The organism is Streptomyces mirabilis (assembly GCF_039503195.1).
Lineage (GTDB): Bacteria > Actinomycetota > Actinomycetes > Streptomycetales > Streptomycetaceae > Streptomyces > Streptomyces mirabilis_D.
In genome coordinates this window covers 1763380-1990646 of record NZ_JBCJKP010000001.1, presented here as the reverse complement: position 1 = coordinate 1990646, position 227267 = coordinate 1763380, and the positions used below count along the sequence as shown (strand labels likewise).

At 70.8% G+C, this 227267-nt stretch carries 201 protein-coding genes, 13 pseudogenes and 1 riboswitch (2 of these 215 only partly in view); of the genes and pseudogenes, 97 read left to right on the top strand and 117 right to left on the bottom strand.

Annotated features, from left to right (window positions below; translation table 11 throughout):
* Both AAFF41_RS09630 and AAFF41_RS09625 read right to left on the bottom strand, forming a co-directional pair.
* A pseudogene (locus tag AAFF41_RS09630) lies at positions 1-460 on the bottom strand (inorganic phosphate transporter) (its annotated part extends 43 nt beyond the left edge of the window); the annotation flags it as partial.
* Positions 461-605: 145 nt separating this feature from the next.
* Positions 606-1022, bottom strand: coding sequence for a Fur family transcriptional regulator (locus tag AAFF41_RS09625; protein WP_319751451.1), 417 nt, complete (start codon positions 1020-1022; stop codon positions 606-608).
* A gap of 379 nt (positions 1023-1401) precedes the next feature.
* Here AAFF41_RS09625 and katG point away from each other — a divergent pair, with 379 nt between their 5' ends.
* Positions 1402-3618, top strand: a complete 2217-nt coding sequence (katG, locus tag AAFF41_RS09620) for a catalase/peroxidase HPI (RefSeq protein WP_343323839.1) — start codon at positions 1402-1404, stop codon at positions 3616-3618.
* Positions 3619-3744: 126 nt separating this feature from the next.
* Entirely contained in the window at positions 3745-4593 is an 849-nt protein-coding gene (locus AAFF41_RS09615) for an alpha/beta fold hydrolase (protein ID WP_343323838.1), read from the top strand.
* 42 nt (positions 4594-4635) lie between these two features.
* Here AAFF41_RS09615 and AAFF41_RS09610 read toward each other — a convergent pair whose 3' ends face one another.
* Both AAFF41_RS09610 and AAFF41_RS09605 read right to left on the bottom strand, forming a co-directional pair.
* Entirely contained in the window at positions 4636-5076 is a 441-nt protein-coding gene (locus tag AAFF41_RS09610; RefSeq protein ID WP_319751345.1) for a GNAT family N-acetyltransferase, read from the bottom strand.
* A gap of 74 nt (positions 5077-5150) precedes the next feature.
* A complete protein-coding gene (locus tag AAFF41_RS09605; protein WP_319751344.1) occupies positions 5151-5558 on the bottom strand; it encodes a CoA-binding protein in 408 nt (135 codons plus the stop codon).
* Positions 5559-5847: 289 nt separating this feature from the next.
* Here AAFF41_RS09605 and AAFF41_RS09600 point away from each other — a divergent pair, with 289 nt between their 5' ends.
* Together AAFF41_RS09600 and AAFF41_RS09595 are read left to right on the top strand one after the other, a co-directional pair.
* A complete protein-coding gene (locus AAFF41_RS09600; protein WP_319751343.1) occupies positions 5848-6513 on the top strand; it encodes an SDR family NAD(P)-dependent oxidoreductase in 666 nt (221 codons plus the stop codon).
* Positions 6514-6597: 84 nt separating this feature from the next.
* Positions 6598-7116 (top strand): MarR family winged helix-turn-helix transcriptional regulator, encoded by a 519-nt coding sequence (locus AAFF41_RS09595; protein WP_343323837.1) that lies wholly within the window; start codon positions 6598-6600, stop codon positions 7114-7116.
* A 213-nt stretch (positions 7117-7329) separates the two neighbouring features.
* Here AAFF41_RS09595 and AAFF41_RS51535 read toward each other — a convergent pair whose 3' ends face one another.
* Both AAFF41_RS51535 and AAFF41_RS09580 read right to left on the bottom strand, forming a co-directional pair.
* Positions 7330-7800, bottom strand: a complete 471-nt coding sequence (locus tag AAFF41_RS51535) for an acyl-CoA dehydrogenase family protein (protein ID WP_425526239.1) — start codon at positions 7798-7800, stop codon at positions 7330-7332.
* Positions 7801-7855: 55 nt separating this feature from the next.
* Positions 7856-7981 (bottom strand): annotated as a pseudogene (locus AAFF41_RS09580) (DNA-binding response regulator); the annotation flags it as partial.
* A 262-nt stretch (positions 7982-8243) separates the two neighbouring features.
* Between AAFF41_RS09580 and AAFF41_RS09575 the strand changes: the two are divergent.
* On the top strand, positions 8244-8924 hold the full coding sequence (locus AAFF41_RS09575) for a hypothetical protein (protein WP_319751341.1): 681 nt from the start codon (positions 8244-8246) through the stop codon (positions 8922-8924).
* Positions 8921-9466: a SixA phosphatase family protein gene (locus AAFF41_RS09570; RefSeq protein WP_319751339.1), complete on the top strand. Its 546-nt coding sequence runs from the start codon at positions 8921-8923 to the stop codon at positions 9464-9466. The genes AAFF41_RS09575 and AAFF41_RS09570 overlap by 4 nt, the downstream gene beginning before the upstream one ends.
* A 10-nt stretch (positions 9467-9476) precedes the next feature.
* Here AAFF41_RS09570 and AAFF41_RS09565 read toward each other — a convergent pair whose 3' ends face one another.
* On the bottom strand, positions 9477-11468 hold the full coding sequence (locus tag AAFF41_RS09565) for an APC family permease (protein ID WP_266645459.1): 1992 nt from the start codon (positions 11466-11468) through the stop codon (positions 9477-9479).
* A 654-nt stretch (positions 11469-12122) separates the two neighbouring features.
* Between AAFF41_RS09565 and AAFF41_RS09560 the strand changes: the two genes are divergently transcribed.
* From AAFF41_RS09560 to AAFF41_RS09550, 3 genes are all read left to right on the top strand, one after another.
* On the top strand, positions 12123-12749 hold the full coding sequence (locus tag AAFF41_RS09560) for a YigZ family protein (protein ID WP_319750726.1): 627 nt from the start codon (positions 12123-12125) through the stop codon (positions 12747-12749).
* 69 nt (positions 12750-12818) lie between these two features.
* Entirely contained in the window at positions 12819-13982 is a 1164-nt protein-coding gene (locus AAFF41_RS09555; RefSeq protein WP_319750725.1) for an exonuclease SbcCD subunit D, read from the top strand.
* A 49-nt stretch (positions 13983-14031) separates the two neighbouring features.
* Positions 14032-17034, top strand: coding sequence for an SMC family ATPase (locus tag AAFF41_RS09550; protein ID WP_319750724.1), 3003 nt, complete (start codon positions 14032-14034; stop codon positions 17032-17034).
* Positions 17035-17054: 20 nt separating this feature from the next.
* On the opposite strand, the gene AAFF41_RS09545 is transcribed toward AAFF41_RS09550, so the two are convergent.
* A complete protein-coding gene (locus AAFF41_RS09545; RefSeq protein WP_054229027.1) occupies positions 17055-17501 on the bottom strand; it encodes an Lrp/AsnC family transcriptional regulator in 447 nt (148 codons plus the stop codon).
* Positions 17502-17663: 162 nt separating this feature from the next.
* Between AAFF41_RS09545 and AAFF41_RS09540 the strand changes: the two genes are divergently transcribed.
* Positions 17664-18170, top strand: a complete 507-nt coding sequence (locus AAFF41_RS09540) for a rhodanese-like domain-containing protein (RefSeq protein ID WP_319750723.1) — start codon at positions 17664-17666, stop codon at positions 18168-18170.
* A 6-nt stretch (positions 18171-18176) separates the two neighbouring features.
* On the opposite strand, the gene AAFF41_RS09535 is transcribed toward AAFF41_RS09540, so the two are convergent.
* Positions 18177-19046 carry a LysR family transcriptional regulator gene (locus AAFF41_RS09535; protein ID WP_343326274.1) on the bottom strand — a complete coding sequence of 290 codons (870 nt, stop codon included), beginning with the start codon at positions 19044-19046 and terminating at the stop codon, positions 18177-18179.
* A gap of 147 nt (positions 19047-19193) precedes the next feature.
* Between AAFF41_RS09535 and AAFF41_RS09530 the strand changes: the two genes are divergently transcribed.
* Positions 19194-20117 (top strand): MBL fold metallo-hydrolase, encoded by a 924-nt coding sequence (locus AAFF41_RS09530; RefSeq protein ID WP_319750722.1) that lies wholly within the window; start codon positions 19194-19196, stop codon positions 20115-20117.
* Between the two features lie 119 nt (positions 20118-20236).
* On the opposite strand, the gene AAFF41_RS09525 is transcribed toward AAFF41_RS09530, so the two are convergent.
* Together AAFF41_RS09525 and AAFF41_RS09520 are read right to left on the bottom strand one after the other, a co-directional pair.
* The gene (locus AAFF41_RS09525) at positions 20237-21928 is read right to left on the bottom strand and encodes a DUF885 domain-containing protein (RefSeq protein ID WP_319750721.1); all 1692 of its coding nucleotides are present in this window, start codon (positions 21926-21928) and stop codon (positions 20237-20239) included.
* A gap of 63 nt (positions 21929-21991) precedes the next feature.
* Positions 21992-22516 (bottom strand): Lrp/AsnC family transcriptional regulator, encoded by a 525-nt coding sequence (locus tag AAFF41_RS09520; protein ID WP_319750720.1) that lies wholly within the window; start codon positions 22514-22516, stop codon positions 21992-21994.
* Between the two features lie 60 nt (positions 22517-22576).
* On the opposite strand from AAFF41_RS09520, the gene AAFF41_RS09515 reads away from it, so the two are divergent.
* Positions 22577-23809 carry a trans-sulfuration enzyme family protein gene (locus tag AAFF41_RS09515; RefSeq protein WP_388403573.1) on the top strand — a complete coding sequence of 411 codons (1233 nt, stop codon included), beginning with the start codon at positions 22577-22579 and terminating at the stop codon, positions 23807-23809.
* 48 nt (positions 23810-23857) lie between these two features.
* On the opposite strand, the gene AAFF41_RS09510 is transcribed toward AAFF41_RS09515, so the two are convergent.
* The 3 genes from AAFF41_RS09510 to pdxR all read right to left on the bottom strand — a co-directional run bounded on the left by AAFF41_RS09510 (position 23858) and on the right by pdxR (position 28692).
* Complete coding sequence (locus AAFF41_RS09510) at positions 23858-25276, bottom strand: GNAT family N-acetyltransferase (protein ID WP_319750719.1); 1419 nt, start codon at positions 25274-25276, stop codon at positions 23858-23860.
* Positions 25277-25500: 224 nt separating this feature from the next.
* On the bottom strand, positions 25501-27099 hold the full coding sequence (locus tag AAFF41_RS09505; protein ID WP_319750718.1) for an alkaline phosphatase D family protein: 1599 nt from the start codon (positions 27097-27099) through the stop codon (positions 25501-25503).
* A gap of 192 nt (positions 27100-27291) precedes the next feature.
* The gene (gene pdxR / locus AAFF41_RS09500) at positions 27292-28692 is read right to left on the bottom strand and encodes a MocR-like pyridoxine biosynthesis transcription factor PdxR (RefSeq protein ID WP_343323836.1); all 1401 of its coding nucleotides are present in this window, start codon (positions 28690-28692) and stop codon (positions 27292-27294) included.
* Positions 28693-28759: 67 nt separating this feature from the next.
* On the opposite strand from pdxR, the pseudogene AAFF41_RS52165 reads away from it, so the two are divergent.
* A pseudogene (locus tag AAFF41_RS52165) lies at positions 28760-29116 on the top strand (EamA family transporter); the annotation flags it as partial.
* A gap of 534 nt (positions 29117-29650) precedes the next feature.
* Here the strand turns inward: AAFF41_RS52165 and AAFF41_RS09490 are convergent.
* A complete protein-coding gene (locus AAFF41_RS09490) occupies positions 29651-30481 on the bottom strand; it encodes an alpha/beta fold hydrolase (protein WP_319750716.1) in 831 nt (276 codons plus the stop codon).
* A gap of 155 nt (positions 30482-30636) precedes the next feature.
* Here AAFF41_RS09490 and AAFF41_RS09485 point away from each other — a divergent pair, with 155 nt between their 5' ends.
* Both AAFF41_RS09485 and AAFF41_RS09480 read left to right on the top strand, forming a co-directional pair.
* The gene (locus AAFF41_RS09485; protein WP_319750715.1) at positions 30637-31521 is read left to right on the top strand and encodes an RNA polymerase sigma-70 factor; all 885 of its coding nucleotides are present in this window, start codon (positions 30637-30639) and stop codon (positions 31519-31521) included.
* 255 nt (positions 31522-31776) lie between these two features.
* Positions 31777-32538 (top strand): GntR family transcriptional regulator, encoded by a 762-nt coding sequence (locus AAFF41_RS09480; RefSeq protein ID WP_319750714.1) that lies wholly within the window; start codon positions 31777-31779, stop codon positions 32536-32538.
* A 77-nt stretch (positions 32539-32615) separates the two neighbouring features.
* Here the strand turns inward: AAFF41_RS09480 and AAFF41_RS09475 are convergent, their stop codons facing one another.
* From AAFF41_RS09475 to AAFF41_RS09465, 3 genes are all read right to left on the bottom strand, one after another.
* Entirely contained in the window at positions 32616-33773 is a 1158-nt protein-coding gene (locus tag AAFF41_RS09475) for an ROK family transcriptional regulator (protein ID WP_054229016.1), read from the bottom strand.
* Positions 33774-33895: 122 nt separating this feature from the next.
* The gene (locus AAFF41_RS09470) at positions 33896-34558 is read right to left on the bottom strand and encodes a response regulator transcription factor (protein WP_060900466.1); all 663 of its coding nucleotides are present in this window, start codon (positions 34556-34558) and stop codon (positions 33896-33898) included.
* Between the two features lie 14 nt (positions 34559-34572).
* Entirely contained in the window at positions 34573-35742 is a 1170-nt protein-coding gene (locus tag AAFF41_RS09465; RefSeq protein ID WP_343323835.1) for a sensor histidine kinase, read from the bottom strand.
* 106 nt (positions 35743-35848) lie between these two features.
* Between AAFF41_RS09465 and AAFF41_RS09460 the strand changes: the two genes are divergently transcribed.
* The 3 genes from AAFF41_RS09460 to AAFF41_RS09450 are packed head-to-tail and all read left to right on the top strand — an operon-like array spanning position 35849 to position 37991.
* Positions 35849-36790 carry an ABC transporter ATP-binding protein gene (locus tag AAFF41_RS09460; RefSeq protein WP_343323834.1) on the top strand — a complete coding sequence of 314 codons (942 nt, stop codon included), beginning with the start codon at positions 35849-35851 and terminating at the stop codon, positions 36788-36790.
* The gene (locus tag AAFF41_RS09455; RefSeq protein ID WP_343323833.1) at positions 36787-37512 is read left to right on the top strand and encodes an ABC transporter permease subunit; all 726 of its coding nucleotides are present in this window, start codon (positions 36787-36789) and stop codon (positions 37510-37512) included. Before AAFF41_RS09460 ends, AAFF41_RS09455 begins: the two co-directional genes overlap by 4 nt.
* 41 nt (positions 37513-37553) lie before the next feature.
* A complete protein-coding gene (locus AAFF41_RS09450; protein WP_319750708.1) occupies positions 37554-37991 on the top strand; it encodes a hypothetical protein in 438 nt (145 codons plus the stop codon).
* Between the two features lie 9 nt (positions 37992-38000).
* On the opposite strand, the gene mug is transcribed toward AAFF41_RS09450, so the two are convergent.
* The 8 genes from mug to AAFF41_RS09410 form a co-directional block, all read right to left on the bottom strand.
* The gene (gene mug, locus AAFF41_RS09445; RefSeq protein WP_319750707.1) at positions 38001-38501 is read right to left on the bottom strand and encodes a G/U mismatch-specific DNA glycosylase; all 501 of its coding nucleotides are present in this window, start codon (positions 38499-38501) and stop codon (positions 38001-38003) included.
* A gap of 44 nt (positions 38502-38545) precedes the next feature.
* A complete protein-coding gene (purB, locus tag AAFF41_RS09440) occupies positions 38546-39988 on the bottom strand; it encodes an adenylosuccinate lyase (RefSeq protein ID WP_343323832.1) in 1443 nt (480 codons plus the stop codon).
* Between the two features lie 92 nt (positions 39989-40080).
* A complete protein-coding gene (locus tag AAFF41_RS09435) occupies positions 40081-41319 on the bottom strand; it encodes a cytochrome P450 (protein ID WP_319750705.1) in 1239 nt (412 codons plus the stop codon).
* A 24-nt stretch (positions 41320-41343) separates the two neighbouring features.
* A complete protein-coding gene (locus AAFF41_RS09430; RefSeq protein WP_343323831.1) occupies positions 41344-42738 on the bottom strand; it encodes an NAD(P)/FAD-dependent oxidoreductase in 1395 nt (464 codons plus the stop codon).
* Positions 42735-42956, bottom strand: a complete 222-nt coding sequence (locus AAFF41_RS09425) for a ferredoxin (RefSeq protein WP_319750703.1) — start codon at positions 42954-42956, stop codon at positions 42735-42737. The genes AAFF41_RS09430 and AAFF41_RS09425 overlap by 4 nt, the downstream gene beginning before the upstream one ends.
* Before the next feature lie 64 nt (positions 42957-43020).
* Positions 43021-43635, bottom strand: coding sequence for a hypothetical protein (locus tag AAFF41_RS09420; RefSeq protein WP_319750702.1), 615 nt, complete (start codon positions 43633-43635; stop codon positions 43021-43023).
* A gap of 135 nt (positions 43636-43770) precedes the next feature.
* Positions 43771-44109 carry a DUF4326 domain-containing protein gene (locus AAFF41_RS09415; RefSeq protein ID WP_054229004.1) on the bottom strand — a complete coding sequence of 113 codons (339 nt, stop codon included), beginning with the start codon at positions 44107-44109 and terminating at the stop codon, positions 43771-43773.
* A gap of 36 nt (positions 44110-44145) precedes the next feature.
* Positions 44146-44334 (bottom strand): hypothetical protein, encoded by a 189-nt coding sequence (locus AAFF41_RS09410; protein ID WP_319750701.1) that lies wholly within the window; start codon positions 44332-44334, stop codon positions 44146-44148.
* Positions 44335-44793: 459 nt separating this feature from the next.
* On the opposite strand from AAFF41_RS09410, the gene AAFF41_RS09405 reads away from it, so the two are divergent.
* The 3 genes from AAFF41_RS09405 (at position 44794) to AAFF41_RS09395 (ending at position 46935) form a co-directional block, all read left to right on the top strand.
* Positions 44794-45402, top strand: a complete 609-nt coding sequence (locus tag AAFF41_RS09405) for a hypothetical protein (protein ID WP_319750700.1) — start codon at positions 44794-44796, stop codon at positions 45400-45402.
* Complete coding sequence (locus tag AAFF41_RS09400; RefSeq protein ID WP_343323830.1) at positions 45402-46094, top strand: hypothetical protein; 693 nt, start codon at positions 45402-45404, stop codon at positions 46092-46094. The genes AAFF41_RS09405 and AAFF41_RS09400 overlap by 1 nt, the downstream gene beginning before the upstream one ends.
* A gap of 406 nt (positions 46095-46500) precedes the next feature.
* The gene (locus AAFF41_RS09395) at positions 46501-46935 is read left to right on the top strand and encodes a VOC family protein (RefSeq protein ID WP_319750698.1); all 435 of its coding nucleotides are present in this window, start codon (positions 46501-46503) and stop codon (positions 46933-46935) included.
* Between the two features lie 69 nt (positions 46936-47004).
* On the opposite strand, the pseudogene AAFF41_RS09390 reads toward AAFF41_RS09395, so the two are convergent.
* Positions 47005-47352 (bottom strand): annotated as a pseudogene (locus AAFF41_RS09390) (transposase); the annotation flags it as partial.
* A 321-nt stretch (positions 47353-47673) separates the two neighbouring features.
* Between AAFF41_RS09390 and AAFF41_RS09385 the strand changes: the two are divergent.
* The 5 genes from AAFF41_RS09385 to AAFF41_RS09365 all read left to right on the top strand — a co-directional run bounded on the left by AAFF41_RS09385 (position 47674) and on the right by AAFF41_RS09365 (position 54936).
* The gene (locus tag AAFF41_RS09385) at positions 47674-48432 is read left to right on the top strand and encodes a hypothetical protein (protein ID WP_343323829.1); all 759 of its coding nucleotides are present in this window, start codon (positions 47674-47676) and stop codon (positions 48430-48432) included.
* Positions 48433-48446: 14 nt separating this feature from the next.
* On the top strand, positions 48447-50855 hold the full coding sequence (locus AAFF41_RS09380; RefSeq protein ID WP_343323828.1) for a bifunctional polysaccharide deacetylase/glycosyltransferase family 2 protein: 2409 nt from the start codon (positions 48447-48449) through the stop codon (positions 50853-50855).
* Between the two features lie 722 nt (positions 50856-51577).
* Positions 51578-52798: a S53 family peptidase gene (locus AAFF41_RS09375; RefSeq protein WP_425526116.1), complete on the top strand. Its 1221-nt coding sequence runs from the start codon at positions 51578-51580 to the stop codon at positions 52796-52798.
* A gap of 697 nt (positions 52799-53495) precedes the next feature.
* On the top strand, positions 53496-53738 hold the full coding sequence (locus tag AAFF41_RS09370; protein ID WP_343323827.1) for a hypothetical protein: 243 nt from the start codon (positions 53496-53498) through the stop codon (positions 53736-53738).
* A 217-nt stretch (positions 53739-53955) separates the two neighbouring features.
* The gene (locus tag AAFF41_RS09365) at positions 53956-54936 is read left to right on the top strand and encodes a phage baseplate protein (protein ID WP_343323826.1); all 981 of its coding nucleotides are present in this window, start codon (positions 53956-53958) and stop codon (positions 54934-54936) included.
* Between the two features lie 37 nt (positions 54937-54973).
* Here the strand turns inward: AAFF41_RS09365 and AAFF41_RS09360 are convergent, their stop codons facing one another.
* From AAFF41_RS09360 to AAFF41_RS09330, 7 genes are all read right to left on the bottom strand, one after another.
* The gene (locus AAFF41_RS09360; RefSeq protein ID WP_319750692.1) at positions 54974-55813 is read right to left on the bottom strand and encodes an SGNH/GDSL hydrolase family protein; all 840 of its coding nucleotides are present in this window, start codon (positions 55811-55813) and stop codon (positions 54974-54976) included.
* Between the two features lie 73 nt (positions 55814-55886).
* Positions 55887-56900: a hemolysin family protein gene (locus AAFF41_RS09355; protein WP_319750691.1), complete on the bottom strand. Its 1014-nt coding sequence runs from the start codon at positions 56898-56900 to the stop codon at positions 55887-55889.
* Entirely contained in the window at positions 56897-58240 is a 1344-nt protein-coding gene (locus AAFF41_RS09350) for a hemolysin family protein (RefSeq protein ID WP_319750690.1), read from the bottom strand. The genes AAFF41_RS09355 and AAFF41_RS09350 overlap by 4 nt, the downstream gene beginning before the upstream one ends.
* Before the next feature lie 160 nt (positions 58241-58400).
* Positions 58401-58826 carry a GNAT family N-acetyltransferase gene (locus AAFF41_RS09345; protein ID WP_319750689.1) on the bottom strand — a complete coding sequence of 142 codons (426 nt, stop codon included), beginning with the start codon at positions 58824-58826 and terminating at the stop codon, positions 58401-58403.
* 57 nt (positions 58827-58883) lie between these two features.
* A complete protein-coding gene (locus tag AAFF41_RS09340; protein WP_319750688.1) occupies positions 58884-59783 on the bottom strand; it encodes an LLM class F420-dependent oxidoreductase in 900 nt (299 codons plus the stop codon).
* A 145-nt stretch (positions 59784-59928) separates the two neighbouring features.
* The gene (locus AAFF41_RS09335; RefSeq protein ID WP_319750687.1) at positions 59929-62493 is read right to left on the bottom strand and encodes an ABC transporter permease; all 2565 of its coding nucleotides are present in this window, start codon (positions 62491-62493) and stop codon (positions 59929-59931) included.
* A 10-nt stretch (positions 62494-62503) separates the two neighbouring features.
* Positions 62504-63400 carry an ABC transporter ATP-binding protein gene (locus AAFF41_RS09330; RefSeq protein ID WP_319750686.1) on the bottom strand — a complete coding sequence of 299 codons (897 nt, stop codon included), beginning with the start codon at positions 63398-63400 and terminating at the stop codon, positions 62504-62506.
* Positions 63401-63546: 146 nt separating this feature from the next.
* Here AAFF41_RS09330 and AAFF41_RS09325 point away from each other — a divergent pair, with 146 nt between their 5' ends.
* Complete coding sequence (locus AAFF41_RS09325) at positions 63547-63810, top strand: hypothetical protein (RefSeq protein WP_054228994.1); 264 nt, start codon at positions 63547-63549, stop codon at positions 63808-63810.
* Between the two features lie 4 nt (positions 63811-63814).
* Positions 63815-64189 carry a fic family toxin-antitoxin system, toxin component gene (locus AAFF41_RS09320; RefSeq protein WP_319750685.1) on the top strand — a complete coding sequence of 125 codons (375 nt, stop codon included), beginning with the start codon at positions 63815-63817 and terminating at the stop codon, positions 64187-64189.
* On the opposite strand, the gene AAFF41_RS09315 is transcribed toward AAFF41_RS09320, so the two are convergent.
* Together AAFF41_RS09315 and AAFF41_RS09310 are read right to left on the bottom strand one after the other, a co-directional pair.
* Positions 64190-64876 carry a class I SAM-dependent methyltransferase gene (locus AAFF41_RS09315; protein ID WP_319750684.1) on the bottom strand — a complete coding sequence of 229 codons (687 nt, stop codon included), beginning with the start codon at positions 64874-64876 and terminating at the stop codon, positions 64190-64192.
* 74 nt (positions 64877-64950) lie between these two features.
* Positions 64951-65100: pseudogene (locus AAFF41_RS09310) on the bottom strand (lipase); the annotation flags it as partial.
* A 114-nt stretch (positions 65101-65214) separates the two neighbouring features.
* Here AAFF41_RS09310 and AAFF41_RS09305 point away from each other — a divergent pair.
* A pseudogene (locus AAFF41_RS09305) lies at positions 65215-67087 on the top strand (helix-turn-helix transcriptional regulator).
* A 78-nt stretch (positions 67088-67165) separates the two neighbouring features.
* Here AAFF41_RS09305 and bioD read toward each other — a convergent pair.
* Genes bioD through bioB form a run of 3 tightly spaced genes read right to left on the bottom strand, consistent with a single transcriptional unit; the run spans position 67166 to position 70386 of the window.
* Positions 67166-67882 carry a dethiobiotin synthase gene (bioD, locus tag AAFF41_RS09300; RefSeq protein WP_343323825.1) on the bottom strand — a complete coding sequence of 239 codons (717 nt, stop codon included), beginning with the start codon at positions 67880-67882 and terminating at the stop codon, positions 67166-67168.
* 1 nt (position 67883) lies between these two features.
* Positions 67884-69182 (bottom strand): adenosylmethionine--8-amino-7-oxononanoate transaminase, encoded by a 1299-nt coding sequence (locus tag AAFF41_RS09295; protein WP_143600940.1) that lies wholly within the window; start codon positions 69180-69182, stop codon positions 67884-67886.
* Entirely contained in the window at positions 69175-70386 is a 1212-nt protein-coding gene (gene bioB / locus AAFF41_RS09290; protein ID WP_097283750.1) for a biotin synthase BioB, read from the bottom strand. The genes AAFF41_RS09295 and bioB overlap by 8 nt, the downstream gene beginning before the upstream one ends.
* A 186-nt stretch (positions 70387-70572) precedes the next feature.
* Here bioB and AAFF41_RS09285 point away from each other — a divergent pair, with 186 nt between their 5' ends.
* Positions 70573-71733 (top strand): 8-amino-7-oxononanoate synthase, encoded by a 1161-nt coding sequence (locus AAFF41_RS09285; RefSeq protein ID WP_319750682.1) that lies wholly within the window; start codon positions 70573-70575, stop codon positions 71731-71733.
* Here the strand turns inward: AAFF41_RS09285 and AAFF41_RS09280 are convergent.
* On the bottom strand, positions 71690-71914 hold the full coding sequence (locus AAFF41_RS09280; protein WP_075025332.1) for a DUF397 domain-containing protein: 225 nt from the start codon (positions 71912-71914) through the stop codon (positions 71690-71692). The two genes, AAFF41_RS09285 and AAFF41_RS09280, sit on opposite strands and share 44 nt — an antisense overlap.
* Positions 71915-71927: 13 nt before the next feature.
* The gene (locus tag AAFF41_RS09275; RefSeq protein ID WP_319750681.1) at positions 71928-72785 is read right to left on the bottom strand and encodes a helix-turn-helix domain-containing protein; all 858 of its coding nucleotides are present in this window, start codon (positions 72783-72785) and stop codon (positions 71928-71930) included.
* Positions 72786-72997: 212 nt separating this feature from the next.
* Between AAFF41_RS09275 and AAFF41_RS09270 the strand changes: the two genes are divergently transcribed.
* Positions 72998-73456, top strand: coding sequence for an ATP-binding protein (locus AAFF41_RS09270; RefSeq protein ID WP_054228985.1), 459 nt, complete (start codon positions 72998-73000; stop codon positions 73454-73456).
* 339 nt (positions 73457-73795) lie between these two features.
* On the opposite strand, the gene AAFF41_RS09265 is transcribed toward AAFF41_RS09270, so the two are convergent.
* The 4 genes from AAFF41_RS09265 to AAFF41_RS09250 form a co-directional block, all read right to left on the bottom strand.
* Positions 73796-74317 carry a DUF6328 family protein gene (locus AAFF41_RS09265; protein ID WP_319750680.1) on the bottom strand — a complete coding sequence of 174 codons (522 nt, stop codon included), beginning with the start codon at positions 74315-74317 and terminating at the stop codon, positions 73796-73798.
* Positions 74318-74404: 87 nt separating this feature from the next.
* On the bottom strand, positions 74405-74878 hold the full coding sequence (locus AAFF41_RS09260; protein ID WP_319750679.1) for a C40 family peptidase: 474 nt from the start codon (positions 74876-74878) through the stop codon (positions 74405-74407).
* Positions 74879-74881: 3 nt separating this feature from the next.
* Positions 74882-75036, bottom strand: a riboswitch (cyclic di-AMP (ydaO/yuaA leader).
* Positions 75037-75413: 377 nt separating this feature from the next.
* Positions 75414-75719, bottom strand: coding sequence for a hypothetical protein (locus tag AAFF41_RS09255; RefSeq protein WP_054228981.1), 306 nt, complete (start codon positions 75717-75719; stop codon positions 75414-75416).
* A 7-nt stretch (positions 75720-75726) separates the two neighbouring features.
* Entirely contained in the window at positions 75727-76383 is a 657-nt protein-coding gene (locus AAFF41_RS09250; RefSeq protein ID WP_060902455.1) for an ATP-dependent Clp protease proteolytic subunit, read from the bottom strand.
* A 202-nt stretch (positions 76384-76585) separates the two neighbouring features.
* On the opposite strand from AAFF41_RS09250, the gene AAFF41_RS09245 reads away from it, so the two are divergent.
* The 8 genes from AAFF41_RS09245 (at position 76586) to AAFF41_RS09210 (ending at position 83481) form a co-directional block, all read left to right on the top strand.
* Positions 76586-76864 carry a type II toxin-antitoxin system Phd/YefM family antitoxin gene (locus AAFF41_RS09245; RefSeq protein WP_060902456.1) on the top strand — a complete coding sequence of 93 codons (279 nt, stop codon included), beginning with the start codon at positions 76586-76588 and terminating at the stop codon, positions 76862-76864.
* 269 nt (positions 76865-77133) lie between these two features.
* A complete protein-coding gene (locus AAFF41_RS09240) occupies positions 77134-77436 on the top strand; it encodes an urease subunit gamma (protein ID WP_054229180.1) in 303 nt (100 codons plus the stop codon).
* A gap of 15 nt (positions 77437-77451) precedes the next feature.
* A complete protein-coding gene (locus AAFF41_RS09235; RefSeq protein WP_319750678.1) occupies positions 77452-77763 on the top strand; it encodes an urease subunit beta in 312 nt (103 codons plus the stop codon).
* Entirely contained in the window at positions 77756-79477 is a 1722-nt protein-coding gene (locus AAFF41_RS09230) for an urease subunit alpha (protein WP_319750677.1), read from the top strand. Before AAFF41_RS09235 ends, AAFF41_RS09230 begins: the two co-directional genes overlap by 8 nt.
* On the top strand, positions 79477-80151 hold the full coding sequence (locus AAFF41_RS09225; RefSeq protein ID WP_319750676.1) for an urease accessory protein UreF: 675 nt from the start codon (positions 79477-79479) through the stop codon (positions 80149-80151). Before AAFF41_RS09230 ends, AAFF41_RS09225 begins: the two co-directional genes overlap by 1 nt.
* Before the next feature lie 148 nt (positions 80152-80299).
* On the top strand, positions 80300-80983 hold the full coding sequence (ureG, locus tag AAFF41_RS09220; RefSeq protein ID WP_343323824.1) for an urease accessory protein UreG: 684 nt from the start codon (positions 80300-80302) through the stop codon (positions 80981-80983).
* The gene (locus tag AAFF41_RS09215; protein WP_319750673.1) at positions 80980-81741 is read left to right on the top strand and encodes an urease accessory protein UreD; all 762 of its coding nucleotides are present in this window, start codon (positions 80980-80982) and stop codon (positions 81739-81741) included. The genes ureG and AAFF41_RS09215 overlap by 4 nt, the downstream gene beginning before the upstream one ends.
* A gap of 141 nt (positions 81742-81882) precedes the next feature.
* Complete coding sequence (locus AAFF41_RS09210) at positions 81883-83481, top strand: alpha/beta hydrolase (protein ID WP_319750672.1); 1599 nt, start codon at positions 81883-81885, stop codon at positions 83479-83481.
* Between the two features lie 61 nt (positions 83482-83542).
* Here AAFF41_RS09210 and AAFF41_RS09205 read toward each other — a convergent pair whose 3' ends face one another.
* Both AAFF41_RS09205 and AAFF41_RS09200 read right to left on the bottom strand, forming a co-directional pair.
* Entirely contained in the window at positions 83543-84268 is a 726-nt protein-coding gene (locus AAFF41_RS09205; protein ID WP_343323823.1) for a lysophospholipid acyltransferase family protein, read from the bottom strand.
* A 110-nt stretch (positions 84269-84378) separates the two neighbouring features.
* Complete coding sequence (locus AAFF41_RS09200) at positions 84379-84897, bottom strand: CGNR zinc finger domain-containing protein (protein ID WP_319750670.1); 519 nt, start codon at positions 84895-84897, stop codon at positions 84379-84381.
* A gap of 26 nt (positions 84898-84923) precedes the next feature.
* Here AAFF41_RS09200 and AAFF41_RS09195 point away from each other — a divergent pair, with 26 nt between their 5' ends.
* Complete coding sequence (locus AAFF41_RS09195) at positions 84924-85433, top strand: GNAT family N-acetyltransferase (RefSeq protein WP_319750669.1); 510 nt, start codon at positions 84924-84926, stop codon at positions 85431-85433.
* A gap of 94 nt (positions 85434-85527) precedes the next feature.
* Here the strand turns inward: AAFF41_RS09195 and AAFF41_RS09190 are convergent.
* From AAFF41_RS09190 to AAFF41_RS09175, 4 genes and pseudogenes are all read right to left on the bottom strand, one after another.
* A pseudogene (locus AAFF41_RS09190) lies at positions 85528-85677 on the bottom strand (hypothetical protein); the annotation flags it as partial.
* Between the two features lie 39 nt (positions 85678-85716).
* Complete coding sequence (gene rocD / locus AAFF41_RS09185; protein ID WP_075025345.1) at positions 85717-86967, bottom strand: ornithine--oxo-acid transaminase; 1251 nt, start codon at positions 86965-86967, stop codon at positions 85717-85719.
* The gene (gene ddaH / locus AAFF41_RS09180; protein ID WP_343323822.1) at positions 86964-87785 is read right to left on the bottom strand and encodes a dimethylargininase; all 822 of its coding nucleotides are present in this window, start codon (positions 87783-87785) and stop codon (positions 86964-86966) included. The genes rocD and ddaH overlap by 4 nt, the downstream gene beginning before the upstream one ends.
* Before the next feature lie 123 nt (positions 87786-87908).
* Entirely contained in the window at positions 87909-88421 is a 513-nt protein-coding gene (locus tag AAFF41_RS09175; protein ID WP_319750667.1) for an Lrp/AsnC family transcriptional regulator, read from the bottom strand.
* Between the two features lie 119 nt (positions 88422-88540).
* Here AAFF41_RS09175 and AAFF41_RS09170 point away from each other — a divergent pair, with 119 nt between their 5' ends.
* The 4 genes from AAFF41_RS09170 (at position 88541) to AAFF41_RS09155 (ending at position 92799) form a co-directional block, all read left to right on the top strand.
* Complete coding sequence (locus AAFF41_RS09170; RefSeq protein WP_343323821.1) at positions 88541-89296, top strand: LytR/AlgR family response regulator transcription factor; 756 nt, start codon at positions 88541-88543, stop codon at positions 89294-89296.
* A gap of 13 nt (positions 89297-89309) precedes the next feature.
* On the top strand, positions 89310-89669 hold the full coding sequence (locus tag AAFF41_RS09165; protein ID WP_054228962.1) for a hypothetical protein: 360 nt from the start codon (positions 89310-89312) through the stop codon (positions 89667-89669).
* A gap of 150 nt (positions 89670-89819) precedes the next feature.
* The gene (locus tag AAFF41_RS09160; RefSeq protein WP_319750665.1) at positions 89820-91565 is read left to right on the top strand and encodes a sodium/solute symporter; all 1746 of its coding nucleotides are present in this window, start codon (positions 89820-89822) and stop codon (positions 91563-91565) included.
* A gap of 28 nt (positions 91566-91593) precedes the next feature.
* Positions 91594-92799: a sensor histidine kinase gene (locus AAFF41_RS09155; RefSeq protein WP_319750664.1), complete on the top strand. Its 1206-nt coding sequence runs from the start codon at positions 91594-91596 to the stop codon at positions 92797-92799.
* A gap of 19 nt (positions 92800-92818) precedes the next feature.
* Here AAFF41_RS09155 and AAFF41_RS09150 read toward each other — a convergent pair whose 3' ends face one another.
* From AAFF41_RS09150 to AAFF41_RS09120, 7 genes are all read right to left on the bottom strand, one after another.
* A complete protein-coding gene (locus AAFF41_RS09150) occupies positions 92819-92977 on the bottom strand; it encodes a hypothetical protein (protein WP_168489788.1) in 159 nt (52 codons plus the stop codon).
* 95 nt (positions 92978-93072) lie between these two features.
* Entirely contained in the window at positions 93073-95199 is a 2127-nt protein-coding gene (locus AAFF41_RS09145; RefSeq protein ID WP_343323820.1) for a serine/threonine-protein kinase, read from the bottom strand.
* A 36-nt stretch (positions 95200-95235) separates the two neighbouring features.
* The gene (locus AAFF41_RS09140) at positions 95236-96750 is read right to left on the bottom strand and encodes a DUF6777 domain-containing protein (RefSeq protein WP_319750662.1); all 1515 of its coding nucleotides are present in this window, start codon (positions 96748-96750) and stop codon (positions 95236-95238) included.
* Between the two features lie 211 nt (positions 96751-96961).
* On the bottom strand, positions 96962-97915 hold the full coding sequence (locus AAFF41_RS09135) for a cytochrome c oxidase assembly protein (RefSeq protein ID WP_054228957.1): 954 nt from the start codon (positions 97913-97915) through the stop codon (positions 96962-96964).
* A gap of 156 nt (positions 97916-98071) precedes the next feature.
* Positions 98072-99097, bottom strand: coding sequence for a 6-phosphofructokinase (locus tag AAFF41_RS09130; RefSeq protein ID WP_054228956.1), 1026 nt, complete (start codon positions 99095-99097; stop codon positions 98072-98074).
* A 259-nt stretch (positions 99098-99356) separates the two neighbouring features.
* On the bottom strand, positions 99357-100085 hold the full coding sequence (locus tag AAFF41_RS09125; RefSeq protein WP_054228955.1) for a type 1 glutamine amidotransferase: 729 nt from the start codon (positions 100083-100085) through the stop codon (positions 99357-99359).
* A gap of 22 nt (positions 100086-100107) precedes the next feature.
* Entirely contained in the window at positions 100108-101346 is a 1239-nt protein-coding gene (locus AAFF41_RS09120) for a MurT ligase domain-containing protein (RefSeq protein WP_054228954.1), read from the bottom strand.
* A gap of 154 nt (positions 101347-101500) precedes the next feature.
* On the opposite strand from AAFF41_RS09120, the gene def reads away from it, so the two are divergent.
* Entirely contained in the window at positions 101501-102040 is a 540-nt protein-coding gene (gene def, locus AAFF41_RS09115) for a peptide deformylase (protein ID WP_319750661.1), read from the top strand.
* 141 nt (positions 102041-102181) lie between these two features.
* On the opposite strand, the gene AAFF41_RS09110 is transcribed toward def, so the two are convergent.
* Positions 102182-102826, bottom strand: a complete 645-nt coding sequence (locus AAFF41_RS09110) for a TetR/AcrR family transcriptional regulator (protein ID WP_054228952.1) — start codon at positions 102824-102826, stop codon at positions 102182-102184.
* Between the two features lie 169 nt (positions 102827-102995).
* Between AAFF41_RS09110 and AAFF41_RS09105 the strand changes: the two genes are divergently transcribed.
* A complete protein-coding gene (locus AAFF41_RS09105) occupies positions 102996-104225 on the top strand; it encodes an acyl-CoA dehydrogenase family protein (protein WP_319750660.1) in 1230 nt (409 codons plus the stop codon).
* On the opposite strand, the gene AAFF41_RS09100 is transcribed toward AAFF41_RS09105, so the two are convergent.
* From AAFF41_RS09100 to AAFF41_RS09090, 3 genes are read right to left on the bottom strand one after another with little or no spacing between them, the layout of a single operon-like run.
* Entirely contained in the window at positions 104226-104747 is a 522-nt protein-coding gene (locus AAFF41_RS09100) for a cupin domain-containing protein (protein WP_319750659.1), read from the bottom strand.
* On the bottom strand, positions 104744-105970 hold the full coding sequence (locus tag AAFF41_RS09095; RefSeq protein WP_319750658.1) for a cytochrome P450: 1227 nt from the start codon (positions 105968-105970) through the stop codon (positions 104744-104746). The genes AAFF41_RS09100 and AAFF41_RS09095 overlap by 4 nt, the downstream gene beginning before the upstream one ends.
* Positions 105971-105975: 5 nt before the next feature.
* Positions 105976-107040 carry a type III polyketide synthase gene (locus AAFF41_RS09090; RefSeq protein ID WP_319750657.1) on the bottom strand — a complete coding sequence of 355 codons (1065 nt, stop codon included), beginning with the start codon at positions 107038-107040 and terminating at the stop codon, positions 105976-105978.
* Positions 107041-107253: 213 nt separating this feature from the next.
* Here AAFF41_RS09090 and AAFF41_RS09085 point away from each other — a divergent pair, with 213 nt between their 5' ends.
* Positions 107254-107928, top strand: coding sequence for a transcriptional regulator (locus tag AAFF41_RS09085; RefSeq protein ID WP_343323819.1), 675 nt, complete (start codon positions 107254-107256; stop codon positions 107926-107928).
* Between the two features lie 42 nt (positions 107929-107970).
* Here the strand turns inward: AAFF41_RS09085 and AAFF41_RS09080 are convergent, their stop codons facing one another.
* From AAFF41_RS09080 to AAFF41_RS09060, 5 genes are all read right to left on the bottom strand, one after another.
* Positions 107971-108210: a DUF6213 family protein gene (locus AAFF41_RS09080; RefSeq protein WP_054228947.1), complete on the bottom strand. Its 240-nt coding sequence runs from the start codon at positions 108208-108210 to the stop codon at positions 107971-107973.
* 24 nt (positions 108211-108234) lie between these two features.
* Positions 108235-109629, bottom strand: a complete 1395-nt coding sequence (locus tag AAFF41_RS09075) for an NADP-dependent succinic semialdehyde dehydrogenase (protein WP_343323818.1) — start codon at positions 109627-109629, stop codon at positions 108235-108237.
* An 86-nt stretch (positions 109630-109715) separates the two neighbouring features.
* Positions 109716-110180, bottom strand: coding sequence for an NUDIX hydrolase (locus AAFF41_RS09070; protein ID WP_343323817.1), 465 nt, complete (start codon positions 110178-110180; stop codon positions 109716-109718).
* On the bottom strand, positions 110177-111715 hold the full coding sequence (locus AAFF41_RS09065) for an ATP-dependent DNA ligase (protein WP_319750653.1): 1539 nt from the start codon (positions 111713-111715) through the stop codon (positions 110177-110179). The genes AAFF41_RS09070 and AAFF41_RS09065 overlap by 4 nt, the downstream gene beginning before the upstream one ends.
* 56 nt (positions 111716-111771) lie before the next feature.
* Complete coding sequence (locus tag AAFF41_RS09060; protein ID WP_343326272.1) at positions 111772-112710, bottom strand: NAD(P)/FAD-dependent oxidoreductase; 939 nt, start codon at positions 112708-112710, stop codon at positions 111772-111774.
* Between the two features lie 87 nt (positions 112711-112797).
* On the opposite strand from AAFF41_RS09060, the gene AAFF41_RS09055 reads away from it, so the two are divergent.
* From AAFF41_RS09055 to AAFF41_RS09030, 6 genes are all read left to right on the top strand, one after another.
* The gene (locus AAFF41_RS09055) at positions 112798-113394 is read left to right on the top strand and encodes a helix-turn-helix domain-containing protein (protein ID WP_343323816.1); all 597 of its coding nucleotides are present in this window, start codon (positions 112798-112800) and stop codon (positions 113392-113394) included.
* A 94-nt stretch (positions 113395-113488) separates the two neighbouring features.
* Positions 113489-114466 (top strand): NADPH:quinone oxidoreductase family protein, encoded by a 978-nt coding sequence (locus AAFF41_RS09050; protein WP_343323815.1) that lies wholly within the window; start codon positions 113489-113491, stop codon positions 114464-114466.
* Positions 114463-115644, top strand: a complete 1182-nt coding sequence (locus AAFF41_RS09045) for an acyl-CoA dehydrogenase family protein (RefSeq protein ID WP_319750651.1) — start codon at positions 114463-114465, stop codon at positions 115642-115644. Before AAFF41_RS09050 ends, AAFF41_RS09045 begins: the two co-directional genes overlap by 4 nt.
* Complete coding sequence (locus AAFF41_RS09040) at positions 115641-116744, top strand: acyl-CoA dehydrogenase family protein (RefSeq protein WP_319750650.1); 1104 nt, start codon at positions 115641-115643, stop codon at positions 116742-116744. Before AAFF41_RS09045 ends, AAFF41_RS09040 begins: the two co-directional genes overlap by 4 nt.
* Before the next feature lie 175 nt (positions 116745-116919).
* On the top strand, positions 116920-117777 hold the full coding sequence (locus AAFF41_RS09035; RefSeq protein WP_343323814.1) for a phosphatidylinositol-specific phospholipase C/glycerophosphodiester phosphodiesterase family protein: 858 nt from the start codon (positions 116920-116922) through the stop codon (positions 117775-117777).
* 162 nt (positions 117778-117939) lie between these two features.
* Entirely contained in the window at positions 117940-118134 is a 195-nt protein-coding gene (locus tag AAFF41_RS09030) for a hypothetical protein (RefSeq protein ID WP_054228939.1), read from the top strand.
* A 31-nt stretch (positions 118135-118165) separates the two neighbouring features.
* On the opposite strand, the gene AAFF41_RS09025 is transcribed toward AAFF41_RS09030, so the two are convergent.
* From AAFF41_RS09025 to AAFF41_RS09000, 6 genes are all read right to left on the bottom strand, one after another.
* The gene (locus tag AAFF41_RS09025) at positions 118166-119440 is read right to left on the bottom strand and encodes a phosphodiester glycosidase family protein (RefSeq protein ID WP_319750648.1); all 1275 of its coding nucleotides are present in this window, start codon (positions 119438-119440) and stop codon (positions 118166-118168) included.
* Between the two features lie 75 nt (positions 119441-119515).
* Positions 119516-119890: a DUF779 domain-containing protein gene (locus AAFF41_RS09020; protein ID WP_343323813.1), complete on the bottom strand. Its 375-nt coding sequence runs from the start codon at positions 119888-119890 to the stop codon at positions 119516-119518.
* 176 nt (positions 119891-120066) lie between these two features.
* On the bottom strand, positions 120067-121620 hold the full coding sequence (locus tag AAFF41_RS09015) for a protein kinase domain-containing protein (RefSeq protein ID WP_319750646.1): 1554 nt from the start codon (positions 121618-121620) through the stop codon (positions 120067-120069).
* A 241-nt stretch (positions 121621-121861) separates the two neighbouring features.
* Positions 121862-123280, bottom strand: a complete 1419-nt coding sequence (locus AAFF41_RS09010) for a DHA2 family efflux MFS transporter permease subunit (protein ID WP_343323812.1) — start codon at positions 123278-123280, stop codon at positions 121862-121864.
* 20 nt (positions 123281-123300) lie between these two features.
* Complete coding sequence (locus tag AAFF41_RS09005) at positions 123301-124110, bottom strand: alpha/beta fold hydrolase (RefSeq protein ID WP_319750644.1); 810 nt, start codon at positions 124108-124110, stop codon at positions 123301-123303.
* Between the two features lie 46 nt (positions 124111-124156).
* Positions 124157-124615, bottom strand: a complete 459-nt coding sequence (locus AAFF41_RS09000; protein ID WP_060895022.1) for a cupin domain-containing protein — start codon at positions 124613-124615, stop codon at positions 124157-124159.
* Between the two features lie 124 nt (positions 124616-124739).
* Between AAFF41_RS09000 and AAFF41_RS08995 the strand changes: the two genes are divergently transcribed.
* The 3 genes from AAFF41_RS08995 (at position 124740) to AAFF41_RS08985 (ending at position 127617) form a co-directional block, all read left to right on the top strand.
* Entirely contained in the window at positions 124740-125345 is a 606-nt protein-coding gene (locus tag AAFF41_RS08995) for a TetR/AcrR family transcriptional regulator (RefSeq protein ID WP_319750642.1), read from the top strand.
* Between the two features lie 990 nt (positions 125346-126335).
* On the top strand, positions 126336-126908 hold the full coding sequence (locus AAFF41_RS08990; RefSeq protein ID WP_343323811.1) for a DUF6529 family protein: 573 nt from the start codon (positions 126336-126338) through the stop codon (positions 126906-126908).
* A 154-nt stretch (positions 126909-127062) separates the two neighbouring features.
* On the top strand, positions 127063-127617 hold the full coding sequence (locus AAFF41_RS08985; protein WP_343323810.1) for a GNAT family N-acetyltransferase: 555 nt from the start codon (positions 127063-127065) through the stop codon (positions 127615-127617).
* Positions 127618-127713: 96 nt separating this feature from the next.
* On the opposite strand, the gene AAFF41_RS08980 is transcribed toward AAFF41_RS08985, so the two are convergent.
* Complete coding sequence (locus AAFF41_RS08980; protein WP_343326271.1) at positions 127714-128526, bottom strand: cytochrome P450; 813 nt, start codon at positions 128524-128526, stop codon at positions 127714-127716.
* A 2372-nt stretch (positions 128527-130898) separates the two neighbouring features.
* Positions 130899-131165 carry a hypothetical protein gene (locus AAFF41_RS08975; RefSeq protein WP_121417350.1) on the bottom strand — a complete coding sequence of 89 codons (267 nt, stop codon included), beginning with the start codon at positions 131163-131165 and terminating at the stop codon, positions 130899-130901.
* Between the two features lie 45 nt (positions 131166-131210).
* Between AAFF41_RS08975 and AAFF41_RS08970 the strand changes: the two genes are divergently transcribed.
* On the top strand, positions 131211-132731 hold the full coding sequence (locus AAFF41_RS08970) for a TnsA endonuclease N-terminal domain-containing protein (RefSeq protein WP_319750638.1): 1521 nt from the start codon (positions 131211-131213) through the stop codon (positions 132729-132731).
* 144 nt (positions 132732-132875) lie between these two features.
* The gene (locus tag AAFF41_RS08965) at positions 132876-133145 is read left to right on the top strand and encodes an HNH endonuclease (RefSeq protein WP_319750637.1); all 270 of its coding nucleotides are present in this window, start codon (positions 132876-132878) and stop codon (positions 133143-133145) included.
* 12 nt (positions 133146-133157) lie between these two features.
* Here the strand turns inward: AAFF41_RS08965 and AAFF41_RS08960 are convergent, their stop codons facing one another.
* Together AAFF41_RS08960 and AAFF41_RS08955 are read right to left on the bottom strand one after the other, a co-directional pair.
* Positions 133158-133436, bottom strand: a complete 279-nt coding sequence (locus AAFF41_RS08960; protein ID WP_319750636.1) for a transposase — start codon at positions 133434-133436, stop codon at positions 133158-133160.
* 797 nt (positions 133437-134233) lie between these two features.
* Positions 134234-134533: pseudogene (locus AAFF41_RS08955) on the bottom strand (transposase); the annotation flags it as partial.
* 461 nt (positions 134534-134994) lie between these two features.
* Here AAFF41_RS08955 and AAFF41_RS08950 point away from each other — a divergent pair.
* Both AAFF41_RS08950 and AAFF41_RS08945 read left to right on the top strand, forming a co-directional pair.
* Positions 134995-135456 (top strand): hypothetical protein, encoded by a 462-nt coding sequence (locus AAFF41_RS08950; RefSeq protein WP_343323809.1) that lies wholly within the window; start codon positions 134995-134997, stop codon positions 135454-135456.
* Positions 135457-135975: 519 nt separating this feature from the next.
* The gene (locus AAFF41_RS08945; protein ID WP_121417354.1) at positions 135976-136401 is read left to right on the top strand and encodes a contact-dependent growth inhibition system immunity protein; all 426 of its coding nucleotides are present in this window, start codon (positions 135976-135978) and stop codon (positions 136399-136401) included.
* A 343-nt stretch (positions 136402-136744) separates the two neighbouring features.
* Here the strand turns inward: AAFF41_RS08945 and AAFF41_RS08940 are convergent, their stop codons facing one another.
* Positions 136745-137773 (bottom strand): terpene synthase family protein, encoded by a 1029-nt coding sequence (locus AAFF41_RS08940; RefSeq protein ID WP_319750633.1) that lies wholly within the window; start codon positions 137771-137773, stop codon positions 136745-136747.
* A gap of 541 nt (positions 137774-138314) precedes the next feature.
* Here AAFF41_RS08940 and AAFF41_RS08935 point away from each other — a divergent pair.
* Both AAFF41_RS08935 and AAFF41_RS08930 read left to right on the top strand, forming a co-directional pair.
* Positions 138315-139910, top strand: coding sequence for a SpoIIE family protein phosphatase (locus AAFF41_RS08935; RefSeq protein ID WP_343323808.1), 1596 nt, complete (start codon positions 138315-138317; stop codon positions 139908-139910).
* Positions 139911-139920: 10 nt separating this feature from the next.
* Positions 139921-140318: pseudogene (locus AAFF41_RS08930) on the top strand (chorismate-binding protein); the annotation flags it as partial.
* Between the two features lie 6 nt (positions 140319-140324).
* Here the strand turns inward: AAFF41_RS08930 and AAFF41_RS08925 are convergent.
* The 3 genes from AAFF41_RS08925 to AAFF41_RS08910 all read right to left on the bottom strand — a co-directional run bounded on the left by AAFF41_RS08925 (position 140325) and on the right by AAFF41_RS08910 (position 143606).
* On the bottom strand, positions 140325-141584 hold the full coding sequence (locus AAFF41_RS08925; protein WP_343323807.1) for a S53 family peptidase: 1260 nt from the start codon (positions 141582-141584) through the stop codon (positions 140325-140327).
* Between the two features lie 1000 nt (positions 141585-142584).
* Positions 142585-142707: a hypothetical protein gene (locus AAFF41_RS08915; protein WP_319750629.1), complete on the bottom strand. Its 123-nt coding sequence runs from the start codon at positions 142705-142707 to the stop codon at positions 142585-142587.
* 23 nt (positions 142708-142730) lie between these two features.
* The gene (locus AAFF41_RS08910; RefSeq protein ID WP_343323806.1) at positions 142731-143606 is read right to left on the bottom strand and encodes a hypothetical protein; all 876 of its coding nucleotides are present in this window, start codon (positions 143604-143606) and stop codon (positions 142731-142733) included.
* A gap of 675 nt (positions 143607-144281) precedes the next feature.
* Between AAFF41_RS08910 and AAFF41_RS08905 the strand changes: the two genes are divergently transcribed.
* Positions 144282-146657: an ATP-binding SpoIIE family protein phosphatase gene (locus AAFF41_RS08905; protein ID WP_319750626.1), complete on the top strand. Its 2376-nt coding sequence runs from the start codon at positions 144282-144284 to the stop codon at positions 146655-146657.
* A 70-nt stretch (positions 146658-146727) separates the two neighbouring features.
* The gene (locus AAFF41_RS08900) at positions 146728-146904 is read left to right on the top strand and encodes a hypothetical protein (RefSeq protein WP_183127850.1); all 177 of its coding nucleotides are present in this window, start codon (positions 146728-146730) and stop codon (positions 146902-146904) included.
* Between the two features lie 162 nt (positions 146905-147066).
* On the opposite strand, the gene exaC is transcribed toward AAFF41_RS08900, so the two are convergent.
* The 7 genes from exaC to xylB all read right to left on the bottom strand — a co-directional run bounded on the left by exaC (position 147067) and on the right by xylB (position 156243).
* A complete protein-coding gene (gene exaC / locus AAFF41_RS08895) occupies positions 147067-148590 on the bottom strand; it encodes an acetaldehyde dehydrogenase ExaC (RefSeq protein ID WP_054228929.1) in 1524 nt (507 codons plus the stop codon).
* A 56-nt stretch (positions 148591-148646) separates the two neighbouring features.
* Complete coding sequence (locus AAFF41_RS08890; protein ID WP_319750728.1) at positions 148647-149999, bottom strand: GAF domain-containing protein; 1353 nt, start codon at positions 149997-149999, stop codon at positions 148647-148649.
* Between the two features lie 133 nt (positions 150000-150132).
* Entirely contained in the window at positions 150133-150735 is a 603-nt protein-coding gene (locus AAFF41_RS08885) for an N-acetylmuramoyl-L-alanine amidase (RefSeq protein WP_319750625.1), read from the bottom strand.
* A gap of 41 nt (positions 150736-150776) precedes the next feature.
* Positions 150777-151790 carry an acetamidase/formamidase family protein gene (locus AAFF41_RS08880; protein ID WP_319750624.1) on the bottom strand — a complete coding sequence of 338 codons (1014 nt, stop codon included), beginning with the start codon at positions 151788-151790 and terminating at the stop codon, positions 150777-150779.
* Positions 151787-153280 (bottom strand): APC family permease, encoded by a 1494-nt coding sequence (locus tag AAFF41_RS08875; RefSeq protein ID WP_343323805.1) that lies wholly within the window; start codon positions 153278-153280, stop codon positions 151787-151789. Before AAFF41_RS08875 ends, AAFF41_RS08880 begins: the two co-directional genes overlap by 4 nt.
* 239 nt (positions 153281-153519) lie before the next feature.
* Positions 153520-154728 (bottom strand): ROK family protein, encoded by a 1209-nt coding sequence (locus tag AAFF41_RS08870; RefSeq protein ID WP_343323804.1) that lies wholly within the window; start codon positions 154726-154728, stop codon positions 153520-153522.
* A 69-nt stretch (positions 154729-154797) separates the two neighbouring features.
* The gene (gene xylB, locus AAFF41_RS08865) at positions 154798-156243 is read right to left on the bottom strand and encodes a xylulokinase (RefSeq protein ID WP_319750621.1); all 1446 of its coding nucleotides are present in this window, start codon (positions 156241-156243) and stop codon (positions 154798-154800) included.
* 163 nt (positions 156244-156406) lie between these two features.
* On the opposite strand from xylB, the gene xylA reads away from it, so the two are divergent.
* Positions 156407-157573, top strand: coding sequence for a xylose isomerase (gene xylA, locus AAFF41_RS08860; protein ID WP_054228923.1), 1167 nt, complete (start codon positions 156407-156409; stop codon positions 157571-157573).
* Positions 157574-157991: 418 nt separating this feature from the next.
* Entirely contained in the window at positions 157992-158243 is a 252-nt protein-coding gene (locus tag AAFF41_RS08855) for a hypothetical protein (protein WP_225900227.1), read from the top strand.
* 100 nt (positions 158244-158343) lie between these two features.
* Here the strand turns inward: AAFF41_RS08855 and AAFF41_RS08850 are convergent, their stop codons facing one another.
* The 3 genes from AAFF41_RS08850 to AAFF41_RS08840 all read right to left on the bottom strand — a co-directional run bounded on the left by AAFF41_RS08850 (position 158344) and on the right by AAFF41_RS08840 (position 163905).
* The gene (locus AAFF41_RS08850) at positions 158344-159687 is read right to left on the bottom strand and encodes an esterase-like activity of phytase family protein (RefSeq protein ID WP_343323803.1); all 1344 of its coding nucleotides are present in this window, start codon (positions 159685-159687) and stop codon (positions 158344-158346) included.
* Positions 159688-159775: 88 nt separating this feature from the next.
* A complete protein-coding gene (locus tag AAFF41_RS08845) occupies positions 159776-161056 on the bottom strand; it encodes an SWF or SNF family helicase (protein WP_319750527.1) in 1281 nt (426 codons plus the stop codon).
* Complete coding sequence (locus AAFF41_RS08840) at positions 161053-163905, bottom strand: DEAD/DEAH box helicase (protein WP_343323802.1); 2853 nt, start codon at positions 163903-163905, stop codon at positions 161053-161055. Before AAFF41_RS08840 ends, AAFF41_RS08845 begins: the two co-directional genes overlap by 4 nt.
* Positions 163906-164152: 247 nt before the next feature.
* Between AAFF41_RS08840 and AAFF41_RS08835 the strand changes: the two are divergent.
* Positions 164153-165234 (top strand): annotated as a pseudogene (locus AAFF41_RS08835) (fatty acid desaturase family protein).
* A gap of 129 nt (positions 165235-165363) precedes the next feature.
* Entirely contained in the window at positions 165364-165546 is a 183-nt protein-coding gene (locus tag AAFF41_RS08830) for a hypothetical protein (protein ID WP_067372573.1), read from the top strand.
* Positions 165547-165685: 139 nt separating this feature from the next.
* Here the strand turns inward: AAFF41_RS08830 and AAFF41_RS08825 are convergent, their stop codons facing one another.
* The 3 genes from AAFF41_RS08825 to AAFF41_RS08815 all read right to left on the bottom strand — a co-directional run bounded on the left by AAFF41_RS08825 (position 165686) and on the right by AAFF41_RS08815 (position 167761).
* The gene (locus AAFF41_RS08825; RefSeq protein ID WP_343323801.1) at positions 165686-166552 is read right to left on the bottom strand and encodes a hypothetical protein; all 867 of its coding nucleotides are present in this window, start codon (positions 166550-166552) and stop codon (positions 165686-165688) included.
* Between the two features lie 135 nt (positions 166553-166687).
* Positions 166688-167002 (bottom strand): hypothetical protein, encoded by a 315-nt coding sequence (locus tag AAFF41_RS08820; RefSeq protein ID WP_371649122.1) that lies wholly within the window; start codon positions 167000-167002, stop codon positions 166688-166690.
* A gap of 159 nt (positions 167003-167161) precedes the next feature.
* Positions 167162-167761, bottom strand: a complete 600-nt coding sequence (locus AAFF41_RS08815; RefSeq protein WP_099925843.1) for a class I SAM-dependent methyltransferase — start codon at positions 167759-167761, stop codon at positions 167162-167164.
* Positions 167762-167913: 152 nt separating this feature from the next.
* Here AAFF41_RS08815 and AAFF41_RS08810 point away from each other — a divergent pair, with 152 nt between their 5' ends.
* From AAFF41_RS08810 to AAFF41_RS08790, 5 genes are all read left to right on the top strand, one after another.
* The gene (locus AAFF41_RS08810; RefSeq protein ID WP_319750523.1) at positions 167914-168687 is read left to right on the top strand and encodes an MHYT domain-containing protein; all 774 of its coding nucleotides are present in this window, start codon (positions 167914-167916) and stop codon (positions 168685-168687) included.
* A gap of 66 nt (positions 168688-168753) precedes the next feature.
* Positions 168754-171336, top strand: coding sequence for a sensor histidine kinase (locus AAFF41_RS08805; protein ID WP_319750522.1), 2583 nt, complete (start codon positions 168754-168756; stop codon positions 171334-171336).
* Positions 171333-171770, top strand: coding sequence for a roadblock/LC7 domain-containing protein (locus AAFF41_RS08800; RefSeq protein WP_054228912.1), 438 nt, complete (start codon positions 171333-171335; stop codon positions 171768-171770). Before AAFF41_RS08805 ends, AAFF41_RS08800 begins: the two co-directional genes overlap by 4 nt.
* Positions 171771-171789: 19 nt before the next feature.
* The gene (locus AAFF41_RS08795) at positions 171790-172185 is read left to right on the top strand and encodes a DUF742 domain-containing protein (protein WP_054228911.1); all 396 of its coding nucleotides are present in this window, start codon (positions 171790-171792) and stop codon (positions 172183-172185) included.
* 156 nt (positions 172186-172341) lie between these two features.
* Positions 172342-172947 (top strand): GTP-binding protein, encoded by a 606-nt coding sequence (locus AAFF41_RS08790; protein ID WP_060902484.1) that lies wholly within the window; start codon positions 172342-172344, stop codon positions 172945-172947.
* A 39-nt stretch (positions 172948-172986) separates the two neighbouring features.
* Here the strand turns inward: AAFF41_RS08790 and AAFF41_RS08785 are convergent, their stop codons facing one another.
* Positions 172987-173415: a PPOX class F420-dependent oxidoreductase gene (locus AAFF41_RS08785; protein ID WP_319750521.1), complete on the bottom strand. Its 429-nt coding sequence runs from the start codon at positions 173413-173415 to the stop codon at positions 172987-172989.
* A 93-nt stretch (positions 173416-173508) separates the two neighbouring features.
* Between AAFF41_RS08785 and AAFF41_RS08780 the strand changes: the two genes are divergently transcribed.
* Positions 173509-173922 (top strand): roadblock/LC7 domain-containing protein, encoded by a 414-nt coding sequence (locus AAFF41_RS08780; protein WP_054228908.1) that lies wholly within the window; start codon positions 173509-173511, stop codon positions 173920-173922.
* 87 nt (positions 173923-174009) lie between these two features.
* Here AAFF41_RS08780 and AAFF41_RS08775 read toward each other — a convergent pair whose 3' ends face one another.
* Positions 174010-175254: an IS110 family RNA-guided transposase gene (locus AAFF41_RS08775; protein WP_343323800.1), complete on the bottom strand. Its 1245-nt coding sequence runs from the start codon at positions 175252-175254 to the stop codon at positions 174010-174012.
* A gap of 425 nt (positions 175255-175679) precedes the next feature.
* Here AAFF41_RS08775 and AAFF41_RS08770 point away from each other — a divergent pair, with 425 nt between their 5' ends.
* A complete protein-coding gene (locus tag AAFF41_RS08770) occupies positions 175680-176657 on the top strand; it encodes a DUF6397 family protein (protein WP_343323799.1) in 978 nt (325 codons plus the stop codon).
* A 16-nt stretch (positions 176658-176673) separates the two neighbouring features.
* Here AAFF41_RS08770 and AAFF41_RS08765 read toward each other — a convergent pair whose 3' ends face one another.
* Positions 176674-177540, bottom strand: coding sequence for an acyl-CoA thioesterase (locus tag AAFF41_RS08765; RefSeq protein WP_319745327.1), 867 nt, complete (start codon positions 177538-177540; stop codon positions 176674-176676).
* 19 nt (positions 177541-177559) lie between these two features.
* Positions 177560-180073, bottom strand: a complete 2514-nt coding sequence (locus tag AAFF41_RS08760) for a DEAD/DEAH box helicase (RefSeq protein ID WP_319745329.1) — start codon at positions 180071-180073, stop codon at positions 177560-177562.
* A 145-nt stretch (positions 180074-180218) separates the two neighbouring features.
* On the opposite strand from AAFF41_RS08760, the gene AAFF41_RS08755 reads away from it, so the two are divergent.
* Positions 180219-181013 carry a metal-dependent hydrolase gene (locus AAFF41_RS08755; protein ID WP_319745331.1) on the top strand — a complete coding sequence of 265 codons (795 nt, stop codon included), beginning with the start codon at positions 180219-180221 and terminating at the stop codon, positions 181011-181013.
* 122 nt (positions 181014-181135) lie between these two features.
* Here the strand turns inward: AAFF41_RS08755 and AAFF41_RS08750 are convergent, their stop codons facing one another.
* From AAFF41_RS08750 to AAFF41_RS08735, 4 genes are all read right to left on the bottom strand, one after another.
* Complete coding sequence (locus tag AAFF41_RS08750; protein WP_054228904.1) at positions 181136-181411, bottom strand: type B 50S ribosomal protein L31; 276 nt, start codon at positions 181409-181411, stop codon at positions 181136-181138.
* Between the two features lie 33 nt (positions 181412-181444).
* Positions 181445-181915 carry a DUF5709 domain-containing protein gene (locus AAFF41_RS08745; protein ID WP_319745333.1) on the bottom strand — a complete coding sequence of 157 codons (471 nt, stop codon included), beginning with the start codon at positions 181913-181915 and terminating at the stop codon, positions 181445-181447.
* Positions 181916-182206: 291 nt separating this feature from the next.
* Entirely contained in the window at positions 182207-183988 is a 1782-nt protein-coding gene (locus tag AAFF41_RS08740) for an ABC transporter ATP-binding protein (RefSeq protein ID WP_319745335.1), read from the bottom strand.
* Positions 183985-185838, bottom strand: a complete 1854-nt coding sequence (locus AAFF41_RS08735) for an ABC transporter ATP-binding protein (RefSeq protein ID WP_319745337.1) — start codon at positions 185836-185838, stop codon at positions 183985-183987. Before AAFF41_RS08735 ends, AAFF41_RS08740 begins: the two co-directional genes overlap by 4 nt.
* A gap of 333 nt (positions 185839-186171) precedes the next feature.
* Between AAFF41_RS08735 and AAFF41_RS08730 the strand changes: the two genes are divergently transcribed.
* The 3 genes from AAFF41_RS08730 (at position 186172) to AAFF41_RS08720 (ending at position 190361) form a co-directional block, all read left to right on the top strand.
* Positions 186172-186918 carry a hypothetical protein gene (locus AAFF41_RS08730; RefSeq protein ID WP_343323798.1) on the top strand — a complete coding sequence of 249 codons (747 nt, stop codon included), beginning with the start codon at positions 186172-186174 and terminating at the stop codon, positions 186916-186918.
* Between the two features lie 87 nt (positions 186919-187005).
* Positions 187006-188751 (top strand): peptide-N4-asparagine amidase, encoded by a 1746-nt coding sequence (locus AAFF41_RS08725; protein ID WP_425526115.1) that lies wholly within the window; start codon positions 187006-187008, stop codon positions 188749-188751.
* Between the two features lie 143 nt (positions 188752-188894).
* A complete protein-coding gene (locus AAFF41_RS08720) occupies positions 188895-190361 on the top strand; it encodes a cation:dicarboxylate symporter family transporter (RefSeq protein WP_343323797.1) in 1467 nt (488 codons plus the stop codon).
* Between the two features lie 130 nt (positions 190362-190491).
* Here AAFF41_RS08720 and AAFF41_RS08715 read toward each other — a convergent pair whose 3' ends face one another.
* Positions 190492-190947, bottom strand: coding sequence for a MarR family winged helix-turn-helix transcriptional regulator (locus AAFF41_RS08715; RefSeq protein ID WP_060895164.1), 456 nt, complete (start codon positions 190945-190947; stop codon positions 190492-190494).
* A gap of 115 nt (positions 190948-191062) precedes the next feature.
* On the opposite strand from AAFF41_RS08715, the gene AAFF41_RS08710 reads away from it, so the two are divergent.
* Both AAFF41_RS08710 and mltG read left to right on the top strand, forming a co-directional pair.
* On the top strand, positions 191063-192862 hold the full coding sequence (locus AAFF41_RS08710) for an ABC transporter ATP-binding protein (protein WP_319745343.1): 1800 nt from the start codon (positions 191063-191065) through the stop codon (positions 192860-192862).
* 43 nt (positions 192863-192905) lie between these two features.
* Positions 192906-193814, top strand: coding sequence for an endolytic transglycosylase MltG (gene mltG / locus AAFF41_RS08705; RefSeq protein WP_319745345.1), 909 nt, complete (start codon positions 192906-192908; stop codon positions 193812-193814).
* A 55-nt stretch (positions 193815-193869) separates the two neighbouring features.
* Here mltG and AAFF41_RS08700 read toward each other — a convergent pair whose 3' ends face one another.
* From AAFF41_RS08700 to AAFF41_RS51530, 5 genes and pseudogenes are all read right to left on the bottom strand, one after another.
* Complete coding sequence (locus AAFF41_RS08700; protein ID WP_343323796.1) at positions 193870-194967, bottom strand: NAD(P)-binding domain-containing protein; 1098 nt, start codon at positions 194965-194967, stop codon at positions 193870-193872.
* Positions 194968-195068: 101 nt separating this feature from the next.
* Positions 195069-196096, bottom strand: a pseudogene (locus AAFF41_RS08695) (ABC transporter substrate-binding protein).
* Positions 196097-196205: 109 nt separating this feature from the next.
* The gene (locus AAFF41_RS08690; protein WP_343323795.1) at positions 196206-196997 is read right to left on the bottom strand and encodes an ABC transporter ATP-binding protein; all 792 of its coding nucleotides are present in this window, start codon (positions 196995-196997) and stop codon (positions 196206-196208) included.
* Entirely contained in the window at positions 196970-197857 is an 888-nt protein-coding gene (locus tag AAFF41_RS08685) for an ABC transporter permease (protein ID WP_343323794.1), read from the bottom strand. Before AAFF41_RS08685 ends, AAFF41_RS08690 begins: the two co-directional genes overlap by 28 nt.
* Positions 197858-197990: 133 nt before the next feature.
* Positions 197991-198074: a putative leader peptide gene (locus tag AAFF41_RS51530; protein WP_351695690.1), complete on the bottom strand. Its 84-nt coding sequence runs from the start codon at positions 198072-198074 to the stop codon at positions 197991-197993.
* A gap of 165 nt (positions 198075-198239) precedes the next feature.
* On the opposite strand from AAFF41_RS51530, the gene AAFF41_RS08680 reads away from it, so the two are divergent.
* From AAFF41_RS08680 to AAFF41_RS08665, 4 genes and pseudogenes are all read left to right on the top strand, one after another.
* Positions 198240-198665 (top strand): YjbQ family protein, encoded by a 426-nt coding sequence (locus AAFF41_RS08680; protein ID WP_054228891.1) that lies wholly within the window; start codon positions 198240-198242, stop codon positions 198663-198665.
* Positions 198666-198980: 315 nt separating this feature from the next.
* Positions 198981-200156, top strand: a complete 1176-nt coding sequence (locus AAFF41_RS08675; protein ID WP_343323793.1) for a N(5)-(carboxyethyl)ornithine synthase — start codon at positions 198981-198983, stop codon at positions 200154-200156.
* Between the two features lie 296 nt (positions 200157-200452).
* Positions 200453-201942 (top strand): annotated as a pseudogene (locus AAFF41_RS08670) (DEAD/DEAH box helicase).
* A gap of 536 nt (positions 201943-202478) precedes the next feature.
* Positions 202479-203108: a hypothetical protein gene (locus tag AAFF41_RS08665; protein WP_319745361.1), complete on the top strand. Its 630-nt coding sequence runs from the start codon at positions 202479-202481 to the stop codon at positions 203106-203108.
* Between the two features lie 15 nt (positions 203109-203123).
* Here AAFF41_RS08665 and AAFF41_RS08660 read toward each other — a convergent pair whose 3' ends face one another.
* Positions 203124-203372, bottom strand: coding sequence for a hypothetical protein (locus tag AAFF41_RS08660; RefSeq protein ID WP_319745363.1), 249 nt, complete (start codon positions 203370-203372; stop codon positions 203124-203126).
* Between the two features lie 518 nt (positions 203373-203890).
* Between AAFF41_RS08660 and AAFF41_RS08655 the strand changes: the two genes are divergently transcribed.
* The gene (locus AAFF41_RS08655) at positions 203891-204652 is read left to right on the top strand and encodes a hypothetical protein (RefSeq protein WP_343326270.1); all 762 of its coding nucleotides are present in this window, start codon (positions 203891-203893) and stop codon (positions 204650-204652) included.
* A gap of 49 nt (positions 204653-204701) precedes the next feature.
* Here AAFF41_RS08655 and AAFF41_RS08650 read toward each other — a convergent pair whose 3' ends face one another.
* Positions 204702-205466, bottom strand: a complete 765-nt coding sequence (locus tag AAFF41_RS08650; protein ID WP_343323792.1) for a dienelactone hydrolase family protein — start codon at positions 205464-205466, stop codon at positions 204702-204704.
* 285 nt (positions 205467-205751) lie between these two features.
* Here AAFF41_RS08650 and AAFF41_RS08645 point away from each other — a divergent pair, with 285 nt between their 5' ends.
* The 6 genes from AAFF41_RS08645 (at position 205752) to AAFF41_RS08620 (ending at position 212526) form a co-directional block, all read left to right on the top strand.
* Positions 205752-206459: an SDR family NAD(P)-dependent oxidoreductase gene (locus tag AAFF41_RS08645; protein ID WP_343323791.1), complete on the top strand. Its 708-nt coding sequence runs from the start codon at positions 205752-205754 to the stop codon at positions 206457-206459.
* A gap of 106 nt (positions 206460-206565) precedes the next feature.
* Positions 206566-207435 (top strand): aldo/keto reductase family oxidoreductase, encoded by an 870-nt coding sequence (locus AAFF41_RS08640; protein WP_343323790.1) that lies wholly within the window; start codon positions 206566-206568, stop codon positions 207433-207435.
* A 127-nt stretch (positions 207436-207562) separates the two neighbouring features.
* Positions 207563-208270, top strand: coding sequence for a TetR/AcrR family transcriptional regulator (locus AAFF41_RS08635; protein ID WP_319745372.1), 708 nt, complete (start codon positions 207563-207565; stop codon positions 208268-208270).
* A 445-nt stretch (positions 208271-208715) separates the two neighbouring features.
* Positions 208716-209852: a hypothetical protein gene (locus tag AAFF41_RS08630; RefSeq protein WP_319746054.1), complete on the top strand. Its 1137-nt coding sequence runs from the start codon at positions 208716-208718 to the stop codon at positions 209850-209852.
* A 196-nt stretch (positions 209853-210048) separates the two neighbouring features.
* On the top strand, positions 210049-210945 hold the full coding sequence (locus AAFF41_RS08625) for a serine hydrolase (RefSeq protein ID WP_319746057.1): 897 nt from the start codon (positions 210049-210051) through the stop codon (positions 210943-210945).
* Between the two features lie 240 nt (positions 210946-211185).
* The gene (locus AAFF41_RS08620; protein WP_319745374.1) at positions 211186-212526 is read left to right on the top strand and encodes an MFS transporter; all 1341 of its coding nucleotides are present in this window, start codon (positions 211186-211188) and stop codon (positions 212524-212526) included.
* 13 nt (positions 212527-212539) lie between these two features.
* On the opposite strand, the pseudogene AAFF41_RS08615 reads toward AAFF41_RS08620, so the two are convergent.
* The 5 genes and pseudogenes from AAFF41_RS08615 to AAFF41_RS08595 form a co-directional block, all read right to left on the bottom strand.
* Positions 212540-212731 (bottom strand): annotated as a pseudogene (locus AAFF41_RS08615) (winged helix-turn-helix transcriptional regulator); the annotation flags it as partial.
* A gap of 13 nt (positions 212732-212744) precedes the next feature.
* A complete protein-coding gene (locus AAFF41_RS08610) occupies positions 212745-213515 on the bottom strand; it encodes an SDR family NAD(P)-dependent oxidoreductase (RefSeq protein ID WP_319745378.1) in 771 nt (256 codons plus the stop codon).
* Between the two features lie 28 nt (positions 213516-213543).
* Complete coding sequence (locus AAFF41_RS08605; RefSeq protein WP_319745381.1) at positions 213544-214770, bottom strand: amino acid deaminase/aldolase; 1227 nt, start codon at positions 214768-214770, stop codon at positions 213544-213546.
* Complete coding sequence (locus AAFF41_RS08600; protein ID WP_319745385.1) at positions 214767-215597, bottom strand: SDR family NAD(P)-dependent oxidoreductase; 831 nt, start codon at positions 215595-215597, stop codon at positions 214767-214769. The genes AAFF41_RS08605 and AAFF41_RS08600 overlap by 4 nt, the downstream gene beginning before the upstream one ends.
* A 206-nt stretch (positions 215598-215803) precedes the next feature.
* Positions 215804-216778: an SMP-30/gluconolactonase/LRE family protein gene (locus AAFF41_RS08595; protein ID WP_319745388.1), complete on the bottom strand. Its 975-nt coding sequence runs from the start codon at positions 216776-216778 to the stop codon at positions 215804-215806.
* A 194-nt stretch (positions 216779-216972) separates the two neighbouring features.
* Here AAFF41_RS08595 and AAFF41_RS08590 point away from each other — a divergent pair, with 194 nt between their 5' ends.
* The gene (locus AAFF41_RS08590; RefSeq protein ID WP_319746059.1) at positions 216973-217566 is read left to right on the top strand and encodes a TetR/AcrR family transcriptional regulator; all 594 of its coding nucleotides are present in this window, start codon (positions 216973-216975) and stop codon (positions 217564-217566) included.
* A 206-nt stretch (positions 217567-217772) separates the two neighbouring features.
* On the opposite strand, the gene AAFF41_RS08585 is transcribed toward AAFF41_RS08590, so the two are convergent.
* Positions 217773-218366, bottom strand: coding sequence for a TetR/AcrR family transcriptional regulator (locus AAFF41_RS08585; protein ID WP_319745391.1), 594 nt, complete (start codon positions 218364-218366; stop codon positions 217773-217775).
* A gap of 309 nt (positions 218367-218675) precedes the next feature.
* Positions 218676-222584, bottom strand: coding sequence for a type I polyketide synthase (locus AAFF41_RS08580; RefSeq protein WP_343323789.1), 3909 nt, complete (start codon positions 222582-222584; stop codon positions 218676-218678).
* Between the two features lie 286 nt (positions 222585-222870).
* Between AAFF41_RS08580 and AAFF41_RS08575 the strand changes: the two genes are divergently transcribed.
* The 4 genes from AAFF41_RS08575 to AAFF41_RS08560 form a co-directional block, all read left to right on the top strand.
* A complete protein-coding gene (locus AAFF41_RS08575; RefSeq protein WP_319745396.1) occupies positions 222871-223863 on the top strand; it encodes an aldo/keto reductase in 993 nt (330 codons plus the stop codon).
* 100 nt (positions 223864-223963) lie between these two features.
* Positions 223964-225640, top strand: coding sequence for a GH3 family acyl-acid amido synthetase (locus AAFF41_RS08570; RefSeq protein ID WP_343323788.1), 1677 nt, complete (start codon positions 223964-223966; stop codon positions 225638-225640).
* Between the two features lie 15 nt (positions 225641-225655).
* Entirely contained in the window at positions 225656-226537 is an 882-nt protein-coding gene (locus tag AAFF41_RS08565) for an alpha/beta hydrolase (RefSeq protein WP_319745402.1), read from the top strand.
* Positions 226530-227267, top strand: partial view of a mandelate racemase/muconate lactonizing enzyme family protein gene (locus AAFF41_RS08560; protein ID WP_319745404.1) — the 5' portion only. It continues 465 nt past the right edge of the window; the window shows 738 of its 1203 coding nt (coding positions 1-738); its start codon is at positions 226530-226532; its stop codon lies off the right edge, out of view. Before AAFF41_RS08565 ends, AAFF41_RS08560 begins: the two co-directional genes overlap by 8 nt.

Sequence of the window (227267 nt, the reverse complement as noted above, 5' to 3'; positions counted from 1 at the left end):
AGGTAGGTGGCCAGCATCGCCGCCACGCCCGCCACGATCGGCGAGGCCACGGCCGCACCTTCTCGACCACCTTGTCGAAGTGCACGCCGTGCTCGCCCGCGCCGACTCGGACCGCCCCGACCAGTCCGCCGAACAGGGCGTGCGAGGAGTTGGAGGGCAGCCCGAGCGGCCAGGTCAGCGGATTCCAGAGAATCGCCCCGACCAGGCCCGCGAAGATCATCCCCGGGGTGACCAGGGTGTCGTCCACGATGCCGCCCGAGATGGTCTTGGCGACCTCGGTGGAAAGGAACGCTCCGCCGATGTTCAGGACGCCGCTGAAGAGGACCGCTGTTCTCGGCTTCAGTGCCCCGGTGGCGATGGACGTGGCCCTCGCGTTCGCGGTGTCGTGGAATCCGTTGGTGAAATCGAAGGCCGGCGCCGTGACGATGACGACCGCCACCAGGAACGTGACGTGGTCCATCCGCTCATGGAAGCGAGCGCAGGCGTACGCCCGGCGAACCGGAGGCGAAGACGGTGTGAGCCGGAGTGAAGGCGACGGGACGGGGGATCGGGCCTCGACGCGGTTCGCTCAAGGGCCGGTCGGTGCGCGGTGGCTGAAAATCGTCCTATGCGCGGCCACAGTCGGGGCACAGGCCCCGGTAGGTCACCTCGACATCGGAGACGGTGAAGCCGAACCGCTCGGAGGCGGGCAGATCGGACAAGGGGTCGCCCTTGGGGTGGACGTCCCGGACGGCGCCGCAGCCCGAGCACACCAGGTGCTGGTGGGGGTGGTGGGCGTTCGGGTCATAGCGCTTGGCGCGGCCGTCGGTGGCCACCTCGATCACCTCGCCGAGCGAAACGAGCTCGCCGAGGGTGTTGTAGACGGTCGCGCGGGAGATCTCCGGCAACCGGACGGTGGCGCGTGCGAGCACCTCGTCCGCGGTGAGGTGTACGTGCTCGCCGTCGAGTACCTCGGCGACCACCCGGCGCTGGGCGGTCATCCGCCAGCCGCGTCCGCGAAGTCGTTCGAGCAGGTCACTCATGCTCACCAGCCTCATCATGCATCGTCCGACGAATGAATCCGTACGGGTCTGGTTCTCGTATTGACTTGGACTGAGTCCATCGTAGGATCGGTTCCGGCGACAGCCAAGGGACCGGACAACAGCAGGGAAAGGCACGTGACGTTCAGAAGACGGGTGGAGCTCGCCCACTTCAGTCGCGAGCGCATCCCGGAGCCGGGCGGCCCGACCCGGTTCGAGCGACGCGTCGGCGACTGCCACCACTACGTCATGCGCCGGTCGTACGGTGTCGTCGACGACGTCCCCAGGGGTCGGTGCCCCGGCTGTTTCGACTGTTTCGACCGACTGTTCCACCGCCCGCAGTTCCTGAGCACAGTGATCCGCCCCGTCCGGAAGGATTCCCATGTCCGAGAACCATGATGCAATCGTCACCGATGCGAAGTCGGAGGGCGCAGGCGGCTGCCCCGTCGCGCACGGGCGTGCCGCGCATCCGACCCAGGGCGGCGGAAACCGCCAGTGGTGGCCGGAGCGGCTCAACCTGAAGATCCTGGCCAAGAACCCCGCCGTGGCGAACCCGCTCGGTGAGGAGTTCGACTACGCCGCGGCGTTCAAGACCCTCGACCTGGCGGCCGTGAAGCGGGACATCGCCGAGGTGCTGACCACCTCGCAGGACTGGTGGCCGGCCGACTTCGGCAACTACGGCCCGTTCATGATCCGGATGGCCTGGCACAGCGCGGGCACCTACCGCATCAGCGACGGCCGCGGCGGCGCCGGCGCCGGCCAGCAGCGCTTCGCCCCCCTCAACAGCTGGCCCGACAACGGCAACCTCGACAAGGCCCGCCGTCTGCTGTGGCCGGTCAAGAAGAAGTACGGCCAGAGCCTCTCCTGGGCCGACCTCATGATCCTCACCGGCAACGTCGCCCTGGAGCAGATGGGCTTCGAGACCTTCGGCTTCGCCGGCGGCCGTGCGGACGTCTGGGAGTCCGAGGAGGACGTGTACTGGGGCCCCGAGACCACCTGGCTCGACGACCAGCGCTACACCGGTGACCGCGAGCTGGAGAGCCCGCTCGGCGCGGTCCAGATGGGCCTCATCTACGTCAACCCCGAGGGCCCCAACGGCAACCCGGACCCGATCGCCGCGGCCCGCGACATCCGTGAGACGTTCCGCCGCATGGCGATGAACGACGAGGAGACGGTCGCCCTCATCGCGGGCGGTCACACCTTCGGCAAGACCCACGGCGCGGGCCCGGCGGAGAGCGTCGGCGCCGACCCCGAGGCCGCCCCGATCGAGGCACAGGGCCTGGGCTGGAAGAGCACGTACGGCACCGGCAAGGGCGCGGACGCCATCACCTCCGGCCTGGAGGTCACCTGGACCACCACGCCCACCCAGTGGAGCAACGGCTTCTTCGACAACCTCTTCGGCTACGAGTGGGAGCTGACCCAGAGCCCCGCCGGCGCCAACCAGTGGGTGGCGAAGGACGCCGAGGCGACCGTCCCCGACGCGCACGACCCGTCGAAGAAGCGTCTGCCCACGATGCTCACCACCGACCTCTCGCTGCGCGTCGACCCGATCTACGAGCCGATCTCCCGCCGCTTCCACGAGAACCCCGCGGAGTTCGCGGACGCCTTCGCCCGCGCCTGGTACAAACTGACCCACCGTGACATGGGCCCGAAGTCGCTCTACCTCGGCCCGGAGGTCCCGGAGGAGACCCTGCTGTGGCAGGACCCGCTGCCGGAGGCGGAGGGCGAGGCCATCGGCGCCGACGACGTCACCGCCCTCAAGGCGAAGATCCTCGACTCGGGTCTGACCGTCCCGCAGCTGGTCTCCACCGCCTGGGCGTCGGCCTCGACGTTCCGCGGCAGCGACAAGCGCGGCGGCGCCAACGGCGCGCGCATCCGCCTGGAGCCGCAGCGCGGCTGGGAGGCCAACGACCCCGACCAGCTCGCGGCGGTGCTGCGCACGCTGGAGGGCATCCAGCGGGAGTTCAACACCGGTGCCAAGAAGGTCTCCCTGGCCGACCTGATCGTGCTCGGCGGCAGCGCCGCGGTCGAGAAGGCCGCCAAGGACGCCGGTCACGACGTCGAGGTGCCCTTCACCCCGGGCCGCGTCGACGCGACGGAGCAGCACACCGACGTGGAGTCCTTCGCCGCGCTGGAGCCGACCGCCGACGGGTTCCGCAACTACCTCGGCAAGGGCAACCGCCTCCCGGCCGAGTACCTGCTGCTGGACCGCGCGAACCTGCTGACCCTGAGCGCTCCCGAGCTGACGGTCCTCGTCGGTGGCCTGCGCGTCCTGGGCGCCAACCACCAGCAGTCGGCCCACGGTGTCCTCACCGCGACCCCCGGAACGCTGACCAACGACTTCTTCGTCAACCTGCTCGACCTGGGCACGACGTGGACGCCGACGTCCGAGGACGCGACCACCTTCGAGGCTCGCGACGACGCCACGGGCGAGATCAAGTGGACCGGCACCCGTGCCGACCTCGTCTTCGGCTCGAACTCCGAGCTGCGCGCGCTCGCCGAGGTCTACGCGGGCGACGACGCCAAGGCGAAGTTCGTGAAGGACTTCGTCGCGGCGTGGGACAAGGTCATGAACCTCGACCGGTTCGACCTCGTCTGATCATCCACGCCAGGACGTCCAGGTCGGCCCGTACGGCCGGCCTGGACGTCCTTCGGTCCGGGGACCTCCCTCAGCGCCGCGTAAAAACGCTTGCCCCGAGCGTCCCGTCGTCATGAGGATGACGGAATGCCGATCTTCTCCGCCCCCGACGGGACCGAACTGGCCTACCACGTCACGGGCCGGGGGGAGCCGCTGCTCTGTCTGCCCGGTGGGCCCATGCGTGCCTCCGCCTATCTCGGCGATCTCGGCGGGCTGTCGCGGCATCGTCGACTGTTCCTGCTGGATCTGCGGGGGACCGGTGACTCCGCCGTCCCGGCCGACCCGGCGACGTACCGCTGCGACCGGCAGGTGGGCGACGTCGAGGCCTTCCGGGCGCACCTCGGGCTGGAGCGGGTGGATCTCCTCGCCCACTCGGCGGCCGGTGACCTCGCGCTCCTCTACGCGGCCCGGTATCCGGACCGCGTCCGCACCCTCACCTCGGTCACCGGGCGCGCCCGGGCCCTCGGTGTCGACTTCACCGAGGAGCACCGCCGGGAGGCGGCCGCGCGGCGCGCGGCCGAGCCGTGGTTCGCGGCGGCGCACGACGCCTACGAACGGATCTGGGCCGGCTCGGCGGCCGATGCCGACTGGGACTCGGCCGCCCCGTTCTTCTACGGCCGCTGGGACGCGGTCGCGCAGGCGCACGCCGAGACCGAGGTCGAACAGACCAACGAGGAGGCCGCGGACCTGTACGCGTCCACCGGTGCCTTCGAACCCGCCGTGGCCCGCGCCGCCGTCGCCACGCTGGACGCCCGGGTCCTGCTGCTCGCGGGCGAACTCGACAGTGGCCCACTGCCGCGCGTGGCCGCCGCCGTGGCGGAGCTGTTCCCCGAGGGGGAGCTGATCGTCCAGCCGGGGGCCGGCCACCACCCGTGGCTCGACGACCCCCGGCGCTTCACGGAAACGGTGACGGCGTTCCTCGACCGGGCGCGGTGACCGGACGCGGTGACCGGACGCGATGACCGGGGCCGGCCGGGCTCAGGCCAGCCGCAGGTCGACCCACTCGGCCGTTTCGCCCGGCAGCACATACCGCTCGATCTCGACGAACCCGCGCTGCACGGCGAACCGCAGCCCGTCCTCGTTGGACGCCAGGACGACCGTCTCGATCACGTCCGCGCCCAGCGCCCGCGCCTGCTTCAGCCCGCGCTCGTAGAGCTCCTCACCGAACCCCTGCCGACGGTGTCCGGACAGGACCCGGGCGATCACCGTGGCCGTCGAGCCGCCGTCCTTGGGCGGACGCACGGTCGAGCAGCCCACCAGGACGTCGCCGAGGTACACGACCTCCAGGTGGTTGCGCCCGGACCGCTCACGGACCTCGTCGAGCGACATGGCGGCGGGTGGCACGATGACATTGTGGACGTACTGCCAGTCCTTGAGACCGGCCTCGTCGTCCGCCTGCTGAAAGGTGAGTGTGGACACCGGAGCAGCAAACCGATCCCCACCACCGGCCGTCAACCAGGTTTGCCCGAACCGGCTTGCCGTGCGGACGCCGCTCAGCCGAGGCGCGGGATCTCGATGGCGGGGCAGCGGTCCATGACCATGTCGAGTCCGGCGGCGCGGGTACGGCCGTACGCGCCCTCGTCGACGACTCCGAGCTGGAACCAGACGGCCTTGGCACCGACGGCGGCGGCTTCGTCGGCCACGGTCCCCGCGAGGTCGCTGTTGACGAAGACGTCGACGACATCGACGTCGAACGGGATCGCGTCCAGCGACGGGTAGCCCTTCTCGCCGTGAACGGTCTCCGCCTTCGGGTGCACGGGGACGATCCGCTTGCCGTAACGCTGGAGAACGTCGGCGACTCCGTACGCCGCGCGCCGCTCGTTGGACGAGAGGCCCACGATCGCCCAGGTGTCGCCGAGTTCGGTGAGGATCTTGCGGATCGTTGCCGGGTCGCCGTACACGGTCGGCCTCCTGGGTCTGGTGTCAAGGACTGTCACGGGCCCGCGCGACCTGTCATGCGCGCTCAGCCGCAGAACAGCATGAGGCACACGGTGATTCCCCGCGGCGTGGGGGCCGTCCGCCACGCGACGTCCGTCGTCGGCGGGCCGGGGTCACCCCGGCGCAGGTGGCACTCGCGTGGCTGATCGCGCAGGGGCGGTACGTCGTCGCGCCGTGAACGACGAGCAGCGGAGGCCCACTGGGGGCATGCTGCCCCTCGTAGGCTGCTCCCCCGAGGCCCCAAGGAAGACCATGACCACCATCGCCATCATCGGAGCCGGACCCGGCCTCGGAGTCGCCGTCGCACGGCGGTTCGGCCGCGAGGGGTTCGACGTCGCCCTCATCACCCACACCACGGAGCGGGCGCAGACCCTCTCCGCCGAGCTGGCGGGCGAGGGCCTGACGGTGCGGGGTTTCGCGGCCGACGTACGCGACCCGAAGGCCCTCGAAGCGGCGCTGGACGCGGCGACCGCGACGCTGGGGCCCATCGAGGTCATGCAGTACAGCCCGGTCCCGCAACGGGAGTTCATGCGGCCGGTCCTGGAAACCACCCCCGCCGACCTCGTGGGCCCGATCGAGTTCTCGGTGTACGGCCCCGTCGCCGCCGTGCACCAGGTGCTGCCCGGCATGCGTGCCCTCGGCCGCGGCACCATCCTCTTCGTCAACGGCGGCACCGCCGCGGTACCCCACCCCGACCGGGCCGGCACCTCCCTCGCCTTCGCCGCCGAGAGCGCCTACGGACACCTGTTGCACGGCGCGCTCGCCGACGAGGGCATCCACGTCGCGCAACTCGTCATCCCCGGCGCGATCAGCCCCGGACACCCCAGGAAGGACCCCGCCGTGCTCGCGGAGACCATCTGGAACATCCACCAGGACCGGCACGGCTACCGGCACTTCGCCGACGACCTCGACTCCTGAGGGGCGGGGCCCGAGCAGCCCGCACGACGTTCCGGCCCCACTCGATATTGCTTAACTTATGCAAGTAGAGGTTAGAGTCGTCCCATGTCGACACCACCGCCCACAGGAGCCGATCCCGCGTTGACGGACGTGGCCGAGATCGAGCGTGCGCTCACCCGTATCTCGTATCTGACCAGCAGGGTTCGTCAGCATGAGCGCCTCATGGCGATGGCCGGGCTGCCGCTGGACCGGGCCGCCGTGGCGCTGCTGCGGCAGGTCGCCGACTCCGGCTCGCTGCGGCCCAGTGAGCTGGCGAATCTGCTGTCCGTCGAGGCGTCCCACGTGACCCGGCAGGTGCAGCAGCTGGAGAAGACCGGCTATCTGACGCGCGTCCCGGACCCGAACGACCGCCGGGCCCAGCGCATCGAGCTCACGCCGGCCGGCCGGGACGCGGTCGACCGCGTGCGGGAGGCGAGCTGCCGAGGCATGTCGGTGGCGTTGGCGGACTGGTCACCGCAAGACCTGGAGCAGCTCGCCACGCTGTGCCATCGGCTGGTCGACGACTTCTTCGAACACGCCGACGACGAGATCGACCTGACGCCCGAGGTTCCTCGCAAGGTCTGACGCCAGGGGTGCGGGCCTACAGGGGGGGCGTGCTCGACGGACGGACGCGCGGGCAGTTTCTGGCCACGACGCTCGTGCGGCCCTCGGGCCCGGGACCGGTTCCGCGCTCCTGGGTCCGACGTCTCGGCGCCGAGGCCCGCTCGAGCCTCGGCGCCGCCGGTCAGGGGTGCCTGCCGTACGACGATTCCCACCGCCCCGCAGGACCCCGTCCCGTCAGCGGTTCCTGGGCAACCCGAGGTGGCGCTCCGCGATCATCTCCCGGAGGATCTCGCTGGTCCCGCCGTAGATGGTGCCGACCACCGCCGCCCGGAAGCCCTGATCGGTGCGGGCCAGCACGAACACATGGCTGCACAGCTGGGCGGTGCTGGTGAACATCTTCTGGCCGTTGATGACCCACTCGTCGCCGTCCCGGACCGCGGTGGTCTTCGCCGCGGCGACGTCCGAGCCGGAGTCCGGCTCGCTGTACCCCAGGGCGATCAGCCTGTCGCCGCGGAGCGCGGCCGGGATGTACGCGCGCTTCTGCTCCTCGGTTCCCACGTGCTCGATGGTGCGCAGCACCATGGAGGTCATGGACCAGCCGTCGGAGGCGAGCCCCCTGCGGCCGAGTTCGTCGAACACGGCCCGTGCGAAGCCGGGATCGACCCCGCTCCCACCGTATTCGGGCGCCCAGTCGGCCGCGAGGATCCCGTCGCGCGCGAGCGTCGACTACGTGATGCAACGCAAGGCCTTCGGCGTGCTCATCGGCACGTTCCCGGCCGTCGGCGGCCTCGTCGACCACTTCCATGTCGGAGCAGGAGTCGATCAGGATGCGGAACGTCGCCCGCAGCAGGGCTTGGTCGTCGGCGAGCAGGACACGGATGGTCATGGGGATGAGGTCCACTTCCGGGCCGAAGGAGCGTGCGGAGGGGGGATCTCCGAGGTCGACGGGCTGTCGTCCGCCGGGATCAACCCTTTCGTCCCCCGGCCGCGCCCACGAGAGAGCGATCTCCCGAACCCCTGGTGCAGTGGGCTACACCCCCGGGGTGGAACCACCCACCTCCCGTACGCGGGACGGCCCGGGAAGCCCGCGTGTCCGGAATGGGTCCGACCTCCCTGCGCCGGGGCTCCCGCCCGCCTACGCTCGCTCCGTGCTGCGTATCACCGACGCCCGAACGGGCGAGCCCATCGATGCCGTCCCTGCCCGCCGGAGCCTGACCCGCGTCGAGGCGCACGTGGAGCGGGACGATCTGTCCGCCCTACGGGTGCTGCTGGTCGCCGACGTGCTCGCCAGGACCCTGGAACTCGGTGGGACCCCCGTCGTCACGGTGGCCGACCCGCCCCCGGAGCTCCGGGCGCGCGCCGACGCGCTCGGCATCCGCCGGGCCGAGGGCGACCGGAGCGGTGCGGGCCCGGCCCTGCACGTGCTCGCGCCCGACGCCACCAGCGTGGAGGGCATCCGCATCGAGGTCGCCCCGGTGCTCGGCACGGCCGACCCGGCGCTGCTGAGGATGGTCCTGCTCGCGGCCCCGCGCCGGCAGCCCGTCGACCTCGCCACCGCCGACCTCGACGGCGCCCGCGAGACGCTCGCGCGCTGGCGCAAGTCCGTCGCGACCTGGGCCACCCGGCCGTCCAAGCCCGTCCCCGAGCGCGTACGCCAGGAACTGCGCGCCGCGTGGGAGGACGACCTCGACGTACCCGCCGTCCTCGAGGTGCTTCGGCGCGTCGAGCACGCGGACGACGTGCCGGACGGCGCCCGATTCGAGACGTACGCCTACGCGGACCGTCTCCTCGGGCTCGAACTCACGCGTGACATCGGGGCGCAGCGGTGATCGCACGCGCCGGAGCGGGCCCGCTGCGCAGACTCGTCGTCCTGCGGCACGCGAAGTCGGCGTGGCCCACGGGTGTCGCCGACCACGAGCGGCCCCTCGCCCCGCGCGGCCGCCGCGACGCCCCGGCCGCCGGACGCGCCCTCGCCGAGTCGGACTGTCTGCCGGACCTCGCCCTGTGCTCCACCGCCGTACGCGCCCGCCAGACCTGGGAGTTGGCGTCTCGGCAGTGGGGCACCCCGCCGCCCGTACGGTTCGAGCGGCGGCTGTACGGCGCCGGGGTACCGGAGTTGCTTGCGGCCCTGCACGAAGTCCCGGACCAGATCAGGACGTTGCTGCTGATCGGGCACAACCCCGGGTTGGAGGAACTCGTGCTCGAACTGGCTGGGGACAGCCTCGACGACGCGCTGGACGACGTACGGACGAAGTTCCCGACCTCCGCCACGGCGGTCCTCGCCTGGCACGGGGACTCCTGGGACGCGCTCGCCCCGGGCACGGCGCTGCTGACGGGCATGACCGTGCCGCGGGGCAAGAAGAAGGGCTGAGGAGGAAGAGCTAGCCCACGTGGATCCGGGGCCTGCGCTCGGGGTCCGGCTCGGCGCGGCGGAGCACTTCGCGGGTGACCGGGGCGACCTCGCCGTCGCCGAAGACGAGGAAGCGGACCAGGTGGCTGAGGGGGTTGCCCTCGGTCCAGTTGAAGTAGGCGTGCGGGACCTGGCCGGTGCGGTCGCGCAGCCGCATCATGACGGCCGCGATGGTGTTGGGCACGGTCGCGCCCTCGACGCGCAGCCTGCGCACCCCGTGCTTCTCGTCGCCGTGCACGGTCAGGTCGGCGGTGAAGTCCGAGGAGTCGGTCACGAACACCTCCAGGAACAGCACGGGACGGCCGTCCGGGATGTGTGTCTGCTCGCGCTGGCTGTACTCCTTGGCGCGGTACTCCCGGGTGCTGTGCTCGTGCGGCTCGTTCGCGATCAGCCGCAGCGGTCCGCTCGCCGCGGCCTCGTCGACGAAACGGGCCGCGGCCTCGTCGAACGTGACCTCGGCGGCGCGCAGTTCGAAGGCCCGGCGTACCCGGGAGGCGAACGAGGTGATCAGGATCGCCAGGATGAAGATCAGCGCGATCTTGATGCCGTCGGGGCGTTCGATGACGTTGGTGACCAGGGTGTAGCCGAAGACGGCGGTGATCGCGCCGAAGCCGATCGCGGCGGCGCGGTGGCCCCGCTGGTGCACGGCGACCGCCGAGGCGAAGGACGCCGAGAGCATCAGGACCAGCACACCGGTCGCGTACGCGCCGCTCTGGTCGTCGACGTTCGCGTTGAACCACAGCGTGATGAGGACCGCGGCCGCCATGAAGACGAGCACGAGGGGGCGGACGGCGCGCGTCCACTCGGGGGCCATGCCGTAGCGCGGCAGATAGCGCGGGACGAGGTTGAGGAGACCGGCGAGCGCGGAGGCACCGGCGAACCAGAGGATCGCGATGGTCGAGAGGTCGTAGACCGTGCCGAACGCCTCGCCCAGGTGCTGGTGGGCCAGGTAGGCGAGGGCACGGCCGTTCGCCGCGCCGCCGCTCTTGAACTCGTCCTGCGGGATCAGGATCGTCGTCGCCAGGCTGGACAGCAGCAGGAAGCAGCTCATGATCACGGCGGCCGTGGTGAGCAGCCTGCGGGTCTCGCGGATCCGGCCCGTCGGCTTCTCGTACGTGTCCGTCGGGTCGCCCTCGACCTGCGGCATCACCGCCACGCCCGTCTCGAAGCCGGACATGCCGAGCGCCAGCTTCGGAAAGACGAGGAGCGCCACGCCGATCATGGCGAGCGGCGAGGAGTGTTCGGCCGTCATCGCGTCGGTCCAGTCGCCGATCTTGACCGGGTGGCTGAGCACCTGCCAGGCGGAGACGGCCAGAACGACGACGTTGAGGGTGAGATAGGTGGCCACGAGCGCCACCGCGATCCCGATGGCCTCCTTGAAGCCCTTCAGGAAGACCGCGCCCAGCGCGGCTATGAGGAGGAGGGTGATCCAGGTGTTCCCGCCGTGCATCCAGTGCGGAGCGAAAGGATTCTCCACGACGTGTGCGGAGGCGTCCGCTCCGGACAGGGTGATCGTGATCAGGAAGTCGGTGGCCGCGAAGCCGAGCAGCACGAGGACGAAGATCTTCCCGGCCCACCAGGGCAGCAGCCGCTCCAGCATCGCGATCGAACCCTCGCCGTGGGGGCTCTCCTTGGCGACGCGACGGTAGACCGGCAGTGCGCCGAGCAGGGTGAGCCCGATCAGGACGAGGGTCGCGAGCGGGGAGAGCAGTCCGGCGGCGAGGGCCGCGATACCCGGCTGGTAGCCCAGCGTGGAGAAGTAGTCGACGCCGGTGAGGCACATCACCCGCCACCACTTGTGGCCCTGGTGCTCGGCGTCCGGGGTGGCGTGCGGGCCGGGGTGCTTGGCGGACTGCTCGCTGAGTCCCTCCAGAAGCCACGCCCGCCAGCGCGGTGCGGCTGTGGAGGGTTCCCGTTCGAGGGGCTCGGCGGAGTCCGAACTGTCCACCTGGGTGCCGGTCATGCTGCGATCTCCCTGCGATCGGTCGGGCCGGCGATCCGGCTTCGGGCAACGAGGAGCGAGTATCCACCACCCCGCCCCGCGCGCCCGAGCCGGGTCCGCACGTCCGGAGGGACCCCGCCGAGCGCGGGGCGGCGACAGGGGTCGGCCGCGGGGTGACGACGAGGGTTGGCCGCGAGGCGACCGGGGCCGTCGTGCTGTCGCCGGGGCGATGGCGCGGGGCTCGGGGCGCCTCCGCGGGGGTCCTTGGGCGCGGGGGGCCGTGGTGCCCACGCCGGAGGCGATCATGGGCGGACCCGCCGCCGCGGTCGGGCGCGGTGCGCGGCGGAGTCGGTGGCCGTGAGTCGGCCCGTCGCTGCCGGCGCCCAGCGGGCTATCTCGGGCCGTCGGGCGCGCGGCCGCCGAGGCCGCCTGCGTCGGGAGGGGCCCGCGCCGGGAGGGGTCCGCGCCGGGGCGGGCCCTGCCGGGGCGGGCCCTGCCGGGACGCGCCCCGTCGAGGCCGCCTGCGCCGAGGACGCCTGCGCCGGGTCGCGCGTGCCGCGACCGCCGCGCGGACGATCCGCGCTCTCTCGCCGCGCCGACGAGATCTCCGGGTCGTACGCGCGCCTGCGACCCGGGTCGTGCCGCACGCGCGCGGGAAGCGCATACGCTGGCGTGATGCAGGACGAGTACCGCACAGTGGCCCACGCGGGCGTGCACGAGACCGAGGTCAACCGCTCCCGCTTCCTGTGCGCCCTCGCCCCGGCGGCCACCGAGCAGGAGGCCCAGGAGTTCATCGCGGGCGTCCGCAAGGAGCACGCCGACGCCACGCACAACTGCTACGCGTACGTCATCGGAGCCGACGCCGCCGTCCAGAGGGCGAGCGACGACGGCGAACCCGGCGGCACCGCGGGCGTGCCCATGCTCCAGATGCTGCTGCGCCGCGACATGCGGTACGTCGTCGCCGTCGTCACCCGCTACTACGGCGGGGTCAAGCTCGGCGCGGGCGGACTGATCAGGGCGTACGGCGGCTCGGTCGGCGAGGCGCTCGACTCCCTCGGCACACTCACGCGCAAACGCTTCCGGCTGGCCACGGTCACGGTCGACCACCAGCGGGCCGGCAAGATACAGAACGACCTGCGGTCCACCGGGCGCGAGGTCCGTGACGTCCGGTACGGCGAGGCCGTCACGATCGAGATCGGGCTGCCGGACACCGACGTCGAGCCCTTCCGGGTGTGGCTCGCCGACGCGACGGCCGGGACGGCCGGGTTCGAACTGGGTGGAGAGGCGTACGGGGACGCATAGGCGGGCGGCGCGGACCGATACGGGAGTAGCCGCCCGTGATGTCCGACCCGCCCGTTAGTCTCGGGGATCATGAGGATTCTGCACACGTCCGACTGGCATCTCGGCCGGGCCTTCCACCGGGTGAACATGCTCGACGCCCAGGCCGGGTTCATCGGTCACCTCGTCGCGACCGTGCGCGAGTACGACGTCGACGCGGTGGTCGTGTCCGGGGACGTGTACGACCGGGCGGTGCCGCCGCTGGCCGCCGTCGAGCTCTTCGACGACGCGCTGCACCGGCTCGCCGACCTCGCAGTACCCACGGTGATGATCTCCGGGAACCACGACTCGGCGCGCCGGCTCGGCGTCGGCGCCGGGCTCATCGGCCGCGCGGGCATCCATCTGCGGACCGAGCCCTCCGCGTGCGGCACGCCGGTGCTGCTCGCCGACGACCACGGCGACGTGGCCTTCTACGGACTGCCCTATCTCGAACCGGCCCTGGTCAGAACCGAGTTCGGTGTCGAGAAGGCGGGGCACGAGGCCGTCCTCGCCGCCGCCATGGACCGGGTGCGCGCCGACCTCGCCACGCGCGCGCCGGGCACCCGCTCCGTGGTCCTCGCCCACGCCTTCGTCACCGGCGGGGCGGCCAGCGACAGCGAGCGGGACATCACCGTGGGCGGGGTGGCCGCCGTACCCGCCGGGGTCTTCGACGGCGTCGACTACACCGCGCTGGGCCATCTGCACGGCAGCCAGACCATCACCGAGCGCGTGCGCTACTCCGGCTCCCCGCTGCCGTACTCCTTCTCGGAGGTCGACCACCGCAAGAGCATGTGGCTGGTGGACCTGGGGCCGGAGGGCTTCGTGGGCGCGGAGCGCGTCGACTGTCCCGTTCCCCGGAAGCTCGCCCGTGTCCGGGGGCACCTGGAAGACCTGCTCGCCGATCCGCGGCTGGCGCGCCACGAGGAGGCGTGGGTCGAGGCGACCCTCACCGACCCGGTCCGCCCCACCGAGCCCATGGCCCGGTTGACCGAGCGTTTCCCGCACACGCTCAGCCTCGTCTTCGAACCGGAGCGGGCCCCCGAGGACCCGGACGTCTCCTACGCCCGGCGGCTCGCGGGCCGCAGCGAGCAGGAGATCGCGGAGGACTTCGTGGCCCATGTGCGCGGCGCGGGTCCCGACGCCGATGAACAGGCCGTCCTGAGGGACGCGTTCGACGACGTCCACGCCGACGAGGCCGTTCGGGAGGTTGCCCGATGACGCCACGAACGCACGACGCGCGAGACGCGCTGGACCCGAAGGAGGCCCGATGAGGCTGCACCGCCTGGACATCACGGCCTTCGGGCCGTTCGGCGGCACCCAGAGCGTCGATTTCGACGAGCTGTCGGCCGCGGGGCTCTTCCTGCTGCACGGCCCGACGGGCGCGGGCAAGACGTCCGTCCTCGACGCCGTCTGCTACGCGCTGTACGGGGCGGTCCCGGGCGCCCGCCAGAGCGGCCAGGGCCTGACCCTGCGCAGCGACCACGCGGCACCCACGACGCGCACCGAGATCACTCTCGAACTCACCGTCGCGGGGCGCCGGTTGGAGGTCACCCGGCAGCCGCCCTGGGCCCGCCCCAAGAAGCGCGGCACGGGCACGACCACCGAAAAGGCGCAGAGCTGGCTGCGCGAGTACGAGGCGTCGGCGGCCACCTGGAAGGACCTCAGCCGATCCCACCAGGAGATCGGCGAGGAGATCACCCAACTGCTCGGCATGAGCCGTGAGCAGTTCTGCCAGGTCGTGCTGCTGCCCCAGGGCGACTTCGCCCGCTTCCTGCGGGCCGACGCCGAGGCCCGCGGCAAGCTGCTCGGCCGGCTCTTCGACACCCACCGCTTCGCCGAGGTCGAGAAGCGGCTCGCCGAGCGGCGCCGCGCCACGGAGGCCGAAGTACGCGAGGGTGACGCCGCGTTGCTCGCCGACGCGCACCGTATGCAGCAGGCCGCCGGGGACATCGTCGAGGTGCCGCCGCCCGCTCTCGCGCCCGGTGAGCCCGGCCTCGCCGACGCCGTCCTGACCTGGGCCGCGGTGGCCCGCAGTACGGCCCGCGAGCGGCTGACCCTCGCGCGCACCGCGCGTACGGCGGCCGAGTCCGCACAGGCCGCCGCCGACCGCGTACTCGGCGACGTACGCGAAGTGGCCCGGCTGCAGCGCAGGTTCACCGAGGCGCGGGAGCGCGCCGTGCGACTGGAGGAGCGCGCCGACGCCCATCGGGAGGCACGGGCGCGGATGGAGCGGGCGCGCAAGGCCGAGACGGTCGCCCCCGCGCTCGATCTGCGTGACACCGCCGAGGCCGAACACCGCAGCGCGGCCACGGCCGAGGCACGCGCGCGTCTCGCCCTGCCGGACACCTACGCCGGAGCCGGTGCGTCCGGGCTCGCGGCGGCGGCGCGCAAGGCGGCCGAGGAGCTCGGCGGACTGGAGTCGGCCCGCAGGGCGGAGCTCCGGCTCGGCGAACTCACCCGGGAGCGCGCCTCCCTGGACCGTCAGGAGCGCGAGGACGAGGACGTCCGCCAGGACGCCGAGAGCTGGCTCGCCACCTGGGAGGCGACCCGCGCGGAGCTCCAGGCGCGCGTCGAGTCCGCGCAGGAGGCCACCACACGCGCGGAACAGTTCGCCGAGCGGCGCGATCCCGCCCAGGCGCGGCTCAGGGCCGCCCGGCAGCGCGACCAGTTCGCCCGGGACACGGACGCCGCCCACGCCCGGGCGCTCGCCGCCCGTGAACGCGCGACGGACGCCCGGGTCCACTGGCTCGATCTGAAGGAACAGCGTCTTCAGGGCATCGCCGCGGAACTCGCCGCCGGTCTCGTCGACGGCGAGCCCTGCGCCGTGTGCGGCAGCTCCGCGCACCCCGCACCCGCGCGCAAGGACGCCGGACACGTCGACCGGGAGGCCGAGGAGCGCGCCCTCGCCGCGTACCAGCGCGCCGACGAACAGGCCACCGAGGACGAGCGCGGGCTCGGCCTCGTACGCGAGGCGCTGGCGGCCGCGACCGCCGAGGCGGGTGACACGCCGACCGGGCAACTCGCCGAGCAGGCCGAGGAGTTGGAGCTGCGGTACGCCGAGGCGCGGGCTGCGGGATCCGGGCTGCACGCCGCGCGGGAGCGGCTCGCGCAGGCGGGACTCGAGCACGAGCGGCGGGTCGCGGCCCAGCAGGAGATCGCGCTGCGATCCGCCGCCCGGGTCTCCCACCGTGACCGGAACGACGACGAAAGGGCCTCCCTGGAGGAGGAGTTGGCGCAGGCGCGGGGCGCCGCCGAGAGCGTCGCCGCGCGCGCCGCGCAGCTGGAGCGGCGGGCCGCCCTGCTCGCGGAGGCCGCCGAGGCCGTGCGCGTGGCCGAGGACACCGCGCAGCGTCTGAAGGACGCCGACGCCCGCCTGTCCGACGCGGCCTTCCGTGCCGGTTTCGACACCCCTCAGGCCGCGGCCGCCGCGCTCCTCGACAGCGCGGCCCACCGGGACCTCCAACGACGCCTCGACGCATGGCAGTTGGAGGACGGTGCGGTGCGCGCCGTGCTCGCCGAGGCCGACACGGCGGCCGCCGCCGAGCGGCCGGCCGCCGACCTTGCCGCCGCTGAACGGGCAGCCGAGTCCGCCGCCCGACGGCTGCGGGAGACCGCCTCCGCCCAGGACGAGGCCGCCCGACGCTGCACGGAACTGGACCGGCTGTCGACGCGCGCGGGCACGTCCGTACGCCGGCTCGCGCCGCTGCGTGAGGAGTTCGACCGGGTGGCACGCCTGGCCGGGCTGGCCGCGGGCACCTCGGCGGAGAACGAGCGCAGGATGCGCCTGGAGTCGTACGTCCTCGCCGCCCGCCTGGAACAGGTGGCCGCCGCCGCGACCGTACGACTTCAGCGCATGTCCTCCGGGCGCTACACCCTCGTCCACTCCGACGACCGCGCCGGCCGTGGCCGCAGCGGGCTCGGACTGCATGTCGTGGACGCCTGGACCGGCCGGGAGCGCGACACGGCGACACTCTCCGGGGGCGAGACGTTCTTCGCGTCGCTCGCGCTGGCCCTCGGTCTCGCGGACGTCGTCACGGACGAGGCCGGCGGGGTGCGGCTGGACACGCTGTTCATCGACGAGGGTTTCGGCAGCCTCGACGACCAGACCCTGGACGAGGTCCTCGACGTGCTCGACTCCCTGCGGGAGCGTGATCGCAGCGTGGGCATCGTCAGCCATGTCGCCGACCTGCGGCGGCGCATCCACGCCCAGCTTGAGGTCGTGAAGGGCAGGACGGGATCGGTCGTACGGCAGCGGGGCGTCCAGGACTGAGTCGGCGGATCGCCGGGGGATCAGTGACCCAGGGGGCGCCGGGGGAGCGGTGAGGAGTACACGACACTCGTGGTCACCGAGCCCAGGGTGCCGATCCGGCCGGAGATCTTCTCCAGATGGTTCATCGAGCGCGCCGCGACCTTGATGACGAAGCAGTCGTCGCCCGTGACGTGGTGCGCCTCCAGGATCTCGGGCGTCGCCTCGACGAGATCGTGGAACGGCTTGTAGTTGCCGTTCGGATAGCGCAGCCGGACGAAGGCCAGGATCGGCAGACCGAGGCTCTCCGGGTCGACGACGGCCGCGTACCCCTGGATGACGCCCGCCTCCTCCAGGCGGCGCACCCGCTCGGTGACCGCGCTCGCGGACATCGAGACGGCACGGGCCAGCTCCGCGAAGCTGGCCCTGCCCTCGCGCTGGAGGACGTCGAGGATACGCCAGTCGGTGGCGTCCGGGGAATACGCGGTCATGAGCGATGGATAGCAGGGAAAACCCCGGCCGATCAAGAGCGATGCCGTGGATCCCCACTTCAGGAAGAGGATCACCGGCCGTAGATTCCTGGCCATGAGATCCCCGTGGGGCCGGTGCCGCGAAGGTGCCGGTCAGCCGGGGCAGGGAGGGAAGGCCGGACCATGACTGTGACCGCCGACACCACTGTGACCAGCGCCGCGACCAGGACGAACCCCGTGCTGCGGGTCGCCCCGGCGTCCCCGGCCGAGGCCGTCGCCCACTTCGGCGCGAGCCTCGCCTTCCACGCCGATGTCTCCGACGTCGCCTCCGCGCTCGCGGCGGGTGGCGACCCCGGCTTCGTGGTCCTCGACTCCCGCTCCACCGCGGCCTGGGACCAGGGGCACGTGCCCGGTGCGATCCATCTGCCCACCGCGCTCATCCCCGAGCAGGCGGAGCAGCTCCTCGACAGGTCGGTGCCCGTCGTCACCTACTGCTGGGGACCCGGCTGCAACGGCGCGACCCGTGCCGCCCTCGCCCTCGCCGAACTCGGCTTCCCCGTCAAGGAGATGCTCGGGGGCTTCGAGTACTGGGTGCGCGAAGGCTTCGCGTACGAGACCTGGGAGGGAGACGAGCGGCGCGCGGCGGACCCGCTGACGGCTCCGGTGGACGCGGCGGACTGTGGCTGCTGACCGCTCCTAGGAGCGTGTGAGGGTCGTCGCGAGGCTGACGAACGAGCGGATGAGCGGGGTGGTGTGGGCGCTGTTCCACGCGATGACCAGGTCACTGGGCGGCGCATCCGCCAAGGGGATCACCGTGAGGCCCTCGGGCAGGGCCTGGGAGTGCGCGAGGGGCATCAGTCCGACGGTGTCGTTCCACAGGACCGACTGGAGGCATTCGTGGGCGGTGCGGATGACGGGACCGTCATGGCGCCCGTCGGCGCCGGGCGGGCCCGTCCAGAAGGCCTGCCACACCGGGTCCGTGCCCTCCGGAAACCGGAACCAGCGGCGGTCGGCGAGTTCGTCCAGGCGCAGCCGGTCGCGGTCGGTCAGCGGGTCGTCGGCGCGCAGGACCACACCGATCGGGTCCGACCGCAGCACGCGGGTGCTGATGCCGGTGCCGTCGAACGGCGCCCGCGTCAGGGCCACGTCGACGAGGCCGGCCCGCAGTCCGATGGTCGGGTCGGTCAGGTCGGCCTCGCGGATCCGGATGCGCACGGCGGGGTGTTGGTGCCGGTAGGCGACGGCCAGCCGGGTGCCGACCTGCTCGGCGCTGTCGGCGAGGGTGCCGATGGTCAGGGAGGCTGTGCCGGCCGCGGCGGCCACCCGGGCCCGGGCCTGGTCGGCCCGCGCCAGCAGGGTGCACGCCTCGTCGTGGAGGAGGGCTCCGGCCGGGGTGAGGGTGACGCCCGTGGGTGAGCGGCGCAGCAGTTCGCAGCCGAGGTCGGTCTCCAGCTGCTTGACGGCCCGGCTCAGCGGGGGCTGGGTCATGTGCAGTCGCGCGGCGGCCCGGCCGAAGTGGAGTTCTTCGGCGACCGCCACGAAGTAGCGCAGGGTCCGCAGCTCCATCATCGCTCCATCGCCGTCCCGAGCCGCTCTCTCGACTTCGCTCAACTGCGACGATACCCGTGCGGTATCGGGGCTGCGAGATCGGTGTTGGACGCCGCGGACGTCCCGCGCTGGACTGGTGGCTCAGCGCAACACCGAGGAGTCGCAGTGTCTGAGGAAGCGGTGACGACGGATCCCGTCGTGCACGTCGAGGGTGCTCAGGAGCTGGCCCGTGACCTGGTGGTCATCCCCGACCGGCGGGTGCAGCTCGTGCCCAACATCGGCGTGATCGGCGGTCATGGTGCCGTGCTCGTCGTCGAGACCGGCATGGGCCCGAGCAACGCCGAAAAGGTGCTGGAGTTCGCGGCCGACTATGCCGAGGGACGTCGGATCTACCTGACGACGACGCATTTTCACCCGGAGCACGCCTTCGGGGCGCAGGTCTTCGCCGGGGAAGCGACGTTCCTGCTCAACCGGGACCAGGCCGAGGACCTGAAGGTGAAGGGGCCGGGTTACCTGGAGATGTTCAAGGGGCTCGGCGAGCCGGTCGAGCGCCGGCTCCAGGGCGTCGAACCGGCGCGGCCCGATGTCGTCTACGACCAGGCGTACGACCTGGACCTGGGCGGGCGGGTGGTGCAGCTGCGGGCCACCGGCCGGGCCCACAGCAGGGGCGACCAGGTGGTCAGGGTGCCGGACGCGGACGTCCTGTTCACGGGAGACCTCGTGGAAGCCGGGCAGTTCGCCATCTTCCCCTGGTTCCCGCCGTACGACACCGACGTGTCCGGAACCCGCTGGATCGCGGTGATGGAGCGGCTGGCGGCGGAGGCTCCCCGGATCGTGGTGCCCGGCCACGGCGAGGTCGGCGGTGCGCGGCTGCTGGCAGACGTGCGCGACTACCTGCGGCTGCTGCGGGACGAGACGTGGGCCCGCCGCGACTCCGCCGTGGACGAGCGGACGATCGTCGAGGAGGTCTCGGCGCTGATGCTCGAACGGCACCCGGAGTGGGTCGGCCGGGAGTGGATCGAGAAGGGCGTCGGCTGCCTGTGCTCCGAGCATGCCGAGCACACCGAACACGCCGAGCACGCCCGGTAGTTCCGGTACTCCCCGTACTTGATACCCCGCGTGCCTGATACCCCGCGTACACGCGACGTACCGGATACGCGACGGCCGGGCTCAGTCGTCACGGTGAGCCCGGCCGTCGTCGGAGTCCGTCAGAGCCGGGACAGTTCGTCCACCAGGTCGTCCAGGCCCAGCGAACCCTGGGACAGGGCCGCCATGTGCCAGGCCTTGGCGTCGAAGGCTGCGCCGTGCCGCTTCTTCGCGTTCTCGCGGCCCAGCAGCCAGGCCCGCTCACCGAGCTTGTAGCCGATGGCCTGACCCGGGATGGAGAGGTAGCGGGTGAGTTCGCTCTCCACGAAGTCGGCCGGACGGCTGCTGTGCGCGCCGAAGAACTCCTGCGCCAGCTCCGGGGTCCAGCGCTCGCCCGGGTGGAAGGGGGAGTCCGCCGGAATCTCCAGTTCGAGGTGCATGCCGATGTCGACGATGACCCGGGCCGCGCGCATCATCTGCGCGTCCAGGTAGCCGAGCCGCTGCTCCGCGTCCTCCAGGAAGCCGAGCTCGTCCATCAGCCGCTCCGCGTACAGCGCCCAGCCCTCGGCGTTGGCGCTGACGAGACCGACGGTGGCCTGGTAGCGCGAGAGGTCGTCGACCACGTACACCCACTGGGCGAGCTGGAGGTGATGGCCCGGGACGCCCTCGTGGTACCAGGTCGAGACGAGGTCGTACACGGGAAAGCGGGTCTGCCCCATGGTGGGCAGCCAGGTGCGGCCGGGCCGCGAGAAGTCCGCGGACGGCGCGGTGTAGTACGGGGCTGCCGCGCCGCCGGGCGGCGCGATGCGCGACTCCACCTTTCGTACGGGCTCGGCGAGTTCGAAGTGGGTGCCGTCCAGGGCGTCGATCGCCCGGTCCATCACTCCCTGGAGCCACGTCTGGACCTCGTCGACGCCCTCGATGTGCCTGCCGTGCTCGTCGAGGTGCGCGAGCGCCACCCAGGGGGTCTCGGCGCCCGGCAGGATCTTCTCGGCCTCGGACTTCATCTCCGCGAGGAGCCGGTGGTACTCGGACCAGCCGTACGCGTACGCCTCGTCGAGGTCGAGATCCGTACCGTTGAAGTAGCGCGCCCAGCGCGCGTACCGCTCGCGGCCCACCGTGTTCGGCGCGCCCTCGATCGTGGGCGCGTAGACGTCACGCATCCAGTCGCGCAGCTCCACCAGGGCCCGTGTGGCCGTCCGGGCGGCCGTGTCCAGCTCGTCCCGCAGGGCGTCGGGCCCCGCGGACACGAAGTCCTCGAACCAGCCACGGCCCTGCCCGTCCGGGTCCGACCACTCGGTGAGCTGCTCGATGAAGGTCGCGGTGGGGCGCGGGCCCGCGTACAGCTTGCGCTCCAGGCCGAGGGCGAGGGACTCGCGGTACCCCGTAAGGGCGGTCGGCACCGCGCGCAGTCGCTCGGCGATCGCGGCCCAGTCCTCGTCCGTCTCCGTGGGCGCGATGGTGAACACCTGGCGCACGGAGTGCGCGGCCGTCTGCATGTTGCCGACGGCCCGCAGGCCCTCGTCGGCGTCGTGGACGGCCAGTTCGGCGGTGAGCCGCTCACGCAGCAGCCGGGCGCAGCGGCGCTCGATGTCGCTGTCCGCCCCCGGCTGCCGCTCCGCCTCGTCGAGCCGGGCGAGCGTCGTCCGCGCCAGCGCCGCGACGGCCTCCTGCCCCGCGGGCGAGGTGTCGGGGAGCTTGTCGGCACTCTCCTTCACACCGAGGTAGGTACCGAGGACCGGATCGAGGGTGATGAGATCGTCGACATACGCGTCGGCGACCTCGCGGGGCAGCGGGCTCTTCGTCTCTGACATGCCGACATCCTCATACGAGGACGGGTGCCGCGTCAGCCCGGTCGACCGGGCATGGGGCGGCCATCAGCCTGATTTTGTCGGGGTCGGGGCCGGAAACGAGGAGGAGGGCGACGGCGGGGAGGGCGGGAGCAGTGGGCCGCAGTCCCACTGCTGGAAGATCAACCGGGTCTCCACCCGGGCCACCTCGCGCCGGGACGTGAACTCGTCGAGGACCAGCCGTTGCAGGTCGGCCATGTCCGCGACGGCGACCAGGACGAGGTAGTCGTCGGGCCCGGTGAGATGGAAGACGGTCCGGGACTCCGGCAGCGCCCTGATCCGCTCCACGAACGGCCCGACCAACTCGCGGCTGTGCGGTCTGACCTGCACGGACAGCAGGGCTTCCAGACCCCGCCCGAGCTTCGCCGGATCGAGGCGCAGCTGATGGCCGAGAATCACCCCCGCACGGCGCAGCCTCGTCACCCGGTCCAGGCAGGTCGAGGGCGCGACTCCGACCTGCGCGGCGAGATCGCGGTACGTCGTCCGTGCGTCGTTCTGGAGCAGCCGCAGCAGATGAAGATCCACCGGATCGAGTACGACAGATTCGGCCATGGCCCGAACGTAACACGGAGTGTGCGTCCGGGGTCCCGGCCGGTGTTCAGTCTGCTGTGCATGGAATCCGTGGTGCACGACGCATACGAAGCTCAGGACGGCTCCTGCGACACTCGGGGCGACTCCTATGACGGTCGGGACGACCTCTACGACGTGCAGGGCACCCGTGCCCTCGCGCCGCGCGCCCTCGCCACCGAGGCCGTGCACGCAGGGCGGGAGGACCTCGCCCGGCTGGGGCTGCACGCCGCGCCGATCGACCTGTCCACGACCTACCCCTCGTACGACAGCCGCGGCGAAGCCGCTCGCATCGACGCGTTCGCGGCCGACGGTGCCGAGCCGGAGGGCCCGCCCGTCTACGGGCGCCTCGGCAACCCGACCGTCGCCCGTTTCGAGACCGCCCTCGCCCGCCTCGAAGGAACCGAGAGCGCGGTCGCCTTCGCGAGCGGCATGGCCGCGCTGAGCGCCGTACTGCTCGTGCGCAACGCGCTCGGCCTGCGCCACGTCGTCGCCGTACGGCCCCTGTACGGCTGCAGCGACCACCTGCTCACCGCCGGGCTGCTGGGCTCCGAGGTCACCTGGGTCGACCCGGCGGGCATCGCGGACGCCCTGCGCCCCGACACCGGCCTCGTCATGGTCGAGTCCCCGGCCAATCCGACGCTCGCCGAACTCGACCTGCGCGCCGTCGCGCACGCCTGCGGGTCCGTTCCGCTGCTCGCCGACAACACCTTCGCCACACCCGTGCTGCAACGCCCCGCGGAGCAGGGGGCCCGTCTGGTCCTGCACAGCGCCACCAAGTACCTGGGCGGACACGGGGACGTCATGGCCGGAGTGGTGGCCTGCGACGAGGAGTTCGCCCGGGGGCTGCGCCAGGTGCGGTTCGCGACCGGGGGCGTGCTGCATCCGCTGGCCGGATATCTGCTGCTGCGCGGCCTGTCGACCCTGCCCGTACGGGTCCGGGCGGCGTCCGCCAACGCCGCCGAACTCGCCCGCCGGCTCGCCGCCGATCCGCGCGTCGACCGCGTCCACTATCCGCGGATCGGCGGTGCCATGATCGCCTTCGAGGTCCACGGCGACCCGCACGAGGTCATCGCCGGGGTCCGTCTGATCACCCCGGCGGTGAGCCTCGGCAGTGTCGACAGTCTGATCCAGCATCCGGCGTCCATCAGCCACCGCATCGTGGCCGCCGACGACCGCCGCGAGTCCGGGGTCGGTGACCGGCTGCTGCGCCTGTCGGTGGGGCTGGAGGACGTGGAGGACCTGTGGGCCGATCTGGACGGCGCGTTGGGGCGGTGACCGGGGAGAGGCCCCGGGCAAGGTGCCCGGGGCCTCCCGGTGTCCGTCCTACTTCTTCTGCCCCTGCTCCTGGTCGTACGGCAGTCGGGAGGTCACCGGAGTGGCGTCCAGGCGAGCCGTGATGACGAGGGTGCCCTCCTCGATCTGGTAGTCGAGGGGCAGGTCCAGGCCGCGCATGGCGGCGACCATGCCGGTGTTGGAGGCCTGCGTGACGGCGTAGACGCTCTCGCAGCCCGCCTCGACGGCCATCGTCACGAGCCGGCCGAGCAGTTCGGCGCCGATCCCGCGCCGCTGCCAGTCGTCCTCGACGAGCAGCGCGATCTCCGTCTCGTCGCCGTCCCAGAGGAGATGGCCGAGCCCGACGACGCGTCCCGAGGCCGTCTGCACGGCGAGGGTGCGTCCGAAGCGCGGGCTGAGCAGGTGGTTCAGATAGCGGTCCGCGTCACCGACCGGCCCGTGGTAGCGCATGCTCAACGTGCGCGGGGAGCAGCGCTCGTGCATCGCCTTCGCCGCGGCGACGTCGGAGACGTCGGCGCGACGCACGGTGATCGCGTTGCCCTCCGGAAGTGTCAGCATGTCCTGGTGGAGCGGGATGCGCGGACCCAGCCGCGCGTCCAGCTCCACCAACGCCCGCGCCCGAGCGAACTCGGTCGGCGTGAACGGCAGATACGGCCGTTCCACCGTGATCACCCCACCCTCCGGTGCGCGCAACCGCATCACCGTGTCTTCCAGCACTCCTTCGACCGGCGCACCCTCTTCCGCCCGACCCGACCCGGGGGAGCGGGCGGGCAGCGAACGAATGGTGCACCTACCGAGCAACTGCCGGAGGGCGAGCGGAAGTTCCGCGGCGTCCAAAGCCGTGCGCGTGGCGAGTCCCAGGACGCGTGTCGGAGCGTCCACCAGGTCGTGGGCGTCGGCCCGTTCGATCCAGGTCCCGGTGCCGCCCGCCTGCGAGACGGCGCGGGTGATCTCGGACGCGTTCAGTTCGACGGGCGCGCGCAGCAGGAACTCGTCGACCGTGCCCTCGGCGAGCGGGTGCGTCTGCAGGCTCAGGATGTCGACCCGCTGGTGGGCCAGGGCCATGCACAGCGCGGCCAGCGAACCGGGCTCGTCCTTCACCGTCGTCCGCATCCGCCACAGGACGGTCTCTCCGGTGATGGTCTCCGGCGCCGCCGTGGCCCGGTCGGCCCGCCCGGACCGTCGCCCCACGGCGAGGGTCCGGGCACCGGTATCGCCCGAGGGCGGGGCGTGACCGTGGCGGCGTGCCCACCATGTGTGGAATCCGGCCGTGGCCACCAGGACCACGGACGAGATCACCAGCAGGGCCGGGCCGTCGGGGCCGTGTCCGATCAGGTTGGCGACGGCGTCGGCGACCGCGACGGCCGTGAACAGCGCGGCGAGCTCGACCACGTCGCGTCGCCAGTGGTGGACGGGGCGTCCGTGCTTCGCCCGGGTCACATCAGACATGTCTGGAGTCATGCAACCACTGTGAAGGAATGGTGTTGCGTGATCACGAACGGTCTGTGACTGATCGGTAAAGTGTCGTTCTATCCTTTTTGCGGTTCTTTTTGCCCTTGTTTTGCCTGCCTCGGATCACCTGGCTTACGTGCCGGGTCACGAGAGCGGCCGCGCACCGGGGGATGACTCCGGTGCGCGGCCCGACCCTTCGAGGGTACGGGAGTTGGGCGCCGTTACTGACCCACACGCCCCGGCTGCAACACCTGTGTGAACAGCACCGTGCCGTCCAGGTCACGCAGCCGCACCGTCAGCTCCCCGCTGTCGCCGTCGATGTCGACCTCGCCGAAGAACTGGTAACCGTCCGCCGGCGAGACGTTGGCGGTGGCGGGAGCCTTGACGAAGACCCGGTCGGGGCCGAAGGTGCCGTCCAGGGCGTTCGCCTGGAAGGCACCCGCGTTGAGCGGTCCGGAGACGAACTCCCAGAACGGCTCGAAGTCCTTGAAAGCGGCCCGCGAGGGGTCGTAGTGCTGTGCCGAGGTGTGGTGGACGTCGGCCGTCAGCCACACGGTCCCGGTGATCCGCCGGTGCTTGATGAACCGCAGCAGCTCGGCGATCTGCAGCTCGCGGCCGAGCGGCGCGCCCGGGTCGCCCTGGGCGACGGCCTCGATGTTCGGCTTGCCCTCGACCGGGTCGGGCACGACCAGGCCGAGCGGCATGTCGGCGGCGATGACCTTCCACACCGCGCTCGACGCGGCCAGCTCGCGCTTGAGCCACTCCAGCTGTTCGCGGCCGAGGATGCCCTGCGGGTCGGTCGTCTGGTCGTCGGGCGAGTTGGCGTTCCGGTAGGTCCGCATGTCCAGGACGAACACGTCCAGGAGCGGGCCGTGGTGGACGGTCCGGTAGATCCGTCCGTCCGGGCGTCCGCTGACGGTGGAGATCGGGAAGTACTCCGAGAACGCACGCCGGGCACGGGCGGCCAGGTCGTCGAGTTTCGTGCCGGCCGGATAGGGGGTGCCGGACCCGATGACCTCGCCCGGGTACCAGTTGTTGCGGACCTCGTGGTCGTCCCACTGGATGATGTTCGCAACCCGGGCGTTGAACCGGCGCAGCGCCGAGTCCAGCAGGTTGTAGCGGAAGTTGCCCCGGTAGTCGGCCAGGGTGACCGCGACGTGCGACTTCTCCTCGCTGGTGATGCTTCGGTACAGGCTGCCGTCCGGAAGCGCCGCCGTGGCGGAGATCGGGCCGTCGGCGTAGATGTTGTCGCCGCTGCACAGGAAGAAGTCCGGGTCCACCTTCGCCATGGCGTCGAAGATCCGGTAACCGCCGATGGACTCGTTGATGCCCCAGCCCTGTCCGGCCAGGTCACCGGACCAGACGAACCGGACGCCGTGGCGCCGCTTCGCGGGCGGGGTACGGAAGGTGCCGGTCACCGGCTCGCCCGTACGGCGCGGATCGTCGGGGTCGGCCAGCAGCACGCGGTAGTGGATCTGCTCGCCGGAGGGCAGTCCGTGCAGCCGTGTCGTACCGGTGAAGTCGGAGTCCGCGCCGAGCAGCGGACCGTGCCATCTGCGCGGGTTGCGGAAGGACTCGGTCGCGGACGTCTCGACGATCATCCGGGCGGGGCGGTCCGAGCGGACCCACACCAGGCCGGAGTGCGCGCTCACGTCTCCGGCCTGGACACCCCACCCCGCCTCGGGCCGTCCGGACAGCGCGAACGCCGGGGCCGAGCCGAGTGCGGTGGGCAGGGCCAGGGCCGCGGAGGCGGCGAGGGATCCGCGCAGGACGCCGCGGCGACCGGGGAGGGGGAGAGGGCTTTGCGGGCGGTGTGACATGAATGCGCCTCCAGGGACGGAGTCGAAGGAGTCGGGCGATGTGCCCAGCCACAACTACGGGTGCGCCGCAGCGCACACGGAAACCACAAGTGAACAACTGGCCCCGTCGACAGGGGCAGCGACGTCCGCCCCCGAGCGCGCACGTCCCACGGATGCCCCGGTTTCCCACTCACCCGGACGCTTCTTCAGTGGTCAGGCGCGCAGCGCCTGCGCCATCAGACGTACGCCGTCGCGGATCCGCGCGGGGGACTGGTGGGCGTAACCGAGCACCAGACGTACGTCGGCGCGCTCGACCGTCCGTCCGTAGTCCGTCAGTGGGCGCACGGCCACCCCCGCCGCCGCGGTTCGCTCCAGGAAGTACTCCGGCGGCCCGTACCTCCCGGGCAGCACGGCGATGACATGCAGTCCCGCCGCGATCCCGGACACCTCGGTACCGGGAAAGTGCTCCTCCAGCGCGGACACGAGGGTGTCGCGCCGTTCCCGGTAGGCGCGCTGGCAGCGGCGCAGCTGCCGGTCGTAGTCGCCCCGTTCCACGAAGCGGGCCAGGAGCGCCTGGTCCACGACGGGGTTCCCCAGGTCCATGGTGCGCTTGCGCTCGACGACCTCCTCGGCGAGCGCCGCCGGTACCAGCAGCCAGCCGAGCCGCAGCCCGGGCGCGAGAGACTTGCTGACCGACCCCGTGTAGGCGACGCGCTCGGGATCGAGCCCTTGAAGCGCCCCCACGGGAGCACGGTCGTAGCGGAAGTCCCCGTCGTAGTCGTCCTCGACCACCAGACCGTCCACCGAGCGCGCCCAGTCGAGGAGTTCCGTGCGGCGCCGCGCCGAGTAGGCGATCCCCGACGGGAACTGGTGGGCGGGCGTGGTCACCACCGCCCGTACGCCCGACTCCTTCAGCGGCCCGGTGGCCAGCCCTTCGCCGTCCAGCGGCAGCGCCACGGCGTCGAGGCCGGCCGAGGCGTAGAGAGCGCCGTGCTCCGGGCTTCCGGGGTCCTCGACGCCGATCGCGCGCACCCCGCGCGCGTGGAGCACGAATCCGAGCAGGGTCGTCGCCTGCGCGACCCCGGAGACCACGATGACGCGCTCGGGGTCCGCGACCACGCCGCGGCGCCGTGCGAGCAGTTCGGCGAGGGCGGTGCGCAGCCGGGGCAGACCGCGCGGATCCGGGTAACCGAGCGCTTGGTGGGGCAGTTCGGCGAGGACCCCGCGCTGGGCGGCCGCCCAGGCGGCGCGCGGGAACAGCGACAGATCCGGTGTCCCGGGAAGGAAGTCGGCGCGGGCCCCGGCGGGGCGCGGTGCGAGGTCACGCGCGCGCGGGTGGGCCGCCCGGGCGGCGCCGCCGACCCAGGTCCCCGCGCCCCGGTCGCTGCGCAGGTACCCCTCCGCGGTCAACTGCTCGTACGCCTCCGTGACCAGCCCCCGCGACACCCCGAGGTCGGCGGCGAGCTCGCGGCTGGACGGCAGCCGGGTGCCCGGCGCGAGCCGCCCCGTGCGGACCGCCTCGCGCAGCGCGGCCTGCAAACCGCGCCCACGCGCGCGTGCCGGTGCCGAAGCGGCCGGCACGAGCAGCTCCCAGGCGGCCCCCGACGGCGTCATGTGGTCCCCGATGGCGTCATGAAAGTGGACCTTAAACCGGACCGCCGTGCTTCGTAGCGTCACCGTCATGAACACCACCCCCCTCCGCGGGTCGCTGCTCGCCGCCCTCGCCTGCGTCCTCGTCGGAGGCTCCTTCACCGCCAACAGCGTCCTGGGCCACTACCCGTACGCGGGGGGTCAGTTCCTTCGCTACGGTCTCGCCTGCGTGCTGCTCCTGCCGCTGGTCGGACGGGGTGGCACGGCACCGCTGCGGCGGCTCGCGGTACGCGGGTGGGGGCGCCTCGCGCTGCTCGCGGCCGTCGGCATGGTCGGCTTCAACCTCGCCGTGATCGCCGCCGAACGCACCGCGGAACCAGCCGTTCCGGGCGTTTTCGTGGGCTGCGCCCCGGTGGTCGTGGCCGTTGTCGTCCCCCTCCTTGAGGGCCGCCGGCCCCAGCCCCCGGTCCTGTACGGGGCGTCGCTCGTCGCGGTGGGCGCCTTCACGGTCCAGGGCTGGGGCCGCGCCGACGGCACGGGGATCGCGTACTCCGTGTGCGCGCTCGCGGGCGAGGTGGGCTTCGCGGTGCTCGCCGTACCCGTGCTGCGCCCGCTCGGCCCCCGGCTGCTGTCGGCCACCGTCTGCGGGATCGCCGCGGTCGAGTCGGCGGTGGCCGGGATCCTCACCGCGCGCCTCACCGGCGGCGCGTGGCTGCGGATACCGGACGCCACCGAGGCCGCCGCGCTGTTGTGGCAGGCGGCGGTCGTCACGGTCGTCGGCTTCGTGTGCTGGTACATGGGCATGCAGCGCATCGGCGCGGAGCGCGCCACGCTCTTCTCCGGGCTCATCCCCGTCGCCGCGGCCTGCACGGCGCCGCTGGTCGGCACCGGCGCGTACGGCGCCGCACAGGCCGCGGGCAGCGCCCTGGTCGGCGCGGGCGTCGTCCTGGGCTCCGGCGCGTGGCGCCCCAGCCGGCGTCGGTCAGCGGCTGCCGTCGAGAATCACACGGGCGACGAGCGCCGGGTCGTCGTTCATCGGGACGTGACCGCAGCCCGGCAGCCGCACCAGCCGGGCCCGGGGAATGATGTGCTTGGCCCGGATTCCCTGGCGGCGCACCAGCAGCCGGTCCCGGGTGCCCCAGGCCACGGTGACGGGCAGCCCCGGGATGTCGTCCGTGAACTGGACGGTGGTGCCGGCCCGGAGGGTGTCGGCGAAGCCCTCGGCGCGGGCCAGCGCGAGGGTCTCGGCGACCACGGCCTCGGGTGAACGGCGGCCGGGCCGGGCGTAGATGGTGCTGGTCAGGGCGGCCCGCCCGGCCGCCGAGCGGGAGAGCCGCTCGATCACCGGGAGCGGCAGGCGCCGCGCGCCCTGCCGCATCGCGAGCAGCACGCCGAAGGCGTAACGCCGCTCGGCCGGCGACCAGAACCCGGCGGGCGAGATCGCGGTGACGGACCGTACGAGCTTCTCGCGGCCCAACTCCAGGGCCAGCAGGCCGCCCAGGGAGTTGCCCGCCACGTGCGGACGCTCGATCTCCAGCGCCTCGCACAGCGCGCCGAGCGTGGGCACCACCGTCCCGAGGTCGTGCCTGAGCCCGTCGGGCAGCGCCGGGGACTCGCCGAACCCGGGCAGGTCGACGGCTATCACCTCGCGTTCGGCGGCCAGGATGTGCACGACCGGGTCCCAGGCCTGCCGGTGGTGGCCGATGCCGTGCAGCAGGAGCAGCGGTTCGCCGGTGCCCACGCGCGCGTAGGACAGGGTCACGGTCCGCGGACCGTGCGCGGAGGGAAGGCTGAAGGAGACCGTGGCGGACATGATGCTGCTCCTCGTCTGGTGGCACGTTGACGAACCGTCTTCGTAGACAGCTTGTCAGCAACTGCTACCGACGGGTAGCCCCCGGTGGTCACGAGACCGACGCGTTCACCGGCGCCGCCTGGACACGGCGGGATGCGCCGGGATGGGATGGGGCCGTGACCATCGACACCGCGACCGAGGTCTTCGAAGAGCACCGCCCCGTCCTGATGGGCGTCGCCTACCGCATGCTGGGACGGGTGGCCGACGCCGAGGACGTCGTCCAGGAGGCCTGGCTGCGCTGGTCCGGCGCCGACCGCACCGAGGTGCGCGAACCACGCGCCTACCTGGTGCGCATCGCCACCCGGCTCGCCGTCGACCGACTGCGCCAGGTGCGGTCGCGCAACGAGGCGTACGTGGGACCGTGGCTTCCCGAGCCGTACGTCACCGACTTCGGAGGCACCGCCCCCGACACCGCCGAGCGGGCCGTGCTCGCGGACTCCGTCTCGCTCGCCGTCCTCGTCGTCCTGGAGTCCCTGTCGCCCCTGGAACGCGCGGTGTTCGTCCTCAGAGAGGCGTTCGGCTACCCGTACGCGGACATCGCCGCCGTCCTCGACCGGGGCGAGCCCGCCGTGCGCCAACTCGCCGGGCGGGCGCGCAAACACGTCGAGGAGCGACGCCCGCGCTACGAGGTCGACCCGGCCGAACGCCGCGACCTGACCGAGCGGTTCCTCGCGGCGGCGGCCGGAGGAGACCTGGAGGGGCTCATGGCCCTGCTGGCCCCGGACGTCCGCCTGATCGGCGACAGCGGCGGACTGTCGAAGGCGCCGCTGCGGGTCATCGAAACCGCCGACAAGGTGGGCCGCTTCCTGTACGCCGTCGCCCAGCAGGGTGTTCCCGACCCGTCGTACCGCTCCCTGGAGCTCAACGGAGGCGCCGCGCTCCTCGTCCTCTCCGGCGGCAAGCCCGACAGCACCGTCCAACTGGACGTCGTGGACGGCCGGATCCAGTGCATCTACATCGTGCGCAATCCCGAGAAGCTGGTGTCCCTGGGCAACCAGTAGCCACTGCGCTCCCCTCATGCCCCTCGAAAGCCCCCGTCTTCTGGACGGGGGCTTTCGACGTTGTGTCACGAACATCGCCCCGCGCGAACGCCCTGTGAACGCTGTGCGGCAAGACGCCTCCGCAATCCGTAAGGGATCGAGGATTGGTCTTGACCAAGGGTGGGGGCGGCCCTATGGTCGCAGGGATAGTGCAAGAACCTTTAATAAACAAGGGCGCTAAAACGCCGCCGGGCCACGGCGATTGCGGAGGACAGGGTGGGGACCACGCAGCTGGAAACGGTGCCGGAGCCGAAGTACTGGCATCTCAAGACGGTGCTCACCGAGGCATTGGACTCCGAGTTCTCCGTGGGCGAGATCCTGCCCAACGAACGCGACCTCGCGGCCAGGTTCGGCGTCGCCCGCGCCACGCTGCGCCAGGCGCTGGAGCAGCTGGAACTCGAAGGGCGACTGCAGCGCCGCCGCGGGGTGGGCACGACCGTCGCCCCGCCGCGCGTGGGCGTGGCCGTCGGAACCGAGCAGCATGTGTGGCCCGGCGCGGTCGGCGACGCCTGGCGGCCCGTGGACTGCGCGGTGGCGGTTCCGCCCGCCGCGGTGGCCGAGGTCCTGGAGACGGGCCCCGACGACCAGGTGCACACGATCCGCCGCTCCCGTGTGACGCACGGCCAGCCGGTCGCCGCCGAGCTGCTCTACATCCCGGCGTCCTCGGTGCCCGGCCTGCCCGCGATCGACGCCCCGTCGGGGGCGACCCTCGCCCGTGCCGTGCTGCGCGAACTGCAGCACCTCGACCTGGAGGGCCAGGACCGCGCCGTGGAGCTCGGCTCGGCCCGCGCGGACGACGCCAAGGAGCTGGACCGGCTGCCCGGGGCGCCCGTCCTCGTCGTCACGACCCGTTACTTCGCCGAGGGGCGCACCGCCGCGGTCTCCGTGGCCACGTACCGCGCCGACACCTGCCGGCTGACCTTCGGCGACTCAGGCGGCGTGGAGATCCACCACGACCCCGAGCGCCGGGCCTCCTGAGCCGCGGCCGAGGTCTCACGTCATGCCCCGGAACACTCCGGGGCATGTCGGCTTTCCCGTACCCGTGAGACCGCTGGTCAGCGGCGTGCGGTCACGGTCCCCTCGACCGCGAACAGCTGCTCCTCCACATGATCGAGGGCCAGCCGAAGGGCGCCCGTCGCGACGGCCGCCTCGCCCAGCAGGGAGAGCGCCACCTTGGGCGGGCGCAGACAGTAGCGCGCCAGCTCGCGCCGCAGCGGTTCCAGTACGCCGTCCAGACCCGCCGCCCAGCCGCCGACGACGACCAGTTCCGGGTCGAGGGCGAGGACGAGGGCCGCCACGTCGTGCACGAGGCGCTGGATGAAGCGGTCGACCGCGGCGCGAGCCCGCTGGTCACCGCCCTTGGCCAGCGCGAAGACCTCGGCGACGGCCTGCTCGTCGAGCGGGTGCAGGGGCTCGTCCGTGGTCGACAGCAGCGTCTCGGGAGTGGCTCCGCGGCCGAGCAGATGGAGCGCCCCGATCTCCCCGGCGGCACCCCCGTATCCCCGGTGCAGCCGCCCGCCGATCAGCGAACCGGCCCCCGGGCTCAGCCCGGCCAGCACGAACACCACATCGTCCGACTCCGTCGCCGAGCCCTTCCAGTGCTCGGCGACCGCCGCCGCGTTGGCGTCGTTCTCGACGAGCACCGGGCATTTGAAGGAGCGGTTCAGCCGGTCGCCCAGGCGCAGCCCCGTCCACTCCGGCAGCGCCGTACCCAGGCGCACGGTGCCGTCCGCCTCGACGATCCCCGGGCTGCCCACGCCGACCGCACGCAGGGAACTGCGCGCGACACCCGCCCGGCGCAGCAGATCCGCGACCGCCGTGCGCAGCCGTTCCAGCCGCTCGTCCGCCGACGCGGTCTCGTCCACCTCCTTGGACATGGCGCCCAGCACCCGGCCGTCCAGATCGGCGAGGAGCCCGGCGACACGATGGGGACCGATCTCCAGGCCCAGCAGATGGCCCGCCTCGGCCCGGAACCGAAACCTCCGCGCGGGACGGCCCTGGCGCCGTGCCGCGCCCTCCTCGGCCGCCTGCTCGACCACGAGCCCGGCCTCGATCAGCCCTTCCACGACACCTTCGACCGTGGGCCGGGACAACCCGGTCACCCGGGTGATCTCGGTCAGCGTCGCGCAGTCCGTGGCACGCAACGCGTGCAGCACCACCGCGGAATTGATCCTTCGCAGCAGAGAGGGGTCCCCGCCGGTCAACCGCCCCAACGTCCGTCCTCCCAGCTCGTGCGCGTGTTGGCCGGATCGTACTCGGCGCGGCGCGCCCCGGCGAGAGCCGGGGACCTCCTTTGCTACCGACCGGTCGCTTCGGCCACCGACGGACCGCCGTTTCAGCCGGGGGCCACGAACCCCGACTCGTACGCCGCGATGACCGCCTGGGTACGGTCCCGGGCTCCCAGCTTCGCCAGTACGGCGCTGACGTGCGACTTGACCGTCTCGGTTCCGACGATCAGCCGCCCGGCGATCTCCGCGTTCGACAGCCCCCGGGCCATCAGCCGCAGCACCTCCGCCTCCCGCTCGGTCAGCGCGGCGCGCTCCATGGCCGCCCGCGCCGCCGGATTCCCGCCACCGTCCCCGTACTCGGCCGCCAACTGTCGTACGGACGCCGGGAACAGCAGCGACTCGCCCTCCGCGACGAGCCGCACCGCGTGCACGATCTCGGCGGGCCTGGCCCGCTTCAGCAGAAAACCGTCGGCACCCGCGCGCAGCGCCTCGTAGACGTACTCGTCGTTCTCGAACGTGGTCACGACGAGGATCTTCGGGGGATCGCTCACGGTCCGCAGGAGCGCGCGCGTGGCCTCGATGCCGTCCATGAGCGGCATGCGGACGTCCATGGCGACGACGTCCGGCCGCAGCTGCCGCACGAGCGGGATCACCGCGGCGCCGTCGGCCGCCTCTCCCACGACCTCGATGTCGGGCTGCGCCGCCAGGACGGCCCGCAGACCCGCGCGGACGAGCGGTTCGTCGTCGACGAGGAGAACGGTGACCGGCATCCGGCCAGCGTAGATCAGCGCAACGGCAGCTCGACCCGTACCTGCCAGTCACCCCCGTCCGGCCCGGTCCGCGCCCGCCCGCCGAGCAGTGCCGCCCGCTCCCGTATGCCCCGCAGGCCACTGCCGCGGCCCGGCCCCGACATCCCGGCCGTCAGCGGATTGCGGACCTCCAGGCCCAGAGTGCCGTCGTCGACCGCGATACGGACCCGCACCGGCACGCTCCCCGCGTGCCGCAGCACGTTGGTCAGACTCTCCTGGAGGATGCGGTAGCCCTCGCGGGAGACCGGTCCCGGCACGGTCTCCAACGCACCCGTCACCTCGGCGTCCACCTTCGCACCCGAGCCGCGCGCCGACTCCAGGAGCCGGTCCGCCTCGCTCAGCGTGGGTCGGCCGCTCGCGGGGCGCCCCGCCTCGCGCAGCACGCCGAGCACGCGTTCCAGGTCCTCCAGGGCGGCCCGGCCGGTGTCCTCGATGGCGAGCAGCGCCCGGTCGGTGAACGCGGGGTCGCCGGCCGCCCGTGCCGCGCCTGCCTGCACCACCGCCACCGTCAGCGCGTGCCCGATCGAGTCGTGCAGCTCACGGGCGATGCGCGTGCGTTCCAGGAGCTGTTCGGTGCGTTCCTCCAGGGCGGCGAGGCGCTCGGCGGGGGAGGGGCCCAGCAGACGGTGGGCGATGGCCGTGACCAGCTCGCCGAGGCCGACGACCGCGCCGTACAGCGCGAGCAGCGGCACGGGTACGAGCAGGGCGCAGGCCCACGGCGGGGGCGACACCGGCAGCAGTGTGATGTCGACGGGGCGACCGCAGGCGGCCCCGGCCAGCTCGATGGCGGTCACCGGCAACCAGACGGTGACCCCCGTCGTCACCGCCCCGAGGCCCATCCGTACTTCGAGCCACAGCACGGTCCGCAGCCGGTCCCGCCAGGTCGCCGACGGCGCGACCGAGATCACCGCGTCCCGGCCGCCCCGCTCCCGCGGCGCGTCCGGCGCCAGCATGTACCGCGCCTGCACGCCCTCGCCCCGCCGCACGGCCGGGACCAGCCCCAGCGGGATCAACAGCACCGCGGGCACCCACGGTCTCGACATGTCGATGAACAGCCACACGCTGACGCACAGCATCGGCACCCACAGATGCAGCAGGCGCGTGTAGGTGGTCCCCAGGAACAACGGGCGCAGAAAGCGGGCCATCGCGCCATCGTCCCAGCCGGCCCCGCGGGCCGGCTTCCCCGAGCGGGGGAGACGATCTCCACCCGCGGGGGAGTACCGACCGCGCAAAGGCCGCCAGGCTGGGGCCATGACCAGCATCGACGTCCAGAACCTGACCAAGGAGTACGGCAGTCTGCGCGCCGTGGACGACCTCACCTTCAGCGTGCTTCCCGGCCGTGTCACCGGCTTCCTCGGACCCAACGGCGCCGGAAAGTCCACCACCATGCGGCTCGTCCTGGGTCTTGACCGGCCCACGTCCGGCACCGCCACCGTCGGCGGCCGGCCCTACGCCTCGTTCGACGAACCCCTGCGCCAAGTCGGAGCACTGCTCGACGCAGGGGCCGCGCACGGCTCGCGCACCGCGCGCGACCATCTGCGGGCACTCGCCGCGAGCAACCGCATCTCCGAACGCCGGGTGGACAACGTATTGGAGGAGTCGGGGCTCGCGTCCGTGGCGCGGCGCAGGGTGAAGACGTACTCCCTGGGCATGCGACAGCGCCTGGGGATCGCGGCCGCGCTCCTCGGTGACCCGCCCGTGGTGCTGCTCGACGAACCGTCGAACGGGCTCGACCCCGAAGGGATCGTCTGGATCCGCGAGGTGCTGCGCCGACTGGCCCGTGAAGGCCGCACGGTGCTCGTCTCCAGCCATCTCATGAACGAGACCGCGTCCTTCGCCGACCACCTCGTCGTCCTCGGCCGGGGCCGGCTCCTCGCCGACACCCCCCTGCCGGAGTTCATCCACGCGCGCGTGCGGCCCCGGGTACGGGTGCGCACCACGGACGGCGCCGCTCTCGGCGCGCTGCTCGCGCGCCACGGTCACGAGGCCGTCGAGGGTGCGGACGGAGCGTGGACCGTCCCGCACGCACGTGTGGAGGACATCGGGCTCCTCGCCTCCGGCGCGGGCCTGCCGATCCTCGAACTCGCGGCGGAGGAGGGCACGTTGGAGGAGGCGTACCTCGATCTGACCGCCGCCGAGGCCGAGTTCACCGCCGTACCGTCGCCCACCCGGCCCCAGGAGGCCCGCTCATGACCTTCGCACCCGTACTCCACGCGGAGTGGATCAAAATCCGTACGCTGCGGTCCCTCGTCGCGGGACTGCTCGCGGTGCTCCTGGCGACGGCGGCGTTCTCCGCGCTCGCCGGTCTCGACGACTCCGGTGACCAGGACTTCGACCCGCTGTTCTCGGTGTTCTTCGGCGTGAGCTTCGGGCAGATCGCGGCGATCACGTTCGGCGCTCAGGCCGTCGCGGCCGAGTTCCGGGGCGGTGCGCTGCGGGTGTCGCTGGCGGCGGTGCCCCGGCGGGGACGGTGGTTCGCGGCCAAGGTGGTGGCGATCGGGGTGCCCGCGCTGGCCGTCGGCCTGGTGTCAGGGCTCGTGAGCCTGCTCGTGGGCAAGGCGGTCCTCGGAACCAGGGCGAGCGGGCTGACGTGGGGCGAAGGGGTACGCGGGGCCGTGGGCTGCGGCCTCTACCTGGCGCTGATGGCGCTGTTCGCCGCCGGGCTCACGGCCCTACTGCGCAGCGCGGTCGCCACGTTGGGCATCCTGGTGCCGTTCCTCCTGATCGTCTCCTTCGTGATCGGCGGAGTGTCGGGCGGCGCGGCCGACTTCCTGCCCGACCGGGCGGGCCAAGTGGTGCTCCACGAGACGTGGGACGGCGCCCTCGGCCCCTGGACCGGGCTCATGGTGACCGCGGCCTGGACGGCGGCGGCCCTCGCGGCGGGCGCGTGGAGCGTACGCCGCAGGGACGCCTGACGGCACGCCAATTGTCAGAGGCAGCGGCTTTACTGGACCTCATGACCATCGCACGGCATCTGGCCACGATCGACCGGCTGTGCTCCCAGGACTTCCCCCTGGAGCACGGCGGGTCGTCCGGCAGTCCCGGGGGACCCGGTTTCCACCTCGTCGAGTTAGAGCGGAGCGCCGGCTCCGGGGAGGGCGACGACGGGGAGCGGGAGGAGCAGGTCGAGGCGTGGCGGGAGGGCCTCGCGCAGCGGCTCGCCGACCGGTGGGGGGAACAGGGGCACATGAGCCTGGACGGCGTCTTCCTGCGCGCTCAGCAGGGCGACGAGCACATACCGGAGCCGTGGGCCTCGCTCGGTGCGCACGTGCGGAACGTGTACGTGTGGCAGGCGCACGGTCATGGCCGCTGGGTCGCCCTCGGCATCTCCCGGCCGGGCGTCGACCAGGAGTTCAGCCTGCTCGCCCTGGTCACCGAGATCGATCCGCCCTGACCTGATCCGCTACCCCTCGGCGGCAGCCACCCGCAGCCGTCCGAACTCCTCGGCCATCGTCGCCGCCGTCCAGTGCGCGTTGAGCCCACTCGGGTTGGGCAGCACCCAGACCCGGGTGTCCCCGATCGTCCGCTCCTGCGGGCCGACCACCGCCTTCCGGTCTTCGAAGGCCGCCCTGTAGGCGGTCACCCCCACCACCGCCAGCCACCCCGGCCGCAGTCGCGCCACCTTCGCGCTCAGCAGCCGTCCGCCCTCGCGGTACTCCTCCGCGGACAACTCGTCGGCCCGGGCGGTCGCGCGCGCCACCACGTTCGTGATGCCGAGCCCGTACGACGGCAACTCGCCCTGCTCCGACGGCTTCATCAGCCGGGGCGTGAACCCCGACAGATGCAGCACGGGCCAGAAGCGGTTGCCGGGACGGGCGAAGTGGTGGCCCGTGGCGGCGGTCATCAACCCCGGATTGATGCCGCAGAAAAGCACCTTGAGGCCGTCCCCGACGACATCCGGCACCAGCCGGTCGCGGGCGGCCTCGAGGTCCGCGGGAGTGAGCCGCGTCAGAGGATCGCCCCCGGCGTGTAACCTGCGGCTTCCGGGTGCTGCTTCACGATCTCCTCGATGCGGCCGACGACGGCGGCGACCTGGTCGGCAGCGGCACCGGTGAACGACAGCTTGTCGGCCATCAGCTCGTCCAGCTGCGCGCGGTCGAGCGGAATGCGTTCGTCGGCGGCGAGCTTGTCGAGGAGTTCGTTGCGCTCGGCGCCCTGTTCGCGCATGGCGAGCGCGGAGGCGACGGCGTTCTCCTTGATCGCCTCGTGCGCGACCTCACGGCCGACGCCCGCGCGCACCGCGCCCATCAGGACCTTGGTCGTCGCGAGGAAGGGCAGATAGCGGTCCAGCTCGCGCGCGACGACGGCCGGGAAGGCGCCGAACTCGTCGAGGACGGTGAGGAAGGTCTCCAGCAGACCGTCCAGCGCGAAGAACGCGTCGGGCAGCGCGACCCGGCGGACCACCGAGCAGGACACGTCGCCCTCGTTCCACTGGTCGCCCGCCAGCTCGCCGGTCATCGAGGCATAGCCGCGCAGGATGACCATGAGGCCGTTGACACGCTCGCAGGAGCGGGTGTTCATCTTGTGCGGCATCGCCGAGGAGCCGACCTGGCCCGGCTTGAAGCCCTCGGTCACCAGCTCGTGCCCGGCCATCAGCCGGATCGTCTTGGCCGTCGAGGACGGCGCGGCCGCCAGCTGCACCAACGCGGTCACGACCTCGTAGTCCAGCGAGCGCGGGTAGACCTGGCCGACGGAGGTGAAGGCCTGCGAGAAGCCGAGGTGCCCGGCGATCCGCTGCTCCAGCTCGGCGAGCTTCGCCGCGTCCCCGCCCAGCAGGTCGAGCATGTCCTGCGCGGTGCCGACCGGGCCCTTGATGCCGCGCAGCGGGTAGCGGGCGAGCAGCTCCTCGACACGGCCGTACGCGACGAGCAGCTCGTCGGCCGCGGTCGCGAAGCGCTTGCCGAGGGTGGTGGCCTGGGCGGCCACGTTGTGCGAGCGGCCGGCCATGACCAGTTCGGCGTACTCGCCCGCCAGCTTGCCGAGCCGCGCCAGGACGGCCACCGTGCGGTCGCGCATCAGCTCCAGCGAGAGCCGGATCTGCAGCTGCTCGACGTTCTCGGTGAGGTCACGGGACGTCATGCCCTTGTGTACGTGCTCATGCCCGGCGAGGTCGTTGAACTCCTCGATCCGCGCCTTCACGTCGTGCCGCGTGACCTTCTCGCGCTCGGCGATGGAGGCCAGGTCGACCTGGTCGAGGACGCGCTCGTAGTCGGCGATGGGGGCGTCCGGGACCTCGATGCCGAGGTCCTTCTGCGCCCGCAGCACGGCGAGCCAGAGCTGACGCTCCAACTTCACCTTCTGCTCGGGGGACCAGAGCGTGGCGAGCTCGGCGGAGGCGTAGCGTCCGGCGAGGACGTTGGGGATACGGGGCTTTGCAGGCGCGGCAGTCACGTGGACGGAGTTTACCCGCCGTCGGGCCGGGCTCCGGAACGTCCGCACGCTCCGGAGCCCAGGTCAGCGGTAGTGGCCCTGGCCGGGCGGCCCTAGGGGCGGATGCCGTCACAGGCGATCGGTAGATGGCGTGGGCCACGCAGGACAGCGTTCTGCCGGTAGGGCGGCGGGTCCTCCAGCAGGCGGGGGTTCTCCAGTCTGCGGGCCAGCTCGCTCAGCGCGAGCTGTGCCTCCAGGCGGGCGAGCGGGGCGCCGAAGCAGCTGTGGATGCCGCTGCCGAAGCCGAGGTGCTGGATGTCCCCGCGGTCCGGGTCGAACCGGTCCGGATCCTCGAAGCGGTCGGGGTCGCGGTTCCCCGCCGCCAGCACCAGCCACAGTGACGCGCCCTTGGGGATGGTGACCCCGCGGACCTCGATGTCGGCGAGGGTGGTGCGCTGCGGCACCAGCTGTACCGGCGGCTCGAACCGCAGCAGCTCCTCGACGACGGGGACGGCGAAATTCGGGTCCTTGCGCAGCCGCTCGAGCACATCGGGGTTGCGCAGCAGGGTCAGCATGCCGTTGGTGATGAGGTTGACCGTGGTCTCGTGGCCGGCGATCAGCAGGAGCGCCGCGGTACTCAGGACCTCCATCGTCGTCATGACCCCGTCCGGCCCTCCCGCCGTGGACAGCTGGGACAGCATGTCGTCCCCGGGCTTCTTGCGGCGTTCCTCGATGAGCCCGGCCAGATACATGCCCAGCTCGGTGCGGGCGTTGTGGGAGACCTTGGCGCGCTCGTCGGTGTCGGCGCCCGGGACGGGGTCCAGGCTGGCGGCGATCGTGTCCGCCCAGGAGTGGAAGCGCGCCTCGTCCTCGCGCGGCACCCCCAGCAGCCGGCAGATCACGGTCACGGGGAAGGGATAGGAGAACTGGTCGACCAGATCGATCCGGTCCGGGTTGTCGATGCCGTCGATGAGCCCGGAGACGATGTCCTTCAGCTCGCCGCGCATCTCGTGGACACGCCGCGGGGAGTGCGGCGGCCCGAACGGCCGGTTCGTCATGCGCCGCAGCCGGTCGTGCTCCGGCGGGTCGAGCCGCAGGAAGCTCGGCGGAAGGGCCGTCTCCTCGTCCGCTTCGGCGGCCAGCGGGTTCGCGGTCGCCGGCGTCTTCAGATTGCGGGCGTCGGAGCTGATGCGCGGATCGTGGAGCAGGCTCTGGATGTCGTAGTACCTGCTGAGGACGAACGGTCCGTCCGCGTCGTGGTACACCGGCGTCTGACGCAGCTCCGCGTACAGCGGATACGGATCGGCGCGGTGGGCGTAGTCGATGATCTGCCGCAGGATGGCTTCGGTCATGGGTGCGTCCTAGGGAACGTCGGATCAGTGCCGAGCGGGGGTGAACGTCAGCCGTCGGTCGTCCGGCGCGTATCCGCTGAGGGTGACGGTCGGGCCGTGGGTGGGCACGGACGGGTCGGGGAAGTCCGCGGGCATCGGCTGCTGCCCCTCGGGGCGGCGGTCCACGGTGGGGGAGGCCGGCGGGAACGGCGCCGTGGTCTCGATGAGCTGTTGGTAGAACTGCAGCCACTTCGTCTGGTCGAAGGTGACGGCGCCGATGACGCGGTCCTGGTACCCGTAGACGCCGGTGAACCTGTGCTCGCTGCGGGAGCCCTGGGCGATGAGGATCTCGGTACCCATCGACGGCACCCCGACGGACTTGATGTTCACGCCGAACTGGGAGGACCAGAAGGCGGGCACCCAGATGTGGGGGCGGCGGTCCGCACTGTCGCTCAGCATGTTGTGCGCGGCGGTCTCGGCCTGGGCGACGGCGTTGCCCCAGTGCTCCAGGGACAGGAACTGGTATCCGAACAGCGGGTGCGGGGACCGTGCGACATCGCCGGCCACATAGATGTCGTCGGTGACGATGCCCCGGATGTCGAAGGCCCGGCACCCGGCGTCACAGGCGATCCCGCGGGGACCCGCGCCGAGTCCTGACCCGGCGAGCCATTCGGTGTTGCGCTGGGCACCGAGGGAGACGACCACCACGTCGGCCTCGATGGTGTTCCCGTCGGAGAAATGCGCGGCGCGGACGCGTCCCGCGGAGTCGCCCTCCAGGCCGGTCACCATGACGCCGCAGCGCAGGTCGACGCCGTGTTTGCGGTGCAGCTCGGCGGCTACCCGGCCGACGACTCCGCCGAGCGCTCCGACCAGCGGCGCGTCCGCCCGCTCGGCCACGGTCACCGCGATCCCGCGTTCCCGGCAGGCGGAGGCGATCTCGGAGCCGGTGAACCCGGCGCCGATGACGAGCACGCGGCGGGGGCCCTGCGCGAGCGAGCGCTCCAGCGCCTCGGCGTCGTCGCGGGTCCGCAGCACGAACACCCCGTCGAGCTCCGCCTCGTCCTCCTGGGGCCAGGGCCTGGCTCGTATACCGGTGGCGATGAGCAGCCGGTCGTACTCCACCTCGTCGCCGTCGGCCAGCCGTACCCGCCGGGCCGCCATGTCGAGGCCGGTGGCCGGAACCCCGAGGCGCCACCGCGCGTCGATGGCGCGGTGCCGGGGGAGGCCGGTGCGGTCCGCCGTCGCCCTGCCCAGCAGAACCTGCTTGGACAACGGCGGTCGGTCGTACGGCTCGTAGGGCTCGTCCCCGATCATCGTGAGGGAACCGTCGAACCCCTTCTCCCGCAAGGTCTCCGCGGCCCGAAGCCCCGCAAGCGAGGCGCCGACGACGACGATGCGACCTTCACGTTTGAGCCGGTCCAGCGATCCGTCGACGCTCACCGGTCGGTTCCGGAGTTCGTGTCGGGGAAGTTCGCGTCCACCACGATGGCCTGGACGGGACACGCGGCGACGGCTCGCGCCAAGTCCTCGCGCCGATCCTCCTCGACCTCGGGGCTGTAGAGCAGGGACTCGTCCCCGTGCATGACGAAAACATCGGGAGCCAGGAACGCGCACTGCGCGTATCCCTGGCAGCGGTTGAGATCGACGACAAGCCTCACCGAGGATCAGCCTTTCCGTGGCCCGTTCTCGTCCCCCTGCCCCTCAGCATGCGTGAGAGGGTGCTCAGCCGCTCGCCGGGGCGTGCAGACCGACACGGAGGATGTGAAGACTGACGACCAGTGCCCAGAACGGGAAGACCAGCTCCGACCAGGGCAGTGAGGATCCCGCGACGAGCAGGACAAGCCCCGCGAGATAGCCGAACACGGCGAGCGAACGGGGGAGGACGCGGAGACGGTGACCGATGGTCGAGGTCGTGAAGACGAACACGGCGGCCATGCGGAGCGCGTACGTCGTCATCAGCGTGTAGGCGAAGTGGCGGCCGAAGCCTGAGGGTTGGCTCAGTACAGTGCCCGCCGCGGCGCCGGCCGCGAACATGGTGGCCACGTAGACCAGTCCGCTGCCCATGAAGACGGTGGCGATGAACCTGTCCTCGGCATCGCCGACCCGTGCGCGCAGGGCGCCCATGAACCACAGGAAGAAGATCCCCGCGAACGGGAGGATCTCCAAAGCCGTACGCACTTCCCATCGTTGGTCCGGCGCGACCGTCGCCGTTTCGGCGTCCCCCGCCGGGATCGCGATCCGCACCAGCACGATCGCCGCCGCCAGCAGGAGGGCGAACACCGTCCCCGCCAGGCCGGCGGCGCGCGGCGTCCGCAGCCGTTCTTCCCTCGGCTCCATCGGCGCTCGCTCTCCTCCCGAGACCCCGTTCCCCTCTCGGTCCAGCAAGCAGGCACCGGTGCGCCCACGCCACCGGGGACACCCGTGGGGGTGATGCCCCGCTCAGCCGGGGGCCGGTTGCGGGAATCGGCCGCGCTACGAGGCGTCGGCCAGCTCCGCCAGGATGTCGCCGTGGCACAGCTCGGGTGCGCACCAGCAGGCCAGCGTCTTGCCACGCAGGGCGGGCACCTGGTCGAGGAGGTCGGGGCGTTCGAGGAGATACGCCCGGTACTTCTCCATGATCTCGGCGCGGGTGCCGTCGCGCTTCTTGGTGGGGGTGTCGTAGGCGAAGGGGTTGTAGAGCGGGTGCTGCGGGAGGTCCCAGTGGCCCATGGTCCAGCGGCGGCCGATGTAGACGAGGTCCGCGGGGGCGTGTTCGAGCCGGGGGCCGAACTCGTGGATATGACCCTTGAGGTTGATCACGGTGGTGGGCATGGGATTCCCTTCGGCCGTCCGTCTCCCCACCGGTGTCTACCCCATGGACCCCTCGTACGGCAGCAGCTGCGGCCGTTTGGCCAGGCGTCCGTCACCGGATGGCGCGACAGCGAACCGGCGAACTTCGTCGACCAGGACGAGCAGGTCGCCCTGCTCACCCGATGCGTCAGCGACACCGACCTGCCCGCCGACGTGCGGGCGGACGACGCACTCGTCCTGCTCCACGGCGCCAAGATCACCCGCATCTCCACCCTCAAGACGGACGACGTCCACCGCACCGCGAAGGGAGTACTGGACACACCTGGCCGGCCGCAACAGGAGCACCTACCTCGAAACACGCGCTCAAACACTCCAGTGCGAGTAAAGCTCCACCGCCCCAGAGGAATACGTCACCTCCGCATACGTGCGCTCCACCGTTTAGGTCATTCGGCTCGCTCCCTGCGGACCGGGTTGTCGCGCCAGTCGGGGTAGGCGCCTCCTTCGTGAGGGGCCAGAACTGCTCACCGCAGGAGCAGAAGTGGACCGCCGCACGCTCGCCGGGCCAGAACATCTCCTCAGGCCAGGGCCGGTGCCCGGTGCGCCAGGCATGCCACATCGCTCGGATCACAGGTGCTCATCGAGAGCGCGACTGTAGTGGCGGACCCCGTTCTTCAGCCTGACGCCCCCGTTCGTCACACTGACGCCGTGCCTCGAATAGTCACCGCCACCTCGTCCCGGCAGGTCCGCCGCCTCACCACGATGGCGTTTTTCGGTCCGCCGGTGATCGTCGGGCTGTCGTTGCTGGCCGCCAATCCGGACTGGAGCGGGCTCGGACTGGTGCTCGGGACCTTCACGCTGATCGCGACTCTCTCGCTGCTGATCACCGCGGCTCCGAACGGGTGGTTGATCGTCGGCGGGGTGATCGTGGGGATCGCCGCGCTGTCCGGGCCGGGGCCGGTGCTGCAGGCGGAGGTGATGGCGCACCAAGGGCAGCGGGTGGAGGTGCGGGTCACCTCGGTGAAGACGTACCAGGGCAAGCACGGGCCGGAGTACACCTGCCTTCTGGGGCGGGTGGACGGCAAGCCGCTCAAACACGCCGAGCTGGGCAACGACTCCTGCGACGGCCCGATGGAAGTCGGGCAGACCGAGGACGTGCTCGTCGACCCGCACGGTTGGACGGCGCCGGAGCTGGCCGAGACGGACTACAGCGGGATCGACATCGCCGCGTGGGCCCTGCCGGTGGTACTGGTGCTCTTCGAGCTGCTGGTCTGGCTGTCCCGGCGGGTCGGGCTGCGCCGGTTCGAGGGCCGCTGATGGCGCCCGGGTCCCGGAAGAAGGTGGCCTGGCCCCCGCACGTGGTGCGGCGGCTCGCCCGCATAGCCGCGCTCGTCCCCCTGCTGATGGTGGGCATCGGCGTGCTCGGCACCAGCCCGGACTGGTTTCCGGCGGCGCTGATCCTCGGTGTGCTGACCGTGGCCCTCGCGATCGCGGTGCTGATGGCGACCGCGACCAAGGGGTGGGTGTTCTTCGCCGGGCTGATCACTGGACTGGCCGTCGCGCTCGGCTCCGGGCTGGTCTTCCAGGCCGCGCTGATGCAGAGCCAGGGGCGGCGCACCGAGGTGCGGATCACCTCGGTGTACACCACCAAGGGCAAGACCGGCTCGATCTACCACTGCAGGCTGAAGCGGACCGACGGCAGGCCGATGGACCACGCCGACATCGTCGGCATGGGCTGCCACGGCAGGGAGGACGCGGGCACCACCGAGGACCTGCTGGTGGACCCCAGCGGCTGGCTGGCCCCGCAGGCCGCCGATGCCGACTTCAGCTCCCTCCCCGTCGGCGTCGTGGGCGTCGGCGTCGCGATCGGGTTGTGGGAGCTGACTGTCTGGCAGACTCGCCGGATCGGCCTGCGCGAGGCCGCGGCGAACCCGACGCCGCCCGGCCGGCCGAGCGGTGCCAAGCCGAGCGCCGACAACCGGAACAAGAAGAAGCGCAAGCGGCGTTAGCCAGTGCCCCACAGAGTGGTCGGCCCCTCTCCGTGATGCCTCTCGGTCGCAGTAGTAGCGTGCGCCCTCAAGCCCGATTGAGCTGTGAGGGCCTGCTCCCGTCGGGCCGGATGGTCCGGTCCGATGAGGGCGACGGAGATGGACAGCTCCTGTGGCTCAGTGACGGGCCGGCCACGGTTGTGCTGTGGACGCGGATGCGCGCCGAACACACACGCTTTGGCCTGTGGCCGCTGCTGCTCGACTCGCTGGATACGAACGACGGCGAATTCCGCCCAGGGGGATCCGGGGAGGTCTTCCCCGAGCAGATGTCCTCCCCGGCAAGCCGCGACCCTGCCAGCGGGGGACGGGCGGATCCGCCTGGGGAAATGAGCGGCAGGGTCCGCCTGGTACGCGGTACGGTGCGCCGATGCCAGCGATCAAGAAGTTCCAAGTCACCTTTGACTGCGCAGAACCTGAGCGCCTTGCTCGCTTCTGGTGTGAAGTGTTGGGGTACGTCATACCGCCGCCACCGGAGGGGTTCAGCACCTGGGACGATTTCAACCGCACCCTGCCTCCTGAGGAGCAGGGATCATGGTTCGCCTGCAGTGATCCCTCAGGCGTGGGCCCGCGCCTGTACTTCCAGCGCGTCCCCGAAGGGAAAATCGTCAAGAATCGGGTGCATCTCGACGTTCGGGCCGGCACCGGGCTCGTGGGGGACGAGCGCCTCGCCACGCTCGAAGCCGAGTGCGCACGACTGGTCGCCCTCGGTGCGACCCACGTGCGAACGCTGTACGCCGATGAGGAGAACGAGTCGTGCATCCCGATGCTGGACATCGAGGGCAACGAGTTCTGTATCGACTGAACATTCTGCGAGCGGGGGAGGTGGGGAGCCACCTCCCTCGGGCCTCTCTGGTCTCGTAGGGGGCGGGAGTCACCCCGCGACGGCGAGGTTGTGCAGCCGGGCGATGCCGAGCACGGCAGTGTGAACGCCGTCGCCTTTCAGACGGCGGTCACGAAGGCTCTTCCATGCCTCCGTCCGCGCGAAGACGTGCTCGACGCGGGCCCGGACCTTGCGGTGGGAGGTGTTGTGCTCTTCTTTCCGATCCGGCAGTTCCGTCTGGCCGCGTTCACGGCGGTGCGGAATGGGCAGGCCGGTGCCCCGATAGCCGCCGTCCGCGATGACCGTGGCCCGTCCGACGGCGGCCTTCGCACCGGAAAGTTCCCACGCCTTGCAATCGTTGCGGTTGCCCGTGACCGGTCGGCCGACGGCGACGACGACCGCTCCTGGTGCTGACGGCGGCCCAGGCCCGCCACGTGGCCGGGTTCCTCGCGACGGCCGACTTCGAGGCGCCGTGGTGCCGCCCGGGACGAACTGCTGCCGCGCTACGGCGGCGTGATCGCGGAGCCCGAGACATGGGGCGCCTTCGCTGCGGCGCACCGGGAACTGAGGGCGTTCCACGTGCAAACGGCCGAGTGCGGAGACGCGGTGGTGAAGTGGCTGCCGAGGCATGAGTTGTGGGGGAGGTGTAACAGTTTCGGCCCGCCGCGCTCTGTCCATGCGGGCGGCCGCGTCGGCCGGCCGGGACAGGGGACACGACTCGTGCAGTGGACGAACGGCAGCGGTGAAGCGTACGGCGAGGATCCGTACGGTGGCGCTGGGCACGCGTATGCCTACGGTCACGACGGGTACGGCCATGAGGGGTACAACGGCGACACGGCCGCGCTGACCCGGGACCCGGTGCAGCTCGCGCAGTGGACGCAGCCCCACCCGACGGCGTGGGACGCCGCCCACGGCGACGTCCTCACCGTGGCGGCCCCGGAGACCGACACGCAGCCCGTCCCCTTCGTGCCGGTGCCGGCGCTCGAATCCGAGCCGGACCCGGACACGCCGGGGAACGGACCGATGCGGCCGGTCTTCGTGGACTCCTCCGAGCGACGCCAGCGCCTCGTGCTGCGAGTCGCCCGGCTGCTGGTGATCCCCGCCGGGGGCTATGTCGCCCTGCTGATCAGCACCATGCTGGGCGGCCCCGGCATCAGCGCTCCGTTCGTCCCGCAGCCGGACACCACACACCGGGCCGCGCCCCGTGCGACCGCCTCCGACTCCCCGTCCGGCACCGGCCACTCGGCGGGGAGCACGAGCTCCACCGCGGCGCACGACAAGTCCGGTCCCACGGCGCAGCGGACCTCCTCGCCGGTGCGGCCGACAGCCTCGACCGCCCCCGTGGCCACGTCCGGGCCCACCGCGGCGCCCACCAGGACCACTTCTGCGACGGCCACCGCCAGCCCGACCCCGACCCCGGCCCCGGCCCCCTCCTCCCAGGGGCGCGCCCTCGGGACGTCCCACAAGCCCGTGAAGTGATCCAAGGCCCTGACGTGACCGATCGCCGCCGCACCGCTCCTCACCGCCGCAGCCGTACCCGCCGGATCACCCCTCGCGCCCATTGGCTGCTGCTGTGTGTGCTCGTGGTGACCCTGTCGGCCGCCCTGCTGCTGCAGGGCTACACCCACCACATGTTCGGGATCACCTCGGACAACGTGACCGGCCCCCGGGGTCGCGCCGAGGCGGTGCCCGGCCGGGTGACCCACGGCGGCCCCGTGATCGCGGACGCCGCCGGCGCCCCGCACACCGCCCGCCCGAAGGCCGGCACCATCGCCCTCACCTTCGACGACGGCCCCGACCCCGTCTGGACGCCGCGCATCCTCGACGTGCTGCGCCGCAACCATGTGCAGGCGACCTTCTTCGTCGTCGGCACCGAGGTCGTGGACCACCCCGAACTGGTCCGCCGGATCGTCGCCGACGGCCACGAGATCGGCATCCACACCTTCACCCATCCCGACCTGTCCCGCCTCGCCCCGTGGCAGCGCTCGCTGGAGCTGCGCGAGACCCAGCTCGCGGTGGCCGGCGCGGCCGGGGTCACCACCGCGCTGCTGAGGCCGCCGTACTCCTCGGAGAACGACGCGCTGAACGACGCCGACTGGTCGGTCCTGAAGCAGGCTGGCGCGGCGGGCTACGTCACGGTGCTCTCCACCCAGGACGCCGAGGACTGGCAGCGCCCCGGCACGGACCGCATCGTCGCGAACGCGACCCCGCACGGTCGCGCCGGACAGATCCTGCTGATGCACGACGGCGGCGGCGACCGCTCCCAGACCGTCGCCGCGCTGAACACCCTGATCCCCCGGCTCAAGGCCCGGGGCTTCCAGTTCGCGACGGTCGGCGCCGCCGTCGGCATGGCCGGCCCCGTCCAGCCTGCCGGACTGGGCGAGCACCTCCAGGGCATGGCCCTCGTCACGGTGTTGCAGGCCGGCGACTGGGCCGTGCGGCTGCTGGGTGTGCTGATGTTCGCGGCCGGAGTGATCAGTGTGCTGCGTGCGGTGGTCACGGTGCTCGCGGCCCGCCGGCACCGGCGGCTGCGCAAGGGGCGCCGGGGCAGGTCGTGGGGGCCGCCGGTGACCGAACGGGTCAGCGTCATCGTCCCGGCGTACAACGAGAGCGCCGGAATCGAGGCGGCCGTACGCTCCCTGGTCGCCTCGGACCATCCGGTCGAGATCATTGTGGTGGACGACGGCTCCACCGACGGCACCGCCGACCTGGTGGAGTCCCTCCGCCTGCCCGGGGTGCGGGTGATCCGGCAGGAGAACGCGGGCAAGCCGGCCGCGCTCAACACCGGGCTCGCCGCGGCCTCCTGCGACCTGGTGGTCATGGTCGACGGCGACACGGTCTTCGAACCCGAAACCGTCCGCACGATCGTGCAGCCCTTCGCCGACCCGCGCGTGGGTGCCGTCTCGGGCAACGCCAAGGTCGTCAACCGCGGTGGCCTGCTGGGCCGTTGGCAGCACATCGAGTACGTGGTCGGCTTCAACCTCGACCGCCGCCTGTTCGACCTCGCCGAGTGCATGCCGACCGTGCCCGGCGCGGTCGGCGCCTTCCGCCGCCGGGCGCTGCTCGCCCTCGGCGGCGTCAGTGACGTCACCCTCGCCGAGGACACCGACCTCACCATGGCACTGTGCCGGGCCGGCTGGCGCGTGGTGTACGAGGAGCACGCGGTGGCCTGGACCGAGGCACCCGCCTCCCTGAACGCCCTGTGGCGCCAGCGGTACCGCTGGTGCTACGGCACCCTGCAGGCGATGTGGAAGCACCGCGGCGCCCTGATCCAGCGCGGCGCCGCCGGCAAGCTGGGCCGCCGGGGCCTGGTCTACCTCCTCCTCTTCCAGGTCCTGCTGCCCCTGCTCGCCCCGGTCGTCGATGTCTTCGGCGTCTACGGCCTGGTCTTCCTCGACCCACTCCGGATCACCGCCCTGTGGCTGGCCTTCCTTCTCCTGCAACTCGGCATGGGCCTGTACGCGTTCCGCCTGGACGGCGAGCGGCCCGGCCCGCTGTGGAGCCTGCCACTGCAGCAGTTCGTCTACCGTCAGCTGATGTACCTGGTGGTCATCCAGTCCGTCTTCACCGCCGTGTCGGGCTCACGACTGCGCTGGCAGCGCATGGAGCGCTACGGCAGCCTGAGGGCACCGGCGGGAGCGGAGCCCTCCGGGGACAACCGCACTGCCGCCCCTGAGCAGTCGGAACCGTACGAGGCCGCTCAGCAGCCGCAACCGTACGAGGCGGTCACCCATTCCGGACCGTACGCAGCCGTCCCGGGGCCCGGACCGTACGCGTCTCAGCCGGACCCTGAGCTGTACCCCTCCCACCCGGCCCCCTGGCCGCACGAAGCTCACCCACAGCCATGGCCGTACGTGACGCCTCCCCGGCCCGCGCCCCACGACACCACCCACGAGTACTGACAGTTCTGCCTCGTGAGGGGTTCGGCAGGTCGCTGAGCGAGGATCCGCCGGTGGCGATCGTTCGGTACGTGGGCGGGGAGAAGAAGGCGTGAACCGGCGCGGAGGAGGCCGCGGCGGAAGAGCTGGTGCTCGCGGTGGGAGTGGCCGAGGCCGAGCTGTCGTCGGCGTAGGCCACGGTGGCCATCGTCGACGCGGCGGGGGCGACAGCGGCGGTCGTTGCGACCGCCACAAGGGCACGGCGAAGCTTCATGAGAGGGCACGCGGTGCGGCGGGCGCTGATACCAAGGCTGCTCGAAGCGAACGCACAGGCCCTGTCGGCGGATGGTTCCGGCCACACCCGGGCCGGTGAGCGCAGACCGGAACGAAAGGCGCAGTTGTTCTCGGCCCCGCGATTTCTCCGCGAAGTAGCCCGCGTCCACCCCGGGTCTGAGTATGCGGCTCAAGAGGTTCGCTTCGGAACGGGGTTGCCGACTGAATCCGGCCGAACCGCCGCCCGGGTCGATCAAGCCATGGACAGGTCGACTCCAGGTCATGACTGACCCATGAACGACACAGGAATTTCTCAGAAAAGGCAAAGGAGCGTTCCCGGTTCAACATCCACCTTGTTGACGTGGCCTCGACATTTGCACGTTCTGCGCGGCCCCGGCGCACACCACGCGCCGAGGCCGTACCGCGCACCCCCACAGCCCTTCCCGGTACACCCACCATGTGGAGGACGTACGTTGCGCAGAACCGTTTCCCTCACCGCCGTGGCCACGCTCGCCACGGCCGCCCTCGCCCTGGCCTCACCCATCGGCCAGGCGGCCCAGGCCACCGCCTCCGCGTCCCACGGCGTCTCTGTCGCCCGTGCCTGCGCAGCGTCGACGGAGAAGGACGTGATGGCCTGCAACGCCCTTCAGGTCACCGCGGGCAGCCCCGTCTCGGCGCACGCCGAGAGCGTCCTGACAGCGGCCGCCGTTCCCTCCGGCTACGGCCCCGCCTCGCTGCAGTCGGCATACAACCTGCCGTCCGCGAGCGGCGGTTCGGGTCAGACGGTGGCAATCGTCGACGCCTATGACGGCCCGAGCGCCGAGGCCGACCTCGCCGTCTACCGCTCCCAGTACGGCCTGTCCGCCTGCACCACGGCCAACGGCTGCTTCAAGAAGACCGACCAGAACGGCGGTACCAAGTACCCGCGCGGCAACTCCGGCTGGGCCGAGGAGATCTCCCTCGACCTCGACATGGTCAGCGCGGCGTGTCCCAACTGCAAGATCCTGCTGGTGGAGGCCGGCTCGGCCAGCATGACCAATCTGGGCACGGCCGTGAACACCGCCGTCAGGCTGGGTGCGAGGTTCGTCTCCAACAGCTACGGCGGCTCCGAGTCGTCGAGCGACGCAACATACGACTCCAGCTACTTCAACCACCCGGGCGTCGCGATCACCGTCTCCTCGGGTGACGGCGGCTACAGCGTGGAGTACCCGGCGGCGTCCAAGTACGTGACGGCGGTGGGTGGTACATCTCTGAAGACCGCCTCTACCGCACGCGGCTGGACCGACACGGTGTGGAGCGGTGCGGGCTCCGGCTGCTCCGCGTACGACGCCAAGCCCAGTTGGCAGAAGGACTCCGGCTGCGCGAACCGTACGGTCGCGGACGTCTCGGCGGTCGCCGACCCGAACACCGGTGTCGCGGTGTACGACACCTACGGCCAGGGCAACGGCTGGATGGTCTTCGGCGGTACCAGCGCCTCCTCCCCGCTGATCGCGGCGGTCTACGCGCTGGCCGGTGCCCCGTCCTCCGGTTCCTACCCGGCATCCTTCCCGTATGCCCACACCTCGGCGCTGTACGACGTCACCAGCGGCTCCAACGGCAGTTGCGGCGGGTCGTACCTGTGCACCGGCACCACCGGCTACGACGGCCCGTCCGGGCTCGGCACACCGAACGGCGCGGCGGCCTTCACCGGCTGAACCTCCCCATGGGGTAAGCCGGTCGCCAGCGTGCACCACGCGGAGGACCGCCGGGCGCCGTGCCGCGGCTCTCCCGGTCCTCCGCCACCGGGCCCGGCCCCTTCGCTTCACCACGCCGCCACCTGAGAAGACGGCGAGACCGAGGTAGTTGATGGCGGGGGTGAGCCAGTCGTTGGCGGAGAGGCCGGGCAGGCCGTCGTCCTTGAGCTGGGGCATGGTGGCCGAGTCCCGCCCACCGTTGTCGGCGATCGTGGGTCGCCTTCACACGGAACCAGTCGACCGTGTGCAGGGACGGCACGACAGCGTACGGCGGTCGTGCTGAGGCGTCGAGCCCCTGGACCGGCAAGAGGACCTGGACCGCGGAAAGACGCATCGTGCCGATCCACTCTGTCGTGTCCGCGGCGCAGCGCAGGAACGGCTGTGTGGGGGGCCGGTCGTCCGCCACCCTGCTGGCCTCGACCTGGAACCACGAGATCAGGTTCGGCTCGGGGCCGGCGAGTTGATGGCTCCAACCGGCGTCGTTCATGGCCCACAGTCCCGGCGCGTTGAGTGTGCGCCTCTCGGACGTATCCCTTCCACTGTGCTCGCCTGATCATCGAGCCAGCCCACGGCAAGCGATCGCTGGTACGGGACTTTCCTTGCGGTAAGGGCGGGTCTGACAACTGAGATCCGCATCGACAGCGGCCACGATCCGTCCATGTCCTCGGCCGCTCCGCAGCTCGCCCGCAGCCTCGGCCACTTGGGCCAGAGCGCCTTCGCGCTCGCCGCAGACGAACTCGCCGACACGAGCAGCGCCCCGGCGCCGCTTTTTGACGATCCGGCGCGGCTCGCGCGCCCATGGCCTGCTCGTCCATCTGTACGGCCCGGCAAGCGCGACGAGCACACCGGCCCCCACCTCGTCGGCAGTTGGGACGGCTTCGCCCCCGACCCCCGGCCCTGACACCAGTCCACCGGGTCGCCCCCGCGAGCACCTCGAGGCGCCCGCACACGCCCCGCGCGGCGCGAGTTCCAGCCCGGGACCGTAGACCCCGTCAGCGACTGCGAGCACGTCGGCAGGCCGACCGGTGCGGGCACCCGGGGCAAGCCCTCCCGTGCGTCTTCGCATAAGCTCATGCCTTCATGATCAACTCTTCGCTGCCGCCACAGGAGGACAGAAGATGACACACACGTCGCCCATGAGCTTCAGCCGACGCGGGCTGCTGCGCGCGGGTACCGGCCTCGGCCTCGCCGCGCTGGGCGTCGGATACGGCGCGGGCGCCGCGAGCGCCGCCATACCGACGTCCCCGCGTTTCGACCTGACACAGCCCTCGTACGACCTCTACCGCGGGCAGTCCCTTCACGACGTGACCGTCCAGCAGGGCTTCGCCTTCGACAACGTCAACCGGCGGCTGTTCGTGGCGCAGCGGCGCGACGGCTCCTCGGACACCGCCGGCGACCTGTGCATCACGCAGCTCGACTTCGCGGGCAACTACGTCGGCTACATGCACCTGACGGGCTTCGGGCACGGTGTCGCCTTCGGCGCGCAGGGCGTGGGCTCGTCGACGTACCTGTGGACGGAGGTCGACGCCAACGCGAACGGCTACGGCGCACGTCTCGCCCGCTTCAAGTTCACCAGCGGGACGGCGCTGTCAAACACGTCGTCGGCGCTGACGAAGTACACGCCCGTGGCCACCGCGACCGAGCACACCTGCTCGATCGACCCGGTCAACAACCGCCTGATCGTCCGGTACAACGTCAGCGACGGCAAGCACATCGCGGTCTACGACCTCGCAGACGCCACGAACGGCGACTTCTCCTCGTCGCTCGCCGACTTCAAGCAGCCGAGCCTGCCGACGCTGTCGCCGACGTTCCAGGGCTACACGGCCTACGGCCAGTACCTGTACCTGCTCACGGGGACGTCCTACGACGCCAGTGGCGGTGTGGTGAATTCGGAGATCACCTGCGTCGACATGAACACCGGCACGATCGTGCAGGGCCCGGTCCTCACCAAGGCGGGCGAGACTCTCGACTTCCGTGAGCCGGAAGGCCTCGCCATCTATCAGACGGTCGCCGGTGAGGTCCGGCTGTTCCTCGGCTTCGCCTCGGGCGCCGCCGGAGACCGCCGCTCGAACCTGTTCTACAAGAACGCACTCGTCTGAGTAGGGTCGGGTACTGGCAGCCGGGCTGGGCTCTGGGTTAGGGCTCCGCCCGTCGCCAGTCCGCCACAGGACCGGGGTTCGTGTGGTCCGCAGGGGTGACCCAGAAGGCTTTGCCCAGCTCAGGGCTGAACTGCGCGCCTGCCCGGCCGTCCCCCGATGAGCGTCCCGTCAGGCGTCGTCCTATCCACGGCAGCAGGTGCTGCCTGGCGAAGCTGGCGTCGGCGGCGCGGCGGGCGACCCAGCCGGGCGGCGCCGTCGGCGGCATCGGCGTACGCCACTCCTTGTCCTCGGGTTCGTACCCGAGCGTCTGCCAGACGGCCTCCGCGACCCGCCGGTGCCCCTCGGCCGTCAGATGCAGTCGGTCCACGTCCCACATCCGGGGGTCGGCGAGTGAGGGCGCCCCATAGAGGTCGACCACCAGCGCGCCGTGCCGATCCGCGAGCTGGTCGACGACGGAGAAGAGCTCCTCCATACGCGGCCGGAACCGTTCGAGCACCGGACCGTTGCGGCCCGGGCTGCGCATCAGGACGAGCCGCTCGCAGGCGGGGGCGAGCCGCTCCACGGCCTCCTCCAGGAGAGCGCGGACGCGTCCCATGTCGACCTTGGGGCGCAGTGTGTCGTTGAGTCCGCCGACGAGGGTGATCACGTCGGGCCGCATCGCGACCGCGACGTCCACCTGTTCCTCGACGATCTGTCCGATCAGCTTGCCGCGCACCGCGAGGTTGGCGTACTTGAAACCGGGCGTCCGCGTGGCCATCCGGCCGGCGAGGAGATCGGCCCAGCCGCGGTAGGAGCCGTCGGGCAGCCGGTCCGACATGCCCTCGGTGAAGGAGTCGCCGACCGCGACAAGACTGGTGTAGGTGGCATTCGTCTGCATGGCGGACAAGATGTTAACCCGCACGCATACTCGCCGGTCGGTCGGGCCTCCGCCGGGCCCGGCCCGGCCGCCCTCACACCGTCTGTCCGAACAGCTCCCTCAGCACGTCCTCCATCGTCACCAGCCCCGTCATCCGTCCGTCGCTGCCCATGACGGCCGCGAGATGCGTACGACTGCGGCGCATCGCCGTGAGCACGTCGTCCAGCGGGGTGCTCTCCCGCACCCGCGCGATGGGCCGCATGTCCTCCACCCGGAACGGCACCTCGCGCGGCATCGCGTCCAGCGCGTCCTTGACGTGCAGATAGCCCACGATGCGGCGCCCCTCGTCCACGACCGGGAAGCGCGAGAAGCCGGACTCGGCGGACAGCCGTTCCAGCTCGTCCGGAGTGACGCCCACGCGCGCGTAGACGACACCTTCCAGTGGCAGCACCACGTCCCGTACGGGCCGGCGGCCGAGCTCCAGCGCGTCGTGCAACCGTTCCAGAGCGCGGTCGTCGATGAGCCCCGCCTCGCCGGAGTCCTTGATCAGCCTGGCCAGCTCGTCGTCGGAGAAGGTGGCGACGACCTCGTCCTTCGTCTCGACCCGCAGCAGCTTCAGCAGGCCGTTCGCGAAGGCGTTGACCGTGAAGATCACCGGGCGCAGCGCCCGGGAGAGCGCCACCAGCGGCGGTCCGAGCAGCAGCGCGGTGCGCACCGGCTCCGCGAGCGCGATGTTCTTCGGCACCATTTCGCCGAGCAGCATGTGCAGATAGGTCGCCAGGGCGAGCGCGATCACGAACGAGATCGCGTGGCCCGCGCTCTGCGAGACGCCCACCGCGTGGAACGCCGGTTCCAGCAGGTGCGCGATCGCGGGCTCGGCCACGATGCCGAGGACCAGCGTGCACAGGGTGATGCCCAGCTGCGCGGCCGCCAGCAGCGCGGACAGGTGCTCCAGGCCCCACAGGACGCTGCGTGCCCGCCGGTCGCCCTCCTCGGCGTGCGGCTCGATCTGGCTGCGGCGCACCGAGATCAGCGCGAACTCGCCGCCCACGAAGAAGGCGTTCACGACCAGCGTCGCCAGCCCGATCAGCAGTTGTACGGCGGTCATCGCGGCCCCCTCTCCTCGTCGTACCGCTGCTCCCCGTCGCGCGGCGCGTGCAGCAGCACCCGCGCGGCCCGCCGCCCGGAGGCGTCCACCACGTCGAGCCGCCACCCGGCGACCTCGACGGCGTCCCCGACGGCGGGGATGCGCCCGAGCTCGGTCGCGAGGAAGCCGGCCAGGGTCTCGTAGGGCCCCTCGGGCACCCGCAGCCCGACGCGGGCCAGCTGGTCGGTGCGGGCGGACCCGTCGGCCGAGTACAGCGCCCGCCCCTCCTGGTCCGCGCCGGCCGGGGCCAGGTCGGGCGTCTCGTGCGGGTCGTGCTCGTCGCGGACCTCGCCGACGACCTCCTCGACGATGTCCTCCAGGGTGGCGACGCCCGCCGTGCCGCCGTACTCGTCGATGACGACGGCCATGGTGCGCCCACCGGACAGCCGGTCGAGCAGCCGATCGACGGTGAGTGACTCCGGTACGAACAGGGGTGCGCGCATGATCTGGGAGACGGGGGTGCGGGGCCGTGACTCGGCTGGTACCGCCACCACGTCCTTGATGTGTGCCACGCCCACGACCGAGTCGAGGTTGCCGTGGTAGACGGGGAAGCGGGACAGACCCGTCGCCCGGGTCGCGTTCGCCACGTCCTCGCAGGTCGCCTGGACGTCCAGCGCGATGACCTGGACGCGCGGGGTCATCACGTTCTCCGCGGTCAGGTCGGCGAGGTTCAGGGTGCGCACGAACAGCTCGGCGGTGTCCGCCTCCAGGGCGCCCTCCTTGGCGGAGTGCCGGGCCAGGGCGACCAGTTCCTGGGGCCCGCGCGCGGAGGCCAGCTCCTCGGCCGGTTCGAGTCCGAAGACCCGTACGACACGGTTGGCCGTGTTGTTGAGATGCGTGATGAACGGGCGGAACGCGGCGCTGAACCAGCGCTGCGGCGTCGCCACCCGCTTGGCCACGGCGAGCGGAGAGGAGATCGCCCAGTTCTTGGGGACCAGCTCGCCGACGACCATCAGGAAGACCGTCGACAGGGCCGTACCGATGACCAGCGCCACCGAACGGGACGCGGAGGACGAGACGCCGAGCGACTCCAGCGGACCCGCGATCAGCTTGGCGATCGACGACTCGGAGAGCATGCCGACGACCAGGTTGGTGACGGTGATGCCGAGCTGGGCGCCGGACAGCTGGAACGTCAGGTTCCGTGCAGCCTTGAGGGCGCCCGACGCGCCGCGCTCGCCGCGCTCGACGGCCCGCTCCAGCTCGCTGCGCTCGACCGTGGTCAGCGAGAACTCCGCCGCGACGAAGGCGCCACAGGCCAGCGAGAGCAGCACCGCCACCAGGAGGAGGAGCACTTCGGTCATCGGGTCACCTCCGTCCCATGATCGGCCAGGGGCGGGGGGATCGCGCGATGTGAGGTATAGGGAGTCTCGCCCATCGGCGGACGCTCACACCTTTCATGGAAGGACCGGATGATCCTCCCATGGTAAAGGATCGGCAAAATGCCCTCTTGGGTGCTGGACGCTAGTCGGTGAGCGGCTTCGCCCAGCGGCGCCACTGCTCCTGGAGCTCGTACCCGGCGGCCCGCCACGCATGCTGCCCGGTCTCGTTGCGCCGCAGCACCATCGCGTCCGAGCGGCGCCCCCCGAGCCGTACGAACCGCTCCTCGGCGGCGGCGAGCAGCGCGGAGCCGATCCCGCGGCGGCGCCGCCCGGGATGCACCGCGAGCCGGTACAGATGGCAGCGCCAGCCGTCGAAGCCCGCGATCACCGTGCCCACCAGCTCGCCGTCGTCCTCGGCCAGGATCAGCGCCTCCGGATCGTGGGCGACCAGCAGCTCCACGCCGTCCCGGTCGTCACTGATGCTCGTGCCCTCGGCCGCCACCTTCCAGAAGGCCAGCACGGTGCCGAGGTCCTCGGGCGTCGCGGCCCGTATGCGCATGTCGGTCATGGCGCCGATCCCATCACGCGTCCCGTGGGGCGGCACCGAATTCCACGATCCGGACGGTCACTCGTCCCGCAGCGCCTCGACGACGGGGGCGAACGCCTCCATGTTCGGCTCCAGGACCGTCAGATACGAGAAGCCATACCGTTCCCGCTGCGCCCGCACCTGCGTGACGATCTGCTCCAGTGTTCCCACCAGCACGATCGGCAGCTCCAGCACCTGGTCCTCGGTCAGACTCGGGATGCGGGGCAGCCAGGGCCGGATCGCGGCGCCGCGGTCCTCGGTGACGGCGAGGACCTGGATCAGCAGATTGAGCTCGGCGGGCTCCTTGCGCCCCTCCGCGGCCTCCCGGTACAGGGCGACGCGTTCGTCCAGTGCGGCGGCCGTGATCGGCTCCAGCGTGCCGCCCGGGCTGGTGCGCGCCCCGGTGAACGCCGCGATGTCCGCGTGCTCGGCGGTGAGCCGCAGCATCCGGTCGCCGTTGGCGCCGATCAGCAGCGGCACGCGGGGGCGCTGCACCGCTCCCGGCTGGTGCTCGTCCGAACCGAGGAGGCGCTCCAACTCCTCGACGGTGCGCCGGAGACGGTCGACCCGCTCGCGCGGTGAGCCCCAGGGGAGGCCCGCCGTGTCGTGCTCCGCCCGGATGTAGCCGGTGCCGAGCCCGAGTTCGAGGCGACCGCCCGTGAGCGTGTCCGTGGTGGCGACCTCGCGGGCCAGCAGCGTGGGATTCCAGAAGCCCGCGTTGAGCACGAAGGTGCCGAGGCGGGGCCGCTCGGTTGCCTCCGCCGCTGCCACCAGCGAGGGGAAGGGCGCGGGCATGCCCAGGTGGTCGGGGACCAGGATCACGTCGTAACCGAGTTCCTCGGCGCGTCGGCACTTGGCGCGCCACTCGTCGAGGGGTGCGGGGGCGAGCAGATTGACGCCGAACCGGAACGGGCGGGAGGAGCCCAGGGACTGCGGCATGAACTCTCCTCATTCACAGGCCACTTGTGCGCAAGGCGAACGGAGTGGGTCGGACGCGAGTGCATCGGTGGACAGGACACATCCATCGGTGGACAGGACACGTACACCGGTGGACAGGACGCGTCCATCAACAGGAACGCCCACATCACTCGTGCGCGATGGCCGCCAGAACGTTCATGCGCGAGGCGCGCAGCGCCGGCAGCAGCGCCGCCACGATGCCCACGACCGCCGAACCCACGACCACGGCGACGATGGTGGTCCAGGGGATGGCGAGCGACTTCATGCCCTGGAGCGCGAGGACCCGCTGCACACAGACGCCCCAGACCAGCCCGAGCGCGAGGCCGAGGACGGCGCCGAACACGGCGATCACCACCGACTCCAGCCTGATCATCCGGCGCAGTTGGCGCCGGGCGAGCCCGACGGCGCGCAGCAGCCCGATCTCGCGGGTGCGTTCGACCACCGACAGGGCGAGGGTGTTGACCACGCCGAGCACCGCGATCACGATCGCGAGTCCGAGCAGCGCGTACACGAGGTAGAGCAGCACGGCGATCTGGTCGTGCACGAGTTTCTTGTAGTCGGCCTGGTCACGGACCTGCACCTGCGGATACGGCTTGAGCGTCCGCTCCAGGTGCGCGCGCAGCCGGTCGGGGCTCGTGCCGGGAGCCGCGTTCACGTACAGGGCCGAGTCCTGCCCGCCGGGCACGTACTTCTCGACCGTGCCGAAGCCGAAGGCCAGCCCGCCCTGCATCCCGAAACCCCCGGAGCCGCCCTGGTCGGTGAGCGCCCCCACGGTCAGCTCGGTCTTCCGCCCGGCGGGGAACTCGACGGGGATCACACTGCCGACGCGCACGCCGTGCTCCCGCGCGAACTTCGCGTCCATCGACAGGTGCCCGGCACCGAGCGCCGCCGCCGTGTTTCCCTGCGTGTACGTGACGTGGGCGACGTCGTCGAGCCGCGGATCGTAGCCCGCCGCGGTCGTCTCCACCCGCTTGCCGTCCGGCAGTCGCACCGCGACCGGCGTGAACCGCTGGCGGACCACGAGCCCGGCACCCTGGGTGGCGCGCACCTTGTCCGTGATCTCCCTGGTGAACGGCACGAAGTTGCTGTTCTGGATCACGAAGTCGGAACCCAGTGTCTTGTCGATCTGGTGGTCGAAGGACTTGCTCATGGACGCGCTCGCCACGGACATCCCGCCGACCAGCGCGAGGCCCACCATCAGCGCGGCCGCCGTGGCACCGGTGCGTCGCGGATTGCGCAGCGCGTTGCGCTGGCTCATCCGGCCGACCGGGCCGAACAGGGCGGGGAAGGCACCGCCCAGGACCCGGATCACCGGCCGCACAAGGAGCGGTCCCGCGATCACCGTCGCGATGAGGGTGAGTACGACACCGAGGCCCAGCAGGGAGGCGGACGTCGCGGTCTTCGACGCCGTGGCGCAGCCGGTCAGCGCGGCGGCTCCGGCCACGCCCACGACCGATCCCACCAGGGCGCGCGTCCGCAGCGGCCGTCCCACTCCGGCGACCTCGGCGTCCGAGAGGGCCGCCATCGGGGAGACACCGGCCGCGCGCCGGGCCGGGAGATACGCCGCCACGAAGGTGACGCCGACCCCGACGACGTACGACGTGACGGGGGTCGGCCACCCGATCACCATCTCGGTGGACTTGAGGTTCATCCCGAACGCGCTCATGAGCCGGATCAGCCCGAGGGCGAGACCGATCCCCGCGGCGAGTCCGAGCGTCGAGCCGACCAGACCGAGCAGCAGCGCCTCGGTGAGCACGGACCGCCGCACCTGCCGCCGGTCGGCGCCGAGCGCGCGCAACAGGCCCAACTCACGGGTGCGTTGGGCGATGAGCATCGAGAAGGTGTTGACGATCAGGAAGACGCCGACCAGTACGGCGATGCCGGCGAAGCCGAGCATCACGTACTTGATGACGTCCAGGAATCCGCCGAGCTGCGCGGTGGCGTCCTTGGCCTGCTCGTCGGCGGTCTTCACGTCGTACGTCGTGGTGCCCACCTGTGCCGCGATCCGCTGTTTGAGCGGAGCGTCGGCGACACCGGGCGCCGCGTCCACCGCGATGCTCGTGGCGGCGTCCGGGCTGCCGAGCAGGTTCGTCTGCGCGGTGGGGGTGTCGAGGAACAGCAGCGCGGCACCGGGGTTGGTGGTGGTGAAGGTGGCGATGCCGACGACCCTCACCGGGAAGGTGCGCTCCGCCTGCACCGTCAGGGTGTCGCCGATCGCCACGTGCTTGTGTTGGGCGGTGTCCGCGTCGAGCAGCGCCTCGTCGGCGCCGTGCGGGGCGTGGCCGGAGGTCAGCTTCACCGGGCTGCGCTTGGTGACCTGCCAGTTGGTGGCGATGGTCGGCGCGCCCGAGGTGGGTCCGATCGACTTGTTGTCGCGGTCGACGATGGTGAGGTTCTCGACGCTCACGTCCACATGGGTGGCCGCCACGCCGTCGACCTTCGCGAGCCGGTCCGCGAGCGAGGCGGGCAGCGTCGGCGTGGCGCCGGTCGCCACCCGCGACTTGAGGTCGTTCTTCGGCGACACGGTCACATCGGCGGCGGTGGACGCGAAGAGCCGGTCGAACGTACGGGTGACCGTGTCCGAGAAGATCAGGCTGCCCGCCACGAACGCCACGGACAGCACGACGGCCAGCGCCGAGAGCAGCAGTCGTCCCTTGTGGGCGAGGAAGCTCCGCAGAGTCGCCTTGAGCACGGCCGCCGCCTCAGTCCTTGTCGAAGGTGTCGAGGGTGTCGAGAGATGCGTCCACAGACGCGTCGAGAGGTACGTCGTCGGAGTCGGCGGCCAGGACCACGTCCACGCCGTCGGAGGCGCCCCCGGCGGCCGGGCGGCCCCCGGAGAAGTGCCGCATGCGCTCCAGCACCGCCTCCGCCGTCGGCCGCTCCATCTCGTCCACGATCCGCCCGTCCCCGAGGAACAGCACCACATCGGAGTGGGCCGCCGCGCCCGGATCGTGCGTGACCATGACGACGCTCTGGCCGAGGTCGTCGACCGCCTCGCGCAGGAAGCCGAGGACCTCGAGCCCCGCACGGGAGTCGAGGTTGCCGGTCGGCTCGTCCGCGAAGATCAGCTCGGGGCGGGAGGCGAGCGCCCGCGCACAGGCGACGCGCTGCTGTTGTCCGCCGGACAGCTGTGCGGGCCGGTGCTTCAGCCGGTCCCGCAGCCCGAGCGTGTCGATGACCTGGTCCAGCCACTTCTGGTCCGGCTTTTGACCCGCGATGTCCATCGGAAGCGTGATGTTCTCGGCCGCGTTCAGCGTGGGGATCAGATTGAAGGACTGGAACATGAACCCGATCCGGTCCCGGCGCAGGCGGGTCAGCTCACGGTCCTTGAGCCCCGTGATCTCGGTGTCGCCGAGCCACACCTGTCCGGCCGAGACGGTGTCGAGTCCCGCGAGGCAGTGCATCAGCGTCGACTTCCCGGAACCCGAGGGGCCCATGACCGCGGTGAAGCGGCCGCGCGCGATGTCCACGTCGACCGAGTCGAGGGCGAGGACGGTGGTCTCGCCGGATCCGTACGCCTTCGTCAGGCCGCGGGCGCGGGCGGCGACCCCGTCGGCGTCCCGTCGTCCGACGGCGTGCTCCGCAGCAGGTGTGGACAAGGCCGCCTCCTCCGTGATGGACGTCCTGACTCCCTGGTCCCGGCCGAGCGTAGTGTGACCCCGCCCACGGCCGGTATCCCCCGAGGTACCGGCTCCGGCGAGTCGCCCCCTTGCGGGTGCTAGCACTTCGGCGCTAGCTTCGAGGTATGGCGAAGACTCAGCTGAACGTGCGGGTGGACGAGGGCACCGCCAGGGCGGCCCGGGAGCGGGCCCTGGAACGCGGCATGAGCGTGAACCGCTACATCGAAGAACTGGTCAGACAGGACACCGGGGAGGTCGGCCACACCTTCGTCGACGCCGCCTCCGACTTCATGAAGCAGTACGCGAACGTCTTCGCCGAGGAGTTCGGCGCGGACCGGGAGGGCTCACGGGACGCGTTCCGGGACGGCTCGCGCGAAGGTCGTCGTTGATCCCTTGAGCAGTCTCAGAGTCGACCTCGCCTGGCTCCTCATGGTCGCCGAACAGAAGACGCCCGGAGATCCCCAGGTCACCGACTGGGGAGCCCTCGTCGCCGCCGTCAGTCGGCACGAGGCGGAGATATTCGGCATTCCCGTCTACGACAGCCCGCACGCCCGCGCCGCCGCGCTGCTCCAGTTGCTGCTGCACGTCCCGGCGCTCGAACGGTCCAACGCGATGTTCGCCTCGGCCGTCGCGTACGCCTATCTCGTCGCCAGCGGCCTCAAGGTCGTCACCTCGCCCGAGCAGGTGCGCGAACTCGCCCGCCTGGTGAAGGGCGGCGACGCGACCGTGCACGAGATCGCACAGGAGCTGCGGCAGTGGAGTCTGTGACTACTCCCTGACCGGCGGGCGCCTCGCGCTGCCCAGCACGCAGTACGACGTGGGCAGCCGCGGTCCCTTCTCGGGCATCAACAGCCGCCGGTACGGGCCCAGTTCGAATCCGGCCTCGCGCAGCGCGGCGATCGGGTCGCGGGCCAGATGGCAGCCGCCGTTCAGTCGCGGCCACACCGTCCGGTCCAGGCCGCGCTGGGCGGACGCCATCACGCGCCCGCCGCCCTTTCCGTGCTCGAAGAACCGCACGGTGCCACCGGGCCGCAGCACGCGCCGCAACTCGCCCAGGGCCCGCGGCACATCGCGCACGCTGCACAGCACCAGCGACATCACCGCCCCGTCGAACGCCTCGCTCTTGACCGGCAGCGCCTCCGCCGCGCCCGGCACCACGTCCACGGGCACCTCGGAGCGCAGCGCGGCCTCCACGGCCAACTGCCGCAGCAGCCGCTCGGGTTCGAGCGCCACCACCTCGGAGACGGCGCTCGGGTAGTGCGCGAAGTTCAGCCCGTTGCCGGCGCCGATCTCGATGACCCGCCCCGAAAGTCCGGTGAGCAGCCGGTCGCGTACCCCGCCCATGCCCATCCGGGTCTCGGCCATCACGCTGACACGGGCGTAGTAGCGGGCGAACAGTGGATGGTGCACGGCGTCGTGCGACAGCTTGGCGGAGCCGGCTGGCCTGAAGGGCATGACGGACCTCCCGGGAGGACGGGGTCTTACCGGGATTGTCCCCCCAGGACGTCCGCCGCACGCTCTGCGACGCTCGTGCTCGCCGAACTGCTGAGACCGTGCACGAAGATGACGGGGTTGTGGGTCGCGGCCCGGGCGGGCACGGCGGACAGGGAGAGTGACACGAGGAGCGCCGCGACCACGGCGGAGAAGGACGTGGCGATGCGACGCGAGCGGCGTTGCATGGTGCCTCCAGACAAGGGTGGGGTGCCTGGAGTGTCGGCCGGGGTCTACGCGCGCCGCATCGGTGAAATCGCCGGTCTTTACTTGCCAGTTAACTCACCGGTAACGTCCTTCGGGTGGTGACTTCGGTGAACCCCGTACGCGGCCCCGCACAACCCGAACTCGGCCCCTCGCTTCCCGAAGGCGTACGGGTACGGATCCTGCGCACCGCGCACGGCGACCGCCGCGCCGCCGCGAAACTCGCCTCCGCATTGACCGAACGTCAGCTGACCGGCCTCGACCCGCTGCCTGCACAGCCTCCCGTACTCCTGCGCGCGTACCGCCAGGAGGTCCGCGCCCTGCCCGACACCACCCGGCGCCCCCTGCTCCTCGCGGCGGCCGACCCCGGTCGACACCCACGCCTTCCTGCGGGCCGTCACCGCGGCCCGGCTCGACGCCCGGCCCCTGGTCACCGCCGAGGTGGCCGGAGTCGCCCACGCCACGGCGGGCGGGATCGTCTTCCGCGATCCGTGGACCCGGACAGCGGCCTACGAGACCGCCTCCGTGACGGACCGGCGCGCCGTCCACCTCCTGCTCGCCCGGGTCCTGCGCGGCGAGGGCGAGTCACCCCGGCGGTCCTGGCACCGGGGCGCCGCCGCACTCGGTCCCAGCCGACGCCTCGCCGCCGAACTCCGGGCGGCCGCCCACACCGCGCGCACCGCGGGCGACCACGCCCTGGCCTGCGCCCTCGTCGAACGCGCCGCCGCGCTGTCCCCCGAGCCGAGCGAGCGGGCCCGGCTGCTCGCCCGCGCGGCCGCCGACGCCTGGCGGGCGGGCTGGCCGCCGCGATCGAGGGCCGGTACGACGACGCGCGGGACCTGCTGAAGGCGGCGGCCGGGCGCTGCGGTCCCGGGGGCGATCCCACCCTGCTGATCCACGCCGGGATCGCCGCGCTCATGCTCGGCGACCACACCGCGGCCGCCACCGCCACCGTCCGGGCCGCCGCCACCGCCCGGGCCGGGGGAGACGGGGTCACCGTTCCCCAGGCCATGGAGTTCCGGGCCTACGCCGACTCCTGGACCGGTCGACCGAGGGCCGCCGAGGCCGCCACACTGGAGGCCCTCCGCCAGGCGTACACCAGCGGCCAGGACAACGGGGCCTGTCATCTGCAGCGGCCCTCGCGATGTTCGCCGCGGTCACCGGCGACGAGGACGTCTGCCGGGAGCGCGCCGAGGCCGCCCGCTCCTACGCCCTCGCCCGCGGGCTCGGCCGGCCCGCCGCGCTGGCCCTGTTCGCGCTCGCCTTCCTCGACCTGAGCACCGGCCGCTTCGCCGCCTCGGCGGCCCGGCTGCGCGCCCTCGCCGGATTCGGCCCCGGGCACGGGCACCGCGCCATCCGTCACATCGCCACCCCGCACTACGTCGAGGCCGCCGTCCGCACCGGCTACACACGGGTCGCCCGGGTCGCCCACGCCGACTACGACCACTGGGCGCGTACCGTGCGCAGCCCCGACGACCTGGCCCTCAGCGCCCGCTGCCGGGCCCTGCTCGCCTCCGGCGCGGAGGCCGTCGAGCACTACCGCACCGCCCTCGACCTGCACGCCTCGGGCACCCGTGACTTCGAAACTTCGAACGCGCCCGCACGGAGCTGCTGTTCGGCGGTGCGCTACGGCGGCTGCGGCACCGGACGGAGGCCCGTGACCGGCTGCACAGCGCCCTCGAGGCGTTCGAGCACTTCGGTTCGCCGCAGTGTGCGGCGGCGGCGCGGACCGAACTCCGCGTCCTGGGGGAGCCCGCCTCCCCGGTGCGGGGCGCCGACGATCTCGTCGCCCGCCTCACCGCGCAGCAGTTGATGGTCGCGCGCATGGCGGCCGACGGGGCGACCAATCGGGAGATCGCGGCGCGGTTGTTGCTCAGTCCGCGGACCATTGATCATCATCTGCGGGGGGTGTTCGCGCGGTTGGGGATTCGGTCGCGGATCGAGTTGGTGCGGTTGTTGGGTGAGCGGTGAGGGGGCGGTTGGTGTCGTTGGCCGGCTGCGGGTCGGTCGTGGCCGGGCGCGCAGTCCCCCGCGCCTCTGACGAGGCGCTCAGACCCCCTGCGCCGAAATGAAGGCGTGGGCGTCCCAGGTGCCGCCCAGCCGAGAGGCCAGCCACCCAGGCGCCTGCGCGCAGAAGTCGGCGACCGGGTGAGCCCCCGCCCCCGCGGGCAGCGCTCCCAGCAGCGGAGCTTCCGCCACGACCGGCAGGTCCGCGAGGTTGCAACGCGACGCCAGGTCGGGGGAGTCGGGCCAGCTGCCGATGACGAATCCCGCCAAGTCCAGCCCACGGCGCCGCAGTTCACGAGCCGTCAGTTCGGAGGTGTTCAGGGTGCCGAGGCCCGCTGACGCCACCACCAGCACCGGCGCGTCCAGCAGGCTCGCCGCGTCCGCCAGCGTGCCGCCCTCGTCGTCGAAACGGACGAGGAGACCGCCCGCTCCCTCGACCAGCACGAGGTCGTGCTCGGTGGCCAGTTCGGCCGCCGCCTTCGCCACCGCGACCGGGCTCACCGGGGGCAGGGAGGCCCGCCGCGCGGCCGTCGCGGGAGCCAACGGCTCGGGATAGCGGGCGAGTTCGAGCGTGGTCACGGCGCCCGCGAGCCGGGCCACCTCGTCGGCGTCCCCGCGCTCGTCCGGGCGTACACCCGTCTGCGCCGGCTTGAGTACGGCCACGGAGCGTCCGGCCGCGAGGGCCGTGGCGGCGACGGCGGCCGTCGTGACCGTCTTGCCGACCTCCGTGCCCGTCCCCGTGATCACCAGAACCGCCATGTCATCCCTCCCGTGCCGCCGCGCACACCGCGCGCGCGATCCGTGCCACGTCCACGTCACCCGTGACGTACGGCGGCATCGTGTACACGAGGTCGCGGAACGGGCGCAGCCACACGCCCTCGCGCACGGCCGCCGCCGTGGCCGCCTTCATGTCGACCTCGTGGTCGAGCTGGACGACGCCGATCGCGCCCAGGACACGTACGTCCCGGACACCCGGCAGCGAGGACGCCTCCGCCAGGCCGTCCCGCAGACCCGCCTCGATCCGCTTCACCTCGGTCTGCCAGTCCTGTCCGAGCAGCAGGTCGATCGAGGCGCAGGCCACCGCGGCGGCGAGCGGATTGCCCATGAAGGTCGGGCCGTGAGCCAGCACCGGGACCTCACCGCGTGAGATGCCCTCGGCCACCCGCGCCGTGCAGAGCGTCGCCGCCATCGTCATATAGCCGCCGGTCAGCGCCTTGCCGACGCACATCACGTCCGGCGTGATACCGGCGTGCTCCGCCGCGAAGAGAGCGCCCGTTCGGCCGAAGCCGGTCGCGATCTCGTCGAGGACGAGGAGCACGTCGTGGGCGTCGCACGCCTCCCGCAGCACCCGCAGATACGCGGGGGAGTGGAACCGCATCCCGCCCGCGCCCTGTACCACCGGCTCCACGATCACCGCGGCGAGTTCGTCGGCGTGCCGCCCGATCAGCTCGCGCAGCCGGTCGGCGTACGACTCCTCGTACGCGACCGGCGGGGCGTCGGCGAACACCTGGCGCTGGAGCACGCCCTGCCACAGCTCGTGCATCCCGCCCTCGGGGTCGCACACCGACATCGGCTGCCAGGTGTCCCCGTGGTAGCCGCCGCGCCAGGTCAGCAGCCGCTGCTTGCCCGGGCGGCCGAGCGAGCGCCAGTGCTGGAGGCACATCTTGACGGCGACCTCGACCGACACCGATCCGGAGTCGGCGAGGAAGACGTGTTCCAGGCCCTCGGGCGTGATGTCGACAAGTCGCTTCGCCAGCCGTACGGCGGGCTCGTGCGTGAGCCCGCCGAACATGACATGGCTCATGCGCTCCAGTTGGTCGCGCGCAGCGTCGTTGAGGACCGGGTGGTTGTAGCCGTGGATGGCCGACCACCAGGACGACATGCCGTCGACCAGCTCGCCCGAGCCGTCCGCCAGCCGCAGGCGTACCCCGCTCGCCGACTCCACGACGAGCGGTTCCTGGCGGCCGGGCATGGGGCCGTACGGGTGCCAGACATGCCGCCGGTCCAACTCCAGCAGTTCCCGCACGGGCAGCGTGGACGGCTCGGACGGGTCAGGCATTGGGGGCGAGGTCCGTTCCGGCACCCCGGCGGCGTACGGCGACGAGATCCGTACGCGCTTCGGCGGGCTGCTCCTGCTCGGCCTGCACCTTCACGGAACCGCACACGCCACCGCCCTCGTGCGAGCCGCACCCGGCGTCCGCGTCCGCGTGCGCACCGCATCCGGCCTCGGCGTGCGCACCGCAGCCCGCGCCCGCCGTCACGCGGTGCTCGGGCAGGGTCACCTCGCCCGCGCCCTCCACCTCGAACCCGGCGTCCGCGATCATCTCCAGGTCGGCCTTGCCCGCCTGGCCCTCGCTGGTGAGGTAGTCGCCGAGGAAGATCGAGTTGGCCAGGTTCAGGGCGAGCGGCTGCATCGTCCGCAGGTGGACCTCGCGACCGCCCGCGATGCGGACCTCCACGTCCGGGCAGACGAAACGGACCATGGCCAGGATGCGCAGGCACCGCTGCGGGGTGAGGTTCCACTCCTTGGCGAGCGGGGTGCCCTCGAAGGGGATCAGGAAGTTCACCGGAACGGAGTCCGGGTCGAGCTCGCGCAGCGAGTAGACGACGTCGACGAGGTCCTCGTCCGACTCGCCCATGCCCGCGATCAGACCCGAGCAGGCCGACAGACCGGCCGCGTGCGCCTTCTGGACCGTGTCCACCCGGTCGGCGTACGTGTGCGTGGTCGTGATGTCCCCGTACGTCCCCTCGGACGTGTTCAGGTTGTGGTTGTAGGCGTCCGCTCCCGCCTCGCGCAACCGCTCGGCCTGGCCGTCGGAGAGCAGGCCCAGGCAGGCGCACACCTCGACGTCCTCGTTCTGGTCCTTGATCGCCTTGATGGTGTCGGAGACCCGGTCCACGTCACGGTCCGTCGGACCGCGGCCGCTGGCCACCAGGCAGACCCGCTTGGCGCCCCCGGCGAGCCCGGCCGCCGCGGCCTGCGAGGCCTGGTCCGGCTTGAGCCAGGTGTACTTGAGGATGTCGGCCTTGGAGCCGAGGCGCTGCGAGCAGTACGAGCAGTCCTCGGGGCACAGACCGGACTTCAGATTGACCAGATAGTTGAGTTTCACTCGACGGCCGAACCAGTGCCGGCGGACTTTTCCGGCCGCGGCCACCACGTCGAGCACGTCGTCGTCGGACGTGGCCAGCACGGCCAGCGCCTCGTCACGGGTCGGCAGCTCGCGCCGAAGCCCCTTGTCCACCAGCGTGTTCAGCAGGTCCATGAGATCCGATCCTGACGTATGCGAGCCGCTGCGGCCAAGGAGAGTTTGCACAACAGAGACGCTTCGACGTGTGGGTATTGCCACATCATGGGCGCCGCGTCGCCCCGCTAGGGTCTGTGCACTGCCTACAAAACGACCACCTTCATGACCCCCTCACGACCACTCCCAGGGCCCGGAGGCACCAGCATGGCCGGATCGCCGTTCGCGTGGATCGACGAGCAGGCGCACCAGCGCCTACAGGCCGGACTCGTCCGCACCCTGCGCCCTCGCGCCGCCGACTCACCCCTTCTCGATCTGGCGAGCAACGACTACCTCGGGCTGGCCCACCACCCCGAGATCACGGCGGCCGCCGCTCAGGCCGCGCGCCGCTGGGGCGCCGGTGCGACCGGCTCGCGGCTCGTCTCCGGCACGACCGAACTTCATGGGGAACTCGAACGCGAGCTCGCGGACTTCTGCGGCTTCGAGTCCGCGCTCGTCTTCTCCTCCGGCTACGCGGCCAATCTCGCAGCCGTGACCACGCTCGCGCCGCACGGCTCGCTGGTCGTCTCGGACGCGGGCAACCACGCCTCCCTCATCGACGGCTGCCGGCTCGCCCGGGGCGCGACCCAGGTTGTGGCGCACGCCGACCCCGACGCCGTGCGCAAGGCGCTGGGCACGCACGAGGGTCCCGCCGTCGCCGTGTCCGACACGGTCTTCTCGGTGGACGGCGACGCGGCCCCGCTGGCCGAACTCGCCGACGCCTGTCGCGAGCACGGCGCGGCGCTGCTCGTCGACGACGCGCACGGGCTGGGCGTCCTGGGCGACGGCGGCCGGGGCGCCCCGCAGGCCGCGGGGCTCGCGGGCGCCCCGGACGTGGTCGTGACCGCCACGCTCTCCAAGTCGTTCGGCAGCCAGGGCGGAGCCGTCCTCGGCCCGGCCCCGGTCATCGACCACCTGGTCAACGCGGCGCGCACCTTCATCTTCGACACGGGTCTCGCGCCCGCGGCGGCGGGCGCGGCTCTCGCGGCGCTCAGGCTGTTGCGCCGTGAGCCGGAGCGCGCCGCCCGGGCCCGTGAGGTGGCGACGGCGCTGCACACCCGGCTGACCGCCGAGGGCCTGGAAGCCGTACGGCCTGACGCCGCCGTGGTCTCCGTGCGCGCGCCGTCCCCCGAACAGGCCGTGCGATGGGCCGCCGACTGCCGTGAGGCGGGACTCGCCGTCGGCTGTTTCCGCCCGCCGTCCGTGCCGGACGGCATCTCACGGCTGCGGCTGACCGCCCGCGCGGACCTCACCGACGCGCAGATCGAGCACGCCGTCGGCGTGATCAGTTCAGTCCGGCGACAAAGCCCTCCCAACTGGCGGGAGTGAAGAGCAGGGCGGGGCCCGCCTTGTTCTTGGAATCGCGCACGGCGACCAGTCCGGCCCAGGGCCCTGGGCCGGGTCGGGCCGTCTCGACGCAGTTGTTCATTCCCGTACTGCGGCTGCTGCGCAGCCATCGCACGTCGCGCAGTGAAGTACTGGAAGGTATGTACCGAGGCAGTGCGGTCATGGGGGGTGCCTCCTTACGCGCCGTCACCTATCCCGGCGATGTAGTCCAACGAGTCCTCGGGCGAAAGGGCGTGGAACTGAAGGGCGTTGAAGGCCTCGGTGTAGGCCTGAAGGTCTTCTTTCCGTTCGAGATAGAGGCTACTCGTCAAGTGGTCGAGAACAACCACATCCAGATCAGTTGTGTTCGGAAATGAGAAGATAACGAAAGGCCCGGTGACGCCGATATGGGCTCCCGCGGCGAACGGCAGGACCTGAAGCCGCACTTGAGGCAGGGCGGCGGCCTCCCGCAGACGCTCCAGTTGCCGAGCCATCACCTCCGGGCCGCCGACCTCGCGTCTTAACACGGCCTCGTCCAGGACCGCGGTCAGTTCCAGCGGCGGATTCGACCGCAGGACGTCCTGCCGGGCGAGGCGCACCTCGACGAGCGCGTCGAGCTTGCCGTCCTCCAGGCCGCCGACGGCGACCCGGGTCACCTCCCGTGCGTACTCGGGTGTCTGGAGCAGTCCGGGTACCACCGAGGTCTCCAGCGTGCGCATGCCGCTGGCCTGGGACTCCAGACTGATGAAGTCGCGGTACGTGGGCGGCAGAACCCCGCGGTAGGCGTGCCACCAGTGATGGCGACCGTTGCCCTCGGAGCCCGCGAGGCCCACCAGGAGCTCCCGTAACTCGGGTTCCGCGACGGCGTAGGCGTCCAACAGGCGCTCCACGTCGGCCGGTTTCACCCCACTGATACCGGTCTCGATCCGGCTCACCTTCGACTGGTGCCAGCCGACGAGACGGGCCGCCTCACCACTGGTGAGACCCGCATCGGCGCGCAGCGCGCGCAGTTCGGCACCGAGCTTGCGGCGGCGCACCGCGGGACCGTGCTGCATGGCCGTACTCCTTACTCCTTCCGAGCCGCCCAAATACGCCCCGCCGTCGCAGAGTTCACCGCATCGAGCGACAGATATATGCATATCTCGGTGGATCGCACCCGTGACCCGCCCAGTGATGGCAGTCTGGCGCGAAGCACCAGTCCGGGACCGTACTCGAACCATCCGCTCCGTGTCGGACTCCGGTCCCGTGGGAAAGGGACGACGTCGCCATGGCAGATCACCAGGAAGCATCCGTCACTCTGCCGAGCGATCCCGCCTCGGTCTCCGCGGCCCGGAATTTCGTCGCCGATGTGTTGGCCGAATGGGGCCTGCCGTGCGACGCCGAAGTCGCGGACACCGTACGCCTGATCGTGTCAGAACTAGCCACCAACGCCGTCCAACACACTTTCGGGCAGTCGCCCACGTTCACGGTGGACGTCCGCCTCGACCGAGACGAACACCTGCGGATCGGCGTCACCGACAGCCATCCGCGCTTTCCCAAACGTCTACCCGCCGCCGTCCAGCAGGACAACGGGCGCGGCATGGTGATCATCCGCTGGCTGACCGCCGAATGCGGCGGCAGACTCGTCGTCCGGCCCACCCGCGAGGGCGGCAAGACGGTCGCCATCGAGCTGCCCTGGACGGTGCCGGCCCAGCCGGTGACGGCCGGCGGCCCACAAGAGCCCTGAGGAGCTGCTCAGTTGTCGTGTCTGCCCCGTCCGGCGCCTCGCGGTGGGGCCCCGGAAGGCCTCGGCCGTCGGCGCCGACCGGCCCCCGGTCCGGACGACGGAGATCGTACGGCGCGGATCTCCCGGTCACAGTGACCGCGCCCCCACCGGAGCCGCCGCCGTCCCGCCCACCCTCTCCGCTACGACCGCGCTGTCCGGCCGGTCGGCCGGCGTCAGCCGGGACGAACCGCTCGCCGCGGCAGGGGTCCCTCACCCACGTGGTCGACCCGAAGGCGCCGATCACCTTCCCCAGCCGACTGCCGCGGTTCGTGCCCGCGGGCAGTCAGGCGATGAGCGCGCTCACGGTTCTCGGTCCGGTGCTTCTCTCGGAGCCGTCGCTCCGCTGACGACGGCACGGTGCACCAGGCCGGGCAGGAGGCCCCACAGCGCCACACAGACGAGCAGGGTGCCCGCGCCCGAGGCGATCCCGGCGGCGCGTCCCAGCGCCACGTCCACGACGAGCAGCACCGATCCCGTCAGCGCCAGCATGAGCACGCCCATCCCGACCGTGGCCAGGACGGAGGAGACCCGCACGATGGCCGGCTTCGCGCCCTGCCGGAAGAGTGACCTGTGCAGCGCGGCCGGCGCCGTGAAGAGCGCGGCGGCCACCACGGCCAGCAGGAGGGTGGTGACGTACGTGGCGCGCTGCATCGTGTCGAGGGACGGGAAGCGCGGGGTGAATGCCAGCGTCAGCAGGAACGCGAAGAGGATCTGCACACCGGTCTGCGTGACGCGCAGCTCCTGGAGCAGTTCGCCGAAGTTGCGATCGGCGCGCTCGAGGGGCGTCTCGTTCCGCTCCTTGGAGGAAGGTCGCTCAGCCATGCTGAACGATTAACCGGTTCGCCCGCTTTTCACGCCCGGGCGTGGAACCCCGAGGGGGTGCCGGCCGGCGGCACCCCCTCGGGCAGGTCAGCTGACCCGGCCGTACCAGACGCTCTTCGTCCAGATCTTCTGCAACTTCACGACCTCCCCTGTCTTCGGGGAGTGCCAGATCTTTCCCTTCCCGGCGTAGATGCCGACGTGGTACACGTTCCGGCCCGAGTGGAAGAACACCAGGTCTCCGGCCTTGCGGTGGGACGCGGAGATGTGGTGCGTCTTGTTGTACTGCGCCGCGGCCGTACGAGGCAGCGTCTTGCCCGCCTTCTTGTACGAGTAGAGCGTGAGCCCGGAGCAGTCGAAGCGGCGTGGCCCGGCGGCGCCGTACTGGTACGGGGAGCCCTTCTTGGAAGCCGCGACCTGAAGTGCCTTCGTCGCCAACGTGGCCGCTTCGGCGTCGGATGCGGCGCCAGGAACCACGAGGCTGCCGCCCACGGCGGCGATGGTGAGCACCGAGGCCGTACCGGCCCGGGTCCACAGCGACGGGACACGATTGAGCGCAGTCATGCGCAACCCTTCGTCAGCCGCCTGTGAAGGATGACCTGTCGGATTCGGGCTGGCGAAGTAGCCCGGCCGCTTGCGCGGCTTCACCCCAAGGACCGCCCGGATCTCTCCGGCGACCCGTCTTGCTGGGTCCTCCACTCCTGCCGATGCACTTCTGTCGACCGGTCATCCGGGCAGCGGCAGGACTCGGCGTCCGCCCGGACCGCCCCGCCGCTGTGGCGGGGGCTTGTCGTCGGAAGGGATCTTCACGCATAGCGGTCGGAAAATCCGAGCGGAACCGGCGATTTGTGGGGTTACTCACCACTCACCCGTTCGGGTGGACCACCCTCTGTTCGGGCGATGTTGGGGACACCGACGACGCGCCCACCAGCACTGGAGCGTCTCATTCCGCCTCTGGGTTACGCGCGTTGCGCAACTTTTTCGGTTCCCCGAAGGGGCCTGCGACTACTCCATCAGGGGGTACGCCATCTGGTCCGTTTGAACCCCGGGCCGGACGCCTCGCCGACTCGGCGCGCACGGCGACCCGGGCGTGGATGTGTCAATTGTCGGCGTCGGGCGGCAGGGTGACGCGGGCCGCCCGCCGCTCACCGTCGAGGACGCGCAAGGCCTGCGCCAGCGTCGGCGCGTGCACCTCGCTCTCGCCGCGCTGGTGCATCAGCGCGAGGGCGTCCCGCAGCTCGGTGGCCTTGGCGACCAGCGCCTGGGCGGCCCGCAGCCCACGGTAGGTGTCTCCGGGCCTGGCCGGGTTGATACGGCCCAACAGGTCGACCACGTCGAGGTAACGGTCGATCAGCTCGGCCTCGGCTCGTGTCAGCGCGGGCAGCGGGGGCAGTTCGGGCACCATCGGCGGATCACCTCGCGTCGGGTGTGGCGTTCCTCGCACCGGGCGCGGTGCGCGAGGTCTTGCGGCTGGGGATGATCCCGTCCACCAGTCCGTACGCCAACGCGGCCTGAGCGTCCAGGATCTTGTCCCGCTCGATGTCGGCGGCGACCTGTTCAGGACTCTGCCCCGTGTGCCGTACGAGCATGTCCTCCAGCAGCCTCCGAGTGCGCATCAACTCCTCGGCCTGGAGGGCCAGATCGCTCGCCTGTCCCTGTACCGGCTCGGGAAGTGACGGCTGATGGATCAGCACCCGGGCCCCCGGCAGCGCGAACCGCTTGCCCGGCGCGCCGCCGGCCAGCAGCACGGCGGCGGCCGACGCGGCCTGCCCCAGGCAGGTGGTCTCCACGTCGCAGCTGACGAACTGCATCGTGTCGTAGATCGCCGTCATCGCGCTGAACGAGCCGCCGGGGGAGTTGATGTACAGCGCGATGTCCTGGTCCGGCGCCAGGTATTCGAGGTGCATGAACTGCGCCATCACGTCGTTCGCCGAGGTGTCGTCGATCGGCGTCCCGAGGAACACGATCCGCTCGTCGAGCAGCTTCGAGTACGGATCCAGGGTCCGGTGCCCCATGCTCGTCCGCTCGGTGAACTCGGGCAGGACATGACGGGCGGACGGTTCATTCATGGCACGCGCCTCCTGTGAAGGGTTCTGTAAAAAATGTACAGGACGTACAGAGCGACGGAAGGGTGCTCGGCTGACAGCGAAAATCCCCGTGCGCCGCCGGTGGAGAGGGTCGCCTGATCGTGCGAACGGATCGTTTTCGGTGGAGCTGAACGAGATCGTCCGCTCTGTGGGGGTGTCGGGGGCCCGGTCTAAGCTGGTGGGCATGGCCTACGAGATTCCGGTGACGCAAGCCAGGGCTGAGCTCGCCGATCTGATCAACCGGGTGGTGTACGGGGGCGAGCGCGTCGTTGTGACACGGCACGGCAAGCCCCTCGTCGCCCTGGTCTCCGCCGCCGACCTGGAGCGGCTCGAGGAACTCCCGGAGTCCGCCGACGAGCAGGTGGTCAGCTCCCTCTCCAGCGTCCGCGAGGTCGCGTCCGCCCCGCGTGAGCGCCAGCGCTTCGGCATCGCGGCGGAGCACCGGGGGCACGGCGCCTCTTAGGGCCCCCTCGGTGGTGACGGCGACGGTGACGGCCGCGTCGAAGGCGGGCGGCCATCGCGCCGTATACGGTCCGGCCCCTGGCCTCGTCCCGGGCGGCGGCCTCGACGACGGCCCGGGAGCCGCCACGTCGGTCAGGCGTGGATCACAGCCCGGTTAACGTCCTCGAAACGACGGCCAACTAGCGTGCCCATCCACGCCACCAGGGGTTTTGGTGGCTGCGGCCACCGGACCCCGCACGGTCCGGAGCGAGGACTGTGAGGTGGGACGCCGTGCAACTGACCCCGCACGAGCAAGAGAGGCTGCTGATCCATGTGGCCGCCGACGTGGCCGAGAAGCGACGGGCCCGCGGGCTCAAACTGAACCACCCCGAGGCGGTCGCCCTCATCACGTCGCACATCCTCGAAGGCGCGCGCGACGGTCGTACGGTCGCCGAGCTGATGTCCTCCGGACGCAAGATCCTCACCCGGGACGACGTCATGGAGGGCATCCCCGAGATGATCCACGACGTTCAGGTCGAGGCGACCTTCCCGGACGGCACCAAGCTCGTCACCGTCCACGACCCGATCGTCTGAGGGGGAGCGAGAGCCATGATTCCCGGAGAGTTCCTGTTCGCCGACGGACCCGTCGCCTTCAACGAGGGCCGCGAGATCACCCGGCTGACCGTTCTCAACGCCGCCGACCGGCCCGTCCAGGTCGGCTCCCACTACCACTTCGCCGAGGCCAATCCCGGTCTGGACTTCGACCGCGCCGCCGCGCGCGGCAAGCGGCTCAACGTCGCCGCCGGCACCGCCGTGCGCTTCGAGCCCGGGATCCCCGTCGACGTCGAACTCGTTCCGCTCACCGGCGCCCGTGTCGTGCCCGGCCTGCGCGGGGAGACCGGAGGTGCCCTCGATGCCTGAGCTTTCCCGCGCCGCGTACGCCGACCTGTTCGGCCCCACCACCGGCGACCGCATCCGACTCGCCGACACCGACCTGCTGATCGAGATCGAGGAGGACCGTTCCGGCGGCCCCGGGCTCGCCGGTGACGAGGCCGTCTTCGGCGGCGGCAAGGTCATCCGCGAATCCATGGGCCAGTCGCGCGCCACGCGCGCGGAAGGCACTCCGGACACGGTCGTCACGGGTGTCGTGATCGTCGACCACTGGGGGATCGTCAAGGCCGACGTCGGCATCCGCGACGGCCGGATCACCGGCATCGGCAAGGCCGGAAACCCGGACACCATGGACGGGGTCCACCCCGACCTCGTCATCGGCCCCGAGACCGAGATCATCGCGGGCAACGGACGGATCGTCACCGCGGGTGCCATCGACGCGCACGTCCACCTGATCTGTCCGCAGATCGCCGACGAGGCGCTCGCCTCCGGCATCACCACGCTGGTCGGCGGCGGCACCGGTCCCGCCGAGGGCTCGAAGGCGACGACGGTCACTCCCGGCCCCTGGCACCTCGCCCGGATGCTGGAGGCGATGGAGCAGTACCCGCTCAACTTCGGTCTGCTCGGCAAGGGCAACACCGTCTCGCGCGACGCGATGCTGTCGCAGATCCGGGGCGGGGCGCTCGGTCTCAAGCTGCACGAGGACTGGGGCTCCACGCCCGCCGTCATCGACGCCGCGCTGACCGTCGCCGACCGCACCGGTATCCAGGTCGCCATCCACACGGACACCCTGAACGAGGCCGGGTTCGTCGGCGACACGCTCGCCGCGATCGCCGGCCGCGGCATCCACGCCTACCACACCGAGGGTGCGGGCGGCGGGCACGCCCCGGACATCATGACCGTGGTCTCCGAGCCGCACGTACTGCCCAGCTCCACCAACCCGACCCGGCCGTACACCGTCAACACCGCCGAGGAACACCTCGACATGCTGATGGTCTGCCACCACCTCAACGCGGCCGTCCCGGAGGACCTGGCCTTCGCCGAGTCCCGCATCCGGCCCTCCACCATCGGGGCCGAGGACGTCCTGCACGACCTGGGCGCCATCTCGATCATCTCGTCCGACGCGCAGGCGATGGGCCGGGTCGGCGAGGTCATCATGCGGACCTGGCAGACGGCCCACGTGATGAAGCGGCGGCGCGGCGCCCTCCCCGGTGACGGGCGCGCGGACAACCACCGCGTACGTCGCTATGTCGCCAAGTACACGATCAACCCGGCGCTCGCACAGGGCCTCGCCCGCGAGATCGGCTCCGTCGAGACCGGCAAGCTGGCCGACCTCGTGCTGTGGGAGCCCGCGTTCTTCGGGGTCAAGCCGCAGCTCGTCATCAAGGGCGGGCAGATCGCGTACGCGCAGATGGGCGACGCCAACGCGTCCATCCCGACACCGCAGCCGATCCTGCCCCGGCCGATGTTCGGGGCGATCGGACGGGCACCCGCCTCGAACTCGTTCAACTTCGTGGCGCCGCTCGCCATCGAGGACGGACTGCCGGAGCGGCTCTCGCTGGGGAAGCGGTTCGTGGCGATCGAGTCGACGCGTGGGGTGACCAAGGCCGACATGCGGGAGAACGACGCCCGGCCGCGGGTACGGGTCGATCCCGACAGCTTCGCCGTGCACATCGACGGGGAGCTGGTGGAGGCCACCCCGGCCTCCGAACTGCCCATGGCCCAGCGTTACTTCCTCTTCTGATGTCCCGCGCGGCACTACTCGTCCTGGCCGACGGCCGCTTCCCCGCCGGAGGGCACGCCCACTCCGGCGGGGCCGAGGCGGCGGTCAAGGCCGGGCGGATCAGCGGGGCGTCGAGCCTGGAGGACTTCTGCCGGGGGCGCCTCAACACGGCGGGGCTGGTATCGGCCGCCCTGGCCGCGGCGGCCGCGCTCGGGGTCGATCCGGCGCTGCTGGACTCGGCCGCGGACGCACGCACGCCATCGCCCGCTCTGCGGGTCGCCGCGCGGCGGCTCGGACGGCAGCTGATGCGGGCGGCTCGGGCGACCTGGCCGTCCGGGGAACTGGACGCGCTGGCACGGGCCTTTCCCAAGGGAGCGCATCAGCCGGTCGTTCTGGGGCTGACGGCGCGGGCCGCCGGGCTCGGGCCCGAGGACGCCGCGTACTGCTCCGCGTACGAGAGCGTCAGTGGTCCGGCGACCGCGACCGTGCGGTTGCTGAGCCTTGATCCGTTCGATGCCACCGGGGTGCTGGCCCGGCTCGCGCCGGAGCTGGACGTCGTGGCGCGTGCGGCGGCCGATGCGGCGCGGAACGTGGCCGACGGTGGGGTCGACGCGTTGCCCTCGGCGTCGGCGCCGTTGCTGGAGATCAGTGCGCAGGCGCATGCCGCTTGGGCTGTACGGCTCTTCGCGTCGTAGGTGGATCCCCCCCGCCACCCCTACCCGTTCCCCTCCCTGGGGGCTCCGCCCCCAGACCCCCGGTACCGGCCCGAACGGCCTCGTCCTCAAACGCCGGACGGGCTGGATGGTGCCGGCCCGGGCCGAAGAAGAATGTGGAGCCGCCATCATGCATCTCGACCACGATCACTCCCACGACCGGGCCTTGGCCGTCAGTGCCGACGCTCGGCGGCCCGACGGCTCGCGGCGCGCTCTGCGCATCGGGCTCGGCGGGCCCGTCGGGTCCGGGAAGACGGCGACCGTCGCCGCGCTCTGCCGGGCGCTGCGGGACGAGCTGTCGCTCGCGGTCGTCACGAACGACATCTACACACGGGAGGACGCCGAGTTCCTGCTGCGGGAGGCCGTGCTCCCCCCGGAGCGGATCACCGCCGTGGAGACGGGGGCGTGCCCGCACACCGCGATCCGGGACGACATCTCCGCGAACCTCGAAGCGGTGGAGGACCTGGAGGACGAGGTGGGCCCCCTGGACCTCATCCTCGTCGAGTCAGGGGGTGACAACCTCACCGCGACGTTCTCCAAGGGACTCGTGGACGCGCAGGTCTTCGTCATCGACGTGGCGGGCGGGGACGACATTCCGCGCAAGGGCGGGCCCGGTGTCACCACCGCCGACCTGCTCGTTGTCAACAAGACCGACCTCGCACCGTACGTGGGGTCCGACCTGGGGCGGATGGCCGCCGACGCCAAGGCGCAGCGCGATGAGCTGCCCGTCGTCCTCCAGTCGCTGCGGACCGAGGCCGGGGTGACGGCCGTCGCCGACTGGGTGCGGGAACGGCTGGCCGCGTGGACGGCATGACCACAGCGGGAGTGCGGGCCACCGCACGGATCGGGGCACGGGCCGACGGGCGCGGCGGTACCGCGCTGCCCGTGCTGGAGGGAGAGGGGCCGCTCGCCCTGCGGCGCACCCGGGCGAGCGGGGACGAGGCACGTGTCATGCTCGTCGGGGCGATGAGCGGGCCGCTCGGCGGTGACCGCTTCGCCGTGGAGGCGGAGGTGGGGGAGGGGGCCCGACTGCACGTCGGATCGGCCGCCGCGACCATCGCCCTGCCGGGACAGGCCAAGGGCGAGGCCCGTTACGACGTGCGGCTCGACGTGTCCGGTGGGGGTGAACTGCGCTGGCTGCCCGAGCAGTTGATCTCCGCCCAGGGGAGTGACCTGTACGTGTCCTCGCGCGTCGAGCTCCGGTCGGGCGCTCGGCTCGTCTTCCGGGAGGAGCAGGTGCTCGGGCGCGTCGGCGAGCAACCCGGACGGCTCACCAGTCGTCTTACCCTACGGCTCGACGGACGGCCGCTGCTGGACCAGGAGCTGTCGTGCGGCCCCGGGGCACCCGGCGGCTGGGACGGTCCCGCGGGGCTCGGCGGGCATCGGGCGCTGGGTCAGCTCGTCGTCGTACGACCGGAGTTCGAGAGCGAGCCGCCGCAGGCGCGGCTGTTGGAGGAGTACGCGGCCGTCATGCCGCTTGCCGGACCCGCGGTCCTGGTGAGCGCCCTGGCGCCGGACGCGCTGCGACTGCGGCGGGTACTGGACGAGGCATTGCGCACACTCGACCGATAAGTCGACAAGTACTCTCCGCTCAACGGGACTTGGTACTCCGGTTATCGGAATGGTAAAGAAGGCCGGTCACCCCTGTTCTCAGGGACCTCACAGCAGAAAGGATCCCCGTACCAATCGCAACGATGTACGGGGAGGTCCCACTTGAGGGCTAAGAGACCGACGAGACGCCTGACCGCGTTCGCTTCGGCCGGAGCACTCGTCACGGCGACCCTGATAGCCGGAGCCGTCGCGGCGCCGTCGGCCACCGCCGACTCGCGTCACGGTCAGGACCGCGAGGCCCGCGGCGCGGCGATCGCCGCCGCCCGAGCCGCGAAGGCCGGGATCAACTGGCAGGACTGCCCTGCGGACTGGGGCTTCGAGAAGCCGATCCAGTGCGGCTGGGTCTCCGTCCCGCTCGACTACGCCCACCCCTACGGCAAGCAGATCAAGCTCGCCGTCGACCGCATCGGGAACACCGGGACCAAGGCGGAGCGCCAGGGCGCGCTCGTCTACAACCCGGGTGGCCCCGGCGGTTCGGGCATGCGCTTCCCGCGCCGCGTCACCACCAAGGCGCCTCTGTGGGTGAACACCTCGAAGGCGTACGACTTCGTGGGCTTCGACCCGCGCGGTGTCGGCCACTCCGCCCCGATCTCCTGCATTGACCCTCAGGAGTTCGTCAAGGCGCCCAAGGCCGACCCGGTCCCGGACTCCGAGGCCGACAAGCGCGTCCAGCGCAAGCTCGCCGCCGCCTACGCGGACGGCTGTGCCAAGCGCAGCGGCAAGGCGATGCTGGCGCAGATGACCACGCCCAACACCGCCCGCGACCTGGATGTCATCCGGGCCGGACTCGGTGAGAAGAAGCTCAACTACCTGGGCGTCTCCTACGGCACCTACCTCGGCGCCGTCTACGGCACCCTGTTCCCGGGCCACGTCCGCCGCATGGTCGTCGACAGTGTCGTCAACCCGGCGAAGGAGAACATCTGGTACCAGGCCAACCTGGAGCAGGACATCGCCTTCGAGGGCCGCTGGAAGGACTGGGAGGACTGGGTCGCCAAGAACGACGCCGCCTTCCACCTCGGCGACACCCGCGCCAAGGTCCAGGACCAGTGGCTGAAGCTGCGGGCCACCGCGAAGAAGAGCCCGCTCGGTGGCGTCGTCGGACCCGCCGAACTGATCTCCTTCTTCCAGAGCGCCCCGTACTACGACTCGTCGTGGGTGCCGGTCGCGACGGCGTTCAGCAAGTACGTCGCCGGTGACACCCAGGCACTCGTCGACGCCGCGGCCCCCGACATGTCCGACACCGCGGGCAACATCGCCTCGGAGAACGGCAACGCCGTCTACACGGCCGTCGAGTGCACCGACGCCAAGTGGCCCACCAGCTGGTCGAAGTGGGACAAGGACAACACGAAGCTCCACAAGAGCTACCCGTTCATGACGTGGGCCAACGCGTGGATGAACCTGCCCTGCGCGACCTGGCCGGTCAAGCAGCAGACCCCGGTGAACGTCAAGACCGGCAAGGGCCTGCCCGCCGTCCTGATCGTGCAGTCCACGCGTGACGCCGCCACTCCGTACCCCGGCGCCGTCGAACTGCACAAGCGCTTCAAGGGCTCCCGCCTGATCACCGAGAACGGTGCGGGCTCGCACGGTGTGACCGGCCTGGTCAACCCGTGCATCAACACCCGGGTGGACTCCTACTTGCTCACGGGCAGGACGGACGCGGCCGATGTGACGTGCACCCCGCACGCCACGCCGACCCCGTAGCACCCCACGCACAGAGGGGCGGCCGGATCCCCGGCCGCCCCTTTTGCCTGTCGCGCGTCTGTCAACTCAGCGGTATCCGGGGGAATTTGCGGGCCTGGGCCGAGACCTCGGCCGCCTCCTCCGCCTTGACGACGGCCGCGTACCGGTCGACGTACTCCTGCTCGGAGAGGGTGAGGATGGCGTACATGATCTCGTCGGTGACGGCGCGCAGGATGGCCTTCTCGTTCTGCATCCCGGCGTAACGGGAGAAGTCGAGGGGCTTCCCGAAGCGGATCACCACGGGGCGGAGGCTCGGGATCTTCTGGCCCGGCGGCTGCGCCTCGAAGGTGCCGATCATGGCGCAGGGGATGACCGGAACCCCGGCCTTCAGCGCCATGACCGCGACGCCGACCTTGCCCTTGTAGAGGCGCCCGTCGTGCGAACGCGTCCCCTCCGGGTAGATGCCGAGCAGTTCGCCCCTGCGCAGCACGCCCAGTCCCTCGCGGATCGCGGCCTGGCCCGCGTCCTTGCCGGAGCGGTCCACCGGGATCTGCCCGGCGCTGCGGAAGAACGCGGCCGTCAGCCGTCCCTTGATACCGGGCCCCGTGAAGTACTCGGCCTTCGCCAGGAAGGTGATCCGCCGCTTCAGGATCGCGGGCATCAGGAAGTGGTCCGAGAACGAGAGATGGTTGCCGGCCACGATGGCGGGACCCGACGCCGGTATGTGCTCAAGGCCTTCGATCCGAGGCCGGAACGCCAGCCTCAACAGTGGACCCAGAAGCACGTATTTGAGCACGTAGTAAAACACGGTGTCTCTCCAACTCTACCGAATCGGCTCTGGGGCCGCGTTCTTCCGGACTTCATCCCTGAGGATGCTCTACTGGCCACGTGGGGGATAGGGGCGGCTCGTGACGCTCGTCAAACGCCGCGTGCCCGGTGGCGGCGGACCGCGTCGCGGTTGGCGCAGCGTGAGGAGCAGTACCGCCGGCGTCCGGTGCGGGAGGTGTCGGCGAAGATCGTGGTGCACTCGCTCACGGCGCAGCGTCGGAGGCGGTGCATGCCCCGTCCGGTCAGGTGCAGTGCGGTGCCCACGGCGATGAGTGAGAACAGTACGGAGCCGAGTGTCTGCCGGTCGTCGCGGAAGTGCAGGTGCCAGCCGCTGCCGGCGTGGTTGGTCATCCGGGGGTGGGCGGCGGCCGCCGCCAGCATCCGGTTGAGCAGCTCGGCGCGTTCGTGTTCGTCGGTGGCATCGACGACCTTCTCCCACGCCTCCAGTGCGTCCTGGGTGCGGGCGAGGTCCTGGGGAGTGGCCGGGCTCTCCAGCACCAACCCGGCGGCGCGGCAGCGGTCCGCGAGCTCCTCGGCGCCGGCCGGGCGTCGGTTGGCCAGATCGGCGGCCAGGTTCACGGCATCCTCGCCGTAAGGGTTGAGGTGCATAAGACCATTACATCAGTCTGGTCGGCATGGGACAACGCAAAGGAAACGGGCCGGCCGTGCGGCAGGCGGTGGAGTACGACCTGGTGGAGCTCGTGCGTCTGCGGGCCCTGCTGTTCGAGAACCTCGGCGGTCCCTTCTTCAGCCCCGCGTCGGCGGACGACGACTGGCTGGACGCCCTGGCCGTGGTGGTGAAGGAACAGCTGACCGCGGATGCCGTGCGCATCCTCGTGGTGGACGGTGACGGCGACAGCGACGGCGACCGTGGCCTGGCCGCCTGTGGGATCGCCACCATCGAGCAGCGGTTGCCCGGCCCGCATCTGCGCAACGGCCGGATCGGGCATGTGATCGGCGTGGTCACCGACCCGTCGTACCGGCGCCGCGGTCACAGCCGCTCGATCATGCGGAGCCTGCTCGACTGGTTCGAGGAACGTGAGGTCGCCCGAGTGGACCTGTACGCCTCCGCCGAGGGCGAACCGCTGTACCGCGAACTCGGATTCACCAACCACCCCGACCCCGCGCTGTACTGGCGCCCGTGAGCCACCGGCCTCCGTGCCGGCGCGAGGCTGGTGGTGCGGTGGGTCGCCGGCGGCCCGGGAAAGTGGTGGGCGTGCTCTCCCGGGCCGTCCGGGCTCAGGACGCGGACAGCTCCGTGCGGACCGTCCGGGCCGCGGTGACCAGGTTCTCCAGCGAGGCCCGGGTCTCGGGCCAGGCGCGGGTCTTCGGGCCGCAGTCGGGGTTGACCCACAGTCGTTCCGCGGGGAGGGCCTCAAGGAGAGCGCGGCGTGCCCACCAAGGCGCCGGCGGCCGCCGGCGCCGGTGTCAGACCCCCTGTGACAGCACCTTCTCCAAGGCACCCAGGGCGGAGTGGAGTTCCTCACCGGTGATGGTCAACGGCGGAGCCAGTCGGATCGTCGATCCGTGGGTGTCCTTGACCAGGACTCCCTCACGCATCAGGCCCTCGCTGATCTCGCGCCCGGTTCCGATGGCCGGGTCGATGTCGACGCCCGCCCACAGCCCGCGAGAGCGGAAGCCCTCCACGCCCCGGCCCACGAGCGCCGTCAGGCCACTGCGCAGGACCACGCCCAACTCGGCCGCCCTGCTCTGGTATTCACCGGTCTCCAGGAGTCCGACGACCGCGGAGCCGACCGCCGCGGCCAGCGGATTGCCGCCGAAGGTCGAGCCGTGCTCACCGGGTCGCAGCACCCCGAGCACGTCCCGGCGGCCGACCACCGCCGACACCGGCACGATGCCTCCGCCGAGCGCCTTGCCCAGGAGGAGCAGGTCGGGGACGACATCCTCGTGTTCCACGGCGAGTGTGGTGCCGGTGCGGCCCAGGCCGGACTGGATCTCGTCCGCGATGAACAGACAGCCGGCGCGCCGGGTCAGCTCCCGGACACCCGTCAGGTAGCCGTCGTCCGGGATGACGACGCCCGCCTCGCCCTGGATGGGCTCGATCAGCACGGCCGCGGTGGTCTCGTCGACGGCCGCTTCCAGCGCGGCGAGGTCGTTGTACGGGACGACGCGGAAGCCCGGGGTGAAGGGGCCGAAGCCGGCGCGCGCCGTCTCGTCCGTGGAGAAGCTCACGATCGTCGTCGTACGGCCGTGGAAGTTGTCCGCGGCCACCACGATCGTCGCCCGGTCCGGCGCGACGCCCTTCACCTCGTACGCCCACTTGCGGGCCACCTTGATGGCGCTCTCCACCGCCTCCGCGCCCGTGTTCATCGGCAGGACCATGTCCAGGCCGGTCAACTCGGCCAGCGACTCGGCGAACTGGGCCAGCCGGTCGTTGTGGAAGGCGCGCGAGGTGAGCGTCAGCCGGTCCAGCTGACGATGGGCCGCGTCGATCAGCACCGGGTTGCGGTGGCCGAAGTTGAGGGCCGAGTAGCCCGCCAGCATGTCGAGGTAGCGTCGGCCCTCGACGTCCTCGACCCAGGTGCCCTCGGCGTGGGCGACGACCACGGGAAGCGGGTGGTAGTTGTGTGCGAGGACGGGCTCCTCGGCGCGGATCAGGTCGGCGGAGGAGCGCGGACCGGCGGCGGAGGACGCGAGCGTACGGGCGGGAGCGGTCATGAGCGGATCTCCTGGGTGCAGCACTTGATGCCACCGCCGGCCTTGTGGAACTCGGAGAGGTCGACGGGGACGGGGACGTAGCCGTGGCGGGCGAGCCGGTCGGCGAGGGCCTCGGCGCGCGGCGCGATGAACACGTGGCGGCCGTCGGAGACGGAGTTCAGGCCGAAGGTGAACGCGTCCTCACGGGTCGCGAGCACCGCGTCCGGGAAGAGCCGGGCCAGGACCTCGCGACTGCCGGGCGAGAACGCCTCCGGGTAGTACGCGACGTTCGCCTCGGGCCCGTCGTCCAGGACGAAGAGCGCCGTGTCCAGATGGTAGAAACGCGGGTCCACCAGTTGGAGGCCGACCACCGGGACACCGAAGAACTCCTGCACCTCGCGGTGCGCCTCGGGGGTCGTCCGGAATCCGGTGCCGGCCAGTACGTACCGGCCCACCGGGACGAGGTCTCCCTCGCCCTCGCAGACGGATTCGGGACGGTAGACGTCGAAACCGGCCGCCTTGAACCAGGTCTCGTACGCGGTGGACTCGGGGCGGCGCTGCGGCGCGTGGAAGTACGAGCCGAAGACCCGGCCCGCCAGGACCAGCGCGGAGTTCGCCGCGAACACCATGTCCGGGAGATCCGCCACGGGCTCCACCGTGTCCACGGTGTGGCCGTGGGCCCGGTAGGCGCCGATCAGCGCCGCCCACTGGTCACGGGCCAGATCGACGTCCACGTGGGCGTCGGGATGCATCCAGGGATTGATCGCGTACTGCACGGCGAAGTGTCTGGGTTCACAGACGAGAAAGCGCCGAGGGCGCGGCACACGGCTGTCAGGCACAGAGAGGTTCCTCCGCTTCCTGCGGTGTCGACTGGGGGTGCCTCCAAGGTAGGAAACGGGGGATACGGGCGACAAGAGACGAGAGCTGCGTGTGTGCGCAGCATCGCTGCGTAATGGCTCAGGTCAACGCAGGTTTGATGCGTCCAGCGCATCCTGTGGGGCCGCGTGGGTGGCGCCCGCCTCCGGGGCCTCCGGCAGCAGGTGCGACAGCACCATGTAGCTGATCGTCTTCCGGATGAAGGGCTCGGTGCGGATCCGCTCCAGCACCTCCTCGAAGTGGTCCACATCCGTGGCCCGCACATGGAGCAGCGCGTCCGCGCCGCCCGTCACCGTCATGGCCGCGGTGATCTCCGGATGGTTGCGGACCACCTCCGCGAGCCGCCGAGGCGGCGCCGCGCCCTCGCAGTACACCTCGACGTACGCCTCCGTGCGCCAGCCGAGCGCCGTCGGCTTCACCGTGGCCGTGAACCCGGTGATCACACCGGTCTCGCGGAGCCGGTCGACACGGCGCTTGACCGCGGTGGCCGACAGTCCGATCGCCGTGCCGATCTCGGCGAAGCTCGTCCGGGCGTTGGCCACCAGAGCCGTGATGATCTTGCGGTCGAGTTCGTCGAACATCGCGGGCTTGCTGTTCATGGCGGCACTGTATCCAGCGACAACGTCCACGCAACCAGCGACGACGTCCGCATGTCCAGCGACGACGTCCACGTCCCGCACATGTCCAGGCACGCCGATCGCTCCTACACTCCACTGTCATGCTGCGCGCGCTCGCCGTCGACGACGAACAACCGTCCCTCGAGGAACTCCTCTACCTCCTGAACGCCGATCCCCGGATCTCCAGCGCCGAGGGCGCGAGCGACGCGACCGAGGCGCTGCGCCGGATCAACCGGGCCCTGGAGTCCGGACCCGGCGGGCCCGAAGCCATCGACGTCGTCTTCCTCGACATCCACATGCCCGGACTCGACGGACTCGACCTCGCCCGGCTGCTCACCGGCTTCGCCGTACCGCCGCTCGTCGTGTTCGTCACCGCCCACGAGGGCTTCGCCGTCCAGGCCTTCGACCTCAAGGCCGTCGACTACGTCCTCAAGCCGGTACGGCGGGAGCGGCTGGCCGAAGCCGTCCGGCGGGCCGCCCAACTCCAGGACACCGCACCGCGGATACCCGTCCACGAGCCCGACCCGGACCACATATCCGTCGAACTCGGCGGCGTCACCCGCTTCGTGGCCGTCGAGGACATCACCCACGTCGAGGCACACGGCGACTACGCACGTCTGCACACCGCCCAGGGCAGCCATCTCGTCCGCATCCCGCTCTCCACCCTGGAGGAACGCTGGCGCTCACGCGGCTTCGTCCGCATCCACCGACGCCATCTCGTCGCCCTGCGCCACATCGGCGAACTCCGCCTGGACGCGGGCGCCGTGAGCGTCCTCGTCGACTCCGTCGAACTCCAGGTCAGCCGCCGGCACACCCGCGAACTGCGCGATCTGCTGATGCGCCGGACCACGAGCTGAGAGGGGAAGCGGCGTGCCGCAGGACCCGACCGAACGCCGGGTGGTCGTCACCGGGGTGCCCCGGCGCACCCGCCGCACCTCCGGCTACTACCGGCCCAGGACCGAGATCGACGAACAGACCACGCTCGGCCACACCTACGTGCGCTCCCTGATGCGCAGTCAACTCCGCGCGGCGTTGGTCGTGTTCGCCGTGCTGGTCCTGCTGGTCGGGCCACTGCCCCTGGTCTTCGCCGCGATGCCGGACGGCGCGAGCCTGGAGTGGGCCGTGCTCGGCTTCTGCGTCTACCCGCCCCTGGTCCTGCTCGCCCGCTGGTACGTGCGGCGCGCGGAGCGCAACGAGAAGGACTTCGTGCGCCTGGTCGAGGACCGCTGAGCCGTGAACGAGGACCGCCGCGCCATGGTCGAGGACCGCTGAGCCGTGAACGAGGACCGCCGCGCCATGGTCGAGGACCGCTGAGCCGTGAACGAGGACCGCCGCGTCATGGTCGAGGACCGCTGAGCCGTGAATGAGGACCGCTGAGCCGTGAATCAGAACTACGCCGTCCCCGCCGTCGCCCTCGTCGTCGTGGCGACCGTCCTGGTCGGCGCGTTCGGCCTGCGCATCTCCCGGACCACCTCCGACTTCTACGTCGCCTCACGCACCGTGGGCCCCCGGCTCAACGCGGCCGCGATCAGCGGCGAGTACCTCTCCGCCGCCTCCTTCCTCGGCATCGCGGGCCTCGTCCTCGTCCAGGGCCCCGACATGCTCTGGTACCCCGTCGGCTACACGGCCGGCTATCTCGTTCTGCTCCTGTTCGTCGCGGCCCCGCTGCGCCGCTCCGGCGCGTACACCCTGCCCGACTTCGCGGAGGCGCGCCTCGGCTCACCGGCCGTGCGACGCCTCGCCGGTGCCTTCGTGGTCGGGGTCGGCTGGCTGTATCTGCTGCCCCAACTACAGGGTGCCGGGCTGACGTTGGCCGTCCTGACCGAAGCGCCCGACTGGTTCGGCGGGGTGCTCGTCGCGGTCGTCGTGGTCGCCACCGTCGCCGCCGGAGGCATGCGCAGCATCACCTTCGTACAGGCCTTCCAGTACTGGCTCAAGCTCACCGCCCTATTGGTCCCCGCACTCTTCCTGGTCCTCGCCTGGCAGGCCGACGGCGCCCCGCGCCAGGCCTTCGCCGAACCCGCGACCTTCCGCGAGCAGCGCGTCGTCCGTATCGACGACAGCCTCGACCTGAGGCTCTCGGCCCCGCTGGGCGTCACGGCCACCGGCCAGGTCGACGGCCACCGCTACGACGGCGAGCGGCTCCGACTCCGCGCGGGCGTCCACCACATCGAGCGCGGCACCCGGCTCACCTTCGCCAAGGGCGACCCCGTCCCGGCCGCCGAGCGGGGCAGCAGCGGCGGCATGTCGACCTCGCTGGCGGCGGGCCGCGAGGAACGCCCGCTGTACGCCACGTACGGACTGATCCTCGCGACCTTCCTCGGCACGATGGGACTGCCGCACGTCGTCGTCCGCTTCTACACCAGCCCGCACGGTGTCGCGGCCCGCCGCACCACGGTCGCCGTCCTCGGCCTCATCGGCGCGTTCTACCTGCTGCCGCCCGTCTACGGGGCGCTCGGTCGCCTGTACGCCCCCGAACTGAGCCTCACCGGGAACGCCGACGCCGCCGTCCTGCTGCTGCCCGACCGCGTGATCGGCGGGCTCGGCGCGGATCTCCTGGGCGCGCTGGTGGCGGGCGGGGCCTTCGCGGCGTTCCTGTCGACCGCGTCCGGACTCACCATGGCGGTGGCCGGGGTGCTCACCCAGGACGTGCTGCCCGCGCGCGGCGTACGCCACTTCCGGCTGGGCACCGTGCTCGCCATGGCGGTACCCCTCGCGGCGAGCGTGATCGTCGGCGGACTGCCCGTCGCCGACGCCGTCGGACTCGCCTTCGCCGTGTCCGCTTCCTCCTTCTGCCCGCTGCTCGTCCTCGGCATCTGGTGGCGGCGGCTGACCCCACCCGGCGCGGCCGCCGGAATGCTCGGCGGCGGCGGCGCCGCCTTCGTCGCCGTCGCCGCGACCATGGCGGGCTACCCGGGCTCGGGCGCGCTGCACGCCCTGCTCGCCTGGCCCGCGCTCTGGTCGGTGCCGCTCGGGTTCCTCACCATGGTCCTGGTGTCGCTGGCCACGGCCGGACGGGTGCCGACCGGAACGGCGGCGATCCTGGCCCGGTTCCACCTGCCGGAAGAACTGGCCGGAGGAGACAGGCGCGCGGACGCCGACGCACGCGGGGAGGCCAAGGCGTGAGTGGATCGTCGAGCGAGGCGGTGACGGCGTGAGCGGATTCCTGGCGGGCCTGTGCGTCGCCGTGCTCCCGCTGCTCGCCGCCGGGTTCTGGCTCGGCAGGCGCACCGCGCGGCCCGAGAACCTCGGCGGCCTCGGCACCCCCGTCGAACACGCCACCTTCGAGACCCTGCACACCGCCTCGCTGGCCGCGCCCCCACTGCGCGCGGGCCTCACCGGCGAGACCGCCCGCAAGTCCGCGCGACGACTGCGCACCCTGCTCGGCACGGACGCCCTGTGTCTCACCGACCAGGACACCGTCCTCGCCTGGGACGGTCTGGGGGAGCACCACCGCACCGAGATCATGGAACGGCTCGGCAGCCCGCTGGAGACCGGCCGCGGCGAGGCCTTCCGGCTGAACTGCGACGAGCCCGACTGCTCCCTGCGCTGGGCCGTCGTCGCACCGCTCACCGTCGACGACCGCGTCCACGGAGCGCTGGTCGCCTGCGCGCCCCGCGAGTCCGCCGTCCTCGTCCGGGCCGCGGGTGAGGTCGCCCGCTGGGTCTCCGTGCAATTGGAGCTCGCCGACCTCGACCAGTCCCGCACCCGTCTGATCGAGGCCGAGATCAAGGCCCTGCGCGCCCAGATCTCCCCGCACTTCATCTTCAACTCGCTGGCGGTGATCGCCTCGTTCGTCCGCACCGACCCCGAGCGAGCCCGCGAACTGCTCCTGGAATTCGCCGACTTCACGCGCTACTCGTTCCGCAGGCACGGCGACTTCACCACCCTCGCCGACGAACTGCACGCCATCGACCACTACTTGGCGCTGGTCAGAGCCCGCTTCGGCGACCGCCTCTCGGTCACCCTGCAGATAGCCCCCGAGGTGCTGCCGGTCGCGCTGCCCTTCCTCTGCCTCCAGCCCCTCGTGGAGAACGCCGTCAAACACGGACTGGAGGGCAAGACCGACAAGAGCCACATCAGCATCACCGCCCAGGACGCGGGCGCCGAAGCCCTGGTCGTGATCGAGGACAACGGCACCGGAATGGATCCCGACCGGCTGCGCCGGATCCTCGCCGGGGAGGTGAGCCCCTCCGGCGGCATCGGACTGTCCAACGTCGACGACCGGCTCCGCCAGGTGTACGGGGACGCGTACGGCCTCGTCATCGAGACCGCGGTGGGAGCGGGCATGAAGATCACCGCCCGGCTGCCGAAGTACCAGCCGGGGGTGCATTCGGCGGGACCGCTGCCCAGGGAGTGACAGTGACCGGTGCGCGCGGTCAGGCGTTGCGCGAGGCAACCATGCCGATGGTGAGCAGACCGAGCACCACCCAGCCGAACCACAGCCAGCCGTTGCTGCCGAGCGCCACCGTGTAGGCCGTCACCATGACGAGTCCGCCGACGGTGAGCACCCCCATCGCCTTCGTCGAACCGGGCATCGCAGTACACCCTTCTCCCGGCGGGGTCCGCGACGCGGGCCGTGGCCTGCGCCCATTTTCACCCGAAGGGACGTAGTTCGCCAGGGCCGGGTGTGCTACTCGCCTCCGTGCATGAGGGACTTGTCCAGACGCTCGATGCTGCAGACCACCAGGTAGTACCCCTTCCTCCACAGTCCTGTGCTGCGCAGGCCATGACTCACATAGGTGTCGGCGGGATAGTCGCGTTGCTGCGGCGGGGCGTCGGCCGCGCATTGTGCGTCCGCCTCGGCATCGGGCTTCTTGCCCGGTGTGAGGGTGGTGAGGTGCGTGATCCGGAAGACCCGGCCCACATGGTCCTGGTCGCAGGAGACGAGTTCGTAGTGGGTGTATTCGCTCGCGTCGCCGCGGGCATGGCCGAGGCAGTCGCCCTGCTGCATCTGGGTCGCGTCCTCGAACGCCATCCCGTACGGGCGGAGGGCGCCGAGCCTGCCGTACACCGGACCGTGCTTCCCGACCAGCAGGCATGCGACGTTCCCGCCGGTGGCGTCGAAGCCCTCGCGGGTGGGCACCACGGCCAGGCTCTGGACGTGCCAGGCGAGTTTGTCGGCGGTCGCCTTCGTCCGCTCCGCGCACTGGTCCGGTCCGTCGCTGCCGGCCTCCTCGAAGGAGCGGGCCTTGTACAGCTCCATCACCTGCCCGTCGGGGCGCAGCGCTCCGCAGCTCGGATCCAGTTGCAGACGCGGGGTACCCGAGGACGGCGCGGGGGACGGGTCGCTCAGTACGCAGTCGCCCTTCTTGAGCGGTGCGGAGAGCCCGACCTGGGCGCCGTACGGGGCTACGGGCGTCCGCGTCCCGTCGTACCGGGCCATACCCCAGATCACTCCCGCCGTCAGCGACAGAGCGAGGAGCAGTGCGGCGGTCACCTGCAGAGGCAGTGTCCGCTTGTGACGCCCCCCGCCGGGACCCGGGGCGGGTGCGGCGGGCCCGACGAAACTGGGCGGACCGAAGCCGGCACCGGGCTGCGGGGGGAGCGGGGTCGGCGGACCGAAGCCCTGGCCCGGTCGAGGGGCGTACGCGGCCGGGGCACCGGCTGCCTGCGCCATGGGTGCGTACGTCGCGTGCTGCGTCGGCGCGGGAGAGGCCTGGGCCGTGGGGACGTACGAACCCGGTGCCGCGAAACCCCGTTCCCGGGCCAGTCCCTGGTCCCGGGCGGGGGACGGGCTCTGGTCGTGTGCGGGCGGCGCGTAGTCGTGGTCCCTGGACGGGCCGCCCGGGGGCCGGCCCGGTGGCGCAGGACCGCCGGGCCCGTCGGAGGTGACGAGCCCCGCCCACGCGGGCTGCGAGCCGGTGTCGACCTGGGTCGGCGGATGGGGTTCGGGCAGGATGATCCGGGCCAGGGCCGCCGCCGTCCGTTCCGCGGAGATCCGCAGGGCGGGGTCCTTGACCAGCAGCGCGTCGATGATCGGCCCCAGCGCACCGGCCCGCCGGGACGGCGGCGCCTCCTCCGAGACCACCGCGGCGAGCGCCCCCAGGTGGCTGTCGCGGTCGAAGGGGCCGTGGCCCTCCACACCGAAGTACAGAGTGCAGCCCAGCGAGAACAGGTCGGAGGCCGCGGTCGGCTGCGCGCCCTGCGCCCGCTCCGGTGCCAGATAGCCCGCCGTGCCGACCAGGACGGAGGTACGGGTCCAGCGGGTCTCGGGGGAGTCCGGCTGGACCGAGACGCCGTAGTCGGTGAGGAGGATGCGCGCGCCGGGGGTGCCCGCGCGGTCCGGGGCGAGCAGGATGTTGGCCGGTTTGACGTCCCGGTGCATGATGCCGCGCTCGTGCCCGGCGGTCAGCGCGTCCAGCACCGCGAGGCCGACGCGGGCGCACTCGTCGGGTGCCAGCGGGCCGCGCCGGGCGAGCCAGGCCCGCAGGTCCTCGGCGCCCGCCACGTACTCCATCACGATCCATGGCAGGCCGTCGTGCTCCAGGACGTCGTGGACCGTCACCACGTGCGGGTGGCCGCGCAGCACCGCCGCGTGCCGGGCCTCGGCGCGGGCGCGCGCGATCCGGGACTCGTGCTCCTCACTCCCCTCCCGCACATCGCGGAACCTGATCTCCTTGAGCGCCACGTCGCAGTCGAGCCGCTGGTCGTGGGCGAGCCAGACGTGGCCCATCCCGCCGGAGCCGACCTGCTTCAGAAGCAGATACCGGCCGTCGATGATCCGGCCCACTCCCGACTGCGCTGATCCTGCTGTCATCCGGTTGCCCCCGGGTTCTGCGTTGTCGTACGCCGGTCAGGCCGCGCTCTCGGTGGGCCCACCGGGCGCGGAGTCGCTCGTACCCGGGTCGACCGGGGCGGGCGGTGTGCTCGACACGGGCTCACTCGGCGGCGGCGCGCTGCTGACGGTGGGCTTGGTCGAGGTCGGTTCGTGCGAGGTCGGTGCGTGTGACGTCGGTTCGGCCGTCGGCGCGGTGGGGGCAGTGGCCGAGGGGGTGGTCGGGACACTGCTCGCAGGTGAGCCGGTCGGAGAGGTGTGCGACGGGTCCGACGTCGTTCCGCCGCCCGTTCCGCCGCTCGTGTCCGTGGGAGCGGCGGGCTTCGTGGGGGTGGGGGTGCCCGTATCCGTAGGGACACTCGACCCGGTGCCGCCGTCGGACGGCGAGGCGCTGCCCGACGACGCGCCGCCGGACGAGGGGCCGGAAGAGGGGCCGGACGATCCCCCGGACGGAGTGGGCGGGGTCGTCCCGGGATCCGAGCGCGCCCCGTTCGTGCCGCCGGTGCTCGTGCCGCCCGCTCCGTTCGTGCCGCCCGTGCTCGTGCCGGAATCCGACGGCGTGGCGGGACCACCGCCGCTCTCCGGCGGGCTGTCGGACGGCGCCGACAGGACGACCGACGTGCCCCAGGCGACCTGGCTGCCCTCGGCCGGCCGGGACGCCGTCACCTGGGCGTCGTCGGCCGGCAGGGTGTCACCGGCGTACGACATTCCCAGCCCCGCGTCGGTCAGCCGCCGGGTCGCCTCGGCGAAGGTCATGCCGGTGACCGGCGGTACGGCGTGCTTCTGCTGGGTGTCGAAGGACCGGTCCTGGCTGCCGTCGCTGCCCACCGGGCGGGCGATCCCCCGGTCGGGGTTGTGCACGTCGACGAGCTGGAGCTTGTGGATCTCCTGTGCCCCGGGCGGCGGCTCGACCACCACGGCGCGGTCCTGCCGGTAGTCGGCCCACTGATGGTTGCCGTTCTTGAACCGCACATCGGTCTTCGAGGCCTTTCCCTCGAAGGGGAGCAGCGGATTGCCGCAGGAGCACTTCACCGCGGGCAGTCCCTGTTGGTCGACCAGAATGGCGATTCCGGCCTGCAGCAGCGCGGCGTACGAAACCGCCTTGCCGTTCTTGTAGTCGTGATTCGTCACGAGAGTGTCGTGACGCAGTACGACGGGTGTGAGTTGATCGATATAACTCGGGATCTGATCCGTGCTTATATGCAGGACCCGCGCCCATTCCTGGGCCTTCGCCGAGTTCTTGGGGTCGGTGAGGAATTTCTTCAACTTCGCCACGGCGCAGGTGCCGGGTTTCGTGGTGCCGCCCCACACGCCGGTGCCAGGGCCGGTGCCGGTGCCGGGTGCGGTACCGGGTTCGGGCGCCGGTGCCGGTGAACCGCTTCCGTCGCTGCCGTCAGGGGCCCCGCCGTACAGCCCGGGACTGTTACTGGCCTGCACGCCACCGCTGGGCCGGGCCTCGGGCAGATGGATGTCCGTGCCGAGCTGTCGGTCCTCCTTGAAGAAGGGGGAGACCGAGGAAACCCCCACCGCCACGGCCCGCACCACGAACAACTGATCGGATTTACTGCACCCGCTGACTATCAGTGCCGAAACCAGCAGTAGAGCGAGCCGTCGGGCGGCGGAAATCCCCGCCCTTTGCATGGACGCACGAATTGACATGACCGCTCCCCCTGCGGTTTCCCCCGTTGTCCCCCATGCTACTGAACCGAAAAGCCCTTCACGCAAGGTGAATTGCAAAGTTAATTCAGCGGCCGCGTGCGTTGAGTGAGGCCAGATAGGCGTTGTACGCCTCGAGTTCCTTGTCACCGTCGCGGTCGGCGGCCCGGTCCGTGCGGCGGGCCTGCCGCTTCTCGGAGGCGTACCACTGGAAGAGCAGCGCGATCAGCACGAGGACGGAGGGGATCTCGCTGAACGCCCAGGCGATGCCGCCCGCGGCGCTCTGGTCGGAGAGCGCGTCGATGCCGAGCGAGGCGGGCGGGTTCTTGTACGTCTCCACCATCGGCGCGGACGCCATCATCAGCGCGATACCGAAGAACGCGTGGAACGGCATGCCCGCGAACAGCTCCAGCATCCGCATCAGATAGCCCGGCCGGTGCGGTCCGGGGTCGACGCCCATGATCGGCCAGAAGAAGACCAGGCCGACGGCGAGGAAGTGGCACATCATCGCGATGTGCCCGGTCTTGGAGCCCATCAGGAAGTCGAAGATGGGGGAGAAGTACAGCGCGTACAGGCTCGCGATGAACAGCGGGATCGTGAACGCCGGATGCGTGATGATCCGCATGTAGCGGCTGTGCAGGAACATCAGGAGGAGTTCGCGCGGCCCCTTGTTGCCTCGCGTGGCGGCCACCGGCAGCGCGCGCAGCGCCAGTGTGATCGGCGCTCCGAGCAGGATCAGGATCGGCGAGAGCATGCTGATCACCATGTGCTGCACCATGTGCACGCTGAACATGACCATGCCGTAGTCGTTCAGCTTGGTGCACATCACGAGCATCACGGTCAGCACGCCGAGCACGAAGGCGATGGTCCGCCCGACCGACCACTTGTCACCGCGCCGCGCGAGCCGCACAACCCCCCAGCCGTACAGGCCGAGTCCCACCAGGCAGGCGACGAGGAAGAACGGGTCCGCGGACCACTCGAGCCCCCGCCCCAGCGTGAACGGCGGCAGATCCATGGTCATGCCGTGCCCGCTGTGATCCATCCGCCGGCTCCTGATTCGTACGTTGTGCGCTGTCTGTCCGAACCAGAGTAGGACTGACCCCGGCCACACCTGTGACCGGGGTCAGTGCAGCGCCCCGTCAGGGGCGCGGGGAACTGCGCGACAAGCCACGATGCTGCCGCAGCCGAGAACGAACCCTCAGAGCACGCACTCCGCTTCCGCGTAGCGCTCCTCAGGAACCGTCTTCAGGCTCTCCACCGCCTCCGCGAGCGACACCATGACGATGTCGGTCCCCCGCAGCGCGGTCATCTTCCCGAAGTCGCCGCGATGCGCGGCCTCCACCGCGTGCCAGCCGAACCGCGTGGCGAGCACGCGGTCGTACGCCGTCGGGGTCCCCCCGCGCTGGACGTGCCCGAGGATCACCGGCCGGGCCTCCTTGCCGAGGCGCTCCTCCAGCTCCAGGGAGAGCTGCCGGGCGATGCCGGCGAAGCGCTCGTGCCCGTAGACGTCCTTGCCGCCCTCGTCGAACTCCATGGTGCCCGGGCGAGGCTTCGCCCCCTCCGCGGCGACGACGATCGCGAACCGCTTGCCCGCCTCGAAACGCTCGCCGACCCGCGCGGCCAACTCCTCGATGTCGAAGGGGCGTTCGGGGACGACGATGGCGTGCGCACCCGCCGCCATGCCGGAGTGCAGGGCGATCCAGCCCGTGTGGCGGCCCATGACCTCCACGATCAGCACCCGCTGGTGGGACTCGGCGGTGGTCTTCAGCCGGTCCAGAGCCTCGGTCGCGACGCCGACGGCCGTGTCGAAGCCGAAGGTCACGTCCGTCACGGCGATGTCGTTGTCGATGGTCTTCGGCACGCCGACGATGGGCAGGCCGTTGTCCGAGAGCAGCCGGGCCGCCTTCAGCGTGCCCTCGCCGCCGATCGGGATGATCGCGTCGAGGCCGAGCTCCTCGACATGGCCCTTGGCCCGCTCCACGCCGTCACGCAGCTGCGCGGGCTGGACCCGGGAGGAACCGAGGATCGTGCCGCCGCGAGCCAGGATGCCGCTCACCGCGTCGAGGTCGAGCTTCAGGTAGTCGCACTCCAGAAGCCCCTTCCAGCCGTCCCGGAAGCCGATGACCTCGTCGCCGTGGTCGACGACGGCGCGGTGCACGACGGACCGGATGACGGCGTTCAGGCCGGGGCAGTCGCCGCCGGACGTGAGGACACCAATGCGCATAGCCCGAAATACCTTCTCAACGTGGGCCGGGTACCGGACCACGCTGTCCGGCTGGAATCCCGGTCACCCTACCGGCGGGACGGGGTGGTGCCGTAGCCGGCGTCCGCCTGGTGGACGTGGCCGCACAAGTGAGCGGACATGCGGTCAGGCGGGCCCGACCTGGGTACACCGTGCCGGATACGCCTAGGGCGCGCTTGAGGTATCCCTCGAGCGCGCCCTGTGGACATCCCGTACCGTTTGTCCGTTGTTGGCCGACCGTTCAGGCGGGCTGCTGCGCCGCGGAGATGCGCTCGCCCCGGAGCGCCTCGTACCAGCGGTCGTCGATCGGCGGCAGCGCGTTCACGTCGAGCGCCAGCTTCAGCAGCAGGTCCGCGATCTGCGGGTTGCGGGCGAGCACGGGCCCGTGCATGTACGTGCCGAAGACCGTGTCGTTGTACGCGCCCTCGGTGCCGTCGCCGGTGCCGTTGCCCTTGCCGAGCCGCACCTGCGCGAACGGACGCGCGGTGGGGCCGAGGTGGGTGACGCCCTGGTGGTTCTCGAACCCGGTCAGCTGCGGCAGGCCGAGGCGCGGGTCGATGTCTCCGAGTACGTCACCGACGCACCGCTCGCCCTCGCCGCGTACCGAGACCACGTCGAGCAGGCCGAGGCCGGGCTCGCGCTGCCCGAGGTCGTTGATGAACTCGTGGCCGAGGATCTGGTAGCCGGCGCAGACCGAGAAGACGATCGCGCCGTTGCCCACCGCGCGGTGCAGACCGCCGTCGCGGCGCAGACGCTCCGCGGCGAGCCGCTGCGGCCGGTCCTCGCCGCCACCGATCAGATAGATGTCGCCGGAGGTCGGGATCGGCTGGTCGCTGCGTACGTCGAGACGGGCGACGTCGAGACCGCGCTGGCGGGCCCGGCGCTCCACGACGAGGGCGTTGCCCTGGTCGCCGTAGGTGCTCAGCAGGTCCGGGTAGATCCACACCAGGCGCAGGCTGTTGTCACTCATTCTCTTGGTCCTCCGTGGCTGCTCAGTTGCCGACACGACGCCTCAAATCCTGGAATGCGGTGTAGTTCGCGATGACCTCGATGCGACCGGGCGGGGCGAGCTGCACCGCCTGGTCGAGGTTCTCGCAGACCTGGAAGGACTGGTTGGCGACCTCGAGACGCACGGCGAGGTCGAGCTTGCGGTCGCCGAGCACGAAGATGGGGTGCCCGGTCAGTCGGGTGTAGTCGACGTCCCACAGCCAGGAGGTGTCGGTACCGTCGGCGCCCCGCGCGTTCACGGACAGGATGACCGGGGTCGGCGGCGGGTCGATCAGGGAGAACGTCTCGAGCCAGCCCGCCGGGTTCTTGGCGAGCAGCAGACGCAGGTCGCGCTGCATGAACTGCACCACGTCGTAGCGTCCGGCGACCGCCTGCACCTGGTACATGCGCTCCAGGGCGACCTGCGGGGGCACCCCGAAGACCGCGGCGACGGCGGCCGACGAGGCGGCGTTCGCCTTGTTGGCCCGGCCGGGCAGCTGGAGGTGGATCGGCCACGCGGAGCCGTGCGGGTCGAGGACGTGGTCCCCGGACAGCGCCCAGGTCGGCGTCGGACGGCGGAAGCCGCAGTCGCCGCAGAACCAGTCGTCTCCGGGGCGCTGCATCACACCGCCGCAGGACGGGCAGGACCAGGCGTCGTCCTTCCACATCTGACCGGCCGCCACCCACATGACGTTCGGCGAGGAGGAAGCGGCCCACACGACGAGCGGGTCGTCGGCGTTGGCGACCACGACGGCCTTGGAACCGGCCAGGCCCTCGCGCCAGTGCTCGGCCATCATCCGGGTCTCGGCGGCCCGGTCGAGCTGGTCGCGGGAGAGATTGAGCAGGGCGATGCACTTCGGGTCGGTGTCGCGGGCGACACCCGCGAGGTACTTCTCGTCGACCTCGATGACCGCGAACTTCGCGTCCGAACCCCCGGCGAGGGCCGAGGTGATACCGGCCGGCATGTTGGCGCCCAGCGCGTTGGACACGACCGGGCCCGCGGCGCGCAGCGCCTCCGCGATCAGCCGGGTGGTCGTGGTCTTGCCGTTGGTCGCCGACACCAGGATCACGTCCAGGTGGGTGGCGAGCCTGGCCAGCAGATCGGGGTCGAGCTTGAGTGCCACCCGGCCGCCGATCACCGATCCGCTGCCGCGTCCGGCGGCCCGCGAGACGGCCGCCGCCGCCTTGCCCGCCGTCACGGCCAGCTTGGCCCGCGGCGTCAGCGGGTCCGAGTTGCCTGACATCGTTTCTCGATCCTCCTTGCGTACGCGCCGCGCCTCTGCCCCCGGCACCGTGTGGGCCTCAGCCTATCGAGATCCACTCACGTGCCCGAATCGCGGCACCTCCACGGTGCCCGCGCGACATTCGCGCGCCCATGAGGACCGTACCCTTGCCGCCATGCGACACGGCTCCATCCCCGGCACCCGAGGGCGCGTCCGGCCGGTGACTCTGCTCGGCGACCCCGTTCTGCACACACCGTGTGAAGACGTCACGGACTTCGGTCCCGAACTCGCGCAACTCGTCGAGGACATGTTCGCGACGATGTACGCCGCCCAGGGCGTCGGCCTCGCCGCGAACCAGGTCGGCGTCGCGTCGCGGGTCTTCGTGTACGACTGCCCGGACGACGAGGATGTCCGCCATCTGGGACACGTGGTGAACCCCCGTCTCGTCGAGGCGGACGGAGTGGTGCTGCGCGGGCCGGAGGGCTGTCTCTCGCTGCCCGGCCTGGAAGCGGGGACGGAGCGGTACGACCACGCCGTTGTCGAGGGTTTCAGGGTGGACGGGGAGCCGGTGTCGGTGCGGGGCACGGGGTGGTTCGCCCGGTGTCTGCAGCACGAGTACGACCATCTGGAGGGTGGTCTGTACGTGGACCGGTTGAGCGGTTGGCGCCGGCGCCGGGTGATGAGGCAGGCGGCGCGGGCGTCTTGGGGGCGCTGAGCTTCGCGGGCCGGCTGCGGGTTGTTTTCGGCTGAGCGCGCGGTTACCCGCGCCCCTGGAGGGGCGCCGACCTGCGCGCCCCGCTCTGAGGGCTGCGGAGAACCGCGCGACCAGCCACGAACCCGCAGCAGACACCCGACCTCAGAACCCGGGACCCCCGACACGATCGCCGGCCGCGGCCAGCCGGCCCCACAGCAGGTCGGCCAGACTCCGTACCAACTCGGCCCGGGAGCACGGCTGCTCACCGAGCCACCAGTCCCCGGCGGCATGCATCATGCCGACGATCCCGTGCCCCCACACCCGCGCCAACTGCTGACTGCCCGGTCCGAGATCCACCCGTTCCTCGATGACCTCGGCCAACTCCTCGCCCATGCGGCGCAGCAGCGGCGCGGAGTGCTTGCCCAGGTCGAAGCCCTGGTCGGCGGACGAGGCGCCCTCCGTGGGGTGCATCAGGAAGCGGTAGACCTGAGGGTGCGCCTCGATGGCCGCGAGATACGTGTCGAGCGTGGCCTCCACCCGCTCCCGGCGCTCCGCGGGGGCGTCCAGCGCGGCCCGCAGCGCTCCGAGGAGGGCGTCGGTGTGCCGCTTGGCCAGGGCCGCGTACAGTCCACCCTTGTCGCCGAAGTGGCGGTACAGGATCGGCTTGGTGATGCCCGCTTCGGCGGCGATGGCGTTCATCGAGGCCCCGGGGCCGTCGCGGAGCACCACTCTGTCGGCGGCCTCCAGCAGCTCGCGCCGGCGGCGGTCGGCGGACCTCTGCTGGTCGGTTCGCTGTGTGGTGTCCATGATTTCTCCCCACCCGTGGTGATTCGGCGACGCCTGCGCAAAGTAACACTCATCGGCCCATGCGTATCGAACGGGCTGCCGAGCGGAACGTGGGAGTTGACTTTTACTACTGATCAGTAACAGACTCCAGTTACCGCAAGTAACACTTTAGTGCAGTGCTGGAGGGGTCATGGCCGAGTTCACCATGGAGCTCAACGACGAACAGAGGGAGGTCCGCGACTGGCTCCACGGGTTCGCCGCCGAGGTGATCCGCCCCGCGGCCGCCGAGTGGGACGAGCGCGAGGAGACTCCCTGGCCGGTCATCCAGGAAGCCGCGAAGGTCGGCATCTACTCCCTGGACTTCTACGCCCAGCAGTACTTCGACCCGACCGGTCTCGGCATACCCATGGCCATGGAGGAGCTGTTCTGGGGCGACGCGGGCATCGCCCTGTCGATCGTCGGCACCGGCCTGGCCGCCGTGGGCGTCCTCGCCAACGGCACCGAGGAGCAGATCGGCACCTGGATCCCGCAGATGTACGGCGACGCCAACGATGTCAAGGTCGCTGCCTTCTGCTCCTCCGAGCCCGACGCCGGCTCCGACGTCGCCTCGATGCGCACGCGTGCCGTCTATGACGAGGCCAAGGACGAGTGGGTGCTCAACGGCACCAAGACCTGGGCGACCAACGGTGGCATCGCCAATGTCCATGTCGTCGTCGCGGTCGTCGACCCGGACCTCGGCTCCAAGGGGCACGCCTCCTTCATCGTGCCGCCGAGCACGCCGGGCCTCTCCCAGGGCCAGAAGTTCAAGAAGCACGGCATTCGTGCCTCGCACACCGCGGAGGTCGTCCTCGACGACGTCCGCGTCCCCGGGTCCTGCCTGCTCGGCGGCAAGGCGAAGCTGGACGAGCGCCTGGCCCGCGCCCGGGAGCGCGCCAAGGCGGGCGGCGGCGAGCGGGTGAAGAACGCCGCGATGGCCACGTTCGAGGCGTCGCGTCCGGCGGTCGGGGCCATGGCGGTGGGCACGGCCCGCGCCGCGTACGAGGTCGCCCTCGACTATGCGATGACGCGTGAGCAGTTCGGGCGTCCGATCGTCGACAACCAGGGTGTCGCGTTCCAGCTCGCCGACATGCGTACGTCGATCGATGCCGCGCGTCTGCTGGTCTGGCGGGCTTCGTGGATGGCGGTCAACGGGAAGCCGTTCACCGCGGCCGAGGGGTCGATGTCCAAGTTGTTCGCCAGTGAGACGGCGAAGAAGGTCACCGGTCAGGCGATCCAGATCCTGGGTGGAAATGGCTACACCCGCGAGTATCCGGTGGAGCGGATGCACCGGGATGCGGCCATTTACACCATTTTTGAGGGTACGAGTGAGATTCAGCGGCTGGTGATCGCTCGGACGCTTTCCGGGATGCCGATTCGGTAGTCACCGGAGCTTCAGAGGGGTGAGCTGCTCGATGTCGTATCGCGCCCTCAGTTCCTCGATGGCCGCGTGGTCGGGTGGGCCGCCAGAACCGAGGATCTCCAGCAGCTCCTCGAAGTAGCGCTCGTGGTCCGGGGGCGGGGAGGCCTGGAAGAACATCTTCGCCCGGGTCTCGGTGGGGTTGGAGAAGGCGTGGGGACAGCCCGGGGGCACGACGATGACCGTGCCCGGGGTTGCCCGTACCACCCGGCTGCCCGAACTCGACTCCCACTTCTGCCAGTTGTCGGGGGTCCGGATCCGGGGCTCGAAGGCGAGCACGTCCAGCTCGCCTTCGAGCACGTAGAACAGCTCCTCGCTGCGCGTGTGCACGTGGGCGCCCACGTCGAACCCGGGCGGTACCAGTACCTCGAAGGTGGACGCGGTGCGCGAGTGTGAGCCGGTCACCTTGAACGTCACGTGCTGGGCGGGGGTTTGCACGATCCGGCCGTGACCCGGTGGTACGAGGAGTCCTTCGGTCATGGTCATCGGGTCGCTCTCCACGTCACGGGCAGAGCTTCGGGGCCACGGATCAACGCGCCTTTCTTGAACCGGACCTGACGTGGGGGAACGGCGAGCCGCAGCCCCGGCAGCCGGTCCACCAGCGCGTCGACCAGGAGTTCCGACTCCAGCCTGGCCAGCATCCCGCCCGGGCAGTAGTGCGGGCCGAAGCCGAACGCCACGTGCGGATTGGGGCTGCGCTCGAAGTCGATGTGCTCCGGGTCCGGGAAGACCTCCGGGTCGCGGTTGGCGGCCAGGTACGAGACGTAGATCGGATCGCCGGCCCGGATCCGTACGCCCCTGATCTCGACGTCCTCCCTCGCGATCCGCGACAGGCCGACCATGTTGCGGTGCGGGATGTAGCGCAGCAGCTCGTCGATGGCCTGGGCGCGGATCCGAGGGTCGGAGCGCAGCCGGTCGGCCAGCGCCGGGCGGGTCATGAGCAGGTAGAACATCTGCCCGCTGTTGTTCGTGACCGCCTCGCCGCCGATCTGGAGGAGGACGGCGAGTCCGACGGCCTCCTCCATACCGATCTCGTCCCGGCCCACGGCGGCGCCCAGCAGCGAGGTGACGTCCTCGTCCCTGCTGTCGTTCCGGGCGCCGATGAGCTTCCTGAAGTAGGCGCCCATCTCGTCCTTGGCCCTCTCGCTGACCTCGGCGCCGTGCGCGGAGGACAGGATCAGCTGCGTCCAGGTGTGCATGCCCTGCCGGTCGTCGGCAGGGACGCCCATCAGCTCGCAGATGACCGCGATGGGGAAGGGGGTGAGGACCGCCTCGGTGAGATCGGCGGGCGGTCCGACCCGCAGCAGCTCGTCGACCATCTCGTCGAGCGTGCGCCGGGCCTTGTCGCGGACCCGCTCCACCCCGCGTGCCGTGAAGGCCGCGGCCACCGAGCGGCGCAGCCGGGTGTGGTCGGGCGGGTCCAGGAAGCCCACCGCGCCGCGGACCGGGATGAAGTGCGGGGCGAGCCGGGTGACCGGCTGGTCCATGACCGCCTCGCGGCTGAACCGTGGGTCGTTGGTGACCATGCGCACATCGTCGTGGCGGGTCACCAGCCAGGCCCAGCCCTCGCCGTTGGGCAGCTGGATCCGGGTGACCGGTCCCTCGTGCATCAGCTCGGTCAGGACCGGGTCGAATTCCACGCCCTTCAGGTCGAGGGCGGGCCAGTGCCGGACAGGCGGCAGTGGCCCGGTGATCGTCTTCTCGGTCATTGCGTTCACACCGTCTCGTCGTTGGTGTCGCGCCAGCGGCCCAGGGCCATTTCCGCGGTGATGCCGGGGCCGAAGCCCGCGAGCAGTCCGCGTGCGGAGTGCTCGGCACCGCCCTCGTCGAACAGCCGGCGCAGCGCGTCCAGGACGACGGCGCTGGCGATGTTCCCGTACTCGGTGAGGGTCGCCCGGCTGAACCGGAAGGCCTCCGGCGGGACCTCGAGGAACTTGCTGAGGTCGTCGAGGATCCTGGGGCCGCCCGCGTGGATGATGTAGAAGTCCAGGTCGGAGGCGTCCCAGTCGTGCTGTCGCGCGAGGGCGTGGAGGGCGGGGGCGAGCGGTTCCATCGTCCCGGGAACCCGCTTGTCCAGCAGGAAGTGGAAGCCCGTGGCGCGGACGTCGTACATGATCCAGTCCTCGGTCTTGGGGACCAGGTAGGAGCCGTTGCGCTCCAGGTGGACGCCGGTGCCGCCGTTGCCGCGGACGACGGCGGCGGCGATGCCGTCCCCGAACAGGCCGTTGCAGAGCAGCGAGCCGACGCTGAGATCGGTCGGCTGGTAGCAGAGCGAGCAGAACTCGCAGGCCACGATGAGCGCGTTGGCGTCGGGGTACGCCGTGCAGAAATCGTGGGCCCGGTTGATCGCGGCGCCGCCCGCCGCGCAGCCCAGCTGGGCTATGGGTATTTGTCGGGTGTCGCTGCTGAAGTCCATCGTGTTGATCAGCCAGGCCGTGAGCGAGGGCATCATGAACCCGGTGCACGAGACGTAGATGATCATGTCGATGTCGGAGGTGAGCAGCTCGGCGTCATCCAGCGCCCGCTGTATGACGGCGGGGACGCGGGCCTTGGCCTCACTCTCGTAGACCTTGTTGCGTTCTTCGAAGCCCGGGTGTTTCAGCGTCTCCGCGATGGGCTGCACGATGTGCCGGGTTTGGACACCGGTGTTCTCGATCAGTCGGAGTGCCAACGGCAGTTGCGGGTGGTCCTCGTGACGGGAGCGAGCCAGCTCCAGCGTCTCCTCCATCGTGATCACGTATTCCGGCACGGAGACCGAAGGTCTGCACAAAGTCGCCATGACGCGCGCCTTCTTTCGCCTTCCGGGGAACTCTCGTCCCCCGGCGGAAGAGTGGTTCACCCACGGGGGCGGTTCACCCACCGGGGTGGTCCACCCACGATCACCCGGAAGCGTGGGGATCTCGCGTCGGGCTACTCCATTCCGGGGATTTTTGGGAGGACGCGGGAGTGCGAGGGAAGAGGCCCCGGGACGGCCGAACCGAAGGAGTACGCCATGGTGCGCACGGCCAGGGAACTGCTGGAGGACACCACGGGGAAGCTCGCCCCGGACCCCCACGCCAACCGGCTGTTGCCCCTCATCGCCCGGGGCGCGGCCCAGCGTTCCACGCTCGCCGCCCTCGCCCTGGAACAGCGCCATGTGATCGCCGCGGACCGCCGTGCGTTCCTGCATCTGGCCGAGCGTCCGGACGTCGAGCCGCAGAGCGCCGCCTTCTTCACCCTGCTCGCGGAGGGTGAGGCTCTGGCCCAGGACAGGCTGGAAGCGTTCGCCGCCGCCTGCGGGGTGGACCAGGCGCGGGCGGCGGCCTACGAGCCGATCGCGGACTGCCAGGCCTATCCCGCGTACGTCGCCTGGCTGGCCCTGAACGGCTCACCGGCCGACGTGGTGCTCGCCCTGAGCGGCAACTTCACGACGTGGGGCGGCTATTGCGCGGCGATCGCCGAGGCCCTGCGCCGCCACTACGGCTTCGGCGGCGAGGTGTGCGGCTTCTTCGACTTCTTCGCGGCACCCGCCCCGGAGCTGGAGCGGAAGGCGCTCGCGGCTGTACAGGCGGCGCTGGACGCGGGGCGGATCGGGGAGACCGAGGTCCTCCGGTACGGGCGGCTGCTGCAGAGCTACGAGGCGAAGTTCTGGCACGCCCTGTGGGAACTCGACCAGCGGCCGACCTGAGGGCGCGTCGGTCCGGCGCGCGGACCGGGCGAACGCGCGCCGTCAGTCGGACGTCGTCCCGCTGCTGTGCGCGATGCAGGCCACGTCGATGCGGTCGGCGAGCTTGGCGAGTTCGATGGTCAGTGTCGCCACCGTGTCCTCGTCGAGTCCGTCCTGGCCGGCCTCCACCAGGTGCAGCCATCGGCCGCCCACCGTGCGCAGCAGTTTGCTGACGTCGGCGGCCGCCACCTGCAACGTGCCGCGGTCGTCGACGATCAGAGGCAGGGTCACTTCGCGGTTCACAGGGGGATCGTAGCTGCGGAACGCTTACGCTCCGTGCCATACGGTGGTGATGTTGCAGAACTCGCGGATTCCGTGTCCCGACAGTTCACGCCCGTAGCCCGAGCGCTTGACCCCGCCGAACGGGAACGCCGGGTGGGAGGCGGTCATCCCGTTGAAGAACACGCCGCCCGCCTCCAGGTCGCGCACGAACCGATCCACTTCGGCCTCGTCGTTCGTCCAGACGTTCGAACTCAGCCCGAACGGCGTGTCGTTCGCGAGCGCCACCGCCTCGTCCAGATCGGCGGCGCGGTAGAGCGTGGCGACCGGCCCGAAGGTCTCCTCCTGGTGGACCCGCATCTCGGGGGTGATGTCGGTGAGGATCGTCGGCGCGTAGTACCAGCCGTGCTCCGTGAAGCCTTCGGGACGCTCGCCGCCGCAGAGCACGGTCGCGCCGTTCTCCACCGCGTCGTCGACGAGTTCCTCCAGGTCACCGCGGCCCTGCTCGGTGGAGAGCGGGCCGATGTCGGTGGCCTCGTCGAGCGGATCGCCGACCTTCAGCGCCTTCATGCCCGCCGTGAAGCGCTCGGCGAAGGCGTCGAACACGTCCGTGTGCACGATGAACCGCTTGGCGGCGATGCACGACTGCCCGTTGTTCTGCACCCGGGCCGTCACCGCGGTCCTCGCCGCCCGGTCCACGTCGGCGGACGGCATGACGACGAACGGGTCGCTGCCGCCCAGCTCCAGCACCGTCTTCTTGACCTCGTCCCCGGCGACCGAGGCCACCGAGCGCCCCGCCGGCTCACTCCCGGTCAGCGTCGCCGCCTTGACCCGGGGATCGCGCAGGATGCCCTCCACGGCGCCCGAGCCGATCAGCAGCGTCTGGAAACAGCCCTCGGGGAAGCCCGCCCGGCGGAACAGGTCCTCCAGATAGAGGGCGGTCTGCGGCACGTTCGAGGCGTGCTTGAGCAGGCCGACGTTGCCCGCCATCAGGGCGGGCGCGGCGAATCGGACCACCTGCCAGAGCGGGAAGTTCCACGGCATGACGGCCAGCACCGGGCCCAGCGGCCGGTAGCGCACCAGGACGCGGGAGGCGCCGGAGTCCTTGACGTCGGAGTCGGCGGGCTCCTCGTCGGCGAGCAGCTCCTCGGCGTGGTCGGCGTACCAGCGCATCGACTTCGCGCACTTGGCGGCCTCCGCGCGGGCCTGCTTGACGGGCTTGCCCATCTCCGTGGTCATCACCCGGCCGATGTCGTCCCGCTCCTCGTCGAGGAGGTCGGCCGCCCTGTGCAGCAGCCGTGCACGCTCGGCGAAGGACGTGGTGCGATAGTCGCGGAACGTGGTCTCGGCCGTGGCGAGCCTGCGCTCGATCTCCTCGGCGCCGAGCGCGTCGTACGTTTTGAGCGTCTCGCCGTTCGCCGGGTTCACCGTCGCGATGGGCATGGCCGACCTCCTGAAGCGGGCTGTTCCTCGAGCCTGTTTTCCGACCCTCCCGCGCGGCGCGGTGCGGCGCAACGCGGAGGGCGTTCTCAGTCCGAGTGCTCCGCCAGCCGCTCGAGAAACGCCGCCTGCGCCGGCACGATCAGCTCCCCGGCCCGGTCCAGGCCGAACCACTCCACCTGGTCCAGCTCGGGAAACTCCTGGCGCCGCCCCGACTTCGGCGGCCACTCCCTCTCGAAGGTGCCCGGGACCACGAGCGCCGGGTCGAGGTCCGCCTCGATCGCCCAGGCCGTGACGACCTTGCCGTTCTTCTGCGTGACCTCGCCGAGCGGGACGGCCTCGCCGTCGGGCGGCGGCAGCCCCAGTTCCTCCTGGAACTCCCGGCGCGCCGCGTCCCAGGCGGTCTCGTCGGGCTCGTACTCGCCCTTGGGCACGGTCCACGCCCCGGCGTCCCGCCGGGCGAAGAAGGGGCCGCCCATATGGCCGAGCAGCACCTCCGGGCCGTCGTCGGTGCGCCGGTACAGCAGCAGTCCCGCACTGCGCTTCCCCGTCACGGGGCCACCTCCGGGTGTGCGGCGAGCAGGGCCTCGACCGTGTCGGCGCCCGCGGGCGTCTTGTCCTCGCGGTAGCGCACCACGCGGGCGAAGCGCAGCGTGACCCCGGCCGGGTAGCGGGTGGACCTCTGCAGACCGTCGTAGGCGATCTCCACGACGAGTTCGGGCCGTACGGTGACCACGTGGCCGCTGTCCTCGACGGCCAGCTCCTGGAGGCGCTCGGTCTGCCAGGTCAGCATCGCGTCCGTCATGCCCTTGAAGGTCTTGCCGAGCATCGCGAAGGAACCGTCCGCGGCGCGGGCCCCGAGGTGCAGGTTGGAGAGTTTGCCGGTGCGCCGTCCGTGGCCCCACTCGGCCGCCAGGACCACCAGGTCGAGGGTGTGCACGGGCTTGACCTTCAGCCACGACGCCCCGCGCCGGCCCGCGCTGTAGGGGGCGTCCAGGGCCTTCACCACCACGCCTTCGTGACCGCGCTCCAGCGTCTCGGCGAGGAATCGTCGTGCCGGGGAGATGTCCTCGGGCCCGTGGGCGAGGGCGCGCCGCACCCGCATCGGCTCGGGCACCAGCCGCGCCAGCTCCGCGTGCCGTTCGGTGAACGGCAGATCCAGCAGATCCCGCCCGTCGACCGACAGCGCGTCGAAGAAGACGGGGGAGACCGGCACGCTCCTCGCGGCCGTGGCCACGTCCACCCGCGAGCCCACCCGCCCGGCCGTCTCCTGGAAGGAGCGTGGCCGCCCGTCCTCGTCCAGCGCGATCACCTCGCCGTCGAGGATGAACCGGGTGCCCTTCAACTCCATCGCGGCGGAGGTGAGTTCGGGCAGCCGGTCGGTGATGTCGTCGAGGGTGCGGGTGTAGATCCGTACGTCGTCGCCGTCGCGGTGCAGCTGTACGCGGATGCCGTCGAGCTTCTCCTCGACGGCACACGCGCCCAGCTTCTCCACGGCTTCGGACACGGACGTGGCGCTGTGGGCGAGCATGGGCAGCACCGGGCGGCCCACCGTGAGCCGGAAGTCGTCCAGGGCCCCCGGGCCGTCCGCCAGCAGCGCCCGCGCCACCGTCTGCAGCGATCCGGCGAGCATCACCGCCCGCCGTACGCCCGCGGCGGGCGCGCCGGTCGCCTCGGCGAGCCCCTCGACCGCGACCGCGTCCAGCGCGCCCTGCCGCACCTCACCGGTGAGCAGCCCGAACAGGAACCGCTGCTCGTCCTCGGTGGCCGCCGCCCGCAGCTCGTCCAACAGCCGCCTGCGCTCCGCCTGCGAGCCGGCGCCCGTGACCGTGCCGACCTCCGTGAGCCGGGCGTCCACGTCCCGCACCGTGAGCGAGGGCTCGGGCGCGGGTGGCACAGGCCCGCTCAGCAGCTTCCAGCCGATGCCGAGCCGCCCCTGGGGGAGACGGCCCGCCAGATACGGGATCACGATCGGCACGTCGTCCGCGTCGGCGTCCCGGAACAGCTCGGCGAGCAGGGCGGTCTTCCGGGACCGCGCCGAGGTGGCGGCGACCTCCCGGGACACATGGGCGAGCCGGGCGAGCAGCATGGAGCCATGGTGCTACGGAGGGGCGCCGTCCACACCCGGGCGGTTCAGCTCCGGGGTCAGGACCTGTCCTGGGCGGCGTCGAGGTCGGCGAAGAGCAGCTCGCCGTTGAGCGTGGCCGCCGCCCGGTAGCCCGCGCCCGCGGCGTTCACGACCTGCTCGGCGAAGCCCACCGCGTTGCCCGCCGCCCAGACGCCGGGCACGGTCGTCAGGCCCGTCTCGTCGACCACCGGGTACGTGCCGAACGGGGTCTCGCGCAGCTCGGCGCCCAGCCGCTCGAACAGGTCGTTGCGGGGGACCGCGCGCGGCGCCACGAAGAGCGTCGAGCGGTCATGGACGGTGCCGTCCGTGAGCCGGACCCCCGTGAGCCGGTCGCCCTCGACGACGAGCCCCGCGACCTCACCGGGCTCCACGACGACCCCGGCGGTGGCGAGCCGTCGCGTGTCGTCGGCCGTCAGCTCCGCCTCGGTGACCGTGTGCAGGAACAGCGTGACGTCCTTCGACCACTGGGAGACCATCAGCGCCTGGTGGACGCTCATCGGCGTGGTGGCCAGCACCCCGAAGGACGTGTCGCGGACCTCCCAGCCGTGGCAGTAGGGGCAGTGCAGCACGTCCCGCCCGAAGCGCTCGGCGATCCCTGTGACCGCCGGGAGCTCGTCGGCCAGCCCGGTGGCGAGGACCAGCCGCCGCGCGTGCACGGTCCGTCCGGCCGCGAGCGTCACGCGGAACTCGCCGTTGTCCTGGCGGGACACGTCCACCGCCCGGTCCCGGACCAGCTCGACGCCGTACCGCGCGATCTCCTCGCGCCCCGCGGCGAGGAATTCCGCGGGCGGCATGCCGTCCCGGGTCAGATAGCCCTGCAGATGCGCGGCGGGCGCGTTGCGCGGCTCGCCCGCGTCGACGACGAGCGTGCGGCGCCTGGCCCGGCCGAGGACCAGTGCGGCGGACAGGCCGGCCGCGCCGCCTCCGACGACGACGGCCTCGTACCTCTCGGTCATGTCGGTCATGGTGACCACCTCCACCGCAGACGGTCGCCCGACCGGTGCCGTATTGACAAATGTCTTTGCCGAATCTGCAATATGGGCATGAGCAAGGGTATGGATGACGACGCACGGACGGACGAGGTGCTGGCCGAGGTCGGGCCGAGGCTACGGCGCGTCCGCAAGGAGCGGGGCGCGACACTCGCCGGCCTGTCCGAGGCGACCGGTATCTCCGTGAGCACGCTGTCGCGGCTGGAGTCGGGGCTGCGCAAGCCCAGTCTGGAGCTCCTGCTGCCGATCGCCCGGGCCCACGAGGTGCCGCTGGACGAGCTGGTCGGCGCGCCCCCGGTGCGCGACCCGCGGGTACGCGCCCAGCCCATCGTGCGCGGCGGTCGCACCCACTGGCCGCTCACCCGGCAGCCCGGCGGACTCCAGGCGTACAAGGTGCTCGAACCGCAGCGCAAGCTCGAGCCGGAACCCCGGACCCACGAGGGCTATGAGTGGCTGTACGTGATGTCGGGGCGACTGAGGCTCGTGCTGGCCGATCATGATGTGGTGCTCGGTCCGGGGGAGGCCGCCGAATTCGACACGCGGGTGCCGCACTGGTTCGGGTCCACGGGGGAGGGGCCCGTGGAGTTCCTGAGCCTGTTCGGGCCGCAGGGGGAACGGATGCATGTGAGGGCGCGTCCGGCCCGCTCGTGAGGGCGTGACGCACATGACTGTTCCCTGATCGGCAAGCGACCGCTTAGTATGCGGTCGAGCCCGGTCAGACAGAGCAGTCCCGTGGAGGCCCCGCATGCAGGCATGGCAAGTACACCAGCTCGGCGAACCGAGCCAGGTGATGGAGCTCCAGGACGTGGAGCGACCGGTGCCCGGTGAGGGGCAGGTCCTGCTCAAGGTGCGCGCGGCGAACATCAACTTCCCGGACGTGCTGATGTGCCGCGGGCACTACCAGGTCAGGCCGCCACTGCCGTTCACGCCCGGTGTCGAGATCTGCGGCGAGACCGAGGACGGACGCCGCGTGCTGGCCAACCCCGCGCTGCCGCATGGCGGTTTCGCCGAGTACGCCGTCGCGGACGCCGCCGCCCTGCTGCCCGCGCCCGACACCCTCGACGACGCCGAGGCGGCCGCCCTGCACATCGGCTACCAGACGGGGTGGTTCGGCCTGCACCGCCGGGCCCGTCTCGAAGCCGGTGAGACGCTGCTCGTCCACGCCGCCGCCGGAGGGGTCGGCAGCGCGGCCGTGCAGCTGGGGAAGGCGGCGGGCGCCACCGTCATCGGCGTGGTCGGCGGGGGCGACAAGGTGGCCGTGGCGCGCGAGCTGGGCTGCGACGTCGTCATCGACCGGCGTACCCAGGACGTCATCGCCGCCGTGAAGGAAGCCACCGGCGGCCGGGGCGCCGACGTGATCTACGACCCCGTGGGCGGCGAGGCGTACACCCAGTCCACCAAGGTTGTCGCCTTCGAGGGCCGGATCGTTGTCGTGGGCTTCGCCAGCGGCTCGATCCCCAGCCCGGCGCTCAACCACGCCCTGGTGAAGAACTACGCGATCCTCGGCCTGCACTGGGGTCTGTACGGCGCCAAGAGCCCCAAGCTCATCCAGCACTGCCACGAGCAGCTCACCGAGCTGGCCGCGCGCGGTGCCATCAAGCCGCTGGTCAGCGAGCGCGTGCCGCTGGGCGGCGGCGCGGCCGCCGTGCAGCGGGTCGGCGACGGTGTCACCACCGGCCGGGTCGTCGTGGTGCCCTCTCTCGAGAACGGAGCAGCCGCATGACCGACGCAGCCGAACTGCGCACCCGTACGAAGGAGTTGCTGGCGGCGCACCCGCCCGCGACCACGGACCGCCTCGACTTCCTCAAGGCCCGCTTCGACGCCGGACTCGCCTGGGTGCACTACCCCGAGGGCCTCGGCGGACTCGGCGCCCCACGCACCCTCCAGGCCGTCGTGGACGCCGAACTGGAGGCCGCCGGCGCACCCGACAACGACCCGCGGCGCATCGGCATCGGCCTCGGCATGGCCGCGCCGACCATCCTCGGCTTCGGCACGGAGGAGCAGAAGCGGGACTTCCTCAGGCCGTTGTGGGTCGGCGAGGAGGTCTGGTGCCAGCTCTTCAGCGAGCCCGGCGCCGGGTCCGACCTGGCCGCGCTCGGTACGCGCGCCGTCCGGGAGGGAGACAACTGGGTGGTCAACGGGCAGAAGGTGTGGACCTCCAGCGCCCACGTCGCCCGCTGGGCCATCCTCATCGCCCGCACCGACCCGGACGTGCCCAAGCACCGCGGCATCACGTACTTCATCTGCGACATGACCGATCCGGGCGTCGAGGTGCGGCCGCTGCGCCAGATCACCGGCGAGGCCGAGTTCAACGAGGTCTTCCTCACCGACGTCCGCATTCCCGACGCGCACCGGTTGGGCGAGGTCGGGGACGGTTGGCGGGTCGCGCAGACCACGCTCATGAACGAGCGCGTCTCCATCGGCGGTATGCGCATCCCGCGCGAGGGCGGCATGATCGGCCCGGTCTCCAGGACCTGGCGCGAGCGTCCCGAACTGCGCACCCACGATCTGCACCAGCGGCTGCTGAGGCTGTGGGTGGAGGCCGAGGTCGCCCGGCTCTCCGGCGAACGGCTGCGCCAGCAGCTCGTCGCGGGCCAGCCCGGCCACGAGGGCTCCGGGATGAAGCTCGGATTCGCCCGCCTCAACCAGGAGATCAGCGGCCTTGAGGTCGAACTCCTCGGCGAGGAGGGCCTGCTGTACGACGACTGGACGATGCGCCGACCGGAACTGGTCGACTTCACCGGCCGCGACGCCGGTTACCGCTATCTGCGCTCCAAGGGCAACAGTATCGAGGGCGGGACCAGCGAGGTCCTGCTGAACATCGTCGCCGAACGCGTGCTGGGCCTGCCGTCCGAGCCGCGCACCGACAAGGACGTCGCGTGGAAGGACCTCGCCCGATGACAACACGGAGCACCCAGCCCGATCTGCTGTACTCGGAGGAGGAAGAGGCGCTGCGTGCCGCCGTCCGCGACCTCCTCTCCGACCACTGCGACGCGGCGGGCGTCATCGCCCGCACCGAGACCGACACCCCGCACGACCCCGAGCTGTGGAAGGCGCTCTCGGACGGGATGGGCCTGGCCGGCCTGCTCGTGCCCGAGGCGCTGGGCGGCCAGGGCGCCACCCACCGCGAAGTCGCCGTGGTGCTGGAGGAGCTGGGGCGTGCGGTCGCGCCGGTGCCGTATCTGACCAGTGCCGTCGTCGCCACCGAGGCGCTGCTGGCCTGCGAGGGCGAGGAGGCCGCCGGGCTGCTGACGGCGCTGGCGTCGGGCCGGACGATCGGCGCGCTCGCCGTCGCGCTGTCCGTGGCACCCGGCGGCGCCCACCAGGCCGTGCGGAACGAGGACGGCTTCCTGTACGGGGAGCTGACGGGGATCGCGGACGCGGCGGTGGCCGACGTGCTGCTGGTTCCGGCGGACGACGGCGGGCTGTACGCGGTGGACGGGGACGCCGTGACGGTCACCCCGCAGGTGTCCCTCGACCTCACCCGGCCGCTCGCCACGGTCACCTTCGACGGGGTGCGGGCACGTCGCCTCGGCGCCGCCGACCCCGCCGTACGACGAGCTCTGCGCAGCGGCGCGGGGCTGCTCGCCTCCGAGCAACTCGGCCTCGCCGACTGGTGCTTGACCGAGACCGTCCGCTACCTCAAGGAACGCAAGCAGTTCAACCGGCCCGTCGGCGGATTCCAGGCGCTCAAGCACCGGCTCGCGCAGCTGTGGCTGGAGGTCGTCAACACGCGTGCCGCCGCCCGCGCCGCCGCCGACGCGCTCGCCACCGGCAGCGCGGACACCGACGTGTCGGTCGCCGTCGCCCAGGCGTACGCGGCGTCCGTCGCCGTCCACACCGCCGAGGAGGCCCTCCAGCTGCATGGGGGCATCGGGATGACCTGGGAGCACCCGGTTCACCTCTATCTGAAGCGGGCCAAGGCGGACTCGATCGCGTACGGCACGGCGGGAGCCCACCGCGCGACGCTGGCCGAACTGGTGGACCTGCAAGCCCCCTGACGTACCTCGGCCAGAGGCCCGCCCCACCAGGGGCGGGCCTCTCGGTGTGCGCACCGCGGGTGAAGTGAACGGACAGCGGCAGTCCGGCCAACTCCCCCCACAGCAGGGTTTGTCGGACCTCGGAGGACCGCATACTCGCTGAGGTCCGTAGCGCACCCCTCAAGGGAGGCAGAGCATGGCCCTCACCACCCGTCGCAGAGCCCTCACCAGCCTCGGCGCCGCCCTGGCGGGCTCGGTCGCCCTGCCCGCCGCCCGGGCACTGGCGGGGGAGGAGAAGCACCCCACGCGCCCCCTGTGGCGTGCCCACGCCCATAACGACTACGCGCACCCGCGACCCCTGTTCGACGCCCTCGACCACCGCTTCGGCAGCGTCGAGGCCGACATCTACCTGGTCGGCGACCAACTCCTCGTCGCCCACGACCCGGTCGACCTCGACCCGACCCGCACCCTCGAATCCCTCTACCTCGCCCCGCTCGCCGCCCGCGTGAAGGCCAACCACGGCTCGGTCTACCGGGGATACCGGCGACCCCTGCAACTCCTCATCGACATCAAGACCGAGGGCTCGTCGACGTACCTCGAACTCGACCGCCATCTGAGCCGCTACCCGCACCTGTTCACCACCTACGCGCACGGCCGGGTGCGCACGGGGCCGATCACCGCGGTGATCTCCGGCGACCGCGCCGCCGGTACGCCCATGGAGGCGCAGAGCGTGCGGCGCGCCTTCTACGACGGCAGGCTCACCGACCTCGGCAGCGCGGCCCCCGCCTCCTTCATCCCGCTGATCTCGGACAACTGGACGCTCAACTTCACCTGGTTGGGCGACGGCCCTTTCCCCGACGCCGAGCGTGCGAAGCTGCGCGGCATCATCGCGGCGGCGCACCGACGCCACCAGAAGGTACGGTTCTGGGCCACCCCCGACCTGGCGGGCCCGGCGCGCGAGGCGCTGTGGGGCGAGCTACTGGCCGCCGACCTCGACTACTTCAACACCGACGACCTCGCCGGACTCGAAGCCTTCCTGGACGCGCACGAGTAGACGCGTGCGCGTAAGACGCACGCGAGCAGGTGCACGCGCTGGTGTGCGAGTGAGCGTAGACACCACACGTTCGGAGGACACGTCAGCCGCCCGGACGAACCCTCCGCTACGCGACACTTGCGGCCGAAAGCCGCGGTGTCGACGTGGCGGAGGAGGTTGACGATGGCCATTTCCATCTCTGTGGTGGTACTGCTCCTGATCCTGGCGGTGGTCTTCCTGCGCAACGGCGCGCTGAAACCCTCGCACGCGGTGGTCTGCGTCCTGCTCGGCTTCTATCTGTCGACCACCAGCATGGCGCCGACCATTCAGAACGGGCTCACCGCGACGGCGGACATCGTGAGCAGCCTGCGCCCCTGACGTGCGGGTCCAGGTGCGTGTCGGCCCGGTGTCAGCTGTGTGAGAACACCCCGATGCCGTTGGGGACCGGGCGTTCGGCGCCGCCGGAGGGGTGGTTGAGGACGCTCACCGCGCCCGCTCCCGGCATCCGCGCGACCATGGTCGTGGAGCCGCCGCCGTCCAGACTGAACGCGTCGACGGAGCCCAACGACCGCATGGTGTGCGCCACTTCGGCGATGGTCAGTCCGCCGCGGTAGGCGGCCGCCCCGTCGAGGGCGAGCAGAAGCAGGCGCCGTCCCTTGTTCGCGATGCCCACGGCGGTCCGTACGGCCGAGGCGGTGTTGTTCAGACCCGGCAGCGGCTGCCCGTGAGTGAGGACCGGATAGCCGCCGATGGCGAAGCGGTACCGGATCCGGGTGCCGGCCGCGACGAGCCAGTGCTGAATGCGGACCGCCTGCCCCTTCGTCAGCTCGCGCAACTGCTGCGCGCCCGCCTCGCGCCCCACCAGCACGGTGGTGCCGGACGCGATGGGACCGCCGCCGGGTGTGCCGGCCATCGACACGACCCGGCCGCGGCGGACCGTCACCTCGTAGGTGTCCCCGCTGCAGGGCGCGGCGCGGTCGATGTCGGTGCCGCAGACGGCCCGCTTGCGGGAGACACCGCCCCAGGCCGAGGTGAACGCGCCGATCGAACCCTGCGGCAGCGCGTACTGGTTGAGCCCACCGAGCGCCCACCGCCCACGGGAGCTGCGCACAGAACCGTCGAGGGCCAGACTGTCCAGCCGGGCCCGGCCGTCCAGGCCCACGCCGAGCACGTTCTTCGTGTTCGTGCCCGGCGGCAGGGCGGGGCCGAAGCGCTGACCGTCCGGGACCGCCGCCTTCAGGGTGCGGCCGTTCGCGATCGCCGGACCCACGGTCGCGCCCGTGGCCTCGACCCCCGGACGCTGGGCCTCGGAGATGTCGAAGAAGTCACCGTTCACGCCGGCGACGGCGCCCTGCGCCTCGGCCAGCCGGGAGACGGCCGCCCGGGAGGCCACGGCCGCGGAGTGGAGGAGATCGACGCGCACATGACGGTTGCTCAGATCGACGCTCAGGACGTGTGCGCGCGCCACGCCCTGGGCCGCCGGGAGGTCGAACTCCTTGTACGTGATGCCCGGGGCGACGGCCTTGCCGACCAGGGCCTTCGCGTCCGCGACCGTGCCGTTCCAGGTGTGGGCGCCTGTCACGCCGCTGGCCGGTGCCGCCCCCACCAGGGCCGCACCGGCCAGCGCGCTCCATGCCGTGAGAACCGTCAGTGCTGTTCTGAGTCGTCCGTCGCGAGGTGTCACGGTGCCCCCTGAGGTCTCGTCAACTGTCTTGGGACTCAGGGGGATTGCAGCAGACCGTGACGACCTCCGCAGGGCCTAGGCGTCTACGACGCGGGAACGGATGAGAAAACGCACTCCTTCGGGTGCTTCCAGGGAGAAACCGCTGCCGCGGCCCGCCACGACGTCGACGATCAGTCGCGTGTGGCTCCACCGCTCGTACTGGCTCTTCGACATCCAGAACGTGACCGGCTCGTCGAGCCCCTCGACGTCCAGCTCGGCGAGCAGCACGTCGGAGCCGCCGGTGCGGAACTCGCCCTCCGGGTAGCACATGGGCGCACTGCCGTCGCAGCAGCCGCCGGACTGGTGGAACATCAACGGTCCGTGGACCGCGCGCAGCCGCCGCAGCAACTCGGCGGCCGAGGGCGTCAGCTCCACGCGCGGGGCGGCGTCCGTCGTCTCCTGCTGGTCCATGGCGTGTCCCTGCCTTGATGCGCGGAAACGGATGCGACCGCTTCGCGCGAGGGTCGGTCGGTCCGGCCCAGTCAACTCCTGGCTTGGTTGCAGACAGGTTGCATGACGGCGGGAGGGAGGATCAGGTGGCATGGCGAGGGAGGAGCCACGTGCGCTCGGTGCGCGGCGGCCGCCCGTCACGGTTGGTGCGTGACGCTCACCTCTACGGTCAGCGTGCCTCTGTTGTCCTCGGAGCAGGAGCCGGCGGCGTCGTTGATCCCCAGTTGCAGGGGGCCGTTTTGAGCCGCCCGGAAAGTCAGTTTCCGCCCGACGGTGTGGACGGGGGCGTCCTGACTGTCGGAGAGGCGTGCCAGCAGGGTGCCGAACGGCGCCGCCGACTTGATCTTGCAGCTCTTCGCCCCGTCCAGTGACTGGTCCGTGAGCGCGTCGTAGCCGGTCGGCCCGGTCACGGGTATGTTCCGGTAGTCGACCGTCCATTCTCCGGAAACGAACCGTACGGTGACCCGGTCTCCCTGCTGGACGGTCAGTCCGGCCACCGACTGCCAGCCGGTCGTCGACCGGACGACCTGGCTGATGGTCGCCGTCGTCGGGTCCTTCTTCAGCGGCAGCACCCCGGTGAGGAAGAGACCGCCGCCGACGCCCGCCGCCAGCACCGCCGTACCGGCCAGTGCCCACCACAGCCGCCTCGGGCCCCTCGGGCGGGACGACTGCCGGGGCGCGGGCTTGAGCGACGTGGTGTGCAGGGCCGTCGGTACGGGCTCCCCGGCCGGGACGAGTCGCTCCTGGCCGCTGGTCACGGTGTCCGCGTAGGTCGACGCGGCCGAAGGCTGGATCACGCGCACGGTCGGTGACGGCAGTGGCCCGGCGTCCGCCTCCCCCGCCGCGACGCGCCGCAGCGCGGAACGCGCGGTGGCCGCCGAAGGGCGCTCGTCGGGGGACTTGCGCAGCAGTGCCTCGACGACCGGGCGCAGCGGGCCGAGCCACTCCGACAGGACGGCTTCCTCGTACGCCACCGCGTGCAGCGTCGCGGGCCGTGCCGGCCTGCGGAACGGGGACTGCCCGCCGCAGACCGTGGCGAGGGTCGCGCCCAGGGACCACAGGTCGGAGGCCGGGCCGACCGGCGATCCCATCACCCGCTCGGGCGCCATGTACTCGAGGGAGCCGATCAGTTCACCGGTGGTCGTCAGGAACTCGCCGTCGTCCAGGGCCGCGATACCGAAGTCGGTGAGGACGGCGTTGCCGTCGCGGCGCAGCAGGACGTTGGCGGGCTTGACATCACGGTGCAGCGTCCCGGCCGCGTGCACGGCCTCCAGTGCGTCGAGCAGGTGCACACCCAGGGCGGCGGTGTGCTGCGGCGTGAGCGGCCCGCTCTCGGCGATCCGGTGGGCCAGCGAGGGCCCCTCGACGAGTTCCATGACGATCCACAGCCGGTCCTCGGACTCGACCAGGTCGTGGACACCCACCACATGGGGATGCGACACCCGGGCGACCGCGCGCGCCTCACGGACCGCGCGGCGCACCCGAATGCGCTGCTCCTCGTCGCCCTGCGTGAGGATGTGCAGTTCCTTGGCCGCGACCCGGCGGTCCAGCAGCTGGTCGTGGGCGCGCCAGACCGTGCCCATCCCGCCTCTGCCGAGAACGTCGTGCAGCAGATACCGATCGGCGATCAGCCGCCCCGAGCCTCGTTCCGAACGCGTCGCCGCCTGGTGATCGCCATCTCCGGGTATCACGCGCTCTCACGTTTCCTTCCCGGTGGACTGGGCGCCCGCCGGCCGTCGTTCGATCGGTCGTCGTTCGTTCGCTAGCTCGTTGTTCGGGGCTGAGCATAGCGGAGCGCATCAGGGCGATATGCCGTCAACTCACGTGCGACGGAGGGGTTTTGACGGCCCGTGCCCTTTCGGGTGCCCGGCTGCCTCTCCCACGAGGTCGCGGCGGGAAGATCGCTGACCGTGTTGATCCGTGCAGCGGGTGTCAACGGGCGTCCAGGAGATGGCGTGGTACTCGGACGCGTTCGGAAGGATCGTCTCCTGCGGCCGTGCGGGCTGCCCAGGGGCCGGTGGTCAGGATGCCCAGGGCGAGGATGGCCAGACCGCAGCCGGCGATGATCCACCAGGCGGCCGGGCGTGCCCCGGCGGCGATCACGGCGCCGGTCACCGCGATGCCGAGCGCGGCGCCGACCTGACGGCTGGTCGCGGCGATCCCGGCGGCCACCCCGGCCTGGGCCCGCGGCAGGCCCGAGACCGCGGTGTGGGTGATGGGCGCGTTGACGAAGCCGAAGCCCAGTCCGAACAGTGCGTACGCCGCGTAGAGCAGGATGTCCGAGCGGTCGGCGGATCGGGTGGCGACGATGGCCAGCAGGCCGCCGGCGGTGATGCCGGCCCCGGCGAGCAGCAGCGGGAGGCGCGGGCCGCGGCTGCCCACGATCCGTCCGGACAGTGGCGGGCACACCAGTGACAGCACCGCCATCGGCAGCAGATGCACCCCGGTGCCCAGGGCGCTCAGCCCCCATACCTGTTGCAGGTAGAGGGTGTTGGCGAACAGGAAGCCGCCGAGGGCGGTGAAGGCGCACACCGCCATCACCGTGGCCCCGCTGAAGGGCGCGCTGCGGAAGAGGCGTGGGTCGACCAGCGGTTCGTCGCGTCTCTTCTCGTAGGGGATGAAGGCGGCCAACGCGCCGGCCGCGGTGATCAGGCAGATCACGATGGCGGGGGAGGTCCAGCCCCGGCCCGGTGCCTCGATGATGGCGTACGTCAGTGTGCCGAGCGCGGTGATCACCAGCAGTTGGCCCACCGGGTCCACCCTGCGGGGCCGTGGCGCGCGTGACTCAGGGACGAACAGGGTGGTGAGCAGGAGCGCGGCCAGCCCGATCGGCACGTTCAGCCAGAACACCGATCGCCATCCGGCCGTCTGGACCAGTACGCCGCCGAGGATCGGTCCGGCCGCCATGCTGACGCCCACCACCCCGCCCCACACGCCGATGGCCCTTGCCCGCTCCCGCGGCTCGGGGAAGGCGTTGGCGAGGATGGCCATGGCGACCGGGGTGAGCATGCAGCCGCCCACCGCCTGCGCCATGCGGAACACGATCAGCCAGTCCAGCGACGGTGCCAGGCTGCACAGCGCCGATCCGCCGGTGAACGACACGAGCCCGAGGAGGAAGACACGCCGTCTCCCGACGCGGTCGGCCGTGGAACCGGCCAGGATGAGCAGCGAGGCCAGCACGATGGTGTAGGCGTCGAGGGTCCACTGCAGGCCCGACACGGAGCTGTGCAGGTCTTCCTGTATCGAGGGCAGGGCGACGTTCAGGATGGTGGTGTCGAGGCTGACCAGGAGCACGCTCAGGCAGCAGACGGCCAGGACCAACGAGGGTCTGCTGCGGTCGGGTTGAGACACGTCGGCTCCCCTTTCCGGGGTCAGTGCCGCGGCCGGTCGGTGGCGTGGGCCTCCGCGAAGTCCCAGAGCACCGGGAGGAACTGCTCGGGCGTCTCGGTCTGGGGCATGTGGCCGGTGCCGTCCAGAAGACGGAACTCCGCGTCGGGGATGGCCTGCGCGTACGCGCGTCCGTAGTCGGCGTCCACGACCTGGTCACCGGCACCCCATGCGACCAGGGTCGGATGGGTGATCTTGGCGAGGCGGTCGGTCAGGGTGGGGTCGGCCATGGCGTGCGGGCCCGAATAGAGCTGCAGGGTCGCGCGGTTGGCGGCCATGACCGCGCGCTGCGCCTCGGTCAGCTTGCTGGGATCGAAGCGGAACTTCGAGGGGTCGTGGAAGGACAGGCGGGACAGCTCGACGGGCGTCAGGGAGAAGGTGTCGGCTATCGGGTGGCCGGGGACGGGGATGCCGACGGCGTTGGCGAGGGTGACGCTGCTGATCCGAGGGCTGCCCAGGGTCGCGAGTTCGGCGGCGATCCAGCCGCCGATCGAGTTGCCGACAACGGCGACGTCCCGCAGGTCGAGCACGTCGAGCAGTTGGGCATAGACCTGGGCCAGGGTCGTGACGTCGGTCAGCCACTCGGGGCGGCCCGTGCCGTCGAAACCGGGGTGGACAGGGGTGAAGACCCTGGCCGGACGCTGCTCGGCCAGGAGGCCGGCGAACGGGGTGACGGTCCCCGGGCCGCCGCCTCCGTGCAGCAGCAGGAAGGGGTGCCCCTCCTGCCCGAAGAGGTCGACGGTGACGTCGAGGGTGCCCTGGTCGAGCGTGAGCGTGTGGGTGCTGCGGGTCATGCGGTGCTCCTCAAGTGGGCCGTGTGGAGAGGGAAGGGGGTTGCCGTCACGCGAAGTCGGTCGCGGGGACGGTGGCGTAGCGGCTCATCACCGCGACGGTCGACTCCGGGGTCAGTTCCCGGCCGCCCGCGATCATGTTCCGCAGGTCGCGGAAGTACTGCACGTACAGGTCGGGCGTGAAGGTGTTGAGCATCACCGCGGGCGTGTCGCCGAGGTTGGCGAAGGTGTGCGGGGCGCCGGGCGGGATCATGGCGAGCGTGCCGGCCGGGGCGACGTGGGTCGTCTCCCCGATGGTGAAGTGCACGGTGCCGGAGACGACGTAGAAGCCCTCGTCGTGCTGGGCGTGACGGTGCTGGGGCGGGCCCTGGGTGTGCGGGGCGATGGTGATCTCTCCGATGCCGAGGCGGTGCCCGGTGGTGCTGCCGTCCTCGAGGATGCGCATCTGCGTGGGACCCAGCTGGATGGTCTCGCCGTCGTCCGGGCCGACCACGGAAACCGTGCTCATTACTTCTCCTTCGTGAGAGTTGACTCTCATGAGATTAGAGGGGTCGGGTGGCATAATGCAAGTCAACTCTCACGACGAGGGATGGCTGCTAAAATGCGGGTGAGTCAACAGGAGGAGTCCCACGATGACGGCGCAGGCGGGCACCGGCCGCACCAACCAGAAGCAGCGCACGCGAACGGCGATCGTGGCGGCCGCCCGGGAACTCACCGCCACGGGCGCCGAGGTGACCATGCCCGCGATCGCCCGCGCGGCCCTCGTCTCCGAGGCCACCGCCTATCGATACTTCCCCGACCTTCCGTCGCTGATCAGCGAGGCCCTGGCCGGCGTCTGGCCGCCCCCCGCCGAGGCGCTCGAGCCGGTCGCGGACTCGGCCGACCCCGTGGAACGTGTCGCCTTCGCCTGCGAGTTCCTCCTCCGCGGCATCCTCGCCCGCCAGGGCTCGGTACGCGCGATGATCGCCGCCACCATCACCCGGCCCGAAACGGTGACCACGCGACCGGGCATTCGCTTCGGACTCATCGACCATGCGCTCCTCCCGCTGGAGGACACGCTCGGCGCGAGGGACCCGGACGGCTTCGCCCAACTCAAGCGGGACCTCGCGGTGGTCGTGAGCGCCGAGGCGTTCTTCACTCTCACCGATCTGTGCGGGCTCGACCCCGACGAGGCCATCACCAGCGCCGCACGGACCGCGGCCACCCTGACCGAGGCCGCGGTGCGGGCGATCGCGTGACGGTGGGGCGCACCGCGGCCTCGGTCGGGATCGTGCAGGGGTGGGGCGCGGTCGGAATGGCGTAGGGGTGGGGCGCGGTCAGAAGGGTGCACGGCGGTGCCCGCCGCCCCGCACGGCCAGGTGTCGGTCCACCTCCACGACCCGGAAGAGCCGTGCGGCGGCGCCCCGATGCCGCGCCCGGCGCCGGTGACGAGGATCGCTTTGCCGTCGAGCAGCCCTGCGGGGGCGAAGGTGTGGCGTCCGCAACCGGCTCGAACGCCTCCCGTACCGGCCCGAGGTCCTCGACGTGAACGGGGACCTCACCAATGGAGCAGCGACTGCCCAGGCGGACCAGTTGAAATGGACAGGACTCGAGCACCCGGGGCCAACTGGGAGAAGAGGTCCGCCGGGGTCGTTTCCCGCGGCTGCCTGGATACGCCGTCCGACACCATGGAGCGCTCATGAAAGGAATGGCCACGGCGACACCGCCGGCGGTTTCCGCCATGCCGCTCGCTGCCGCAAACGGCTGTCCCAGCCGGACGATCTCGTCGCCTGTGCCAGGCCCACATCTGGAGCGCTGTCAGCGGGCATCCCCGTGTACATCGGCTCGGCCGCACCCGGCAGCGCGCCCAGGGCCACTGGCGCGGCCACGGTGCACTTCAGCAAGCTGGACCCCCTCCTGGATGACGCCAAGGGGCGGACGTTCCACCTCCCCGAAGCCGCCAAGTCGACTACGCCGACCGCCGGCGGAGCTTGCGCGTTCGCCTGGCCGCCGTCGCTCACCTCCGGCACGCCCAAGGCGGCCCCGTTTGCCAGGAGCAACCTGATCAGCACATCGAAACGCTCCCACGGCATCACTCACATGACCTGTACCGGACACCCGCTGCGCTGCTTCGCGGGTGACACGACAGCCGGTGTCACCGACGGCGAGGAAACCAGCGAGTCCGGTGCCACAGTGGTACGTCGTCGACACATCCGGCAACTAGGTCGAACCCGATCGATTGGGGACTGATGACCGGGCACACGGGCGCGCGGACGCGGCCTCCCGCACGAAGGGTGGCCGGCTTCTTGGCTGCATTGCTGCCGGTCGCGGTCGCGGTGGGGATGTACGCGTTCGGCCGCACGCACACACCCGACTACACCAGCGGCCTGTTCGGACAGCACGGCGTCGGCGTCATCGACCTCAAGGCGCGCCTGGGCAGCGCTCTGATGGCACTCGCGCTCGTCCAACTGCTGCTCGGGCTGTGGATGTACCGGCGCCTACCGGGGGCGGGGGCCGCGCCGCACCGGGTGCACCCCGCGCACCGGCTCATCGGCCTCCTCGCCTTTCTGCTCTCGCTGCCCATCGCCTACCAGTGCATCACCGCCTACGGAGTTGAGTTCACGAGCAGCCGAGTGGCGGTGCACTCCATCACGGGCTGCGTCCTGTACGGCGCGTTCGTCGCCAAGGTGCTGGTGGTGCGCAGCCGCCGACTGCCCGGTTGGGCGCTTCCGGTCGTCGGCGGCACCCTGGTCGTCGCCATCGCACTGTTGTGGTACACAGCCGCCTTGTGGTTCTTCACCGGCTCCGCCCCCGGCTTCTGATGAACCGGCAGCTCACGGTGAGGGAGTTCCTGAACGCCGCGGTGCCGTGGGCGACCCGCTCCCTGGATGCCGCCGCCACCGCTTCGCACGCGAACCTCAACTGCCTCTGCGTGCCTCTCGGCCCCACGCGCACCGCAGCGTGATCAAATACGGCATGGCATCGTCCTGGACTGGTGAACGGGTACGCCTGCGCGCTATCGAGCCCGACGACTGGACAGCGTTCACACACTTCGCCGACGATGACGGGCGGCGAGGGAGCCGGCTGGATCTACCGCGGTCCGCCGAGAGCTACCGCGCCTGGGCGCAGGAGCAAGCCGTTGCCACGTGCGACGACGACCGCTTCCAGTTGGCGGTCGAAACGAGGGCCAGGGGAGAGCTGGTAGGCACGGTCGGCTCACATCGCACCGGCCCTCGTTCAGGCTGGTTCGAGTTCGATGTCACGATCGGCACCGACCACCGGCGCAAGGGCTACGCATCAGAAGCCGTAGTGCTGCTGATGCGCTTCATGTTTGCCGAGCGGCGCTATCACAAATGCCTGGGAGCGATCTTCGCCCACAACGAGGCATCGCTGGCACTTACCCGTCGGCTCGGCTTCACCGAGGAGGGGCGCTTGCGGGAACACGTCTTCTTCCACGGCCGGCACCACGAACTCGTCATGATGGGCATGCTCGCCGACGAGTTCGACCAGCGACACGCGATGAGTGAATGAGCCGGGCATCCAAGCGTGGGCGGAACGGCACTCGAACTCGATCAACGTTCGCCGCTCGGGGGTGGAGGCGGCCTGTCACCGCAAGCAGGACTGCACTCAGCTGCGCAAGGTGGCACGCAGGCGCAAGCCGACCGTTGCGAGACCTTCCAAGGTGGTGACCTGGTAGCTGGGCTCCGGTCCGGGCGGCTCGCTCAACTGGTAGCGGCGGGCGGTCTGCGCGGTCAGGAGCGTCAGCATCGCCATGGCCAGAGCGGCTCCCTCGCAGCCATGCGGCCCGGTACCGAAGGAGAGGAAAACCCCGGGTTTCGTCGGCGAGCCCGAAGCATCGAGCCAGCGCTCGGGCTGGAACTGGTCCGGATCGGAGTGTTCCCGGGCGTCGCGGTGAGCGGTGTAGGGGCAGACGAGAACGGTGGACCCCGCGTCGATGGTGTAGCCGGCGAGCTGAGTCTGTCGCGTGGCGCGCCGGGTCAGTAGCCAGCTCGGGGGGTGCAGTCGCAGCACCTCGCGCACCAGAGCCTGGGTGTATCGCAGGCCGTCGAGGTGGGTGCTGGTCGTCGCGGCCGGGTCCGCGGGCAGCAAGGCGGCTTCGGCCGCGACGCGTCCCGCTGCCTGGGGGTATCGGGCCAGGTACAGCAGGATCCATCCGGCTGCCCTGGAAGGTGTCTCGAAGGTGGCGACGGTGATTCCGGGGAGAGTGTCGAGGATGGCCTCTTCCGGCAGCAGGCCGTAGCGGGAGGAGGGCCGAAGCATCTGTCCCAGCATGTCGTCACCGAGCCGACCCGATGAACGGCGTCGGCGCACGATGGGTCGCAAAGCGTTGGTGAAGGCGACTTGCTGCCGTGTGCGGAACCGCCGTGCCGGTGTGGGGACCCAGCGCGGCCATACCCAGCGCGAAGGGCGTACGAGCACCTCCCGGGCCAGGAAGAGCTGCGAGGCAAAGGGCAGCAGGGTGGGAGCGTCTTCGGAGAAGAGGTAGCGCACGCCGATCTCTGCCAGGGCGTGCCGGACCGGGGCAGAATCTCGACGTCCCGGTCCGTGGGCCACTGGTCGGCGAAGCGAGCGGCACTGGGCGCGATCTCACCGATCCGGGCTGCAACCGCCTGCGCGCGCAGTCCGCGCATGCGGGCGGCGTGAGCGCGCGCACGATCCTCCGGCGTCGGTGCTCCGCTCGACCGCTTCAACGGTGGGAAGAGAGGTCCGGTTGCCTTGGGGAAGTCCTGCGCGCCCCGCAGGACCGCTTCACACGGCCCGGCCGTAGCGGCTACGTAGACACCCGGCTCCAGCTGCCAGACGTCCCCGCACTCGTCAGCGCCACGGCGCGCCATTGCCAGCCGGTCGCGGCTCCAGGCCGCGAAACTGCCTTCGGGCAGCCGCGGCGGCTCATTCATTCGGCCCATGAGATCGTGCCTGACTCTCGTACCTGTCCAGGTCGATGTCGTCGGCAGCGTGGCTGGGAGCCGGCGGGCGCGCTGAGGTGCCCGCCGACAGTGCGGTCAGACCGAGTCGTCGCCGGCGTACGCATCCCATTCGTGGGCCCCGTACGCACCGTAGTGGCGGGTGAAGGACAGTCTGCCGAGCAGCTTGGCGATCATGATGCACTCCTCTCACCTGTCTGAGCTCTCCCAGTCGAGGGCTCAGCAAAGAAGATCCCGCCAGCACTACATGGCACTCATACCATATTGTCACACATACCGCATATCTCACATTCGGATCATTGGCCGGATGTCGGCCAGGGTACGAGCCCGCACAGTGAGATCCCTGCTCGGCGGACTGGTGACGTAAGGCGCGGCAGGGCGATGATCGACCCGATGTCTCGGGACGTCTGGGGGCGTCCCTGGAGGCGCCACGCCCGGCCTGCCGGATGACGCACGGAACGGCTCTGATCAGGCAGGCGCTCGGCCGGGCTGTGTGGCGAGGACCTGCTGCAACGCGGCTACCGCCGGGACGAGCGGTACTCGCGGACATCGCGGAGGCGGCCCTCGACATGCCGCCCGAGCCGTCGGTGCGCGTGTGAAAGGGATGCGCCTGGATGGCGATGAGTCATGACGTCCGCTTCTGGCACCTACGCGAGAGCCCCGACCGGCGCAAGCCTCCCCAGATCCGGTGGACGGTCAACGAGCGTGAGAAGTCCGAAGTCTTTCATCGCATTCGCGCCTGCTGATGGTCGACGCTCGTAGCGCTGACCGGGAGTCCGTGACTGGTCCGGAAGCGCTGGTCAGGAGGGGTGCGGCTGTGGGAGGAATGGGGAGTTGGCGCGCAAGCCGGGCTCGGTCGAGAGCGGGCTGAGCGAAAGGCGCCTGACGGGGTGAAAACCCAGGTCAGGCGCCTTTCTTGGGGTGTCTAGAAGAAACCCACCTTCTTCGGTGAGTACGACACCAGGAGGTTCTTGGTCTGCTGGTGGTACACAGGCAGCGCATCGCCGACCAGCGCAAACAGCGCCCGTCTCGGCTTTGACAGGATTGCTGGCCCGGGAATCGTCCGGATCTTGACCGATGCGGTCCCTCGGACTGGGTGGCCGCCCGGTGCCACTCAGCGGTCGGAACCGAAAAAGAAAGGAAAGGGGGGTGCCGCCTACTGGCGTCCGCTCGCACTCTGGTGTGACATAGCCATCGGCCGATACCGCCCTGTACGCCGATTCCCGCACGCTGCTGGCGTAGAGCGATAATCCGCTCGCCGTGGCCGCGTGCGCTGGTGGCCATCCGTCGTGAGCTATGACGGTCCCACATGGCACAGGTAGGCGAAAGTGGCTTCTGGGGGTCATGTGGTCTGGGTTGGGGCCGTTCACGCAGGTGGGGCCCTGTGGTCCAGGTGCGTCCACGGTGTTGGTGACACGCGTGTGACAGCGCGTGTGATGTGAGGAGCCCCGTCTGATGGTGCCGACGGGGGCCTCCGTGTTCGGCGGACGGGCAAGGGAAGACCCGGCGCGAGATCATCCGCTGCCTGCAGGGGAACGTGGCTCGGGCGGTCTTCCACCTGGTCGAACAGCTACGGCCACGCCCCCGCTCATAGGGGCTGTGTGCTCACCGCACGATGGGTGCGGTGGAAAGGAAGCCGGAACAATTGGTATGCCTGCCAGACGCCTTGAAAGGATGGCAGCGGTCCACAGCGATCCGACGTGACCTGTCGTTAGGAAGGCTGATTCGGCTGATACCGGCGCTCAGCCAGGTCGGCCGGGGAAGCCCAGGGGCCCGTAGCGGAGGGTTGTCGGTACCAGGGGGCATACTGCCCCCACAGTCGGCCGGAACTGTGGGGGAGAGAGCGTGCAGGATGAGGCGCCCGGATCAAGGCGTGGCCGTGCCTGGAGTGAACAGGAGGAGGCTCAGCTTGTCGAAGGTGTGCGCGAAGGGCTGGCTCTGTCCGAGCTTGCTGAGCGGCATGGCCGTACGGCGGGCGGTGTCCACGCGCGTCTGGACCAGTTCGTTCCGCAGTCCGGCTCGGCCGTCGATGATCCGCTGGAGTGGCTGAGAGCTCGGCTGGCCGCGGAGCCCGGCTACGCATGGCAGGACGTGGGTGCCGAGCGGCGTCGCCGTGAACGTCGTGCGCGCCACAGCAAGGATTCCTCGACCGAGCCTTCGGCGGCCACCGCGGCGGGCGTGACGGCCGAGGTGCTGGCGGACTGGGAGCACGTGACCGGCCATGTGCTGCGTCCCGAACGGCGCGAGGTCTTCCTCGCCCGGCAAGTGGTTCACGACTTAGCGGCTACAGCCGTGTCCGTACGGCGGACAGCGGCCCGGCGGCTGTGGCACGACGGTGAAACACTGCTGCTGGACCACTGGCTGCTCGAATGCGTGTGCCCCGGTGCCGTGCGCCTGACGGCCGACTGGCCGCTGATCGCCGAACGCGATGCCGACACGGTGCTCGTCCTGAGGGAGCTGGTCGCCGCGGCCGTGGGCGAGATGCCTGCTGAGCGGGACCAGGAGGTCCTCTCCTGCCGCCTGGGCCTTGACGATCGACCGGCCCAGACCCTGGAGAAGGTGGCCGAGGCCCTCGGCATCTCGCGGGAGCGGGTTCGCCAGCTGCAGACGAGGGCGATCCGCCGCCTGGCGAACTCCGACGCCCCGGCTTCCCGAAAGCTCCGACAGGTACTGGCCGAACTGAGCTGTGTGGAGCGCGTTCCGTCCGAGGCGGGTCCCTCGGCCGCGGAACGGTTACTCGACCTGTCGGACGTGCTGCTGTCCTCGGTAGCGCCTCGGCAGGCGATACCCCTTCTGGCACGGCTGGCCGGCGCCGACAAGGTTCGTGCGGACAACCTGGCCGCAGAGGCATCGACGATACGCATCCTGCGGCACGAGACTGCCCGTCGCGAAGCGGCACGACAGGGGCGCATCGAACGTGCCACCCGACGTTGGGTGGCACTGGCCGACGAAGTCAACTGGTTCGGCGACCCCGAACCGGCCCTGCCACATGCAGAATTGGAAGCTCTCCGAGAGACGGAGAACGTCGACCGAGGACGCTTCGGGGCATGGCACTGCCCGAAGCTGGACCGCGATGTGTCGTACGAGTCGGAGACGGAGCTGCGAGCGATCCAACTGCTCAGCTTCGCACCGCAGATCGCGTACTACCAGGAACAGCCCTTGGCCATCAGCTACCAGTTCGCCGGGCAACAGCGCACCTATTACCCGGATCTCCTGGCTGCGACCGTGGACGGTCGCTGCATCCTCATCGAGGTTAAACCAGTCTACGAAATGGCGATGGCCGTCAACGTCGCCAAGTACCGAGCCGCCGTGGAGTTCTGCCGGAACCGCGGCTGGGGCCTCGTGGCCACGGATGGCAACCGCACCCGCAGACTCCTCGAACAACGCACGGTCGACCCGCGTCTGGAGACCACACTGGCCGCCGCCCTCGAGGCGCAGGGAGAACTCTCCTGGCCACAGGTCCGAGCCGCGGCCGGATCGCTGCCCCTGGATACGTTGGGCCTGTGTTCCTTGATCCTCAAGCGTGGTTGGACATGGCATAGTCGTCCCTACCGGCTCCGCCCGGCCCCACCGCCAAACAGCCTCGGCACCCCCTCGGAGCCGATTGTGCACACTCCCGACCGTCTACCTGCGGAGACCGGGCCCGCGTCCGCTGCCCCTCACGTTGAATGCGGTGAGGCAGTAACTCAGCGCGGATGATGCGGGGTTCAGGACCAAGCACACCAGGACCGTTCCTCGGTTCGGGCAGGCCGCTCAGGCGGTAGGCGACGTGCGACGCGGTTTGATGCCCTGGCATGGCTCTGCCGGCGAGACCAGGGAACGAGGCTCGGACTGGTGTGACTGGTGCTTGGGCGAACTTCCCCGGGGGACGGGGTGTACCTGGGCCATGTGCGCCCGCTGTCCCTCGGTGGCGAGGACATAGACAGCAACGTTCAGGTGCTGTGCCACGGGTGCCATGGACTCAAGACGCGCACAGATTTTAGGTTTGACTCCGTCGGGAATCTTGAGGTGGCCAGGTCAACTTCCGAGGGTTCGCCAGGACTTCGAGCGGGGGATCTCGCGCTGGTCCAGGAAGGTCTGGAAGGCGGTCGGCGGTCGGTGGCGGGACGCTGAGGCGTTCGATGTTCACGGCGATGCCGTGAGTACGTGCTGTAGGTGGGCTTTTGGCTGTCTTCGGTAGCGGCAGTGGCGCATGCCGTGTCCGTGGGCGAACTCGTTGATGGTGCCCTCCACTCCGGAGCGGACCGCGTAACGGGCCTTCCAGCCGGGCGTCTGCTGCTCGGTGCGGGCGCGGACTTGCAGGTCGCGGAGTTCTTGCGGGGGAAAGCCCACGTTCTGGGCGCCGTCGCGGGAGGCGGTGCACAGGGGACGGTCCGGACACGGCTGGCACTGGCCCTTGGTCAACTGCGCCACGATCAGTGGGGCGGCGGTGGGCGAGGATGTCGGGTAGGGGCCGTGCCAGCCCGCGCCGACCTGGTCCCGGGGGGCAGGTGACCTGTCGGCGGTCGAAGTCGATGTGGAAGTCGTCCCGGTCGAAGCCCTCGCTTCGGCGGTGCTGGCGAGTAGGGTTGCCCGGCAGCGGCCCGCTGACGGTGACCTGGTGTTCGCGCGCGGCTCGTTCCAGGTGGACCAGGGAGGTGCAGCCGCCGTCGACCAGGTGCTCGGAGGGCAGCAGCTTGCGGCGGGCCAGGCGGGTGTGGATATCGGGCAGGGTCTGGGCGTCGTTGGCGGCGGCCGAGGTGGTGGCCACGTCCGTGATCACGTTGACGCTTTCGGAAGCGCACGTCTCGGTGACATGTGCGGCGAATCCCTTCCAGCGGATGATGCGCCCGTGACGGGCATAGCGTGCCCTGATGTCGTAGGGCGAGACGACCGCCGAGGAAGAGGGCGGCAGCCCGCCGTCGTCGGCGGTGCGCCAGCATAGGCGGCCCGCCGCGTCGCGGTAGTAGTTCTGCACGCCGATCTGCCGCAGGGCCCCGGCCTGCGGGCCGTTCCGGTGGAGGCGTTCCAGCAGTCGGCAGGCGTCGTCGCCGGCGGCGAGGATCCGGGTCTTGGGCCGGGTGGGGTTCTTGCCCAGGCGGACCGGACGGCCATAGCGGCCCCCCAGTCCTCGTCGACCAGTCCGACCAGCAGATGCCCGGCGGTGCGGGCCACGTCTTCCAGCGTGGCACGGACCGCCTCAGTGACCAGTTCCAGCCGCGTCAGGTCGCGCACCGCGGCCAGAACATGGATGGAGTCGGTCCGCTGCGTAGTGCGCTCGCGTACGAGGCCGCCTCCTTGAGGCCAACCTCAAGGAGGCGGGAGAGCGCCAGATCGAGAAGACGGTCGGGGCACTCGTGCCACGCGAGGCGCTCGCGGAAGTCGGCCAACACGCTGTGGCGGACGCCCGGATCGTCCAGCTCCATGGGCAGGCCGTATTTGAAGTCGATGCGGCAAGGCACAGCTTCGGCTGCCTGCCGGTCCGACAGGCCGAGCAGCAACTGCAGCACGCAGACGGTGGCGAGCTGGGCGGGTGAGCGGCCGAGGCGCCCGTCGCGCGGGTACCAGTCAGCGAAGTCCTCGTCACGTCAGAGCCCGGCTATCAGGGCCGTCCGATCGTGGATCTGGTCCCATTGTCAGTGGCGGAATGCATCATGACCGCATGACGACGAACCCGCAGCACGATCCCCCCGAGCCGATTCCCGCAGCCGACTCGGGGGAATCGGACGTGGAACAACTCTGGGAAGAGATCGATGCTGGTCGCAGCGGATGTTCGTGTGGGAGGACTGGGATAAATGGCTGACGTGGGCGGACGGTCAATGAATCCACTTTCGGGTCCCTTGCTGAAACGGACCCTTTTCCGGCGCTCGATGCTCTACCGATTCGTGGACCCGAGATCCTGGCCATCGCGGCGGCCTCCCGTGTACTCCCTGCGGTGTTGGAGCTTCCTGTTCCGGATTCATGGGGAGCGCAGCAAGACTTGGTGAGATCCCTCAACGAGGACCTCTGGTCGTGGGCTGCGGGGGCCCCATCAGATGATCTTCCAGTTCGCGTTTCAACCATCCGCTCGTTCCCGGTCTTCAGCTCCTCGCTTTTGGAGGAACTGGAAAGCAGCGCCATGGAGACGGTCGTGTTGGATGGCGTTTTGGCCACTCTCAAAGCAGGAGAAATGCTGCTTGACCGCCGTAACGACCATGTTCTTCGATGCCTGGATGCCGCCGAGGAAGTTGCAACGTTCCTGGACGAGCTGTTGGCCCTTCCAGAACGGGTTGCCGAAGACGGTCGGGTCACGCGCGAAAGGCGCGAGCGTGTCCGGACCTACGGCCTCCTCACGGGGCTGGGGGAGGAGGATGCGGCTGAGGCGATCATGATGCGACTCCGGGAGGAGACCGAGGACTTCGCCGGTAACGTCGCCAGCGATCTTCGTGAGTGCTTCTTCCGGTGAACCACGTACCCCTGGACGTGTCGCACGCATCGCTGGCCCAGGCTTTGCGGAGGCACCCATTTTCTATCCCGCGCCCGAGAAACCCGAACTGACAGAAATGGAGGCGTTGGAGTTGCGGGATCACGTGGCCGCGCTGGATCTCCTCCGCCAGGGGGTGGGCAGTGACCAACTTCGCGCCATTGCTGAAGAGGGGAACTCGAGGGTGGCATCCGCGCTTAGTCGGATCGCGGGCTGATATTGAGCCTTTGAGCTCATGTTGATCCGGAAGTCAAAAGGCGCCATTATCGTCGCCCGCGCATGGCTCCGCGTCATATGGGCCTGCTGGCACAACGCGACCCCCTACGACCCTGACAACCACCCCGCCTCCCAACGCCTCACAGCCAGCTGACTTGACTCAGAGGACTCAACCGCTACGGGGCGCGCGAGTTCTTCCACCTGGTCCGGCCTGAGAGCACATCCCGTGAAGTGGTAGTGACCTGATTTTTGGAGTCCTTGCCTGTTTCGGTGAACATGGGCCTCATGGACCGTCTGCTGCACCTCAACCGCACGCTCGATGAGCTGGATCCACCCCGGTGGGCGCCTCCTGCCGCCGACGCGACCCACTTGGTGCGCACCGTGCATGAGTTGCGGCGTGTGCCCCTGGGTGAACTCGGTGCGGCGGATCTGCGCACTCTCCTTTCACAGCAGGTGGCACTGCCCTACGTCCTTCCACTCGCCGTGCGCTTGCTGCTCGAGGAGCCGCTGCTCGACGCCTGCTTCTACGAGGGCGACCTGCTGCTCGCTGCCGTCAACGCCCCTGCTTCGGCCTGGGCCCTGCTGCCAGAGCCCGGCGCGCGGCTGCGGGCCGTGATCACGACATTGCCGGAGGCAATGACCGCCGGCCTGCCCCGCGGTGCCGCCGAGGAGCTTGCCCGCTTCGTCGCGCGACCCGAGACGCTTCGCTGACCGTCGCGCAACACGTCGCCCGGTGACGAGAGCTGCCGTCAACCGGGACGTTTCCTGCAAGTTTCGGCCCTCGTGGCACGATGTGGTCCGCCCGGATGCAGGCCCCCGCTATAGGGGCTGTGTGAGACGACGAAGCCCCGTCGGGCCGTCGAGCTGACCCAGCCCGTATGCAACATCGCGGAACGCGCTGTCGAGGAGCGGCACGTGCACCACAACACCATCGTCTACCGTTTGCACTGCCGCCTACCGTGTGCACCGCATCGAGGAACTGCCGCCCGTCCCGCTCGCCCAACAGCGCCTCGAGATCCACGTCGCACCGCACCGCACCTCACCGCTGCCGTGCTCAGCGGCCGAGTCCTTCCAGGCGCATTTCCTCGAGGTAGGTGGGCTCGTCAGGTCGAGCGCGGATCACCCGGGAGTAGCGGCTGGAGCTGCGGCACCAGTCGTGACAGCCCTTCATCTGGGCCTGGAGGTCATCGACGAAGACATAGGCGATGCCCCGGTCGTGCGGGGGAAGGGCCGCGGCATCGAAAAGTGCCGGGAGCCGTGCCTTCAGGCGAAGGAATTCATCGGTGTGGCCGCGGACTATCGACCGGGCCTCCGCAAGGGCCTCCCCACGTGAATAGTTCCGGTGGTGCTGGAGTACGAGAACCAGGTTGTGACAGTCTCCTCTGGCTTCCTCCTTGGCAACCGAGAACACGTCCTGAACAATATTGACGACCTGGACCGTCGCATTGTGCATTTCCTGGATCTCCTGCAGGGCAAACAGGGCATCAGGCACTTCGTAATGGCCGATGCGTTCGGCGTAGTCGATCAGCACATTCTCCAGTCCTGCCTTGTGGCGCAGACTGAGATATGTGCTGACGTCGGGAATGATGCCGCTTCGACGGTTGATGCTCTCGCTGGTGTAGGCGTTGAGAAAGTCGATCCAGTTGCGGGTCGACCGCTGCTGCCACGCGGCGGACATTCCCCGGACCTGACGCGACCAGAGTGAGATGAGCCCGCTTGCCGCGGGGGTGAGACTCTTGTTCGGAACCGCGGGTACCGCGCCGGGACGCGCGTACACGACATCGATGAGTTCTTGGACGATCCGTGCGACTCTGTGCGGCTCCACTCCGAGCGGCCCATCGAACTGGTCATCGAACAGGATGAACCAGCCTGCTATATCGACCCCCAACTCCAGGTCCGCTCCGCCCGCATGTGGCCAGAAGCGGGCGGCTACCTCCGGCACGTTCCATCGGCGGTACTCGGGGAGGGACTCCTGGCTCAGCAGTCCATGCTCCTGGACCCAGCGGAAGTGGTGAAGCGCTGCCGATTCCATGGCATGACTGACTCGAGAAGGGAAGGGGAGTTCGAACGAGTATTCCTGCATGACGCTCTCCTCGTCCGGGTGACCTTACGCGAATGATCTCGGCGAACCTCAAGCCCGCATCAGGCTAGCGGGTGTCCGATGCGATTATCAGAGCGCGAGATGGCGGTAGGTCCAGAGCGGGAGCGCAACCTCTGTGCAATCGACCGGAGTCCGGCACTTCGGCGCTCACGAAAGACCAAGGACGAGGCTTCCTGCCGCAGTCGAACGCCGCGTGCGCGGAACATGCCTGGCGAGAGGGTCAATTTCTGCGACCCGCTCACTCCTTCAGGTGTCCCTGTGATCGCTCCTCCGCGAGACGGCCTGCCGGGGCTCTACGCTGAACGCCTCGTCAAATCACTCTCCAGGAGGCGTCCTTGCGCACAGCAGGGAGTGACCAGTGACACATGTCCGATCCCTGTCCTGGCCGAACGGCGGCGAGAGCATCGCAGGGAGCGCCACTCCCGCGCTGCTCTCCCACGCCCGGCGGACGGGCGAGCCGGGCGCCAAGGATCCGGGCACGGAGGAGTCGTCCAACTCTCCGTTCCAGCCGAGCGCCGGCCCCGTGCAGGCGGGGTTCTTCTGCTGGGACGTCGCCACGGGAGAGATCAACTGTGATCCTCTCACCTTCTCCCTCCACGGCCTGCCCGAGGACGGCCCGCCTCATCTCGACAGCTTCCTGTCGAGGATCCCGGAGTCCGACCTGCCCGAGTTCGTCGTCGCGCTGCAATCGATGCTGGAATCCGGTGGCGACTACCAGATCGCCTACCGGGTCGCGGCGGGTGAAGGCGTCTGGCGTTCGCTGGAGGCCCGCGGGCGGGTGCTGGCCGACTCGGCCGGAGTGCCTACGACAATGGTCGGGGTGGTGATGGACACCACGGCCGCGCATGAGCGTCAGGAAGCCGAGAGGCGAGGCTTCTACGAAGGGGCGGCCCGCAATCGCCGGATGCAACAGCTCACCGCCGCGCTGGCGGCGGCCGTGACGGTCAAGGACATCGTGGCCGCCACGCAGGCAGGACTGCAGGACTTCGGCGCGGATGGGTTTGCCGTGGTGGCGTCGTTGCCCGGTGGGCTGTCCGCCGTGGCCTCCTACGGCGATCACGACGAGGAGCTGGCCGCCGTCTGCGATCTGCGTCCCGGCGTGCGCTCCCTGCTGCAGGATGCCCTGGCACGCCAGGCTCCGGTGTTCGTCGCTTCCGTCACCGAACTGGCCGCCGCCTACCCGCAGCTGGCACAGGCGGCCGAAAGTTCTCGCCGCCGCGCGTGGGCGGCGATTCCCATGGCAGATTCTCGAGGGCCGACCGGGGTCTGCCTGATGGGGTTCGCCTCGCTCCAGGAGTTCGGTCCCGAGGAGCGGGCCTTGCTGGTTGCCGTCACCGGACTGCTCGCCCAGTCCCTGGAGCGGGCGAGGATGTACGAGGCACAGCAAGCTCTGGCCACGGAACTGCAGCGTGGAATGCTGCCTCCCGGCCCGCTGTCGGCGCCCGGTTTGACGATTGCCGCACGCTACCAGGCGGCCACCTCGGGCATGTGGATCGGCGGCGACTGGTACGACGCCATCTGCCTTCCCGGCGGCGCGGTTGCACTGGTAATCGGAGATGTCCAGGGCCACAGCGTGCCGGCCGCCTCCCTGATGGGCAAGTTGCGCACGGCTGTGCGCGCCTATGCATGCGAGGGGCATGGTCCGGCTGCCGTGCTGACACGGACCAACCGGCTGCTCGTCGAATTCGACACCGATCCGGACCGGGCCATGTTCGCCACCTGCTGCTATCTGGTGATCGACCCCGCCGAGGGGACGGTCGAAGCCTGCACAGCGGGCCATCCGGCACCTGCCCTGGTCGCTCCAGGTGAGCCACCGCGCCTCCTCGACATCACCAGCGGCCTTCCGCTGGGTGTCGACCCGCAGGCCCGGTACGCGACCAAGCTGACACCAATCCGCCCTGGCAGCGTGCTGGCGGTCACGACCGACGGTCTTCTGGAAGCGGCAGAGGGAGACATCGACGCGGGCATCGAAGCATTCCTGGCAGGGCTGGAAAGAGCCACGACGGCCGACCTCGAGGTCCTGGCAGACGAACTCCTCGCCGGGGTACGGCGGACACCGCGCCACAGCGACGACATCGCCCTTCTGCTGGCCCGCCTCAACGCTCTCGCAGCGCACTGAGGACCACCTGCACTTCATGTCCATCGAGCGCCACTCACAAGTGATGCACATTGTGTCCACCGTGACCGGCCGGGTCGCGGCGGGTCGTACCGCCTTCGACGTGCGCTCAGGGCCTGCTTCCCGGTCGGCACGCTCTCCGGCGCGCCCAAGCCGCGTGCGATGCAGATCATCGACGAACTCGAGCCGTCCAGGCGGAGGTTGTACAGCGGCTGCGCTGGCTGTCTCGACTTCGCCGGCGACTCCGACACCGCCATCCGTACGGCGCTGTTGCGGGGCGGCACGGCGTACGTCCAGGCCGGAGTCGGCATTGTCGCCGACTCCGACCCGGTCGCGGAGGACAACGAGTGCCGCAACAAGGCGGCCGCCGTCCTCCGCGCGGTGCTTACATGCGACAGGCTTACCTCATAGCGCCGTTCAGCCCGTGAAGGCCGCCGTGCCGTTCGGGACACCGAGGCCGGTCGGGCCGTCGTACCCGGTGGTGCCGGTGCACAGGTACGAGCCGGAGCAGCTGCCGTTCGAGCCGCTGGTCACGTCGTACAGTGCCGAGGTGTGGGCGTAGGGGAACGACGCCGGGTACGAGCCGGAGGACGGGGCGCCCGCCAGCGCGTAGGTCGCCGCGATCAGCGGGGCCGAGGCGCTGGTGCCGCCGAAGACCATCCAGCCGGTGGCCTGCCGGTAGCTGTCGTAGACCGCGACGCCGGTGTTCGGGTCGGCGACCGCGGAGACGTCCGCGACGGTCCGCTTGGCGCAGCCGCTGTCGGTCTGCCAGGTGGGCTTGGCGTCGTACGAGGAGCAGCCGGAGCCCGCCCCGCTCCACACCGTGTCGGTCCAGCCGCGTGTGGTGGACGAGGTCTTCAGGGACGTACCGCCCACGGCCGTCACGTACTTGGACGCGGCCGGGTACTCGGCGCCGTAGCCGTTGTCGCCGGAGCTGACGGTGATGGCGACGCCGGGGTGATTGAAGTACGACGAGTCGTAGGTGGAGTCGCTGGAGGACTCGCTGCCGCCGTAGCTGTTGGAGACGTACTTGGCGCCCAGGCCGACAGCGGTGTTCACGGCCGTGCCGAGGTTCGTCATGGTCGCCGAACTGGCCTCCACCAGAAGGATCTTGCAGTTCGGGCAGGCCGCGCTGACCATGTCGAGGTCGAGGGATATCTCCTCGGCCCAGCCGGAGTCACCGCGCGGATAGCTGGTGCCGCCGGTCTGGTTGACCTTCTTGAAGCAGCCGTTGGCGGTGGTGCAGGCGGACAGGCCGTACTGTGAGCGGTAGACGGCCAGGTCGGCCTCGGCGTTCGGGTCGTCGTACGCGTCGACGATGGCCACGGTCTGGCCCGAACCGCTGCTGGAGGAAGGCAGGTTGTACGCGGCCTGCAGCGAGGCGGGGCCGTAGCCCGATGGGGCGGCGGCTGCCGTCAGGTCGCTCTCGGCGTGCGCGGACTTGGGGGTGCCCGCGGTGACGTGCAGCGCCTTGCACGCCATCACGTTCTTCTGCGTCGGGGTCGCACAGGAGTGGGCGACGGTGACGCCGTTCGACGACGGTGAGGCCGAGGGCGCCGCCTGGCCGGCCGGGGCTGCCAGGGCCAGAGCAGCCGTGGCCAAGGAGGCCACGGCGGTGAGAGAAACGGTTCTGCGCAACGTACTTCCTCCGAGAGGTGGGTGAACCGGGGGAGACATGCGGGTGCGCTGGATGGCCGAGACGCGTGATGCGCGTCACTACGGCGCAGAACCTATGAGTGGCTGGAACATGCCAACAAGAAGATCGTTGAAACTGTGACTGTCCTTTGCTGTTCCTGGTCAACTCATGTGTTGTTCCTGAGATGTCCATGACGGAACGGTGGCGCGATCATGGGTTGACACGCCCCGGGTGAAGCGGATTTCGTGGCGCTCGAGCGACAGCTCCGCCCTCGACGGGATGGCTGCGGCCGTCCCCGGCGACACCGCCGCCCTTGCGAGCGCTCTCAGCCACACCGCCCAGCCCTACGCCGCCGCGGCGGGCGGCGCGCTCGTTCTCCCGCGGGCTGCTCGCGCCCCACCCTCACGCTCATCTCCGCGGCCCTGGACATCCCGTTCCTCGTGCTGCGGAACTAACCCTTCCGGAGCCTAGACACCGCCGCCTTCATGTCCCTGCTCGAACAGGTCGGCCTGATCGAGCGATCCCGCTCCGAAGGAGACCGACGGCGCAGCCTCGGCAGGAACCGAGCCCGCGCAGCGCGTCCACCCCCGTGCCGTGGCGACCGCACGCAAACACGGCCTCTCCCTGGCCCCCGCCCGTACCTGCGGCCATCTAATCGATCAACGCTGGACTCGCCGGCGGTCCCCGGCTGCCCTCAGATCCACACAGGGAGTTGTTCACCGGGGGTTGCCCTGGTCGCCGTCGAGCACTCGATCACCACCGCGATCTGCCACATGCCAGGGCCGCCTCGGACTCGACGAACCACGGCCGGGCCCGTACCCCGGTGGAGATCAGCACCCGGTGGCGGGCCCCACACAGCTCCGCGCCCGTACGAATCAACCTTGCTGTACGGGTAGCCAACTCTCTCGTGCGACCGGATAGGTGCACCGGCTTCCGCGACTCCCCGCGATCATGTGCGCATGGATACGGGGGGACGTAGCCGGCGGCTGTGGTGGTCGACTCCAACCACGAATCCGGCATAGTCCGGGCTGACAGCCGCGGTCACAGGATGAGGAGAGCGGCCGCCCACAGGGCGTAGAGCACCGCCAACAACGGGCCGAGCGGGAGGCCGTGGGCGCGCGCCGGGCTCTCCTCGGTGGGGCGGAGCTCGGGGTGGGCGTGCATGGCGGAGATCTCCTCCGCGGCTCTCAGGTACGACGGGCGCAGGCCAAGGCGGCGTTCCATCCAGAGCCAGCCCAGGGACGGTGCCCAGGTCTTCCCGTCGGCGCGGCGTATCTCGAGAACGCCGCCGCTGGTGTAGACGTACCGTCCGACAGAAGCGTCACGACGCTGCCGGTGTCGTAGTCCTCGGGGAAGACGGCGTCGACGGTGCGCTTCGAGCCGTCCGAGCTGCGCACGCGCAGCGTTTCCTCGCCCTGGCCGAGGACGACGGCCGATACCGACACCGCCTTCGCGGCCCGCTGCTCGTCCTCGTGAATGCCCCGCAGGCCCTGGTCGACCGCCACGCCCGCCACGGCGCACAGCACCAGCCCGGCAACGATGGGAACAATCCCCCGCCGCAGCGGGCCCATGCCGCCGGGGAGCGGGTGCCGCACCCCGGCGGCCGCCTGCTCTGCGAGGCGCCGTTGCCGTCGCCGAAGAGCGAGCCGTTGCCAGGATGCGGCCCACCCGAAGGCGAGTGCCGCGATCACGGCGGCGTTGGCGGCGTCGGAAGCGGTATCGGGCAGGGGAAACTCCTCCACCGCCACCATGACCGCCAGCACCGGTCCCGACACGAGCGTGAGTTCCGGCAGCCGGACGTACCACAACAGCTGCACCACGGCCAGTCCCACCTGGATCATGCCCACCCAGTCCGGCCCGCAAGGGGCCGCCACCGTGCAGCGCTGCTCCGGCTCCAGAATCATCGCCGCGATCACGGTCATCAGCAGCGTCAGTACCGGCCACCGAGGCTGTGCCCAGCGCGACAACCTGGGATTTGCCCATCGGACGGCATCATGGGACAGCCAGGCAGGAGCACCCGCAGGTGCAGATCCGGGCGGCAAGGGAACGGGCAGGTCGCTCACGCGAGCGATTATGCGGCCCAGGAACTCGCCGCCCGCGGGCGGGACGGCCTGGAGCGGCTGGATGCGGTGCCGTTCCTGCCGAAACAGGAGCTCGTCGTTGCCCGGATTCGACGCCGGGAGAGTTGATCACCCAGTATTGGCCGGACGATTCGGCGAGCGCGACGGCGGTAGCCACGGCGCTTCGGGGCCGCGGGCGCCGCATCGTCCGAAGACATCCGTCACCGTGGATCGGTCCCACCAAAGGGGCAGACACTCTCCCGAGCGCAACGCGTCGATCGTTCAGGCGGCCTGGTCGAGGGGTGAGCGTGCAGACGTGGCGGACAGCCACGCAGGCCCCACGGCCGTGCCGCAAGATGCCGAGCTCACCCGCGCCCGCCGACGTGCAGTGCATCGCGCCGGAGTACCCCTGGGCACGTGGGCCGCTGCCGGTCTGGCCGTCACCGTCGGCCGCAACCTGCGGTGCGTCCTGCCATGGCCGCCACAACACGCAGGCTATGAGACCCATCCGGCCGGCTGTCCGGCAGCGCAGTCCCACGCGTGCGATCGCTTGACGGGAACAAGCTCCAGGACCGAGAGATCCTGGAATCAGCACGGGACTCGAAGGCGAGATGATCGACTATGGACCCACCGGAGCGCTGCCCTGGTGACTTGCTTCCCGCTGCTGGGGCTCTGGCAGTGGCGGCTCCGGACGGTGTGCTGACCTGTTGGAGCACCGGTGCGGAGCAGTTGCTCGGGCTCTCCGCCGCCGAGGCTGTCGGCCTGCCCGCGGCAGAGCTCCTCGCCTCAGCCCTCCCCGCGGCTGCTCGTGAGCGATTCGCCCGGCAGGAGGGCTGGACCGGGCCGGTGGCACTCCGCAACCAGGACGGCAGCGCCGTGGAGTGCCGGTTGCGCGCGTGCCCGCTGCCCACGGGTGACGGGCGAGCCGGTTGGCTGCTGGAGGGCGTCCCGGTGCGGGAGGAGACGGAGCGCGACACGGACCCACTGATCCGCTGGTCATTCGACCAGTCCCCGTTCTCCCTGGCGATCTACGACTCCGAGGGCCGATTCCTGCGCGTCAACGAGCCCATGACCAAGCAGCTCGCCGCCTCCGAGCGGGAGCTTCGGGGGCTCCGGATCACCGAGCACATGCCAGATCAGGGCTTCCAGGCTCCCGAGCGATCTCTCGATCGCGTGCTGCAGACCGGTGAGCCCGAGCACATCGAGAACTACGTCAGAGTCCCGGGAGAGCCCCACGCGCACGCCTGGATCGTCCACTTCACCCCGCTCAAGGACTCTCTCGGACTGGTGCACGGCGTGCAGCTGGCCGCCCTGGACTTCTCCGAGCAGTACGTGGCCCGCGAGCGCTTGGCGCTGCTCAACGAGGCCAGCAGGAGTATCGGCAGCAGCCTAGATGTGCCCCGGACCGCCCAGGAGCTGGCCGACGTAGCCGTGCCTGCCCTGGCGGACTTCGTCTCCGTCGATCTCCTAGACACCGTGCTGCGCGGCGACGAGCCCCCGCTGATCCCCGTCGACGGGCCCCTGCTGCTGCGGCGCACAGCCATCCGCTCCAGTGTGAAGCCCGCAGTCACAGTCGGCGAGCTGGCCCGCTACCCGGAGTTCTCACCGCCGGTCCGGTGCCTGGCCACCGGCCACGGCACCGTGCACCAGATCGGGGAGCCCGAGATCACCCGCTGGCTGGCCCACGACCCCGACCGGGCTACCTGGGTGGTTCGGTATCGCGCGCAGTCGCTGATCACGGTGCCGCTCCGCGCTCGCGGTACCAACCTCGGCGTCGCCCTCTTCACCCGATTGGCTCCCTCAGCCGCGCCGTACGGACCCGACGACCTGCAGATCGCCGAGGAGCTGGCGGCGCGCGCCGCGGTCTGCATCGACAACGCCCGCCGTTACACCCGCGAGCACAGGACGGCACTGGCTCTCCAGCACAGCCTTCTGCCACAGGGGACTGTCGCGCAGGCAGCCGTGGACGTCGCTGGCCGCTACCTCTCCTCAGACTCGCACATCGGCGTCGGCGGTGACTGGTTCGACGTCATCCCGCTTTCCGGCGCCCGCGTCGCCCTCGTGGTCGGCGATGTGGTCGGCCATGGCATCGCCGCCTCGGCCGCCATGGGGCGCCTTCGCACGGCCGTGCGTACCCTCGCCGATGTCGATCTGGCCCCGGACGAGCTCCTCACCCACCTTGACGACCTTGTGGTCCGGCTAAGTTCCGGGCCCGACTCCGGTGCGGAGGCGTCGACGGGAGAACTCGGAGCCACTTGCCTGTACGCGGTCTACGACCCCATTTCCCGCATGTGCTCGCTCGCCAGTGCGGGTCACCTTTGGCCCGCACTGGTGCGCCCTGATGGCAGAGTGGATTTCCTCGAACTGCCCACCGGCCCGCCACTCGGCGTGGGCGGGATTCCGCTCGAGTGCGTCCACCACGAAGTTCCCGAAGGTAGTCTCCTTGCGCTGTACACCGACGGCCTGATCGAGGCACGCCATCGCGATGCCGACGCCGGTCTGCATGCCCTGCGCGGCGCCCTCGCCGACGCCGCCGCTTCGTCGTTGGAGACCACCTGCGACAAGGTGCTCAAGGCGCTGCTCGACGAGCGGCCCACCGACGACGCCGTACTGCTCATCGCCCGTACACGTGCTCTGGACAGCGGGCACATCGCCGTCTGGGACCTCCCCAACGATCCGGAGGTCGTCGCAGGCGCCCGCTCTCGGGCGACCGCCCAACTCCACGCCTGGGAGCTGGACGAGCTGACCTACGTCACGGAACTCGTGGTCAGCGAGCTGGTGACCAACGCCATCCGCTACGGTGGCGCGCCCATTCAGCTGCGGCTGATCAAGGAAAAGACGCTGATCTGCGAGGTCTCCGACGCCAGCAGCACCTCACCCCACCTGCGCCGCGCCCGCATCTTCGACGAGGGCGGACGCGGCCTCATGCTGGTCGCCCAGCTCACCGAGCGCTGGGGGACGCGATATACCGGCACCGGCAAGACCATCTGGACTGAGCAGCCCCTTCCCGCGCGGGTACCCAGGGCACCAACGTGCGGCGTGCGAGCTGACTGACCTGCATCGATGAGTAGTTCGGTTGGGTCGCTAGGTGAACTTCCCACGTTTTGGGGAAACCGAGGAGGCCGTGAAGGCCCTTCTGGGCCCTGTCTTGACCCGCATGGCACGTGCGTTTGGTGTCGCGCCTATCTGGCGTCCTTACGCCAAGTTCCTCGACGGCGTTCGAGAACAGGCGAACCGCCTCATCGAGCAGTCGATGCAGGAGTGGGGGCGTGTCAGCCAAGGCGAAGCAACCGAGGGCTGAAGAGTGGGTTTGGTCCGTGACTGGTCCGGAAGTACTGGTCAGGAGCGGTACAGGTCTGGGAGGAACTGGGAGCTAGCACGCAAGCCGGGCTCGGCCGAGAGCAAGCTGAGGGAAAGGCGCCTGACGGGTGAAAGACCAGGTCAGGCGCCTTTTTTCGCGCGCCTAGAAGAAGCCCAGCTTCTTCGGCGAGTACGACACCAGAAGATTCTTGGTCTGCTGGTAGTGCTCCAGCATCATCTTGTGCGTCTCGCGTCCGATGCCGGACTGCTTGTAGCCGCCGAACGCCGCGTGCGCGGGGTAGGCGTGGTAGCAGTTCGTCCACACCCGGCCCGCCTGGATCGCACGGCCCGCGCGATAGGCGGTGTTGATGTCGCGCGTCCATACGCCGGCCCCGAGGCCGTACAGCGTGTCGTTGGCGGTCTTGATGGCGTCGTCGAAGTCGTCGAACGACGTGACCGAGACGACCGGTCCGAAGATCTCCTCCTGGAAGATCCGCATCCGGTTGTCACCCTCGAAGATCGTCGGCTGGACGTAGTAGCCGCCCTTCAACTCACCGTCGTGCTCGACACGTTCGCCACCGGTGAGGATCCTGGCACCCTCCTGCCGACCGATGTCCAGGTAGGAGAGGATCTTCTCCAACTGGTCGTTGGAGGCCTGCGCCCCGATCATCGTGTCGGTGTCGAGCGGATGGCCCGGCTTGATCAGCTCGGTGCGGGCGACCGCCGCCTCCATGAACTCGCCGTAGTGACCACGCTGGACGAGCGCCCGTGACGGGCAGGTGCAGACCTCGCCCTGGTTGAGGGCGAACATCGTGAAGCCCTCGAGTGCCTTGTCCCGGAAGTCGTCGTTCTGCGCCCAGACGTCGTCGAAGAAGATGTTCGGGGACTTGCCGCCGAGTTCCAGCGTGACCGGCTTGATGTTCTCCGAGGCGTACTGCATGATCAGCCGCCCGGTCGTGGTCTCACCCGTGAATGCCACCTTCGCCACCCGCGGGCTGGACGCGAGCGGCTTGCCCGCCTCCACGCCGAAGCCGTTGACGATGTTGACGACGCCCGGCGGGAGCAGGTCCGCGATCAGGCTCATCCAGTAGTGAATGGACGCCGGGGTCTGCTCGGCGGGCTTGATGACGACCGCGTTGCCCGCCGCCAGCGCCGGGGCGAGCTTCCAGACCGCCATCAGGATCGGGAAGTTCCAGGGAATGATCTGCGCGACGACCCCGAGCGGCTCGTGGAAGTGGTACGCGACGGTGTCGTCGTCGACCTCGCCGAGCGAGCCCTCCTGGGCGCGGATCGCCCCCGCGAAGTAGCGGAAGTGGTCGATGGCCAGCGGGATGTCGGCGGCCAGGGTCTCGCGCACCGGCTTGCCGTTCTCCCAGCTCTCGGCGACCGCCAGCTTCTCCAGGTTCGCCTCCATCCGGTCGGCGATCTTCAGCAGGATGTCGCCTCGCGCGGTGACGGAGGTGCGGCCCCAGCCGGGCGCGGCCGCGTGCGCCGCGTCCAGGGCGCGCTCCACGTCCTCGGCGGTGCCCCGCGCGACCTCCGTGAACGGCTGTCCGTTCACCGGACTCGGGTTCTCGAAGTACTGCCCACGAGCCGGCGGCACGTACTCGCCGCCGATGAAGTGGTCGTAACGCGCCTGGTAGGAGACGATCGCGCCCTCGGTGCCGGGCGCCGCGTAACGGGTCATGCTGGTCTGCCTCCCGGAGAAGCGCTGCCCGCCGTTGGACAGCTCTCGCCGCGAGGCTAGGAGCGCGGACGTTGCAACGACGTTGCGGACGAAGCAGGCCGGCCCTGCCCGGCAACCGACCGTCGCCGTTCCGCGAGCGCCGCGGGGTACGGTCGGCCCGGTGGCGCGGCCTGTTCGTGCTCCAGAGCCTCCAGTCGGGCCCGCACCGTCGCCGTCGGGCGTACGGCGGCCAGCGTCCGCCATACGTCGAGGTCGTCCTCGCCCCACGGCGCGCGCGCCCAGTCCGCCAACAGGTCGGGGTCGCGACGCGCGATGAGGGCCGTACGCAGCCCGTCGGCGAGGCGGCGCCGCAACCGCACCACGGCCGGGGCCCTCGAACCCGGCAGCAGCGGACCGACGTACGCCGCCGCTGCCGCCGTGACCGCACCCGTGCCGAGCCGCCGTTCGACGACCGCCACGTCGGACTCGACCGGCGCCGTGAGCCGGTAGGGCCGCGAGCCCAGCAGGCCGGGGCCGAGCAGCCGGCGCAGTCGGGTCAGCTCGGCGCGCAGGGTCACCGGCGTCACCGACTCGTCCTCGTACAGCGCGCACAGCAACTCGTCGCCCGAGAGCCCCTCCGGGTGTCTTGCCAGCAGCACCAGGATCTCGCTGTGCCTGCGGCTGAGCCTGACCTTCCGGCCGCCCGCCACCAGTTGGGCCTCGTCGCGGCCGAGCGCGGTCAGCTCGACCGTGTCGGCCGCTGCTTCCGCCGGTGTGAGCAGTGCCAACTGGGACTCGGCGGCCCGCGCCACCGCCTGCACGAAACCGAGACTGTGCGGATGCGCGAGCCCGTCCCCGCCCGTGATGTCCACCGCGCCGAGCACCCGCCCCGTGCGCGGATCGTGCACCGGCGCCGCGGCGCACGTCCAGGGCTGGACCCGGCGGATGAAGTGCTCGGCCGCGAACACCTGCACCGGCCGGTCCACAGCGACCGCCGTTCCCGGCGCGTTGGTGCCGACCGAGGTCTCCGACCATCGCGCGCCGGGTACGAAGTTCATCCGCCCCGCCAGCCGTCGCGTCGCCGGATGTCCCTCGACCCACAACAGCCGGCCCTGCGCGTCGCACACCGCGAGAAGGTGCTCGCCGTCCGCCGCGAACGTCCCCATGAGCTCCCGGAAGAGCGGCATCACCCGGGCCAGCGGATGCTCCGCCCGGTAGGAGCCCAGGTCGCCGTCCGTGAGCTCCACCCGTGCCGTGCCGTCCGGTGCGACACCGGCCCGTGCCGATCGCCGCCAGGAATCGGCCACCACGGAGCGCACCGGTCGCGGCACCGTGCCCGCCTCGGTGAACGCCTCGTGCGCGCGGCGCAGTATCCGCACCCGCTCGACGGGATCGGCTCCTGGTTCGAGGGCCACCCACGGTTCGGTCAACTCGGCCTCCCGGTAGGCGATGCGGCTGAGACCATCGTCACTCCCGGTGCGGGCGTGGACAAGCACCGTGACGGAGCTCCTCACGCGGCGCTCACATGGGCGTGGGTCGTCGGGAGCCGCGGCGGGCGCTCCGTCAGGCGAAGTTGACGAGCTTGATGTACCGCGTCCAGTCCCAGTTCGGCCCCGGATCAGTGTGGTCGGTGCCCGGTACCTCGTAGTGGCCGATGATGTGAGCCCGGTCCTTGGGGATGCCGTGCTTCGCGCAGATCGCGGCCGTGAGCTTGGCGGACTCCTCGTAGAGCGCGTCGGTGAAATAGGCGGGCCGGTCCACCCAGCCCTCGTGTTCGATGCCGATGCTGCGGGTGTTGTAGTCCCAGTTCCCCGCGTGCCAGGCGATGTCACGCTCCCTGACGCACTCGGCGACATGCCCGTCGGCCGATCGCACGAGGTAGTGCGCGGACACCTTCTTCTGGGGGTTCTGGAAGATGGCCACGGTTCGGGGAAAGGTCTCCTGCGTGACGTGAATGACCACGTAGTCGAGCGGATAGGCCGTCGGCCGACTGGACGCCGTGTAGTTGGAGGTGCTCGCCGGTGCCCATTCGGCGAGCGGATAGTCGACGGCCGCCGTCTCCGCCGTCGCCTTGGCGCCGGGAAGTAACGCGTAGGGGAGGGCGGCGAGGGCGGCGCCGCCCTTGAGCAGGCGTCGCCGGCTCGGGAACGATCTGGCCCGTTCCATGGGGGAGCCTTTCGATGATAGGGAGGCAGGGTCAGCCGCGCTCAGCGTCGCAGCGTCGCGGCGGTGTCACTCAGTCGCGCGTGCAAGCCGCGGTGTGTCTCGCGCGCGGGCAGCCACTCCTTGCGGATCTTGGCGACGCACGTGTAGTTGGTGTCGCAGACGTTGGCGAGCGGCGATTCGACCGCCTGGGTCGCGAACTGGTAGGCGTCGAGCTCGCTGAACCCGTAGTCGCGCACCAACCACTGCACCAGGTCGAGCTGCGATATGCGGAAGGCGTCCTCCAGCGGGCGTGCCGAGCCGGTCGAGATGATGTGCGTGTCGGACTCGATGCGCGGCCAAGGGGTGGCGACTCCCTTGAGCAACTCGACGATCACCATCGTGTTCATCGCGCACTCGACGGCCACACCACATGTCTCGCCCTCGCCCTGCCGGGCATGCCCGTCACCGAGGCTCAACAGGGCGCCCTCGACGTTCACCCCGAGGAAACAGGTGACGCCGGCCCGCATCTCCGGAGTGTCCATGTTCCCGCCGTGCGCGTCAGGCACCAGCGCGGAGCGCACCTCGAGGTTCGCTGGCGCCACTCCGACGGTGCCGTGCATCGGGTCCATGGGCAACTCGATCCGGATCTCGCTGTCCCGGGCGCTGAACAGGGCGGTGCGCCGCTCCCGGTCGAGCTGCCAGATCCACACGGTCTCCGGCAGCGGAGGCTGCAGCGTGGCCGTGGTGTGCGTGGAGGTGAGCGCGCCGAACAGCGGGACCGTCGTCGAGGCCGCCCAGTCGCGAGCGGGCTCGATCGACACGAAGTGCACGGCCACGGTGTCGCCCGGCTCCGCGCCCTCCACATGGAAGGGGCCGGTCTGCGGATTGAGGAACGGGAACTCGCACACCTCGGACACCAGGTCCTTCTCCGAGCGCACCCGCCCGGCGAAGCAGTCCTCCGTGTACAGATCGAGGACGGTGCCCGGCGCGATGCGTGCCACGGGCGGCGCGCCGCCGAACGTCCAGGCGTACTCGCCCGGTTCGGGGCGCACGGTCAGGATGCGGGGGTCACTCATGGCTGCACGGCTCCGCTCTGCCGAGGGTCGGGGGACTCGGGGGACGAGGTCTCGTCGAGGTGAACACGGGCGGTCTCGGCTATGCGCCCGGGGTGGCGGCGCGACAGGACGATCAATACCACGACTCCGGCCGCCATCCAGACTCCGACAACCGGTCCCGCATACGAAACGGGCGCGGTGAGTTCGGAAACGAAGTCGAAGACGGGCAGGCCCGCGGCCGTCAGCAGCGCGGGCACGAAGGCGACGATGCCCAGCAGAGGGAAGAGAAGATGCCGCACCGGTTTGAGCAACTCGCGTCTGCGGCGCAGGAAATAGCCCGCACAGGCGAGGTTCACCACGATGTACACGCCGATGACGACCGTGACGATCACCGTCGCGAGCAGCAGGAACGCCGTGACGGGGTCGTAGTACAGACCGAGGCCCAGCACAGCCGCGACCGCCACGCCGCACTGCGCGGCGACGCCGGCGACGGGGGAGCGGTGCCTCGGATGCACGTGCGCGAAGAGCCGCGGGAACACCTTGATCCGGGCCAGGGCGAAGGCCGTACGGGTCGAGACCGTCGCGCAGGCGTTGGCGTTGGCGATCGTGGAGTTGACCACCGCCAGGAACACCAGCACCCAGAACACTCCGAAGGAAGCGCGGGCCACGCCTTCCCAGGACGCCGCGCCGGAGGCTCCGAAGCCCCCGAAGCGGTCGGGCCCGAAGTACACCGACATGGCGTACGTGGTGAGGACGTAGAAGAGACCGATTCCCAGCGCCGCGCCGAGGACCGCGCGGTGCATGGTCCGGCGGGGATCCTTCGTCTCCTCGGCGAGTGGCGCCGCTGCCTCGAATCCGGCGAAGGCCAGCACCGTGTAGACCGATCCCGCGAACACACCACTGACGCCTTCGTACCCCTCGGCCGTGTGCGAGGTCCCGAACACCGACAGCGTGTTGTCGCTCCCGGCCTTGGCGATCAGCCATATCGCGAAGACGAGGAAGACCAGCACTTCGAAGACGCCGAGGACGGTGCCGAAACGGGCCGAGGCGCGCACTCCGAAGTATCCGGCGACCGCGATGATCGCCGCGCCCGCGAGCGACCACGGCCACCACAGGTCGTCCGGGTAGGAGGACCATTGCTGATGCAGTGTGCCCGCGGTGGTGAACCCGAGTTGCAGGAGCAGCAGCGGTGGCACCAGCGCCTCGACGAACACGTAGCCCCAGCCGACGAGGAACCCCACGGCCGGGTGCAGTCCCTGGGCCGCGTACGTGGCCACCGAGCCCGCGGTGGGCAACCGTCGTGCCAGCTCGGCCACACAGGACGCGGTGAAGAGGCAGGCGACGAGGGCTATCAGCACGGAAAGGGGCAGACTGCCGCCCGCGAAGGCCGCGCCCGACGGAATGGACGCGGCGACCGCCGCGGCCGGCGCCATGGCCGTGATGCTCTGGAACAGGACCTCCCGCAGCCCAACAGCCTCGCGCCGCAGTCCCGGAACCGTCTCCTCCGACATCTGCCCCCCGATCCCCCGATTGGCCCGGACAGCCGACCATCGGCCCGACGGCTGTGCCTCGCGTGAATTACGGTACGGCGCTTGCGGGTTGGGCGGGAGGGCTCGGCGTTCGTCGGTGGACAACTCGGGGACTGTGGACAACGCGGTCACCCGTGAGGGGGAAAGGGACCCTGGGCACCGGGTCATCGACCGCGATGGTCGCGACAGCTGCGATGGCCGTCGTGGCCGCGATGATCGCGCTACGCCTGCCCCGCGAACCCCGCCGGGTCGTCGAGCACCGCCCGCACCACCGAGTGGGCGGCCCCCAGCAATGGCCCCTCGGGCCCCAGGGGTGACACGGACACGGCGCAGGCGGGGCCCGCCGTGCGCCGCGCCAGCTCGCCCTCCAGCGAAGGCAGCAACCACGGTGCGAGACCGGACAGCGCTCCACCCAGCACCACCGTCTCCGGATCGAGGAGATTGACCGCGCCCGTGAGCGCGATCCCGAGCGCGGTCCCGGCGTCGCGCAGGGCACGCCGTACCTCCGCGTCGCCCCGGGCGGCACGCTCGGTCAGCAGCCCGACCCGGTCCTCACGCGGCTCCAGACCGGCCGCGCGCAGCACGGCCTCCTCACCCGCGTACTGCTCGAGGCAGCCCCGTCCGCCGCACGGGCAAGGAGGCCCGTCCGGCCACACCGGCACATGCCCCAGCTCGCCCGCGAAACCGCGGGTCCCGCGCAGCAACCGTCCGTCCACGACCACGGCCGCACCGATGCCGATCTCCGCGGACACATGCAGGAAGTCACGTGGGGTGGCATCGCCGAGCCACAGTTCCGCCAGACCGCCGAAGTTCGCCTCGTTGTCCACGGTCAGCGGGAGGTCCCCTGGCAACAGCGCGCCGAGATCCGTGTCATGCCAGTCGAGGTTGGGGGCACGGACCACGGTCCGGTCGTCGCGGGCCACCAGGCCGGGCACCGCGACCGCCAGGCCCGCGGGCCACAGCCCCTCCCGTTCGGCCTCGGCGACGACCTGCCGCACCAGCGCGGTCAGCTCCTGGAGCACCGGCTCGGGCGGTCGCCCGCGGTTCGTGCCGTGCCGCACCGCCCGCGCCCGTACGGCACCGCGCAGATCGACGGCGCACACCGCCAGATGGTCGACGCCCACCTCCGCGCCTATCCCGGTGGGACCGCGCCCGCTGACGGCGAGTGCCGAGCCCGGTCGCCCCACCCGTCCGGGCCGCTCGGGGCCCAGCTCTTCGAGGAGCCCCGAGCGGATCAGCTCGTCCACCAGCGTCGAGACCGCCGCCCGCGTCAGACCGATGCGCGAGGCGACGGCGGCACGCGACAGCGGCCCCTCCGCACTCACGGTGTGCATGACACGGGAGAGGTTGCGGCGGCGCATGCCCTGTTGGGTGTCGGGCAGTCGACGGCCGGAACCGGTCGGGTGGGCCTCGTGCAGTGGTGCGGTCATGCCTCCGTCAGTCCTCGTCCGGCCGGTCCCACTGGGGGCTGTCCTCGTCCGCGCTCGCTCAGTGTTTGCTCAGTCCTTGTTCGGTTCCCGTTCCAGGAGCGGGGCCGCGTCGGAGAGTACCCCGGCGATCCTGGCGAGCGTCTCCTCGTCCCGGTCCACGGCGTCGAGCACCGGCCCGTGGGCCGTTCCCCAGCGGCGGGCCACCGCGGCCGGGTCCTCGCCGGTCAGCAGGCCCGCGGCCTGCGCGGCGGCGCCCAGCGCGACCAGTTCCTTGGCCTCGGGCACCTGAACCGGACGTCCCGACAGCCGGCGTACGGTCTCCTGCCAGGCCGTTCCCCGGGCGCCCCCGCCGATGAGCAGCAGCGGCGCGGAGCGGTCCGCGTCCGGGTCGAGCACCAGGTCGAGGGCGCCGAGGAGCGAGTGGACCGCGCCGTCGTACGCCGCCTGCAGCAGCTGCCCGCCCGTCGTGTCGTGCCTGAGGCCGTGCAGCAGCCCCGAGGCATGGGGCAGGTTCGGGGTGCGCTCGCCGTCCAGGTAGGGGAGCAGCGTCACGCCGGCGCCCGGTTCGACCGCCTCGCGGTCGAGACCCAGCAGCGCGGCTACTCGATCGACGGCGAGCGTGCAGTTCAAGGTGCAGGCCAGCGGAAGCCAGTCGCCGCGTGCGTCGGCGAAGCCCGCGACGGTGCCGGTCGGGTCGGCGGGGCGCCGTGTCGAGACGGCGTACACCGTGCCGGAGGTGCCGAGGCTCAGTACGGCGGTGCCGGGGCGCAGTCCGAGGCCGAGCGCGGCGGCGGCGTTGTCGCCGGTGCCCGCGGCGACCAGCGTGCCCTTGGAGAAGGGCAGCTCATCGCGGGCGTGCACGGTTCCGGCCACTTCGCCGGGCCGGGCGATACGGGGGAGCAGCGCCGGGTCGAGTCCGACGTGCGCGAGGACTTCTTCGTCGTACCTCTCCGTACCGGACGCCCACCAGCCGGTACCGGAGGCATCGCCGCGGTCGGTCGTGCCCTCTCCCGTGAGGCGTTCGGTGAGGTAGTCGTGGGGCAGCCGTACGGCCGCGGTCGCTCGGACGGCGTCGGGTTCGTGCTCGGCCAGCCAGGCCCACTTCGTGACCGTGAAGGAGGGGCCGGGCACGCTGCCGGTGCGTTCGGCCCAGGCCTTCGGCCCGCCCAGCTCCTCGACCAGCCGACGGGCCTGTGGCGCCGAGCGCACGTCGTTCCACAGCAGGGCCGGGCGTACGGGATCGCCGTGGGCGTCGAGGGTGACGAGCCCGTGCTGCTGGCCGCCGATCGACACCGCGGCGGCCTCGTGGGCCGCCTCGCCGCACTGGTGCAGCGCCTCGCGGAGCGCGTCCCACCACTGCCGCGGGTCGCTCTCGCGGGCCGCCCCGGTGGAGACGGTGTGCGGCGCCTGCCCGCTCGCCACCACCTGTCCGGTCGAGGCGTCGACGACCAGGGCCTTGGTGGACTGGGTGGATGTGTCCACCCCGACGACGAGCGGACCCTCGGCTGCTGACATCGGGCTCTCCCTCTTCCGCGGCTCCGCGGGATCTGTCCTGGTGATGGGGTTTGCGGACCGGTGTGGCCCAGGTTTCGCATTTCGTCTCTTCCCAGAGATGCCTCCGCATACTAATTTGTTAACCGCCATGACGAAATAGTCGGAGCTAGCAAGGAGCCGCGGCATGAACTACCAGCCCACCCCCGAGGACAGGTTCACCTTCGGCCTGTGGACCGTCGGCTGGCAGGGAAGGGACCCGTTCGGCGACGCCACCCGGCGCGCCCTGGACCCGGTCGAGTCGGTACAGCGCCTGGCCGAGCTCGGCGCCCACGGTGTGACCTTCCACGACGACGACCTGATTCCCTTCGGGTCCTCGGACAGCGAGCGCGAGTCGCACATCAAGCGCTTCCGCCAGGCCCTGGACGCGACCGGCATGCGGGTGCCGATGGCCACCACCAACCTGTTCACGCATCCCGTCTTCAAGGACGGTGCCTTCACCGCGAACGACAGGGACGTGCGTCGCTACGCGCTGCGCAAGACGATCCGCAACATCGACCTCGCGGTCGAACTCGGCGCGCAGACGTACGTCGCCTGGGGCGGCCGTGAGGGTGCCGAGTCCGGCGCCGCCAAGGACGTGCGCGTGGCCCTCGACCGCATGAAGGAGGCCTTCGACCTCCTCGGTGAGTACGTGATCTCGCAGGGTTACGACCTCAAGTTCGCGATCGAGCCGAAGCCGAACGAGCCGCGCGGCGACATCCTGCTTCCCACCGTCGGCCACGCGCTCGCCTTCATCGAGCGCCTGGAGCGCCCGGAAATGTACGGCGTCAACCCCGAGGTGGGCCACGAGCAGATGGCCGGGCTGAACTTCCCGCACGGCATCGCGCAGGCCCTGTGGGCAGGCAAGCTGTTCCACATCGACCTCAACGGCCAGTCCGGCATCAAGTACGACCAGGACCTGCGCTTCGGTGCCGGTGACCTGCGCTCCGCGTTCTGGCTGGTCGACCTCCTGGAGAGCGCCGGGTACGCGGGGCCGAAGCACTTCGACTTCAAGCCCCCGCGGACCGAGGACTTCGACGGTGTGTGGGCGTCGGCAGCGGGGTGCATGCGCAACTACCTGATCCTTCGGGAGCGTACGGCCGCCTTCCGTGCCGACCCCGAGGTCCAGGAGGCGCTGCGCGCGTCGCGCCTGGACGAACTGGCGCAGCCCACCGCGGCGGACGGCCTGACGGGGCTGCTCGCGGACCGTGCGGCCTTCGAGGAGTTCGATGTGGAGGCGGCCGCGGCGCGCGGGATGGCCTTCGAGCGGCTGGACCAGCTCGCCATGGACCACCTGCTGGGCGCGCGGGGCTGATCGTGCCCCGGTGAGGTCTGGCCCGTCTCCTGGCGGGCCGGGCCTCACATCTCGCTGCGCGGACCCGGCGGGGAATGCTCCGGAATCATGCGATCCACGGCATGAGTCCGTATCAACTTCGGCACAGGGGTCGCCCGATGACCGGTTCGAGGCGAGTCTTGACGGTATGGCCACCCCGCCCTTACCGCCCCAGCCTCCCCGGCCGCCAGGAAACACTCCCCCTCCGGGAAACGGTGGCTTCGGGCCGCCGCCCGGAGGCTATGGGCCTCCTCCGGGAGACCAAGGTCCCCCTTTCGAGGGTTTCGGTCCCCCACCGGGGGGTGACGGTCCCGAGCCTCCCTCTGGATTTCCCGGTGGTCCGGGTGGCCCTGGTGGGGGGCGGCGCCGCACCCCGCTGTTCCTCGCGCTCGCCGCGCTCGTGGCCGTTGTGGCTGTCGTCGCCGTGGTGCTGATGGTCCGCGGCGGCAGCGACACGCCCGACAAGAAGGGGTCCACCGAGAGTGGCGGCACTCAGGGATCGTCGTCCCCGTCGCTGAGCATTCCGTCCGAGCTGCCCAGCGAGCTGCCTTCGTCACTGCCTTCGTCACTGCCCTCGTCCTTGCCCTCGGAGCTGCCGAGTGATCTGCGCAGCATCCTGCCGAGCGACCTGCAGTCGCTCCTCCCGACCTAGGGAACGGCGCGCTGCCGTGAGCAACTGAGGTGATGGGCACGCGCGCGTGGACGCCGTTTCGCGACTCACGCGCGCGTGTCCGACGAAAGGGATCCTGAGGTCAGATCCCGTGCGGCAGTCGTACGTAGGTGACCGTCGTCTCGATACCGCTGTCCACCAGGCGGCCCTGCGGGTCGAACGCGCCCGCCCCGTCGGTCATCCCGAAGTCGTTGTCGTTGATCAGCGCGAGTGTGTCGTGGTCCACGCGCGCGACGCCCTCGATCTTTCCGGGTACCCCCGCGACCGTTCCCAGGTCCACGACCAGACGCTTGGCGAGCACCGGGACGCCGGCGGCGGCCGGATCGTCGAGCTGTTCCAGAGAGGGGGACGTCGTGTCGCTGTCCCAGGGACCACCGAGGATGTTCGCGCGGCGCGTGAGTTCCACCACCTGCAACCGTGCCGCCTTGTCCGTGCGTTCCTCCACCAGCAGCCGATCACGGCCGATGGCCACGACGGAGGAGATCTTCAGCTCCGAGGTGTCGTCCTCGCTGGGGTCGACCACGTTCACCGGGTCGAAGCGGTAGGCGTACTCGGCGGTGACGGCCCGCTTCTTCGGGGAGAAGCGCAGCAGCCGCGTCGTGCGCGAGGCGTCCCCCGCGTCGCCGTCCGGCAGGGAGAGCGGGCTCTGCACGGCCATCATCAGGTCGCCGCCGGGAAGCTGGGCGAGCCCTTCGAAGCCGCGATTGTTCTTCCGGTGCAGCAGGACGGCCGGCAGCGCCTCGACCACCGGGTAGTCGGTGCCGGTCAGGCTCAGTCCCTTGGGCACGTAGCGCGTGAGGACCCTCCCGCGCGCGGAGACATGGATCAACGAGGGACCGTACTCGTCGACGAGCCAGAAACTGCCGTCCGCGGAACGGACGATGCCTTCGGTGTCGACGCCGTTCGGGTTGTACGTGAGGGGGGTCTGCGCGTCATAGGAGTACGGCGCCTCGTCGCGCCCCGCCTGGTTGGACAACCCGGTGACGGGCTTCCCGGAGGACGTGGTGATCGGGAGCGCGTCCAGCACCTTCACGGCGTCGCCGGACACCCTGATCTTCACGATCGCCGGGTCGAAGCCGGGCACCGGGAACGTGCGACGCTTCTTGCCGTCGACCTTGATCTGCCCATTGGGGCCGCGGTCGGTGACCGTCCAGAACTCGCCCCGGCGCCCGGCCGGGTAGATGTCGCTGCCGATCCCGCCTAGGTCCACGCCCCGGTCGTCGCCCACCGTGCCGGGCAGCAGCGTGTTGCTGAACGTGCCCAGAGGGATGTCGCCGAGGGTCGCGGTGCGCGTGACCCTCGGCTGCGACGGGTAGCCCTGAGCGTTCGCGGTGCCGACCGCCACGAGGGCGGCCAGCATCGCGAGCGGTACACCCGCGGCGACGGTTCGGTGGATGTGGCGCCGGCCGACGGCATACGGGGACATCGGGCCTCCTGAGGCACAAGTACGTTGACAGCGGCCAGAGTTGGCCGCCGCGCGGAACGTCGTACGACTTCGAGGTGAACGTGGGGCGTCAACCACTCATCGGGTCGCCGCCCGGGTCTCCCTGCGCCATCGCGAAGGCGGTGGCCGGATCCCCTGCCGCCGGCCCCGCGGGCGTCCAGCGGCCCCGCTCCTTGCGGTACGGCCACCATCGACCGTCACGCCCCAGGCGCAGCTGGGCAGGTGTGCCGACGGCGGTCCAGCGGTTGCGGGTGGCACGTAGTCGCGGCCGCTCGTCCTCGTCCCAGGCCGCCTCCAGGGCGGCACGCGCGCGTGTGAGTGCCTCCGCCTCCACGGCCCACTCGTCCTCCAGCACGGCCAGCGCGACGACACCTCCGTGGTGCCAGGCGCGTACGGCGAGCGCCAGTTCCTGCCGGTCGCGCCCCGAGCCGTCGGCCAGCCGCTCGACGATCGCACCCTCGGGGGCCAGCGCCGCAAGCCGGACCGCGTCCTGCTCAACCGTCAACTCGGCCGGTGCTTCCTGCCCGTGAGCCGATCCGAGTGCCTCGGCGAGCAGCCGGTGCGCCTCGGTCGCGGTCGCGGTGGCGAGGAACTCCAGGGCGGCAGGGTCGACGCCGGGTGCGGGCGCGGCCTCGGTGTCCAGGGAGGGCGGCCGGCCGGGCACCTCGGGCAGTACCGGAGGCGCGGGCAGGGGCGGCAGGATGTCCCCGGCCGCGTACGCCTCGCCGGCGTCCACGCCCTGCTGAGCGGGTCCCGGGGTGTCCGGCCGATTCTTCGCGGTCGCGCTGCCGCGCGACTGAAGCTCGTCCAGCAACGTGTGTTCGGCGCGGCCGCGCATCAGCAGCAGGGCGAACGGATCCTGGTCGAGCAGCCGCGCCATCTGATAGCAGAGCGCCGCGGTGTGCCCGCAGTGGTCCCAGGCCCCGCAGTCGCACTCGGCCTCCAAGTCACCCAAACCCGGAAGCAGCTCGACTCCCGACGCCGCCGCGTCCTCCACCAGATGCGGGGGCATCTCGCGGTCGAGCAGCGCCGCGACATGCCCGGCCCGTTCGACCGCCATGTCCAGGAAACGGTCCCACTGCTCCTCGGTCAGTTCCTGAAGCAGCACGTCCGAGCGGTGTGCGGTGCCGTCCCGGTCCCGGACGACGGCGGTGACGCGCCCCGGCCGTACCGACACGGCGCCCACCGCCCCCGTACGCGCGAGTCTGCGCCCCGTCTTCACCGGCTCCGAGTCCAGCGCCGCGTCCTCCAACGCCTTCAGCCAGGCCCGGCCCCACCACGTCTGCGCGAAGCCCTGCCCCTGTGCGGGCGGCAGCGCCACGAACGTACGCTCCTCGTTCCCATCCGTCATCGTGCGTCCCCTCGCAGCTCCACCAGGTCGGCCAGTTCGGCGTCGGTCAGCTCCGTGAGCGCCGCCTCTCCGGCGCCGAGGACCGCGTCGGCCACCTGCTGCTTGCGCCGCAGCATTTCGGCGATGCGGTCCTCGATGGTCCCCTCGGCGATCAGTCGCTGCACCTGCACGGGCCGGGTCTGGCCGATGCGGTACGCGCGGTCCGTGGCCTGCGCCTCCACGGCCGGGTTCCACCAGCGGTCGTAGTGCACGACGTGCTCGGCCCGCGTCAGGTTCAGGCCCGTGCCCGCGGCCTTCAACGACAACAAGAAGACAGGGATTTCGCCCTCCTGGAAGCGCTCCACCATCGCCTCGCGCTCATGGACGGGCGTCCCGCCGTGCAGGAACTGCGTCGCGACTCCGCGCACCGCGAGATGGCGCTCGATGAGGCGCGCCATCCGCACGTACTGCGTGAAGACCAGAACGCTCGCTCCCTCGGAGAGGATGGTGTCGAGCAACTCGTCCAGCAGCTCCAGCTTCCCGGACCTGCCCGGGATCTTCGGCCGGTCCTCCTTGAGGAACTGCGCCGGATGGTTGCAGATCTGCTTCAGCCCGGTGAGCAGCTTCACGATCAGACCGCGTCGCGCCATGCTGTCCGCGCCCGAGATCTCCGCGAGAGTCTCACGCACCACCGCCTCGTACAGACCCGCCTGCTCCTTGGTGAGCGAGACGGCACGATCGGTCTCGGTCTTCGGCGGCAGCTCGGGGGCGATACCGGGGTCCGACTTGCGCCGCCGCAGCAGGAACGGCCGGACCAACCGGGTGAGCCGCTCGGCCGCCGCCGGATCCTGAGCGCCTTCGACGGCCTGCGCGTAACGCGTCCGGAAGGAGCCGAGACTCCCGAGCAGGCCCGGCGTCGTCCAGTCGAGGATCGCCCACAGTTCCGAGAGGTTGTTCTCCACCGGCGTGCCGGTGAGCGCCACGCGCGCGCGTGCGCCGACGGTGCGCAACGCCCGCGCCGTCGCCGAGTAGGGGTTCTTCACGTGCTGCGCCTCGTCCGCGACGACCATGCCCCACGGCACCGCGGCCAGTCGCGGCGCGTCGAGCCGCATCGTGCCGTATGTGGTGAGCACGCACTCCCCGTCCACCAGGCCTTCCAGACCGCGCCGCGAGCCGTGGAAACGGCGCACCGGCGTGCCGGGCGCGAACTTCTCGACCTCGCGCTGCCAGTTGCCCATCAGGGAGGCCGGACAGACCACGAGGGTGGGGCCCGCCGCCGACGTGTCGGTCTGCCGGTGCAGATGCAGGGCGATCAGCGTGATCGTCTTGCCCAGGCCCATGTCGTCGGCCAGACAGCCACCCAGTCCCAGGGAGGTCATTCGGGCGAGCCAGTTGAGGCCCCGCACCTGGTAGTCCCGCAGCGTCGCGGTGAGGGCGGCGGGCTGCCCGACCGGCTCCTGTCCCTCCGGGTCCGAGAGCCGCTCCCGCAGCGTAGCCAGCCACCCCGTGGGCCGTACGTCGACCCTGCGGCCGTCGACCTCCGTGGAGCCCGTCAGAGCGGCGCTCAGTGCCTCGACGGGCGTGACCTTGCGGTCCTGTTGCGCCCGGGCGCGGCGCACCTCCTGCGGGTCGACGAGGACCCACTGGTCGCGCAGCCGCACCATGGGGCGGTTCGCCTCCGCGAGGTGATCCAGCTCCTGTCGTGTGAGTCGCTGATCGCCCAGCGCGAACCACCAGTTGAAGGCAAGCAGCGCGTCCGCGGACAGGAAGGAGGGCGCGGCCGACGCGACCTTGTCCGGACTCCGCTCGTCGTCCGGCGGCCCGATGACGGCGCGCGCGGTCAGCTTGCGCGCCAACTCCTTGGGCCAGTGCACGTCGACGCCGGCAGACCCCAGCATGCGGGCGCCCTCGCCGAGGAGTTCGGTGACCTCCTCGTCGGCGAGTTCGACGGCGTCCGGCACCGTCGCCGAGAGCAACGGGGTGAGCGGGGGCCAGGCGCGGGCCGCACGGCGCAGGGCGAGCAGGACGTCCATCCGCGCGCGCGGGCCGAAGGCCGCCGATCCGGCCCAGACGGCGGAGGCGTCCGCGACAAGGCCCGGGTCGTTCACGCTGTGCACCTGCAGCACCCCGCGGAACGGGAGCCGCGTCTCGTCCGCCCCGACCGACGCCAGCCCAGGGACCTCGACGCGCAGCGAGACGCGTACGCCCGCGTCGTGCCCCGCGGCCACGTCGGCGGCCCAGGCGCGTTGCTCCGGCACATACTGCGGCTCCGGCGCCGCGAAGGCCGCACCTCCCGCGGCCGGCGACGCGGCGGGGGAGCGGGGCAGCGCGTCGGCGACCGCGTCGAGGAAGGCTCGCAGCAACGGCTCGGGGTCGGGCAGCCGCACCGGCTCACGGCCGTCCACCGGTACGGCGTGCGCGTCGGGCGGCATCGCCGCGGCGAGTTCGCGTACGCGCTCCAGGTCGTCGGCCCGCAGCGGACCGGCACGCCACGCGTCGTGGTCGCTCGCCGTAAGGCCCGGCAGCAGCAGTCCTCGTGCGGCGAGTTGGAGGGCGAGCACGGTGCTTGCGCCCCAGAACTTGGTTGTTCGGTGTGCGTGCGCGGCGGCACGCGCGCGCGTGAGGACCGGCAGCGCGGCGCGCACCGGGAGCAGGACGGCGGGCACGGTCATGAGCTCGACACCGTCGTCTCCGGGCAACGCGACGGTCAGGTCGTCGAAGGCGCCGGACGTCACCGTGGGTGGGACGTCGCCGTCGGGCCGCCAGAAGGCGACGCTTCCGGTACGGGACGGATCGGAGGGCATGAACACGGCACAGCATGAGGCCAGTTCGGAGATCTCGGCGGGCGTCGCCGCAGGAATTCTCTGCACAGCGATGGCGCATTCCTCAAATTTGACTACTGGGGTCGGAGTCGCCGAGGGTACAGCACCGCGTACACCGGGCGGGGGCGCCCGGACCGTGAGGTGGCTCTCCCCGGGCCGGGGGTGTACGTAACCCCCCTCGACGGACGGGGAAGGCCTCAGTACGGACGCGGGTGGTGGCGTCATGGTCGCCGAGGGGCACTGGTTCGTACGTTTCATCAGGTCAGCCCCTTGCCTGAGAAACCGGAGACCCGCCATGTCCCAGACCGCCACAGCCGTCGTGGAAGACCTTCCAGGGGTGGGTGTCGGGCAGAACCCCGGAAGCGACTTCGCGCCCCTCCTGCGCACCGTCAGGGCCCGGGGTCTCCTGGACCGGCGCCACGGCTGGTACGCACGCGCGATCACCGTGAACGCGCTGGCCCTGGCCGCGGTCGTGACGGGTGTCGCCCTGATCGGCAACTCCTGGTGGGCGCTTGCCCTCGCCCCACTGCTCGCCGTGTTCTCGGCCCGCACGGCCTTCATAGGCCACGACGCGGGCCATGCGCAGATCACCGGCAACAAGTCGGTAGGCCGTGCGATCGGTCTGGTCCACGGCAACCTGCTCCTCGGACTGAGCTATTCCTGGTGGAACCACAAGCACAACCGCCACCACGCCAACCCGAACCACATCGACAAGGATCCCGACGTCGTCGCCGACGTCCTGGTCTTCACCGGTGAGCAGGCCGAGGGCCGGGTGGGCTTCCGGCGCTGGCTCACCCGCAACCAGGCCTGGCTCTTCTTCCCGCTCACTCTCCTGGAAGGCGTCGCCCTGAAGGTCCACGGCTTCCAGGACCTGCGCCGGCAGCCCCGCGTGAGCGGGTGGTGGAGGCACTGCTGCTGGTGACCCACGTCGTGGCATACGCGACCTTGCTGCTCACCTCCATGTCCCTCGGCAAGGCCCTGGCCTTCGCCGCGCTGCACCAGGCACTGTTCGGCCTGCACCTGGGCATGGCCTTCGCGCCCAACCACAAGGGCATGGAAATGCCCGACCCGGACGGCGAGCGCTGGGGCCACCTGCGCCGCCAGGTGCTCACCTCCCGCAATGTCCGCGGTGCCGCCCTGACCGACTGGTTCCTCGGTGGTCTCAACTACCAGATCGAGCACCACTTGTTCCCCAGCATGCCCCGCCCCCATCTGAGGCTCGCCCAGCCGCTGGTGCGCGCACACTGTCGGGAATTGGGTATGCCCTATGCGGAAACCGGGCTCGTCGACTCCTACCGGCAGGCACTGCGTCACATGCACGAGGTCGGCGAACCCCTCAGGGCCGAGGAGCCGCGGAAGGTCTCAGAGGGTGAGTGAGCGCGGAGGGTCTCAGGGGTGAGTCAGGGGAGCGCCTCAGGGATGTCTCAGGGTCGCACACTGGAACCGTGAGAGGCGTGGACCCGTTCTCAGGACAGAGAGCGGCAGCAGCCGCGAAGGAGGCGACACATGTCGAAGAACGCGAAGATCGCCGCAGGTGGTGTGGCGGTAGGCCTCATCCTGCTGATCTGGTTGCCCTGGTGGGTGTCCTTCCTGATCGTGGTGGGAGTTCCGGCGGCCGCGTACCTGACGCTGGACCCCTCGCAGCGGCGCAGGCTGCGCCGCATCACCCGCAAGGAACTCGGCCGCTGAGGCGCTGACGATCGTGTGCGTCTCCCGGCATGCGGGAGGCGGCTCGGTCGCCGCTCGCGGACCGTGCCTCCGGCAGGGTCCGCGAGCGTGCGCGTACCCCGCTTCGTCCGGGGTGAGGAGCGACCCACTGCGGGACCGCTCAACTGGGGCGTACGGCCATCTTGTCGAGGGCCTCCAGGAGACCGGGCAGTTCCGGGCCCCGGCCGACGGGCAGGACCTCTCCGGGCTCCTCGTCGAGGAGGACGAAGGCGATGTCGTCGGTCCGGGCGACCATGGACCAGCCGGGGCCGTCCGCACGCAGGGTCCGGGCGTCGCCGGTGGCGAAGGACGAGCGGACGCGGCCCAGGGGCGGCGGGGTGTCCACGTAGGAGCGAGCCTCCGCCAGCACCCGGCGAATACCGCTGCGGGTTTCGCCGCTGCCGCTGTCGCCGGGGCCGTCGGTGCTCTCGGTCTCGTCCTGGCGGGCGTTCTCGGGCTGGGCGGTGCCCTCCGGCGTGACGAAGTCCCCGTCGTCGATCTGTTCCCGCCAGATCGCCCACTGGAGGGCGATCTCGTCGGCTCCGAGGCGTCGTTGGGCCGGTCCCCAGATTGCGGTGTTCGGTGGGGTGAGCGCAGGCCGATCCGTGAGCTCGGGCGCGGGGTCGTGCGGGGCCGGCACCCCGGGAGCCGCGACGGCGACGTCCAGGGGCCAGCCGGGCAGTGCGGAGACGACCGTGCGCTCGTCGGGCGACAGCTCGTGCTCCATCCCGCAGTCCCAGGACGCGATGGCGACGGCGACCAGCGAGACGTCGTCGATGACGACCGTCCACCGTGCACCCTCGCCGTCCTGGCCGAGCACGAGACCGTACCCGTCGGCCAGGGGTGCCAGGTCGAGTGCCGCGCAGGCCTCCGGGTAGTCGTCCCCCAGCACGCTGGGGAACTTCGCGGGCGTCAACAGCACCGCTGTCAGCACATACAGCGCGTCGTCGTCCCCGGTGGCGACGGCGCCATCGTCCGTCCCGGCCATCCCAGCCTCCCGATCGCTACGTTCGTCGGCGCACCATAATGCGAGCCGAAGGCGCTTGTCACGAGCCCGAAACAGACGCGGAGCTGCAGTTATCCGGCTGGACGGGGCGAAACGCCCGGCCCGCGCCCACCGCGATCAGGCGGCGGGCAGGCCGAGCAGCGTCCGCGCCACCGTCCGAGGCGACTCGTCGCGCTCCCGTGCCAGAGCGATGACGGCACGGCAGGCCAGCTCGTTCACCCCGAACGACAGCGCCTCGGGCGACACCCAGGCCGCGGCTTCGTCGATCTGCTCCTGGTCGTCCTCCGCACAGGCCGACACATAGGCCGCGGCCGCCTCGAAAAGATTGTGTGTACGTTTCTCCGGTCGCCGCTTGGCGGGCCGCTGCGCCTCGGCCCCGTCGGCCGCCTTCCGGTGCCATATCTCGCGGAGTCTGCCGAACATTCCGGTCATCGGGCCACCTTCCCCCTGCTCGGTTGCCATCGCTGATCGTTCACCTGTTGCTACTCAACGTAGAGTTGAAGGCCCGGCGGCAGAAGAGGGACCGTCCGGTGAAGCGTCGCGAACGTCCCCTTCGAGTGGTGCCCGAGGTCGCCGGAAAGGTCTGAGGCCTCAGCCCCGCCGTGTGGCCAGCGCCAGGAAGCGGGCGTCCTCGTCGACGTACGAGGTCATGTCCCAGCCGGAAGCGGCCAGCAGAGGGCGGAGATTGGCCTCCGCCCTCAGGTCGTCCGGTGTGATCCGGCGCCCCTGGCGCGCGGCGAGCGCGGCTCGGCCGATCGGATGGAACAGCGCCAGCGTGCCGCCGGGCCGTACCACCCGCGCCAACTCCCTCAGATTCTCGGCGGGGTTGGGCAGATGCGCGATCAGCCCCGCCCCGAGGACGGCGTCCAGCGACTCCGTGCGCAGCGGCAGCGCAGTGACGTCGGCGAGCAGCAACTGCCCGTCGCGGTGCCGTCCGGCCCGTACCGCGGCCGCCAGCATGGCCGGGGTCAGATCGGCTGCGACGACCACTCCGGAGGGCCCCACGGCCGCGCGCAGCGGCGGCAGCGCCCGTCCGGTGCCGCAGCCCGCGTCGAGCACACGGTCCCCCTCGCGCAGCCCGAGTTCGCCGACCGCCGCCGCATAGGCCGGCCCGTCGTCGGGGAACCGCGCGTCCCAGTCGGCCGCGCGCGCCGTGAAGAACTCCTGGACGTGTGTGTGGTCGTCGCTCATGTCCCGCATGATCTCTCACCGACACGAAGTACGACGCTGTGCACACGTTCGAGCGTCATGCGATCGGTCACGTACCTGTCTGTGTCATATTTCAACACCTTTCGAAATGCGCCCCCTTCGTGCGCCCCTGACCGGACTAGCGTCCCTGGGCCATGGGACACCTGGACCACGCCGCCTTCGGCTGGCTGACCCCCGTGCTGTCGTACGTGATGGCCTGCATAGGCGCCGCCCTGGGGCTGCGCTGCACGGTCCGCGCGCTCGGCGCCACCGGGCGCTCGCGCCGCAACTGGCTGCTCACCGCGGCCTCAGCGATCGGCACCGGCATCTGGACGATGCACTTCGTGGCGATGCTCGGCTTCAGTGTCAGCGGTACGGAAATGCGCTACGACGTGCCGCTGACCATCCTCAGTCTGCTCGTCGCGATGGTCGTCGTCGGCGCGGGCGTCTTCGCCGTCGGCTACGGCCGCGACCGGGGCCGTGCGCTCGTCCTGGGCGGGCTCACCACCGGACTCGGCGTCGCGAGCATGCACTACCTGGGCATGGCGGCGCTGCGGCTGCACGGCGTCGTGCGCTACGACCCGGTGCTCGTCGGGCTCTCCGTCGTGATCGCCGTGGTCGCGGCCACCGCGGCCCTGTGGGCGGCGCTCAACATCAGGTCGCCCGTCGCGGTCGCCGTCGCCTCCCTCGTCATGGGCGGGGCGGTGAGCAGCATGCACTACACCGGAATGATGGCGGTGAGCGTGCGTGTCAGCCCCTCCGGGGAGGCCCTTCCCGGGGCCACGGCGATGCAGTTCATCTTCCCCCTCGCCGTCGGCCTCGGGTCCTATCTCTTCCTGACCTCGGCATTCGTCGCGCTGTCCCCGACGGCCCGCGAGCGCGAGGCATCCGCATCGGCCCAGCGGCCGGTCGAGAGCGTCGCCCGCTAGCCAGTGGCCGGCCCGAGCCACGACGGCTCGGACGACACGCCCCGAACCACTCCGAGCGAGGAGGCCATGCGTACACCCCGTAGGACCCCTGCAGCCGGCGCCGAGCCGTCGGCCCCACCCCCGCAGCGCGGCCGCCGCGCCCACGCGGGACCGCCTGCCGACGAGTACACCGACCCCGACGAGGACGCCACAGGGACGCCGTCAGAGGCGTCCGCGCGCGCGGGACGATGGCGCATACGTCCTCGCACGGTACGGGCCAAGATCGTCTGTCTCCTCATGGTGCCGGTCGTCTCGCTGCTCGCCCTGTGGGCGTACGCCACGGTGAGTACCGCCCAGGACGTCGCGCGACTGCGCCAGGTACAGCGCGTGGACTCCACCGTCCGAGCCCCGGTCGACGACGCCGTCGCCGCTCTCCAGGCCGAACGCGCGGCCGCCGTCCGCCGTGCGACCGACCCGACCTCCGAGCCACAGAGCGATCTCAAGACGCTGGCGGAACGCACGGACCGCGCGGTGGCGAAGCTGCGACTGGGCGACCACAACACCGTCGCCGACGGCGCCGATCTGCCCGCCGGAGTGGCCGGACGGCTCGATGCCTTCGTCAACGGGGCCGAGAGCCTGGGGCCCCTGCGCACCGCCGTACTGGATCGCCGTACCGGATGGGACGAGGCGTACGGGCAGTACACCAGGACCATTTCGGCGGCCTTCGCGGTCGGGGGCGCCCTCACCGGCATCCAGGACGCCGACCTGGGCTCCGACGCGCGCGTACTCCTCGAATTCTCCCGAGCCGGCGAGGCGCTGGCCCAGGAGGACACCGTGCTGTCCGGTGCTCGCCTCGCGCACACCCTGGACGGTGAGCGGCTGCGCCAGTTCACCGGGGCGGTCGCGACTCGCCGCGCCCTGACCGACGCCGCCGTCGCGGATCTGCGTGGACCCGAACAGACCTCCTGGCGCGACCTCGTGACGGGGAGCGCGTACGCCGACGTACGCGCCGTCGAGGACAAGGTGCTCGCGTCGAGGCCCGGCGGAAACGCCGTCGACGCCGCGCCGGAAGCCGACTGGAACACCGCCCACGCGCGCGTGCAGGACGCCATGCGCGCCATCGAGGCGAAGGCGGGCCGGGGTGTCGCGGACCGGGCCGACCCCCTGACCCGCGGTCTGCTGACACCCGCCGGCGCCGCCGTCGTGTTCGGCCTCGCCGCCGTCGCCGCCTCGCTCGTGATCTCCGTACGCATCGGACGCGGCCTCGTCGTCGAGCTGGTGCTCCTGCGCAACAGTGCCCTCGAGATCGCTCGACGCAAGCTGCCCGAGGCGATGCGCAAGCTGCGTGCGGGAGAGGAGATCGACGTCCGCGCGGAGGCTCCGCCAGGAGCACCCTCGGAGGACGAGACCGGACAGGTCGCGGAGGCCCTGGGCACCGTGCACCGGGCCGCCCTGCGCGCCGCCGTCGAACGCGCGGAACTGGCCAGCGGGATCTCGGGGGTCTTCGTCAATCTCGCCCGGCGCAGCCAGGTCCTCGTGCACCGCCAACTGAGCCTGCTGGACAGCATGGAGCGCAGGTCCGAGGACCCGAACGAACTGAGTGACCTCTTCCGGCTCGACCACCTCACCACCCGGATGCGGCGCCATGCGGAGAGCCTGATCATCCTTTCGGGCGCCGCACCCGGCCGGGCCTGGCGCATGCCGGTCTCGCTGACGAACGTGGTCCGCGCGGCCGTGTCCGAAGTCGAGGACTACGCGCGCGTGGAGGTACGACAGCTGCCCGAGGCATCGGTCGGCGGCGCCGCCGTGGCCGACCTCACCCACCTCCTGGCGGAAATCGTCGAGAACGCCGCCCAGTTCTCCCCGCCGCACACCCGCGTCCGCATCACCGGCGAACCGGTCGGCAACGGTTACGCCGTGGAGGTCGAGGACCGAGGGCTCGGCATGGGCAAGGAGACGCTCGACGAGGCCAATCGGCGCATCGAACAGTCCGAGGCGCTGGACCTGTTCGACAGCGACCGGCTCGGTCTCTTCGTGGTCAGCAGGCTCGCGGCCCGGCACGGCATCAAGGTGCACCTGCGCACTTCGCCCTACGGGGGCACCACCGCCGTCGTCCTGCTGCCGACCGCGCTGCTGCACGGAGGCGCGGCGGAACGTTCCCCCCGCAAGACAGACAACGAAGGGCCCGACGAACGCGAGTACGCGCGTGTGTCGGCCGCCCCGGAGCACGACTCCGTCCAGGCGCCCATCGAGCGGCCCGCACTCGTGCCCCTGGTGCAGACCGCTGTCGAACCCCCAGCGCACGGCTTGCCGGAAGCCCCCATGAACGTCTCGTCCGAAACCCCTCTGAACGGCTCGCCGGAAACGACACCACCTGGAGTCACCACTTTGCGGCTGCACCGCCCTCCGGACGACTCCGAGGGGTCCGACGACCTCCCACGGCGCGTACGGCAGGCGAGCCTCGCGCCCCAACTGCGCGCACAGCGAACCGAGGAGCCGACACAAGTGGCGGCCCACCAGCACGACGACAGACGCACCCCCGAACTCGTACGGGACCGTATGGCGGCCTACCGCGACGGCTGGGCGCGCGGCAGCGGCAGAACACCCGGTCTCGGCGCCACCCCAGACCCCGATGCGGGCAGCGACAGCAGTGAAGGAGACCCCGCATGATCCAGGACCCGAGCATGAGGGCAGCCCAGCGATCCGGCGAACTCGACTGGCTGCTGGACGACTTGGTGCTGCGCGTCGCCGAAGTGCGGCATGCGGTGGTGCTGTCGAACGACGGACTGGCGGTGGGTTCCTCCACCGGCCTCAGGCGCGAGGACGCCGAACACCTGGCTGCCGTCGCCTCGGGCTTTCACAGTCTGGCCAAGGGCGCGGGACGTCACTTCGGCGCCGGGGGTGTACGCCAGACGATGGTGGAGATGGATGACGGCTTTCTGTTCGTCGCGGCAGCGGGCGACGGCTCGTGCCTCGCCGTCCTCACCGCGGTCACGGCCGACATCGGCCTGGTGGCTTATGAGATGGCGCGGCTGGTCAAGCGTGTCGGCGAGCACCTCTACACGCCGCCGCGGGTCGCCGCGCAGCCGCCCGCCGCCGGATGACCGAGGGCGGGCGGCGCAGATGACCGAGGACCTCGCGGGCAGCCAGTGGTACGACAGCGAAGCGGGACCGCTCGTCCGGCCCTACGCGATGACGGGCGGCCGCACCAAACCGGGCCCCACCGGAGTGCGCTTCGACCTGATCGCTCTGGTCACCCTCGACAAGGCTGCACCCGGAGTCGACGAGGACTCCCTGCTCGGGCCGGAACACCGGGCCCTCATCGACCTGTGTCGCTCGGAGACGCAATCCGTGGCCGAACTCGCCGCGGACGCGGACCTGCCGGTGGGCGTGGTCAGGGTGCTGCTCGGCGACCTGATGGAACTGGGCTGCGTCACCATCAGCCGCCCGGTGCCGCCCGCACAACTGCCCGACGAGCGGATCCTCCGCGAGGTGATCGAGGGACTGAGGGCGCTCTAGATGAACGATGCGACTCCACACATCCAGGGCAACCACGCGACTCCGCACACCCAGATGAACGACGCGACTCCACACACGCGCACACATGCACCGACGCACACCCGGCACCGTTCGACCGACGCCGACTGCTGCCGCCACTCCCGAGAGAAGTGATCGATGGTCTCCGAGAACTCCGACGCCTCGGCCGACGAAACGACCGCCCTGGCGTTGAAGATACTGGTCGCCGGCGGGTTCGGCGTGGGCAAGACCACCCTGGTGGGCGCGGTCAGCGAGATCAGGCCGTTGCGCACCGAGGAACTGCTCAGCGAGGCGGGTCAGTCGGTGGACGACACCGACGGCGTGGACCACAAGGTCACGACGACCGTCGCCATGGACTTCGGACGCATCACCATCCGGTCCGGCCTCTCCCTCTACCTCTTCGGCACGCCGGGCCAGGACCGGTTCTGGTTCCTGTGGGACGAGCTGTCACAGGGCGCGCTGGGGGCCGTCGTCCTCGCGGACACCCGCAGGCTCGAGGACTGCTTCCCCGCGGTGGACTACTTCGAGCACCGGCACATCCCGTTCGTGGTGGCCGTCAACTGCTTCACGGGCGCTCGCGCCTACGGCGCCCAGGACGTGTCCCGCGCCCTCGACCTCGACCGCGGCACGCCCGTGGTGCTCTGCGACGCCAGGGACCGCGACTCCGGGAAGGAGGTACTCATCCGGCTCGTGGAGTACGCCGGGCGGGTGCACACCGCCCGGCTGCTCGACTCCGTCGGTTGAGGCCACGGAACATCGGGCCGAGGCCTCCGAAGGAGAGACCTAGTCCGACACCGAGGCCCAAGCCACGACCTTCTCGATACTCACGCGGACGAGGAGTTCACCCGGGACGCCGTTGCGCTTCCCGAACTCCTCGGCCCGATCTTCGCCCATGTAGCGTGCGCCGATCCGAGCTGCCCAGTGACGCAGCTCGTCCAGATCCTCCGACAACTCGGCACGACCCTCCAGAACCACGAAGTCGAACGGCGGCCGGTCGTCGTCCACGCAGAGGGCGACTCGCCCGTCGCGGGCCAGATTCCGACCCTTCACGGTGTCCTTCGCGGTGTTGAAGAGCACGTGGTCGCCGTCCAGCAGAAACCAGATCGGCGCCACGTGCGGACTTCCGTCGGCGCGGACGGTCGACAGCTTTCCGGTGCGGGTGCCCTGCGAGACGAAGGCCCGCCATTGCTCATCGGTCATCTTCTGTGCCATGCGCCCATCCTCCTTGCCCGGAGGGCGGCCGTGGGGAAGGCTGGCTGGTCGGATCCTCCAGCCAGGGGGAAAAGAATCACGGGGAGATGGAGCATGGCGCAGAACACGGGGCTCGGCTGGCTGCTCGACGATCTGACCGAGCGCGTCGAACACGTACGGCACGCGTTGGTGCTGTCCAACGACGGGCTGGTGACCGGCGCGAGCACAGGGCTTCGACGTGAGGACGCCGAGCACCTGGCGGCGGTCTCGTCGGGCCTGCACAGCCTGGCGAAGGGCTCAGGTCGGTACTTCGGCACCGGTCAGGTGCGCCAGACGATGATCGAGTTCGACGACGCGGTACTTTTTGTCACCGCGGCGGGTGCGGGCAGCTGTCTGTGTGTCCTCAGCGCCGCGGAAGCCGACATCGGCCAGGTCGCCTACGAGATGACACTGCTCGTCAACCGTGTCGGCGAGCACCTCGGGGTGGACGTACGCCAACCGGAACGTTCATCTTCCGTAGATCTCTGACGCGTAAATAGATCCTGGTCAGGGCGGGTGTGGGTAGGACTGTGCGCCCGGTGACCGTGGCGGGCCGCCGGGTGTCTGGGCTGCCGGTCAGGCGGCGGCCTCCCTCGGGTTGAGGGTGACGGTGTAGCCGAGTTGGTTGAGCTGGTTGACGGCCCGGCGGGTGGCGCGTTCGGGGTCGCGTTGGGTGTAGTAGGTGGCGCCGAGTTCCTGGTGGGGCACGTTGTCGGTGAGCATGTGCCAGAGCGCGGTGATGATCGAGTGCTCGACGGCGACCAGCGCCCTGAGCGGGCCGCGGCGGGCGGTCAGGCGCTTGTAACGGGCCTGCAGATAGGTGTCTTTGGTTTTCACGGCGCCGAACGCGGCGATGCCGAGGGCGCCCTTGAGGTAGGGGTTGCCGGGCCGGACTTTGGTGTTTTTGGTGCGGCCGGCGGACTCGTGGTGGCCGGGGCAGACCCCGGCCCAGGAAGCGAGGTGTTTGGCGGTGGCGAAGCGGTTCATGTCGCCGCCGGTCTCCGCGATGATCACTTCGGCGACGGCCCGGTTGATCCCGGGGATGGTGTCGAGCAGGTCGAGGGCGCCACGAAAGGGTGCCATTGCCTCCTCGATGCGTTCGGTGAGCTGCTCGATCATCGTGGTGAGCTGGTCGTACTGGTCCAGATGCAGGCGGGCCAGGAATGCGTGGTGCTCGCGGAACCGTCCGGTCAGGGCCTCGGTGAGTTCGGGGATCTTGTTGCGGAGCTTGCGTTTTGCCAGGTCCGCGAGGACCTGTGGGTCGGCTTCACCGCGGGTGAGGGCTTCGAGCATGGCGCGGCCGGAGACGCCCATGATGTCGGAGGCGACCGCGGAGAGTTTGATGCCGGTGTCCTCCAGCAGTTTCTCCAGCCGCTGGACCACGCGGCTGCGTTCACGGGTGGCGGTGGTCCGGGCGCGTGTGAGGTCCCGTAGTTCGCGGACCGGCTCGGGCGGCACGAAGGAGGGCCTCACCAGACCGTGGGCGCCGAGCTGGGCGAGCCAGGCCGCGTCCGAGACGTCCGTCTTGCGGCCGGGTAGGTTCTTGACCTGCCGTGCGTTGACGAGGATCACGTTCAACTCGCCGGCCGGCACGTAGTAGAAGGGCTTCCAGTAGTCCGAGGTCGCCTCGATCACCACCAGCGTCACCCGTGCGGCGAGCAGATGGTCCCGCAGGGCGAGGACCGCGTTCGTCGTCGATCCCCACGTCGTGGTCTCGGTCGTGAAGGACCCCCGCCGCTTCGTGCTCGGGGTACGGACACACGCCTTGGCGTCCTTCTTGCTGATATCGAGGCCCACGCAGCGTTCGTGCAGCACGTCCACGGCCTTGCTCCCTCCCGTGCCCAACAGTCGAGTACGCCGTTCCGGGAGGGCCAGGGTGAATCAGGAATTCTGACGCACGTGCTCACAGCAACACTCCACGGTTCCCGTGGACGGCCCCCAGCACCACGCTGACCTGCGAGCTCGCCGGCATCACAGAAATATCGGTTTCGTCCGGAACGGACACCACCACGATTCCGAACGGCATCACCCCAGGTCAGGGCGGACAGAAGCACCTCCGGCGCGCACTCGGGATTTACCACGCCCCCGGCGCGCACCGAAGGTGCGCTGGATCGCTGACCTGCGGATACGCCATCGCGGTCAGAGTTATCCACAGGTTCGCCGTGAGATCCGCCGAACCGGCTACGGTTTTTCTCGAAGCAAGCGCCCGACGGCGCGAGCACCTCACTCCACGGGGGAGAACCGTCATGTCCGGCAACACCATCATGCAGTCCACCGTCCCGCAGTCGGCCGCCTCGAAGTCCACCGCACCGAGGCCCGCCACAACGTCGCTTGCACGCGCCGCGCGAGAACTGGAGCTCAGGCGCGGCGAGTTCGACCTCGCCCTGCATCTCGGATGTGTCCGCACCGTTCCCGACGAGGGGGGAGGCGGGCGCCGCGTCAATCGTGCGGAAATCGAGCGGGTGCGCTCCGAGGACGGCTTCCCCGAGGCACTGCGGGAACGCGTCAAGGCCGTCGGCACCACGGAGGGCGCGGCGCTGATGGGCGTGACGGCCGCCAGGTTCACGCGCTTCGCACGCCTGGGTCTGGTGGTGCCCGTGAAGTTCTACCTGAACCGGTACAGGGCTGTGGTCTGGTTGTACCTGGCCGAAGAACTTCGCCAGTTCGGGGCGGACGAGCAGAACGCGAGGCTGCTGAAGGGCCGTACCCCCGAGGGAATCGGCGACCAGTTGGAAGCCGGCTTGGACCTCCGCCCCCGCAACTGGCGGGGCCGGCACATGGGATTCCTGCTGCGGCAGACCGAGGACCCCTGGGCGCAGGCCGCGATCGTGGCCTCCCTGCTCGACCCCGTTCAGGTGGCCGAGATCGTCAGGGACCCCTACGAGCGCGCGTGTCTGAACCGCTTCCGGCCCGAGCGGGCCGCCCACGGTGCCGCGCCGGACACGCCCGCCGCACACCTCGTCTCGCGCCTCATGACGGCCGAGGATCCCGACGAGATCAGCTGGCTCCGTGCCGACCTGGGCCAGGCACTCGTCGAGGCCCGAGAGCTCCGCCCCGCGCCCCGCCCGACCCCGAAGGCTCCGCCGACGCCGGTCTCCCCCTTGAGCGCGGTGGCTCCGGCGGTCTCGCGACCGCGGGAAGCCGCCCTCGGCGACCCGGCCCCGAGCGTGGAGCCCGAGCGGCCACGCGGGCTCCTCGGGTGGATGCGCCGCAGAAACCCCTGACCCTTTTCCCGCATCCTTACAGCGCCCGAAAAAGCCCCTCCTGGACGACCGAGACGAGCAGGCGTCCCTCCAGGTCGTAGATGCGCCCTCGGGCCAGCCCGCGACCGCCCGTCGCGATCGGCGACTCCTGGTCGTACAGGAACCACTCGTCCGCGCGGAACGGCCGGTGGAACCACATCGCGTGGTCGAGCGAGGCCATGTCGAAGCCGCGCTGACCCCACAGCGGCTCCACCGGGATGCGGACGGCGTCCAGGAGGGTCATGTCGCTCGCGTAGGTGAGGGCGCACGTGTGCACGAGCGGGTCGTCGCCCAGTGGCCCGACGGCACGCATCCACACCGCGCTGCGCGGCTCCGCGTCCTTTATCTCCTCCGGGGTCCAGCGCAGTCCGTCCACGTACCGGATGTCGAACGGCTGGCGGCGCGCCATGCGCTCCAGCGACTCGGGAAGCGCGCCCAGATGCTCGGTGATCTCCTGCGAGACCGTCGGAAGTGACTCCGGGTGCGGTATCTCGCGGGCCGGCGGCAACTGGTGCTCGAAGCTCCCCTCCTCAGGCTTGTGAAAGGAGGCGGTCAGATTGAAGATCGTGCGCCCCTGCTGCACGGCGGTGACGCGACGGGTGGTGAACGACCGCCCGTCCCTGACCCGTTCGACCTGGTACACGATCGGCACGCCCGGCCGGCCCGGGCGCAGGAAGTACGCGTGCAGTGAGTGCACCGGCCGGTCGGCCTCGGCGGTGCGCCCGGCCGCCACCAGGGCCTGCCCCGCCACCTGGCCGCCGAAGACCCGCTGCAGCGATTCGTCCGGGCTGCGGCCACGGAAGATGTTGACCTCGATCTGCTCCAGGTCGAGCAGGTCGACGAGCCTCTCGGCCGGGTTCGTCATGTGTGGGATTCTCCTGTGCTCACAACTGGCCGACGTCGGTGACCTTGACGACCGCGCGACCCTCCGCGTCGGAGGCCACGAGATCGACCTCCGCGCTGATACCCCAGTCGTGGTCACCGTTCGGGTCGGCGAAGGTCTGACGGACGCGCCACAGACTGTTCTGCGGCTCCTCCACGATCGACAGCAGCTTGGGGCCACGGGCGTCGGGGCCCGTGCCGAGGTCCTCGTACTCGTCCCAGTACTTGTCCATCGCCTCGCCCCAGGCGTCGGCGTCCCAGCCGGATTCGCCGTCCATCTCGCCGAGCTCGTCGACGTTGTCGAGTGCGGCGAGTTCGACACGGCGGAACATCGCGTTGCGGACGAGGACACGGAAGGCGCGGGCGTTCGACGTGACCGGCTTGACCTGGTCGGCCCTCTCCTGGGCCTCCTCGGCCGTCATCTCCTCGGGGTTGGCGAGCTGCTCCCACTCGTCGAGGAGGCTCGAGTCGACCTGGCGCACCAGCTCGCCCAGCCAGGCGATCAGATCCTCCAGGTCCTCGGACTTGAGGTCGTCCGGGACGGTGTGTTCAAGCGCCTTGTAGGCACTCGCGAGGTAGCGCAGGACAATGCCCTCAGTACGGGCGAGCTCGTAGTAGGAGACGAACTCAGTGAAGGACATGGCCCGTTCGTACATGTCACGGATGACGGACTTCGGCGACAACGGATGGTCGCCGACCCACGGGTGGCTCTTGCGGTAGGTGTTGTAGGCGTGGAAGAGCAGCTCCTCCAGCGGCTTGGGGTACGAGACGTCCTGGAGCCGCTCCATGCGCTCCTCGTACTCGACGCCGTCCGCCTTCATCGCCGCCACGGCCTCGCCGCGCGCCTTGTTCTGCTGGGCCGCGAGGATCTGCCGCGGGTCGTCCAGGGTGGACTCCACGACGGACACCATGTCCAGGGCGTAGGAGGGCGACTCCGGGTCCAGCAGCTCGAACGCGGCGAGCGCGAAGGTCGACAGCGGCTGGTTGAGCGCGAAGTCCTGTTGCAGATCCACGGTGAGGCGCACGATGCGACCCGTGGCGTCCGGCTCGTCGAGCTTCTCGACGATGCCGCCGTCGAGGAGCGAGCGGTAGATCGCGATCGCCCGCCGGATGTGCCGCAGCTGCTGCTTGCGCGGCTCGTGGTTGTCCTCCAGCAGATGCCGCATCGCGTCGAAGGCGTTCCCGGGCCGGGCGATCACCGCCAGGAGCATGGTGTGGGTGACCCGGAAGCGGGAGGTGAGCGGCTCGGGATCGGAGCCGATGAGCTTCTCGAAGGTGTTGTCCGTCCAGCCGACGAAGCCCTCGGGAGCCTTCTTGCGGACCACCTTGCGGCGCTTCTTCGGGTCGTCGCCCGCCTTGGCGAGCGCCTTCTCGTTCTCGATGACGTGCTCGGGCGCCTGCGCCACGACGAAGCCCGCCGTGTCGAATCCGGCGCGCCCGGCACGGCCGGCGATCTGGTGGAACTCGCGGGCACGGAGCGTGCGCACCCGGTTGCCGTCGTACTTCGTCAGCGCCGTGAACAGCACGGTGCGGATCGGGACGTTGACGCCTACACCGAGGGTGTCCGTGCCACAGATGACCTTCAGCAGACCGGCCTGGGCCAGCTTCTCCACCAGCCGCCGGTACTTGGGCAGCATGCCCGCGTGATGTACCCCGATGCCGTGGCGTACGTACCGGGAGAGGTTGCGGCCGAACTTGGTGGTGAAGCGGAAGTTGCCGATCAGCTCGGCGATCTGGTCCTTCTCCTCGCGCGTGCACATGTTGATGCTCATGAGCGCCTGCGCCCGCTCCACGGCCTGAGCCTGAGTGAAGTGGACGATGTAGACCGGAGCCTGCTTGGTCGCGAGCAGCTCGGTGAGCGTCTCCGTCAGCGGGGTCAGCACGTATTCGTAGGAGAGCGGCACGGGCCGGGTCGCCGAGCGGACCACCGACGTGGGGCGTCCGGTGCGCCGGGTGAGGTCCTTCTCGAACATCGAGACGTCGCCGAGCGTCGCCGACATCAGGATGAACTGCGCCTGCGGCAGTTCCAGGATCGGGATCTGCCACGCCCAGCCGCGGTCGGCCTCCGCGTAGAAGTGGAACTCGTCCATGACGACCTGGCCGACGTCTGCGTGCTTGCCGTCCCGGAGCGCGATGGACGCCAGCACCTCGGCGGTGCAGCAGATGACGGGGGCGTCGGAGTTCACGGAGGCGTCGCCGGTCAGCATGCCGACGTTCTCGGTGCCGAAGATCTTGCACAGCTCGAAGAACTTCTCCGAGACCAGTGCCTTGATCGGCGCCGTGTAGAAGGTGACCTCGTCGCGGGCGAGCGCAGCGAAGTGGGCGCCCGCGGCGATCATGCTCTTGCCCGAGCCGGTGGGCGTCGAGACGATCACGTTCGCACCCGAGACCACCTCGATCAGCGCCTCCTCCTGATGGGGGTAGAGCGTGAGACCGCGTTCCCCGGCCCACGACTCGAAGGCTTCGTAGAGGGCGTCGGGATCTGGGGTCTGCGGCAGCTGATCGATGAGGGTCACGCCCCCATCTTGCCTGTCGACCCGCTCGATGGGGGAATCGGATGCTCGTCCGAAGATCACGACCGTTACGCTGTGGCGCCGACGAAGCGTCAGCGTATGCGGGCAACTGGACAGCGGCTGAAGAAGAATGGGGCGGGGAACGGCCATGATGGGACCAGCACACTCACTCTCGGGAGCCGCGGCCTGGCTCGGCGTCGGAGCGGCAGCGGCCGCCACCGGCCACACGATGCCCTGGCCGGTCCTCCTCGTCGGCGCCCTGATCTGCGCGGGTGCCGCGCTCGCCCCCGACCTGGACCACAAGGCGGCGACGATCTCGCGGGCCTTCGGGCCCGTCTCACGGACCCTGTGCGAGATCGTCGACAAGCTCTCGTACGCCGTCTACAAGGCGACCCGCAAGCCGGGCGACCCACGGCGCAACGGCGGTCATCGCACGCTGACGCACACCTGGCTGTGGGCGGTGACGATCGGCGCGGGCACCGCGGGCCTTGCGATCACAGGTGGCCGCTGGGCGGTCCTGGCCATCCTCTTCGTGCACATGGTGCTCGCGATCGAGGGACTGCTGTGGCGGGCCGCCCGCGGCTCCAGCAGCGACGTCCTGGTCTGGCTGCTGGCCGCGACCAGCGCCTGGATCCTCGCCGGAGTCCTGGACAAGCCGGGCAACGGTTCGGACTGGCTGTTCACGGCGCCGGGCCAGGAGTACCTGTGGCTCGGCCTGCCGATCGTCCTGGGCGCCCTGGTGCACGACATAGGCGACGCGCTCACCGTGTCCGGCTGCCCGGTCCTGTGGCCCATCCCGATCGGCCGCAAGCGCTGGTACCCGATCGGCCCGCCCAAGGTGATGCGCTTCCGGGCCGGCAGCTGGGTCGAGCTCAAGGTGCTCATGCCGGTCTTCATGCTGCTCGGCGGAGTGGGCTGCGCGGCGGCGCTCAACGTCATCTGAGCGAGCGCGTCAGCCCCGCGGGCCCCAGGTGGAGCGTCAGCTCCGCACGTCCGAGGAGTGTCAGTCCCGCAGGCCCGAGGAGGAGTGCGAGCTCCTCGGGCCCGGGCGCGGGGGGCAACCCCTCACGCCGTCCCGTCCTTGCCCGCTCCCTGCCCCGCACCCCCGTACCGCCTCTCGAACTGTGCGATCCGGCCCTCCGAGTCCACGGTCCGGGCCTTGCCCGTGTAGAAGGGGTGGCTCTCCGAGGAGATCTCGACGTCGACGACCGGGTAGGTCTCACCGTCGTCCCACTCGATGGTCTGGTCGCTCGTCGCGGTGGACCGGGTGAGGAACGCGTACCCGGCGGCGCGGTCGCGGAAGACGACGGAGTGGTAGTCGGGGTGCTTGTCCTGCTGCATGGGTGCTCCTTGGGGGAGAGGGGCGGGGGCCGGTCAGCCGGACGTGGTGTCCTCGTCGACGATGTGCATCGCGGCCTCCTCGGCCGAGGCCGCGGCCCCGTCGATGCCGACGTCGGTGGCGATCAGCCCGCTCTCGTCGTCCTCGTGCGCTCCCTCATTGGGGGCGACGAGACGACCGGAGCGGCTGGCGCCCACTTCGTTGTCCCAGGCTTCGCCGTCGGTGCCCTGGCAGTCTCCGATGCCGTCCCCGTCCGGCTCGGCGATGTCGGGCATCTCCTCCGCGAGGCGCTGGTCCAGGCTCTCGCCCTCGCGGCGCTCCGCGGCGGTCACCCCGGAGTGCTCCACCGCCCACGGCCGCTCCGGCGGGGACCAGCCCCGGTCGAGCGGGTCACCGACACCGTCGGAGAGCAGGGTGTCCTCGGAGTCGAGCAGCCCCGCGTCGTCCTGGACCTCGGATCCGTCGGGCTGGTAGACGTCGTCTCCCCATCCGTCGACGCTGTTCACGGGTACCTCCAGGTGATGCGGGCGAGCCCGATCCCACCGCGCTCGACGGCGGGCGCGCGGGCCACTCGACACAGGCTTCGCCCTTCGCGAACCGGGTGGTTCCCGGGCGTTCCCCGAGCCGGTGCCGATATCCAGCCTTCCACTCCGGTTCGGCACTGCGCAACGCCACATGGTCCGAGGCGGTACGGGCCCGCCCGCGGAGGCAGGTCCCGGGCGCCGGTGCGACCCTGCCGCGCAGCCGGTGCGGACCCCTGCGTCACACGATCCCGGACCGCACCGGCAAGGGCACACTCACCCGTGCCAGGACCTCCACAGCGACGCGTAGGCGCCGTCCGCCGCGACCAGCTCGTCGTGACTGCCCAGCTCACTGATCCGGCCGTTCTCCACGACGGCGATGACGTCCGCGTCGTGGGCGGTGTGCAGCCGGTGGGCGATGGCGACCACGGTGCGTCCGTCGAGGACGCGGGCCAGCGAGCGTTCCAGGTGACGGGCCGCGCGCGGGTCGAGCAGCGAGGTCGCTTCGTCGAGGACCAGGGTGTGCGGATCGGCGAGGACCAACCGGGCCAGGGCGATCTGCTGGGCCTGGGCCGGGGTGAGCGCGAGCCCGCCCGAGCCGACCTCGGTGTCCAGACCGTCGTCCAGCGCCCGTGCCCAGCCCTCCGCGTCGACCGCCCCGAGCGCCGCCCACAGCTCGGCGTCGACCGCTCCCGTCCTGGCGAGCAGCAGGTTGTCGCGCAGGGAGCCCACGAAGACGTGGTGCTCCTGGTTGACCAGGGCCACGTGGGAGCGGACCGCCTCGGCGGGCATCCGGGACAGTTCGGCACCGCCGAGCGTGACGCGGCCGTCCCGGGGCGCGTAGATCCCGGCCAGCAGCCGGCCAAGGGTGGACTTGCCCGCACCGGAGGGTCCGACCAGCGCGAGCCGGGTACCCGGGGCGACCTCCAGGGAGACCTCGCGCAGCACGTCCACCCCGGCCCGGTAGCCGAAGCGCACCTCGTCCGCTCGCACGTCCCGCCCGTCCGGGACCATCCCCGGGTCGCCCGCGTCCGGCTCGATGTCCCGGACACCGACCAGTCGGCCCAGCGACACCTGGGCGACCTGCAGCTCGTCGTACCAGCGCAGGATCAGTCCCACCGGATCGACGAGCATCTGCGCGATGAGCGCGCCCGTCGTCAGCTGCCCCACACCGATCCAGCCCTGGAGGACGAAGACCCCGCCGATCATCAGGACCGAGCAGAGGATCACCACGTGCGTGACACCGATGACCGGGAAGAGCACCGTGCGCAGCCAGAGCGTGTAGCGCTCCCAGGCCGTCCACTCCTTGATCCGGCGCTCCGACAGCTCGATGCGGCGCTCGCCCAGGCGGTGCGCCTCGACGGTGTGGCCCGCGTCCACGGTCTCGGCGAGAGCGGCGGCGACGGCGGCGTAACCCGCGGCCTCGGAGCGGTAGGCGGACGGGGCGCGCTTGAAGTACCAGCGGCAGCCGATCAGCAGGATGGGCACGGCGACCAGTACGGCGGGGGCGAGCGGCGGAGCGGTCACGGCGAGCCCGCCGAGCAGCAGGGCCACCCACACCACGCCGATGGCGAGCTGCGGTACGGCTTCACGCATCGCGTTGGCGAGCCGGTCGATGTCCGTGGTGATGCGGGACAGCAGGTCGCCCGTGCCGGCCCGCTCGAGGACGCCGGGCGGCAGCCCGACCGACCGTACGAGGAAGTCCTCGCGCAGATCGGCCAGCATCCGCTCGCCGAGCACGGCCCCGCGCAGCCGCACCTCGCGGACGAACACGGCCTGCACGACGAGTGCGACGGCGAACAGCGCGGCGGTGCGCTCCAGATGGAGCTCCCGCGCGTGGTCCGAGACCCGCTCGACGATCGAGCCCAACAGGTAGGGGCCGGCCATCGAGGCCACCACGGCCACCGTGTTGGCGGCGACGAGCAGCAGGAAGGCCCGACGGTGCCGCCGGAAGAGTTCGGTCACGTAGGCGCGTACGGTCGCGGGGGCACCGACGGGCAGGGTGTGCGCCGTCGTCGGGGCCGCCGGGTCGTAGGCCGGTGGGGCCACGCCGATCATGCGGTCTCCTCGATTTCTTCCAGTTCCTTCAGTACGCCGCCCAGGTCGGCCTCGTCTGCCTCCCGTACGTGGCTTCGCGCGGCCCCGTCCTCTTCCCGCACACCGCTCCGCGCGGCCTCGTCATCCGTCTCCCGGGTCACCACGGCCCGGTACCGCGGCTCACCGCGTACCAGCTCACGGTGGACGCCGACCGCCGTGACCTCGCCCTCGTGCACCAGGACGACCCGGTCCGCGTGGTCCAGGAGCAGCGGCGAGGAGGTGAGGACGACCGTCGTGCGCCCGGTGCGCAGGGCGCGCACGCCGTCGGCGATCCGGGCCTCGGTGTGCGAGTCGACCGCGGAGGTCGGCTCGTCGAGGACCAGCACTTCGGGGTCCGTGATCAGCGACCGGGCCAGGGCCAGGCGCTGGCGCTGGCCGCCGGAGAGGGAGCGTCCACGTTCGGTGATGCGGGCCTCCATCGGGTCCCCGGCCTCCAACGACCCCTGGGTGAGCGCGTCCAGGACGTCGCCGCACTGCGCTGCGGACAGTGCGGCCTCGGCGCTGACCAGACCCGAGGAAGGCACGTCGAGCAGCTCGCGCAGCGTGCCGGACAGCAGCACCGGGTCCTTGTCCTGGACGAGGACGGCCGTACGGGCGGAGTCGAGCGGCAAGTCGTCGAGGGGTACGCCTCCGAGGAGCACCGAGGTGCCCTCCTCCGTGGGGTGGCCACCCAGCCGCGCGGCGAGCACACCCGCCGCGTCAGGATCGCCGCACACCACGGCGGTGAGCCGTCCGGCGGGCGCGAGCAGCCCGGTCGCGGGGTCGTACAGATCGCCGGCCGGCGCCTCGGCCGAGCGCGATCCGCCGCTGTCCATGGCCCGTTCCAGGGACAGCACCCGGGCGGCGCGCTTGGCGGACGGGCGGGAGAAAGAGTAGGCCATCGCGATCTCCTCGAAGTGTCGCAACGGGTACGTGAGCAGCATGACCGCGCTGTACACGGTGACGAGTTCGCCGACCGTGATCCGGCCGTCGCGGGCGAGGTGAACGCCGCGCCAGATGACGGCGATCATCAGCAGACCGGGCAACAGCACCTGGATGGCCGAGATCAGCGACCACATCCGGGCGCTGCGCACGGCCGCGCGGCGGACCTCCTGGGAGGCGCGGCGGTAACGGTCGAGGAACAGTTCCTCGCCGCCGATGCCGCGCAGCACGCGCAGGCCCGCGACGGTGTCCGAGGCCAGTTCGGTGGCGCGTCCGGCCTTCTCGCGCTGGAAGTCCGCGCGCCGGGTGGCACGGGGCAGCAACGGCAGTACGGCGAGCGCCAGGACGGGCACACCCACCGCGACGAGTACGCCGAGCGCGGGCTGGTAGACGACCAGGCCGGCACAGACCAGCACGACGGTCAGGGCGGCCGCCGCGAACCGCGACAGGGCCTCCACGAACCAGCCGATCTTCTCGACGTCGCCGGTCGAGACCGCGACGACCTCGCCGGCCGCGACACGTCGCGTCAGGGCGGAGCCCAACTGGGCGGTCTTGTGGGCCAGCAGCTGCTGGACGCGCGCGGCGGCGGTGATCCAGTTGGTGACCGCGGCGCGGTGCAGCATGGTGTCGCCCAGCGCGATGCAGGCGCCGCACAGCGCCAGCAGCCCACCGGTCAGGGCGAGTCGGGTGCCGGAGCGGTCGACGACCGCCTGGACGGCGAAGCCGACGCAGAACGGCAGCCCGGAGACGGCCACGAAGTGCAGCAGTCCCCAGGCAAGGGCCTTGAACTGGCCGCCGAGCTGATTCCGGCCGAGCCACCACAGGAATCGGGGACCTGAGCGCGCGTCCGGCACTCCCGGGTCGGGATAGGGAAGGTCTTGAATCTGCATGACGTCCCAGTGGCTCGTGTAAGGGGTGGGGTCAGGGGGCCGGGGCGATGCCGTGGAGTTCCGGCGACCGACCGACCGTGGGGGGTCGGCAGCAAACCGTGAAAGGTTCGCGTCAGGGTGCGACCTGAGGCAAACGGTTTTTCATCCCAGGACATGGGTTCAGGACAGAGAATCGGGACACGCGTTCGGGAGACAGGAGTTGGGTCGGGGGCTCCGAGACAAGGCTGGGACGGCTTCCGACCCATCGAAAGTGTGCCCGGAAAGACAACGCCTGACCGAGCAGTCGGGGGGGTAGGGGTTATTCGTCCGATACGTGATGCAACGATGGGCCGCATGCGAAAAGACGGTGCGAGGCGTACGGGGTTCACCGCTGTGGCGTGCGGTGTCCTCGCTGTGTTCCTGTCGGCCTGTGGTGGTTCGGAAGGGGGGAACGGTGCGGTGAAGGGCCACGGCGGAGCCGGTGCCAAGGGCGAAAACGCCCCGGCGCGCGCCGTCGATCTGACCCGGATACCGGAGGTCGGCAACCGCCTGCAGGCCCGGATCCCGTCCAACGCCCACCAGGTGGTGGCGGTCTACGGCGAGGGCAGGGACTCCGCCGACTCCACGGTCGTGCTGTACGCCAAGTCCGGTTCCACCTGGGAGGTGCGGCGTTCCTGGCGCGCGCACAACGGGACGAAGGGCTGGACCACCGACCATCACGAGGGCGACAAGCGCAGCCCCGTCGGAGTGTTCTCGCTCACCGACGCGGGCGGAGTGCTCGACGACCCGGGCGCCCTGCTCCCGTACGACCACTCGGCGGCCTATCAGGCTCCCCGCGACTGGGCCAGGTCGCACTGGCACGACTTCGACTACGTCGTCGCCATCAACTACAACCGCCGCGCGGGCACCCCGCCGGACGACCCGGACCGCCCCCTGGGTCAGTCGAAGGGCGGCAGCATCTGGCTGCACATGGACCATGGCAGCGGTACGTCCGCGTGTGTCAGCGTGCCCAAGCCGGCCATGGAGTACCTCCTGCGGACGCTCGACCCGCATCAGCACCCCGTCATCGTGATGGGGGACAAGGCCGATCTGACGGCGTAGCGGCCGTGGCCGACCGGGCTGCCCCGCGTGGCGCCGTCACCGAGTGCCCATTGCGGGGCGGGCCGACTCCCCCGTAGAACACCGCACATGAGAAGACGGATCGTCATGTCCATGCTCGCCGGAGTGATCCTCTCGGCGAGTACCTTCCTGGGAGCGGGCCCGGCCTCGGCGGCACCGCCGGCGGACGCCGCCCAGCTCGCCGCCACCCCCGCCCGGTCGGCGGATCAGGTCGCCGCCACGCCCCGCGACGCGCCCTCCGAGACACCGGCCGCGACTGCCGCTGATACGCCCGCCGATGCGCCCGCCGGGCCTGCCGCTGATACGCCCGCCGAGTTCGGCACCGACTGGCACGACCCCCTGAGCGCCGCCCCGCCGGTGGCGAGACCGGCCACCGAGTCCTGTGCGGTGACGGTCGCCGAGGCGCAGTTCCGTGACTTCACGCCGTATCGGGGCGCGTACACACCGCCCAGCGGCTGCGGCGACCGCTGGAGCAAGATCGTCCTGCGACTCGACGGCAAGGTCAAGGGGCGCCAGTTCGACCGGCTCGGCTATCTGCACATCGGCGGCGTGGAGATCTTCCGAACCTCCACCCCGGAGCCTTCGCCCGACGGCATCGAGTGGTCCGTCGAGAAGGACGTGACCAGGTACAGCGACACGTTCCGGCGCGGCGGCGACGTCGAGATGCTCATCGGGAACGTCGTCGACGACACGTACACCGGAGTCCTCGACGTGAAGGTGACCCTGACCTTCTACGCGCAGGGCGGCGCCGTGAAGTCCGCCGCGACCCCCGACCGTGTCCTCACCCTCCAGGACGGCACCCTCACCACCCCTCGCAACAGCGAGCGCGTCGTCGCCGAGGTGTACGCGACCGGCTCAGGCGGCGGCTGCGAGGAGTACTGGTACCTGACGGTGCCCGACCCCGCCCCGTACTCCTGCAAGGCGGACAAGGGCCCCTATCGCGAGGTGCAGATCAAGGTGGACGGCCAACTCGCGGGCATCGCCGAGCCGTTCCCGACCGTTTGGACCGGCGGCTGGTCCAACCCCTTCCTCTGGTACGTGATCCCGGGCCCGCGGGCCTTCGACATCAAGCCGATCGAATACGACCTCACGCCCTACGCCGGTCTCCTCAACGACGGTCGTCCGCACCGGATCGACGTCTCCGTCGTGGGCGTCGCCGCCGGCCAGACCGGCTGGAGCACCCCGGTCAACGTCCTCGTCTGGCAGGACGCGAAGCGCGCGCACGTGAGCGGCGCGCTGACCGAGGTCGAGGCGGGCGATTTGTCCAACACCTCGACGTACACGCCCGGTTCGCAAGAACATCTCGACACCGTGGGCGGACACCGGCTGACGACCGCCGGATACGTCGACACCTCGCACGGCCGGGTGTGGACCACCGTGCGCCGCACACTCGCCAACACCTCCGCTCACCACTGGACCGACGGCGAGAACACCGACGCGCTCAAGGCCACCTGGACCGACGACGAGACGGTCACCGTCGACGGGCGCGGACCGGCCGGCGTGAGGCGCACCCACCGCACGTACACCATGGACGGCACCACGACGCTCGCCGCGGACGACCGGTTGCGGACCGTCCTGACGCTCGGCGACCGGGCCGCGGTCGACGAGACACGCGGCGGCCGGCGCACCACGTGGTCCCGGCTCGACGACACGTACGCGGGAGACGCGACGTATACCGCGAACGTGCCCCGCGACCAACGGCATGCGGTCGGTACGACGAGCGAGCGCTACCGGCTGTACGGCTCGGGCGGCTGCTACGACCGCGTTCTGGGCACCGCGCAGGGAGTGCTGACGCGGGACCGCAGCGACTGCTGAGGCCCCGGGCGGGGAACGGCACGTCTGTTCCAGGATTTACCTGGACGTGACACAGAGGTATCCGGCGGCACCGGCAACTCCTCAATAGTGATCGCTGCGGAAGGAAGTTTCCGCATACCAGAAGTCCCCTCGGAGGAGTGCCCGTGCCGCCGTCCGTACCGTCCCCGCGACGCGTCGCACGCATACTGCGTACCTCACTGTTCGCGCAGGTCGCCTGCGCGCTCGTACTCGGAATCGTCGTCGGAAGGTTGTGGCCGGACACGGCCACGACCTTCCAGCCGCTCGGCGACGGTTTCGTACGCCTCATCAAGGCGGTCATCTCACCGCTCGTGTTCTGCGTCGTGGTCGTCGGCGTCACCAAGGCCGGCGACCTGAAGGCCTTCGGCCGGATCGGGCTCAAGGCCCTGATCTGGTTCGAGGTCGCGTCCACCGCCGCGCTGCTCCTCGGGCTGATCGCGGCGAACGTCGTCGGCCCGGGCTCGGGCATGCACGCCGACCCCTCGAAGCTCGACGCCTCGGCCGTCGACGGCAAGACCGGCGGCGGCTCGCTCCCGTCGACCGGCGAGTTCATCCTGAACGCGCTGCCGCAGAGCGCGGTCGGGGCCTTCGCCGAGAACTCCCTGCTCCAAGTCCTCGTCCTCGCCTGCCTGGCGGGCGCGGCACTGCTCCACCTCGGCAACTCCAAGGTGCCCAAGGTGCTGCCCGCCATCGAGCAGGTCCAGGACGTTGTCTTCGCGATCGTCGGCTTCATCATGAAGTTGGCCCCGCTCGCGGTGTTCGGCGCGATGGTCCACCTGGTGGGGGAGTACGGGCTCGGCGTCATCAAGACGTACGGCAAGCTGATCGCGCTGTGCTACGCGGTCGCGCTGCTGTTCCTCGCGCTGCTCGCCGTCGCTCTGAAGGCGGTCACGGGGCTCAGCCTCTGGAAGTTCGTCCGCTACACCCGCGAGGAGATGCTGCTCGCGCTCGGTACCGCCTCCAGCGAGACCGTCATGCCGCGCATGATGCAGAAGCTGCGCCAGGCGGGCTGCCGCGACGACGCCGTGGGCCTGGTCCTGCCCACCGGCTACTCCTTCAACCTCGACGGCGCCTCGATCTACCTGTCGATCGGTACGTTGTTCATCGCGCAGGCGGTGGGTGTGGATCTGAGCCTGGGCCAGCAGATCACTGTCGTCCTGGTTCTCATGCTGACCAGCAAGGGCATGGCGGGTGTGCCGGGTTCCGCCTTCCTCGCTCTGTCGGCGACGGCCTCCTCGCTCGGGGTGATCCCCGCCGGAGCCGTCGCCCTCCTCCTCGGCGTGGACCGCATCATGGACTCGATGCGCGTCGCGACCAACCTCCTCGGCAACTGCGTCGCCGTCTTCGCGGTCTCCCGCTGGGACGGCGCGCTCGACATGGAGCGGGCGAAGAAGATGCTGGACGGCGAGATCGCGTTCGTGGAGGAGGACGACGAGCCGCGGACGCCGGAGTCGCCGACGGAAGAACCGGCGCCCGAGTCGACCCGGGCGGAAGGCCCCGTCCGTTCGGCCAGGGCGGAAGTCCCGGCCCCATCGGTCGAGCCGGAAGTCCCCGCCCTGTCGGCCAAGGAACCTGCCCCCGAGATCGGTTGACCGACTCGGGACGGGTCACCGCCCCCGTGCCTCCGGAACGGGCCGCGCGCCCCCACTCCAGCCGTACGGAGTGGGGGCGCGCGGTCCATCGCGTCGTGCGCCGCGCGACGAGGCCGCCCGCGGCAACCCCTCAGCAGCGGTGCTCAAGCCTGGGCATGCCGTCCACCAGCGTGTCCAGCAGCCCCCCGAGCACCTCGCGCTGCTCGTCCGTCAACGGCGCCAGGATCTCCTCGGCGGCCGACCGGCGTGCGCCGCGCAGCTCGCGCAGCGCCTCGCGCCCCTCGTCCGTGACCTCGATCCGGATCACCCTCCGATTGGTGGGATCGGGGACCCGGCGCACCTTCCGGCTCGCCTCCAGGCCGTCGACCAGCGTGGTCACGGCCCGGGGCACCACCTCCAGGCGCTCGGCGAGATCCGCCATGCGCGGCGGTGAGCTGTAGTGCGCGAGCGTGCGCAGCAGCCGGGACTGGGCCGGGGTGATGCCCAGCTCACGCTGCTCGAGGTGCCGCTTCTGGATGCGGTGCACACGTCGGGTCAGCCGCAGCAACTGCTCGGCGAGCAGGCCGTCGGCATCGGGGGTGGTCATACGGGAACAATATCAGGATGCGGCTCATTGTGAGTATAGGTAACAATGAGCTAGGCTCCGCCAGTCATCGTTTGTCTGCCCTGCGTAGCCGTCGTCTCACCTCCCGTAGGAGCCCATGCGTCCCGACCGATCCACCTGGACCCCGTCACCCGCCGAGGGCGAACAGCCACGGCAGGTGCGCCGCATCCTGAAGCTGTTCCGGCCCTACCGTGGCCGCCTCGCGATCGTCGGCCTGCTGGTCGGCGCCTCGTCCCTCGTCACCGTCGCGACCCCCTTCCTGCTGAAGGAGACCCTGGACGTCGCGATCCCCCAGGGCCGCACCGGTCTGCTGAGCCTGCTCGCGCTCGGCATGATCCTCAGCGCGGTCGTCACCAGCATCTTCGGTGTCCTGCAGACCCTGATCTCCACGACCGTCGGCCAGCGCGTCATGCACGACCTGCGCACCGCCGTGTACGGCCGACTGCAGCGCATGTCGCTCGCCTTTTTCACGCGGACCCGCACCGGCGAGGTCCAGTCCCGCATCGCCAACGACATCGGCGGCATGCAGGCGACCGTGACCTCCACCGCCACCTCGCTGGTCTCCAACCTCACCAGTGTGGTCGCCACGATCGTCGCGATGGTCGCCCTGGACTGGCGGCTCACCGTGGTCTCGCTGCTCCTGCTGCCGGTCTTCGTGTGGATCAGCCGACGCGTCGGCAACGAACGCAAGAAGATAGCGACCCAACGCCAGAAGCAGATGGCCGCGATGGCCGCCACCGTCACCGAGTCGCTCTCCGTCAGTGGCATCCTGCTCGGCCGCACCATGGGCCGCGGCGATTCGCTCACCAAGGCGTTCGAGGCCGAGTCCGACAGCCTGGTCGACCTCGAGGTGAAGTCGAACATGGCGGGCCGCTGGCGCATGTCCGTCATCGGCATCGTCATGGCCGCCATGCCGGCCGTCATCTACTGGGCCGCGGGCATGGCCCTCCAGTTCGGCGGCCCGTCCGTGTCGATCGGCACACTCGTCGCCTTCGTCTCGCTCCAGCAGGGTCTGTTCCGGCCGACGGTCAGCCTGCTGTCCACCGGCGTGCAGATCCAGACCTCGCTCGCGCTCTTCCAGCGCATCTTCGAGTACCTCGACCTGCCCATCGACATCACCGAGCCGGAGCGCCCGGTCCACCTCGACCAGGTCAAGGGCGAGATCCGTTTCGAGGACGTCGAGTTCCGCTACGACGACAAGAGCGGCCCGATCCTCGACGGCATCGACATCACCGTCCCCGCGGGCGGCAGTCTCGCCGTGGTCGGCCCGACCGGCTCCGGCAAGTCCACGCTCAGCTACCTCGTGCCACGGCTGTACGACGTCACGGGCGGCCGCGTCACGCTGGACGGCGTCGACGTACGGGACCTCGACTTCGACACGCTCGCCCGCGGGATCGGCGTCGTCTCCCAGGAGACCTACCTCTTCCACGCCTCGGTCGCGGACAACCTGCGCTTCGCCAGGCCCGACGCCACCGACGAGGAACTGCAGGCGGCGGCCAGGGCGGCCCAGATCCACGACCACATCGCGTCACTGCCCGACGGATACGACACGGTCGTGGGCGAACGCGGCCACCGGTTCTCCGGCGGCGAGAAGCAGCGCCTCGCCATCGCCCGCACGATCCTGCGGGACCCGCCGGTCCTCATCCTCGACGAGGCGACCAGCGCCCTGGACACCCGCACGGAGTACGCCGTGCAGGAGGCCATCGACGCCCTGTCGGCCAACCGGACCACGCTCACCATCGCGCACCGGCTGTCCACCATCCGTGGCGCCGACCAGATCGTCGTCCTGGACTCCGGCCGTGCGGTCGAACGCGGCACGCACGAGGAGTTGTTGGAGCGGGAGGGGCGCTATGCGGCGCTGGTCCACCGGGACGCTGAACTGGAGCCGACAAGATGACGATATGCCGGGTTTGTAGGCTTTAGCGGGTTACCGTGCCCGCATGCAGATGAACACTCCGCCACGGAGCACGATTCGACTGACGCGCCGGGGCCGGGTCGCCCTCATCGCGACCGGAGCCGTCGTGGCGGCCACCGCCGTGACGGTGCCGCTGCTCACCCTGACCACGAAGGACGAGGAGACGCGGCCCACGTCCCTCGTCATCCCGGAGGGCTGGCGCACCGGCCAGGTCTACGAGGCCATCGACGAGGCTCTCGCGCTGCCTCTGGGATCCACCAAGAAGTCCCTGGCCAAGGCCAACCTCAAGTTGCCCACCTACGCGGAGGGCAACCCCGAGGGCTACCTCTACCCGGCGACGTACCACATCGACAAGACGGCGACCCCCGAGTCCCTGCTGGCGCTCATGGTGAACACCGCGAACAAGAAGTTCAGCGGCAGTCCCATCACCGCGGGCGCCCAGCGCAACGCGATGAACCTCTATCAGGCGATCACCATCGCGAGCATCATCCAGGCCGAGACCTCCACCAAGGCCGACATGGGCAAGGTGGCCCGGGTCATCTTCAACCGCCTTGAGCGGGGCATGCCGCTGCAGATGGACGCGACCCTCAACTACGCGCTGAACCGCTTCACGCCGACCGCGACCACGAACGAGACGAAGCTCGAGAGCCCCTACAACTCGTACCAGCGCATGGGGCTGCCGCCCACACCGATCTCCAACCCCGGCCAGGCCGCGATGCGTGCCGCGATCAACCCCACCCCGGGCAACTGGCTGTACTTCGTCACGGTCAAGCCGGGCGACACCCGATTCACGGCCAGCTACGAGGAGCAGCAGAGGAACGTCGCCGAATTCAACCGGCTCCGGAGGAGTGCCTCACCCTCGACCTCTGACTCACCCTCTAACTCGATTTCGACCCCGCTGCCGGGCTCGCCGTCCGCCTCGGCCCTGAGCTGAGGCCCGCTGCCCGTTGTGGCACCGCGCACGAGGTCTGAGAGCCGGTCACGGGGCATCAGGCGCCGACGGTCACTCCCGCCAGCAACCGCCTGATGTCCCGTACCGCCGCGCGCCCGGCCCGGTTGGCGCCGATCGTGCTGGCGGAAGGCCCGTACCCGACCAGATGGATCCGGGGATCGGCGAGCGCGCGCGTTCCCTCGACGCGGATACCGCCGCCCGGCTCACGCAGTCGCAGTGGCGTCAGATGATCGAGGGCGGCACGAAAACCGGTCGCCCACAGGATCACGTCCGCGTCGACGTGACGCCCGTCCGCCCACTCGACACCGTCCGGGGCGATCCGGTCGAACATCGGTTGCCGGTCCAGCACGCCGTCGGCCAGCGCCTGCCGGATCGCGTCGTTCAGCGGCAGCCCCGTCACCGACACGACACTCTTGGGAGGCAGCCCCTGCCGGACGCGTTCCTCCACGAGCGCGACGGCCGCGCGCCCCACGTCCTCGGTGAAGGGGCCCTCACGGAAGACGGGCGGCCGCCGTGTCACCCAGGTGGTCCCGGCCGCGTACGGGGCGATCTCCATCAGATGCTGGGTGCCGGACGCGCCGCCGCCCACGACGACCACCCGCTGCCCGGCGAACTCCTCGGGTCCCGGGTACTGCGCCGTGTGCAACTGCCGCCCACGGAAGGTCTCCTGGCCCGGATAGCGCGGCCAGAACGGCCGGTCCCAGGTGCCCGTGGCATTGATCAGCGCGCGCGTCGACCACGTACCGTCGGAGGACTCGACCAGCAGCCGCCCGCCGGCACCCTCCCGCACGGCCCGCACGTCCACCGGCCGTCTCACCCGCAGGTCGAAGGTGCGCTCGTAGGTGTCGAAGTACTCCGCGATCACCTCGGAGGACGGCCGCGCCGGGTCGGCGCCCTCCAGCTCCCTACCGGGCAGGGAGTGCATCCCGTGCACCTTGCCGTACGTCAGCGACGGCCACCGGAACTGCCAGGCGCCGCCCGGACGCGGTGCGTGATCCAGCACCACGAAGTCCCGTTCCGGCTCGAAACCGCTCCGCCGCAGGTGATAGGCGCTGGACAGTCCCGCCTGCCCAGCGCCTATGACGACGACATCGACCTCGCGGACTTCGCGCGCCTGCGCCCCGGTGTTGTTCACGCTTCCACCAACTCGACCGGGGCGCGGGATCTTCCCGAACGGCGACGCCTGTGAGCCACCCGACGCGCGACCTGTCGGCCGGGAACCAGGAGGGACGACCCTCAGGAGTCCTTGTGGACGCGGGGCGTAGTGGTGGAGGGGGCAGGCCGCCGTTGAAACGCGTGTCCACGAAGGCGGCGAAGTCGACCTTGCCCGGGATCAGCTTCAGCTCGGTGAAGGTGTCCGCGATCTGCTGCTCCGACGCGATGAGCGGCTTGTCGACGGCGACCGCGATCCGGCTGGCGTTGGTGCGCTTCACCGAGGCGAGCGCCACCTCGTACGGCAGGCCGGTGTCCTTCGCCCACACCTTGGCCCAGGCGTCCGGATGCCGGTACACCCAGTCCTGGGCGCGCCGCAGCCGCTCCAGGTAGTCCTTGACGGCCGCCGCCTTCTTGGTGTCCTTCAGCGCACTCGGCGCCGCCACCTGGAAGCTGAGCCCGTTGACCACGCCGTCCCCGTCGGCCAGGATCCGGCCCTGCTCGGCATTGAGGACCTGCGAGGTGTACGGGTCCCACACCGCCCACGCGTCCACCTTGCCGCCGGTGAACGCGGCGAGGGCGTCGGCGGGCTGCAGATACTTGACCTTCACATCGCTCAGCTTCAGACCGGCCTCCTTGAGTGAGGCGATCAGCTGGAAGTGCGCGGACGAACCCTGTGCCACGGCGATGGACCTGCCCTTGAGCTCCTCCGGCTTTCGCAGCGACGAGTTCTTCGGTACGAGGATGGCCTCGCCCTTGGACGTGCCGTGCCAGGCGGCGACCACCGAGACCTTCGAGCCCGCGCCGGCCGCGAAGACGGGCGGGGTGTTGCCGACGCCGCCGACGTCGACGGCCTTGGCGTTGACGGCCTCCAGGAGGGGCGGCCCAGATGTGAACGTCGACCACTTGATCTTGTAGTCGAGGTTCTTGAGTTCTCCGGCGGCCCGCAGCACCGCCTCGGAACCGCCCTTCTGGTCACCGACGTTGAGCGTGAGGGAACCCTTGCCATCGGTTCCGGAACCGGCGGTGTCGGCGGCCGAGTTCCCACCGCAGGCGGCCAGGAGCAGGGTCAGAGGGAGGAGCAGGGCGGCGGGGACGACGTGTCGGCGCATGACGATTCCGTTCGATTGGTTCAGGTGAGGTGAGGTGAGGTGTGAAGTGAGGTGACGGTGAAGTGAGGGAGAGGCGATGGCGAAGGGCGACTGAGGGGGGAAGAGAAGCTCAGGCGACGGTGTCCACGCCCAGGCGCTCCAGGAGGCCGGCACGCAGTTCGGCGAAGCGGGGGTCGGCGATGTCGCGCGGGCGGTCCAGGTCGACCTGGGTCTCGTACGCGATGACACCGCGGTCCATGACGAGGACCCGGTCGGCGAGCAGCACGGCCTCCTCGACGTCGTGCGTGACCAGCAGCACGGCACAGCCGCGGCGCCGCCACAGTTCGCCGACCAGCCGCTGTGCCTTGATGCGGGTGAGGGCGTCCAGCGCGCCGAACGGCTCGTCGAGCAGCAGTAGATCGGGTTCGCGGACCAACGCACGGGCCAGCGAGGCGCGTTGGGCCTCGCCGCCGGAGAGTGTCCTGGGCCAGGCGTTCGCGCGGTGGGTGAGTCCGACCTCGGTCAACGCCTTCTCGGCGACGCCGCGTTCGGGCTTGCCGGGCAGCCCCAGCGAGACGTTGCGCCACACCCTCTTCCATGGCATCAGCCGGGGTGCCTGGAACGCGACGGCCTTGCGCCGCGGGACGAGCACGGTGCCCTCGATGTCACGGTCGAGCCCGGCGAGGATGCGCAGCAGTGTGGACTTGCCGCAGCCGCTGCGGCCGAGCAGGGCCACGAACTCGCCCGGATGTACGTCGAGTTGGAGGTCGTCGATGACGGCGCGCCCGTCGAAGGAGCGGGTGAGCCCCTGCACGCGTACGGCGGAGTCCTGGGTGATCGGGTGTTGCCGGCCGGTCGCGGTCTTCTGCTGGGCGGTGGCGCCCTTCTGGAGGGTCACCGGCCCGTGAACGTCGGTCGCCATTGCAGCAACAGCCTTTCGAGGGAGCGGACGATGAAGTCGGCGAGCAGGCCGAGGAAGGCGTAGACGATCAGGCAGACCACGATCGCATCGGTCCGCAGGAAGTCACGGGCCTGCACCATGAGGAAACCGATCCCGGCGTCCGCGTTGATCTGCTCGGCGAAGACGAGCGCGAGCCAGGCGATACCGAGGGAGTAGCGAAGCCCGGTCATCGCCCCGGGCAGCGCGCCCGGCAGCACGACATGCCGCACGAGCCCCCACCGCGAGAGTCCGAGGGACTCCCCGGCCTCGATGAGCTGGGAATCGACGCCGCGGATACCGGCGTACACGTTCAGATAGAGGGGGAAGGACACCCCCAGCGTGATGATCGCGATCTTCGGGGCCTCGCCGATCCCGAACCAGATGATGAACAGCGGGATCAGCCCCACGAAAGGCACCGTCCGCAGCATCTGGACGCTCGCGTCCACGAGGTCTTCGCCGACCCGGAAGAGCCCGGAGAGGAGGGCGAGCCCGGTACCGACGAGAGTTCCGAGCAACAGCCCCACCGCGACGCGCTGCAAGGAGACGCCCATCGCGTTGGGCAGCGAACCGTCGGCGACCAGATTGCCGCCGACCCGCGCGATGGTGCCCGGCGAGGCGAGGATGTCGGGGGTCAACACCCCTGTGCTGCTGAGGAGTTGCCACAGCGCGAGCAGCAGGAGCGGGCCGGAGGTGCGGCGCAGCCAGCGGGGCACACGGGTGCGGCGGGTGGAGAGGGGGACGATCGGAACGAGCTCGGGTGGCGCCGGCTGGGCCGCACTATTCTTGGAGATATCCGATATGTCGGGCCCGGAGGGGGTGGGCGGGGCATGGCTGATGCTCATGAGTGCTCCACGGGGAGGAGAGCGGCCGGAGAGGGATACGCCATGGCCCCGCCGCGTCAGCGGCTCAGACGGAGCCGCGACGTGCGGGTGGAGCGGAGCGGGGGCGCGGTGGAACGGGGGGAGTGAAAGGGCGTCAGAGGCCGCGGCGACACGCGGCGGATGCCACCCGCAGCAGGTCGATGTGACCGCGCGTGGTGAGCAGGGCTGAACGCAACATGCGGGTGAAAGTAGCCAGATGGTCCATGCCCGGTCAATGGTGTCTCGCGGACTGGAACGCGTGTACAGCGGAATGGGACGCCTGTACAAGGGTGCGGGCTGTCGGTTACAAGGGTGCGGGCTGTCGGTCGTGTCCGGAAACCCGCGGGCGGGTGAGAATCGGGTCATGCCCGATGCCTTCACCACCCGAGTCCTGAACGTCAACACCGGTTCGGCGGAGACGGTCGTCGACCTCACCCGCGACTGCGAGGCCTTCCTCCGAGAGGCGGCGGCGGGCCGTGACGGCCTCCTCAATGTCTTCGTGCCCCACGCCACCGCCGGTGTCGCGATCATCGAAACCGGCGCCGGAAGCGACGACGACCTCCTTGCCGCGCTGCACTCCCTGCTGCCCGCGGACGACCGCTGGCAGCACCGCCACGGCAGCCCCGGGCACGGCCGTGACCACGTACTCCCCGCCGTCGTCCCGCCCCACGCGACGCTTCCGGTGCTGGGCGGGAGGCTGGAACTGGGGACGTGGCAGTCGGTGTGCCTGGTGGACACGAACAAGGACAATCCTGTGCGAAAGGTGCGATTGAGCTTTCTCGGGGGTTGAGCCTTCTTTGGGGGTTCATGATCAGGCGGCGGCCGCGCCCGTGGGGGACGGGGGTACGGTGGTGCTACCGAGCGCACCTCGCATGCCGTCATCCGTTTCGGCGTCGTTCTCGGGGAACGGCAAGGCCTGGGCCCATGTGGTCCGGCCGGAAATGAGCCGCCCCATGCCTCCTGGCCAGCGCGATTGCGCCGTCTTCCGTATTCCGTCCCGCGCCCCGCGTTAGCGGACTCCTTGGTTCTCACGCTGTTTCCGAGGCCCTCCGGTACCTCGCTTCACACACCCGCGATGAACAAGAGTCACATGACAAGGAAGCGCATGAGCCTGATGAGCCTGGGAGTGCTTGCCTCCTCCCGCAAGGAGAACGAGTTCCGGTTGCCGTTGCACCCCGGCCACCTCGACCGGATCGCCCCGGACGTACGCGAAAGGATGTTCCTCGAAGAAGGCTACGGCCGGCGGTTCGGCGTCGGGGACGACGCTCTGCGACCACTTGTGGGAGGCCTGCGCTCCCGAGAGCGGCTCCTCGCCGAGTGCGATGTGCTGCTGCTGCCCAAACCGATGCACGACGACATCGCCGAGCTGCGCGAGGGCCAAGTGCTGTGGGGATGGCCGCACTGTGTGCAGGACGAGAAGATGACCCAGATCGGCATCGACCAGAAACTGACTCTCGTCGCCTGGGAGGCCATGAACCACTGGACGTCCACGGGTGCCTTCAGCGTCCATGTGTTCCACAAGAACAACGAACTCGCGGGCTACTGCTCGGTGCTGCACGCCCTGCAACTCGGTGGGCTCACCGGTAGTTATGGCCGCCGCATGCGTGCGGTGGTCATCAGCTTCGGAGCCACGGCGCGCGGAGCGGTCACCGGCCTCGGCGCCATGGGAGTCTCCGACGTCACGGTGCTCACCCAACGCGCCGCGGCGGCCGTGGCCTCGCCGATGCCGTCGGTCGTGATGGGTCACTTCGAGGAGCAGGAGGACGATCCGTCGCGGCTTCGGGCCCTCACGGCGGCCGGTCCCGTGCCGCTCGCGGAGTACCTGGCCGGGTTCGACATCATCGTCAACTGCATCCGGCAGGACACCGACGCGCCGCTGATGTTCGTCACCGACGAGGAACTCGCCCTGTTCCGGCCGGGCACCTTCTTCATCGACGTCGCCTGTGACGCGGGCATGGGCTTCGAATGGGCCCGTCCGACCACCTTCGGCGAGCCCATGCCCTCGGTGGGGCCGGGCTGCCACTACTACGGGGTGGATCACAGCCCCTCCCATCTGTGGAACTCGGCCACATGGGAGATCAGCGAGGCGCTCCTTCCCTATCTCCGCAAGGTCATGAGCGGCCCCGTCGCCTGGGACGCCGACGCCACGGTCAGAAACGCCATCGAAATTCGCGACGGAGTGATCCAGAACCCGAAGATTCTCTCCTTCCAGCACCGGGCGGCCGCGTATCCCCACGACCTCGAGGTCCCGGCGCCGCGCCCCGCCGCTCAGGTGGCCTGACGACGCCCGGGCGAGCCCGCACATCAGGTCTGCGTGGGCTCGCCCGGCCGGCCTGCGGGTCGATAATGGTACTTTTTGTGTCCGGACGCGCGCGCCGTGCTAAAGTTGACGACAGTCGTGGTTCCCGTAAAATCCAAGTGCCTTTGATGACTTTATGTCGTCGGGCATTTTTGCATTTCGCAGAGCGTGGACCCCTGGGTACCGCCCGGACATCGGATTCGGTTCGTTCTTGCAATTCATTCGGTTCACCGCTGCCGAGAATTCCTCGATACGTGCCATATCGAGGAAGGTTCTCCATGAACCGCTCAGCACGTACGAGCGACCGTTTCGCCAAGACCCGTCAGCAGGGCGCCCAGGGGCGCTCCGGCACCCGTTCAGGCGGCGACGGCCGCCGTCCCGCCGCACCGCAGGGCGAGTTCGCGCTGCCGCAGACCATCACCCCGGCGCTCCCCCGGTCGCGGCCTTCGGTGAGCTGAACCTCCCCGTCGAGTTGCTGAACAAGCTCACCGGCCTCGGCGTGAACGAGCCGTTCCCGATCCAGGCCGCCACGCTGCCGAACTCCCTCGCGGGACGCGACGTCCTGGGCCGCGGGCGCACCGGATCGGGAAAGACGCTCGCCTTCGGCCTCGCGGTCCTCGTGCGCACGGCAGGACAGCGGGCGGAGGCCCGCAAGCCGCGCGCCCTGATCCTCGTTCCCACCCGCGAGCTGGCCCAGCAGGTCTCCGATGCGCTCACCCCGTACGCCCAGTTGCTGAAGGTGCGGCTGGCCACCGTGGTCGGTGGTATGTCGATCGGGCGGCAGGCCGCCGCGCTGCGGGCCGGGGCCGAGGTCGTCGTCGCGACCCCGGGCCGCCTCACCGATCTCGTCGAGCGCAATGACTGCCGCCTCGACCGGGTGGGCATCACCGTCCTGGACGAGGCCGACCAGATGGCCGACATGGGTTTCATGCCCCAGGTCACCGAGCTGCTGGACCAGGTGCGCCCCGACGGTCAGCGCCTTTTGTTCTCCGCCACGCTGGACCGCAACATCGACCTCCTGGTCCGTCGGTATCTCCATGACCCGGTGGTCCACTCGGTCGATCCCTCGGCGGGCGCGGTGACCACGATGGAGCATCACGTACTGCAGGTGCACGGCGCCGACAAGTACGCGACCGCCACCGAGATCGCCGCCCGCGACGGGCGCGTGCTCATGTTCCTGGACACCAAGCACGCCGTCGACCAGTTCACCAGGCACCTGCTGGGCAGTGGCGTGAAGGCCGCGGCACTGCACAGCGGCAAGTCGCAGCCCCAGCGCACGCGCACGCTGGCCCAGTTCAAGACCGGTCACATCACGGTCCTGGTGGCGACCAACGTCGCTGCCCGCGGTATCCATGTCGACGATCTCGACCTCGTCGTCAACGTCGACCCGCCCAGTGACCACAAGGACTACCTGCACCGAGGCGGCCGTACCGCCCGCGCCGGTGAGTCCGGCAGCGTCGTCACGCTCGTTCTGCCCGGCCAGCGCCGCGACATGATCCGTCTCATGTCCGACGCGGGCATCCGGCCACACATCACCCAGGTCCGTTCCGGCGAGGCGGAGTTGAGCCGTATCACCGGCGCGCAGGCGCCCTCAGGTGTTCCCATCGGCGGCAGCCGGCCGGTCGCGGAGCGACCCGAGCGCGGCGGTACCCCCTTCCGGGGCCTGGGCACCCGCCCGGGCCGCGCCGGTGGCGAGTCCCGCCGGGCCGCCGAGGCACGCCAGACGGCCGAGGCCCGCAAGGCCGCTCGGGTTCGTCGAGGCGCGTAGTCCGGACCGTTCGTCGAGGCGCGTAGTCCGGACCGTGGGAACGGAACCTGTCCGTGGCGACCTGCCGGGCCATGACCTCAGAGCGACGCCTCAGGTGTCATGGGGGAGCCGGGGAGCCCACTTCCAAGCCGACGGACTGTGGGCCTCCCTCGTCGAGGTTCACACGGAAGAGGGACACGCGAGGGACGCGGTGGCCGGTCCGGAACGCCTCGAACGCAGCTCCGATACCGGATGGGCAGCGGAACGAAACGGCTGAGGTACCCGCTCGCGATCCTCATGGCCGAAGGACTGACCAACCGTCGGACGGCCACGGTGCCGCGAACGGGTGAGGACGCGGTCGCGGGCGACGAGAGCGGCCAACTTCCCCCGATCGACGGCCACATGGCGGTTCGGCCGCACTAGCACATGAGTCGGCCCGGGAAGCACATGTGTCGCACATACCCGCGCGACAGGAGCATCCAGTTCCACTCGTGCGTACTATCTCTACACTGCTGCAGGCCGTGGCAGTTGTGTCCTGCGAGTGATTGGCCCATGTCATGTCTGAAGTCAGCTCCAACTCCCACTCCACAGAACTCACGTCGCAGTACATCGCCCAGGTGACGGGTGACCTCGAGCGCAATGCCAAGGAGCAGGAGCGCGTCGGTGCGGAGATCGAGGCTCTGCAGGAGCAGTTGCGTGCCCTGCGGCACGATCACACCGTGCTGGTGAACATGCAGGACGCGCTCGGCGGTCCCGGCTCGACCCCCGGGACGGAGGCCGCGGCTGCGCCGTCCGTGCCTCACCAGGTCTCTGCCGAACCCAAGCAGAGCAAGGGGAAGAAGGCGCCCGCCACGGGCGCGAAGAAGACGGCGTCCAAGAAGCCCGCCGCCAAGACCTCATCCGTGAAGGCGTCCACGGCAGTGGCCAAGCCGACCCTCGTCGAGCTGATCCGAGGGCACCTGGAGAAGCAGACCGAGCCGCGTTCCGCCGCCGAGGTCACCACCGCGCTCACCCAGGCCCACCCCGACCGGAGCGTGAAGACCACGGTCGTGCGCACCACCCTCGAAGGACTGGTCGCCAAGAGCCACGCTCACCGCACCAAGCAGGGGTCGTCTGTCTTCTACACCACGGCAGTCACCTCGGAGCCCGCACCGGCCGAGCCGCAGCAGGAGACGGTGTCCGACTGAGCATCCGCAGGAGCCCTAGGGCAGGTGCTCGCCGACCGGATCCGTGACTGCCACCCAGCCGATCTCACTTCCGCCCGACAGGCGCGGAAGGATGAGGAACTCGCCCTTGTCGCCGTACAGCGCACTCGCCGAAGCGCAGTGGTGCCACTTCTCGTAGATGGCCGTGTTCACCGGCGGGGCCTCCTGTGGCACGGCGGTCTCCAGCACACGGAGACCACAGTGCTCCAGGATGTCCAGCCACGTGGGCTGTTGGCCGTTCGTCATCTCCGCCTCTCCGCTGCTGCCCGTGACGCTCGGTTCCCTTCGCCGGCGAGCGGCCACCTCAGGACCGTCCGGCACGTCCCGTGGACGCTCCCGCGACGATGTCGAGTGCTCCGGCACGGTCGGTCGGACCGCCATTTCCGCGTAGGCCGAAAGGCGTGACCTCCGAATTCGCGGCTCCCCTGCCCCGTTCCCCCGCTCAGACACGCCTCCCGTCATCACGACCGCACACAACACGTCGCAACGGCGCGCGCGTCACGCCCTGTCACAACGGAGCACGGACCAAGAAGACGGGGAACAGGCACTGGCCGGGGGCTCCGTGGTGCGGGCTTTGTCGCTCTATACGATGAGGCGTCCGGTGGGGGATGGGGGAGAGACCATTGGGTTGGGCGGTCGACGAGCGTCGCGGTGATACCGGGGACGGTCATGCGTACGGCGACGGGTCCGACGACGACCGGTCGCCGTCCGCCGCGAGTGACGACGCGGGCGCGCGGCCGCGCGGCCCGCTGCGCCGGTTCGCGTTGTTCGTCGGGCGCACGCTGTACGGCGAGTGGTACGGCATCGTCCTGGATCCGGTACGGCAACTCGTGCGCCGTGGGCTGTCCGGACTCCTGCTCGCGTTCGTGGCCGTCTTCGGGGTCATCTTCTTCCACGCGCTCGCCCAACATCCCATCGGTGCGGTGATCGTGCGGCTGATCGGCGGAGTGAAGGCGTGTCTGCCGCTGCCCCTGGCCCTGTTGCGTACTCCGGTGTCGCTGTACGTGCCCGCCCTCGACCTTCCCGTGTGGGCGGGCATCACCCAGCTGTTCTTCGCCTTCGCACTCGCCGAACTCGCCCTCGGCCGGGCCCGGACACTGGTCGTCGCGTACGCCACCACCCTGGCCGGCACCCTCACGGTCCGCGTGATGATCGCGCTCGGCCCGGGCTGGTGGGGGCTCGGCCTGCCGCCCGAGATCGGGCAGGTCCTCGACACCGGACCCTCTGCCGCGGTGGTGGGACTGTTCACCTACCTCTCGGTCATCCGGCGCGCCCCCATCGTGTTCGCGCTCACCGGCGGCTCGATGGTGTGGGAGTCGATCGTCAAACCCAATCTGGCAGGCCGTGAGCACCTGATCGCCGTGGGCGCCGCGATTGTCCTGGCGGTGTTGCGCGGGCGCTGCCGAAGACTGTGGGATTCCCTCGGCGCCCTGCTTTTCTCGGCATGGTCACGCAGTGGCCTCGAGCGGCTGTTCCCGCCACGTGGTGAGGGGCGTACGCAGGGCGGAAGGACTCAACCGCGCTGAGGGTCCCCGACCGGGGACGGCCGTCCCCGCGATCGGAGGAGAGGCGTGTTCAGAGGGCGCGGTCGAAGAGGTCGAGCAGGGCCGCCCAGTGGCGTTCGGTGGCCTTGGCGTCGTACGCGGCGGTGTCGGCCATGGTGTAGCCGTGGTGCGCGCCGGTGTAGACCTCGCTGCGGTGGCGGACACCCGCCTCGGTGAACGCCTTGTCGAGGCGCTCGATCTGCTCGGGAGGCAGGGAGGCGTCCTGGTCGGCGTGGCCGAAGTACAACTCCGCGGTGACCCTGCCGGCGAGCAGGTGCGGGCTGTCGGGGGCGTCGGTCGCCAGCCGGGCGCCGTGGAAGCCGGCCGCGGCCGCGACCCGCTCGGGGTAGGCGCCGGCGGTGCGCAGGGCCAGACCTGCGCCCATGCAGTAGCCGGTGGTGCCGACCGGTCCGTCGGCGGCCTGCGGGCAGGCCGCCAGCCAGGACAGATAGGCGTCGGCGTCGCGCATGGCCAGCTCGGGGGTCAACTCCTGGATGATCGGAATGAGTTGCTCGAACAGCGCCGGCCGGCCGGCCGCGTCGATGAAGTCGGGCAGCTCCACCACCGGGGCCGGCCCGTGGCGGTAGAGGAGGTTGGGAACCAGCACGGTGTAGCCGGCCCCCGCGAGCCGGTCGGCCATCTCCTTCAGCCGGGGGCGCAGTCCGATGGCGTCCATGTAGAACAGCACCGCGGGGTGGGCGGTGTTGTCGTCGGGGTGCGCCAGATACGCGTCGGCCGAGCCGTCCTGGGTGGGGATGTTCACGGAGGTTCCGCGTACGTCACGTACATCGGTCATGGGCGTCCCTCATCTTCTCTCGGGCGTCTCTGGGGCGTCTTCCGGGTGTTTCGAAGTGCCGCGCGGATCTCCGACGGCCACCCGATCGCGGCGGTCCCGTCGAGCAGTCTGGCACTCGTGGTGCGGTCGGTTCGGCAGGGCCCCGTCGGCGTTCCCGTGGCCTAAGTCGCCGTCATGCGCGGACGGATTCCCGGCGCGCCGCCGGACGCGTACGAGCCTGGTACCGACGGTCCCAGGAAAGCCGGGCTACTGGTTGTGCGCATCGTCCGGTCGCAGGGTGGAGTCATGACGACAACACTCATCACCGGAGCGAACAAGGGCCTCGGCTACGAGACCGCCCGCCGGCTCGTCGCCGCGGGCCACACGGTCTACGTCGGCAGCCGGGACGCCGAACGCGGACGCCGGGCCGCCGAACAGCTGGGCGCCCGGGCCGTCCAGCTCGATGTCACCGACGACGCGTCGGTGCGGTCCGCCGTGAAGACCGTCGAGGCCGAGGGCGGGCTTGACGTACTGATCAACAACGCGGGCATCGAGTCGAGGGGCGAGGGCAACTCCGTGCTCGGCGCCGCGGACGTGACCGCCGACGTGATGCGGGAGACGTTCGAGACGAACGTCTTCGGCATCGTGCGTGTCACCCACGCCTTCCTCCCGCTGCTCCAGGCCTCGGCCGCCCCGGTGGTGGTCAACGTCAGCAGTGGGCTGGCCTCGCTGGCCCGGGTGAGCGATGCGGGCACCCCGGCATACGCCTACCCCGGCGTCGCCTACCCGGCTTCGAAGACCACCGTCAACATGATCACCGTGCAGTACGCGAAGGCGTTCCCGAACATGCGGATCAACGCGGTGGAGCCCGGCTTCACGAAGACCGACCTGAACGGGAACACCGGCATCCAGACCGTCGAGCAGGGCGCCGAGATCATCGTACGGATGGCGCAGATCGGCCCCGACGGTCCCACCAGGGGCTTCTTCGACGCCGAAGGCACCCTTCCCTGGTAGTCCGAGCCGGTACGTCACCCCGTACGCGTGCCAGACCCAGCGACCGGCACTCGGCCAAACAGCCCCCACTGCCACTCAGCCCCACCGAACACACAGGAGCATCGACATGACCGTGCAGTCACTTCCCGGCGGAACGTTCACCATGGCCAAGGACCTGACGGTCACCCGCGTGGGCTACGGCGCCATGCAGCTCGCCGGTCCGCACGTGTTCGGGCCGCCGGCCGACCGGGACGCCGCCGTGGCCGTTCTGCGCGAGGCGGTCGAGCGGGGGATCACACACATCGACACCTCCGACTTCTACGGCCCGTACGTCACCAACCAGATCATCAAGGAAGCGCTGCACCCCTATCCGGCCGGCCTGCACCTCGTGACCAAGGTCGGAGCACTGCGGGACGCCGAGGGAGGCTGGCCGAAGGCGCTGTCGCGCGACGAGCTTCGCCAGGCCGTGCACAGCAACCTCGAGAACCTCGGCCTGGACGCACTCGACGTCGTCAACCTGCGGGTGGGAGGGTTCGACGCCCCCGAGCCGGGTTCGCTCGCCGAACCGTTCACCGTGCTCGCGGAGCTCCAGCAGGAGGGGCTGATCAGGCATCTCGGTGTCAGTACCGTCTCCGCCGAGCAGATCAAGGAAGCCCAGTCCATCGCGCCCGTGGTGTGTGTGCAGAACTTCTACAACCTCGCGAACCGCGCCGACGACGCGCTGATCGACTCCCTGGCCGAGCAGGGCATCGCCTACGTGCCCTACTTCCCCATCGGCGGTTTCTCCCCGCTGCAGTCGGACACCCTGCACGCGGTCGCGGGCCGGCTGGAGACCACTCCGGTCGCCGTCGCCCTGGCCTGGCTGTTGCAGCGTTCCCCGAACATCCTGCTCATCCCCGGCACCTCCTCGGTGGCACACCTGCGTGACAACATCGCCGCTGCCGCCCTGGTCCTTCCCGAGAAGGAGCTGGCCGAGCTGAACGGGATCGGGGTGTGAGGAATGTGGGGTCGTCACTCCCGAGGCACGGGCGTGGCGGCCCCGTGGCGGTGTCCGGCGCGCCGTTTGCCCGCGCCGTTCGGTACGAACTTGTTTTTCACGAACATGTTCGTTAGTCTTGTGCGGCATGACTCCAGAGAAGCCCGCTCCGATCAGCCGACGGGAACGCCCGGCGAAGCCCGCCCTGACCAGGCAGGGAATCATCGACGCCGCGCTGGCGATCCTGCGTGACGAGGGGCTGGGCAAGGTGACGATGCGCCGCATCGCCGCGGCCCTCGACACCGGGCCCGCGTCGCTCTATGTCTACGTCCGCAACACGGGGGACCTGCACGCGCAGATCCTCGACTCCCTGCTCGGGCCGGTGAAGGCGCCCGCGCCGGAGGCGGGGACCTGGCGGGACCGGTTGAAGGCGCTGCTGGTCAGCTATGGAGAGGTGCTCTTCCGGCACCCGGAGATCGCCCGGATGGCGATGTCCACGCAGCCGAGCGGCCCGAACTACCTGGCGCTGGCCGACGCGATCCTCGGCCTCCTCGACGAGGGCGGGGTGTCGGGCCGGGAAGCGGCCTGGGCCATGGACCTCCTGCTGCTGCACCCCACCGCCGTGGCCGTCGAACACAGCTCCCCGAAGTCCGCCACGCAGGAGTCCGACGAGTTCTCCGCCCTGGCCGCGAAGATCGCCACCGCGGACCCGGCGCGCTACCCCCACATCGCCCGGCTCGGCGACACGCTCATGTCGGGAGACGGCCCGAGCCGCGCCGACTGGGCTCTGGACGTCATCCTGGACGGCGTCCTCGCCGCGGCCTCTCGTGCGTCGGCCGAACAGCGCGGCTGGTGAGAGTGGGGTGTGTGTTTCCCCTGTGTTGCAAGTCGCGCCCGAATGTATGTCTAGGGTTGATCCGTAAGCGCGGGCAAGCAGCGAGGGCCGTGACCAGGCCCTTGGAACATGTCTCCGGCGGTACGGACAACGCGAGTTCAGTGCCTCGCACCTGAGAGTGGCTGTCGTGGCGGCAGGCGGTTGAGCGCCGGAGCCGGCGGGGGAGCCGCCCGCGGTCTGTGCCTGGGTGAGGGAACGACAAGGGGTATTGATGGAAGGCGCGGATCTTCCAGTGGGGAACCGGTGCGTACCGGTTCGTGACGTCGCCGATCAGTTGGCGCGGTAGGCGCCTGTGCGGTGGGACGAGGGTCGCGAGGACGCGGGGGGACCGACTCGGGCGCAGGACCCGGAGCAAAGTCGCCGGGGAACGGGTGGCCGCACCGTGAGCCGGGCCGTCCCCTGGGTCATGCGACAGGAACGCAAGGGCATACGACCCCATATCGTCGTCCTTGCGGCGTGGACGTTGCTCTGGTTCCTGCTGGTGCAGAGACACGGGGGGATCTCCTGGCACTACCTGCGCACCGGGGGCCAGCTGCTCTTCGGCGCCGTTCCGGGTGGCGGCCTTGCCATCTACGCCAACCATCCCGAGTTGCAGATCGGCCCCGTGAGCTTTCTGGCGGCCGCGCTGTTCGCCCCGCTGCCACCCCACATGGCGGAGGTGTTGGCGGAGGCGGTGATGTCCGCACTCGGCCTCTACATGCTGGTTCTGGTCGGCCGCACTGCGGCCGACCACAACCGCGGTACGGGACTCAACCACCGCCGACTCCAGCAGCGGGTGCTCGTGGCAGGGGTGGCCTTCATTCCCATGTGGGTCGAAGTGGCGGTCCGGTTCGCCCACTTGGACGACGTACTCGCGCTGTTCTTCACCACTCTGGCCGTACGCGCCCTGGTGCGGGGCCAAGGGCGCACGGTGGGCATCATGCTCGCGCTGGCGGTGGACTCGAAACCCTGGGCAGTGGCGTTCACGGCTCTGCTGCTCGCCCTCCCGGCCGCGCGACGACGCAACTCCGCGCTCTGGACGGTCGGCCTGGTGGCCGTGGCGTGGCTGCCGTTCTACGTCACCCATCTCAACTCGGCTGCCGCCGCCAGATTCACCATCGCCAACCAGCCCGCCTCGGCGCTGCGTTGGCTCGGCGTCCTGGCCCCGGCCACGCCCTGGTGGGACCGCCCGGCCCAAGTGCTCCTGGGATTCGGTCTCGGCGCTCTGGCGGTGCTCAGAGGCCGCTGGCCCGCGGTCGTGCTGCTCGGCGCCGATGCCCGCATCGCACTGGACCCGAGCGTCTACACGTACTACAGCGCCTCGATCCTGCTCGGCACCCTGCTGTGGGACGCGGTCGGGCAGCGTCGTCTGGTGCCGTGGTGGAGCTGGATCGCCCTGCTCTCCCTGTACGGCAGCACCTTGTTGGTGCCCTCGGACCGCGTCTGCGGCCTGATCCGGCTGGCCTTCGCCGCGGGTTCGGCGGGCTACGTCCTGCTGGGGCCCGGGCCACGCCGCCGGCGCCCCGAGTCGATGGCTCCTTCTCCGGCGTCCCCCCAGGGGTGACCACCCTCCGCGGGGAGGAATGGGTTGATGAATGTCACACGGCTAAAAACCTCCCAATTCGGACATAGGCCTATTTACCGCACGCCGGGGCCTCTTTCGTCCCTGTAGCGTCGCCGTCATTCGGGTATCGAAACGGGCCCGCGAACGGGCTCCCGATGTGACCGCAGACACAGAGCAGGGAATCTTCATGCCGGACATGCACGCACTGCGCCGCGCGCGGCGTGGACTGGCCGCGACCGCGGCGGCCGGGTCGGCGCTCGCGGCGCTCTTCGCCGCCACCCCGGCCCAGGCGAGCACCGCCGACGCCACCTCCGAAGCCACCGCCACCGTCGGCGGCTCCCAGGTGAAGTGCACCTCACAGCGGCCAGGGCTCGCGGCCCGGCTGTCCAAGGACATCGCTGGAGCCCTGCACGGGCGGGACCGCGCCGCGGCGCTCGCGCTGTACGACCGTGCCACGGGGACCGCGTGCGGCTTCCGGGCCGAAACCGCCTTCGACTCGGCGAGCGTGGTCAAGGTCACGATATTGGGGGCGCTGCTGCGCCAGAGCATGGAGCAGCACCGGGCCCTGACCGCTCACGAGGTGGAACTGACCACCGCCATGATCACCAAGTCGGACAACGACGCGACGAACGCCCTGTGGCACCAGATCGGCCACGCCGGCATCCAACACTTCCTGACCCTGGCCGGGATGGAGGACACCGTCCCCGGGCCCAAGGGCTACTGGGGGCACACCCAGGTCACGGCCGAGGACCAGCTGAGGCTGCTCCGACTGCTCACCTCGGACAACTCCGTCCTCGACCGGGACGCGCGTACCTACGCCCTCCGGCTCATGAACCGGGTCGTCCCCGAGCAGCGTTGGGGAACGCCCGCCGGGGCCCCCGCGACGGCGACCGTTCAGGTCAAGAACGGCTGGTTGCCGCGCGACACCCACGGCTGGCGGGTGCACAGCGTCGGTGTGTTCACCGGCGGCGGCCACGACTACGGACTGGTCGTGCTCTCCCAGGACAACCGCACGATGGCCGACGGCGTCGCGACCGTCGAGGGCGCCGCCCATGCCGTAAACCGGGACCTGAACACCTCAACTGCCGCGTAGGTATTTCCCTTTCGCGCCGATCGGTCGGAGGTTAGGGTGCGGGAAACGAGTGTGATTCCCGAGGGGTCGAGACATGGTCGGTCGTCCGAGCGCGCGTTGACGTCGTAGGCCCTGAGTGGCCCGTCATCGCGTGCTGCCCTTGATGCGCGGCACAGCGAACCTTTCCCCACCTGAACCGTCGGCGTCCTCGACGTGCGCCGGGTGGCGGACTCTGTCTTGCGCGACCCAAGGGGTTCTCCTGTGCCGGACGATTCCTCCTGTCCGCCCTCCTCCTCGTCTTCCGCCGCGTCCGGCTCGGGGCGTCCTGTTCCGCCGGCCCTCCGGCGCGACGCCGACTTCCGCCGACTGTGGGTGGGACAGACGGCCTCCCAACTCGGCGAACACGCGAGCCTGGTGGTCCTTCCGCTGATCGCCGTTCTCACACTCGACGCCGATGCCGGCCGCTTGGGCGTCCTCCGCGCGGTGGGGCAGGCACCGACCCTGCTGCTCGCGCTCCTCGTCGGCGCGTGGGTGGACCGATGGCGGACCCGCACGGTGATGGTGCTGGCGGACCTCGGCCGGGCCCTGGCGCTGGGCGGCGCCGCCCTGGCCGGACTCCTCGGCGGGCTCGGCCTGCCGGCACTCCTCGTGGTCGCCTTCACGGTCGGGGTCCTGTCGGTGTTCTTCGACGTGGCGTACCAGGCCTCTCTCGTACGACTGGTGGCACGCGACCGGTTGACGCGGGCCACCAGCGCGATCGAGGGCAGCCGCTCGGCGGCGCAGATCGTCGGCCCCGCCCTGGGCGGCGCGCTGGTGTCCCTCCTGTCGGCGCCGATCGCCGCCGCGTCCTGCGCCCTGTCCTTCGCGGGGTCGTTCCTGTCGATCCGGCGGATCCGGCACCGCGAACCGGTCCCCGAGCGGTCGGGACGGGCCCCTCGGGTCTGGCACCGGATCCACGAGGGCCTGCGCTTCGTCGCCGGGGACACCTGGCTACGGACCGTGGGCCTGGCCTCGACCGCCTTCCAGTTCTCCTTCGCGGCGACGATGACCGGCTATCTGCTCTTCCTGCCACGGGACTTGCACCTGTCGGGCAGCGTCGTGGGGGTGACACTCGCCGCCACGGGGCCGGGCGCGCTCCTGGGTTCTGTGCTGGCCGCCCGGCTCCCGGGCCGGTTCGGTCACGGCGTGGTGCTCGTGTCGGCGGCTGCGCTCGGCGACGGCGTGATGCTGTGTGTGCCCGCGCTGAGCGGCCCCTCCGCGGTGACGATCCCCTCGCTCGTCGCGGTCAACTTCGTGTTCGGGACCTTCGGCCAACTGGTGAACGTCACGGTCATGGCCGTGCGGCAGGCCGTCACCCCGGACGGGATGCAAGGCCGCGTGGCCGCGACGATCACGTTCGTCGGCATGGGGGCCGCCCCGCTCGGCTCGCTGTTCGGCGGCTTTCTCGTGGGGGAGTGGGGGCTGCGCACCAGCCTCCTGGTGACGGCCGCCGGCATGATGCTGTCCCCGGCGCTGATGGCCCTGTCCCCACTCGCCCGCCTGGGACGCGAGCTGCCCCCGCGGGACATGCCGCCCGGCCATCGCTTTCTCCCACCGGGCTGAGCGGTCGCGGCGTTCAGCCGCCGAGGCCGCTCACCTCTGCGTCTTCGACCCGTTCGGGTAGCGGTCGCGCAGGGGCGGGGCTCGCCGCCGGGCCCGCTGTGAAGACGAAGGCGTCGCTGTCGTCGAGCCGGCGGCCGGTCCTGGCGTCGACGACGACGGGCTCGACCTCCTCGCCGCTGTCCGCGTCGACGAGGATCATGCTGAAGTCGCTCCCACCTCTAGCTCGAGGCCAGCTTTCGGAGTATCAGGGCGGAGAGCGGCGTGGGGAGGGTGCGCAGGGTGCGGACCAGAGTTGTCGTGGTCCAGGGGAAGTACGCCTGTGCCGGTTCTCTTTCCAGGGCGCGTACGACGTGTCGTGCCGCGCGGTTCTGGCTGACTCGGAAGGGCTTGGGGAGACCGTCGGCGCCGACGCGGTCGGTTGCGACGAAGCCCGGGTGGACGGTGGTGAACCGGATGCCGTGGGGCGCGAGTTCGACGCGTGCGGTGTCGATGAGGGTGCGGGCAGCGGCCTTCGCGGCGGAGTAGGGACCCTGGCGGGGGATGCCCATCAGGCCGGCCAGCGAGTTGGTGTGGGCGATCAGTCCTCCGTCGCGCTGGGTCTTCATCTGTGCGATCAGGGGGACGAGGTAGTGGACGACGACGTCGTAGTTCAGGGCCGTGATCCGTGCGATGTCGGCCACGGTGACCTGGTCCATGGACATGTCCGGTCCTTGGCCTGCGTTGAGGAGCGCGATGTCGACGGATCCGTACTCCGCGACGCACGCGGCCACCACGGCGGAGGCCGCCCCCGGGTCCAGGGCGTCCGCCGCGATGTCCCGGCAGGCGCTGCCCGCGGTTCGGATCTCCTCGGCCACGGAGGCGAGTTCGGGCGCGCGCCGTGCCGTGATGACCAGCCGGTTGCCGTTGTGCGCGAGTCGGCGTGCGACCTCCGCGCCGATGCCCGAGGAGGCACCGACGATGAGGACGGTGCGGTCGGTGATGCGGGTCATGGTGTCACCTTGCCCGGAGGACGGGCCGTCACAGGAAGTGCCGGCCCTCGCCCCGGTACGTCGGTACGGTGTCGACCACCTCGCCGCCGCTGACCAGGTGGAGTTCGCCGACCCGCTCGCACAGTTCACCGGCCTTGGCGTGCCGCAGCCACACCCGGTCGCCGATGCGCAGGGCCTGCGCGGGCTTGCCGAGCAGCGGGGTCTGCACCTCGCCCGCCGCTTCGGTGGCGGTGACGCGCAGGCCGGGAGGCCAGGCCAGGGTGGGCAGCCGGTCCTTGCCGGGTGGCCCTGACGCGATCCATCCGCCGCCCAGGAGCGTCGCGATCTTCGGGGAGGGGCGGCGTACGACGGGCAGGACGAAGTACGCGGCGGGGACGGGCCGGAAGGACCGGTAGAAGTCGAAGAGCCCGGGACCGTACAGGCCGGAGCCCGCCGCGAGTTCGGTCACGGCATCCTCCCGCGTGGTGGTCTCCAGGCTGCCGGTGCCGCCGCCGTTGACGAACCGCAGCGGGGTGACGGCACGTACGGCGGCGACCGCGGCCTCCCGTCGGTGGCGCAGTTCCTCGACGGAGGAACGCTGCATCGCGCGCACGACGGCCCGCTTGAGCAGTGAGCCGGGCTGGTTGTCGCCGAGGCCGGCGACCTGGCCCTCGTACCCCATGATCCCGGCCAGTTCGAAGCCCGGACGGGCCGCGACCTCGTGGGCGAACGCGGCCGCCTCCCGCGGCGTGTGCACCGGGGACCTGCGCGGCCCGAGGTGGAGACGGCCGCCCGCCAGTCGCAGGGCGGCGTCCAGTTCAAGGCAGACGCGGACGCGGGTCTGCCGGGGGCCGGTCGCGGCATCCACGAGGTCGAGGTGCTCGACGCAGTCCACCATCAGGGTGATCCGGGAGGCGAGCCGTTCGTCGGCGGCCAGCCGGCGCAGCGCGGTGGCGTCGGTGGTCGGGTAGCCGACGACGACGTCCTCGAACTCCTCGGCCAGCCACAGGGCTTCGGGCAGCGTGAAGCCGAGGACGCCCTGGAACCCGGGGCGGGCGAGAGCCCGGCGGATGAGGGCGCGCGAGCGCAGCGACTTGCTCGCGAGCCGTATCGGTTTGCCGCCCGCGCGGCGTTCGAGGTCGACGGCGTTGGCGTCGAAGGCGTCCAGATCGATGACGCCGAAGGGCGGCTCCAGGCCCGCGGTCGCCGCCCGCAACCGGTCGTAGCGCCCCTGTTCCGCGGGGGCGGACCGGGCCGGGGTGGTGTCGGTGGTCATCGGTTGTTGTCTCCTCGCTCGTGCACCACGGCCGTGGCCGGGGCGATGCTCCTACTGCGGCGTTCCGCCATGGCCGCCACCCTGGGGATCACGAAGCGCATCAGCCGGGGGAACACCCCGGCGACCCGCTGGACGCGTCCGCCGACGGCGGGGTGGACGACTTCGACCGGCTTCTTCACGATCGCGTCGACGATGACCGAGGCGACCTTCTCGGGGGTGAGCGGCTTCTCGGCGAAGGTGATCACCGCGCTGGGGTCGGCCATCTCCTGCTCCAGCATCGGCGTCCGGGTGCCGGGCGGGTGGATGATGCTGAACGTCACCGGTCCGCCTCGCTCCTCGATCGCCACGCTGTGGTGGAAGGCGCGCAGCCCGTGCTTGGTCGCGCCGTAGGTGGTGTAGCCGGGCAGCGGCAGGAACGCGCTCATGCTGCAGACGGTGATGATGTGCCCGTGCCCCTGGGCGCGCATCCGGGGCAGCGCGGTCAGCGTCCCGGTCATCGGGCCGAGCAGGTTGACCTCGACCATGTGGCGGTGCTGTTCCAGGGACAACTGGCGTGCGTATCCCGTGTGGATGATCCCGGCGTTGTTGACGAGAACCTCGACGGGGCCGAGCCGGGCCGCGGCGGCGTCGAAGGCCTCCTCCCAGGCGTCCTGGTCACGGATGTCGAGGGGGATCGCGCAGGCGGCGGGGCCGAGTCGGTCGGCGAGGCGGGTGGCACCGGCCAGATCGATGTCGGCGAGGGCGACCCGATGGCCGCGGCGCACCGCCTCGCGCGCGGTGGCGGCGCCGATGCCACTGGCCGCGCCGGTCACCAGGACCACGCTCATCGCGGCCTCCCCTGGCATGCGCCGCCGCTGCCGTACGAGGTGCCGACGTGGGCGCCGTACGGAGTGTCGTGGGCGCCGTCGCCCGTTCGATGTCCGTGCATGTGAACTCCCGGGAGGCGGGCGGGGGATGGCCCCGTGGACGCAGTGCGCGTGTCCGCGAGCGAAGGGGGCGGGTCGGCCGTCGGGGAGGGCCCGTGCGTCCGCGGTCAGGACGGCAGGACGTACGCCTCCAGCCGTGCGCCGTCGAGCTGTGCCGCGCGCTCCGGGTCGTCGGTGGGGACGGTGGCGGCGTACAGGGTGTCACCGCGCGGGCCCGCGACCAGGCAGCTGAGCGTACGTTGGCTGGTGGCGACGCGGTCCAGGATCGTGCCCCCGGGGCCGACCCGGACGCACTCGCCGCGCAGCGCGTTGGCGACCCAGGCCGTGCCGTCCTTGCCCGGTGCGATGCCGTCCGGGGCGATGGGGGTGTCGGAGCGGTCGGCGATCGCCTGGTGGTCCAGCAGGGACGAGACCCGCCGGGTGATCCGGCCACGCAGCCCGGGACTGTTGAGGGACCTCCACAGCCAGGCCGGGGCCAGCGGAGCCCAGGGGCGCGGCGGGCCGAGCCGTCCGTCCGGCAGCACCGGCAGCGCGGTGAGCCGCATCGCCAGTGTCTCGGCGACCAGCAGGGTCCGCCCCTCGTCGAGGAGGAAGCAGCCGTTGGGGAACACCAACGGCTCGCTCAGGCCCAGCAGTTCGCCTTCGGGTGACAGGCAGGCGAGCGGGGCCGTGGGTGGGCCCGGCGGTGCGTAGAGCATGGCGTTGGGCCGCTGTCGGACGAAGCCGTGGTAGTCGAAGCCGAAATTGCCCACGTAGGCGCGGCCCTGCCCGTCGACGAGCATGTCGTTGACCGGGCCGCCTGCGATGTCGCCGAGGTCCGCGTGCACGACCAGGGAGCCGTCCGGTTCCTGGCGGTGGACGCGGCGTCCGTCCATCGAGACGACCAGCATCCGCCCGTCGGGCAGCCAGCCGAGGCCGCCCGCCCGGCCGGGGACCTCCAGCACAGTCTCCGGCTCCCCGAGGGTGTCCCAGCGGTGCACCGTCCCGTGGGCGAAGTCGCAGAACCACAGCGCGCCGTCGTGCCAGCGCAGGGACTCCAGCGTGCCGAATCCGTCCAGAACGACAGTGGCTTGCGGTCGCACTTCCGCCTCCTGAGGGGGCTCGTGCCAGGCGTCGGGTTCCGCTACGGTCGCCCACCGCGCGGAAGTAAGTCAAGAGTCTTGGACGCTTGACTTACTTCTCTGCGGATCCGCGCTCCGAACCGACGCGCGGTCGGTGGGTCTGGCTATCCTGGCGGACGAACCCGCAGGTGAAGAGGGGAGATCGTGTGTCCCGTATGGCGGCGAGCGACCGGAGGGCCGAGCTCCTCGAGGCCGCGATCCGGGTCATGACGCGTGACGGCGTGGCCAAGGCCACCACCCGTGCGATCGTCAACGAGGCCGGTATGACCCTCGGGGCCTTCCACTACTGCTTCGACTCCAGGGCGCAGCTCCTCGAACGCGTCACCGAGACCCTGACCGAGCGCTACGTCGCCGAGGTCCGGGGCCTGTTCGCGCCGCACCGGGACATCCGCGACAGCGTCCTCGACAGCCTGCACGCGTTCTGGAAGGGGTTCGAGGCCAACCCCGGCGAGCATCAGATCAGTTACGAGCTCACCCAGTACGCGCTGCGCAATCCCGGCTTCGAGCACATCGCCAGGAGACAGTACGAGATCTTCCTGGCCGCCTTCGCCTCCCTGCTCGAACTGGCCGCCGACAACGCCGGGATCGAGTGGACGCAGCCCGTGCCGATCCTCGCGCGGTACGTGCACTCGGTGATCGACGGCCTGAACATGACCTGGCTCGTCGACCGCAACAGCGAGCACAGCGAGGCGGTTCTGCACCTGCTCGCCGACCACCTTCTCCAGTACGCCCGACCGTCGGCCGCCTGACGCGTGCGCCGTCGGCGGCTTGGAATGCGCTATGATCGATCTTGAGCAGACCGCTGGAAGTCTCGGCGGCCGACCTCGCGTTGGTGGTCCAAGGAAAGACGCCCCGCTTCCTGCGGGGAGATGCAGGTGCAAGGCCTGCCCGGCGCTCCACAGAACCCCGCCTCCGGTACTCCGGAGGCGGGGTTCGCTCGTTGCGGCCGGTGCTGTCAGCGGTCCCGGAGGGGCGCGTTCGAGGTGCGGGTCCAGGAAAGGACACCGGTGAGCGCGATCCGCAGGAGGGCGCGCAGTTCGACGTGCAGGGGGGCCCTGCCGTCGGCGGCCTGCGTCCACCGGTAGAGAAGCCCCAGATAGGCGTCGCGCAGCATGTTGCCCGCCACCACCGGGTCGATGTCGCGGGCGATGTCCCCGCGGGTCTGCCCCATCGTGATGACCCGGGTGAAGACGTGCCCCGCGTAGTCGGGCTCCTCGAGGAGGGGCTGGCCCGACCTGACCCAGGCGGTCAGCATCACCCGGGTGAGGTCCGGCTCCGCTTCGTTGAAATCGGCCAGGGCAGCCATGCACCGCTCCAACTGGACGGTGGCGTCGTCGTCCTTGTGCGAGAGCGACTTGTCCATGAAGGTCCGCAGGTCGTCCTGGCGCTGCTCCGCCCACGTCGTGACGACGTCTTCCTTGCGCTGGAAGTGATTGAAGAACGTTCCCCGGGCGACATCGGCGCGTTCCGCGATCTGGTCGATCGTCGTGCGTTCGTACCCCTGCTCGGCGAAGAGCTCCAGAGCTGCCGCGTACAGGCGGTCGTGCATGCGCTGCCTGCTCCGTTCCCGCCGGCCGGGGGGACGTACGGGCTGGGAATTCTCAACCGTCATCGGCTCTCTCTTTCTCTCGGCTCCGACCGGACGTCTCCGCGAACCTTCGGAGTCGACGACGGGCATCCCTACCGTCGTGCCAAGAGACCGGGTCCACGGCGACCGTATCGGTATACCGTAGTCCATTAATGTATTGCGGTTCTAGGTGCGGTACGTGACGCGTTGAACGCCGGAGCGGTCGTACCGCGTGTGGTGCGCGCGGTACGACCGCTCCGGCTGAAGGCGACCTGGTCGCCGGGACAGGCCTCAGCGGCTCCGGGGCTCGGGCGCCGCCTCCTCGCGGAGGTCGGCCGCGATGGCGGCGGCGCTCTCGTTGCCCAGCAGACGGCTGGTCGGGAGATCCACTCCGAGTTCCCGGTGCAGGATGCGCCTGAGCTGAGTCGCCATCAGCGAGTCGAGGCCCAGGTCACGCAGTGACCGCCGTGGATCGACCCGGTCGACGGTGGTGCCGAGCATCGTCGCGGTATGGATGAAGAGGCGCTCCGCGGGCGGACGGGAGGCGCGCGACCGGTCGGCCCCCGGTTTCGGCAGGGGAGCCCGCTCGACGGGAGGAAGCGCCGCGGGCGGCGGCGCCGTGGCCACGGTCATCGCGTCGGGTTCGTGGTGCGCCGCGTCGGACCGGCCCGGCGAGCGGACCATCGCGATGCCTTCGAACTCGGCGAGCACGCGTCCGTCCGGCGCGGTGAGCAGGACATCGCAGCGGGTGCGGTCCCGGTCGGCTTCGGGGGCCGAGCGGGCCGTGCTCCAGTACTCGCCGCCGGGTGCGTCTGCCAGCAGGACGCGGGCGAAGGAGAGGGGCAGATGGGCCCGCGTCGGGTCGTCCGCCGCCGTGGAGTGCGGCCAGGCTCCCAGCATGGCCAGCAGACCGGCCTCCAGAGCGCCGCTCGCCGCACCCGAGGGCGCGTGCAACCGCGCCACCGCCTCGCCCTCCCGTCGCCACACCTGCCGTACGGTGCGCAGCGCCGGGGCGACGGAGTACCCGCGGGCCTCCGCCCGCCGGTAGAACTCGGCGCCAGGCACGTACTCGCCGCACCGGGTCAGCGCGCCGTCCAGCGGGGCGAGCCCGGAGGCGTGGGACGGTGTCGCCGCCGCCCGTGCGGTTCCCGCCACGCACAGGGCGGACGCGCCGGACCCCTCGGAGACCACCTCGACCGCGAAGGTGAACTCCCCCTCTCCCGTAAGGGGTTTCCTCTCCTCGGCCAGCGGGTCCCTTGCCCCGGCCGATCGATCCAACCGGATCCGCACCGTGGTTCGCGGAGCGTCGGACAGGAGCGGCAGCCCGTCACCGATGCGGGTGTCGAGCAGCTCGACCGGTCCTTCGCCGATCAGGTCGCGCACCGCCTCGGCGACCGCCTGCAGAAACACCGCGGGCGGCACGGGGGACAGTCCGCGCACCGACACACCCGTGTCCAGGTCCGCGATGCCCAGCCGCGACAGCAGGACCTGACGTTCGTACAGCCGCACCGGAACCGTCGACGGGACGCTCTCGACGCGGTGGTCCTCCGCGTCCCACGTGTACAGCGGCAGCGGTATTCGGCGTTTGTCGTCGCCGTACCAGCGCCGCCAGTCGACCCGGGCGCCGAGGGAGAACGCCCGGCCCATCGCGCGGGCGGTCGCCGTCGCCTCGCTCTGCAGCCGGACCAGCGTGGTCACCACCTTCGGCGCCACGCCGGCCGCGCTCTGCACGTCGTCGATCGCCTGGGCGAGCAACGGATGCGGGCTGACCTCCACGAAGATCACGTCCCGGGTTTCGGCGAGCTGCCGCACGGTTTCGGCGAAGCGCACCGGACGGCGCAGATTGTCCACCCAGTAGGCCGCGTCGAGGTCGGAGCCCCGCACGGAGGCGCACCGGACGGTGGAGACCATCTCCGTCCGCGACGGCGCCGGCTCCACGTCCGCCAGCCGTGCCAGCAGGTCGTCGCGTATCTCGTCCATGAGGGGGGAGTGGGAGGCGACATTGACCTTGACCCTGCGGCACAGGACGGCGCGCCGCTCCAACTCGCCGGCGATCTTGTCCAGTACGACGGCGTCGCCGGCCAGCACGGTGGCGCTGGGCGAGTTCTCCACCGCCACGCACACGTCGTCGCCGTACGCCGCGACGAGTTCGTGCGCCTCGGCGGGGGACAGCTCCGTGGCGAGCATCGCGCCGCGGCCCGCGAGGCGCTGCATCAGGCTGCTGCGGCGGCAGATCACCCGTGCCGCGTCCCGCACGGACAGGGCACCGGCCACGCACGCGGCCACGGCCTCTCCCATGCTGTGTCCGACGACCAGGTCCGGTTCCACCCCCATGCCGCGCCAGTGGGCCGCTAGCGCGACCTCCACGGCCCACAACGCGGGCTGCACCCTCTCGACGGCGTCGGCGAACTCCGCGCCGTCGTCCAGCAGCAGGTCCACGACCGACCAGCCGAGCTCCTCGCGCACCGCCGCGTCGCACTCCGTCAGTGCCGCGCGGAAGGCGTCGGAGGTCCGCAGCAGTTCCCGGCCCATGCCGCGCCACTGCGAACCCTGCCCCGAGAAGACGAAGGCGACCTCGCGCGGACCGTCGAAGCCCGCCTCGTGCATCCCGCCGTCGGGCGTCGGCTCATCCGCCGCCAGGGCGCGCAGTACGTCGGCCAGGGCGTCGTGCGAGTGGCCGACGGCCCACAGACGGAAGGGGTGTGCGTCCCGGCCCGTCGCAGCCGAGCGGCAGATGTCGCGCAGCCGGTGGCCGCGGCCGGGTCCGTCCGGCCCCAGATGCTCGGCGTGGCGGGCGGCCAGCCTCCGCAGGGCCGTGGGGGTGCGGGCGCTGAGGACGAGCAGGTGCGGGCCCGCGTCCTCGGCCGACCGCGGTGTGTCGGTGTCCGGGCGCGCTGCCGCTTCGGGGACGTATTCGCCTATCACCGCGTGCGCGTTGGTCCCCGACAGGCCGAACGAACTCACTCCGAGCACCGCGCGGTCGCCCCTGGGGCGCAGTGGTGTGTTGCGGTCCGCCACCGTGACGGGGAAGCCGGGCTCCGTGAGCTGGGGCTGGGGCGACTCCAGGTGGAGCGAGGCGGGCACCGTGCGGTGCTTGGCCACGAGCACCGTCTTGATGAGACCCGCGATGCCGGCGGCGGCCTCGGCATGGCCGATGTTGGTCTTCACCGAGCCCACCAGCAGCGGTGCCCCGGCACTGTCCTCGGCCCCCAACGCCTCGGCCAGCGCCCGCAGTTCCACCCCGTCACCGACGGTCGTACCGGTGCCGTGCGCCTCCACGTAGTCCACCTGGGACCCGCTCACCCCGGCACTGCGCCAGGCGGAGCGGACCATGGCTACCTGCCCGGACACCGCGGGCTGCAGGAGCAGGCCGCTGCCGTCGCCGTCGTTGGTCACCGCGCTGCCCAGCAGCAGGGCGTGCACCGGATCGCCGTCCGCGAGCGCGTCGGACAGTCGCTTGAGCAGCACCGTGCCCACGCCCTCGCTGCGCACGAAGCCGTTCGCGGAGCTGTCGCCGAACTTGCACCGGCCGTCCGGCGCGAGCATCCGCCCCTGGGAGTAGGCGACCGCGTCGGTGGGTGTGAGGATCGTGTTGACCCCGGCGGCGACGGCCAGTTCGCACTCACCGGTGAGCAGGCTCTGGCGTGCGCTGTGCAGGGCGACCAGGGAGGACGAGCAGGCGGTGTCCAGCACCAGGCTGGGCCCGCGCAGGTCGAAGGCGTGGGAGACGCGGCCGGCGGTGACGGCGCGCAGCCTGCTGCCCGCAATCGCCCGCACGTCCGCCGTGGCCGACGGCCCCGTCGCGTCGCCGTATTCGGCGGTCGCCTGCCCGACGAACACTCCGGTGCCGCTGCCGCGGACCGTGGAGGGCGGAATGCCGGCGTCCTCGAACGCCTCCCACACGACGTGCAGGAGCAGGCGCTGCTGCGGGTCCATGGTGCGCGCCTCGCGCGGCGATATCCCGAAGAAGGCGGCGTCGAAGTCGAACACGCCGTCCAGGAAGCCGCCGTGACGGGAGATCAGCCGGTCGGGCGTGCCGGGCCGCGGGTCGTACCAGGCGGCGACGTCGAACCTGTCCCGCGGCACCGGTACGACGGCATCGGTGTTGCTCTCCAGCAGTTTCCAGAACTCCTCCACCCCTGGTGCACCGGGGAACCTGCATCCCATACCGATGATCGCGATCGGTTCGACTGTGTTCACATCCGCGCCTTCCTGACGAGTCAGTAGTCCAAATCTATACCGAAGAACAAACTTGATCCGAAGTCCTTTTGATGAAGGTGTCGTTAAGGGCGGGTCATGGTGGAGGGAGCGTGTGTAACAAACGCCACATGAACGGATTTTGACGGCACCTTTGCGCGCCAGGTGTCCGTGGCCCTACCGGTTCCCCCGGGGGAATCCGGTGACCTCGAGTCAACTATTGAACTCCAGTACATCCATGTGCTTCAGTTGCGACGCGATCCCCACCACCGAGTGCGAAGGAGCAGGCATGCTCACCACCAGGAAGCTGGGCCGTCAGGGGCTGGAGGTCTCAGAGCTCGGCCTCGGCTGCATGGGCATGAGCCAGTGGTACGGCGCCACGGACGACCGTGAGTCGGTCGCCACCGTCCACCGGGCACTGGAACTGGGCTACACCCTCTTCGACACCGCCGAGGCCTACGGACCCCACGACAACGAGGTGCTGCTCGGCCGCGCGCTCGCGGGCCGCCGTGAACAGGCCCTCATCGCCACGAAGTTCGGCTTCCCGATGAAGCTGAAGGACGGCACGACGGCCGAGGCCGACAGCCGTCCCGAGCACATCGTCGAGGTCGTCGAGGCCTCCTTGAAGCGCCTCGGAACCGACTACATCGACGTGCTCTACCAGCACCGCGTCGACCCGAAGGTGCCGATCGAGGACGTCGTCGGCACCATGGCCGACCTCGTACGGCAGGGCAAGGTCCGCTATCTGGGCCTGTGCGAGGCCGGCGAGAAGACCATCCGTCGCGCCCACGCCGTCCACCCGCTGTCCGTCGTGCAGAGCGAATTCTCGGTCTGGGAGCGGAACCTGGAGGACGGGGTCCTGCCCCTCCTGCGGGAACTCGGCATCGGCCTCGTCGGCTTCTGCCCGCTCGGCCGGGGCTTCCTGACCGGTGGCGTACGGCGCGCCGAGGACTACCCGGCCGACGACTTCCGGCACCACGACCCGCGTCTGCAGGGCGTCAACTACGACCAGAACATGGCGATCGCCGCGAAGATCCGGGAGGTCGCCGAGCGCCACGGCCTCACCCCGGCCCAGCTCGCCATCGCCTGGGCGCTGCACCAGGGCGACGACATCGTCCCCATCCCGGGCACCAAGCGGCGTACGTACCTGGAGGAGAACACCCGCTCCGCGACGGTGGCGCTCGGCGTGGACACGCTCGCCGAGATCGACGACGCCGTGCGCGCCGATCTGGTCGCCGGCCCTCGTTACAACGAGCGAATGATGGCCTACATCGACCGCTGACTCCTCCCGGCCAGGTTCTCGAGAGCCGTCCTTCGACGTGCCGCTCTCTCCTTTTCCCGCAGCAGAGCCCAGAGCCAGAAACAGATCCTCAGGAGCAGCCGTGGACATACCGCACTGGCAGAAACACTGGAACGACCGCCGCGCTCCCTTCGCGGACGAGTGCTGGCAGGCCCGGGACGCCTTGTTGTCCGATCTGAAGCAACCCGGTGTCGCACAACAGCGCGTCCTCGCCGACGTCATCGACATGAGCGCGGGTTCGGTCCACTGGCGGGAGCGGGGCTACGACGCCGTCGCCGCCGAACCCGGCCTCTTCCGCTCGGTGCTGCCGATCATGCGCTACGACGACTTCGTACCGGAGATCGAGCGCGAGACCCGTACCAAGGGCGGAACCCTGACCTGCAGTCCGGTGCTGCGCTGGCTCAAGACCAGCGGGACCACCGGAGTCCCCAAGCTGGTGCCCTACACCCTGCACTGGCTCCTCACCTACCGCATCCCCGCCATGAAGGCGATGTGGGGCACGTACCTGGAGTACCACCCGGAGCTGCTCGACCACCCGTACGCGACGCTCGACACCCAGACCGTCCGGGAGGACGTCTTCGACTTCGTGCACGGGATCGGGCACCAGGCCGTCAGCAACCGACACCCGCAGATCAACAGTCGCGACTGGAATCCGCCGTGGTACGAGTCGCCGTGGTTCGGCCCGGGCGTCCCCAGCGCCCACGAGGGCCGCATGTACCACCGCATCCGGCACCTCGTCGGCAGGGACCTGCACTACATCTCGGCGATCAACCCGAGCACCCTGATCTCCTTGCGGGACCTGCTGGCCGCACACGGCACGGACCTGGTGCGCGACCTGCGCGAGGGAACGCTGGAGGGCAGGCCGTACACCGAACCCGACGAGCGGGCCGCGCGGCACCTCGAAGAGGTCCTGCGCAAGCCGGACTTCAGCCTCAAGGACGTGTGGCCCTCCCTCACCCTCTACACCTGCTGGCTCTCCGCCTCCGCCGGGCTGTACGCGGCCAAGCTGGACGCGGTCTTCCCCGGCGTCGACAAGCTGCCGTTCATGAGCTGCGGCACCGAGGGGGTCACCACCATCCCGGTGGACGACTCGCCGCACAGCCAGCCGCTGGCCGTGGGGCAGGCGTATTTCGAGTTCGTACCCGCCGATGTGCCCCTGGGTGAACTCGTCGACCGCGGCGAGCCGGTTCACACGCTGTTGTTCGACGAGGTGGAACCCGGCCGCGACTACCACCTCATCATGACGCAGGGCAACGGCCTCTACCGCCTGTGGACGGGCGACATCTACCGCGTCGACCGGATCGTGGACGGCACCCCGTGGGTCCACTTCGTCCACCGTGACGGCATCTTCCACTCCTTCACCGGCGAGAAGATCACCGAGTCCCAGGTGACCGAGGCCATCCGGCGGGGTCTTGCGGCCAGCGGCCTCGGCACCGGGCTCTACATGTGCGGACCGCGGTGGGCGGAGCCCCCCTACTACATCGTCGTCGCCGAGGCCCCCGAGCCGTCACCGCGACTGGATCAGGCCCTGTCCGCCGACGTCGACAGCGCGTTGCACGAGATCAACATCGAGTACGCGTCCAAGCGGGACAGCGGGCGGCTCGGCGCGCTGGAGGTCGTCACCGTGCCCCACGACGCCCTCACCACCTACATCGAAAGCCGCCGCCAGGCGGGCAACGCCACCCAGTACAAGTACAAGCCGTTCCAGCAGGACATCGACTTCGTCGCCGCCATGTCCGGCCGCATATCCGGCCGCTGAAAGGGGAGTTCGGACGTGATCGAGACCAAGAGGCCGCCGCAGAACATCCGCCGCGAGATCGTGGGCATCCCCGTCGAGGGCGCCGAACTGGCGCTGCACCTGTGGCGGCCGCGCGGGCAGGTGAAGGGCGCCGTCTTCTACTTCCACGGACTGCAGTCGCACGCCGGCTGGCTGTGGGAGGTCGGGCCCCAGTTCGCCGACAACGACATCGCCTTCTACGTCCTCGACCGGCGCGGCAGCGGCATCAGCGGCGGCACACGGCACGACCTGCCCGACGTGGACACGGTGATCCGCGACTACGTGGCCGCGCTGGAGTACGTACGGGAGGCGGTCGGCGACAGCGTGCCGCTGTCGCTCTTCGGGCACTGCCTGGGCGGCTCCTTCATGGCGGCGCTCATGCACCACCCGGACTTCACCACCCGCTACGACGCGGCCGTCTTCTGCTCGGCATGGCTGGGCAAACTGCACGCCACCCTCGACGACGAGCAGCTGCGGACCCTGGCGGCCGAGACCAGCCAGGAGCCGTGGGACGCCGGGCTCAGGGCCGAGGACTTCACGGACGAGGCGCGCCACCGGCACTTCATCGACCACGACGACCTGGCGGTACGCGAACTGACCCGGCGCTCCCGGGGCGTGCTGCTCGACCTGGAGCGGCTGTACATGCGGCCCGAGCGGGCGCTGCCCGCGGTCCCGGCGGCCTACGTGTCCGGCATCAGCGACCCGATCATCGACCTCGACGACGCACGGCGCACCTTCCTCGGGATGACCGGGAGCCACGGCGCCCTGCTCCAGTTCGCCACCCACAAGCACTACCTCTTCTACACCGACGTACGGGCCCGGCTCGTCGACTGGGCGTCCACGTTCACCCTCCTCCAGGGGCTGGACCGCCATGCCTGACGCCGCCGAGGCCGTCCTGTACCGGGTCGGGATGCCGATGGCGGTCTCCTTCGACCACCCCGCCAAACGCCGCTCCACCTCCGACAGCCTCCTGCTGCGCCTGGACGTCGACGGAGCGAGCGGCCTCGGGGAGTGCGCCCCCAGGGCGTACGTCACCGGGGAGACCACCGAGACCGTGACCGGCGCCCTTCGCCATGTGCCGCTGGACGAGATCTTCGCGCGGGTCCGCTCGACCGAACCGGCCGCGCTCCTCGCCCGGCTGCGCCACGGTGGACTCGCCGGGACCTTCGGCCTGCGGGGCGGCGGCAATCTGCTCTGCCTCCTGGAGACCGCGCTGCTCGACCTGCTGGGCAGGCGGCTGGGCCTGGGCGGGGCGGAACTGGTGCCCACCGAAGGGGCACCCGCCGCGCGCCGCCCCGCGCTGCCCGTCTCCCAGGTACTCGACCTCAGCCTCGACGTCGAGGAGTTCCTCGACACCCGCGGGCCCTTCCACTTCGTCAAGGTCAAGGCGGCCGACGACATCGACCGCGACCTCCGCACGGTCACCGCGATCCGCGCCCGCCTCGGCGACACCGTCCCGGTCATGGTCGACGCCAACATGAGCTGGACCCCGGACGAGGCCCACGGGCACCTGGCCGCGCTGCGCGACGCCGGAGCCGACCTCGTAGAAGAACCCCTGGCCAAGGGGTCCTGGGCGGAACTCGCCCGACTGCGGGCCCGCACCGGTCTT

Coding starts and splice junctions, on each gene's coding strand:
- AAFF41_RS09400 (WP_343323830.1), top strand. CDS start 45,402: ATGGCGCCCGGGTCCCGGAAGAAGGTGGCCTGGCCCCCGCACGTGGTG.
- AAFF41_RS09555 (WP_319750725.1), top strand. CDS start 12,819: ATGAGGATTCTGCACACGTCCGACTGGCATCTCGGCCGGGCCTTCCAC.
- AAFF41_RS08750 (WP_054228904.1), bottom strand. CDS start 181,411: ATGCAGCAGGACAAGCACCCCGACTACCACTCCGTCGTCTTCCGCGAC.
- AAFF41_RS08665 (WP_319745361.1), top strand. CDS start 202,479: ATGTCTGAAGTCAGCTCCAACTCCCACTCCACAGAACTCACGTCGCAG.
- AAFF41_RS09520 (WP_319750720.1), bottom strand. CDS start 22,516: ATGGCCGAATCTGTCGTACTCGATCCGGTGGATCTTCATCTGCTGCGG.
- AAFF41_RS09420 (WP_319750702.1), bottom strand. CDS start 43,635: ATGGAGCCGAGGGAAGAACGGCTGCGGACGCCGCGCGCCGCCGGCCTG.
- AAFF41_RS09415 (WP_054229004.1), bottom strand. CDS start 44,109: ATGCCCACCACCGTGATCAACCTCAAGGGTCATATCCACGAGTTCGGC.
- AAFF41_RS08845 (WP_319750527.1), bottom strand. CDS start 161,056: ATGACGGATGGGAACGAGGAGCGTACGTTCGTGGCGCTGCCGCCCGCA.
- bioB (WP_097283750.1), bottom strand. CDS start 70,386: ATGGACCTGCTGAACACGCTGGTGGACAAGGGGCTTCGGCGCGAGCTG.
- rocD (WP_075025345.1), bottom strand. CDS start 86,967: ATGACCGCTCCCGCCCGTACGCTCGCGTCCTCCGCCGCCGGTCCGCGC.
- AAFF41_RS08780 (WP_054228908.1), top strand. CDS start 173,509: ATGGCGCAGAACACGGGGCTCGGCTGGCTGCTCGACGATCTGACCGAG.
- AAFF41_RS09200 (WP_319750670.1), bottom strand. CDS start 84,897: ATGCACCTCAACCCTTACGGCGAGGATGCCGTGAACCTGGCCGCCGAT.
- AAFF41_RS08820 (WP_371649122.1), bottom strand. CDS start 167,002: ATGACCGGAATGTTCGGCAGACTCCGCGAGATATGGCACCGGAAGGCG.
- AAFF41_RS09020 (WP_343323813.1), bottom strand. CDS start 119,890: ATGGACCAGCAGGAGACGACGGACGCCGCCCCGCGCGTGGAGCTGACG.
- AAFF41_RS08650 (WP_343323792.1), bottom strand. CDS start 205,466: ATGACCGATGTACGTGACGTACGCGGAACCTCCGTGAACATCCCCACC.
- AAFF41_RS09100 (WP_319750659.1), bottom strand. CDS start 104,747: ATGACCATGACCGAAGGACTCCTCGTACCACCGGGTCACGGCCGGATC.
- AAFF41_RS09435 (WP_319750705.1), bottom strand. CDS start 41,319: ATGACCGAAGCCATCCTGCGGCAGATCATCGACTACGCCCACCGCGCC.
- AAFF41_RS09450 (WP_319750708.1), top strand. CDS start 37,554: ATGACCATCGCACGGCATCTGGCCACGATCGACCGGCTGTGCTCCCAG.
- AAFF41_RS08660 (WP_319745363.1), bottom strand. CDS start 203,372: ATGACGAACGGCCAACAGCCCACGTGGCTGGACATCCTGGAGCACTGT.
- AAFF41_RS09270 (WP_054228985.1), top strand. CDS start 72,998: ATGGCAGATCACCAGGAAGCATCCGTCACTCTGCCGAGCGATCCCGCC.
- AAFF41_RS09265 (WP_319750680.1), bottom strand. CDS start 74,317: ATGGCTGAGCGACCTTCCTCCAAGGAGCGGAACGAGACGCCCCTCGAG.
- AAFF41_RS09105 (WP_319750660.1), top strand. CDS start 102,996: ATGGCCGAGTTCACCATGGAGCTCAACGACGAACAGAGGGAGGTCCGC.
- AAFF41_RS09125 (WP_054228955.1), bottom strand. CDS start 100,085: ATGAGTGACAACAGCCTGCGCCTGGTGTGGATCTACCCGGACCTGCTG.
- AAFF41_RS09535 (WP_343326274.1), bottom strand. CDS start 19,046: ATGGAGCTGCGGACCCTGCGCTACTTCGTGGCGGTCGCCGAAGAACTC.
- AAFF41_RS09145 (WP_343323820.1), bottom strand. CDS start 95,199: ATGACAGCAGGATCAGCGCAGTCGGGAGTGGGCCGGATCATCGACGGC.
- katG (WP_343323839.1), top strand. CDS start 1,402: ATGTCCGAGAACCATGATGCAATCGTCACCGATGCGAAGTCGGAGGGC.
- AAFF41_RS09110 (WP_054228952.1), bottom strand. CDS start 102,826: ATGGACACCACACAGCGAACCGACCAGCAGAGGTCCGCCGACCGCCGC.
- AAFF41_RS08870 (WP_343323804.1), bottom strand. CDS start 154,728: ATGACCGCACCACTGCACGAGGCCCACCCGACCGGTTCCGGCCGTCGA.
- pdxR (WP_343323836.1), bottom strand. CDS start 28,692: ATGACGCCGTCGGGGGCCGCCTGGGAGCTGCTCGTGCCGGCCGCTTCG.
- AAFF41_RS09055 (WP_343323816.1), top strand. CDS start 112,798: ATGAGCAAGGGTATGGATGACGACGCACGGACGGACGAGGTGCTGGCC.
- AAFF41_RS08995 (WP_319750642.1), top strand. CDS start 124,740: ATGACGGCGCAGGCGGGCACCGGCCGCACCAACCAGAAGCAGCGCACG.
- AAFF41_RS09170 (WP_343323821.1), top strand. CDS start 88,541: ATGCTGCGCGCGCTCGCCGTCGACGACGAACAACCGTCCCTCGAGGAA.
- AAFF41_RS08735 (WP_319745337.1), bottom strand. CDS start 185,838: ATGCAGATTCAAGACCTTCCCTATCCCGACCCGGGAGTGCCGGACGCG.
- AAFF41_RS09505 (WP_319750718.1), bottom strand. CDS start 27,099: ATGTCACACCGCCCGCAAAGCCCTCTCCCCCTCCCCGGTCGCCGCGGC.
- AAFF41_RS09230 (WP_319750677.1), top strand. CDS start 77,756: ATGCCTGAGCTTTCCCGCGCCGCGTACGCCGACCTGTTCGGCCCCACC.
- AAFF41_RS09260 (WP_319750679.1), bottom strand. CDS start 74,878: ATGACTGCGCTCAATCGTGTCCCGTCGCTGTGGACCCGGGCCGGTACG.
- AAFF41_RS08925 (WP_343323807.1), bottom strand. CDS start 141,584: ATGTCTCCCCCGGTTCACCCACCTCTCGGAGGAAGTACGTTGCGCAGA.
- AAFF41_RS09360 (WP_319750692.1), bottom strand. CDS start 55,813: ATGCAGACGAATGCCACCTACACCAGTCTTGTCGCGGTCGGCGACTCC.
- AAFF41_RS09075 (WP_343323818.1), bottom strand. CDS start 109,629: ATGCCCATCGCGACGGTGAACCCGGCGAACGGCGAGACGCTCAAAACG.
- AAFF41_RS08850 (WP_343323803.1), bottom strand. CDS start 159,687: ATGTCCCCGTATGCCGTCGGCCGGCGCCACATCCACCGAACCGTCGCC.
- AAFF41_RS09250 (WP_060902455.1), bottom strand. CDS start 76,383: ATGAATGAACCGTCCGCCCGTCATGTCCTGCCCGAGTTCACCGAGCGG.
- AAFF41_RS09035 (WP_343323814.1), top strand. CDS start 116,920: ATGGCCCTCACCACCCGTCGCAGAGCCCTCACCAGCCTCGGCGCCGCC.
- AAFF41_RS09195 (WP_319750669.1), top strand. CDS start 84,924: ATGGGACAACGCAAAGGAAACGGGCCGGCCGTGCGGCAGGCGGTGGAG.
- AAFF41_RS08730 (WP_343323798.1), top strand. CDS start 186,172: ATGCGAAAAGACGGTGCGAGGCGTACGGGGTTCACCGCTGTGGCGTGC.
- def (WP_319750661.1), top strand. CDS start 101,501: ATGCGACACGGCTCCATCCCCGGCACCCGAGGGCGCGTCCGGCCGGTG.
- AAFF41_RS09225 (WP_319750676.1), top strand. CDS start 79,477: ATGTCCCGCGCGGCACTACTCGTCCTGGCCGACGGCCGCTTCCCCGCC.
- AAFF41_RS08575 (WP_319745396.1), top strand. CDS start 222,871: ATGCTCACCACCAGGAAGCTGGGCCGTCAGGGGCTGGAGGTCTCAGAG.
- AAFF41_RS09350 (WP_319750690.1), bottom strand. CDS start 58,240: ATGACCGAAGTGCTCCTCCTCCTGGTGGCGGTGCTGCTCTCGCTGGCC.
- xylA (WP_054228923.1), top strand. CDS start 156,407: ATGAACTACCAGCCCACCCCCGAGGACAGGTTCACCTTCGGCCTGTGG.
- AAFF41_RS08680 (WP_054228891.1), top strand. CDS start 198,240: ATGCCCGATGCCTTCACCACCCGAGTCCTGAACGTCAACACCGGTTCG.
- AAFF41_RS08985 (WP_343323810.1), top strand. CDS start 127,063: ATGGCATCGTCCTGGACTGGTGAACGGGTACGCCTGCGCGCTATCGAG.
- AAFF41_RS09365 (WP_343323826.1), top strand. CDS start 53,956: ATGACACACACGTCGCCCATGAGCTTCAGCCGACGCGGGCTGCTGCGC.
- AAFF41_RS09285 (WP_319750682.1), top strand. CDS start 70,573: ATGGCCGGATCGCCGTTCGCGTGGATCGACGAGCAGGCGCACCAGCGC.
- AAFF41_RS08940 (WP_319750633.1), bottom strand. CDS start 137,773: ATGCAGGAATACTCGTTCGAACTCCCCTTCCCTTCTCGAGTCAGTCAT.
- AAFF41_RS08785 (WP_319750521.1), bottom strand. CDS start 173,415: ATGGCACAGAAGATGACCGATGAGCAATGGCGGGCCTTCGTCTCGCAG.
- AAFF41_RS09545 (WP_054229027.1), bottom strand. CDS start 17,501: ATGACCGCGTATTCCCCGGACGCCACCGACTGGCGTATCCTCGACGTC.
- AAFF41_RS08710 (WP_319745343.1), top strand. CDS start 191,063: ATGCGTCCCGACCGATCCACCTGGACCCCGTCACCCGCCGAGGGCGAA.
- AAFF41_RS09040 (WP_319750650.1), top strand. CDS start 115,641: ATGACAACACGGAGCACCCAGCCCGATCTGCTGTACTCGGAGGAGGAA.
- AAFF41_RS09345 (WP_319750689.1), bottom strand. CDS start 58,826: ATGACCGACATGCGCATACGGGCCGCGACGCCCGAGGACCTCGGCACC.
- AAFF41_RS08945 (WP_121417354.1), top strand. CDS start 135,976: ATGGACCGTCTGCTGCACCTCAACCGCACGCTCGATGAGCTGGATCCA.
- AAFF41_RS08830 (WP_067372573.1), top strand. CDS start 165,364: ATGTCGAAGAACGCGAAGATCGCCGCAGGTGGTGTGGCGGTAGGCCTC.
- AAFF41_RS09030 (WP_054228939.1), top strand. CDS start 117,940: ATGGCCATTTCCATCTCTGTGGTGGTACTGCTCCTGATCCTGGCGGTG.
- AAFF41_RS09460 (WP_343323834.1), top strand. CDS start 35,849: ATGACCAGCATCGACGTCCAGAACCTGACCAAGGAGTACGGCAGTCTG.
- AAFF41_RS09515 (WP_388403573.1), top strand. CDS start 22,577: ATGGAATCCGTGGTGCACGACGCATACGAAGCTCAGGACGGCTCCTGC.
- AAFF41_RS08675 (WP_343323793.1), top strand. CDS start 198,981: ATGAGCCTGATGAGCCTGGGAGTGCTTGCCTCCTCCCGCAAGGAGAAC.
- AAFF41_RS09215 (WP_319750673.1), top strand. CDS start 80,980: ATGACCACAGCGGGAGTGCGGGCCACCGCACGGATCGGGGCACGGGCC.
- AAFF41_RS09625 (WP_319751451.1), bottom strand. CDS start 1,022: ATGAGTGACCTGCTCGAACGACTTCGCGGACGCGGCTGGCGGATGACC.
- AAFF41_RS08685 (WP_343323794.1), bottom strand. CDS start 197,857: ATGAGCATCAGCCATGCCCCGCCCACCCCCTCCGGGCCCGACATATCG.
- AAFF41_RS09595 (WP_343323837.1), top strand. CDS start 6,598: ATGTCGACACCACCGCCCACAGGAGCCGATCCCGCGTTGACGGACGTG.
- AAFF41_RS09000 (WP_060895022.1), bottom strand. CDS start 124,615: ATGAGCACGGTTTCCGTGGTCGGCCCGGACGACGGCGAGACCATCCAG.
- AAFF41_RS08690 (WP_343323795.1), bottom strand. CDS start 196,997: ATGGCGACCGACGTTCACGGGCCGGTGACCCTCCAGAAGGGCGCCACC.
- AAFF41_RS08585 (WP_319745391.1), bottom strand. CDS start 218,366: ATGCACGACCGCCTGTACGCGGCAGCTCTGGAGCTCTTCGCCGAGCAG.
- AAFF41_RS08625 (WP_319746057.1), top strand. CDS start 210,049: ATGCACGCACTGCGCCGCGCGCGGCGTGGACTGGCCGCGACCGCGGCG.
- AAFF41_RS08790 (WP_060902484.1), top strand. CDS start 172,342: ATGGTCTCCGAGAACTCCGACGCCTCGGCCGACGAAACGACCGCCCTG.
- AAFF41_RS08770 (WP_343323799.1), top strand. CDS start 175,680: ATGTCCGGCAACACCATCATGCAGTCCACCGTCCCGCAGTCGGCCGCC.
- bioD (WP_343323825.1), bottom strand. CDS start 67,882: ATGGCGGTTCTGGTGATCACGGGGACGGGCACGGAGGTCGGCAAGACG.
- AAFF41_RS09395 (WP_319750698.1), top strand. CDS start 46,501: ATGCCAGCGATCAAGAAGTTCCAAGTCACCTTTGACTGCGCAGAACCT.
- AAFF41_RS08645 (WP_343323791.1), top strand. CDS start 205,752: ATGACGACAACACTCATCACCGGAGCGAACAAGGGCCTCGGCTACGAG.
- AAFF41_RS09615 (WP_343323838.1), top strand. CDS start 3,745: ATGCCGATCTTCTCCGCCCCCGACGGGACCGAACTGGCCTACCACGTC.
- AAFF41_RS09135 (WP_054228957.1), bottom strand. CDS start 97,915: ATGGATCACAGCGGGCACGGCATGACCATGGATCTGCCGCCGTTCACG.
- AAFF41_RS09525 (WP_319750721.1), bottom strand. CDS start 21,928: ATGTCAGAGACGAAGAGCCCGCTGCCCCGCGAGGTCGCCGACGCGTAT.
- mltG (WP_319745345.1), top strand. CDS start 192,906: ATGCAGATGAACACTCCGCCACGGAGCACGATTCGACTGACGCGCCGG.
- AAFF41_RS09370 (WP_343323827.1), top strand. CDS start 53,496: ATGTCCTCGGCCGCTCCGCAGCTCGCCCGCAGCCTCGGCCACTTGGGC.
- AAFF41_RS08880 (WP_319750624.1), bottom strand. CDS start 151,790: ATGAGTGACCCCCGCATCCTGACCGTGCGCCCCGAACCGGGCGAGTAC.
- AAFF41_RS08825 (WP_343323801.1), bottom strand. CDS start 166,552: ATGGCCGGGACGGACGATGGCGCCGTCGCCACCGGGGACGACGACGCG.
- AAFF41_RS09565 (WP_266645459.1), bottom strand. CDS start 11,468: ATGACCGGCACCCAGGTGGACAGTTCGGACTCCGCCGAGCCCCTCGAA.
- AAFF41_RS08755 (WP_319745331.1), top strand. CDS start 180,219: ATGATGGGACCAGCACACTCACTCTCGGGAGCCGCGGCCTGGCTCGGC.
- AAFF41_RS09295 (WP_143600940.1), bottom strand. CDS start 69,182: ATGCCTGACCCGTCCGAGCCGTCCACGCTGCCCGTGCGGGAACTGCTG.
- xylB (WP_319750621.1), bottom strand. CDS start 156,243: ATGTCAGCAGCCGAGGGTCCGCTCGTCGTCGGGGTGGACACATCCACC.
- AAFF41_RS09550 (WP_319750724.1), top strand. CDS start 14,032: ATGAGGCTGCACCGCCTGGACATCACGGCCTTCGGGCCGTTCGGCGGC.
- AAFF41_RS09490 (WP_319750716.1), bottom strand. CDS start 30,481: ATGTCCGCCACGGTCTCCTTCAGCCTTCCCTCCGCGCACGGTCCGCGG.
- AAFF41_RS08765 (WP_319745327.1), bottom strand. CDS start 177,540: ATGACGAACCCGGCCGAGAGGCTCGTCGACCTGCTCGACCTGGAGCAG.
- AAFF41_RS09340 (WP_319750688.1), bottom strand. CDS start 59,783: ATGCCGCAGTCCCTGGGCTCCTCCCGCCCGTTCCGGTTCGGCGTCAAT.
- AAFF41_RS09470 (WP_060900466.1), bottom strand. CDS start 34,558: ATGCCGGTCACCGTTCTCCTCGTCGACGACGAACCGCTCGTCCGCGCG.
- AAFF41_RS09255 (WP_054228981.1), bottom strand. CDS start 75,719: ATGGTGCCCGAACTGCCCCCGCTGCCCGCGCTGACACGAGCCGAGGCC.
- AAFF41_RS09085 (WP_343323819.1), top strand. CDS start 107,254: ATGGTGCGCACGGCCAGGGAACTGCTGGAGGACACCACGGGGAAGCTC.
- AAFF41_RS09245 (WP_060902456.1), top strand. CDS start 76,586: ATGGCCTACGAGATTCCGGTGACGCAAGCCAGGGCTGAGCTCGCCGAT.
- AAFF41_RS09090 (WP_319750657.1), bottom strand. CDS start 107,040: ATGGCGACTTTGTGCAGACCTTCGGTCTCCGTGCCGGAATACGTGATC.
- AAFF41_RS08805 (WP_319750522.1), top strand. CDS start 168,754: ATGCGTACACCCCGTAGGACCCCTGCAGCCGGCGCCGAGCCGTCGGCC.
- AAFF41_RS08885 (WP_319750625.1), bottom strand. CDS start 150,735: ATGGAACGGGCCAGATCGTTCCCGAGCCGGCGACGCCTGCTCAAGGGC.
- AAFF41_RS09600 (WP_319751343.1), top strand. CDS start 5,848: ATGACCACCATCGCCATCATCGGAGCCGGACCCGGCCTCGGAGTCGCC.
- AAFF41_RS09130 (WP_054228956.1), bottom strand. CDS start 99,097: ATGCGCATTGGTGTCCTCACGTCCGGCGGCGACTGCCCCGGCCTGAAC.
- AAFF41_RS09275 (WP_319750681.1), bottom strand. CDS start 72,785: ATGCAGCACGGTCCCGCGGTGCGCCGCCGCAAGCTCGGTGCCGAACTG.
- AAFF41_RS09005 (WP_319750644.1), bottom strand. CDS start 124,110: ATGACCCGCAGCACCCACACGCTCACGCTCGACCAGGGCACCCTCGAC.
- AAFF41_RS09560 (WP_319750726.1), top strand. CDS start 12,123: ATGCAGGACGAGTACCGCACAGTGGCCCACGCGGGCGTGCACGAGACC.
- AAFF41_RS08740 (WP_319745335.1), bottom strand. CDS start 183,988: ATGATCGGCGTGGCCCCACCGGCCTACGACCCGGCGGCCCCGACGACG.
- AAFF41_RS09120 (WP_054228954.1), bottom strand. CDS start 101,346: ATGTCAGGCAACTCGGACCCGCTGACGCCGCGGGCCAAGCTGGCCGTG.
- AAFF41_RS09095 (WP_319750658.1), bottom strand. CDS start 105,970: ATGACCGAGAAGACGATCACCGGGCCACTGCCGCCTGTCCGGCACTGG.
- AAFF41_RS09355 (WP_319750691.1), bottom strand. CDS start 56,900: ATGACCGCCGTACAACTGCTGATCGGGCTGGCGACGCTGGTCGTGAAC.
- AAFF41_RS08600 (WP_319745385.1), bottom strand. CDS start 215,597: ATGAGCGTGGTCCTGGTGACCGGCGCGGCCAGTGGCATCGGCGCCGCC.
- AAFF41_RS08795 (WP_054228911.1), top strand. CDS start 171,790: ATGACCGAGGACCTCGCGGGCAGCCAGTGGTACGACAGCGAAGCGGGA.
- AAFF41_RS51530 (WP_351695690.1), bottom strand. CDS start 198,074: ATGTTGCGTTCAGCCCTGCTCACCACGCGCGGTCACATCGACCTGCTG.
- AAFF41_RS09510 (WP_319750719.1), bottom strand. CDS start 25,276: ATGTCTGATGTGACCCGGGCGAAGCACGGACGCCCCGTCCACCACTGG.
- AAFF41_RS09280 (WP_075025332.1), bottom strand. CDS start 71,914: ATGACCGCACTGCCTCGGTACATACCTTCCAGTACTTCACTGCGCGAC.
- AAFF41_RS08800 (WP_054228912.1), top strand. CDS start 171,333: ATGATCCAGGACCCGAGCATGAGGGCAGCCCAGCGATCCGGCGAACTC.
- AAFF41_RS08990 (WP_343323811.1), top strand. CDS start 126,336: ATGACCGGGCACACGGGCGCGCGGACGCGGCCTCCCGCACGAAGGGTG.
- AAFF41_RS08875 (WP_343323805.1), bottom strand. CDS start 153,280: ATGTCGGAGGAGACGGTTCCGGGACTGCGGCGCGAGGCTGTTGGGCTG.
- AAFF41_RS08725 (WP_425526115.1), top strand. CDS start 187,006: ATGAGAAGACGGATCGTCATGTCCATGCTCGCCGGAGTGATCCTCTCG.
- AAFF41_RS09175 (WP_319750667.1), bottom strand. CDS start 88,421: ATGAACAGCAAGCCCGCGATGTTCGACGAACTCGACCGCAAGATCATC.
- AAFF41_RS09455 (WP_343323833.1), top strand. CDS start 36,787: ATGACCTTCGCACCCGTACTCCACGCGGAGTGGATCAAAATCCGTACG.
- AAFF41_RS09045 (WP_319750651.1), top strand. CDS start 114,463: ATGACCGACGCAGCCGAACTGCGCACCCGTACGAAGGAGTTGCTGGCG.
- AAFF41_RS09060 (WP_343326272.1), bottom strand. CDS start 112,710: ATGACCGAGAGGTACGAGGCCGTCGTCGTCGGAGGCGGCGCGGCCGGC.
- AAFF41_RS08610 (WP_319745378.1), bottom strand. CDS start 213,515: ATGACCCGCATCACCGACCGCACCGTCCTCATCGTCGGTGCCTCCTCG.
- AAFF41_RS09065 (WP_319750653.1), bottom strand. CDS start 111,715: ATGCTGCTCGCCCGGCTCGCCCATGTGTCCCGGGAGGTCGCCGCCACC.
- AAFF41_RS09235 (WP_319750678.1), top strand. CDS start 77,452: ATGATTCCCGGAGAGTTCCTGTTCGCCGACGGACCCGTCGCCTTCAAC.
- AAFF41_RS08640 (WP_343323790.1), top strand. CDS start 206,566: ATGACCGTGCAGTCACTTCCCGGCGGAACGTTCACCATGGCCAAGGAC.
- AAFF41_RS08915 (WP_319750629.1), bottom strand. CDS start 142,707: ATGCACGCCCACCCCGAGCTCCGCCCCACCGAGGAGAGCCCGGCGCGC.
- AAFF41_RS09540 (WP_319750723.1), top strand. CDS start 17,664: ATGACTGTGACCGCCGACACCACTGTGACCAGCGCCGCGACCAGGACG.
- exaC (WP_054228929.1), bottom strand. CDS start 148,590: ATGACCCGTTACGCGGCGCCCGGCACCGAGGGCGCGATCGTCTCCTAC.
- AAFF41_RS08605 (WP_319745381.1), bottom strand. CDS start 214,770: ATGACCACCGACACCACCCCGGCCCGGTCCGCCCCCGCGGAACAGGGG.
- AAFF41_RS09315 (WP_319750684.1), bottom strand. CDS start 64,876: ATGCCCTTCAGGCCAGCCGGCTCCGCCAAGCTGTCGCACGACGCCGTG.
- ureG (WP_343323824.1), top strand. CDS start 80,300: ATGCATCTCGACCACGATCACTCCCACGACCGGGCCTTGGCCGTCAGT.
- AAFF41_RS08590 (WP_319746059.1), top strand. CDS start 216,973: ATGGCGGCGAGCGACCGGAGGGCCGAGCTCCTCGAGGCCGCGATCCGG.
- AAFF41_RS08715 (WP_060895164.1), bottom strand. CDS start 190,947: ATGACCACCCCCGATGCCGACGGCCTGCTCGCCGAGCAGTTGCTGCGG.
- AAFF41_RS09150 (WP_168489788.1), bottom strand. CDS start 92,977: ATGCCCGGTTCGACGAAGGCGATGGGGGTGCTCACCGTCGGCGGACTC.
- AAFF41_RS08815 (WP_099925843.1), bottom strand. CDS start 167,761: ATGAGCGACGACCACACACACGTCCAGGAGTTCTTCACGGCGCGCGCG.
- AAFF41_RS09050 (WP_343323815.1), top strand. CDS start 113,489: ATGCAGGCATGGCAAGTACACCAGCTCGGCGAACCGAGCCAGGTGATG.
- AAFF41_RS08810 (WP_319750523.1), top strand. CDS start 167,914: ATGGGACACCTGGACCACGCCGCCTTCGGCTGGCTGACCCCCGTGCTG.
- AAFF41_RS09325 (WP_054228994.1), top strand. CDS start 63,547: ATGGCGAAGACTCAGCTGAACGTGCGGGTGGACGAGGGCACCGCCAGG.
- AAFF41_RS08630 (WP_319746054.1), top strand. CDS start 208,716: ATGCGACAGGAACGCAAGGGCATACGACCCCATATCGTCGTCCTTGCG.
- AAFF41_RS09465 (WP_343323835.1), bottom strand. CDS start 35,742: ATGGCCCGCTTTCTGCGCCCGTTGTTCCTGGGGACCACCTACACGCGC.
- AAFF41_RS08635 (WP_319745372.1), top strand. CDS start 207,563: ATGACTCCAGAGAAGCCCGCTCCGATCAGCCGACGGGAACGCCCGGCG.